Source organism: Streptomyces sp. NPDC002817 (genome assembly GCF_053592055.1).
The window spans coordinates 1-189,887 of sequence record NZ_JBSFUY010000018.1 but is presented as its reverse complement, the minus strand read 5'-3'; the positions used below and the strand labels follow the sequence as shown (position 1 = coordinate 189,887).

At 69.9% G+C, this 189,887-nt stretch carries 189 protein-coding genes and 3 pseudogenes; 84 read left to right on the top strand and 108 right to left on the bottom strand.

From position 1 onward, the window contains the following. Positions 1 to 89: 89 nt before the first annotated feature. A complete protein-coding gene (locus ACWD3I_RS29845; RefSeq protein ID WP_365403774.1) occupies positions 90 to 2,285 on the bottom strand; it encodes an RICIN domain-containing protein in 2,196 nt (731 codons plus the stop codon). 1,466 nt (positions 2,286 to 3,751) lie between these two features. Between ACWD3I_RS29845 and ACWD3I_RS29840 the strand changes: the two genes are divergently transcribed. From ACWD3I_RS29840 to ACWD3I_RS29830, 3 genes and pseudogenes are all read left to right on the top strand, one after another. Further along, the gene (locus ACWD3I_RS29840) at positions 3,752 to 4,963 is read left to right on the top strand and encodes a sensor histidine kinase (protein ID WP_365403777.1); all 1,212 of its coding nucleotides are present in this window, start codon (positions 3,752 to 3,754) and stop codon (positions 4,961 to 4,963) included. 29 nt (positions 4,964 to 4,992) lie between these two features. Beyond that, positions 4,993 to 5,245, top strand: a pseudogene (locus ACWD3I_RS29835) (response regulator); the annotation flags it as partial. Positions 5,246 to 5,333: 88 nt separating this feature from the next. Further along, positions 5,334 to 6,224: a DUF5655 domain-containing protein gene (locus tag ACWD3I_RS29830; RefSeq protein WP_365403780.1), complete on the top strand. Its 891-nt coding sequence runs from the start codon at positions 5,334 to 5,336 to the stop codon at positions 6,222 to 6,224. A gap of 336 nt (positions 6,225 to 6,560) precedes the next feature. Here ACWD3I_RS29830 and ACWD3I_RS29825 read toward each other — a convergent pair whose 3' ends face one another. The 35 genes and pseudogenes from ACWD3I_RS29825 to ACWD3I_RS29655 all read right to left on the bottom strand — a co-directional run bounded on the left by ACWD3I_RS29825 (position 6,561) and on the right by ACWD3I_RS29655 (position 35,059). Next, positions 6,561 to 7,262, bottom strand: a complete 702-nt coding sequence (locus tag ACWD3I_RS29825; RefSeq protein WP_365403783.1) for a DUF317 domain-containing protein — start codon at positions 7,260 to 7,262, stop codon at positions 6,561 to 6,563. Between the two features lie 199 nt (positions 7,263 to 7,461). After that, entirely contained in the window at positions 7,462 to 8,586 is a 1,125-nt protein-coding gene (locus tag ACWD3I_RS29820; RefSeq protein WP_365403786.1) for a DnaB-like helicase N-terminal domain-containing protein, read from the bottom strand. Then, a pseudogene (locus ACWD3I_RS29815) lies at positions 8,586 to 9,856 on the bottom strand (DNA cytosine methyltransferase). Before ACWD3I_RS29815 ends, ACWD3I_RS29820 begins: the two are co-directional and overlap by 1 nt. 5 nt (positions 9,857 to 9,861) lie before the next feature. Further along, positions 9,862 to 10,734: an adenine nucleotide alpha hydrolase family protein gene (locus tag ACWD3I_RS29810; protein ID WP_365403789.1), complete on the bottom strand. Its 873-nt coding sequence runs from the start codon at positions 10,732 to 10,734 to the stop codon at positions 9,862 to 9,864. 237 nt (positions 10,735 to 10,971) lie between these two features. Next, entirely contained in the window at positions 10,972 to 11,277 is a 306-nt protein-coding gene (locus ACWD3I_RS29805) for a hypothetical protein (RefSeq protein ID WP_451084215.1), read from the bottom strand. Between the two features lie 341 nt (positions 11,278 to 11,618). Continuing rightward, entirely contained in the window at positions 11,619 to 12,422 is an 804-nt protein-coding gene (locus ACWD3I_RS29800) for a hypothetical protein (RefSeq protein WP_365403795.1), read from the bottom strand. Next, entirely contained in the window at positions 12,419 to 13,018 is a 600-nt protein-coding gene (locus ACWD3I_RS29795; RefSeq protein ID WP_365403798.1) for a hypothetical protein, read from the bottom strand. The genes ACWD3I_RS29800 and ACWD3I_RS29795 overlap by 4 nt, the downstream gene beginning before the upstream one ends. A 283-nt stretch (positions 13,019 to 13,301) precedes the next feature. Continuing rightward, positions 13,302 to 14,066 (bottom strand): hypothetical protein, encoded by a 765-nt coding sequence (locus tag ACWD3I_RS29790; RefSeq protein ID WP_365403801.1) that lies wholly within the window; start codon positions 14,064 to 14,066, stop codon positions 13,302 to 13,304. Further along, on the bottom strand, positions 14,063 to 14,533 hold the full coding sequence (locus ACWD3I_RS29785; RefSeq protein WP_365403804.1) for a hypothetical protein: 471 nt from the start codon (positions 14,531 to 14,533) through the stop codon (positions 14,063 to 14,065). The genes ACWD3I_RS29790 and ACWD3I_RS29785 overlap by 4 nt, the downstream gene beginning before the upstream one ends. Positions 14,534 to 14,612: 79 nt before the next feature. Further along, complete coding sequence (locus tag ACWD3I_RS29780) at positions 14,613 to 16,409, bottom strand: type IV secretory system conjugative DNA transfer family protein (RefSeq protein ID WP_365403946.1); 1,797 nt, start codon at positions 16,407 to 16,409, stop codon at positions 14,613 to 14,615. A gap of 265 nt (positions 16,410 to 16,674) precedes the next feature. Then, the gene (locus tag ACWD3I_RS29775; protein ID WP_365403806.1) at positions 16,675 to 17,289 is read right to left on the bottom strand and encodes a hypothetical protein; all 615 of its coding nucleotides are present in this window, start codon (positions 17,287 to 17,289) and stop codon (positions 16,675 to 16,677) included. Then, complete coding sequence (locus ACWD3I_RS29770) at positions 17,286 to 18,125, bottom strand: DUF317 domain-containing protein (protein WP_451084214.1); 840 nt, start codon at positions 18,123 to 18,125, stop codon at positions 17,286 to 17,288. Before ACWD3I_RS29770 ends, ACWD3I_RS29775 begins: the two co-directional genes overlap by 4 nt. A 192-nt stretch (positions 18,126 to 18,317) precedes the next feature. Continuing rightward, complete coding sequence (locus ACWD3I_RS29765) at positions 18,318 to 19,187, bottom strand: DUF317 domain-containing protein (protein WP_365403811.1); 870 nt, start codon at positions 19,185 to 19,187, stop codon at positions 18,318 to 18,320. Then, positions 19,184 to 19,990, bottom strand: coding sequence for a DUF317 domain-containing protein (locus ACWD3I_RS29760; protein WP_365403949.1), 807 nt, complete (start codon positions 19,988 to 19,990; stop codon positions 19,184 to 19,186). Before ACWD3I_RS29760 ends, ACWD3I_RS29765 begins: the two co-directional genes overlap by 4 nt. Continuing rightward, complete coding sequence (locus ACWD3I_RS29755; RefSeq protein WP_365403814.1) at positions 19,987 to 20,376, bottom strand: hypothetical protein; 390 nt, start codon at positions 20,374 to 20,376, stop codon at positions 19,987 to 19,989. Before ACWD3I_RS29755 ends, ACWD3I_RS29760 begins: the two co-directional genes overlap by 4 nt. 305 nt (positions 20,377 to 20,681) lie before the next feature. Next, positions 20,682 to 21,443, bottom strand: a complete 762-nt coding sequence (locus ACWD3I_RS29750; RefSeq protein WP_365403817.1) for a DUF317 domain-containing protein — start codon at positions 21,441 to 21,443, stop codon at positions 20,682 to 20,684. A 12-nt stretch (positions 21,444 to 21,455) separates the two neighbouring features. Further along, positions 21,456 to 22,214: a hypothetical protein gene (locus ACWD3I_RS29745; protein WP_365403820.1), complete on the bottom strand. Its 759-nt coding sequence runs from the start codon at positions 22,212 to 22,214 to the stop codon at positions 21,456 to 21,458. Between the two features lie 33 nt (positions 22,215 to 22,247). Next, on the bottom strand, positions 22,248 to 23,174 hold the full coding sequence (locus ACWD3I_RS29740; protein ID WP_365403823.1) for a hypothetical protein: 927 nt from the start codon (positions 23,172 to 23,174) through the stop codon (positions 22,248 to 22,250). Then, the gene (locus ACWD3I_RS29735) at positions 23,171 to 23,953 is read right to left on the bottom strand and encodes a tetratricopeptide repeat protein (RefSeq protein WP_365403826.1); all 783 of its coding nucleotides are present in this window, start codon (positions 23,951 to 23,953) and stop codon (positions 23,171 to 23,173) included. Before ACWD3I_RS29735 ends, ACWD3I_RS29740 begins: the two co-directional genes overlap by 4 nt. Further along, positions 23,950 to 24,372: a hypothetical protein gene (locus tag ACWD3I_RS29730; protein ID WP_365403829.1), complete on the bottom strand. Its 423-nt coding sequence runs from the start codon at positions 24,370 to 24,372 to the stop codon at positions 23,950 to 23,952. Before ACWD3I_RS29730 ends, ACWD3I_RS29735 begins: the two co-directional genes overlap by 4 nt. Positions 24,373 to 24,481: 109 nt before the next feature. Next, positions 24,482 to 24,979: a hypothetical protein gene (locus ACWD3I_RS29725; protein ID WP_365403831.1), complete on the bottom strand. Its 498-nt coding sequence runs from the start codon at positions 24,977 to 24,979 to the stop codon at positions 24,482 to 24,484. A gap of 49 nt (positions 24,980 to 25,028) precedes the next feature. Then, positions 25,029 to 25,379 (bottom strand): hypothetical protein, encoded by a 351-nt coding sequence (locus tag ACWD3I_RS29720; RefSeq protein ID WP_365403834.1) that lies wholly within the window; start codon positions 25,377 to 25,379, stop codon positions 25,029 to 25,031. Between the two features lie 125 nt (positions 25,380 to 25,504). Further along, the gene (locus ACWD3I_RS29715) at positions 25,505 to 25,849 is read right to left on the bottom strand and encodes a hypothetical protein (protein ID WP_365403837.1); all 345 of its coding nucleotides are present in this window, start codon (positions 25,847 to 25,849) and stop codon (positions 25,505 to 25,507) included. A 466-nt stretch (positions 25,850 to 26,315) separates the two neighbouring features. Beyond that, entirely contained in the window at positions 26,316 to 27,503 is a 1,188-nt protein-coding gene (locus ACWD3I_RS29710; protein ID WP_365403840.1) for a hypothetical protein, read from the bottom strand. Positions 27,504 to 27,526: 23 nt separating this feature from the next. Then, the gene (locus tag ACWD3I_RS29705) at positions 27,527 to 28,042 is read right to left on the bottom strand and encodes a hypothetical protein (RefSeq protein ID WP_365403843.1); all 516 of its coding nucleotides are present in this window, start codon (positions 28,040 to 28,042) and stop codon (positions 27,527 to 27,529) included. Further along, positions 28,042 to 28,785: a glycosyltransferase family 2 protein gene (locus tag ACWD3I_RS29700; RefSeq protein ID WP_451084217.1), complete on the bottom strand. Its 744-nt coding sequence runs from the start codon at positions 28,783 to 28,785 to the stop codon at positions 28,042 to 28,044. The genes ACWD3I_RS29705 and ACWD3I_RS29700 overlap by 1 nt, the downstream gene beginning before the upstream one ends. Before the next feature lie 75 nt (positions 28,786 to 28,860). Next, positions 28,861 to 29,382: a hypothetical protein gene (locus ACWD3I_RS29695; RefSeq protein WP_365403846.1), complete on the bottom strand. Its 522-nt coding sequence runs from the start codon at positions 29,380 to 29,382 to the stop codon at positions 28,861 to 28,863. Between the two features lie 75 nt (positions 29,383 to 29,457). Beyond that, a complete protein-coding gene (locus ACWD3I_RS29690) occupies positions 29,458 to 29,967 on the bottom strand; it encodes a hypothetical protein (protein WP_365403848.1) in 510 nt (169 codons plus the stop codon). An 84-nt stretch (positions 29,968 to 30,051) separates the two neighbouring features. After that, on the bottom strand, positions 30,052 to 30,585 hold the full coding sequence (locus ACWD3I_RS29685) for a hypothetical protein (protein WP_365403851.1): 534 nt from the start codon (positions 30,583 to 30,585) through the stop codon (positions 30,052 to 30,054). After that, positions 30,582 to 31,325 (bottom strand): hypothetical protein, encoded by a 744-nt coding sequence (locus ACWD3I_RS29680; protein WP_365403854.1) that lies wholly within the window; start codon positions 31,323 to 31,325, stop codon positions 30,582 to 30,584. The genes ACWD3I_RS29685 and ACWD3I_RS29680 overlap by 4 nt, the downstream gene beginning before the upstream one ends. Further along, positions 31,322 to 32,308: a hypothetical protein gene (locus tag ACWD3I_RS29675; protein ID WP_365403857.1), complete on the bottom strand. Its 987-nt coding sequence runs from the start codon at positions 32,306 to 32,308 to the stop codon at positions 31,322 to 31,324. The genes ACWD3I_RS29680 and ACWD3I_RS29675 overlap by 4 nt, the downstream gene beginning before the upstream one ends. A 70-nt stretch (positions 32,309 to 32,378) precedes the next feature. Further along, entirely contained in the window at positions 32,379 to 32,915 is a 537-nt protein-coding gene (locus ACWD3I_RS29670; RefSeq protein ID WP_365403859.1) for a hypothetical protein, read from the bottom strand. Between the two features lie 31 nt (positions 32,916 to 32,946). After that, positions 32,947 to 33,708 carry a hypothetical protein gene (locus ACWD3I_RS29665; protein WP_365403862.1) on the bottom strand — a complete coding sequence of 254 codons (762 nt, stop codon included), beginning with the start codon at positions 33,706 to 33,708 and terminating at the stop codon, positions 32,947 to 32,949. Positions 33,709 to 33,765: 57 nt separating this feature from the next. After that, positions 33,766 to 34,323, bottom strand: a complete 558-nt coding sequence (locus tag ACWD3I_RS29660; protein ID WP_365403865.1) for a hypothetical protein — start codon at positions 34,321 to 34,323, stop codon at positions 33,766 to 33,768. 4 nt (positions 34,324 to 34,327) lie between these two features. Next, positions 34,328 to 35,059 (bottom strand): HAD family hydrolase, encoded by a 732-nt coding sequence (locus ACWD3I_RS29655; RefSeq protein WP_365403868.1) that lies wholly within the window; start codon positions 35,057 to 35,059, stop codon positions 34,328 to 34,330. A 217-nt stretch (positions 35,060 to 35,276) separates the two neighbouring features. Here ACWD3I_RS29655 and ACWD3I_RS29650 point away from each other — a divergent pair, with 217 nt between their 5' ends. From ACWD3I_RS29650 to ACWD3I_RS29640, 3 genes are all read left to right on the top strand, one after another. Further along, positions 35,277 to 36,356 carry a tyrosine-type recombinase/integrase gene (locus ACWD3I_RS29650; RefSeq protein WP_365403870.1) on the top strand — a complete coding sequence of 360 codons (1,080 nt, stop codon included), beginning with the start codon at positions 35,277 to 35,279 and terminating at the stop codon, positions 36,354 to 36,356. 25 nt (positions 36,357 to 36,381) lie between these two features. Beyond that, positions 36,382 to 36,687, top strand: a complete 306-nt coding sequence (locus ACWD3I_RS29645; RefSeq protein WP_365403873.1) for a helix-turn-helix domain-containing protein — start codon at positions 36,382 to 36,384, stop codon at positions 36,685 to 36,687. Between the two features lie 608 nt (positions 36,688 to 37,295). After that, a complete protein-coding gene (locus tag ACWD3I_RS29640) occupies positions 37,296 to 38,483 on the top strand; it encodes a hypothetical protein (protein WP_451084213.1) in 1,188 nt (395 codons plus the stop codon). Positions 38,484 to 38,551: 68 nt separating this feature from the next. Here the strand turns inward: ACWD3I_RS29640 and ACWD3I_RS29635 are convergent, their stop codons facing one another. From ACWD3I_RS29635 to ACWD3I_RS29595, 9 genes are all read right to left on the bottom strand, one after another. Continuing rightward, entirely contained in the window at positions 38,552 to 40,066 is a 1,515-nt protein-coding gene (locus ACWD3I_RS29635) for an ATP-binding protein (RefSeq protein ID WP_365403879.1), read from the bottom strand. A 48-nt stretch (positions 40,067 to 40,114) separates the two neighbouring features. Then, positions 40,115 to 40,654: a hypothetical protein gene (locus tag ACWD3I_RS29630; RefSeq protein ID WP_365403882.1), complete on the bottom strand. Its 540-nt coding sequence runs from the start codon at positions 40,652 to 40,654 to the stop codon at positions 40,115 to 40,117. A gap of 26 nt (positions 40,655 to 40,680) precedes the next feature. After that, positions 40,681 to 41,151 carry a DUF6238 family protein gene (locus ACWD3I_RS29625; RefSeq protein WP_365403885.1) on the bottom strand — a complete coding sequence of 157 codons (471 nt, stop codon included), beginning with the start codon at positions 41,149 to 41,151 and terminating at the stop codon, positions 40,681 to 40,683. Between the two features lie 59 nt (positions 41,152 to 41,210). Continuing rightward, positions 41,211 to 42,683: an SCO6880 family protein gene (locus ACWD3I_RS29620; RefSeq protein WP_365403888.1), complete on the bottom strand. Its 1,473-nt coding sequence runs from the start codon at positions 42,681 to 42,683 to the stop codon at positions 41,211 to 41,213. Positions 42,684 to 42,773: 90 nt separating this feature from the next. Further along, the gene (locus ACWD3I_RS29615; protein ID WP_365403891.1) at positions 42,774 to 44,123 is read right to left on the bottom strand and encodes an SCO6881 family protein; all 1,350 of its coding nucleotides are present in this window, start codon (positions 44,121 to 44,123) and stop codon (positions 42,774 to 42,776) included. 36 nt (positions 44,124 to 44,159) lie between these two features. Beyond that, complete coding sequence (locus ACWD3I_RS29610) at positions 44,160 to 44,846, bottom strand: hypothetical protein (RefSeq protein WP_365403894.1); 687 nt, start codon at positions 44,844 to 44,846, stop codon at positions 44,160 to 44,162. Next, positions 44,846 to 45,154, bottom strand: a complete 309-nt coding sequence (locus ACWD3I_RS29605; protein WP_360939361.1) for a DUF6112 family protein — start codon at positions 45,152 to 45,154, stop codon at positions 44,846 to 44,848. The genes ACWD3I_RS29610 and ACWD3I_RS29605 overlap by 1 nt, the downstream gene beginning before the upstream one ends. A gap of 241 nt (positions 45,155 to 45,395) precedes the next feature. Continuing rightward, positions 45,396 to 45,761, bottom strand: coding sequence for an SH3 domain-containing protein (locus tag ACWD3I_RS29600; RefSeq protein WP_365403897.1), 366 nt, complete (start codon positions 45,759 to 45,761; stop codon positions 45,396 to 45,398). A gap of 126 nt (positions 45,762 to 45,887) precedes the next feature. Further along, entirely contained in the window at positions 45,888 to 47,000 is a 1,113-nt protein-coding gene (locus ACWD3I_RS29595; protein WP_365403900.1) for a C40 family peptidase, read from the bottom strand. A gap of 524 nt (positions 47,001 to 47,524) precedes the next feature. Between ACWD3I_RS29595 and ACWD3I_RS29590 the strand changes: the two genes are divergently transcribed. The 22 genes from ACWD3I_RS29590 (at position 47,525) to ACWD3I_RS29485 (ending at position 63,815) form a co-directional block, all read left to right on the top strand. Continuing rightward, a complete protein-coding gene (locus tag ACWD3I_RS29590; RefSeq protein ID WP_365403903.1) occupies positions 47,525 to 48,280 on the top strand; it encodes a DNA-methyltransferase in 756 nt (251 codons plus the stop codon). A gap of 169 nt (positions 48,281 to 48,449) precedes the next feature. Next, complete coding sequence (locus ACWD3I_RS29585) at positions 48,450 to 49,136, top strand: DUF4913 domain-containing protein (RefSeq protein ID WP_365403906.1); 687 nt, start codon at positions 48,450 to 48,452, stop codon at positions 49,134 to 49,136. Then, on the top strand, positions 49,133 to 49,618 hold the full coding sequence (locus ACWD3I_RS29580) for a hypothetical protein (protein ID WP_365403910.1): 486 nt from the start codon (positions 49,133 to 49,135) through the stop codon (positions 49,616 to 49,618). Before ACWD3I_RS29585 ends, ACWD3I_RS29580 begins: the two co-directional genes overlap by 4 nt. Then, positions 49,615 to 50,373: a DUF3631 domain-containing protein gene (locus ACWD3I_RS29575; protein ID WP_365403913.1), complete on the top strand. Its 759-nt coding sequence runs from the start codon at positions 49,615 to 49,617 to the stop codon at positions 50,371 to 50,373. Before ACWD3I_RS29580 ends, ACWD3I_RS29575 begins: the two co-directional genes overlap by 4 nt. Next, complete coding sequence (locus ACWD3I_RS29570; protein ID WP_451084216.1) at positions 50,361 to 50,876, top strand: N-acetyltransferase family protein; 516 nt, start codon at positions 50,361 to 50,363, stop codon at positions 50,874 to 50,876. Before ACWD3I_RS29575 ends, ACWD3I_RS29570 begins: the two co-directional genes overlap by 13 nt. Next, positions 50,873 to 51,562: a hypothetical protein gene (locus ACWD3I_RS29565; RefSeq protein ID WP_365403916.1), complete on the top strand. Its 690-nt coding sequence runs from the start codon at positions 50,873 to 50,875 to the stop codon at positions 51,560 to 51,562. Before ACWD3I_RS29570 ends, ACWD3I_RS29565 begins: the two co-directional genes overlap by 4 nt. Before the next feature lie 56 nt (positions 51,563 to 51,618). Beyond that, complete coding sequence (locus ACWD3I_RS29560) at positions 51,619 to 52,341, top strand: hypothetical protein (protein ID WP_365403919.1); 723 nt, start codon at positions 51,619 to 51,621, stop codon at positions 52,339 to 52,341. Positions 52,342 to 52,542: 201 nt separating this feature from the next. After that, positions 52,543 to 52,887: an SH3 domain-containing protein gene (locus ACWD3I_RS29555; protein WP_365403922.1), complete on the top strand. Its 345-nt coding sequence runs from the start codon at positions 52,543 to 52,545 to the stop codon at positions 52,885 to 52,887. Between the two features lie 120 nt (positions 52,888 to 53,007). Beyond that, positions 53,008 to 53,463 carry a hypothetical protein gene (locus ACWD3I_RS29550; RefSeq protein WP_365403925.1) on the top strand — a complete coding sequence of 152 codons (456 nt, stop codon included), beginning with the start codon at positions 53,008 to 53,010 and terminating at the stop codon, positions 53,461 to 53,463. After that, on the top strand, positions 53,460 to 53,894 hold the full coding sequence (locus tag ACWD3I_RS29545) for a hypothetical protein (protein ID WP_365403928.1): 435 nt from the start codon (positions 53,460 to 53,462) through the stop codon (positions 53,892 to 53,894). Before ACWD3I_RS29550 ends, ACWD3I_RS29545 begins: the two co-directional genes overlap by 4 nt. 11 nt (positions 53,895 to 53,905) lie before the next feature. Beyond that, a complete protein-coding gene (locus ACWD3I_RS29540; RefSeq protein WP_365403931.1) occupies positions 53,906 to 54,325 on the top strand; it encodes a hypothetical protein in 420 nt (139 codons plus the stop codon). Between the two features lie 31 nt (positions 54,326 to 54,356). Then, positions 54,357 to 55,244 carry a winged helix-turn-helix transcriptional regulator gene (locus ACWD3I_RS29535; protein WP_365403934.1) on the top strand — a complete coding sequence of 296 codons (888 nt, stop codon included), beginning with the start codon at positions 54,357 to 54,359 and terminating at the stop codon, positions 55,242 to 55,244. Beyond that, positions 55,241 to 55,756 carry a hypothetical protein gene (locus tag ACWD3I_RS29530; RefSeq protein ID WP_365403937.1) on the top strand — a complete coding sequence of 172 codons (516 nt, stop codon included), beginning with the start codon at positions 55,241 to 55,243 and terminating at the stop codon, positions 55,754 to 55,756. Before ACWD3I_RS29535 ends, ACWD3I_RS29530 begins: the two co-directional genes overlap by 4 nt. Then, the gene (locus ACWD3I_RS29525) at positions 55,753 to 56,985 is read left to right on the top strand and encodes an MFS transporter (protein ID WP_365403940.1); all 1,233 of its coding nucleotides are present in this window, start codon (positions 55,753 to 55,755) and stop codon (positions 56,983 to 56,985) included. The genes ACWD3I_RS29530 and ACWD3I_RS29525 overlap by 4 nt, the downstream gene beginning before the upstream one ends. 51 nt (positions 56,986 to 57,036) lie before the next feature. Next, on the top strand, positions 57,037 to 57,375 hold the full coding sequence (locus ACWD3I_RS29520) for a hypothetical protein (protein WP_365403943.1): 339 nt from the start codon (positions 57,037 to 57,039) through the stop codon (positions 57,373 to 57,375). Between the two features lie 103 nt (positions 57,376 to 57,478). Continuing rightward, a complete protein-coding gene (locus ACWD3I_RS29515) occupies positions 57,479 to 58,699 on the top strand; it encodes an ATP-grasp domain-containing protein (RefSeq protein WP_365403958.1) in 1,221 nt (406 codons plus the stop codon). Beyond that, positions 58,696 to 59,859, top strand: a complete 1,164-nt coding sequence (locus tag ACWD3I_RS29510; protein WP_451084212.1) for an MFS transporter — start codon at positions 58,696 to 58,698, stop codon at positions 59,857 to 59,859. Before ACWD3I_RS29515 ends, ACWD3I_RS29510 begins: the two co-directional genes overlap by 4 nt. Then, positions 59,856 to 60,491: an HAD family hydrolase gene (locus ACWD3I_RS29505; RefSeq protein WP_365399867.1), complete on the top strand. Its 636-nt coding sequence runs from the start codon at positions 59,856 to 59,858 to the stop codon at positions 60,489 to 60,491. Before ACWD3I_RS29510 ends, ACWD3I_RS29505 begins: the two co-directional genes overlap by 4 nt. Positions 60,492 to 60,534: 43 nt before the next feature. Continuing rightward, on the top strand, positions 60,535 to 61,389 hold the full coding sequence (locus ACWD3I_RS29500) for a DUF317 domain-containing protein (protein ID WP_365399864.1): 855 nt from the start codon (positions 60,535 to 60,537) through the stop codon (positions 61,387 to 61,389). A gap of 32 nt (positions 61,390 to 61,421) precedes the next feature. Next, positions 61,422 to 61,910: a hypothetical protein gene (locus ACWD3I_RS29495; protein ID WP_365399861.1), complete on the top strand. Its 489-nt coding sequence runs from the start codon at positions 61,422 to 61,424 to the stop codon at positions 61,908 to 61,910. A 67-nt stretch (positions 61,911 to 61,977) separates the two neighbouring features. Beyond that, a complete protein-coding gene (locus tag ACWD3I_RS29490) occupies positions 61,978 to 62,763 on the top strand; it encodes a DUF317 domain-containing protein (RefSeq protein WP_365399858.1) in 786 nt (261 codons plus the stop codon). 35 nt (positions 62,764 to 62,798) lie between these two features. Further along, positions 62,799 to 63,815: a SpaA isopeptide-forming pilin-related protein gene (locus ACWD3I_RS29485; protein ID WP_365399856.1), complete on the top strand. Its 1,017-nt coding sequence runs from the start codon at positions 62,799 to 62,801 to the stop codon at positions 63,813 to 63,815. Between the two features lie 389 nt (positions 63,816 to 64,204). On the opposite strand, the gene ACWD3I_RS29480 is transcribed toward ACWD3I_RS29485, so the two are convergent. Continuing rightward, entirely contained in the window at positions 64,205 to 65,566 is a 1,362-nt protein-coding gene (locus tag ACWD3I_RS29480) for a hypothetical protein (protein WP_365399853.1), read from the bottom strand. 108 nt (positions 65,567 to 65,674) lie between these two features. Next, complete coding sequence (locus tag ACWD3I_RS29475) at positions 65,675 to 65,959, bottom strand: hypothetical protein (RefSeq protein ID WP_365399850.1); 285 nt, start codon at positions 65,957 to 65,959, stop codon at positions 65,675 to 65,677. Between the two features lie 638 nt (positions 65,960 to 66,597). Between ACWD3I_RS29475 and ACWD3I_RS29470 the strand changes: the two genes are divergently transcribed. The 3 genes from ACWD3I_RS29470 to ACWD3I_RS29460 all read left to right on the top strand — a co-directional run bounded on the left by ACWD3I_RS29470 (position 66,598) and on the right by ACWD3I_RS29460 (position 68,118). Beyond that, entirely contained in the window at positions 66,598 to 66,969 is a 372-nt protein-coding gene (locus ACWD3I_RS29470; RefSeq protein ID WP_365399847.1) for a DUF317 domain-containing protein, read from the top strand. A gap of 105 nt (positions 66,970 to 67,074) precedes the next feature. Then, a complete protein-coding gene (locus tag ACWD3I_RS29465; RefSeq protein ID WP_365399887.1) occupies positions 67,075 to 67,356 on the top strand; it encodes a hypothetical protein in 282 nt (93 codons plus the stop codon). A gap of 75 nt (positions 67,357 to 67,431) precedes the next feature. Further along, positions 67,432 to 68,118, top strand: a complete 687-nt coding sequence (locus ACWD3I_RS29460) for a DUF317 domain-containing protein (protein ID WP_365399844.1) — start codon at positions 67,432 to 67,434, stop codon at positions 68,116 to 68,118. Here the strand turns inward: ACWD3I_RS29460 and ACWD3I_RS29455 are convergent. Beyond that, positions 68,096 to 68,263, bottom strand: coding sequence for a hypothetical protein (locus tag ACWD3I_RS29455; protein WP_365399841.1), 168 nt, complete (start codon positions 68,261 to 68,263; stop codon positions 68,096 to 68,098). The two genes, ACWD3I_RS29460 and ACWD3I_RS29455, sit on opposite strands and share 23 nt — an antisense overlap. A gap of 293 nt (positions 68,264 to 68,556) precedes the next feature. Here ACWD3I_RS29455 and ACWD3I_RS29450 point away from each other — a divergent pair, with 293 nt between their 5' ends. Then, positions 68,557 to 69,060: a hypothetical protein gene (locus tag ACWD3I_RS29450; RefSeq protein WP_451084211.1), complete on the top strand. Its 504-nt coding sequence runs from the start codon at positions 68,557 to 68,559 to the stop codon at positions 69,058 to 69,060. Positions 69,061 to 69,225: 165 nt separating this feature from the next. On the opposite strand, the gene ACWD3I_RS29445 is transcribed toward ACWD3I_RS29450, so the two are convergent. The 13 genes from ACWD3I_RS29445 to fabG form a co-directional block, all read right to left on the bottom strand. After that, positions 69,226 to 69,645, bottom strand: a complete 420-nt coding sequence (locus ACWD3I_RS29445; RefSeq protein WP_451084210.1) for an NUDIX domain-containing protein — start codon at positions 69,643 to 69,645, stop codon at positions 69,226 to 69,228. A gap of 174 nt (positions 69,646 to 69,819) precedes the next feature. Further along, positions 69,820 to 70,509, bottom strand: a complete 690-nt coding sequence (locus tag ACWD3I_RS29440; protein ID WP_365399831.1) for a hypothetical protein — start codon at positions 70,507 to 70,509, stop codon at positions 69,820 to 69,822. A gap of 96 nt (positions 70,510 to 70,605) precedes the next feature. Further along, entirely contained in the window at positions 70,606 to 71,019 is a 414-nt protein-coding gene (locus ACWD3I_RS29435; protein ID WP_365399828.1) for a hypothetical protein, read from the bottom strand. 82 nt (positions 71,020 to 71,101) lie between these two features. Next, complete coding sequence (locus ACWD3I_RS29430) at positions 71,102 to 72,841, bottom strand: relaxase/mobilization nuclease domain-containing protein (protein ID WP_365399825.1); 1,740 nt, start codon at positions 72,839 to 72,841, stop codon at positions 71,102 to 71,104. Continuing rightward, complete coding sequence (locus tag ACWD3I_RS29425) at positions 72,838 to 73,194, bottom strand: plasmid mobilization protein (RefSeq protein WP_365399822.1); 357 nt, start codon at positions 73,192 to 73,194, stop codon at positions 72,838 to 72,840. Before ACWD3I_RS29425 ends, ACWD3I_RS29430 begins: the two co-directional genes overlap by 4 nt. Before the next feature lie 302 nt (positions 73,195 to 73,496). Continuing rightward, on the bottom strand, positions 73,497 to 73,664 hold the full coding sequence (locus ACWD3I_RS29420; RefSeq protein ID WP_365399819.1) for a hypothetical protein: 168 nt from the start codon (positions 73,662 to 73,664) through the stop codon (positions 73,497 to 73,499). A 165-nt stretch (positions 73,665 to 73,829) separates the two neighbouring features. Continuing rightward, on the bottom strand, positions 73,830 to 74,021 hold the full coding sequence (locus ACWD3I_RS29415; RefSeq protein WP_365399817.1) for a hypothetical protein: 192 nt from the start codon (positions 74,019 to 74,021) through the stop codon (positions 73,830 to 73,832). Continuing rightward, the gene (locus tag ACWD3I_RS29410; RefSeq protein ID WP_365399814.1) at positions 74,018 to 75,652 is read right to left on the bottom strand and encodes a hypothetical protein; all 1,635 of its coding nucleotides are present in this window, start codon (positions 75,650 to 75,652) and stop codon (positions 74,018 to 74,020) included. The genes ACWD3I_RS29415 and ACWD3I_RS29410 overlap by 4 nt, the downstream gene beginning before the upstream one ends. Beyond that, the gene (locus ACWD3I_RS29405) at positions 75,649 to 76,302 is read right to left on the bottom strand and encodes a WhiB family transcriptional regulator (protein ID WP_365399811.1); all 654 of its coding nucleotides are present in this window, start codon (positions 76,300 to 76,302) and stop codon (positions 75,649 to 75,651) included. The genes ACWD3I_RS29410 and ACWD3I_RS29405 overlap by 4 nt, the downstream gene beginning before the upstream one ends. A gap of 144 nt (positions 76,303 to 76,446) precedes the next feature. Beyond that, complete coding sequence (locus ACWD3I_RS29400) at positions 76,447 to 77,139, bottom strand: zinc finger domain-containing protein (RefSeq protein WP_365399808.1); 693 nt, start codon at positions 77,137 to 77,139, stop codon at positions 76,447 to 76,449. Positions 77,140 to 77,144: 5 nt separating this feature from the next. Beyond that, positions 77,145 to 78,050, bottom strand: a complete 906-nt coding sequence (locus tag ACWD3I_RS29395; RefSeq protein WP_365399805.1) for a helix-turn-helix domain-containing protein — start codon at positions 78,048 to 78,050, stop codon at positions 77,145 to 77,147. Next, the gene (locus tag ACWD3I_RS29390) at positions 78,047 to 78,202 is read right to left on the bottom strand and encodes a hypothetical protein (protein ID WP_365399802.1); all 156 of its coding nucleotides are present in this window, start codon (positions 78,200 to 78,202) and stop codon (positions 78,047 to 78,049) included. The genes ACWD3I_RS29395 and ACWD3I_RS29390 overlap by 4 nt, the downstream gene beginning before the upstream one ends. Before the next feature lie 452 nt (positions 78,203 to 78,654). Beyond that, the gene (gene fabG, locus ACWD3I_RS29385) at positions 78,655 to 79,377 is read right to left on the bottom strand and encodes a 3-oxoacyl-ACP reductase FabG (RefSeq protein WP_365399800.1); all 723 of its coding nucleotides are present in this window, start codon (positions 79,375 to 79,377) and stop codon (positions 78,655 to 78,657) included. A 326-nt stretch (positions 79,378 to 79,703) separates the two neighbouring features. Between fabG and ACWD3I_RS29380 the strand changes: the two genes are divergently transcribed. Next, a complete protein-coding gene (locus ACWD3I_RS29380) occupies positions 79,704 to 80,513 on the top strand; it encodes a helix-turn-helix domain-containing protein (protein ID WP_365399797.1) in 810 nt (269 codons plus the stop codon). 397 nt (positions 80,514 to 80,910) lie between these two features. Here the strand turns inward: ACWD3I_RS29380 and ACWD3I_RS29375 are convergent, their stop codons facing one another. The 5 genes from ACWD3I_RS29375 to ACWD3I_RS29355 all read right to left on the bottom strand — a co-directional run bounded on the left by ACWD3I_RS29375 (position 80,911) and on the right by ACWD3I_RS29355 (position 86,069). Further along, positions 80,911 to 82,206 carry a tetratricopeptide repeat protein gene (locus ACWD3I_RS29375; protein WP_451084209.1) on the bottom strand — a complete coding sequence of 432 codons (1,296 nt, stop codon included), beginning with the start codon at positions 82,204 to 82,206 and terminating at the stop codon, positions 80,911 to 80,913. 386 nt (positions 82,207 to 82,592) lie between these two features. Continuing rightward, on the bottom strand, positions 82,593 to 83,504 hold the full coding sequence (locus ACWD3I_RS29370) for a formylglycine-generating enzyme family protein (protein WP_365399794.1): 912 nt from the start codon (positions 83,502 to 83,504) through the stop codon (positions 82,593 to 82,595). A gap of 9 nt (positions 83,505 to 83,513) precedes the next feature. Beyond that, positions 83,514 to 84,299: an aminotransferase class IV family protein gene (locus tag ACWD3I_RS29365; protein WP_365399792.1), complete on the bottom strand. Its 786-nt coding sequence runs from the start codon at positions 84,297 to 84,299 to the stop codon at positions 83,514 to 83,516. A gap of 180 nt (positions 84,300 to 84,479) precedes the next feature. Further along, positions 84,480 to 85,643: a helix-turn-helix domain-containing protein gene (locus ACWD3I_RS29360; RefSeq protein WP_365399789.1), complete on the bottom strand. Its 1,164-nt coding sequence runs from the start codon at positions 85,641 to 85,643 to the stop codon at positions 84,480 to 84,482. Positions 85,644 to 85,649: 6 nt separating this feature from the next. Further along, positions 85,650 to 86,069 carry an NUDIX hydrolase gene (locus ACWD3I_RS29355; protein ID WP_365399786.1) on the bottom strand — a complete coding sequence of 140 codons (420 nt, stop codon included), beginning with the start codon at positions 86,067 to 86,069 and terminating at the stop codon, positions 85,650 to 85,652. A gap of 168 nt (positions 86,070 to 86,237) precedes the next feature. Between ACWD3I_RS29355 and ACWD3I_RS29350 the strand changes: the two genes are divergently transcribed. The 8 genes from ACWD3I_RS29350 to ACWD3I_RS29315 all read left to right on the top strand — a co-directional run bounded on the left by ACWD3I_RS29350 (position 86,238) and on the right by ACWD3I_RS29315 (position 95,534). Then, entirely contained in the window at positions 86,238 to 87,038 is an 801-nt protein-coding gene (locus tag ACWD3I_RS29350; protein WP_365399783.1) for a TauD/TfdA family dioxygenase, read from the top strand. 140 nt (positions 87,039 to 87,178) lie between these two features. Next, the gene (locus ACWD3I_RS29345) at positions 87,179 to 87,508 is read left to right on the top strand and encodes an ATP-binding protein (RefSeq protein ID WP_451084208.1); all 330 of its coding nucleotides are present in this window, start codon (positions 87,179 to 87,181) and stop codon (positions 87,506 to 87,508) included. Then, on the top strand, positions 87,508 to 87,906 hold the full coding sequence (locus ACWD3I_RS29340) for a hypothetical protein (protein WP_365399778.1): 399 nt from the start codon (positions 87,508 to 87,510) through the stop codon (positions 87,904 to 87,906). Before ACWD3I_RS29345 ends, ACWD3I_RS29340 begins: the two co-directional genes overlap by 1 nt. A 985-nt stretch (positions 87,907 to 88,891) precedes the next feature. Next, on the top strand, positions 88,892 to 89,812 hold the full coding sequence (locus tag ACWD3I_RS29335) for a TauD/TfdA family dioxygenase (protein WP_365399775.1): 921 nt from the start codon (positions 88,892 to 88,894) through the stop codon (positions 89,810 to 89,812). Next, a complete protein-coding gene (locus ACWD3I_RS29330; RefSeq protein ID WP_365399772.1) occupies positions 89,809 to 91,995 on the top strand; it encodes a B12-binding domain-containing radical SAM protein in 2,187 nt (728 codons plus the stop codon). Before ACWD3I_RS29335 ends, ACWD3I_RS29330 begins: the two co-directional genes overlap by 4 nt. 53 nt (positions 91,996 to 92,048) lie before the next feature. After that, the gene (locus tag ACWD3I_RS29325) at positions 92,049 to 93,203 is read left to right on the top strand and encodes a UDP-N-acetylglucosamine--N-acetylmuramyl-(pentapeptide) pyrophosphoryl-undecaprenol N-acetylglucosamine transferase (protein WP_365399882.1); all 1,155 of its coding nucleotides are present in this window, start codon (positions 92,049 to 92,051) and stop codon (positions 93,201 to 93,203) included. Positions 93,204 to 93,989: 786 nt separating this feature from the next. After that, positions 93,990 to 94,214, top strand: coding sequence for a helix-turn-helix domain-containing protein (locus tag ACWD3I_RS29320; protein ID WP_365399879.1), 225 nt, complete (start codon positions 93,990 to 93,992; stop codon positions 94,212 to 94,214). A gap of 261 nt (positions 94,215 to 94,475) precedes the next feature. After that, entirely contained in the window at positions 94,476 to 95,534 is a 1,059-nt protein-coding gene (locus ACWD3I_RS29315) for a tyrosine-type recombinase/integrase (RefSeq protein WP_365399768.1), read from the top strand. A 287-nt stretch (positions 95,535 to 95,821) separates the two neighbouring features. Here ACWD3I_RS29315 and ACWD3I_RS29310 read toward each other — a convergent pair whose 3' ends face one another. From ACWD3I_RS29310 to ACWD3I_RS29295, 4 genes are read right to left on the bottom strand one after another with little or no spacing between them, the layout of a single operon-like run. After that, positions 95,822 to 96,307, bottom strand: coding sequence for a Mov34/MPN/PAD-1 family protein (locus tag ACWD3I_RS29310; protein WP_365399764.1), 486 nt, complete (start codon positions 96,305 to 96,307; stop codon positions 95,822 to 95,824). Beyond that, entirely contained in the window at positions 96,304 to 97,581 is a 1,278-nt protein-coding gene (locus ACWD3I_RS29305; protein WP_365399762.1) for a HesA/MoeB/ThiF family protein, read from the bottom strand. Before ACWD3I_RS29305 ends, ACWD3I_RS29310 begins: the two co-directional genes overlap by 4 nt. After that, positions 97,575 to 98,162, bottom strand: coding sequence for a hypothetical protein (locus ACWD3I_RS29300; protein ID WP_365399759.1), 588 nt, complete (start codon positions 98,160 to 98,162; stop codon positions 97,575 to 97,577). Before ACWD3I_RS29300 ends, ACWD3I_RS29305 begins: the two co-directional genes overlap by 7 nt. Continuing rightward, positions 98,159 to 99,133 carry an SMODS domain-containing nucleotidyltransferase gene (locus ACWD3I_RS29295; RefSeq protein ID WP_365399756.1) on the bottom strand — a complete coding sequence of 325 codons (975 nt, stop codon included), beginning with the start codon at positions 99,131 to 99,133 and terminating at the stop codon, positions 98,159 to 98,161. The genes ACWD3I_RS29300 and ACWD3I_RS29295 overlap by 4 nt, the downstream gene beginning before the upstream one ends. A gap of 399 nt (positions 99,134 to 99,532) precedes the next feature. Between ACWD3I_RS29295 and ACWD3I_RS29290 the strand changes: the two genes are divergently transcribed. After that, positions 99,533 to 100,615 (top strand): hypothetical protein, encoded by a 1,083-nt coding sequence (locus ACWD3I_RS29290; protein ID WP_365399754.1) that lies wholly within the window; start codon positions 99,533 to 99,535, stop codon positions 100,613 to 100,615. Positions 100,616 to 100,629: 14 nt separating this feature from the next. Here the strand turns inward: ACWD3I_RS29290 and ACWD3I_RS29285 are convergent, their stop codons facing one another. From ACWD3I_RS29285 to ACWD3I_RS29260, 6 genes are all read right to left on the bottom strand, one after another. Continuing rightward, complete coding sequence (locus ACWD3I_RS29285; protein WP_365399751.1) at positions 100,630 to 101,889, bottom strand: SAVED domain-containing protein; 1,260 nt, start codon at positions 101,887 to 101,889, stop codon at positions 100,630 to 100,632. 613 nt (positions 101,890 to 102,502) lie between these two features. Beyond that, the gene (locus tag ACWD3I_RS29280) at positions 102,503 to 102,631 is read right to left on the bottom strand and encodes a hypothetical protein (RefSeq protein WP_365399890.1); all 129 of its coding nucleotides are present in this window, start codon (positions 102,629 to 102,631) and stop codon (positions 102,503 to 102,505) included. Between the two features lie 156 nt (positions 102,632 to 102,787). Next, positions 102,788 to 103,198 carry a hypothetical protein gene (locus tag ACWD3I_RS29275; protein WP_365399748.1) on the bottom strand — a complete coding sequence of 137 codons (411 nt, stop codon included), beginning with the start codon at positions 103,196 to 103,198 and terminating at the stop codon, positions 102,788 to 102,790. Between the two features lie 102 nt (positions 103,199 to 103,300). Continuing rightward, complete coding sequence (locus ACWD3I_RS29270; RefSeq protein ID WP_365399745.1) at positions 103,301 to 104,149, bottom strand: SCO2400 family protein; 849 nt, start codon at positions 104,147 to 104,149, stop codon at positions 103,301 to 103,303. A gap of 164 nt (positions 104,150 to 104,313) precedes the next feature. After that, positions 104,314 to 104,805, bottom strand: a complete 492-nt coding sequence (locus ACWD3I_RS29265; protein ID WP_365399742.1) for a hypothetical protein — start codon at positions 104,803 to 104,805, stop codon at positions 104,314 to 104,316. Positions 104,806 to 104,935: 130 nt separating this feature from the next. Beyond that, positions 104,936 to 105,589, bottom strand: coding sequence for a DNA alkylation repair protein (locus ACWD3I_RS29260; protein WP_365399876.1), 654 nt, complete (start codon positions 105,587 to 105,589; stop codon positions 104,936 to 104,938). Between the two features lie 663 nt (positions 105,590 to 106,252). Between ACWD3I_RS29260 and ACWD3I_RS29255 the strand changes: the two genes are divergently transcribed. Then, positions 106,253 to 107,161: a helix-turn-helix domain-containing protein gene (locus ACWD3I_RS29255; RefSeq protein ID WP_365399873.1), complete on the top strand. Its 909-nt coding sequence runs from the start codon at positions 106,253 to 106,255 to the stop codon at positions 107,159 to 107,161. Here the strand turns inward: ACWD3I_RS29255 and ACWD3I_RS29250 are convergent. The 7 genes from ACWD3I_RS29250 to ACWD3I_RS29220 all read right to left on the bottom strand — a co-directional run bounded on the left by ACWD3I_RS29250 (position 107,134) and on the right by ACWD3I_RS29220 (position 115,754). Then, on the bottom strand, positions 107,134 to 108,006 hold the full coding sequence (locus ACWD3I_RS29250; protein ID WP_365399739.1) for a protein-ADP-ribose hydrolase: 873 nt from the start codon (positions 108,004 to 108,006) through the stop codon (positions 107,134 to 107,136). The two genes, ACWD3I_RS29255 and ACWD3I_RS29250, sit on opposite strands and share 28 nt — an antisense overlap. A gap of 12 nt (positions 108,007 to 108,018) precedes the next feature. Beyond that, positions 108,019 to 108,870, bottom strand: a complete 852-nt coding sequence (locus ACWD3I_RS29245) for an SDR family oxidoreductase (RefSeq protein WP_365399736.1) — start codon at positions 108,868 to 108,870, stop codon at positions 108,019 to 108,021. A gap of 16 nt (positions 108,871 to 108,886) precedes the next feature. After that, a complete protein-coding gene (locus ACWD3I_RS29240; protein ID WP_365399733.1) occupies positions 108,887 to 109,240 on the bottom strand; it encodes an SIR2 family NAD-dependent protein deacylase in 354 nt (117 codons plus the stop codon). 10 nt (positions 109,241 to 109,250) lie between these two features. Beyond that, positions 109,251 to 109,721: a hypothetical protein gene (locus ACWD3I_RS29235; RefSeq protein ID WP_365399730.1), complete on the bottom strand. Its 471-nt coding sequence runs from the start codon at positions 109,719 to 109,721 to the stop codon at positions 109,251 to 109,253. 139 nt (positions 109,722 to 109,860) lie between these two features. Continuing rightward, positions 109,861 to 111,345: a family 43 glycosylhydrolase gene (locus ACWD3I_RS29230; protein ID WP_365399727.1), complete on the bottom strand. Its 1,485-nt coding sequence runs from the start codon at positions 111,343 to 111,345 to the stop codon at positions 109,861 to 109,863. Beyond that, on the bottom strand, positions 111,342 to 114,617 hold the full coding sequence (locus ACWD3I_RS29225) for a discoidin domain-containing protein (protein ID WP_365399724.1): 3,276 nt from the start codon (positions 114,615 to 114,617) through the stop codon (positions 111,342 to 111,344). The genes ACWD3I_RS29230 and ACWD3I_RS29225 overlap by 4 nt, the downstream gene beginning before the upstream one ends. 108 nt (positions 114,618 to 114,725) lie before the next feature. After that, the gene (locus ACWD3I_RS29220; protein WP_365399721.1) at positions 114,726 to 115,754 is read right to left on the bottom strand and encodes a LacI family DNA-binding transcriptional regulator; all 1,029 of its coding nucleotides are present in this window, start codon (positions 115,752 to 115,754) and stop codon (positions 114,726 to 114,728) included. A gap of 170 nt (positions 115,755 to 115,924) precedes the next feature. Here ACWD3I_RS29220 and ACWD3I_RS29215 point away from each other — a divergent pair, with 170 nt between their 5' ends. Genes ACWD3I_RS29215 through ACWD3I_RS29200 form a run of 4 tightly spaced genes read left to right on the top strand, consistent with a single transcriptional unit; the run spans position 115,925 to position 121,011 of the window. Continuing rightward, on the top strand, positions 115,925 to 117,247 hold the full coding sequence (locus ACWD3I_RS29215) for an ABC transporter substrate-binding protein (protein WP_365399718.1): 1,323 nt from the start codon (positions 115,925 to 115,927) through the stop codon (positions 117,245 to 117,247). Positions 117,248 to 117,275: 28 nt separating this feature from the next. Continuing rightward, positions 117,276 to 118,238 (top strand): carbohydrate ABC transporter permease, encoded by a 963-nt coding sequence (locus ACWD3I_RS29210; protein ID WP_365399715.1) that lies wholly within the window; start codon positions 117,276 to 117,278, stop codon positions 118,236 to 118,238. Positions 118,239 to 118,254: 16 nt separating this feature from the next. Further along, entirely contained in the window at positions 118,255 to 119,082 is an 828-nt protein-coding gene (locus ACWD3I_RS29205; RefSeq protein ID WP_365399712.1) for a carbohydrate ABC transporter permease, read from the top strand. Between the two features lie 39 nt (positions 119,083 to 119,121). Further along, the gene (locus tag ACWD3I_RS29200) at positions 119,122 to 121,011 is read left to right on the top strand and encodes a glycoside hydrolase family 127 protein (protein ID WP_365399709.1); all 1,890 of its coding nucleotides are present in this window, start codon (positions 119,122 to 119,124) and stop codon (positions 121,009 to 121,011) included. On the opposite strand, the gene ACWD3I_RS29195 is transcribed toward ACWD3I_RS29200, so the two are convergent. Beyond that, positions 121,000 to 124,164, bottom strand: a complete 3,165-nt coding sequence (locus ACWD3I_RS29195; RefSeq protein ID WP_365399706.1) for a glycoside hydrolase — start codon at positions 124,162 to 124,164, stop codon at positions 121,000 to 121,002. The two genes, ACWD3I_RS29200 and ACWD3I_RS29195, sit on opposite strands and share 12 nt — an antisense overlap. Before the next feature lie 247 nt (positions 124,165 to 124,411). On the opposite strand from ACWD3I_RS29195, the gene ACWD3I_RS29190 reads away from it, so the two are divergent. Continuing rightward, the gene (locus ACWD3I_RS29190) at positions 124,412 to 126,466 is read left to right on the top strand and encodes a galactose-binding domain-containing protein (RefSeq protein ID WP_365399703.1); all 2,055 of its coding nucleotides are present in this window, start codon (positions 124,412 to 124,414) and stop codon (positions 126,464 to 126,466) included. 20 nt (positions 126,467 to 126,486) lie between these two features. Next, a complete protein-coding gene (locus tag ACWD3I_RS29185) occupies positions 126,487 to 127,086 on the top strand; it encodes a TetR/AcrR family transcriptional regulator (RefSeq protein WP_365399701.1) in 600 nt (199 codons plus the stop codon). Here the strand turns inward: ACWD3I_RS29185 and ACWD3I_RS29180 are convergent. Together ACWD3I_RS29180 and ACWD3I_RS29175 are read right to left on the bottom strand one after the other, a co-directional pair. Continuing rightward, the gene (locus ACWD3I_RS29180; protein WP_365399698.1) at positions 127,083 to 128,462 is read right to left on the bottom strand and encodes a Tat pathway signal sequence domain protein; all 1,380 of its coding nucleotides are present in this window, start codon (positions 128,460 to 128,462) and stop codon (positions 127,083 to 127,085) included. The two genes, ACWD3I_RS29185 and ACWD3I_RS29180, sit on opposite strands and share 4 nt — an antisense overlap. Before the next feature lie 117 nt (positions 128,463 to 128,579). Continuing rightward, positions 128,580 to 129,701: a hypothetical protein gene (locus tag ACWD3I_RS29175; RefSeq protein ID WP_365399695.1), complete on the bottom strand. Its 1,122-nt coding sequence runs from the start codon at positions 129,699 to 129,701 to the stop codon at positions 128,580 to 128,582. 128 nt (positions 129,702 to 129,829) lie between these two features. Here ACWD3I_RS29175 and ACWD3I_RS29170 point away from each other — a divergent pair, with 128 nt between their 5' ends. The 3 genes and pseudogenes from ACWD3I_RS29170 to ACWD3I_RS29160 form a co-directional block, all read left to right on the top strand. Then, complete coding sequence (locus ACWD3I_RS29170) at positions 129,830 to 132,043, top strand: TIR domain-containing protein (RefSeq protein WP_365399692.1); 2,214 nt, start codon at positions 129,830 to 129,832, stop codon at positions 132,041 to 132,043. After that, a complete protein-coding gene (locus tag ACWD3I_RS29165; protein WP_365399689.1) occupies positions 132,040 to 132,354 on the top strand; it encodes a RyR domain-containing protein in 315 nt (104 codons plus the stop codon). Before ACWD3I_RS29170 ends, ACWD3I_RS29165 begins: the two co-directional genes overlap by 4 nt. A 12-nt stretch (positions 132,355 to 132,366) precedes the next feature. Beyond that, positions 132,367 to 132,849, top strand: a pseudogene (locus tag ACWD3I_RS29160) (hypothetical protein); the annotation flags it as partial. A 46-nt stretch (positions 132,850 to 132,895) separates the two neighbouring features. On the opposite strand, the gene ACWD3I_RS29155 reads toward ACWD3I_RS29160, so the two are convergent. After that, on the bottom strand, positions 132,896 to 134,350 hold the full coding sequence (locus ACWD3I_RS29155) for a glyceraldehyde-3-phosphate dehydrogenase (RefSeq protein WP_365399686.1): 1,455 nt from the start codon (positions 134,348 to 134,350) through the stop codon (positions 132,896 to 132,898). 72 nt (positions 134,351 to 134,422) lie between these two features. Then, positions 134,423 to 135,529 (bottom strand): PP2C family protein-serine/threonine phosphatase, encoded by a 1,107-nt coding sequence (locus ACWD3I_RS29150; protein ID WP_365399683.1) that lies wholly within the window; start codon positions 135,527 to 135,529, stop codon positions 134,423 to 134,425. A gap of 234 nt (positions 135,530 to 135,763) precedes the next feature. Here ACWD3I_RS29150 and gndA point away from each other — a divergent pair, with 234 nt between their 5' ends. From gndA to ACWD3I_RS29095, 11 genes are all read left to right on the top strand, one after another. Next, positions 135,764 to 137,203: an NADP-dependent phosphogluconate dehydrogenase gene (gndA, locus tag ACWD3I_RS29145; protein WP_365399680.1), complete on the top strand. Its 1,440-nt coding sequence runs from the start codon at positions 135,764 to 135,766 to the stop codon at positions 137,201 to 137,203. A 109-nt stretch (positions 137,204 to 137,312) separates the two neighbouring features. Next, a complete protein-coding gene (locus tag ACWD3I_RS29140; RefSeq protein WP_365399677.1) occupies positions 137,313 to 137,819 on the top strand; it encodes a MarR family winged helix-turn-helix transcriptional regulator in 507 nt (168 codons plus the stop codon). A 148-nt stretch (positions 137,820 to 137,967) separates the two neighbouring features. Next, positions 137,968 to 140,025, top strand: a complete 2,058-nt coding sequence (locus ACWD3I_RS29135; RefSeq protein WP_365399870.1) for a xanthine dehydrogenase family protein molybdopterin-binding subunit — start codon at positions 137,968 to 137,970, stop codon at positions 140,023 to 140,025. A 10-nt stretch (positions 140,026 to 140,035) separates the two neighbouring features. Continuing rightward, the gene (locus ACWD3I_RS29130) at positions 140,036 to 140,488 is read left to right on the top strand and encodes a (2Fe-2S)-binding protein (RefSeq protein ID WP_365399674.1); all 453 of its coding nucleotides are present in this window, start codon (positions 140,036 to 140,038) and stop codon (positions 140,486 to 140,488) included. Between the two features lie 47 nt (positions 140,489 to 140,535). Further along, positions 140,536 to 141,009, top strand: a complete 474-nt coding sequence (locus ACWD3I_RS29125) for a hypothetical protein (RefSeq protein ID WP_365399671.1) — start codon at positions 140,536 to 140,538, stop codon at positions 141,007 to 141,009. An 80-nt stretch (positions 141,010 to 141,089) separates the two neighbouring features. Next, positions 141,090 to 142,598 carry a purine-cytosine permease family protein gene (locus ACWD3I_RS29120; RefSeq protein WP_451084207.1) on the top strand — a complete coding sequence of 503 codons (1,509 nt, stop codon included), beginning with the start codon at positions 141,090 to 141,092 and terminating at the stop codon, positions 142,596 to 142,598. Continuing rightward, positions 142,595 to 143,143, top strand: coding sequence for a cysteine hydrolase family protein (locus ACWD3I_RS29115; protein WP_365413709.1), 549 nt, complete (start codon positions 142,595 to 142,597; stop codon positions 143,141 to 143,143). Before ACWD3I_RS29120 ends, ACWD3I_RS29115 begins: the two co-directional genes overlap by 4 nt. A gap of 7 nt (positions 143,144 to 143,150) precedes the next feature. After that, positions 143,151 to 143,807 (top strand): hypothetical protein, encoded by a 657-nt coding sequence (locus ACWD3I_RS29110; RefSeq protein WP_365413711.1) that lies wholly within the window; start codon positions 143,151 to 143,153, stop codon positions 143,805 to 143,807. A gap of 145 nt (positions 143,808 to 143,952) precedes the next feature. Next, positions 143,953 to 146,931 (top strand): carbohydrate binding domain-containing protein, encoded by a 2,979-nt coding sequence (locus ACWD3I_RS29105; protein ID WP_365413713.1) that lies wholly within the window; start codon positions 143,953 to 143,955, stop codon positions 146,929 to 146,931. A 94-nt stretch (positions 146,932 to 147,025) separates the two neighbouring features. Then, entirely contained in the window at positions 147,026 to 148,255 is a 1,230-nt protein-coding gene (locus ACWD3I_RS29100; RefSeq protein WP_365413715.1) for an acyl-CoA dehydrogenase family protein, read from the top strand. A gap of 134 nt (positions 148,256 to 148,389) precedes the next feature. Next, positions 148,390 to 148,797 (top strand): SseB family protein, encoded by a 408-nt coding sequence (locus ACWD3I_RS29095; protein ID WP_451084206.1) that lies wholly within the window; start codon positions 148,390 to 148,392, stop codon positions 148,795 to 148,797. Positions 148,798 to 149,045: 248 nt separating this feature from the next. On the opposite strand, the gene ACWD3I_RS29090 is transcribed toward ACWD3I_RS29095, so the two are convergent. The 10 genes from ACWD3I_RS29090 to ACWD3I_RS29045 form a co-directional block, all read right to left on the bottom strand. After that, entirely contained in the window at positions 149,046 to 150,032 is a 987-nt protein-coding gene (locus tag ACWD3I_RS29090; protein ID WP_365408114.1) for an AraC family transcriptional regulator, read from the bottom strand. A gap of 86 nt (positions 150,033 to 150,118) precedes the next feature. Further along, positions 150,119 to 151,495, bottom strand: coding sequence for an FAD-binding oxidoreductase (locus ACWD3I_RS29085; RefSeq protein WP_365408117.1), 1,377 nt, complete (start codon positions 151,493 to 151,495; stop codon positions 150,119 to 150,121). Then, positions 151,492 to 152,598, bottom strand: a complete 1,107-nt coding sequence (locus tag ACWD3I_RS29080; RefSeq protein ID WP_365408120.1) for an acyl-CoA dehydrogenase family protein — start codon at positions 152,596 to 152,598, stop codon at positions 151,492 to 151,494. The genes ACWD3I_RS29085 and ACWD3I_RS29080 overlap by 4 nt, the downstream gene beginning before the upstream one ends. After that, positions 152,595 to 153,593, bottom strand: a complete 999-nt coding sequence (locus tag ACWD3I_RS29075) for an ABC transporter substrate-binding protein (protein ID WP_365408123.1) — start codon at positions 153,591 to 153,593, stop codon at positions 152,595 to 152,597. Before ACWD3I_RS29075 ends, ACWD3I_RS29080 begins: the two co-directional genes overlap by 4 nt. Positions 153,594 to 153,603: 10 nt before the next feature. Further along, positions 153,604 to 154,704, bottom strand: coding sequence for an LLM class flavin-dependent oxidoreductase (locus tag ACWD3I_RS29070; protein WP_365408126.1), 1,101 nt, complete (start codon positions 154,702 to 154,704; stop codon positions 153,604 to 153,606). Between the two features lie 15 nt (positions 154,705 to 154,719). After that, positions 154,720 to 155,688 (bottom strand): ABC transporter substrate-binding protein, encoded by a 969-nt coding sequence (locus tag ACWD3I_RS29065; protein ID WP_365408129.1) that lies wholly within the window; start codon positions 155,686 to 155,688, stop codon positions 154,720 to 154,722. Continuing rightward, positions 155,685 to 156,401 carry an ABC transporter ATP-binding protein gene (locus ACWD3I_RS29060; protein ID WP_365408132.1) on the bottom strand — a complete coding sequence of 239 codons (717 nt, stop codon included), beginning with the start codon at positions 156,399 to 156,401 and terminating at the stop codon, positions 155,685 to 155,687. The genes ACWD3I_RS29065 and ACWD3I_RS29060 overlap by 4 nt, the downstream gene beginning before the upstream one ends. 2 nt (positions 156,402 to 156,403) lie before the next feature. Further along, positions 156,404 to 157,258, bottom strand: coding sequence for an ABC transporter permease (locus ACWD3I_RS29055; protein WP_365408135.1), 855 nt, complete (start codon positions 157,256 to 157,258; stop codon positions 156,404 to 156,406). Then, positions 157,255 to 158,094 carry a sulfurtransferase gene (locus ACWD3I_RS29050; protein ID WP_365408138.1) on the bottom strand — a complete coding sequence of 280 codons (840 nt, stop codon included), beginning with the start codon at positions 158,092 to 158,094 and terminating at the stop codon, positions 157,255 to 157,257. Before ACWD3I_RS29050 ends, ACWD3I_RS29055 begins: the two co-directional genes overlap by 4 nt. Beyond that, positions 158,091 to 158,786 (bottom strand): alpha/beta hydrolase, encoded by a 696-nt coding sequence (locus tag ACWD3I_RS29045; protein ID WP_365408141.1) that lies wholly within the window; start codon positions 158,784 to 158,786, stop codon positions 158,091 to 158,093. Before ACWD3I_RS29045 ends, ACWD3I_RS29050 begins: the two co-directional genes overlap by 4 nt. Positions 158,787 to 159,115: 329 nt before the next feature. On the opposite strand from ACWD3I_RS29045, the gene ACWD3I_RS29040 reads away from it, so the two are divergent. Continuing rightward, positions 159,116 to 159,967, top strand: coding sequence for a LysR family transcriptional regulator (locus tag ACWD3I_RS29040; protein ID WP_365408144.1), 852 nt, complete (start codon positions 159,116 to 159,118; stop codon positions 159,965 to 159,967). Here ACWD3I_RS29040 and ACWD3I_RS29035 read toward each other — a convergent pair. Beyond that, positions 159,936 to 160,577 carry a TetR family transcriptional regulator gene (locus ACWD3I_RS29035; protein WP_365408147.1) on the bottom strand — a complete coding sequence of 214 codons (642 nt, stop codon included), beginning with the start codon at positions 160,575 to 160,577 and terminating at the stop codon, positions 159,936 to 159,938. The genes ACWD3I_RS29040 and ACWD3I_RS29035 overlap by 32 nt on opposite strands. 164 nt (positions 160,578 to 160,741) lie before the next feature. On the opposite strand from ACWD3I_RS29035, the gene ACWD3I_RS29030 reads away from it, so the two are divergent. Continuing rightward, positions 160,742 to 161,155 (top strand): nitroreductase family deazaflavin-dependent oxidoreductase, encoded by a 414-nt coding sequence (locus ACWD3I_RS29030; protein ID WP_365408150.1) that lies wholly within the window; start codon positions 160,742 to 160,744, stop codon positions 161,153 to 161,155. 6 nt (positions 161,156 to 161,161) lie between these two features. Here ACWD3I_RS29030 and ACWD3I_RS29025 read toward each other — a convergent pair whose 3' ends face one another. The 3 genes from ACWD3I_RS29025 to ACWD3I_RS29015 are packed head-to-tail and all read right to left on the bottom strand — an operon-like array spanning position 161,162 to position 162,417. Next, on the bottom strand, positions 161,162 to 161,551 hold the full coding sequence (locus tag ACWD3I_RS29025; RefSeq protein WP_365408153.1) for a MarR family winged helix-turn-helix transcriptional regulator: 390 nt from the start codon (positions 161,549 to 161,551) through the stop codon (positions 161,162 to 161,164). Between the two features lie 50 nt (positions 161,552 to 161,601). Continuing rightward, the gene (locus tag ACWD3I_RS29020) at positions 161,602 to 161,946 is read right to left on the bottom strand and encodes a VOC family protein (RefSeq protein WP_171140046.1); all 345 of its coding nucleotides are present in this window, start codon (positions 161,944 to 161,946) and stop codon (positions 161,602 to 161,604) included. A 36-nt stretch (positions 161,947 to 161,982) separates the two neighbouring features. Beyond that, on the bottom strand, positions 161,983 to 162,417 hold the full coding sequence (locus tag ACWD3I_RS29015) for a MerR family transcriptional regulator (RefSeq protein WP_365408156.1): 435 nt from the start codon (positions 162,415 to 162,417) through the stop codon (positions 161,983 to 161,985). A gap of 28 nt (positions 162,418 to 162,445) precedes the next feature. Here ACWD3I_RS29015 and ACWD3I_RS29010 point away from each other — a divergent pair, with 28 nt between their 5' ends. After that, on the top strand, positions 162,446 to 163,195 hold the full coding sequence (locus ACWD3I_RS29010; protein ID WP_365408159.1) for a methyltransferase domain-containing protein: 750 nt from the start codon (positions 162,446 to 162,448) through the stop codon (positions 163,193 to 163,195). Here ACWD3I_RS29010 and ACWD3I_RS29005 read toward each other — a convergent pair. Genes ACWD3I_RS29005 through ACWD3I_RS28990 form a run of 4 tightly spaced genes read right to left on the bottom strand, consistent with a single transcriptional unit; the run spans position 163,176 to position 167,354 of the window. Next, positions 163,176 to 164,207: a LacI family DNA-binding transcriptional regulator gene (locus ACWD3I_RS29005; protein WP_365408162.1), complete on the bottom strand. Its 1,032-nt coding sequence runs from the start codon at positions 164,205 to 164,207 to the stop codon at positions 163,176 to 163,178. The two genes, ACWD3I_RS29010 and ACWD3I_RS29005, sit on opposite strands and share 20 nt — an antisense overlap. Beyond that, positions 164,204 to 165,109: a carbohydrate ABC transporter permease gene (locus ACWD3I_RS29000; RefSeq protein ID WP_365408165.1), complete on the bottom strand. Its 906-nt coding sequence runs from the start codon at positions 165,107 to 165,109 to the stop codon at positions 164,204 to 164,206. The genes ACWD3I_RS29005 and ACWD3I_RS29000 overlap by 4 nt, the downstream gene beginning before the upstream one ends. After that, the gene (locus tag ACWD3I_RS28995) at positions 165,106 to 166,029 is read right to left on the bottom strand and encodes a carbohydrate ABC transporter permease (RefSeq protein ID WP_365408168.1); all 924 of its coding nucleotides are present in this window, start codon (positions 166,027 to 166,029) and stop codon (positions 165,106 to 165,108) included. The genes ACWD3I_RS29000 and ACWD3I_RS28995 overlap by 4 nt, the downstream gene beginning before the upstream one ends. Beyond that, positions 166,026 to 167,354, bottom strand: coding sequence for an ABC transporter substrate-binding protein (locus ACWD3I_RS28990; RefSeq protein ID WP_365408171.1), 1,329 nt, complete (start codon positions 167,352 to 167,354; stop codon positions 166,026 to 166,028). Before ACWD3I_RS28990 ends, ACWD3I_RS28995 begins: the two co-directional genes overlap by 4 nt. Positions 167,355 to 167,538: 184 nt before the next feature. Here ACWD3I_RS28990 and ACWD3I_RS28985 point away from each other — a divergent pair, with 184 nt between their 5' ends. After that, on the top strand, positions 167,539 to 169,560 hold the full coding sequence (locus ACWD3I_RS28985) for a beta-galactosidase (protein WP_365408174.1): 2,022 nt from the start codon (positions 167,539 to 167,541) through the stop codon (positions 169,558 to 169,560). 133 nt (positions 169,561 to 169,693) lie between these two features. Continuing rightward, positions 169,694 to 171,253 carry a glycosyl hydrolase 53 family protein gene (locus tag ACWD3I_RS28980; protein WP_365408177.1) on the top strand — a complete coding sequence of 520 codons (1,560 nt, stop codon included), beginning with the start codon at positions 169,694 to 169,696 and terminating at the stop codon, positions 171,251 to 171,253. Between the two features lie 140 nt (positions 171,254 to 171,393). Here the strand turns inward: ACWD3I_RS28980 and ACWD3I_RS28975 are convergent, their stop codons facing one another. Further along, the gene (locus ACWD3I_RS28975) at positions 171,394 to 172,809 is read right to left on the bottom strand and encodes an FAD-binding oxidoreductase (RefSeq protein WP_365408180.1); all 1,416 of its coding nucleotides are present in this window, start codon (positions 172,807 to 172,809) and stop codon (positions 171,394 to 171,396) included. Between the two features lie 102 nt (positions 172,810 to 172,911). Between ACWD3I_RS28975 and ACWD3I_RS28970 the strand changes: the two genes are divergently transcribed. Next, on the top strand, positions 172,912 to 173,571 hold the full coding sequence (locus ACWD3I_RS28970; protein WP_365408183.1) for a TetR/AcrR family transcriptional regulator: 660 nt from the start codon (positions 172,912 to 172,914) through the stop codon (positions 173,569 to 173,571). A 40-nt stretch (positions 173,572 to 173,611) separates the two neighbouring features. Here ACWD3I_RS28970 and ACWD3I_RS28965 read toward each other — a convergent pair whose 3' ends face one another. Further along, complete coding sequence (locus ACWD3I_RS28965; RefSeq protein ID WP_365408185.1) at positions 173,612 to 176,296, bottom strand: cellulosome protein; 2,685 nt, start codon at positions 176,294 to 176,296, stop codon at positions 173,612 to 173,614. A gap of 217 nt (positions 176,297 to 176,513) precedes the next feature. On the opposite strand from ACWD3I_RS28965, the gene ACWD3I_RS28960 reads away from it, so the two are divergent. The 15 genes from ACWD3I_RS28960 to ACWD3I_RS28890 all read left to right on the top strand — a co-directional run. After that, positions 176,514 to 177,536, top strand: a complete 1,023-nt coding sequence (locus ACWD3I_RS28960) for a LacI family DNA-binding transcriptional regulator (protein ID WP_365408188.1) — start codon at positions 176,514 to 176,516, stop codon at positions 177,534 to 177,536. A 130-nt stretch (positions 177,537 to 177,666) separates the two neighbouring features. Next, positions 177,667 to 178,908 carry a sugar ABC transporter substrate-binding protein gene (locus tag ACWD3I_RS28955; RefSeq protein WP_365408192.1) on the top strand — a complete coding sequence of 414 codons (1,242 nt, stop codon included), beginning with the start codon at positions 177,667 to 177,669 and terminating at the stop codon, positions 178,906 to 178,908. A gap of 10 nt (positions 178,909 to 178,918) precedes the next feature. Then, positions 178,919 to 179,905: a carbohydrate ABC transporter permease gene (locus ACWD3I_RS28950; RefSeq protein ID WP_365408195.1), complete on the top strand. Its 987-nt coding sequence runs from the start codon at positions 178,919 to 178,921 to the stop codon at positions 179,903 to 179,905. Continuing rightward, entirely contained in the window at positions 179,902 to 180,726 is an 825-nt protein-coding gene (locus ACWD3I_RS28945) for a carbohydrate ABC transporter permease (RefSeq protein ID WP_365408198.1), read from the top strand. Before ACWD3I_RS28950 ends, ACWD3I_RS28945 begins: the two co-directional genes overlap by 4 nt. 42 nt (positions 180,727 to 180,768) lie before the next feature. Then, positions 180,769 to 182,472: an amylo-alpha-1,6-glucosidase gene (locus ACWD3I_RS28940; protein WP_365408201.1), complete on the top strand. Its 1,704-nt coding sequence runs from the start codon at positions 180,769 to 180,771 to the stop codon at positions 182,470 to 182,472. Between the two features lie 126 nt (positions 182,473 to 182,598). After that, a complete protein-coding gene (locus ACWD3I_RS28935) occupies positions 182,599 to 182,886 on the top strand; it encodes a helix-turn-helix domain-containing protein (RefSeq protein ID WP_365408204.1) in 288 nt (95 codons plus the stop codon). Between the two features lie 51 nt (positions 182,887 to 182,937). Continuing rightward, positions 182,938 to 183,900: an SMP-30/gluconolactonase/LRE family protein gene (locus tag ACWD3I_RS28930; RefSeq protein WP_365408207.1), complete on the top strand. Its 963-nt coding sequence runs from the start codon at positions 182,938 to 182,940 to the stop codon at positions 183,898 to 183,900. A gap of 59 nt (positions 183,901 to 183,959) precedes the next feature. Next, positions 183,960 to 184,415 (top strand): fluoride efflux transporter CrcB, encoded by a 456-nt coding sequence (crcB, locus tag ACWD3I_RS28925; RefSeq protein WP_365408210.1) that lies wholly within the window; start codon positions 183,960 to 183,962, stop codon positions 184,413 to 184,415. Then, a complete protein-coding gene (locus ACWD3I_RS28920) occupies positions 184,412 to 184,792 on the top strand; it encodes a DUF190 domain-containing protein (protein WP_266831649.1) in 381 nt (126 codons plus the stop codon). The genes crcB (ACWD3I_RS28925) and ACWD3I_RS28920 overlap by 4 nt, the downstream gene beginning before the upstream one ends. Beyond that, positions 184,789 to 185,151: a fluoride efflux transporter CrcB gene (crcB, locus tag ACWD3I_RS28915; RefSeq protein ID WP_365408214.1), complete on the top strand. Its 363-nt coding sequence runs from the start codon at positions 184,789 to 184,791 to the stop codon at positions 185,149 to 185,151. The genes ACWD3I_RS28920 and crcB (ACWD3I_RS28915) overlap by 4 nt, the downstream gene beginning before the upstream one ends. A gap of 73 nt (positions 185,152 to 185,224) precedes the next feature. Next, positions 185,225 to 186,061 carry an undecaprenyl-diphosphate phosphatase gene (locus tag ACWD3I_RS28910; RefSeq protein ID WP_365408217.1) on the top strand — a complete coding sequence of 279 codons (837 nt, stop codon included), beginning with the start codon at positions 185,225 to 185,227 and terminating at the stop codon, positions 186,059 to 186,061. 159 nt (positions 186,062 to 186,220) lie between these two features. Further along, positions 186,221 to 186,904, top strand: coding sequence for a FadR/GntR family transcriptional regulator (locus ACWD3I_RS28905; protein ID WP_365408226.1), 684 nt, complete (start codon positions 186,221 to 186,223; stop codon positions 186,902 to 186,904). After that, positions 186,901 to 188,355, top strand: coding sequence for an amino acid permease (locus ACWD3I_RS28900; protein WP_365408220.1), 1,455 nt, complete (start codon positions 186,901 to 186,903; stop codon positions 188,353 to 188,355). The genes ACWD3I_RS28905 and ACWD3I_RS28900 overlap by 4 nt, the downstream gene beginning before the upstream one ends. Positions 188,356 to 188,387: 32 nt before the next feature. Next, positions 188,388 to 189,404: an asparaginase gene (locus ACWD3I_RS28895; RefSeq protein WP_365408223.1), complete on the top strand. Its 1,017-nt coding sequence runs from the start codon at positions 188,388 to 188,390 to the stop codon at positions 189,402 to 189,404. A 115-nt stretch (positions 189,405 to 189,519) separates the two neighbouring features. Continuing rightward, positions 189,520 to 189,887, top strand: a 368-nt coding sequence (locus tag ACWD3I_RS28890; protein ID WP_451084205.1) for a lyase family protein, incomplete at its 3' end; no start/stop codon positions are given.

Sequence of the window (189,887 nt, the reverse complement as noted above, 5' to 3'; positions counted from 1 at the left end):
CGCCCAGCAGCGCCCCCGCTTCGAGTTCGACGCGCAGGACAGCGACTCCGACGCGGAGCAGAGCAGCGACACGCACCCCGCCGGATCGACTATGCGCGGCTCCACTTCTGGGTGGCATTGCCGAGGGCCGTCGCCAGTTGGACCTTCGACCCGTTGGCCGTGCCCCAGTTGGTCACGTCGATGGCGAGACCGTTGGAGCGGTTGATGACGGAGCCGTCGAGGCGGAACGACCACTTCTGGCTGGTCGAACCGTTGCAGGTCCAGAGGATGAGCTTGGTGCCCGAGGTGGTGCCGTTGCCGTCCGCGCCGAGGCACTTGCCGGAGACGCGGAGCTCGCCCGCGGTGGTCTGCGTGATGGTCTGGTTCGCGTTGCCGGAGCAGTCGTAGATCTGAACCTGCACACCTGTCTGGCCGTTCGGCACGTCGAGGCAGCGGTTGGAGTTGGCGCCCTTCAAAGTGAAGGTCGAGTCCGTCGGCAGGGGGTCCTGGACGAGCTGCCACTCCTGCGAGTCGTCCGCCGAGGCATTGCCGGAGGCATCGATCGATGCCTGGAGGTCGACGGCGCCGTTCTGGCTCGCGCCGGTCATGAACAGGCTCGTGTTACGGACGGACCGGATCTTGTAGTAGCCGTCGGCCGAGGGTACGAGGGTCCACTGCTTGTCGGTGGCGCCGTCGTCGACCCACTGCGCGAGCTTCTGCCCGGCTGTGGCGCTGCCGGTCCAGACGGCAACCGAGCGGCCACCGGCCTTGTTGAGCAGGGTGATGTTGTCGCCCTTGGCCGTCAGATGCCAGCGCTGGGTGTCGTCCGTGGCGTTGCGGTCCCGCAGGAAGAGGTCGGGGGTGTCTCCCGTGAGGTTGGCGTCCTGGGTCTTGCCGGCGTCGGGGCTGAGTGCCTGACCTGTCGCGCGGTTGACGAGCGTGCTGTAAGAGCCCTGGGAGCGGCCCAGGTCGACCTCGCCGTAGCGTATGGGGCCGTAGCCCGTGCCGAAGTCGGCCTGGAGGATGACGACGCGTCCCGTGTCCTCGACGTACTGGAGATTGCGGCTGTAACCGTTGGTGACCGGCGTCTGGTACTCCTTCCAGGTGCCGTCGCTCTTGCCGGACTCGTTCATCCAGACGCTGGAACTGCCGTTGGCGTTGTAGACGATCCGTCCGTCCGGCAGTGTGACGAGCACCGGGCTGCCGCCCGTCGACATCGCGCGCCCCCCGGAGGGCACCGGAAGGTCTGTGACCGGCAGGTCCGTCACACTGTTCGGGTAGAACTTCAGCGGGTCGTCCGCGATCCGGTACCTCACGTTCGTCCCACCACCCCAGTACTCGTAGGTGAGCAGCCACTTGCCGTCGGTGGTCTCGGCGATCGTGGTCATGCCCGGGCGGCCTCTGCCGATCAGCGTCTTTCCGTTGAGGGTCTCGGTCGTGCCCGGGACGTCCACGATCGGCTGGCTGCTCCAGGACGTGCTGCTGCTGCCGTTCCAGGTCTTGTGCACGAGGATCTGGTTGTACGAGTCCGTGGCCGTGTCGTCGTCCGGGTCGCGGGTCGGTACTCCGGTGGTGGCATCGAAGCCGAGGTAGTCGTGCTCGTCGGAGTAGTAGGCGACGAGCTGGCCGTTCCGGGCGACCAGGTATGGCTCCCAGACCGGGTCGGACTGCGCGTAGGTGTTGGCGTTCGAGACGCGGCTGCCCGCCCATCCACCGGTCGCGATGATGTTCCGGAAGCTCCAGGTCGCGCCGTCGTCGGTGCTGGAATACAAGGCGATCGCAACGTCCTTGCGGTCGCCGTCACCGTCCGGTGTCCAGTTGGGGTCGGCGGCCTTGTGCTCCTTGTAGTACGGGTCGTCGCCCGAGACGACGCTGGCCAGGAGCAGTGTGCCGGCACTCAGAGACCCGACGTCTTGCGGGAGCACGTAGAGATAGGGGTTCGTCCAGTTGCTCGTGTACTTCGCGTACTGGGAGTCGCTGGACAGGTAGGCGGGGGCTTGGAGATCGGTCAGCTTCTGCCACGTCGTGCCGTCGTCGTCGCTCTTGTAGACGGGCAGGGTCTGTCCCACCGGATCGCCCTTGCTGTTCTCGAACGACGCCACGATGCGGCCGCTCGGAAGCTGGGCCGACTTCGGGTAGAGAACGCAGGGCTTCTTGTTGCACGCGGCACTGTCCTGCGACACGTACAAGTTCGTCTGGCTCGGCTGGTACGCCGACGCACTCCCTGCGGAGGCGACGGCGAATGCCGCGCCGAGACCGAAGGCTGTCGCTGTCACGACCACCTTCCGTACCAATGCCTTGATCATGGTGATTCCTCTGAGCGTATGGTCAGCGGCCATTGGGGCTGGGCAGGGCGGCACTGCGGCCGAATGAAGAACTCTTGCGGCCCGCTCTCCGCCTGCACCGTGTGAAAACGACTGGGTGAAATCCGGCATGTGGTGCCGGCTGTCGGTCGCCCGGACCCGACTGTGATTCAGCTCAAGGCGGTCCTGCGCCGGGCACGGTGCGCCGTGATGGGTTACATCGGATCGCAGTGTGTGGAGAACGGCAGTCGTACGCCTGGTCGGCGGTGGCCGCCAGAACGCCCTCGCCCGGCCAACGCCCTTGGACTGGTGACGTGTTTCGCCAAGGTGTCCATGCTCTTTCCTCGTTTTGGTTCGGCCGCAGGGCCGCGGTCGACGGGTGCCCGTGGATTGGCGTTCGCTGGGCGAGACACGAATCGCGAAACGCCATGAGACGGGGTGTGAGGCCGGCGGTCACTCATGGATGCGAATTGCAGCCAATGAGGCGGGAGCCGGATGGTGAAATTATTAGGACGGAGCGCCGTTATGTCACCGGTGTGTTTCCGAAAGGGTTTCGTATGGCGCTCGCCATCGAGTGTTGACAGAGAGGTGGCCGCGACGGTCAGCTCATCCGATGTTTCGTTGTCCGCTTGTGCATGTGAGCCAGCGGCACCCGGGCCGCCGGAGGCAGTTGACCGGGTTGCCTGGTCATGTCGCTGCTGCCCCGGGGCTGTTCGGAGTCGGGTGGATTGGTTCCTCCGGCAGGGCCTCGGAGATGGGCAGTGGTGGCGGCAACGCAGGGTGTCGCAGTAGCTGCCGGGGCGAGGTGCGGCTTCCATGGAGATGGAGCAGCAGCCCGAGGTCGTGCCGCGGGACGATGCCCGGACAGCCTGAGCGGCGTACGCGGTCACGTGGACGCAGACCGCCGGACTTGATGCCTGTACGAACTGGGACACGTGCTGGGTGAGCTGTTCATCCCGGAGCCTGCGACGGCTCCCAGGGACCCCGCCTTGTGCGGTGCTTTCGGGACGTTCCGGGCGGTGTTGCGCGCGGTGGGTGCGGTCGGCCGACGCAGGTGTGGTCAGACCGACGGAGTAGGCGGCGGCCCGGCACGTACTGCGGATCCAGTAGTCGGTCCTGCGGATGCGGTAGGCGGCATTGCCAGTAGCAGTACGACGACGGGACAGGTCCTCCCCGGCGAGGCTGGAGGGGAATCAAGAACGGACATGGAGCTACCTGGAGTGGCAACTTCTCTGTACTGCCTGGGCCGTACGGCCTTCCGGTGGCGAGGCTGCGTCGCCCTGACGCGGCACCCGAACACTGCGTCTCCGTGCCCGAGCCAGCCCCCGGACGAGCCGTTCGAGGTGCGGGATCACCTCCTGGCCTCGCATGTGACAGGGCTGCCCGAGGCAGAGACCTGGGCGGCTCACACAGCCATCGTTTCGAACGTCAGCGACCAGGGACACCGCAGTCCGAGCCGGAGAGGCATGATGACGAGCAACCTCGAGCGTCTTGTGGAGCGCTGCCCCCGTGTCGTGGAGACGATGACGATCCTGGCGCTGTTCGGCTGTTCGGCTGTTCGGCTGTTCGGCTGTACGGCTCTCGGCACCTCGCTCGGTATTCCCGGGGCCGACCTTCCGCATGACGACCGGATCGCCACGCTCCTGGCCGCTGTCTCCTGCCTTACGCTGCCGAAGGCGCGTGCCCACCCGCGCACCGCCGTCTCCGTGGTCACGGCCTGCACGGTGGCCACCGGGTCCATGGGCTATCTGCCCACCCCGCTGCTGCTGGCGCCCCTCATGATGGCGCTGTACCGGCTGGCGATCGGCACCGACTCCACGGTCACGCGCAGGTACGGTCTGGTGATCATGGCCATGGTGGTCACCACCGGCGTACTGGACCGCCCCGATACGGACATGCTGTTGCTTCGGACGGTCGGTCCGGTGCTGTGGCTGCTCCTGCCACTGGTCGGTGGCGGCAAGGCGCGACTGCGGCATGACTATCTGCGGTCCGTGCAGGCGCGCGCCGCGTATGCCGAGCGCACCCGTGAGGAGGAGGCACGGCTGCGCGTGGCCGAGGAGCGCATGCGGATCGCACGTGAACTGCACGACGTGGTCGCCCATCACATGGCGGTAGCCCACGCGCAGGCCGGCACCGCCGCCCACCTCGCACCTGGCCATCCGGAGCAAGCACAGAAGATCCTTGCCGACCTGGCCGGAACCACGTCGTCCGTCCTGCGGGAGCTGCGGGCCACGGTAAGGGTGCTGCGGCAGGCCGGAGACCCAGAGGCCGAATCGCTGGAACCGGCTCCGGGTCTGGACCGCCTGTCGGAGCTGGCGGCGGTGTGCGAATCGGCCGGCACCACCGTCGCGGTCACCATCGAGGGAGAAGTCCAACCCCTGTCGCCCGGGGTGGATCTGACGGCCTATCGGATCATCCAGGAGGCGCTCACCAACGCCACGAAACACGCGTCCGACCACGTCGTCCGCGTCCGGCTCAGCTATTCGGGCACCTACTTGACCGTTTCCGTCACCAACGACGGCACCGTCGCCACTCCGGCGGTTCCGGGCGTCGGACGCGGCCTGATGGGCATGCGTGAGCGCGCGCACTCCGTTGGCGGGAACCTGCACGCCGGACCCCGCCCTGAGGGCGGCTTCGAAGTCACCACCGTCCTGCCGATCCAGCCCCACGCCTGGTCGTAAGCCCTGGTCGAACGACGAGATACAGCCCTTTGACTCTCTGCGTCCTGCTCGCCGCCGACCAGGCCCTGCTGCGGGGCCCACCCCGGCCTCTGATCGACTCCTGCTCCGACATGGAGGTGGCCCGAGAGGCCGCCAACGCCAGGAAGCCGTGGAACTCGCCCGCACCCATCACCCGGACGTCGTCCTCATGGACATCCGTATCCGGGCACGGATGGTCTCATCGCCACGGCCGCCATCTGTCACGACCCAGGCCTGGCTGAGCCCCGTGCCCTTGTCCTGACCATGCATTTTCCTCACAACTTCCGACCCCCTTACGGAAACAAACCTGTACCTGCCCGGCGTTAACAATCTCCTGGCCGAGGAGGGGAAGGTGTCGGGCCTGAAGCTGTTTCACATGACGAAAAGCGGCATTGCCGAGGTCATGCCACGTCTTGCTGAGGTCGAGGCGGACGTGCAGAGCCTTGTAGAGGCGCACATGGAGACCATGCTGGGTGTGCGGCTCTTGGCGAGCGAGTACAGCACGGGTCCCGTGCACGGGGGACGCATCGACTCGCTTGGCCTTGACGAGAACAGTGCGCCTGTGATCGTCGAGTACAAGCGGGGCGTCGATGCCGGCGTGATCAACCAGGGCTTGTTCTACCTCTCGTGGCTGATGGACCACCAGGCCGAGTTCGAGCACCTGGTCCGCGACCGGCTCGCGGCTACAGCCGCGTCTCAAGTGCTGTGGAGCGGACCGCGCTTGATCTGTATCGCAGGCGACTTCACGCGCTACGACGTACACGCTGTGCGAGAGCACCAGAGGTCGATCGATTTGGTTCGCTACCGACTGTTCGGCAGCGACATGCTCGGGCTTGAGACCGTGGAGTCCGTGAGCGGCGGCGTGCGGGTAGCCCGTCGAGCGCGTCGACAGGCCCTCGCGCGGGCGGCAGCCGATGTCCAGGGCGCGTCGATGGTGGAGTTGGCGAACACGGTCGACGAGGTGCTGCTTGGTCTCGGAGACGGAGTTAACCGCGTCGAGCGCAAGCAATACCTCGCATATCAGCGTCTGCGGAACTTCGCCTGCGTGTGCCCGCCCCAGCGCAGCAAGCTCCTGGTTTACCTGAAGGTCGACCCGAGGCACGTTGACCTCGTTCCCGGGTTCACGCGGGACGTGTCCGGCCTCGGGCACCACGGAACGGGTGACCTGGAGGTGCAGCTCCGCACACCGAGGGACGTGGAGCGAGCGCAGGAACTATTCCGCGCGAGCTACGCGGCGGCTTGATCACTCGACGGCCCCCTGGCCGTGACCGTCAGGGGTCGGGCCGGTGGTCGTCGGATGCCCCTTTCGACGTACGGGCAGGTCGTGGCGGCGGAATACTAATGGTGCGGTGGAGTCCCGGTTTCGGTAACCAGGACTCCACCGCTACAGTGCGCGCCCGACCCGGGTGCGACGGTAGGACGTCTGCGCTTCCGGGCGCGCGAGGTGTACCGCCGGGAGGACCCGACCGCCGTGCTAATGGCCTGCCAGACAGCGCCCGCCTCGGCGAACGTGCCAACGTGTAGCTGCTCACAAGGGCAGCGCTGTGGGGTATCGCGGGCCTGCGCTGGTGTGGGCAGGTCAGCGGTGGTGTGCCGCCGGATCCCGCTGGGGCGGATTCGGCGGGAGTGCGGCGGCGTTGTTCGCCGTGGGTGCTGCCGTGCTGGAAACGGAGCGGCGGGTGCCCATTCCGTGAGCGAGTTCCTCGCTGAGGTCGGCGAGAAGGCCGGCGGGGGTATCGGCAGTGGCGTTGATGGCCCAGACGGGACGGTTGATGGTCGGGCCGGCCCAGAGGGTCCAGGCCGGGAGAAACACGTCGGAGCCTGGCGCAGCGAAGGTGTCGAAGGCGATGCCGGCGTCGCCTGATGGCGTCTGCCAGTGCAGGTACCGTCCGGGCGCGGTCTGCTGCCAGCCCGCGTCGATGAGGGGGCCGGACACCTGGGCGATCATCCTCGGGGTGACGGGGCTTCCAACGGCTGTGTCCCAGGCGCCTCCGGCAGCCAGGACGGTCAGCAGGGTGTTGAGAACGGGCGCGGGGGTGGTGGCGGCGACGGTCATCTGCCACAGGAGGCCGCTGACCGGTGTTTCGTACGCGGCGATGGTCCACTTCGGGTCACGGGATTGGGCGTCGTGGTCGAAGAGGGCGCGCAGGGTGAGCGATTCGTGGTTGGCGATGGTGGTGTTGTCTTCCCAGGTCCTGTACTTCTCCCAGTCGCCGTTCTTGGTGAGGAAGCTGTTGAGCAGGGCCTCGTGGTCGCCGGGGTCGGAGGTGTAGGAGGGCACGCGCTCGACGGGCGGTGCGACCGCGTCCGCAGCCGTGCCGGATGTGTCGTGCGTGGCGCGAGCTTCAAGGGACTGGGGTTCGATGTCGTCTATGGGGTGCTCCGGAGCGTGAGGGACAAGGGTGGTGCAGGGCACGGAGGTGCGCTCGTGCCGAGTCCGGGCCCGGCGGTGGAGAAACGGGCGGGCCGGATGGGTTCGGTCAGCGGTGGGCGCGGGTGGCGGTCACGGCTGGTGGGTGTGACGGTCCGGCTCGGGGCCGAGGGGCCGACCGCGTGGGTGCACTGGCAGGGGGCGCGGGTGTGGGGGCGGTGGCGCGGTTCCAGCGGGTGCGTAGGGCGTTGAGGTCGGTCAGGGCGCGGCGGCTGCCGGTGATGAGCTGGTGGGGGGTGTTGGCCGGGTCGTCGGCGTAGGCGGTGATGCGTGCGGCGACCAGCTGGGCGCGGGCCAGGAGGGCACGTTTGAGGATCTCCTCGGCCCAGTACTCGGGGGAGCCGGCCGGAGTGGAGACCAGGGAGATCAGGTCATTGGGGGTGAAGGATTCGGTGAGGAGTCCGCGGTGCTGGGCTTCGCCGAGGACGGTGATGGGGTCGACCATGTCGCCGCGGTGGACCAGTGCGGTGATGGACTGCCAGAGCGCGGCGTGCAGCGGCAGCAGGAAGTCCGCCTCGGTCAGCCACCGCATCTGCTGGACGTCCGCCGGATAGGCGGTGGCGGTCGCCAGCAGCAGGCGTTCTTCAGCGAGGTCTTCCTCGCTGGCCGGCCGTGGGGCATCTGCGGGGAGCGTGGTGCGGGGGAGGGAGCCGGGGTGCGGGGCGAACTGTTTGGCGAGGGAATCCAGGACGCGGCCGATGTCGTCGGACAGGCCGAGCGTCGTGGCGACCGGGTTGGGCAGGCCGGGGTCGGCCGCGGTGGCTGCGAGTCGCTCAGCGTGCCCGCGCAGGATGCGGCGGGCGTTGTCGGCGCGGATCATCTTGGCGTACGCCGCGGCGTGCTTCGGGTATGGGCAGAACTGGACGAGGCCGTGAACGTAGGAGGCGTTCAGGCCGGGAGCGTGTGGGCGTGCGTGGTCCAGCACGGCATTGAGCCAGGTGGTGTCCGTGGCGTGGTCGGTGGGGTCGGGCGGTGGGAGTGTGCGGATCGCCGTGAACAGGGCGGCGTGGGTGTGGCTGTCGAAGTGGTGGGCGATCAGCGGCTCGGTGTCGGCCAGACGTGCGGGTTCGAGGAGGAGAGCGCCGAGCAGGGCTTGTTCGGCGTAGTGGACGGGCTTCGGTACGGGTGCGAGGTCGAGGGTGTTGTCCTCGTCGGGTGCGGGGGTGTGGGGCATCAGGCGGTGAGAGTGAAGTCGTCGGGGTTGAAGGGGGTGCCCAGGTGTGGGGAGAGCAGGTGGGCGGCCAGGCGCGGGGGGACGGCGTTGCCGATCTGTGAGAAGGTCTGGCCCTTGTTGCCCTGCCATGGGTAGTCGGCGGGGAAGCTCTGCAGCACGCCCGCTTCCCGTGCGGTGATCTTGATCGGGGCCGGTGCTGTTCGCTGTTCGCTGTCCGGATGGCCGGAGGTGGGGTCGGCGACCCAGGTGCACTCGTTGGCCCGGTGGCCGAAGAACAGGGTGCCGGCTGGTTCGGACACGGATCGGACGGTGGCGTTGGTCTGGTTGTTGGTGCGCAGTGACCACGACCAGTGGCGTTCCTCGGGCATGAAGTTGGGGGTCGGGGTCTGTGCGGGGCGGTTCGAGCGGGCACGGTGCCGGGCAGCCGGGCCGGAGCCTTCTGAGGGGGAAGCGAGGACGGTCTCGGAACCGGGTCGGGGTGTCCAGGTGCCGCGGTCGCGGGCGTCGGTCAGGGTCTTGCGGGAGCCGGAGGGGAAGGGTTCGGGGCCGCCTCCTGGCCCGCCGCCGGCGCACACGGTGGGCACTGGCCGGTCGGTGGCGCCCCAGCCCAGGGCCTGGGCCATGGACACCCATCGTTCACGGCCGGGGCCGAACAGGGACTGAGGCTCGGCTGTCTTCGCGTGCGTGGGTGTTGGGGGCTGGGCGGTGCGGGTGCGTGAGGCGACGGGATCGCCCGCCGCCGCGTCTGGGGGACGCCGTAGTCGGCGGCGTTGAGGATGCCGGTCCAGGCGGAGAATCCCCAGGTCCGCAAGATGGCCGCGTACTGGCGCCACAGGGGCAGGACGTCGGGGACTTCCTCCATGAGCACCCACTCGGGCTCGCCTGCGAGGTGCAGGGCGTGGAGGTATCGCATGGGCTCGGCCGCGAGGAGGGATCGTTCGTCCGCGCATTCGCCTAGCAGCTGCTCGCGGGTGTCGCGTCCGGCGGCGAGGTCGGCGACGGCCTTGTGGACGAGCGGCTGGTCGACCAGGCCGAGGCGTTTGCCTGCCATGCTCCATGCCTGGCAGGGAGGGGAGGCGATGAGCCCGAGGATCCGGCCGGAGAAGATCCACGCCGGATAGCGGGCGACATCGGTCCGGATCGTCAACTGCCCTGCCCTGGCACGGGTCTTGCAGGCCCACTCGTCCCACTCCAGGCCGACGTCCCGCGCGCCGAGCACGGTGAGCGCGTGGCTCCAGCCGCCGGGACCGGCGAACAGGTCGAGGATGATCCGTCTCAAGAAGCCAGCCCGAAGTCGTCCTGCACCGGCGCGACTTCACCCCGGCACGCCCACGGGGAGCAGCCGTCGGCCACCCCGTTCTCCAGCTCCTCGACCGCGGCGGCCAGGTCGTCGAGTTCCTGCTGGCGCGCTGCCCACTCGGCGGCCGTGACGTGATCGATGGGGGCCTGGGCGAGCGGGACGCGGGAGCGGTGCAGGAATGCCTGCCCGAGCAGCCGGTTCCCGGAGGCGTTGGCGCGGGCGTTGCCCTGGCGGATGGCCGCATCGAAGGCGACCACGTCCGCCCATTCCTCAGGGTTGTTGTCCCGGATATTCCTCCATTGCTGGTTTCCGTGGAATGGACAGCCCAGGCAACTCGATTTCGGTGTATCTGACATGCCGATTGAGTTCAAGTATGTGACGCAGTCCGTGCGCGACCAATTGAGGTCGATGAGCGGGTGCCGGTTGCGCATGTACTTGACGTCAGCATCCTTGGCCCGGTGGAATTCATCGGTGGAGATGCCGACCCACTGCTCAACGAACACGCCCTTCGGGATGCGCAGCGGGTAGGGGTAGCCGAGGAGTTCCCGGACCTTCTTCTTGATCGGTTTGATCTTGTATTCCCCGGTGCATTGCCGCCTGGTCATCCCGGGTCGGCCGTCCTGGTTGAGGATGTACAGCGGCATGGATGCGAAGCGGTGGTCCGGGTCAAGTGCGTCGTCGCGGATGTTGCCGGATGTGACGTGCAGGACGGGTATTCCTGCCGGTTCGGCTATCTCCCTCTCCAGGCGTTCGAGGTGGGAGTAGACGGCCTTCGGTTCCCATCCCGTGTCGGCGAAGATGGCGTAGTCGACTTTGGGGAGGGTGCCTTCGGCTGGCAGGGCGAGCATCGCACTGGATTGAATTCCGGCGCCTAGCGATATGCAGGTGAGGGCGGGAGTTTCGGAGATGGCGGAACCCTTGTGTGGGGCGGGGCGATGGAAGGGAGGAGCAGGGGATGGCGGTCAGCGCCGTGCGGGCCGCAGCGGTCTGACGGCAGACGGGACCGGCTGCCGCCGGTGCGGTGATGGCCGGTGTGCTCTGCGGCCCGGTGCTGAAGGGGGGCGTGGTGCGAGTGGTCGGGAGGATCAGCGTCCCGGCGTGTGGGTGGTGGGTGCGGTGGGCGGTGATACCGGGGGAGCGGCGGGGGTTCGTGACGGGCCGGGCAGGGCCGTCAGGTGCGCCGGTGGTGAGGGAGGCCACAACTCGGTGGCTGAGGCAGGAAAGGAGTTGGGGTGGAAGTGGTTGAGTACGGCCAGTCCGAGATCGGTCAGCGCGAGGCGCTGCCCGAGCGGAGAGCCAGGAAGTGCCTGATGGTCGCGGTGGACGAGACGCTTGCGTTCCAGGGCGCGCCAGGTGGTGATCGCGATGTGCGCCGAGGTGTGGGTGTCCACGTGGAGGGAGCCGCTGTCGCGCCGCCGGATCCGGCTCGGCGTACGGGCCAGGACGCGGAGCGCGGCACGCTGATACCACGTCAGGGTTCTTGTGATGGCGGCTAGTTCGGCGTCTGAGGAAGCCGGGCTGTCGCGTCCGTCCGTCAGGTGGGTGTGCGGGCCGCCTGGGGGTTGGAGCGGTTCGCCGGCCTGCACCGTGAGGTCGGATGGGGGTATGGAATGCGAAGGGACTCCAGTTACGTCGGTGGAAGGGGAGCGGGTCTGGTGCCTCGGGACTGCTGGCGCCCGTCCGGGGCGGATCGGTGCCGGATCAGAACAGGCGCGTCCGCGGGGCGGGAGGCTCAACGGGAAGCTGTATGACGGGTGTTGGGTGCTGCTCGGGCTGCGGGTCGGGTGGTACGCGGGGTGGTGTGTGGGCGGCCGAGGCTGGCGGCGAGGGTGCGGCGTCCGTCGGGTGTGAGGTGGATGCGGTCCTGGCGGGCCGGGCGGGGACACGTCTCGCGCAGGACCAGGCCGCGGGTTTCCAGGGCGCGGACGGTGCTGATGGGCACCCGCGCTTCCCCGCGGTCTGTCCAGACCTTGCCGTCTTCGTGGTGGACGCTGACGCAGCCGCGGGCGACGGCGCTGAGCGTTGTGTGCTGGGTGGGTGAGAGCGGGAGGAGCTGATGCTCGGGTGCGATCTTCTGCCGGTGCAACTGCCGGGCGAAGAGAGCGGCCGTGTCCAGGCAGTCGTCCGCGCCGAGCGCAGTCAGCTGGAGCGCCAGGCCGATATGCCGGCCGGCCTCCCACAGCGCCCGGCGGTGGGAGACAGTCATGCTCTCCAGGCTGGTCGTGGGCGGGGGAGCGTCGTGGAGGAAGTCGACGGCGTCCAGGAGATGGTCGGCGGCGGTGGCGGCCGGGGTCGCGAGCTGCTTGATCCGGTCGAGTCCGCTGCGTACGTCGGGGGAGAAGTAGAGGCTCATGCCGTGCAGCAGAGGAGGCACGTCCAGAGCCTCACGGGCCAGGGCCTGGGTGCGGGGGACGTGCCGGGCGAAGGCGTGGGGCGAGCGGGTGCCGCTGTGCAGCAGGCCGGAGAGCGCGTCGTGATGGCGGGTGTATGCGGTGCCGAGGGCCAGCAGGCGTTCCGGGGCGGCGTAGGACGTCACCGGCGTGCACCGTGCGTCGCGGCGGCCTTGGGCGCGGTGGCCGGTGTGACCGTCGGCGCGGCCTGAGGCCGTGGCTGTGTCAGGGCCCGGTGTCCGGCCTGCGTGACGGTGATCTTCTGGCCGTGGTAGTAGAGCGGGGTGCTGGTGTCGGCGGTGACGAGTCCGCGTCTGGCCAGGGCCCGGTAGGTGGCGATGGAGACCGGGGTGCCGTCGTCGGTGGCGACGCGGGTGACCCCCGGCCCGCGCTGTGAACTCTCATACAGCCGTCCCCCACCCTGGAGCGACGTCAGCGCGTCGTGCTGGGCGATGGTGAGGGCGCCGCCGGTTGTCTGCTGCGTCGGGGCGGTCTTGCGGTCCTGTACGGAGGCCAGGTTCTCGGTGATGCCGTGGGCGAGGTAGTGACACCCGGTCGCGCACAGGTCGAGCTGGTGGGCGGCATCATCTAGGTGGCCGGTCATACGCGGCTTGGCCTCGCCGTGCCGTACGGTGCGGTCCGCCTCGTCGTCGGCCGGGTAGCCGGCGAACGGCGCGCCCTCGTACGGGTTGGCTGAGAGCGCGTTGGCGAGGTCGTTGCCGGCGAGCGATGCGCCGTACACGACGGAGGCCAGCAGCTCCAGGCCGGAGCGGCTGCCGGCGAGGACGGTGTAGGTGCTGTTGTCGAGGGCGGTCAGGTGCGCCAGGGCGGCGGCGGTGAGGTTCTGGGTCTTCGGCAGGAGGGGGCTGATGCGACGCAGGGCGTCCGTGCCGGGGGTGTAGGAGACGTCGCGGACGCGTGCGCAGAGTTCTTCGAAGTCTCCTGCCAGCTGGCGGAGTTGACGGACCTGTTCGTTCAGGTCGAGCGGTGGGGTGGAGATGGGATGGCTCCTGGAGGCGGGTGGTTCAGTGGCTTCGGGTGGCTGCCCGGCTGGCGTTGGGGATCGTGCGGGGCGTCGTGCCGGGGGCGGTGCGGGGGCCTGTCAGGGGCAGTCCGATGACGGCGGAGAGGGCTGTCACGCCTGCGGAGGTGAGGTGCACGCGGTCCTGGGGCGGCCCGCCGTGGTAGGCACCCGGAGCGGAGCTCGGGCTCCGCTCGGCAAGATCCTTCGACTCCAGGGCCCGCAGCGTGCTCATGAGGACCTTGGATTCGCGGGAGCGCGTGAACTCCCGTCCCAGGGAGCTGCTGGCCACGACATGGCCGCAGGCGATCTGCTCCAGGGCGGTGCGCTGGGTCGCCGTGAGCCGCTCCTCAGATGGGGTCGCGGACGACGAGCGGCGTCGGTGTGTCTCGAAGGAGAGACTCGCGGCGCAGCCGACCGCGGCGGCTGGAGCCAGGGCGGTCAGTTCTCGCGCCTCCTGGAGGCCCAGGTCGGCTGACGCGGCGCTGAGCAGGGCTAGCTGCTTCAACCGCACAACGGTCTCCGTCAACTCCGTACTTGCGTAGAGCCGTTCGTCCTGGATCGCTTTGATGGTGGTGCGGGTGGCGGACGCCAGGTGCTGGGCGGAGGCGACGTGATCCTGCTGCTCGGGTCGGGCCGCGGTGTCCAGGAGGAGATCGAGGGCGTCGTTGTGCCGGGTGTACTGGTCGGCGAGGTGGAGCAGTCGTTCGACGGGCGTCGGCGGGGGCGGTACGTCGAAGAGCAAGGAGTTGGTGGGCGACGTGGTCATGAGCGGCGCCGTCCCGTCGGAACGGGCCCGTGTACGGGGAAGGTGGTGGCCGTGCCCGACATAGCGGGACGGTCAGGATGACTGAGGCTGCCGCGGGCCGCTGCCAGGGCCTGCCCGGCGTCGTCGAGGTGGACGCGCAGGCGGCTGTGCTGGTCGAGCGCGTCGAGCTGCATTTGGAGCGTGGCCTGCGCGCCGGACTGGGCGAGGGCGACGAGCGGAGCGACGGCCCGGGTGTAGTGGGCGATAGCCCGCCCCAGGTGCGCAACCGTCTGCCCCAGGGCCTCGGCCGAAGGGAGGCCAGCGACGTTCGCGGCGAGCCGGTACTCGGCGTCCGCAGCCATACCGGCGGCCAGATGGCAGAGCAGCCCGATGTGCCGGATGAGGGTGAACAGGCCACTTCGGTCACCGCTGATGCGGTGCTCGCGTATGTCGGCGATGACAGCGTCCACGGCTTCGTGCGGCGCCATGTCGTCCAGGTCGGCGGGCTCGTAGGTGTGAATGGGCGCCTCCGTAGGCGAGTTGAGTGGTGTGAAGGGGGCGCGCGGACTAGGCGGCGGTGCCGAAGTCGCTCTGCTTCGTGGCGGCCTTGGCGACGGCGCGTTCGGTGATGCCCTTGGACGCGCGGGCGGAGGCGGCGGAGAGCACACCGGCGCCGGGCTCGAGATACCAGGGGCGCAGGTCGAGCATGGCCGCGCGCATGCCGGTGGCGAAGCAGAGGGCGGTGCCCTTGGGCAGGGCTCGGATGGCGTCGGCGGCCAGGATGCGCTCTTGCCGCATGCTGACGGACGTGGACTTGCCGGACTCGGACATCGAGGTGGAGGTGGTCTCGACGTCGTGGTCGCCGATCAGACGGCTGAGTTTGTCGGCGAAGTCGGGGTCGTCGATTCCGGAGCCGATGACCTTGATCGTGGAGGCGCTCCACATGGCGTCCATGCCCGCGTCGCCCCAGACTTTCTGGCCCTGCCGGTAGCTCTGCAAGATCGTGAGGGGGATGATCCCGCGGCTGCCGAGGTGGGAGTACAGGTCCGGCAGGTCCGAGATCTTGCAGACGTTCGCGGCCTCGTCGAGGATCGCCAGCATCGGTGGATCGAGGCGCCCGCCGGCGCGTTCGGCCCGGGCGGTCGCGGCCCGCATCACGCTGTCCGCGCACGCCGCGATGAGCGCCGAGGCGCCGCCACCGCCATCCTTCGACAACAGATACAGCGTGTCCTTGGAGCCGACGAACTCGCTCGGCTTGAACTCCGCCACGTCCTTCTGCGGCGTCACCCATGCGGCGATCTCACTGTTGAGCAGGGCGGCGGCGTACTGACGCGCGGTCTCGTAGATTCCGTCGCGGGTTTCCGGCGGTCCCTCCACCGTGCCCTTCAACTGTGCGGCAACCGCGGTGAAGCGGTGGTCGCGCAGGATGTCCAGCGGGGTCCGGTCGGCGGGAAACGCTAGCCACTGCATCACGTCGGTGATCGGCCGCTCGTCGAGGGCGGCGGCCAGGAACAACTGGCTCAGGATATTTGATCCCGCTTTGGACCAGAAGTCACCCTGCTGGGAGGCATCGACGCTGGCGGCGAGAAAATGGCCGGCGAGCCTGCCGGCGCCGTCGAGGGTCTTGGCGTCGGACAAGGGGTTCCACCACATGTTCCGTTCGGCGTGGGCGATCTGCTGCGGATCCATCGACCAGGTCCGGCCGACGGCGGCGCGCGCGTCGATCGTTGCGGTGTAGGCGTCACCCGCGGCCTTGTTGGAGGTGAGCAGAACCGGGCCGGGCGCGTTCAGGATGGAGGGGACGGCCAGCGATGTGGTCTTCCCGGAGCGCGGCGCCATGATCGCAACGGCGACGTCCTCATACCCCATCCGGACCTCGTGGCGGGTCCCTTGCAGGTTGCCGAGGAGGATGCCGGTGTCGGCGGGGTCGAGGTGCTTGGCGTCCTTCAAACTCGGCCGCAGGGAACGGGCCTTGGCGGTGATGGCCTTGGACAGCAGCGGCTCGATGTCCTTCGGCTTCGCCATGGAGGCGACCTTCCTCTTCCGGCCGCCGCCAGCGTTCTTGTGCCGGGACCAGACGACAGCGACGATCAGCGCGAGAGCGGCCAATGCGGTGACGGGGACGATGCGGGTGGCCCAGAACAGGGACGTCTCCCCGGCCTGGGGCCAGAGCCGGGCCGGGTGGAGCAGAGCCTCGACCGGCTGGTACGGCGCCCAGGGTGCCGAGGCGGTGATCCGGGCGGTGAGGTTGCCGCACAGCCAGGCGAGGTTGGACAGGGGGACGGCGACGGCGAGGGCACCGAGGAGGACCTTGAAGGCGATGTCGTAGCCGTCGTTGCTGGAGGAAGGCGAGGTGTTGGGCAGGAGGGTTCCAGGAGGCAAGGTCGCGAGAGTGGTTAGCGCGTACAGCGCGGTGGGGTCTCAGACCGGTACGGCGGCACGAATGGGACCGGACAATGGCGGCTGCACCGCGCGTACGAAGGGGGTGTTCACCAGCAGAGGCGTGGAGGATCGTCCACCACGGCTCGTCTGGGTCCGGATACAGACTCAGTTCGGCCTACTGATGGCGGCGGAGCGGGTGGATGTACGGGGAGGGCGGCCGTGTCGCATGGCAGGAACCGCATCCGGCTCACCGCCGGGCCACCGCCGCCGGGCTCGTAGACGTTGTCGGCGTGGGCCGGGGTGCGACGGCGTCCAGGCGGGGTGGAGCGGCTTGGGCGGCGGCGTGGATGGCGAGGATTGCCTGGGTGTGCAGGGTGAGTTCGTTCAGCGCGTGCCATGCCTCGGCGTTGCGGGCGTCGACCAGGTTGTCGTATGCCGCTGTCCCCGGCCCGGCACCCGGCGGCAGGCTGTCGAGGTGGGTGCTCCAGTCGGCTTCGACGGCGTCGAGTTGGTCGAGGGCGTCGTCGGCCGCGGTCAGATGCCACGGCCAGGCCGGCTGGATGGTACGGGCGGGAAGATGCTGGAGCTGGACGGCGGCGGTGGAGAGCAGGTCGCGGGCGAAGGGGCGGATCTGCGCGGCAGCCTCCCAGGTCTCGGCGTCACGCCGGGCCGCACGGTGTCCGTAGGGGTCTTCGTCGTGGGGCCAGCCGTCGGGGTCGGTGTGCTGGTCGGAGTAGGTGTCCCAGGTGTCCAGGATCTGTTCGCTGGTGCGCACGAAAGCGGTGAGCTGGTTGAGGCGCTGGTGATGGAGGACGCTCGGGCAGGAAGGCGGGGCGGTCAGGGAGGGGTATTCCTTGCTCATCGGGGGCGTGCTGCGGTCGGCACCGAGGCCGGGGTGGGGGCGGCTGAGGAGGGGGCGGTATCCGGGCGTCGGCGTCGGGTGGCGCGGGTGAGGGCCTGGATGTTCTTGATGCGCTGCTGGTGGGCGTCGGCGACGACACTGCCGGTGCGGTGGGTCCGCTCGTGCTGGACGCCGTGGCCCCAACCGCGCAGCAGGGGTTCGGCGCTGGTCAGGGCGGTGACGAAACCGGCGACGGCGTGCGCGGGCGTGTGCTGGTCGAGCCAGCCGTCCCATACCGCAGGGCCGTCGAGGGCGCTCTCGCCGACGGCGGCGGGGTACTTCTTCGTGCGGATGCGCCAGGTGAAGGAGGCGAACTCGATGTCGTCGGGTCGGCTGTATTCGCCGACCGCCCGCCGATCCGGCGAAAGGGCTTCGTGCCCAGTGCCGTTCTCGCTCTGGGTGACGCACCAGCCGGCCTCGCGGAAGAGGTCCCACGGGTCGGGTGCGTCGGCGGGGGCGGGAGTGAGGAGTGTGTCGGTGAGTCCGGCCAGGATCTCGGCCGGGATCTGCCGGCTGAACGAGGCGGACCAGGTCGTCGATTCCGGCGGCTTGGCGGTCAGGTGCCACCAGCGGCTCGACGTGAACTGGCTGGCCACCTCCAGCCGGGCTGACAGGTCCGGGCTGGTGAGCTGGGTCTCCGGACAGGCCGGGTCGGAGGTGACGCTCCATCCGGCGGCGAGCAGGGCATGGGTGATGTGGCGGGCATCGCCGGCACCAGCGAGATACCGGGGGCTGGTGACGTGAAGGAAGTGCGACTCGTGATCGCGCCGGAAGGCGGCGAGCTGCCGCTCGGTCACCGGCACGCGCTCACGCCTGCCTGCGGGTTGCGGGCCGTACGACGCGGGCCCTGCCCGAGCGCGGGCTGCGTGTCGTCGAGCGTGCGAGCGGTTGGGCGACGGCTGTGGCGGTACTACGGCGGGAGCGCACGCGTCCGTTCACGGCCGTTTCCCCAGGGGGCGTCGGCGGGCTGGGGGTCGAGGAGGCGAGCATCAACGTCCTTGCATGAAACGGGTGGTGAGACAGTTCGGCGGGGCGCTCCGCCCGGCTAGCGGCGCTTCCTGCGAGGTGACGGCCCTGGTGGCGCGGTTCCGGCCGGGCGGGTGCGGCATTGAGCGCTGGGCCACCTCGAGCCGCTGCCGGTGCATCTGCCGGAGCTGCTCTGGCGAGACGGCGCTCAGAGTTGCGGTGCGGTGGAAAGCGGCGCTGGGCTCTTGGCCCTCGTCGCGCAGCAGCGGTGCGGGGTCCGTCAACGCGGTGACGAAGCCCGCGATGGCCGCCGGGGGTGCTTCCTCGTCGATCGACGCGCCCCACAGCCACCGACGATCAGCAAAGACTTCCGCCTTCCAGCGCCACTCAGGTGTGTCGGAGGCGACGGAGTTCGGCACCACGGCCAGCATGGCTGTCTCGTCGGGCGACAGCGCATACATCTCGGGTCCCTGGCGGAGCAGAGACCAACCCCGGCCAGCCGCCAGGTGCCACAGATCCCCGAGGGGGACGAGTGCGTGGCTGGTGACGGCGTCCGTGAACCCGGCGATGATCTCGACAGGGGTGTGGCCGCCGAACTGGGCGGACCACTCCCGCCGTTCGGCGGGATGGACGCGCCACCAGGCCGCGCGCGGCTCGGGCGCGGTGGGCTCCAGGGTCAGATGGAGCTGCCGGTCGGGGCTCTCCAGCAGGACGTGCGGATAGCCGGGCACCGAGTGGTTGCTCCAGCTGGCGGCGAGCAGATACTCGGTCACATGCCGGGGATCGCCGCCGCCGGCCAGGTGCCGTGGCGTGACCTCGTCCAGCCACCGGATGCGGTTGTACTGGTGAACGGTGGGGCCATTGACGCGGGAGTAGAAACGTTCGTGGCTCACCGGGCCCGGCCCGACTGCCCGGCGTACGGGCGCGCGCCGGGCGGGGTGCGGGACCGGTTGGTGGCGAAGGAGTGGCGGGCCCACGTGGCCGCCCTGGCGGCGGTGATCCTCGCCTGCTGCCACGCGCCGAACTGGGACGGCAGGACGGACACCGAGGTGGTACGGATCCGTTGGGAGGGCGGAACGCGGCCCAGGGGCCGCATCACGGGCTCCGGGTCCGCGAGCGCCGCGCTGAACGCCTGCACCAGATGCATCGGCGTGGTCGGCGTGAACAACGCCTCCCATACCCGGCCGTGTTCGTTACGCGCACCGGCCCACCAGTGCGCCTGCCCGGGGCCGGACTGGTGGAAGCGGACGAAGGCGCCGCCGTCCGGGCTGCGGGCGGTGAAGTGCTGGCCGCGCTCGGTCTCCCAGCCCTGCTCCAGCAGGGGCTGCCACACGTTGGGGGCGTGCGCCGTGCGTTCGGTGGACAGGGCGTCGGTGAGACCGGCGATGATCTCGACGGGCGTGTGCCGGCCGAAGGTGGCGTGCCATGCTTCCTGGCGCGCGGTCTGCTTCCCGCGGATGGTCCAGCCGCCGGGCTGGGTGAACGGGTCGTATCCGATGCGCACGGACTTGTCCGGGCTGTCGAAGACGACCGGTCCGCCGGTCTTGGACGTGTCCTTCCAGCCGGAGGCGCGCAGGTACTCGGTGATGTGGCGCAGGTCGCCGCCGCCGGCGAGATGGCGGGGCTCGACGAGGTAGAACTGCTGGGCCTGCTGGCCTACGGCCCCCCAGCCGGTCCACTGCTGCTTCTTGTTCAGCGGCTCCTCCTGACAACCATGGCGGAGGGGACGGGCTTCGCGGGCGTGGTACCGGCGGTGGCGGAGGGTGCCCCGAATTGCTTGAGGGTGTCGGCGTGCCCGTCGAGTTCCGTGCTGATGTGCCCCAGTTCGTTGGCGGAGCGGCCCATCGCGAGCCATACCTCGGGAGGGAGCGTGCCGCAGTACGCCTGACCTTGGGCGAAGCGGGATCCGGTGGCGATCAGGTCGGTCACCAGGGCCAGGACGCCGTCGTCGTAGGCGAGGACCTTGACTAGGATCTCGGCCGCTTGGCGCGGGGCGGCCTGGGCGAGATGGCCGTCCAGGGTCTTGAGCAGGTCGGCGATGTGCTCGGCGAGGCGTACGGGGTGGGATGAAGGGTCGGTCATGGGCCTCCTGAACGGGCCGGTGCGGACTGCTAGTTGTGGTGGCGGATGCGGATGCGGTAGCTGTCGATGAGAAGGTCCATGTCCCGGCGGCGGGTTTCGTCGAGGGCGGCCTCGGGGTGCCCGCCGGCCAGCAGGCTGTTGCGGGTGCGTGGGCTGGGAGTGACCGCGCGCAGGTAGCGGCGGAAGAGGACTACGGCCAGGCGGGGTGGACGCTCAGAGGTGATGGGCGCGGGAGTGCGACGTGGTGTGAGAGGTACGGAAGGCTCCCGGAGTGAGAGTGACGAGCGGAGCGTGGGGAGGGGCGGTCAGTGCATGCGGGTGGGCCTTATGCGGATGGTCGGGGGCGGCGGCCCGGAGGTCCGTGCGCTGGGAAGACGCTGGCGGCGGGCTTCGGCGATCCGTGCTTCGAGCAGTGCCTGCTCGTCGTCCCAGCCGAAGGTGGTCGGGGTACGGCGCGTGTAGGGCCCGCAGCGGTACATCGGTATCCCGATGGCCATCCGCGGCAGCGGGTCTCGGCAGGCGAGGCTGTCGGTAAAGGCGGCGACGAGCCGGGGCGGGGTGTGGGCGGTGAAGGCGGCGGTCCACCAGGTGTGTCCGTCGACCGTGCAGGCCGAGTGCCAGGCGTGTGGCGACGGGTCGGCCGCGTTCTCCTGGGCGAAGCGGACCAGGCCATCCGGTGACACCGCCGTGGGCGCGGCGGCCTCGGCGTCCGTGGTCCAGCCGGCCGTGTGCAAGGGACCGAGGATGTCGGCGCGTTGGCCGGTGTGGGGCCGCAGCATGGTCTCCACGAGCGCGGTGACGTACTCGACGGGCAGGTGAGCGCCGAGGGTTGCGGTCCAGTGCCGCCCGGCTGGGCTGGTGGCGTGCAGGTTCCAGGTCCAGGCGCCCCGGCGGTCGTGGCCGACGTGCAGGGAGCCGTCGGGGCTGGTCAGGAGGGTGTGGTAGTCGATGGTGGATGCGTCGCGCCAGCCGTGGCCGCGCAGCAGCCATTCGGTCAGGTGGTCCCAGGCGTTGGCGCCGGCAAGGTAGCCGGGCGCCGCCAGGACGTAGGGGGTGGGGAGGGGCACAGGGGGATCGGGTCAGCGGCTGCGCTGCGGGGCTGTCACCGGTGGGTTCGGCGGCACGGTCGCGGCGGTACCGAGGGCGGGCCGGGCGGGCGGATGGCGCAGGACGACGCTGACGCCGAGCTGGGACAGGCGGTGCCCGGCCGTTCGTACGGACGCGGCTTGGTGGGCGGAGTCGTCGCCGGACAGGACGAACACCTCGCGTGCGGTGTCGAGGACGAAGCCGGCCTCGGCCAGGGCCCCGGCGATGTCGTCGCGGCCGGGCCGCTCGACGACGAGCGTGTCGTCCGACCAGGTCATCACCAACGATTCCGGCTCGCCGGACGATGGCACCGTGCGGCGGGCGGCATTGGCGTGGACCTGGGCGAGGGCCTTGTCGTAGCGGGGCAGCAGGTCGTAGCGGATGTCCTCGGCGGCGCTGAACGGATCGGCGGCCACCACGATGCCGTCGGGCTCGCGGACGCCACGGAAGGCTTCGGCCGGCGCCTCGGCGGGGGCCATGGCTGCGATCAGGTAGCCCTCGCCGGGCCCCGTACGTTCCGCGACGAACAGGCGGGTGCCGTCTTCACGGGTCAGCACGGCGCAGTGGTCCACGGCGCGCCTGGCCAGGGTGTCGGCGACCTCGTTCATGTCCCACACCTGGTCGGTGAGGACGTCGTGGTCGCCTGTGCCGCCGTGGTCCGGGTGATACGTGCTGGTCCAGGCGCCGGGCAGTTCGCCTGCGAGGACGGCGGCGAAGGAGCCGAGGCCGGTGTCGGGCGTGGGGTCGTGCATGGTCTCCTCGGAAGAAGCTAAAGAGGGGTGGGGTCAGCGGCGGCCGTTGGCCGAGCCCGACGCGGCGGGCGCGATGACGGGGCTGGTGGCCGTCCGGGCCGGAAACGGTGTCGATCGTTCCGGGGTAGGCAGGGCGGCGGCGGTGGCGTCGAGGTCCTGCTGGATGCCGTGCAGGCGGTGGGCGATCAGCTCCAGTTGGTGTCCGGCGGCCGGGCCATAGGCGTGCGGGAGGCGGCCGAGACGGTGGGCCGTGTGCTCGACGAGACCGCGCACGGTCGCGAGCGGACCGGTGTTCTCGTCGGCGAGCTGCCGCAGCAGTCCGCCGAGTTGCGCGGTGGCGTCCACGGCGCCGGGCGTCGCGCCGCTGACCGGTGCGGCGGCGCGCTGCGCGAACTGGGTGCTCTGCCCGGGATCCGGGCCGCCGCCCTGGGGCGAGCGAAGCCCGAGTTCGGCCTCGATGCGCCGGCACTCGACGGCCAGGAGCGCGGGCAGCCGGTGGTGCTGCAGGGTCCAGGTGCCGTCCGCGCGGATGAGGTTGGCGAGCAGGTCGAGGCGGCCGGGCTGTGCCTGGACGGCGATCCAGCGGCAGCCCTGGTTTTCGTCACCCGGCCGCTGGATACCCGCTGTGCGGGCGAGCCAGTGGGCGATTTCGGACCACTCTGGACCGGTGAGCACGCGGTCGGCGGGATGCAGACGGATGTCCGCGTGCCAGATGGCGCGACGGTCGTCCTGCGGACTGACCGCGAACGCGTGCCACCTGCTGGGGTCGTCCAGGTGGTCGGCCCACTCGGCGGACGTCCACGTCTTCTGCTCGTCGTCGGGCGTGCAATAGTCCAGCCCCGGCCAGTGGGCGACCACCGTGTACTCGGTCAGTCCCTCGTGGCCGCTGACCGGTCGGCCGAGGGCCTCGGCGAGCGGCTCGGAGGGCATGGAGTCGCGCGGACGGATACGGATGATCATCGGGAGTCGGGCTTCCTGCCCTGAGGGGCGAGTTGGATCAGGTCGAACGCGGCGGTGATCAGGGTGTGTTCGCGCACCAGGTCGGCGTGGACGGCCGGCTGGCCCGGCGGCAGGAGTTCCAGGGCACGCTCGATGGCCGCGTGTGCCTGGGGGTAGTGGCCCAGCGCGCGCAGTGCCGACGCCTTGCGGAACTGCGCGATCGGATCACCGTCGCCGCCGTCGGGCAGCCGGTCCACGAGGGCGAGCAGGGTGTCCGCGCGGCCGGGCAGCAGGCCGCCCAGCCACACCCCGTGCAGCAGGACGTGCAGCGTCTTGGGGTGATCCGGCGTAGCGGCGAGGACCTGCTCCATCACGGCCAGACCGTCCGAGCGGGACTGGCCCAGGCGCGCGAAGGCATACAGCGCCCAGCTGTACGGGTCTGCGTCGAGCACGCTCAACGGCACCTGGTTCAGGAGGGATTCGATGGAGCGGCACCGGAAGTCGTAGCGCAGGGCGCTCAGGTAGAGGTGCCGGTACGTCCGCGCCACGACCGGGCCTGGGCCGGGGCCGTGGGCGGTGACGTGCTCGGGGGTGAGCAGGACCAGCGCGCTGGTCCCGGTGGCGCGGGCCTGCCAGGCGACGTCGGCGCACACCTCGGCCGACTCCTGCCAGGTGGCGTCCAGATCACGTAGGGCCTCGGCCAGTCGCACCGGCCACTGGGTTCCGGTGACCGTCTCGACGGCGATCGACGCCGCGCTCGCCAACGCCGCGGTGCGCTCCGGGGCGGAGGCGGGGGTCATAGTCCGCCTCGGGCGTCGGAGGCGTGCACCACCTGGTTGAGGGGGGTGAGCGCGTACCAGCCGCAGTCGACGGGCCCGTCGGCGCCGGCCAGGCGCGGCAGGAGGTAAGTCCGCAGCGCCTGCTGGTAGATGAGGCAGTCCGGGCAACGGCGGGAGAGGTGGACGAGGTAGCGCGGGTGCGCGGTGACGTAGGTGCGCGCCCCGCCGGCCGGGTCGTATAGCCGCCACCCGTCCTCGTCGGTCGGCGTGTGCCACGAGGGCGTGACGACCCTGTAGGAGTCGCCCCACAGGTCGTTGCCGGAGATGCCCTTGAGGATCACGACCTCGTCGCCGGGGCGGAAGTGCTGGTGGGTGATGTCCCGTTCGGGGGTGACGATGTCACCGGGGGCATGGAGGGGACGGGAGACGGCGTCGGGCACAGCAGGATGTTCCTTCCACGAGCAGGCGCAGACAGGCGGTGGGAGGAACAAGACTCCGGAGAATCCCCGGTTTCGGTAACCGGGGATCGTCGGGTACAAGGGCCCGTGTCTACCGGAACGGGTTCTCGGTTCCGATGTCGTCGGATGTGGCGGCGTCCAGGAGTTCGGGCAGGTCGGTGGCCTCGGCATCCCTCTGGTCGATCCACCATCCGGCGCGGGTGACGGCGCGGATCGTGTCCTCCAAGACGGCCCAGTCGGCCTCGTCCCAGCTGCCCTCGCTCACGAGCGCGCTGTAGGCGGCGGTGACGAGCTGGTGGCGGGAGCGTTCACCCCAGGCCAGTGCCCTCTCGGGTCCTTCGAGCGGCGGCATGTCGAACTGCGCGGCCCACTCGGTGGCGGCCCGCTGCTCCTCGGCACGCTTGGCGGCCAGCCACTTCTCCTTGCCGGCGCCGTCCTCGTCGCGGGCGGCCTTCCAGCAGGCGGTGCAGTCACGTTCCTGCAGCCAGCGGGCGAAGGAGGCGCGCCGGTCGGCCGGACGGCCGGAAAGATCATGCGAAACTTCGTGTCCGCATAGGTGAATTACGGTCCAGGTCTTGCTCACGGCCATGTACGGGGGAATCTCCTTGTGAGGATGGTGGCGTGGGGTGCCGGTGGATTCAGGCGGTGCGGGGGCGTGTGCGGAGTTCGGTGAACTGTGCGGCGGCGCGGTCGAGGAGGTCGATCTGGCGCCGCGAGGTGCGGCGGGCGGCGGTGGCAAGGACGCGGTCGATGCGCGGGTCGAGGGTGCTGACGGCGTCCAGTCCGGCGGCGCGGGCGACGGTCAGGCGCAGCTCGGCGTCGAGCCAGGACCAGTGCTCGGCGGCGGGTGCCGGGACGTCATCGCCGGAAAAGCCGGTCAGGTAGCCGCTGCTGGCGGAGGACAGGATCTCACGCAGGGGGATGTTGTCGGAGGCCATCCAGCGGCCGTGTTCCAACAGGGTGAGGATGGCGCAGCGCATCAGGGTCATCTCGTCGCGCTGAGCCGCGGTGCAGACCGGGCAGGCGTCGTTGTGGCAGTTCCAGGCGGGTGTGGTCGGGGGAATGGCGGAAGGTCCGTTCTGGGGATGGGAGTCGGCTGGAGCGGGATGCCGGGTCAGCGGCGTGGCCGCTGCGCGGTGTCGGCGGGCGAAAGCTGCGTGGTCATGGCGGTCTTCGCGCGGTGCGGCGGCGCTGATGCGTCGGCCGGGGTGGGGCGCAGGTCGGGGGCGAGGTCGACGCTGTACCGGGCGGCGGTGAGCATCTCGGCCGCCCAGGTGGCGTGTTCGTTCTCCCATTGGTGGCCCCGGTCGAACGGCAGGCGGATCCAGACGCCGCGCAGCATGGGATGGGTGTCGAATCCGGCGCGGGCCAGGACGCTGGCGGCGAACGTGTCGACGGGACCGTCGACTTCGACTTCACCGCCCGGGCCGCGGGTGATGCGGATCGCCGCGGCGCTCATCGGCTCCGCCCTCCTCCGACTGCCTGGGCCCGGCTGCCCACGGGCAGGGAAACGGTCTGCGGTACGGAGGCGGGGAGGGATGCTGCCGGGGCGGTGCGGGTCTGCGGGGAGCAGGTGGCCGCAGCCTGTGCGATGCGGGTACGTCTCTCCAACAGGCTGTAACTCACGCCGGGTTGGGGTCGGCCGGGAGCGTCGGCTGGGATGAGGGTGCGGGCGGCGTACACCGGGTAGCCGAGGCGGCGCAGATCCTGGATAGCCTGGCGGGCGCGGCGCAGGCCGTCGCGTTCGGGACGGGTGAGCCGGTACCGGCCGACGGTGCCGGGGATGGGCTCGAACTGCTCGCGGGTGAGGAGCCAGTCGGCCAGATGGCCGGGGATCTGGGGACCGGCTTCGGCGACGTAGCCGTGTTCGGGATGGGCGGTGAAGCGGAAGTGGTCGGACAGAGACGAATCCTTGATCTGTACGTTCAGCGGTGCGTTGGGGTGGCTTGGAGCGTGGGCGGCGGCGTGAGGCGGGTGGTGAGCAGCCGCGGGCTGGGCGCGGACAGGGCTGCGGGTCCGCCCGGCACGGCGGCGCGGGCCTGGCGCTCGAACGTTTCGCCGTCGGTGAGCCAGGTCTCGATCGCGGGCAGCACGGCGAGGCCGAGGCGGCTGCGGAGCTGGCTCCATTCGTGGGCGGGCAGCGTCCGGGGGATCGAGTACAGGTCGTTCCGCGTGTCGTTCCACTCATGCCAGGCGTCCTGGCTGTGGGCGAGCGCCTCGCGCAGGCGGGTCAGTGCGGCGGCGTCCTGGGGCCACGGGGTTGGCATGGGGCGACACCGGGCCAGCAGGTCGGGAGCGTGTTCGAGGACCTGGGTGAAGGAGAGCCAGGCCCAGTCGGCGAAGTCCCGTTCCATGCCGGCGGCCAGACGTGTGTCGCTGAGCGGGATGCCGTCGCTGTAGCGGCCGGAGTCCTTGATCGCCTGGAGGGTTTGGTGCTCCTCTCGGATCCGTTCCAGCGACCTCACGACGGTGTTCAGGTCCCGGTGGTGCAGGGCGCTGCGGTAGGCGGGCAGGAACGTGTGCGTGACGGCGTGCGCGGCAAGGCCCGGATCGGCGGGCAGCACGACGCTGTGCGGCGTGGTGGGGTCACTGTGCGGGTCCTCCTTCTCGTGGGCGGTGAGAGCCCCGAGGAGGTAGCCGCTGCGGTGACCGGGGCGCTCGATCAGCAGCAGTTCGGTGCCGGCGGTGTTCTTCAGCACGGACGCGAACGGGATGCGGTGCTCCACGAGGGCGTGGTGGATGTCGCCGGCGTCCCACAGCCCGTACCAGAGGTCCTCCTGCCACAGCGGGTGGCTGTAGATCTCCAGTGTCGCGCTCCACGTGCCGGGCAGCCGGGAGGCGATCTCGGTTCCGATGTCGCCGAGGTAGGGCCGGGGACTGGGGGTGATGGTGGCGCCGTGCTGGTGGGCGTGGTGCACCAGGGCGCTGGCGGTGGACCGGGCGGCAACGGGGTCGGTCAGCGGGGCGGCGAACACCCCGTTGGGCAGGCGGTTGAATCCGGCGTCTTGGAGGGCGTGGTGGGCTTGTTTGTACTCCTCGCCGGACGCGATGGCGACCAGGCCCAGGGCGCAGCTGGCGGTGAGGGTGATCTGAGCGGGAGGGTTCGGCGGCAACTCGGCTTTCCTCGGAGGGGAGTTCAGGGACGGACACGCTGCGGCGGCTGCGCGACGGCGGGCGGTCGGGTGGCGCGTGGCACGGCCGGACCAGCCGGGGGCGGGGCCGTGCGCAGGTCGGCGGCGGTATTGCGCAGCCGGGCACGGGCCGCGACATACTTCTCGGCCGTCAGCATCCGCAGAACCTGCGGGTCGTTGCGCAGATGAGAGTGGGCGAGGTCCGGCACCGCCTCGCGCTGGAAGCCGGTCGTGGCGTAGGTCAACGCCTCGGCCAGGGTGTCCAGAGCGTGCGCCATGCCCGCGGTGGCCCGGGCGAGCCGGACCAGGACGAGGCGTTCCGGCGCGTGGACCGTGGCCGGGGCGGTGAACCGCTCCTGGGCACGTTCAACGGCGTGCTGCAGATGGTGGGACAGCATGGCGATGTCGTCGGCGAGCGTGACTAGGTCGACGGCCTCGGGCCTGGTGGGAAACTCGGCGGCCAGCTCGTCCAGACGCCGGGCCAGGTGATCGAGCGTGCTCTGGGAGACGGAGGAGTCCATCACACCACCCCGGCCGCATCGCTCGTCGCCGGGACCTGGAGAGCGGCTCGCAGGCTGCGCCCGTAGTTCCACGCATGGCGGCGGGCTGCCGACTCCACAACGTCGTAGTTGTCCTGACGGGTCATCTGGCCTGGGTGCTTGCGGTAGCGGTAGACCGGCACGGGCAGCAGGACGCCGGGTGCGAGGCAGGTGACGCCGATCGCGGCCATGTAGTCCTCGCCCTGGACCAGGCCGCCCATCGGGGCGGCGCGCACCAGATCGGTGCGCCCGAGGATCGTGGTCGGCCCGATCGGGATGGTGTCGTCCGGGTCCTTCCAGTACGTCCACACGTCGCCGGCCGCGTGCCAGCCGGGCGGTGTCGGGCAGCGCCACAGGGTCGTGGTCCCGTCCGCATGGAGATCCTGGCTGTGTCCGGCGCACCAGCCCACCCCGGAATCTTCCAGGGCGTGCAGTCGCAGCGCCATGGCGTCGTCGGGGAACTCGTCATCGTCGTCAGCCCAGTTGACGTACTCGGTGCGCGCCTCGTTGAGCGCGAGGTTGCGGGCGCAGGCCGCACCGACCGGGCGCCGTAGGGCGAGGACGTGGACGCGCGGGTCGGCAGCAAGGGCGGCGGGAAGCCGGGCCGGATCGGCGCCGTCGAGGGCGACAACGGCCTCCCAGGGGACACCCTGTCGGCACAGGCTGGCATGCATGGACACGAGGAACGCCAGCCGGTCCGGGCGGAGTTGGGTGGCGATGACCACGGTGATCTTCGGGCGGGGGCGCGGGGACAGGGAGTTCTCCAGGCGGGCAGCGGATCGGTGCACGGCTGCCGTGGGCTATCGGCGGGCGGCCCTGTTCGGGGCCGGCGCGGTGACGGGCACGGTGGTGGACAAGTGGGGCATGAAGCGCGGCGGGACGACCGGGGCCGGGGAGTCCGGATGCCAGGCGCCCGGATCGGCACGGATGACGCTGCGCGGGTCGGTGTCCCATGCGACGACGGGACCGCGGTCGTACGCCCCGAGGACGATCACTTCGATGCCGTGCGGGTGCAGGACGTAGGCCCAGTCCAGGTCGTCGGTGCCGTCCTGCGTGATGAGTTCGCGCTCGGCCGGGGCGCCGGCGGTGCTGTACATGTTGGCGAGTTGGCGGCTGGGGTACTCCTGGCCCCCGGTCAGCGAGAGGCGCACGGGGGCGGGGGTGCCGTCGAGGAGGTCGGTGCCCAGCTCGTCCCAGCCGTGGTGGATCTCGTCGATCAGGTGTCGGGCCATCGCCTCCAGGTCACCGGCGAACCGGTGCTGGTAGGCGGCCAGGAGCAGCGGGAGTTTGCTGTCGGGGTAGCCGTCGAAGTGGACGTACACGCCGGCATATCCCTCGGCGGTGGGGCGGGCGATGACCGCACGGGTGGACAGATCAGTCTCCAGGGGTGGGGTGGGTCAGTGCGAACGGGTGCGCGGTGCCGGTGCCGCGGCGGGGGCCGGTGCGGCGGTCCTCCGCGTGGTGGACGGGGGTGGTGTGGTGGCCGGGATCGGCTGGCCGGGCTTCCACAGGCCCGGGGTGTCGCGGAGCCGGACGCGGGGGTCGGTGCTCCATGCGACGAGCGGACCGCGCTCCAGGCTGGGCGAGCTGATCACTTCGATGCCGTGCGGGTGCAGTACATATCCCCAGTTCAGACGGGACACGGTCCGCTCGGTGTAGAGCAGCGGCGGCTCGGCGGGCCGGGCCGGGTAGCGCGTGCCGGGCGCGTCGCGGTCGGCGGCGAGGCGCTCGCGCAGGGCGTCAGGGGCGCCGTCGAGGAGATCGGTGCCGAGGCGGGACCAGCCTTCCGGCGCGTCGTCGATGAGGTAGGCGGCCATCGCCTCGGTGTCGCCGCCGAACCGGTGCTGGTGCGCGGCGAGCAGCAGCGGCAGGTGATGGCTGGGATAACCGTCCCAGTGGACGTACACCCCGGCGTAGCCGGTGGCGGTGGGACGGGCGATGAAGGAACGGGTGGCCAGAAGTGCTCCAGGCTCGTGGGGGCGATGCGTCGTTCAGCGGCGGCGCGTTGGCCGGGTGTCGTTGGCGGCGGCCCGGCCGTGCTGCTCGGCCACCGTGGACGCCGGTGCGAACGCCGTGGTGGGCGGGGTGTCGGCGACGGGCGCGGTGACGGCGGCGAGCGCACGCTGGAGGCTGCGCAGGGCGGCGGCGTGGCCGAGGGTGACGCTGAGTCGGCTCTCCGCCGGAGCGGGGGTGCCGGGGCGGGGCGCGAGCCGGTGGGCATCGGTGAGGCCGGTCACCGTGGTGCTCAGGTGGCTTGCGGCGCGGTGGGTGTGCGCCAGCGCGGCAGCCAACTGGGTCAGGAAGTCCCTGCCCGCACTGGTCGTCGCGAGAGGGAGGTCGGAGGACTGGCGCAGCTCGTCGACGAGGCCGCCGGCCAGGTTGTACACGGCGACGAGCTGTTCCAGCACGGGAACGAGAGCCTCGTGCATCGGGCCCGTTTGCGGCGGGTCCAGACGTTGGGCCGTCTGCTGGATCCGGCGTCTCCAGCGGTCCAGACCGATGTTGATGACATCGCTGTTGTTCACCGGCGCCTGCCCCGAGAGCGGTCGGCTGCGGGCTGCTCAGGCCCGCCGACTCCGAGGGCCGGGGGGTGCGCTGCGCGGAATACCACGGTGAAACCGAGGTTCTCCAGATGGGCGGTGCTCGCGGCGAGCCGGTCGGCGGCCTGCTGCGGCGGGAGGCCCTCGGGCAGGTGGCACTCGCCGGTGGCCGGGTCGAGGAGGAAGCCGCCGTGCGTGAGGAGTTCGATCAGGGCGCGGGCATAGGGAGCGGAGATACGCGGCCGGGCCTCGGCGTCGAACCTGACGTCCACCCGGAGCCGTCCGGTGCTGGCGCGGCGCCAGGCGGCCAGCGCCGTGACGCGGTAGTCGAGCAGGAGGTGTCGGCGGCGTACGGCGTCCGCCGCGCGGGCGGGATCGGCGCGAACGGCGAGGCCGCGCGGGGCGGGGAAACCCCACACGTGCTCGTGGCCGGTGGCGGCGGGCAGCATCGGCAGCACCAGGAACTGGTCCGGGCGGTAGGGCCGGGGCATGACGTACAGCTGTCTGCCGTCGAGGGAGGTCAGGATAGTGCCGTGGACGTCGGCGGCCTCGAAGGCGGTGTAGGCCATGGGGCCGCTGTCCCAGATCCGGTGGCTGGCGGGGTCCTCGGCGAGGGGCCTGGTCGCCGGGTCGGGCCGCCACCGGCCGGGCAGCCGTTCGGCGAGCGAGGCGGCGAAGGCGGTAATGGGCAAGGGAAGGTTCACGTCCGAGGCGTTGGTGGTCATGCGGTGGCATTGGTGCGTCGGCAGGTGTAGCCGATCAGGGTCGACTTGCCCGGCGTGAGCGGGACGGCGGCGGCGTCGGAGCAGGTGAACGTGTAGGTGAACGTCGGCGAGTTGGTGGTGCCGAGCCAGGCACGGTCGTCCTTGCCCGGGATGATCTCCAGGCCGGCGTCGACCGCGTCGTGCTGGGTGTGCGTGTGGGAGAAGACCACGAGCGCCCGGCCGTCGGTGGTCTTCAGCGCGTAGCTGTCGGAGAACTGGGTGGTGGCCAGGGAGAAGGTGGTGGTGCCGCGGGTGCCGAACTTGGTGCCGGTCTTGTCGTGCACCTTGATCTGGCGGGTGGATGCCTTGGAGGAGGCGAAGACCTTCTTGCCGCTGATGTGGCCGCCGGTGGCGAAGTTGTCGCCGACAGCCGTGCGCAGCACGTCGACAGGGGCGGCCACGTTCTGGGCGGAGGTGGCGTCCACGGCGGTGGCGTAGCCCTGGGCGTCCAGGGCGAACTTCGGCAACTTCTTGGGGTCGTTGAGGTCGACGGTGGCGACCATCCCCCACCGCTTCGTCTCCGTCTGCTCGGCCATCACCAGCACGCGGGTGTACTGCCTCTTCTTGCCGCTGCGCGAGACAGCGGCGAACCACTTCTGCTGACCGGCGGTGAAGCGCGGAATGTAGACGTCGGTGGCATCCAGGTCGTACGACCACGGCTTGTACGTCTCGCGGTCGGCCTGGGGCAGGTCCTCGTTCTCCTTGTAGTCCGCCACCGACTGCGCGTACAGCGGGCCGTCCTCGACGGTGTCGAGAATGCTGCGGCTGGAGTGCGTGTTCGCCTCATTGTTGATCTTGGAGTAGCGGGCGATCTGGGCGAGGGCCTGCTTCGTCGTCAGTGCCGGCTGCGGGGTCGGCGTGGAGGAGGCGGTGCGCTTGGCCTTGGCGGGGGTGCTGGTGTCGGAGGAGGTACTGCACGCGGACGCGGTCAGGGCGACGGACACGGCGGTGAGCAGCAGGGCGGTTCGGCGGATTGTGGTGTGCGAGGGGATGAGGGTGCTCCAGGGGCGGGGGTCAGCGAGAACGGGACGGGGTGGTGGCGGCCGACGGGGAGGGCACGGCGGTCGCGGCTGGTGGTGTGCGGGTGTCGGCGGCGGCGCGTAGCTGCTTGGCGGCCCGGGCGAGGTGGATACGGCTGTCCCCGAGACGGTCCACGAGCCGTTGCTGCTCGGTGGCGAGCGCCCGGGTACGGGTGGGGCTGGGGGTCTGGTGGGCGAGGTCGGCGAGCTGGCCGAGGTGGTGGACGGCGGCGCCGAGGGCGGCGAGCGCGCGAGCGGAGGGTTCGGCGGCGCTCGCGAGCGCGAGGGTCGTGCGCCGGACCGTGGCCGTGGACCGGGCCGGGGTGCAGGAGGCGGCCCGGTGACGAAAGGCGCTCTCGCCGACCAGGAATCCCAGCAGACGGGCCAGGTGGCGGACTTCGTCGTCCAGGATCTCGCTCAGCGCGGGATCCGGGCGGATCTGATCGGGGAGCGGAAGCTGGTCGGAGACGGCGTTGAGCCGGTCCGCCACGTCGTGCAGCAGCATCCGCTGGTCGGGATCGGACAGCGGCAACTCCTTGATAGCCGGGATAGCCGGGCGGCCTCTACCGCCGGGAAGCGGACTTTAGGGCCGAGGCCACCCCTGCCTTGTTTGCGGCTGGCGATGCAGCAGCGGGAGCCGGGAGGGTCGCGGCGCGGCGGAAGTTGACCCCGATGCCCTCGGCCATCAGCCGCCGGACGGCGAGCTGGACCAGCAGGGCGCGCTCCGTGGCGCTGTAGGAGACCGGCAGTACGAAGGCGAACTCGTTGGGGCGGTACTGGAAGCGGCAGCCGAACAGCGTCATGCGCGCTTCCTCGGGCACCGTGTCGTACGGTGCGCCCACCACGCCGTCCGGGTACCAGACGAGTGTGAGGGTCTGCGCGGCCTCGGGCGCGGGCTGGCGATGCGGCGGCTCGGGCTGGGCGAGGGCGTTGTCGCGGACGGTGTCGAGGGCGGCCTGGTAACGGGGCAGCAGGCGGCGGTTGACTGCTGCGGCGGCGCGCACCGGGACGTTGGGAACGGCGATGCCGTTCGGCTCGCGCACCAGGGAGATCTGATGCGTCTTGAAGCCCTCGGGCTCCAGTGGGGCCACCACGAACTGGTGGCGGTACAGGGGCCGGTCGGTGACGTACAGCTGCTCGCCCGCGGGTCCGGTCAGGACGGCGTCATGGCCCAGGGCGTACTGGCTGACGATGTAGTCGACATGGCCGACGTCCCAGAGCCGTTCGACGGTGGGCAACTGGTCCGGATAGGTGCGGTGTCGGTGATACTCGCTCGTCCACGTGCCGGGCAGACGCTCGGCGAGGGCGGCAGCGAAGAGGGACAACGAGGTTGGGCGAGGTGCGGGCATCGGTTCCTGAGGTGCTGCGGGGGCCACGGGAGGTCAGCGTCGTGGTCCTGTGGACCCAGGCTGCGGGCCGGGCAGGGCCGGTGGTGTGTCGGGCATTGTGCAGGTCTTCTTCGGGAGTGCGTCGAGGTCCGGGGGCGGGTCGTAGTGCGCGCGGAGGATCGTGAGATCTGCCTCGGTGGCCATGGCGAGCGCGGACGCGATGCTGCTGGCGGCGCCGCGCAGGAGCCAGGGCGGTGATCCGGGTTCGGCTCCGCGGTTTTGGCCCTTCCACTTGGCGGTGGCGGCCAGGTAGTCGATGACCTCGTTCAGGAACGGCTCGACCGCGTCCAGCAGGGTGTTGAGCACTTCGTGGAACTCGGCCGGCGTCTCGGCGGCCTCCAAGGCCGTGCGGCAGGGGCTCAGGTCCGGGGCGGGGAACGGCTCGGGTGGCAGGGGGTGCCGGGTGCGGAAGGCTTCGGCGTCGCGGTCGGCCCAGCGGTGCAGGTCCGCCCTGGTAGCGGAGCGCGTGTGGTAGGCGCGGATCTGGTCGGCGGTCCGGCCGACGTTGTCGTACAGCTCGAAGTCAGGGTGCTGCAGGGGGACTCCAGTCAACGGGTCAGGGGTGTCGACGGCCCTGGGGCGGCGAATGCGGGCCGAAGGGGGTGATGGATGTACGGGCGGGACGTGCCGGTGCTGTGCGGGCGGCAAGACGGCGCAGCCCGAGGTTCACCGCTGCGTCGAGGGTGTCCGTGACTGGCCAGCCGGCCGAACGGAGGCGCTCGGCTGGTTCGAGGCCGCCGGAGTACAGGACAGGCTGCGCACCGACGGCCTGCGCGGCCCGCGCGTCGTCGAGGGAGTCGCCGATGACGAGGAGGGGGCGGGAGCGGATGCCAGGAGGTAGGGCCGTCAGGTGGTCGGCGAGCACGTCTTCCTTTGTCCCGTCCGGGCCGCGGCGTCCGTCGATCCGGGCGAAGAAGCTGGTGATACCCAGCCGTTGGACTTCACCGCGCAGGAGTTCTTCGGGGTACAGGGAGAGCAGGGATTGGCTGTGTCCGAGGTCGTGCACGCGGGCCAGGAGAGGCTCGGCTTCCGTTCGCAGCCGTGGCGGCCGGTCGTGCAGGAAGCTGGCGAAGTCCCTTTGGGCCTTGGCCCATTCGCCGTCGGTGAGCGCCCGGTTGACCAACCGGGTGTAGAAGCGGCGAACGGGCAGGACATGTCGTGCCTGGTAGGTCGCGAGGTCGATGGGAGCGGCCCGCAGCCCTTTGAGGGTGTGGTTCACGGCGTCGAGCAGGTCTGCCCGGTCGTCCTTGAGGGTGCCGTTCCAGTCCCAGACAATATGGATGGACATGGTGCGGTGGTGGCTCCGGTAGGTCACAGGGGCGTACGGGGTTGTGTCAATCTCTATGCGTTGAAGTTCCGGTTCCGATTCCCAGGGTTGGATCGGCCGTGTTCCCTTGTGGGTGGGGGTTCTTCGCGTGCAGGCAAAGATGTGATGAACCGTCAGCGTAGGTGACGGTTCGTCGGTATGGTCGACGCATGGTCTGTCAGGGTGAACGACCGAGCGCATGAAGCTCGTCGCGCTGCGAGGCGGCGTTACCGACGAGGTGTTGCGGACTGCTCAGGACGTCGAGGACTTCGAGCAGGAGATCGTCGACGAGTACGCGCTGGCGATGGCCGCAGGTGGGCTCAGTGACGGGCATATCCGCACCACCCGGGCGACGGTCATCGAGTTCGCCCGGTCGCTGACCGGGCCGCTGTGGGAGGCGACCTTCGCGGAGGCGGACAGCTTCCTGGCAGAGCAGCGGCGGATGGGGCATGCGGTGAGCACCCGCGCGGGCAAGGCCGGAGCGCTGGCGCAGTTCTATGAGTTCGTGATCGCGCGCTATCAAGGGCCGATCCAACGGGCGACAGGCGTGGTCGTCGAGCAGCCGATCGATGAGTTCAACCGGCAGTCCGGCGCGTCGCTGGGAAAGGTTCGGGTGCCGCCCGCCGACGTAGAGGTCGACGAACTGTTCAACTGCTGGCGGCAGTCGATACCCGAGGCCCGCAAGTACCTTCCCGCTGCCAGGGATTACTTCGCCGCCTCGCTGTGGCGCCGCCTCGGGCTGCGGATGAATGAGACGGTCATGCTCGACATCCGTGACTGGCGCCCTGACCTGGGCGGGCTGGGCAAGTTCCACGTGCGGTTCGGGAAGGGCTCGCGCGGGCGCGGCTTCAAGGCGCGCCTGGTCCCGGCGATCAACGGCGCTGATCAGCTCGTCGACTGGTGGCTGGCCGAGGTCCGTCACCAGTTCGGCGACGACTGGGCCGATCCCGACGCGCCGATGCTCCCCTCGGAACGGTTCGACGCGGAGCTGGGACGGTGCGGGCGGGTGAGCGACTTCTCGCTGCGGCGGGGCTTGGCGATCCACACCGGACGGTTCCTGCCGTCGTGGTCGGGTCGGCTGACGCCTCACGTGCTGCGGCATTACTGTGCCTCCTCGTTGTATGGGGCCGGGATGGACTTGAAAGCGATCCAGGAGTTGCTGGGGCATCAGTGGCTCTCCACGACGTCCGGCTATATCCACGTACGCAGCGAGCACGTGGAGCTGGCCTGGCGCAGCGCCAACCAGCGGACCGAGACCCGCTTTGCGGACGCGAGGTGAGCAGCCCGTGCAGTGGAATCTGAGGATGCGAGCTGCCGAGCGCGGCATCTGGAAATCCGCGCAGATGCGCCGGATGCTCGCCGATGCCGGCTTGGAGATCAGCGCCGGGAAGATGTCGTCCTGGTGGGCCGGGAGCCCGCCGACGATCCGGCTGACCGAGCTCGACGTGCTCTGCGCCGTCCTGCACTGCGCCCCCTCGGACCTGATGACCCCGGAGCCGGACAAGGTGGCCGCGGGGCGCCCGAGCAAGGTCGAAGCCGTCAACGATGACGGGCCACCGCCCCCGGTCGCGCCCCGGTTCGGCAAGCCCCGCTCGACGCCGCCGCTATGAGTCCCGCGCCGGGCGAGAATGCGCCGTTACGGTCGCCGCCGAAGTGCACCGGCTGCCAGGTCAACCCGGCCGCGTGGACCAAGCCCCGCGTGGACTTCTGTTACGACTGCCTGCCGGGTGGCCCCTTCACCCCGCCACCGTGCTCGAAGTGCACGACGAGGAATGACTACTTCAGCCAGGGCATGTGCCGACGGTGCCACCCGCGCAGCCCGCACAAGCCGGGATCTTGCAAGGGCTGTCTGGCGTGGGGCGTGTATCCGCCCCACAACTGGATGTGCTGGTCCTGCCGCTGGTGGCAGTCCCACTACCCGCAGAGCGTGTGCGACTACTGTCGCCGGGAAAGTCCGGTCGGCGACCAGGGCGCGTGCCGGCTCTGCCTGGAACAGGCCCGGATGCTGCAGGAGCCTGGGCGAGCACTCGACCTGGCCGAAGCGAACGCGCACGGCCAGCAGTTGTACTTCGCCAACATGCACTTCCAGCGCCGCCGGACGCGCCGACTCGAACCCGGACCGCGAAAAGGACCTTCCAAGCCCAGGAAAACGCCAGGTGGATGGGGCAGGCCCGGCCCCGCGCCGAGCACGCTCACGGTCAGTCCGTGGTTCCAGCCCGTGCTCATCGACACGCCGCCCGATGCGGAAGTCCTCCGTAGGCGGGCGTTGGCCGAGGACAGCGAGCTGACCCGATACTGCGCCGCGATCGTCCGCGAGCATGCCGAGCGGTTCGGCTGGAGCAAGCGACAACGCAACGACGTGATCCGCTCGCTGCGGCTGCTGCAGACGCTCCGCGATACCCCGGCCGCGAAGATCCGCGCCAGCGACGTACTCCAACTCCCACGCTACGACGGCAACATCATCTCCACCATCGACGTCCTCGATGCCGCAGACCTGCTCATCGATGACCGGCCGCGACCGATCGAGACCTACTTCACCAACAAGACATCCGACCTGCCGCCCGTGATGCGTCAGCAGCTCGAAGTCTGGCTGACGATCATGATCGACGGCGCCACCACGGCACCCCGACAACGAGCCCGCGACCCCCTCACCGTGCGCGTCCACGTCCGAGCCATCGCCCCGGCGATCACCGCCTGGGCCGAGGCCGGACACCAGTCGCTGGCCGAGATCACCGCAGCGCAGATACGCGCCGCCCTGCCGGAGAACGGATCCCAGCGTGCCCTCATGGAACGAGGGCTGAGGTCCCTGTTCAAGAACCTCAAGGCACGCAAACTCATCTTCGCGAACCCCATGCGCGGCATGAAGGGCACCACGCTCAACCCGACCGTGCCGCTGCCGATGGACACCGCCCTCGTCCGGCAGGAGCTGAACTCGTCCAACCCCGCCGTCGCTCTGGCCGTCGCTCTCGTCGCCTTCCACGCCCTGACCGCGAAGGAAGTCTCCGAACGGCTGCTGACCGACACAGTTGACGGCCGACTCCGCCTGGACGGGCGCAGCATCCCGCTTGCCCAGCCCGTACGCGAACGCCTCGCCCGATGGCTCGACCACCGTTCCCGCACCTGGCCGAACTCGCGCAACCCGCATCTGCTCATCCACCAGAAATCCGCACCCCGACTGCTCGCGGCCAGCAGAAGTTTCCCCTGGAAACAATGCGCCATCCGTCCGCAAGCGCTGCGCGAGGATCGCATCCTCGCCGAGGTCCATGCCACCGGCGGCGATGCCCGCCGCATCAGCGACCTGTTCGGGCTCGGCATCGAGAGCACCAACCGCTACCTGGACACCCTCGAGCACGCTGATCTCGCCGCCACGCGTGAGGATGTTCCGGGAACTTCGCCCCCGGGGTAGCCTGCCGACGCCGTGAGTACGGAAGTTCCTGCGAAAAGCGTCAATATTCACTCGAACTTCCAGCTCTTTCACCGCAACCGGGCGTCAGTGTCGAAGAGCGCCAGTTCGTGGGGGTGCAGGAGGTGCTGCACGATGAAGCTGCGCCCCGCGACTTTCCACAAGCCGCGGCCCCGGCTAAGGTGGGAGATTGCGTTGGCCTCCACCGAGGTCAGCCCCAACAGGGCTGCCGCCGCAGGGAGTTGATCGGATTCCTGGCGGTAGATGATGCGGGTGGAGCAGTCGGCGAGGAGCCCTTCGGCCAGGGCGCGTCCGCGTGACCCGGCGTCGCCGGCGGTGAGCAGGTCGGACAGCCGGTGGATGACCATGAGGTTGGCGATCCCCAGGCCGCGGCTGAGTTTCCACTGGGACTGCATGCGCTGCAGCAGGCCGGGGTGGCGCATCAGGCGCCACGCCTCGTCGTAGACGATCCATCTCCGGCCGCCGTCCGGATCGGACAGGGCGGATTCCATCCAGGCGGACGCGCAGGTCATGGCGAGGACGAGTGCGGTGTCGTCGCCGGTTCCGCCCAGCCGGGACAGGTCGATGGTCAGCATCGGCGAGTTGGGATCGAACGCCACCGTGCTGGGAGCGTCGAACATCCCGGCGAGGTCTCCGTGGACGAGGCGGCGCATGGCGTGGGCGAGGTCGCGGGAGGCGTCGCCGAGGCGGCCGGACATGACGCCGCCGGCCACGTCGAGTTCGTCGGGGTTGTTGAGGGTGGCGGCGATGTCGCCGAGCAGCGGGGTACGTCCGGTGGCTGCGGCGCGGGTGACGACGGTATCCAGGGCGACGTCGAGGCCGGTGTGCTCCATCGGCAGCAGCTCCCGCCCGAGCACGGTGCGGGCCAGCGAGCCGAGCAGCAGCAGACGGCGCTTGCGGATCTCGCCCGCCCAGTCGGCCTCCGAGACGCTGTTCGGCCGGGGAGCTGCGTCCAGCGGGTTCAGCTTTCCGGGCAGTCCCGGCCCGAGCGCGATCGAGGTGCCGCCCAGCGCCTGCGCCACCGGCGTCCATTCCCCCTTGGGATCGCACGGGACATAGACTCGGTAGCCGAAGGCGATCGACCGCAGCGCGAAGGACTTCGCGAGCGCCGACTTGCCCTGTCCGATCACCCCGGCCAGCAGCACATTCGGGTTGGTGAAGCCCTCGATCTTGCCGTACAGGGCGAACGGATCGAAGCAGAACGAGGCTTCGGCATGGACGTCGCGGCCGATGTAGATGCCCTCGGCCCCCAGCCCGCCCTCGGCGAGGAACGGATACGCCCCGGACGCGGTGGCGGTGGTCATCCGGTGGGCGGGCAGCTTGAGCCTGCTGTGGCGGGCGGACGCGGGTCCGGGCCGCCCGGCGGACGGGAAGAAGGGAGGGGGCATCTCCTGTTCCTCCGCGGCGGCGCCACCGGTGCGGGCAGCTGCTTCGGCGCGGGCCTTCACGGCGGCCTCGGCGAGCTGGCGGCGGGCGGTCTTGCGGGAGGCGCGGTCGCTGCCGTGCGGGGTGAACAGGGGGCTGGCGCTGGCGCGGCGGGCACGGCGCGCGGGCCGGTGGCTCATGGCGGGGAGGCTTTCACGAAGGCGGCGGGTCTGGACGCGGTCCGGGGGTCAGACGACCGGTGAGGCGGTGAACAGAACCGGGCTGCGATAGCCCTTGCCGTCGCCGGACCAGTCCAGCTGGATGTAGCCGTCGGCGAGGTAACGGCCCGATCCCGTGGGGTACGTGAGGGTGCCGGTGGAGTAGGACCCGTTGCCGTTGTCGCTGCTGTGTTCGAGCGCGTGCTCAAGTCCGGTGTAGGCGCCGGACTTCACGACCGGGTCCGTGCCGCTGACACTGCGCTTGGTCTGGAGGACGAACCGAGCCTTGTTGAAGGTCAGCGTGGAGCGGTTCTTGGCCGTGTACGGGCCGTCCCAGTACACGGTGGCGGTGGTGTAGATGGTGCCGCCGGAGCGCATGGCGCACAGCGTGATGTCCAGGTCCCAGTTGTCGGAGTCGGGTCCGTTGTACGACGGGTCGTCGACGGAGTGGCTGCTGGTCGTGCAGTGGTAGCTGGCGGCGGACGCCGGAGTGGCGGTGGTCAGGGCTGCCGTGCCGGCGAGCGCGGTGAGAACGACGGCGGCGGAGGTGGAGCGCTTCAGGGCGCGCATTTTCGGGGCCTTTCGGTGGTGCGGGGTTACCGGCTGCACGTGGTGGTGTGGCCGTGCAGCGGGGTGTTGAGGTCGCTGGGGGTGGTTTTGCGGCGGACGATGTGACCGGCGGCGAGGTGGCGTCGGCAGATGGTCAGGACGGGTGGTCCTTCGGGCAGCCGCTCGGGGTGGCAGTCCGTGTCCGTCGGGGGCCCGTCCGCGACGGGCAGGAGGTGGTAGGCGTCGTGCACGGCGGCTGCGGCCTGGAACAGCCGGGTATGCGCGGTGGACAGATGGCGACCGGCGGCGGGATGTGGCGGCCGGGAGGTCTCGGCGAGCTGGTCGAGCAGCTGGTGCAGTGCGGTCAGATGCGCGTGCAGGACGTCGAGGTGCACGCGGTCCGCCGGTGAGGAGACCGGCTCCGTGCGGGGGGTGAGGGTGCGGGCGTGGTGGCGGATGCCGGCGCTGGCGGCCCGCAGATACGGGTACGCGTCGCCGACCGGGAGGGCTGAGGTCAAAGGGAGAGTGAGTTTCTTCCTGCCGTGGCGGCTGGACGTCGGCGGGTGCCGGAGCGGGACTACAGGGCGGTGCGGGCGAGGGGGAGGGCGCCGAGCGTGAAGGCGGCGGGCTGCTGGTAGAGGAGTCGGCGCAGGTCGACCTGGGCGGTGACGGCGGCGGTCTCGATCTGCGCGCACGCGGCATCGAGCAGGGTGTCGGTCTCGGCGGAGACGGTGAGCAGACCGGTCAGGGCCACATCGGCGTGCCCGGCGATCAGCTGGCGTTCGCGGACCTTCACGTCGGCGTACTCGACGGAATCGGCTTCGGAGTCGACCTGCCCGCGGCGGGAACGCTCGGTGGCATCCGCGATGATCGCCGCCTTGGTGCGCTGGACGTCACGCAGCGCGGACTCGATCCCCTGCGGCACGTAGATGAGGGAGAGGGTGCGGCGGACCCCGGCGGTGAACATCACGGGGTGGAGGAACCCGGCGCTGGTTTCGGTGCGGGGCCAGTCCTCGACCCAGTAGGTGGCGTGCCGGGCGGTGTCGGTGGCGAGCCGGTCGTACTCCTCGACCTGGACCACGGGCCCGGCGGCGGCCGGATCGGCCTCGGCCCGCCCGGAGGCGGACCACTGCTGCAGCGCGGACAGCGCGCTGGGGTCGTAGGCGGTGCGGATGACGGCGGCGATCTCGCGGGCCGTGAGCCAGCCGGTCACTATCAGTCCGGCACTGCGCGCGGCCTGTGCGACCGATGCCGTGGTCTGCTCCATCACGGTGAACGCGCCGGGCAGCCCGCCGCCGGCCTGGGAGATCAATCGCTTGGCGGCTTTGAGGTCGAGGGAGATCGCCAGGTACGTCTCGTGCGGAGCCGCGGCAGGGCCTGCGGAGGCGACCAGGTCGCCGTAGATCTGTCCGGTGACCGGGGCGTCGGGGCGGCCCTGTCGGGTCCAGTGGCGGGCGAGGGTGTCGCCGGAGTCGGGGACGGTGCGTTCCAGGACCTGCACGGTGGCGACGTGCCCGGTGCGGGCGACACCGGCCAGGGCCCGCCCCCAGCTGCTCACGTTGTGGTTCTGAGCGGCCGGGTCGAGGAGCGCGAAGGCGCGTGAGGAGACGCGCGCTATGGCGGTCAGGGTCTGCTGATGCGGGTCGTGCACGGCGGCGGCGCCGTTGGCGGAGTCGCCGGGGGTGACGACGCGCAGGGAGGCGGCGGTGCCGGGCAGGTGCAGGATGCCGTCCTGGCGGGGCCGGGTGACCGGCCGGGTGAGCCACAGACTCTGGCCGGTGCGCCGCCGCTGGGCGAAGCGCCAGACGATCGGCGCCCAGTCGATCAGGGAGCGGCCGTGCCGGCGGACGGCGACCAGGGCGATGACCGTGGCCCACATTGGGGTGAGGGCGAGGGCGCCGAGCAGCCCGGTGGACACCACCGTGACCAGGAACAGTGCCAACGCGCCCGAGGTGAGGACGAGTTGGGACAGGGACAGGCCGAGCAGGATGCCGCGCCTGGACCGGTGGGGGAATTTGACGGTGAGCGGGGTGGCGGTGAGATCAGACAAGGGCCGCTTTCGGTGGTGCGCGGGGGCGGTGGCCGGGGCGGCACGCTGCGAGGACGTACGCGGCGTGTGCCGCCCCGGAGTCGGACAAGGTCACAGACCGGTGGGCGGCGGCGTTCCGGTTGCGCCGGCGGTGCCGGTCGGGTTCGGCGGAGGCGGGGCACCCTGCGGCGGCGGAGCCGAGGTGCCGGCGCCGGGCTGCGACATGAAGCCGCTGCCTCCGGAGGGCGATCCCGAAGCGCCACCCTGTCCGGGGGCACCGCCGGTCTGACCACTGGTGTCGTCACGGGGGCTGGTCGGCGGGGGCTGAACAGCCTTGTCCAGACCGCTCTTGATCCCCTCGTTGCCGGATGACGCCGCGCTCGGGCTGCCGCCTTCCTTGCCGGTGTCCGGCGTGGGGTGGGCGGCGATGTCGCCGGGGAATCCGCCTGGAACCGATTCCGGTCCCTGAGGAGCGGCACCCGCTCCGGCCGCGGCTCCTCCGGTGGCGACCGCGGCGGCGGCCTTGCGCCCGGCACGCTCGGCATGCTGGCGGGCGATCTGAGCGCCCGCGCCGCCGGAGCGGTGCAGCGTTTCCGCATCGGAGCCCTCGGACGCGGCCCAGTGCACGAACTTGAACGTGGCGTACGGGCACAACAACACCAAGGCCATGATGACGATGCCGGCCATGACGTCGGCGAGGGCGGCAATGCCGTCCTCGGCTTCGGTCTTACCCATCGCCGAGATGCCGAGCACGAAGATCACGGTCATCAACAGCTTGCTGACCACGAGGGTGGCGGTGGCTTCGATCCAGCCCTTGCGCCAGCGCCGGGCGGCCTCCCAGCCGCCGCCGGCCCCGGCGAACACGGCGAGGGTGACCATGACGAGGATGCCGACCTTGCGGGCCACCATCACGCACCAGTAGAGGATGGCGCCGATCGCGGCGCCGACACCGGCGAAGACAGCGACCAGCCAGCCCAGTGCCTCAAGACCTGGAATCTGGGAGACCTTCACGATGCGCCGCACCGCCGTGGCGATGTCGAGGTTGGCGGCTTTGAAGAGTCCGTCGGACAGGGCGTCGACGACTTCGATGGCGACGGTGGTGAAGGCGATCGCCGTGAAGGCGAAGAGCACGCCGGTGGCGGTGCCGGTGAATGCCTGGTTGAGTGCCTGGCCGTCGCGGCGGATCGCGGCGCGTACGAGCTGGGCGCAGAACGTGGCGACGAGGCAGATCAGGCCGATCGGCAGGATCATCTCGTAGTTGTCGCGGAACCACCCGGCATTGAGGTCGACCTTGGTGGTGGTGTTGACCGCCTCAGCAGCCAAGTCGGCTGCGGCAGCGGCGAGTTCGCCTGCACTCTTGGCCATCCAGTTTCCGATGGCCCCGCCGGGGTCGGAGGCGAAGTCCACGGCGTCGCCGACGGCACAGAGCTGGGACGCGACGGGAAGGTCGCAGAAGCCCAAAGGGGAGTCCCTCCTTTCTCAGGTGGTCTTGAGACGTCAGGGCACGACGCTCGGGGCGATGGAGACCAGAGAGCAGTTTGCGTTGGGGCGGCACTGCACGGCGAGGGTGATGGAGCGGTCCTCGGCTCCGGCCCCGCCCTTCTTCCAGGCGATCTGCTGCGTGCCGGTGACGGTGACGGCGTAGATGTACGCCTGGGTGATTGCCGATGGATCGTCCGCCAGCGCTTCCTTGAACGCGGCCGGGTAGTGGGCCTCGGTGACGGTGGCGGTGGCGTACTGCTTCTGGTCGGCCATCCGCGACCACAGCACCGGATCCGGCACCTGCGCGACGATCGAGGACCAGTCGGCGTACTTCGTCTCGGCCGTCAGCCACGCACGCATCCCGGCGAGCTGCTCCTCGCGGCTGGTGGTGCGGGTGTCGTACGACCACAACAGGGCTGCGGCGGCCTTGGCGAAGGCCACGGGGTCGGCGACCGGTGGTGGCGTCGCCACCGAACCGGCTCCGGCCGACGCTGTCGGGCCGGCGGATGAGGAGGTGCTGCTGCTCGGCCCGGACGACGGGACGGTGGCCCGGCTGTCGCCGTTGGTGGTGCGGCCGGTGAACAGGGCGACGGCGGCAGCGAGGGCCAGCAGGACGGCGAGGCCGGCCGCGATGACCGTGACGCGCTGCCGGGTGGACCAGCCGAGGCCGTAGCGGGACAGGGAGGGGAATCGTTTCTTCATCAGTGGACTTGCGACCCCAGGGCGGAGAAGAAGGCCACGATGCCGTTGGCGGCGCCGAGACCGAGGGCGGCGCCCGCCGCGACGACGGCGCCCTTCTTGCCGTTGGCCTCGGCCTGGTGGCCGCCGGTGTGGTGGCCCCAGGCCCACACGCCCAGGGAGACGGCGAGCGCGCCGACCACCGCGACGATCGCGAACAGGTTGATCGAGTTGACCACGTTCTTCAGTACGGCCAGGCCGGGCAGACCGCCGCCGGAGGGCGTGATGCCGGGGTCGTAGGCCAGGTACTGCACGGTTTCGAGCAGGGGCAAAGAGGCTCCTTGCGCGCGCCGAAGCCCGGCGCGCGGGAATCACAGAAGAAGGGGGAGGGAGGCGAGTGCCTGGAAAAGGGGAGGGCCGACGGCGGGCCGGGAGGCGGCCGGCCGGATCGAGGGGGCGGCGTGCACGAGAACACGGCAGGTGCCGCGGTGAGGCTCAGGCGAGGCCGGGATTCGGGCGGTGCAGCTGGCGACATCGCTCCGGCTCGGAATCCGAACTGGCAGCCGGGGTGCGCTACTTCGGGATCGACGGGGTGGGGGCGCCGTTGGTGCCGTACGGGTTGGCGCACTTGTAGATCACGTAGCCGCGCAGTTTCTTGCCGTCGGACTTGCGGGTGACGGTGCCCCGGGTCCACCAGGTCTTGGTGGCCTTCCGGTAGACCCACTGGTCGTAGGTGATCTTGTCGCCTCGGTAGGCGACGCCGACGGTGGTGGCTGTCGTCGAGGGCGACTTGCGGACCTTGACCGCGCTGCACGAGATCTTGGTGGTGTCGGTGTCGTACGCCTGCGCGGTGGAGGCGGTGGCCAGGCCGCCGGCGGCGACGGCCAGGCCCAGAGAGGCTGCCACGAGGGCGCGCTGGGCGCGGTGACGGGATATCAAGGAGGTGCTCCGTGGTGTCAGGGGAAGGAGAGTGGGCAGGGCGGCGTGTCCTGCGGGCCCCGTCCGCAGGCGGGCGGGGCCCTGGTCAGGGGCGGTGAGCCTGGGCTGCCGGGCCCGGAACGGGGATCAGATGACGCGGCGCGCGGCGAGGATGTCCCAGTCCGCGAGAGGTGTGATTCGAACTGGTTTTCCAGTCCTTGGTGCCTCGATCGCGAGTCCCGAGCCGATGTACATGCCGACGTGTTCGGGGCGGGCGGCACTGCCGCGGGAGAAGATCAGGTCACCCGGCTGAAGATGCTCGGGAGACACGGCCTTGCCCTCGTTGATCTGTGTGTAGGTGGTGCGGGTGAGGGTGACGCCGGCGTGCGCGTATGCCTGCTGGGTCAGCGAGCTGCAGTCGCAGCGGCCCATCGGGTCCGGGCCGTGCGGCGCGGTGCAGGTGCCGCCCCACTGGTACATCGTGCCGAGCTGCGCCATCGCCCAGGCGATAGCCTTGCGCGCCTTGGGGGCGGCGTCCTTGGGGATCGAGTAGCCCTTCGGTACGGACCCTTCCGGGATGGTGCCGTACCCGGAGCCGTCCTCGGTCGCCGCGCAGGACGTGGTGCTGGAGGCGGTGTCCGTCTCGCTGGTGTCCTGGTCGGCGGGGAACGTCGCGGCGATCGCCTGCTGCAGGGCTCTCGCCAGGTCCTCCCAGTCGGCGTAGGCGTCGGGGTATGCCGAGAGCTGGACCTTCTGGGCGGCCTGGGTGACGGTCAGCTGCTGCCAGCCGTCCACCGCGAGCAGATGCTTGTAGAACTGGGTGGAGGCGTAGACGGGGTCGTGGATCTGCGTGGCGGTGCCCCAGCCCTGGCTTGGCCGTTGCTGGAAGAGGCCGAGGCTGTCGCGGTCGCCGGAGCTGAGGTTGCGCAGCCGGGATTCCTGCATCGCGGTGGCGAGCGCGATGATCTGCCCCTTCTTCGGCACGTTCAGGCTGATCCCGGTGGCCACGATGGTGCGGGCGTTGGGGATCTGTTCCTCGGGCAGGGACAGGCCCTCGACGTGGACGGTCTTGGCGTCCGCGCCGTTGAGGATCTTGGTGACCTGCTCGACGACCGTGTCGGTGTCGATGTCGCCCACGCACGTGAGGGAGGCGTAGGTGCTCTGGGCGGCCTCGCTGCTGGTGGCCATCAGCATGGCCGTGCCGGCGAGGAGGAAGGGGGAGAGGACGAAGACGCCGATGCCGGCGGCTACGCCCTTCAATCGGGGATGCCTCCGGGCAGGCGGTCACGGGCCGCAGGCCGGTGCGCGGGCAGGTGTGAGCGGAGCGGTGTCATGGGCGAGGTCCTTGGTGGAGTCCCGGCGGCGCGTGCGGTGTTGAGGAAACGGCGCGAGGGCCGGGTGGTGGGTGAATCGGGGCCCGGGTGCGCGGGCGCGAGTTGCCGCTCGCACCGGCATGGGGGTGTCGGGTCAGGTGTGCCAGGACATGGGGGTGCCTCCATGAGGGCAGGGGTGGGGATGTGCCATCGGCTGTGTCGGCCGGGCAGTTCCAAAACAGTAAGGGCGGATCCCCGGTTGCCGAAATCGCTGGTGATCAAGGCTTGATTTCCGGGATTTTGGCGGCGATAGCGCTCAACCGGGGATCGTGGCCTACAGTTTTGGCTCCTCCCCTCGTCCCTCCCGCTGCGCGGACCCGTGGTGCCTTCCTGCCCGCATTCGGTCTCGCGGGTTGTCCGGGCGAGCCGGAGTACCTCCCCCTATCATCCGACCCGAATCGGGGTATCTCTTTGCCTTTTTCCCTGCATCAGGGGGACGCGCTCGGCGTCCTCGCCGAACTGCCGGACGACTGCGTCGACTCCGTCATCACCGACCCGCCGTACAACTCGGGCGGGCGCACGGCCAAGCAGCGCACGTCCCGCAGCGCGAAGCAGAAGTACACCTCCGCCGGCGCCGGTCACGAGCTGCCGGACTTCACCGGCGAGAACATGGACCAGCGCTCCTACGGTTTCTGGCTGACCCAGATCATGACCGAGGCGCACCGGCTCACCAAGGTCGGCGGCACGGCGCTGCTCTTCACCGACTGGCGGCAGCTGCCGATCACCACGGACGCCATCCAGGCCGCCGGCTGGCTCTGGAGGGGCGTGCTCGCCTGGCACAAGCCGCAGGCCCGCCCCCAGAAGGGGCGCTTCACCCAGAACTGCGAGTTCATCGTCTGGGCCTCCAAGGGCGCGATCGACGGTTCCCGCAACCCGGTCTACCTGCCCGGCCTGTACAGCGCCTCGCAGCCGTCGGGCAAGAGCCGGCAGCACATCACGCAGAAGCCGGTCTCGGTCATGCGGGAGCTGGTGCAGATCTCCCCGCCGGGCGGCACGGTGCTCGACTTCACCTGCGGCTCGGGCTCGACAGGGGTCGCGGCCCTGCTGGAGGGCCGCTCGTTCATCGGTGTCGAGAAGACCCAGCACTACGCGAAGATTGCAAATGAGCGGCTATTGGAGACGATGCAACAGACCCTCTCCCAGGACGACTTGACCCTCACGTCCTGATCCCTGTTGTGCAGTGCGGAACGGCCGGTGGGGTGTGGCCCGCCACGCCCTGGCCGTGCTGCGCTTGGCGTTATAGCAGCCAAGTCCCGGTTACCGAAACCGGGGATTCTCCGGATGGTTTGAGTCGCAATTAACGCCCGACGGCTGCGGCTCAAGGAGGCCCCTTTTCGTGCCTGAATCCATAAACCCCCTACAGGACGGGGAGACGGAACCGGTTCGGCTGCCGGACTCCGACCTGGAGAGTGTTTCGGCGAGCGTCCGCAAACTGCTGGAGCAGTCCGCGGAACAGGCCCGCCAGCTCGACAGCCTCGCTTCCGCGCCGCTGCCCCCGGACACGGCGTTCGGCGCCTTCGGCATGCCGGGTTTCGCGGGCCTGGCGCCGCAGCCCGCGCTGCCGGAGCCCCGCCCGATCCTGGAACTGGAGGGCGAGGAGTACGAGGACGAACTCGACGCGCTGTCGGACTGGGTGGACGACTTCCTGGTCCGGGTCTACGGGGCGGAGGTCACCACCGCCGCCCCGTGGTGCCGGCAGTGGCAGGAACACGCTGACGTCGTCGCCTGGCTCCACGCACTGTGGCTGGCCTACCAGCAGCACAAGGACCCCGAGGCGGGCCTGTCCGGCCTGTTCGTGTGGCACCGCGATTTCCTCACCCACGCCATGGCCGCTGTCCGGGCGGCCGGCGGGCCGCTGTCGGCGTGCATGACCGATCCGGACCGGCCCGCCCACCGCCTGCTGCCCGGCCCGCGGCCCTCCAGCCGGACCACCGCCGCCACCGAACAGCCCGAACAGCCCGAGGAGCCGGAGGAGTCGGCGGGGCAGGCGGGGAACGGCGAGTCCGTCCGGGGGGCCGGATGAGCGGTCATGACCGGCCGGCCTTCGGGCTTTCCTTCGACCCGCGCGCTCTGACCGACCTTCTCCAGGCCCCCGGTGACATCCGTGATCTGGCGCTCGCCCAGCTCCAGGACGTCGTCACAGCCCGCTTGTTCGGCGCCAAGCTCACCCGTGATCTCGCCGGATGCCGCAAGGTCTACGTCGATCACCGCAACGCGTGGCGCATCGTCTACGCCCAGCGGCCTGCGCCCGCCACCTCCACGTACACCACCGAGATCCATGTCGTGGCCGTCCGTCCGCGGGAGGCGCATGACGTGTACGACACCGCCCGCGCCCGCCTCGGCATCACGAGGCGGCCCCTGGGCGAGCGTACCCACGCGGCCCGCACCCGTTCCCCGCAGTTGGGCGTCCGCCCGCCCGTTCCCAAGCCCGGACCGCCGCCGTACGCGCTGCCCGGCCTTCCCCGCCCCGCACTGTCCCCGACCCCGAAGGGCCCCGTTCGTTGACGCAGTTCCCCAGCCTGATCGACCAGGTCGCCGCCACCGTACTGGCGCCGGCCCAGGTCACCGAGAACCCGCACCACCGCGCCATCGTCGACGTGTTCGCCGAGATCCAGGACCTCGACCGGCAGCTCGCCGACCTGGCCGGCACCGAACGTCCCGCCGACGTCACCGCGACCGAGCGGCTCGATGCGCTCACCGACCTGCTGGTCGAACGCATGGCGGCCGGAGCCGAGTTGAGCGCGCTGCTGTCCGCCACCTGCTGCTGCGCGGCCACGTACGAGCCCGGACCACAGGGCGAGTACGAGCCGGCGGACGACGAAGAGCTTGACGGTGAACCGGACCTCGATGCCGACGTCGAGGGCTTTGACGACTTCGGCTTCGAGGAGCCGGAGGCTCCCGACGACCTCGACGATCTGGACGGCTACGACGATGTCGATGACCGCCACGAAGACACGTGTGAGGAGTTCCTGACCTGCCCGAGCCGGCCGTGGACGATCGTCCACGCCTGCCTCGACATCTTCGACGCCCTGGGCGCGGCCCAGTACATCAGCACCACAGAGCTCCTCGCGCGCCTGCGCGACCTGCCCGGCGAGGCCGAGGGACGCTGGCGCTACGCCGACCTCACCCCGATCCGTCTCGCCCTGCTCCTGCGCCCCTACGGCGTCCAGGCCCGCAAACCCCGCAACGCCGACGGCAACCGCTACCGGGCCTACCGGCGCGACGACCTGCAGGCCGCCCGCCCGGACTGCTCCTGCTGACCCACCCCGCCCTCGCGCACACCCGCGAGGTCACGGCGACGGACGGGGACCTCGTCGCCGCCTTCCACGCACAGTGCTCCGCGCAGAATCTGCTGCGCCGCTGGGGCCGCATGCACCTCACGCCCCGTGACCTGACACGGCTGCTCGCCCAGGCACGGTGCTGGATCGGACTCGACACGGACGAGCGGCCCCTGGCCCTCGTCTGCGTCGGACCCGTCAGCCGTCAGCCGGGCGTCTTCGACCTCGGACTGCAGGTCGCCGACGATCACCGGCGCCGCGGCATCGGAACGGCCATGGCCCGCCACGCAGCCCGGATGGCCCGCACACGCGGGGCGCACACCCTCACCGCGTTCACGCACGCGTCCAACATGCCGATGCTCCGGCTGCTGGGGCGCCTTGGGCCCACCCGGCACACGCACGACGGCCCTTACGTCGAGGTCCACGTCGCCCTGGACGCCTACGCCCCGCACACCCGCGAGCCCACACGGACCGCTCCGACGTGACCTCACCTGCCGCGTCCTCGCCCGACCGCCGCCCGCGCACCGTATTCGACCGCCGGATCGAGACAGCCGCAGGGTGCAGCGTCGAGGCGCTGTGGAGGAACCGCACCGCCGGTCTCCTCGACACCCCGCACGCGGCCTTGGCGGACGCCCACCGCGAACTCGTCCGGGCCGAGCGGGACGTCACCTTCCACCGCGCCCGTCTCGCCCGCCTGGCCTCCGGCGAATTCCCGGTCGATCAGGCCCTGTTCGCGCGGATCGAGCGCACCGTCGACCAGCTCGCGCACGCCATCGACGCGCGCGACGCCCGGCAGGCCACGGCTGCCGCCGCGCTTGAGCCGATCGAAGCCGCCGCCCCGCCGCGTACGCCACAGCACGTGGCGACAAAGGACGTCGCGGCCCTGCTCGCCATCGCCCAGGGCGCCAAGCTGCACGAGAACCTGATCACCCACCGGCTCGCCGTGGCGACCGGTTCGCGCACCCGCATCTCCTACGCCCAGCTGCAGCACCTGGAGGCGAGCGGCCTCGTGGAGCGTGACACCTCCCACCCGGTGCACGCCGGCCAGCCCGTCACCCTCACCGACGCCGGCCGGGCCGCTCTCACCGTCCCGCGTCCCGCGGGCCCGCCCGGTACCACGCCGCCGCCCCGGCCGACGGCCTCTGCGTCTCCCGTGCACCCGCGGCGCTGAACCGGTCAACCCTCCCTGATTGCGGCGCTGTTGGCGCCGCCGAACCGAAAGCACCGATGCCCACCCACCCACCGGATTTCCGCCTCGGCGGCTACAGCGCCCTCAACGACCATGTCGACGACCAGTTCTGGCAGCACGTCGGCATCGAGGAGGACCAGCTCACCGTCCTGGCCGAGCACCACGCCAGCGACGACCGGAACAGCTTCTACGTGCTGCACAACGGCGCCGTCACCTGGGGCATCCCGGGCGAGCCCCAACTCGTCGCCCTCCACCTGAAGCGCGACACCGACACGCGGACCTTCCAGTTCGACCACGCCGCCTTCGCCCTGCCCGCGATGGCCCAGTCCTGGCTGATCGCCCGCGGCTGCCCCGAGGAGCCGATCCTCCTGCCCGACGGCACAGGCAGCACGCCTGCCGACCAGGCCACTCGCGCCCTGGAGCAGCGACTGCGCCGCGACGGCGACCATTTCGCCCTGCTGACCAGCTACACGCACGACACCGAGCCGATGGAGATCACCGTGCTGCTGCGTGCCCTCGACGAGAAGGCGCCGCTGCCGTTCCGGATCCTGCTCGAAGAGGTCGACACCCAGTCGTGGACGCACACCCTGCGCGAGGGCGGTTTCGCCACCTTCGAGGCTGCCACCCGCTGGTGGGAGGCGCACTGGAGCGGCGAGGCGATCCCGATGCCGCCCGCCTCCCCGGCAGCACGCCACACCACTGCCCCAGGCGTCCCCGCTCCGCCCGTGCGCCCCGCTCCACCGCGCCGTCCGGGCCGCTGAATTCAGGGCTCGTAGGACCAGCTCCCGCCGTACTCGCACGGTGAAAATCCGGCGGCCTTCGGGGAGGCGGCGCGGAATGTAGCACGCAATTCCCGGTTACCGAAACCGGGAATTCTCAGGACTCTTGTTCTCGGCCGCACGGCATCCGCCCACGGTCATTCCTCCCGTACGCCCTCTCATCGATATGGAGCTCAATTCCCCATGCGTTCAACCCGCATAGCCGTCTCCGCGGCCCTGCTCGGTGCCCTTGCACTGCCGCTGGCCTCCGCCGCCACCGCGAGCGCCGCACCCGCCCTGGCTCCCGCCTCCGTGACCGACCCGACCTGCAGCGGGTCGGGGCCGTGGACGCTCACCACCAAGGCCGTCAACATCCGCGCCAAGGCATCCGTCAACTCCAAGGTGCTCGGGATTCTGTACCGGGGCCACAAGTTCACCGTGTACAAGACCAGCGGCAAGTGGCGCTACATCACCGACAAGACGACCGGCGTCACGGGCTGGGTTTCCGCCAAGTACGTCTATCGTCCGGTCGGCATGTGCCTGGACTAACAGGCCGACACCCAATTCCCCCGCGCGGCATGCGAGTTCGAGGATTCACCTTTGTACGGACCGGATTCGCGGCGCAGGATTTCCCGCCCCCGAGAACGCGAATGATAGGAGCTCCTTTTCGTGCCTGAGTTCAGCCAGGACGTGCTGGGCGTCGTCGCCGAGCGGATCGAAGACCGCTTTCAGATGCCGCTCGCCGATCTGCGCCGGGCGGTTGCGGCGGCACCCCAGGCCAACTCCGATGCCACCAGCGTCGTGCACTGGTACGGCCTGCTCGCCGAATCCCAGGACGCACTCGACACCGCGGAGGACGCGCTCGTCGCGGCGCTCGGCACTCAGCCGGGCGAACTCGACGACGCCGCCATGGAGTTGGCCCACCGGGTCAATGCCGCGGTCGCCGCCCGGGACGGGCGCGCCATGGTCGTGGACTACCTCCTCGACCCCCTCGCCCCCGGCAAGCGCGGACCCGGCGCCTGGCGTGGTGCCACCCCTGCCGCGCGCCGCGCTCCAGCTTTGCCTACCTCCGCGCCCACACCGCCCGGCACGCGGGGCCTCCCCGCGCGAGGGGTGACGCGATGAGCGTCATCGACAAGTCCACCAGCCGCGACGCCGCGCTTCAGGAGGCATTCGGCGCCTCCGTCGCCGACCTGTATGCGCAGGCGGCCCGCTGCGAGACGGATGCCGCACTGCAGCGCGCGCTGGAACTGCGCAGCTTCCTCGCTGTCGCCGAGGAGCAGGTCGTCCGCGTACGGGACCGTGTCCGCGCCGCGATGTCCGCCGATCGCGTCCTGGGCGAGCTGTCCGCCGAGGACCTGCGCTGGGACGCCCAGTGGCTGGAGGCGGCGCTGGCCGGCCGCAACGGGTACGTCGCCGCCCTCGACGACCTCCTGCGGACCATGCCTGCTCCCGGCCAGCGCCCGCGCCGGCCCGTGCAGTTCGCCCAGCCGAAGATCACCGTCACTGCCCCGCCCGCCCCCGGTGCCGGGGCGGTGCGGACCAGCCGCCTCTGAAAGTCCGCCGATTGTCCCAGCCTGACACGGCTCACCCGGTCTCCGAGATCATCGCCCAGCGCATCGAGGCGCTGTTCGGGCAGCCGATCACCGAACTCGAAGCCCTCGCCGACCACGCTCCCGACGCCACCCTGCTCGCCGCGCTCACCGGCGGCCACAGCGACCTGGTCCTCGCCGAACGCACCATCGCCTTCCAGCTGGCGAGGCTGCGCGAACTCACCGCCCCCGACCGGGAGATCGGCCGCTTCGCCGCAGGTCACATCCTCGACTGCGCCCGGCGCATCGCCGAGGCCGTCGCCACCCGCGACGCCTGCGCCAAGAACACCGGCGCGGTCCTGGCAGGACTGCGCCGCGCACCGGCCCCGGACCCCGAACCTGCGATGCCACCCGCACCTGCCGCCCCGGCGCCCGCCCCGTCCCGCACCCGCTGATCTGCCCCGCACCGCTTGAGGAGCACCATCCTTGGCCACCACCGCTCAGCCCCCCGTCCCCCCGAACGACCTCGCCAGTGTCACTAAGACGTTGGATCTGCTCGCCCCGCGCTGGAGCGTGTGGGTGCTGATGACCCTCTCCTCCCAGCCGCTGCGCTACGCCGAGATCAAGCCCAAGCTGCCGTGGCTCGCCGACGGCCAGCTCCACCCCCGGCTGCGCCACTTCACCAGCGCCGGCGTCGTCGAACGCACCGAGTACGCCCCGCGCCACGTCACCTACGGCCTGACCCGCCGCGGCACGGAGTTGCTGCCCGTCCTGGCCCAGATCGCCTCCTGGGGCGACACCCATCTGGAGAAGCGGCTCGTCACCAGCAAGGCCACCGGCGCGCTGGAACGCGAGCGGATCCCCCCGGCGCAGAACATCGACGACACCATCGTCCTGGTCTCTCCGCGGCACGCCACCCCGATCCTGATGACGCTCATGTCCCGGGGCCGTGCGAGCGCCAAGACCCTGGCCGCCGAGGCCATGCCCGGCTACGGATTGAACACCGTCTACAAGCCGCTGGACCGACTGGTCGCCGACGGCCTCGTCACGGCCGTCGGCAAGGGCGACTTCCAGCTGTCCGCCAGCGGCCAGGCACTCGCCCCCGTTTTCAAGGCCATCACCGCCTGGGCAGCCCGACCGCCCGCCAAGACCGCCCCGCTTCGCCGGCGAGAGGGTGCCCCCTCCCGGATCCGCTCCGGCCCGTGGGCGACCACCCCGGCCCGCCTTCCGGCACCCGCCGTTCCGGCCGCACCGTCTCCCGCCCCGGCCCTGGCCACCGCGCCCCCGGCTGGCCCGGCGTGGAAACCCGGCGATCTCTTCTCCCACCAGATACCCGCCCGCCCCATCACCCCGGCAGGAGGCCCGCGCCGATGACCGCCTCCCCGCCCGACCGCATCCTGCGCGAACGCCGCGCGATCCAGGCCCTGACTCTGCCGGCCTTGATCCGCCTGGTCACCGAGATCGACGACAACGGCCCCATCAGCCAGAAGCGCGGCAGCCTGCAGGGCGCCCTCGGCGACCTCCCCCTCGGACACCTGCGCCACGCCATCGACACCGCACGCGCCCTCGGCCTCATCCACGCCCGCGGACACGCTACGGCCCGCTACCAGCTCACCGCGAGCGGCCAGGACCTCGCCGAGGTGTACGACACCGCCGCCCGCTGGGCCCGCGCCCACCAACTGCCCGGCCCGGCCAGTGACTTCGTCACCCGTGTCCAGTACGCCCTGCAGATGCAGGACGACAGCCCGGAGCACACCGGCGCGGCATTGGACCCGGAGGCTCCTTGGGTGGCACTGTCCGCCTGGCTCACGGCGCACCCGCGCGTCCTGCGCCAGGACACCGCCCGCTCCCTGAACTCGGCGCAGGAATCGGGGCGCGCTGCGTGAGGTCCTGTGTCGGACCCCGGCATGCCCGTCGGCCGGTTCCCACGCTGCTGCGCGGCATCTACCTGCCGCGCAGCACGGATGCCGCCGCGTTCGCCATGGCCACCTACGGCATCCCGTTGCTGGTGCTGGCCACCACCCGCTCCGCTGCCCTGACCGGTCTCGCGTTCGTGCTGGAATGGGTGCCGCGCCTGGGCGCGTTCGCCTTCGCCGGGGCGCTGGTCGACCGCCACGGCACGACCGCTGTGCTCCGTACCGCCTCCGCCGGCCGGGCCCTGGTCGTCGTGGCCGCCGCGGTCATCCTGCCGACGCATGCCGCGGGTTACGGCGCGACGGTCACTGTCATGCTGCTCGCCGCGCTGACCGGAATCCTCAGCGAATGCTCCTACATCGCGGCCGAGACCGCGGGCGGGGCAGCCGGCCGTGAGGCCGGCGCCCGCGCGCACCGCGTGCAGTCGGCGCTGCTGGGCATCGACCAGGTTGCCACCCTGTTGGGCCCGGCACTGGCCGGGCTGCTGCTGGAATGGGCCGGCGCCGCCGCGATGCTGGGCGTGATCGCCGCTTTCTCGCTGCTCACCAGCGTGCTGGCACCTCGCGAGAGCCACCGGGCCAAGCCCGCCGCGCCGCTGCCGGTCGTCCAGGGGCTGCGCACCGGATGGTCGGTCCTGCGGGCGCTGCCGGCCCTTGGCTGGCTGGTGGCCGGGCTGACCGTGTCCAACCTGGCCGCCGGGCTGCTGCAGGCCGCCACTCCGGTGATCATCGTCCAACAGCTCGGACGCTCCACGGCCGATGTGGGGCTGATCTGGTCGGCCGCCGCCGTCGCCACCCTCATCGCGATCGCCGTCTGCCGCCGCGCCATTGACCGCTTCGGCCTGTGGCCGGTCGGCGCCGTGTCCGCCACGATCGCCGCCGCGGCGTGCCTGGCCGTCTCCTTCGCCGGCACCTACCACACCTATCTCGCCCTGATCGCCGTCCTCATGGCCGGCGAGGGCGGCATGACGGTCGTGCTGCGCACCGTGCGCTCCCGCCTCATCCCCGCCGACGTGTTCGGCGCCACCCTGTCGCTGACCATCCTGCTGCTCCTTGTGCCCTTCCCCCTTGCCGGTGTCCTGGTCTCCACCGTGCCGCCCGCCCAGCTCGGCCACCTGATCACCCTGTGCGCCGCACTGCAGGCCCTGGGTCTTACCGCTGCCTTCGCCCGGCTGCGCACCGTCCCCGCCCTGCGCACCTGATGCGTCTGACCCGCCCGGTCACATCCAGATCACCCCTCGGAGACCGTCGCCATGCCCACGTCCCGCACCCTTGCCACCCCCTACGCCCTGCCGGTGGACCGGCCGTCGTTGCGGGCGGGTGCGCGCCCGACGCTGACCGACCGCTTCCTGGCCTTCGACGCCGAGCACCCCTACGTCTACCGCGTGCTGGAGCGCCTGACGGCCGACCGGATCGCCGCCGGCGCCACCCGGGTCGGGCTGAAGGCGCTGTTCGAGGACCTGCGCTGGCATCTGCCGGCGGGCGTGCGCGGACTTAACAACTCCTTCACCGCCCTGTACGCCCGCAAGTTGATCGAGGACCACCCCCAGTGGGCGTCCGCCTTCGAGCTGCGCCGGCGCCGTACCCCCTGAGCCCGGCGTCCCTGCCCCCGCCTCAACTCGCCTTCCCTACCGCACTGTTTGGAGCCCTTGCTTGTCTTCTCGCCCCGTCGTCCTGGTCGTGGCCGCCGCCGACATGGAAGCCCAGGCGTATCGCGGCACCTGCCTTGAGAGCGTCGCCGCCCACTACGACATCGTCCTTGTCTCCGGCGCCGCACCGACCTGGGAGAAGGAGTTCCTCCTCGACCACGAGGTCGCCGATCTTGCCGACCAGACCGCGCTGAACGAGGCCGGGCGCGCGCTCGCCGAGCGGCACACACTGGCCGGGGTGATGACGTGGACCGAGTGGCACCTCGTCCCCGTCGCCCGGCTCGCCCGCCAGCTGGGCCTGCCCACCACGGCCCCCGAGGCACTTCAGGGCTGCCGCAACAAGCACACCAGCCGCAGCCTGTTCGCCCGCCACGGGGTGCCCTCCGCCGCCTCGGCGGGCGTGCGCACCGAGCACGAGGCACAGGCTGCAGCCCTGCGTATAGGCTTCCCCGTCGTCCTCAAGCCCGCCGCGCACGCCGCAAGCATGGGCGTCGTCCGCGTCGACACCGCCGACCAGCTGCCGGCCGCGTACGCCGTCGCCGCCAGGACCGCCGGCCAGGGCGTGGAGAGCACCCAGGTGCTGGTCGAGGAGTACCTCGACGGCCCGGAGCTGAGCGTCGAGTGCGTCACCCATCAGGGGCAGAACACCGTCGTCGCCGTCACCCGCAAGACCGTCGGCTGCGCGCCGTACTTCGAGGAACTGGCGCACGTGGTCGACGCCGGCGACCCGCTCCGTGCCGTCGTGGCCCCGGTCGTCGTCGCCGCGCTCGACGCCCTCGGCGTCACCGACGGCGTCAGTCACGTCGAACTCCGTCTGGTCGACGGCCGCCCCCGCCTCATCGAGGTCAACGCGAGGATCGCCGGCGACATGATCAGCCACCTCGTCCACCTGGCCACCGGCGTCGACCTCGCCCGCGCCGCCGCCGACATCGCCTGCGGACGCACCCCTGACCTCACCCCCACCCGCCACCAGGCCGCGGCGATCCGCTTCATCTACCCCGCCTACTCCGGCGCCCTCACCACCTGCCGCCTGAGGGAACCCGTCGCGGGCGTGGAGCGCGTGCGCTTCCAACGACGGGCCGGCGACCAGCTCGTGCTCCCGCAGGACGGCGGCGACCTGTTCACCGCCCGCATCGGCTACCTGATCACCACCGGGCCGACCGCCACCATCGCCCAGGCCCGCGCCCAGGAGGCGTATCGCCACCTTGACGTCCGAGTGATGCCGGACGCGCAGACCGCCCCGGCCACCGGGGAGTCCGCGGCGTGAACGAGACCGTGGCGCCCGAACTGGTGCGCAGCCGCCGTCTGCTGACCGGGTACTTCGCCGGCCTGGGCGTGGTGATGGCCGTCTGGGGCGCACGCATGCCCGCCGTCCAGACCAGCGCCGAGATGAGCGCCGCCGCCCTCGCCCTGGTCCTGCTGGCCGCCGCCCTCGGCATGGTCGCCGGACTGAAGGCGGGCGGACGCCTCGCCCACCCGGCCCGCCTCCCCACGCTGCTGACCGGCGGCGCCATCGCGCTCGCCGCCTGCCTCGCCATCCTTGGGGCCTGCCGCAGCCTGGAAAGCCTCCTGACGGCGGCGTTCGTCTTCGGCGCCGCGCACGGCGTCCTCGACGTCGCCGCCAATGCCGGCGCGGTCCGCTGCCAAGACGCTTACGGACGTCCGGTCATGGCCGGGCTGCACGCGGCGTACAGCCTCGGAGCACTCGCCGGCGCCGCGCTGGCCGCGGCCAGCGCCCACACCTCGCACACCGTCCTGTTCGCCGCCGTCGGGGCCGGCGCCGCCGCGGCGGCAGGGGTAACGGCCCGGCTCACCCGCTCGCTCGCCAGATCGGAACTCGAGCCCGTCCACCACCGCGCGGCACCGGTCTCGGACCGGCGTGAGGATCTGTCGCGGTCCCGGTTGTGGCTGCTGGGCGCGCTCGCGGCGGCCACCCTGCTCGGTGAAGGGGCCGCCGCCGACTGGGCCTCCGTCCACCTGCATGACCTCGGCGCGACCGCCGCGACCAGCGCGGCAGCGTACGCCGCCTACAGCGGCGCCATGGCCACAGGCCGTCTCGCCGGAGACCGCCTCACCGCCCGCTTCGGGGCTTCCGCCGTCGTGCGCACCGGGGCGGCCCTGGCCGCGCTCGGCCTCGCCACCGGCCTTGCCGGTTCCACCATCACCTTCGCCCTGCTCGGCTGGGCGGCCTTCGGCCTGGGCCTGTCCGTCACCATCCCCAGCCTGATCACCGCCGCCGGCGCCGGAGGCCCGCGCGCGGTCGCCACCGTCGCGGTCACCGGCTACGTCGGCCTGCTCGCCGGCCCCGCCCTCATCGGCGCCCTCGCCACCCTCACCGTCCTGCCGCACGCGCTGCTGCTGCCCGCCCTCCTCGCCGCCGCCGTCGCTGTCCTCGCCCCCAAAGCCCTGGAGAAACCCGCCCCTTGACCCGCACCTCCACCTCCCCGACCGGCGTGGACGCCGTGATCCTCGACTACAACGGCGTGATCGGCGTCCAGCCCACCCTCGCCCAGTGGCAGCACCTCGCCCGGCTGGCCGGCTGGCCCGACACCGACCTTGCCTCCCTCCAGCACGCCTTCTGGAACGCCCGCGAACCCTACGACGCCGGCCAGCTCAGCGACCTCGCGTACTGGGCCAAGGTGCTCGGCTACCACCCCGGCCCGCGCCTGCTGCGCGAACTGCGCACGGCCGACACGGCCATGTGGACCCGCACCGATCCCCACGTCCTCGACCTCCTGTACCGCGCCCGGACCGCAGGGCTGCCCATGGTGCTGCTCTCCAACGCGCCGGCCCACCTCAGCAACGTCCTGGACGCCACCGACTGGCGGCGCCACCTGATGGACGACGCCCTGTACTCCGCCCGCCTGGGCCTGTGTAAGCCCGATCCGGCCGCGTACGAACACGCCCTGGCCGCCACCGGCATCGCGGACCCGGGACGCGTTCTGTTCGTGGACGACCGGGCCGACAACTGCCGCGCCGCCCGCCGTCTGGGGCTGCGCACGCTGCACTACACCGGCCGCCCTGCCGCCCTGCGAACGGCCTTCGCCCTCGCCGCCTGATCCCACGTCCCCTGACCCGCATCCCTCCCTTTCTCAGGATCCTGTGCCACTCCACGACGACACCATCGACGGAGACGTCTACGTCTCCCCGCGCCATCTCGCCCGTACCACCGCTGTCGGTGATCCTGGCCTCGACCCGCTGCGCAACCTCGGCTGGGAACTGCACCACGACGACCTCGGCAACGCCTACCTGAACGCCCCGGACCGCAGGGTGCGACTGGGCTATCTTCCCGAAGGCGAGGACGACGGCCTGTGGCGCATCAACGCCTACAAGGACCCCTTTGGTCCGCCCGTGTGGGGCGTTTGCTTCAACGACTCCGTGCCCACGGAGTTCGTGACCGCCTTCACCACCGCGCTCGCCGCCGCGTACGAACAGGGCCCTGACCGCTATCTCGCCCGGCCGGTTTCCGGGAGCGAGGACCGTGACCCGTTCCTCGCCATCGATCCGCTCGTCAACCGCGGATGGCTGTTCGACCGCCCCCGGCAGGGTGTCTTCGCCGTCCAGTCACCCGACGGGCTCGCCGCCCTGGAGTACACCACCGGCGATCTCGATGCGGGAACCGAGCTGACCACCCGCGACGCCCGCTGGCAGCTGTGGGCCGGCGCCTCCCTCAACCGCCCCTTCTGGTACGCCACCTTCAGTACCGACACCCCCGTCGCCCTGCTCAAGGCCGTCACCGAGTCCGTCTGCGATCCCGCACCGCTGCCGCGCTGGCGGGAGGCCACCAGCTACTTGAAGGACTTGGCCCAGCTCACCCCCATCCTCCCGCCGCGCCCGCCGGGTCCGACCCCGCTCGACGTGCAGCGCCTCGCCTCCCGCCGCCCGGCCGCGCTGCCTACAACCAGCGTCCCGCGCTGGAGCACCACCAGCCGACCGGCCCTGCCCGGCCCCCGCTGATAACGCCGGCCCCGATCCCGACCGGAGACTCCTTGTCCCTGCAGGCACCCGAGTTCTTCGCCGAACTGTGCCTCCCCTTCCACGACCACACCGTCGTGGGCAACACCTACTACGCTGCCCCGGTTCCGGGCACGCCCCTGCGGCTGCGGATCGACTTCAGCCGCACCATCCACGCCGACACCTACGGCGGGTTGCGCCTGGCGGTCGTCCACTCGGACCGCGGCGAGATCGACGTTGTGGCCCTCGGCTTCGTGGACCACGGCACCTTCCACCGCCGCGACGAAGCCAACAACACCAGCCCCAACGCCAGCGGGTACGGCACGTTCAGCAAGTACCACCGTCCCGGCCGGTCACCGTGGGACGGCGCCGTCACCACCGGGCTGCGCGATGCCATCGAGCAGTACAGCGCCGTCTGGTTCCCCGGTGCCTGGACCGCATCCGCGCCCAGCCGCACCGCGGGCCAGCCCCCGCGCCCCTCTTCCGCCGTGCCCGTCACCCGTGCCGGCGCCCGCGCCCGCTGAGCCGCGCCCCCACCCACCGGCCACGGTGCTCGGCGTTCCGTACTTTCCCGCAGGAGCCCTGTCCGTGATGACCCACCCCTTGGAGAACCTCGACCCGGCCCAGACCGTGCAGGTGCTTCCCCACCACCTCGCCGGACCCGGCGCCCTTGGCCCCCGCACGGCATGGGCCTTCCCCTTCGACGAGGGCTGGCTGTTCGCCCGGACCGACGAAGGCACGGCCGCCGCGTTCAGCCCCTGCCTGCGACTGCAGACCACTTACGACCCCCAGCCCGACAAGCTCGGCAAGGGCACGTGGACCATCACCGCACACCAGGCCCCGTTCACCCCGCCGGCCTGGTGGATCACCTTTGACGCCACCACCCCCGTCGAACTGCTCCACGACGTCCACACCGAACTGCTCGACCTCTACCTCGAAGACCGGCACAGTGACCAAGACCGCTTGTTCCAGGATGAGGCGGCGCCGCACGAGGCATACGCACCGCTGCTCGCCCGCGGCTGGCGCCACGACGTCAAGACCGACGGCACACAGAGTTTCCTCACCCCGGAAGGGCTCGGCGGCGTACGCCACCAGTACGCCAACGGCGCTGGCAGACCGGCCTGGCGGGCCTGGGGCGGATTCCCCAGCGAGCCCCACTGGACGGCACGCTTCTCCTTCGGGACACCCACCACGCTTGTCGCAGCCCTCACCGCCTCGATGATCTCCACCGAGCCGCTGCACCGCACCGTCCAGGACATCCCCGTCCTCACCCGCAGCGCGCTCTACGTCACCACCCCCACGACAGTCAGGCAGGCGCCCGGTAACACGCTTGCGGCCCCGCCGCCTCCCGCCCCTGCCGTCGGCCGGACCCGATGACCCTCCCCGCCCCTGATCAAGGAGCCCCTCTTCTCGTGCATCCTCGTTTCGTCCGCCGCGCCGTCCGAACCGCTGCCGTCGCCGCCGCGGTAACCGGCACCCTCAGCTGGGCGCCGGCCGCGACGGCGCAGCCGTCCGATCCGCCCTCCTCGGCCTCCGCCGCTCCCGCAGAAACACCGGCCCCGGACGCGGGCGGCGTCGAGATCACCGTGAAGGACACGGCCGGAGATGTGCTCCCCGACGCCGCGTTCCTGCTGCTCGACTCCGTCGGCCAGGAAGCCGGACGAGGCAAGACCGACACACAGGGGAAGCTGTCCTTCCCCGACCTCGCGCCGGGCATCTACCGGCTCGAGCAGACGGCTTCCGGCAGCCCGCTGCACGACGTCGTGGACGACCAGGACGTCATCGTCACTCCCGGTGCCGACACCCCGCTGACGATCATCGACCCGTTCAAGTCCGCCTCACTTCTGCTGAAGGCCAAGGATGACAAGACCGGCAAGCTGCTGGCCGGATCCACGGTCAACATCGGCAGTGGTGACAAGATCATCCTGACGCTGACGACCGGCTCGGACGGAACGGCCAGCGGCACACTGCCCATCAACTCCCGCACCGGCAGCACCTTCTGGGCCAAGCAGGTGAAGGCGCCCACCGGCTACGCGGTCTACACGTCCGCGAAGAAGTTCAAGGCCAAGCCGGGCGACCCGGTGACCGTGACCATCACCAACGCCAAGAAGACCAGCGGCACGACCCCCGCCCCCACGTCCCCCGAGAAGCCGCCCAACACGGCGACCGCGCCGGGCGACACGGCGAGTAGCGGCACGGCGGTCAGCGCGGCGTCCTCCCCGACGACGGGCACCGACTCTTCGCCGACGGCCGACGCGTCCGGCGGCGCCACCTCGAAGGCCGCGGTCGGCTCCCTCGCTCACACCGGAGCCGATGCCACCCCGTGGCTGCTCGGCAGCGCCGGTGCCCTCCTCGCCGCCGGCAGTGGAACTGTCTTCGCGGCGCGGCGCCGCCGTACCGAAGATGAGAGTGGTGGCGCCCAGGACTGATCAAGCCCGGCGGATCTTCTCACCAGCCCCCGAATTCCCCATGCGGATTTCGGGGGTTTTCGTCTGCCCGGCCGACGGACGGACAAGGTGCTCAGCTCGCTCGTCCAGGTGCCAGGTGCCAGGTGCCAGGTGCGACGCTCAATCACCGCTGTGATTGAGCACGCGAAAGGGCGGATGGACATCAGAGGCAGCAGACATCGTGTTCAGATAGCGCATTCATCGCTGCGACTGGTTCAGCATCTGCGCCAGCTCCTTCAGTGCGTGCCACTCGTTGTCTTGGTCGGAAGCAGTTCTCTCGGCCCACCAGCATGGTGCCGCGCGGTCTCCCTGGGCCCGGGGAGCTGAACCGGGAATATCTCTACAGCTCCAGCAGGCCACGCGGTGCGTCGTCACAACCAGGTGTGGCCTTCGTCCCGGAAGACCGGCCACGGCCGTTCGGAGGTGTCCGGGGACAGCAACAGGTGCTGGATCCCTGCTGCCCAGCAGTCCTGGTCCATCAGTTCGATCAAGTAGCGGTCCATCTCCGAGCGCTTCAGCTGCAGCGTCCGGGAAATCTGGGCGGTGAGTCCGTTGGGGGCTCGCCATTCGGTCTGGCGGTGGATCTCCATGAGGACATCACCGACCATCAGTTCGCCGGTTCCGGGTGGGCGCACCCATTGCGCCGAGATCCCCCGGGCGGTCAGGTCTGCGGCCAGGGACGGGCCGGAGGTCTCCACCGTGAGGGTCATGACGTCGCCGATCAGACGCGCTGCGGCAACGGGGTGGATGGGGTAGACGCCCCATGGAACACGCAGTGGGTCGCGCGAGACGGTGTCCAGACTCGTGGCGTGCATGTTCAGGTCGGGCTGGTCCCCGATGCGTGCGCGGCGCCGGGCGGCGTTCCATTGGCGGGCCACCCGTTGCCTGAACTCCTCCCGCGTCCACTCCTGGCTGGTCACGCCGTGCAGGTCGACGGCGATCAGGGCACGGCTGCCGGGCGCCTTGGCGGCGAAGATCCCGTCCGTGGCGGCGCGTTGGGTCGCGGTCTGCAGCAGCCCCATGTGCGTCCGCAGCGGGGTGTCGATGTTGTGGAGCCGCTCGTCGGGGTTGTCCCCAGGCAACGCGGATCCGGTGCGGACGGCCTCGTACGCGGTCTCGATCCGCTGCTCCTGGGTGCGACTGCGGTACCTGTCGTTGGTCTTGATCTCGTAGGTGTGCGGTCCGTCGTCCTGCCATACGGTGATGTCGCCGATTCGGAGGCAGTTGGTCAGGTCGTGCATGAGTGCGAACTGGCCGTCGTGCCAGTGCCTCTTCACGGTCTCCAGTTCTGTCTCCAGGCCGGCCTTGCCCGCCATGATTCCGGACGGCGCGTTTCGGCACAGGGCCAGGATGTATCTGCGGTCGTGGTTGAAGGCCCGCCAGGCCAGCGCGTCGCCGATCGAGCGGAACTGCCGCGCCACGCGCTCGCACAGCTCGCGCTCAAGGATCCACGTCTCGATGTCGCACCGGTCCAGCCCCGACTGCGGTTCGGGTGCACCGGTGTGGGGCGCCTTGCCGGCGCTCATGCGCTTGACCGCCTTGCTGAAGGCGTTGCGGTGTTCCTCCACTTCGAGGAGGTGCCGAAGCAGGTCCTGTTGTAGTTCGTAGCCGTCCTGCGGGCTGCGGCAGGACCGTACGCGCTCGATCAACGGCACCAGATCCACCTGTGCGGCCTGGTGCCGGGGATGCGAGATCACCTCTTCGGGCTCAAAGCCTAGATCGAACAGCTTCACCCGCACAGTGTCGTCCGATCAAATCCCATAACGAGACAGCTTTTCCCACGCTCGCTACAGCGAGCTGCCGTGAGAGAGCGTGGCCCCGCTGGTTCCTCTGAGGCGAAGCTAGGCATTGGCGCCGAGGTCTTTACGCATGGCATCCCGAAGGGCCTGGTACGCCCGGTCGTATCGATGCCGCCCATCAACGTACTCGTCGCTGTCCCTGCTTAAACCGTCAGCAACCACGTCGCGCAGGTCACGTAGCCGTCGGAACGAATCGTCAGACTCCACGACCACGTAGAGCGGCGCGCAGATCGACAGCTCGTATCGCAGGCTTGTGCAGGCTTCGAATGGTTCCCACACCGCACGCCTGCGCTCCTCCGGTTCGAGCTCGGGCTCGCGAACGGCCATGCGGCAAGCGTGTCGAGCCGAGGCGAGAGCAGAGAGGTAGGAGACGTAGAGCGAACGTCGGCTTTCGGTGTACTGATCGCCTCGTTCTCGTCTCCACCGGCGATGATCCAGGATTCCGGCCGATGCCGTTGCAATTCCTCCCCCGACGATAGTGCTTGCTAATGAGACCCATTCCATCGACACCCCCGGGAGCTGAGTTGTTGGCGCTCCAGCGTGCCCCTGCTGCATGCGACGTCGAGGTGTCCGCGCTGATGCTGCTCTGACCTGTGCGTCTCTCCGATGCGTAGGCGAGTGAAAGGAACGCTGAGGCTGTGCAGAAGCGAAGAGCGGAGATCCCGCGGAAGGCCCGAATGACGGCAGTTGTCCGTCGTCATTAAACCCAGCCTCACGGCGATCCTTGCCATCCAATCCAGTCGTCCCAGGTCAGCGCGCCGGCCACAGAGCGGACGCCATTCTGCTGTCTCGACGCCCAAGTTAGTCGCCGCAGGCTAAGGACTTCCGGTGGACTGGGTTCGATGTCAGCGGACGGCAGTTCGCCTGTGGCAGACAGGAAAGATCCGGCAAGGACTGGTGAACGTCGCGACACCATGTCAACCTAAACGACCCTCCTTAAAACCCCAGGTCAGAAAGGTGATGTTGTGGCATTGGATGCGGCGCAACCTGGAATTTCCACGACGGTCGCGGCCTTGCGGCTCCATTCCTGGAAGCTCGGCGCCGGCCAGCCGATGCAGGTGATCGACCAGTTCGCGGAGGCCGACTTCACCCACATTGTGGACGACCGGGCCGATGTCCATATCGGCTCGCGCGACGGCCGGTTCTACCTCGGCTACTTTCCCGACGGCCGGCCCGGCGGTGTGGACGGGGATTGGGTAACGGATGAGGGCTGGGTGATCGCCGTTACCGGCACCGCGAGCGTCCCGGGCTACCGGATGTCCTTCGGGACGCAGACCCCGGCGGAGATCATTGCCGCTGTCGTGGCCCAGACCCTGGCCACCTCCCGCCCCCTGTGACTGACGCGTCCCGTCCCCTCTCGTATGCCCCACGTACTTTGCCTCTGCTCTTGCGGCCTCGCCCGCTACTGCTTGGAGTACACCTTGGAATCACACCCGCGCGAGATGACCGTCGGTGACCTGCTCGACCTGCTGTCCGCGTACGACCGTGACGCGATCGTGCGTCTCGCCGTCAATCCCTTCTTCCCTATGGCCCACCTCCTGGGCGGTGTGGAGTCGGCGGTGGACGAGCAGGGCCGACCGGTGGTCTACATCGCCGAGTCCAAGGAGGCCGTGCAGTTCGGCCCCCTGCCGCCCGTGGTGGCGGTCGCTCTGACCTGGCAGCCCCCGGCTGAGGGACCCTCGCGTCGTCGGCGAGGCGCGACCGGGCCGCACACCGGACAGTGATCCATCGAACCCACGGAGGCGCCCCTGCACCCGCACCACCCCCTCGATCCCTCCCACCCCCACCTGCCGGACCCGGTGTACTGGGTCACCCCGCGCCATCTGGCCGGCGATGACGACGCCCTCGCCGAGCGGATCGGCGACACCCTCAGCGGGCTCGGCTGGCGCATGTGGCCGACCTCCCGCAACACCCTGCTCTATATGAGCCCCGACGGTCTGCGCGGCGCCGAATGGATCCTCGCCGCCTACCCGTTCGAGCTGGGCGGGCTCCCCGTGGCCTGGCAGCTGTCGGCCCGCCCGCACAACGCCTCGGCCATGACCGAGTGGAACGCATATTTCACCGCTGGCGTCCCGCACGAGGCGCTCGCACACCTCCTGCTCGCGCTCGACGCCCGCGAAGCGCCCGATGCCGGGTTCGAGGACGCGGAGACGGTGCTCACCGTGCTCAGCGCGTGTGGCTGGCTGCGCGACCTGGACCGCCCGCGTACGACCGCCACCGACCCCGGCTTCTCCGCCAGCATCTCGCTGGAGACGCTGCCGCCGCTCATCCAGGACGCTGACCCCAGGGACGACCTTCTGGGATGGCAGGCATGGGCGGAACCCGTGCTGGGAGCGCCGTACCTGTGGTGCGCCAGCTTCAGCGCCAGCGTCCCACACGACCTGGTCGCGGCCTTCGCCGCCTCGCTTGCCTCCCCGGTCCCCGTTGCCCGGCGCACCCTGCCCGACGGCGCGCAGGAACGGCTCACCGTCGTACGCCGCGACTGACGGCACGGCACACCCTCACCATCTCGACCTTGGCCTTGGAGGTCTGCTTGCCCCTGCCCTTGATCTGGCTGTCCATCTCGCCCACCACCGGGACCGCGCACCACGGCGTGATGCTCGGCACCGAGCCGTTGACGGTGTGCGCCACTCATTCGACGGACCTCGCGCCGATCGGAGAGAACACGGCGCATTCCCTGTGCCAGAGCTGCACGCGCGCCTTCCTGATCCTGACTACGCCGCCGCACCCTGGTGGCGAACCGGAATCTCCGGCCCGCTGTCGGGACGGGTAAAGGGGCCACCGCGCACCGGCCGATCCCGGGCCATCTGATGGGCTATTGCGGCAAGCCGCTCGATCCCCGCCCGGCGTCCGCGCGGCGGAAGTGCGCGAACTGCACCGCGCTGGTTGCCGCGCTGACCCGCTTTGATCGCCTTGCGGGCGAGGTGAGCGTGCCCGCCGACGAGGTGTGCCCGCGAGAGGACGACGTGCTGTGGGCGCCCGGCGGCCGGGGCAACCTCGTCACCGGACACCGCCGCAACGCCGCCACCGGCAGCGCCCTGTGCGGCCTGCTGCTCTCCGCCCCGAACCCCGACGCCACCGTGGAGTGCACTCCCTGCTGTCGCGCCTGGAAGACCGAGCGCGACCGACGGGCGACGGCGCTTGCCCGGATGCGGGCGAGGGCCCGCTGGTGGACCCAGCGCCGGGAACTGAAGACCGTTCAGGGACGTGCCGCGGACCTCAACTCCAGTGACGCGTATACCGTGTCCGGTTGCCTGGACCGGCACCACGTCCTGACCGTGACCCACCCCGCCCGGGGCCGACGGCTCACGATCCTCGCCTACGTGCCCGCTGACGACGAGATCGTGGAGCTGGGCCTCCACCACGACCGGCTGCTCGCCATCGAACGGCCTGGCGTGCCGGAGGCGGGTATGCCCGCGCTGTCATGACCTCGTGCACGGGCCTGCTTCGACCGTGCCACGCCGTCCGCTGAGTTTCCCACTGCTTCGGGCCCGCTCTCTCACCGTTGTCATGGTGAGAGAGCGGGCCCGTTTCCGTTGCGTCGGGGGTGGTGTGCCTTTCCGCACGGCAGGTGCCCGGACAGCGCGGGCGTGTCAGCGGCACGGGGGCGGCAGGCGTGGTGCGAGTTGTTCGATGTAGTGCCGGACGTGGGGCGGCATCGGCTCGGGCAGTGCGTCGAGGGGGAACAGGCGCAGGGCTTGGCCTTCGCCGAGAACGAGTTCGCTCTCGGTGCCGTCCCAGGACACGGCGAACAGGTGGGGCGGCGTCTTGCCCTTCTCGTAGGTGGTGACCCGAACTTCCTCGATTGCCTCCGGGACGATGCCGGTCTCCTCCAGCAGTTCCCGCAGGATCGTCTCGAGCGGCGTTTCGTCCGCCTCGGTCCCGCCGCCGGGAAGCGACCAGTGTCCTGGCCAGGCGATGCCGGCCTTCTCGTCCCGCAGTTGCAGTACGACCTCATGGCGCGGTGTGGTGACGAATGCGAAACACCCACGCGTCGTGGGACGCTTCACCACCCCGGTGACCTCCCCTCGTACGACGATGTGCCGATGACCCACGACAGAAGCCCGGGACGCATCATGGCGCCGACGGGGCGTTCGTCGTCCGCCGACACGGTAGTGCCGGACGACGAACGCCCGGTCCTGCCCCCGAACAGCAGGGGAGGACGGGGCGTGACGGAGCGCCGTGCGTCAGCGGGCCTGCGCCGCCCGGACGGCGTCGGCGAGGTGGGCGTCGACGAGAGCCGGAGACCCGGAGACGATCACCAGGATGTTGCCGGTGCGGATCGCCGTCTGCTTGACGACGCTGCTCTGCCCGCCGGCGGAGTAGGTGAGCAGTTGGCTCCACCGCTCGTCACCCAGCTGAGGGGCGCTCGCCTTCATGGTGCCCATGTCGATGACGGTGCTGCCCGACACCACCTGGTAGGTGGGGCAGGAGAGCATCGCGTCGAAGACCGTCCCGATGCCCTGGGACAGCTTCGCCGCGCTGCCGCTGTAGAGCTCCTCGGACAGCTCGGAGCTGCTGCTGCCGGCGTAGGTGAAGGACGCCTTGGCCTTGCGGGGGAAGCTGAGGCTGGTGCCGGTGGCCGTGTCGCCGCCGAGTTCGGCCAGTGCCGGGCAGCCGATCACGGTGACGTCGTCGTGCCGGACGGCGGGCTGTGGCGTGCGCGTGTAGCCCTCGCCCAGGTCGCTCTCGCTCAGCAGCCGCGTCTTCAGCTCGGCCGAGGACAGCGGCGCGGATGCCTCCGCCGTGCCGTCCTGGTGCGCGGACGTGGAAGACGAGGTGGCGGTGATGGCGGGCTCGGTGCGGGTGGAGCAGCCGGCCAGGGCAAGGACGGTGAGGGCGCTCAGGCCGAGGGCGGTCGTGGTGGACAGGCGCATGCGGAAACCCCTAGGTGATGCGGGACAGACGGTCTGACCGGGTCGGCTCTCCGGGTGCCGATGAACGCAGGGGTGAGGGGAGGGGTTTCGCGGGTTTCAGTGGCCGAGGTGGCGCAGGCCCTCTTCGAGGGTGGGGTGGAAGCGGTCGACAGGACCGGAGTTGCGGTTGTACCAGGCGGTGTCCAGGCGCGGCTCCGCTGTTTCGTGGCCGGATGGGCAGCGCAGCCACACCGAGTCGTCGCGCATGTTGACGACGATCCAGTTCCGGTACGCACCGCAGTGGCACTGGTGGACGTCCCCGTCGATGACGAGCGGCCGGTCCCAGCGCATCATGAAGCCCGAGACGTCCTGGCGGACCGGTGCCCGGAAGTCCGGCGGCAGGAAGTCCGGCACCGTGGTCTCCGGGCCGAGTGCGTCGGGCAGTGGCCACTCGGTGTGCATCGCCAGCAGCGCCTGGCCGGCATGCTGGGCTTCACGGAAGTCTCGGTCCGTACGGGTGCGTCGGAACACGCGGTCTCCATCTCTGTCGTCTCGCCTGCACGAGGAGAGTGCCGCAAGTCCCTGACCTGCTGCAACTCTAGAATTGTTGAATTCAGCGGGTCTTGCCGGAACGGTCCTTGCCCTTCGCCGCGCGCTGCGCGGTTTCGCGGGTGGCGGTGTGTGCGGTAGCGGTGTGCGGTGGCATGGAGGAGGCGTCCGCGGGCAGATCGGCCATGCGCCGCAGCCGCCACACCAGGACGTCGCTGATCGAGTCGGCGGTGTCCAGCTCCCGGCGGGCGGCGGCTTGGGCCAGGAGCGCGGCCGGGTCGTGACCGGCGCTCTCGACGTCGGCGAGGGTTGCGGCCAGCGCGTACCAGCCCGGCTCGGCCAGGACCTGCTCGGCCAGTTCCGGCACCGCCTGGTGCAGGGAGGCGGCCTGCTTGCGCCGCAGGGGCTGGGACAGGCGACGGCCGCGCTGGTGCAGGACGCCCAGGAACACTGGGGCGGTGGCTTGGTAGGCGCCGCGCAGGTGTTCGGCGGCCTCGTGGGCAGCGGCGGCCTGCTGGGTGTGCTCCTTCATCCTGTGCCAGTGGGCGGCGGCGGTGACCAGGAAGAACACCATGTCGATCAGCATGGCGGTGGTGGCGCCGTCCTCCCCGCGGCCGAGCGCCGGCCCGCCGTGGACGAGGTCACGGGCGGCCTGCCGCAGACCGCGGGCATGGCCTCGCTGGGCCCGGATGTGGGAGCGTGTGGCCCGCTCGAAGACGAAGGCGGCGTCGCGTAGTTCGCGCCGGGTGTGCGCGGTTGATGTCTTGGCGAGCGCGTCGAGGATCTCGCCAGCCGCGGCGAGCTGCGCGGCGATCTGTCCGTCGTCGCCCTGGTCGAGGATGAGCATGGCCTGCCAGACCGCTCGTGTCGCCTGGCGGCGCGCGGTCGACGGGCTGATGCGGGCGGAGCCGGAGGAGGGCTCGGTAGCGGCGTCGCGGTCGGGTTCGGAGGTGTTCGCGGCCCACCGTTCGCGGATCTTGGGGAGGGAGAGGTCCGGGGCGAGGGTGGAGCCTGAATAGTAGATCGGCTCCCCATCCTCGTTGCGGTCGTCGGGCAGCGCGACCTTGTAGCCGAGCAGGTCGCCGGAGGGTGCGACGCGCTGGTGGATCAGGAGGCCCGCGGCGGCCAGGCGGTCGAAGAACTCCTGCTCGTCGGCGACGCCGGCGGCGGCGCGGCGTACCGTCTCGCGCAGTTCCTCGCGTGGGGTTCGTTCTCTGCCCCGGCGGTTTGCCTTGTGGCGTTCGGCGCTGGTGGGGCGCTTGGCGGCGGTGCCGTCGCCGGAGTTCAACCGGCGGAGCCCGTAGTCGACTTCGATCTTCCGGGCTTCCGCCTGGGAGCGGGCGCCATCGTGGCGGATGCGGGCTCGGCGGCCGTCCTGGCGGACGACGGTGGCGATGATGTGGATGTGGTCGTCGGCGTGGCGGACGGCCGCCCAGCGGCAGGCGTCGTCGTCGCCTTCGGGGGCGATGCCGGTGGCGGCGACCATGCGGCGGGCGATGTCCGCCCACTGCTCGTCGGTGAGGACCGGGTCTTCGGGGGCGGCGCGTACGGACAGGTGCCATACGTGCTCGGCGGGCCTGGCGCCTTCGGGCAGGGCCATGACGGGCTGGTCCAGCAGGCGCTGCAGGTCGCGCTTGGTCGCCTTGGGGTCGCGGCGGCCGGGGTCGCGGCCGGGGTCGGGAGCCAGGCGGTCCCACGCGGCGACGAGGTGGGGGTCGACGTGCTCCTCGGCCTTGCCGAGGCCGTACAGGTATTCCAGCAGGCCGTAGGTGTCATTGCCCATGTCGTGGACTCTGGGGATCATGCGGCAGGACGCTCGCCGTCCAGGTAGCGCTGGACGAAGGCGTCCACACGCAGGGAGACCCGGTCGACACCAGCGAGGACCGCCTTGGCCTGCGGTGCGGGCTCGTCCGAATTCAGTGCTGCCGCAACCTGGTTGAGGTTGTTTCCGATCCGGTTGAGTGCCGTTCTCAGGGCGAACAACTCGTGCAGCATCTCGCGTTCGCCGGCGATTTCTGCGGCGGTGAGGTCGAGGTTGCGGGCGGCTTTGAGCGCGGCGCGGGCGAGGTAGTTGGCGACGCTCATGTTGCAGGCTGCTGCGCCGCGGACGAGGAGCTGGTACTCGGCGTCGTTCATGCGGCAGCTCGGCTGGTGCATGCGCTTCTTCTTATCGCGCAGGCGCTCACGCTGCTGAACGCGAGGCTTTGGCGGTACGGCGTGGGCGCAGTCGCTGCTGTGGCAGGAGTGGCTGTCCCCCTCTGCAGGATGCGGTCCGCCCTCGGCCGCATCCTGACGGATCGGCGCCCCCCGGTGCCGATCCCCTCCCGCCACCCCCGGGGCGGGAGACGCAAGAGCATTGCTCCCAACGGGAGCAATGCTCTTGCACCAACTTGCTTCCGCTGAGGCCGAGTTGGCTTTGAGCTCACCCGTTGCGGGGGTGGGGGGTGTCGTCGGGATTGTCATCGGGTGAGGTTCCTCGTGGCACGGACGCGGTGCTGGATGTCGGCGGCGAGATCGACCATGGAGGTCGGGCCGTCGAGGAGCTGGACGGGGGAGTCGGCGCGGTGCTGGACGAGCCACTGGCCGCTGGGGGTCAGCACGGCGGCGTGCAGGAGCTGGTGGCGCACGAGCACCTCCGCCCAGGCGGCGGCCTCGGTGGTGGTCGGCGCGTGTGTACGCGGATGATGGGCAGGAATGACGGGTTCCTCCAGGGCGGGGGCGGTGGCCCGGCCGAGGCCGGGCCATGAGAAGGGTTGATGGAAGCAGGCGCATGACCTGCTGTTTTGTGATGGTCAGCCGCACTCGGGGCAGCGATCGAGGTGCTGGTTCAAGGACCGAGCCATGTTCCGCCGGACCACGACGGCGGTCCTTGCGCTGGTCCTCGCCGACGCGGAACTCTGGTAACGCTCGGCATGCCCGCGCAGGCGACGGATGTCCTGCTCGAAGCCGGACTTGATGCGCGCGAAGCGCTGGCAGGTCTTCATCGGGCCGTGCTCCTTGCTGTGGCGGTGCCCGCTTCGTCGCGGAGCTGCTGCAGGACCGGCGTCAGCCGCTCGTTCCGCCCTCCCCGGATCTGCTGGGCGCGCAGGATTTCCCGGAGCTGAACCCGGGTCAGGGACTCATTGCCGTCGCGCTCCAGCAGCGCGGGGACGTGGGGACGGACCCGCTCGACCATCTCCTCGACGCTCAGTTGAGGCTGCTTGCGGGACCGAGTGGACTGACCGCCGCGCGGTCGGTTCCGGGACGTCCTCGCCTTCGGCGTCCGGCGTACGGGGACGGTGTGGGGACGGTCCTGGTTGGGCTCGGTCCCCGTTTGGGTGTCGAGGTGTTCGCAGTCCTCGTCGTCGTTGGGGATCGTGTGGGCACGGTCCCCAACGGGCTCCGTCCCTGCTCCGGTATCCGGGTGCTCCTGGTTCGCGTCTCCGGTGGGGACGGGGACCAGGGGCCCGTCTGTGGTCCCCTGAGCAGCGGCTTCGTGCACATGGTCGGCACTGCCGCTGGCGCAGTCGTCGGGCTCTTCGGTCCCGGCGGCTACGGTCTCCTGGTCCCCGACCGCCGCCTCTTGGCCCTCGTGCAGCGGGCCCGAACCGGACTCGGCGGCTCGGTCCCCGTCTGCTCGGTCCCCGATCGGTGTGGTGCTTCGGGGACCGTCGCCGGGGACCGCGCTCACCCCCGTACTTGTCTGCGTCCGGTTCACCGACGGAGTTGCGATGGACACGGGGAGAGGGGACCGGTCCCCGTGATCTGCGTACCGGTCGCGCACGGGCTGAATCCAGGGTGACGGCAGGACCACGGTGGCGAGTTCCGTGGCGTGCCGGCGGGCGGCCAGCTGTTCCAGCAGCAAACGGCGTTGGCCCAGGTCGGTGCCGACACCGGATCGCGCCAGAGCCGACTGGAGTCGACGCGTAATCCGACGGCCACGACCGTTCTCACGCTGCTCCTCGGGTATCGAGGCCAGCAGGGAGGCGAGCGCCACTGCCCGCCAGGTCGCGCGTTCCTTGGTGATCTGCGCGGCATCGCGGTTGCGGGTCGCGACGCCCAGGCGCGAGAGGAGACGCTCCCGCATTTCCCGGCCGAAGGTGGCCAGGAGCCCTTGCGAGGCGGCGTCCGGCTTGTGCAGTCGTAGCTCGATGCCCATGGCCAGGTGCCACAACGCGGCCGCCAGGACCGGGCCGGCGAAGGCCCGCACAGTGCCGGCCACCATCCCCGACTCGGCGTACGCCGGGATGACCTGCACCCCGGTGATCACCCAGACCAGACCGCCCGGCAGGCCCGGAGCTCCCTTGGTCTTCAGACTCTGCCGGGCCATCAGCGCGGTCGCGAACAGCGCCAGCTCGGCCGCGCTGAACATCATGGCCCGCTCCACCGTGCCGGCGACGTCGAGGTAGTCGGCGGCGAACCGCCAGCTGGTCTCGGCGCTGTAGACGGTGCAGTTCAGGGCGGCGAGGGCCGACACCCAGACTGCGGGGGTGCTGGTGCGCGGGCCGCCCGACCGGGCCCGACGCCGCCGGAGCGACCATCCGGCCAGAAACCCGGCGAGCACGCCGACGGCTGCGACGACGTGCACGGACTCGATGCCGAGCAGGAGGGAGGGCAGGGCGATGGGGTGAGTCATGCGGCCTTTCGGAGAGCGGCGATCAGGGCGTGGGTCTGCACATGGCGGACGATGTGCACTGGGGAGACGGCGTCCTCGACGTCCTCACCCGAGGCGTCTTTGTCCTTGGCGGGCTCGTCGTCGGTGGCCGTTTCTGGTTCGGCTTGGCCCCAGTAGCGGTCGCGGTCGGCGACGGCGTGGGCGGCGTTGCGCATCAGGTCGCGCGCCCAGTCGAGGTTTTCGAGCCGCAGCGAGTAGGCGAGGCGCTCAGGGCTCCAGCCACGGACGTAGGCGTGGCGGGTGACGGCTTCGCGCTCGGCGTCGCTGAGGTGGACGTCGCGGCCTTCGAAGGCGGCCTTGACGCGGCTGTAGTCCAGGCGCTTGTTGACCCGGGCGTGCCAGGGACGGCGCTCAGCCTCGGTGAGCCCGCCCCACATGCCCTGGCGGAGCTCGTTGTCTAGGGCGTAGTCGAAGCACGCCTTCTTCACCGGGCACCCGCTGCAGATCGCCTTGGCCGCGGCGATGGCTGCGCGGTCGCGGGCCGCGTGGAAGAACAGTTTGTCGATCTCCTTGGCCGGCAGGCCGTGGCACCGGCCGCGTTCCTGCCAGCTGTGATCGGCGATGCCCCGGATTGTCGGGGTGGGAGTGTCGTTCGTGGTGATGTGGCGCAAGACAGTCTCCGGAAGTCGCCTCTGCGGGTATGGGGCTCGCGGCACCGGTGGCGGGCGGGGTGCGGCGTGCTGGCGTCGAGGCGGGCTCGGGGTACGGGGTGGTGTCGTACCGCAGGCGGAACGTTTCGGTGGAGAAGCGGGCGGTCAGGCGGCGGATGTCTGCAGGGCCTGGACCCCTTGGGCACGGTCGACGCGGCCGGGGTGGGCCGTGGCGCGCGGTGCGCTGCCCCGGGCCGTGCCGTCGAGGCTGATGCGACGGCGGCGGCAGGGCTCGCCCTCGGGGGCGTGACACCAGTCGCACGGCACACCGAGGACGTCGGGGCCTCCGGCGGCGATGGCGGCTTCCCGGGCGGCGCGGGCCGGGCGATAGGGCGCCAGCTCGGCGCGCACGGCGGGCGGGATGTAGGAGCCGACGGCGGTCAGCTGCTCCTTGAGGGCCGGTCGGTGCCGTCCGGCGGTGATCCCACGGTGCGGCGAGGGGGTGGCCTGCCCGGCAGCCACGGCGTCGCGCCCCGCGAGCAGCTCGGCCCGCCAGGCTTCCGGATCGTCCGGGTCGGCTGCCGGGGTCGGGTCGGTGTGCCGGGCCAGACGGTCGCGGCGGTGCACCTGCCATTCGCGGGCCACATCGGCCGGCAGGATCGGGTACGGCGAACTCACGATGCGCTTGCGGACGGTCTCGCGGACGTCCCAGCCCTGGGCAGTGGCCATGGGGACGTCGCCGAGCAGTTCGTGCCACATGGCGAGCTGGTCGCGGGCCTCGCCCGCGTCGGTGCGGATGGTGCGCGGGTCCAGGCGGCCGACGTAGGTGAGCACGGCAGCAACTTCGCGTCGGTCCAAGGTAGTTACTCCGTTCCAGTCGGTTCGTCGATGGCGGCTAGCAGAGCGGCCATGTGTGCATCAGCGCGGGTCATGCCGGCCTGCGGCACGGGGGTGCCGCCGGGCAGGGCGTAGAGGCGTGGGCGCTGGGGTGTGGGGCTGTGCTCGCGGGCGATCCAGGCCCGCCAGTCGGCAGCCCAGGTGGCGGTGGGGCGAGGGCTCCAAGCCGCGCGGTGGTGGCGCCACTTCGCGTCGGCCATCTGGAGGCCGTGCTCGCCGAGGCGGTCGAGATGTCCCTGCTGTTGGGCCCAGGACAGGCTCGCGTCGTCGACCTGCCAGTTGGCGGCGGAGGTGAGGTCGGCAGCGCCACTGCTGCTGTAACTACGGTTCACCTTCGGTTCACTACGGTTCTGGGGGTCAGATTCGGACCCGGGCAGGGGTCGGGATCTGACCCGGGCAGGGGTCAGGTTGTGACGAGAGGGTGCCGACTCTGACCCGGTCAGATTCGGACGGCGGGGGGCGGATTCCGACCCGGTCTTGGGCCAGATGCCGTGCCTGCGCAGCCGCTCGATGTCCAGCGTGGGCACCGGATCGGACTCGGCTGGGAGCTCGACGTACGCTTCGGGGTCGTCCCTGCGGGCCGCCGCAACCTTGGCCAGCCACGCGGCGGCACGCGGCAGCCGGTAGACCATGCTGTGTTGCGGGCCGTCGAGGTCGTCGAGTACTTCCAGCTCGCCGGCGTCGGCCAGCGCCGTGATGGCGCCGCGCACGGCGTTGCGGCTGGCGTTCGTACGCCGCATCAGCGAGGTGAGGGACGCCCAGGCGACACACTGCTCGTCGGGGATCCGATCGGCGATCGACAGCAGGACCAGGCGCGCGTTTCCGCGGCTGGCGCTGTGCTCCCACGCCCAATCGCGGGTGTCCCGGCTCATCGGGGCACCGCCCAGACGAGGCGGATGCCGAGCGTCGGCTCCGGCGCCAGGGTACCGAGCAGCCGGTGCGCGATCAGGGAATCGGGCGGTGAAGCGAGGACGGCTGCCGCGCGAGCCGGGGGCACCGGAACTTTGCGCAGGGCAGGCGGCATGTAAGACTCTCCTTCGTAGTGAAATCCGCACCGGTGTGCCTCGTAGGAAAGGACCGGTGCGTGAAGGTGGGTAAATCTCCGCCCTTGCCGGGGCAGGAGTGCCATTTGGCGTTCGGCGTCCGGGAGTTACCGCTCCATGGGCGCCGTCGCTGTTTTCGGGGCTATCGCACTTTGCTGGATCGTGCGTTTTGCATAAGGCTCCTAGCGTCGTCTGCCGCCGGGCGGGGTTCCCGGCGAGGGACGATGAACATATGCAGGCCCTGCGGCAAGATCCAGACCTTGCTAAAGGAATCTCTACAAGTCGCATCGGAGGGCGGCGGCACCCGCGCCTACGGGTGGGGCTGCGGGCTGTGACGCAGGCAACACGCTCCGATGTACTCGGATGACGGTCTGATCGGCAAAGGGCCGGCTGTTCACCGCAAGGCGGCGCAGGCGGCCGCGGTGGAGGAGTATCAGTGCCCCATGGAGATGCCGCCGTCGACCGGCACCACCGCACCGGTGATGTAGGCGGCTTCTTCACTGGCCAAGAAGGAAATGGCCGAAGCGATCTCCTCCGGCATGCCGATCCGGCCGATCGGTACGTCACCGATGATCTTCTCGATACGCTCCTTGGGCAGGGCCGCGGCCATCGCGGTGTCGGTCAGGCCCGGGGTCACGATGTTGACAGTGATCCCACGTGAGCCGATCTCCCTCGCCAGCGAGCGGCCGAAGCCGATCAGACCCGCTTTGGAGGCCGCGTAGTTGGTCTGCCCGGCTTCCCCTTTGAGCGCGACGGCGGAGGATACGAGGATGATCCGGCCTCCGCGCTTGGCCTTCAGCATGCTTCGCGTGGCTCGCTTGGCCAGCCGATAGGCGGCGGTGAGGTTTGTGTCCAGGACGGCGGCGAAGTCTTCCTCCGGCATGCGCAGCAGCAGGTTGTCCCGGGTGATGCCGGCATTGACGACCAGGACCTCGACCGGGCCCTGGTCGGCCTCGACCTCCTTGAAGGCGCGCTCGACCTGCTCGGGGTCAGTGATGTCGCAGTGCACGGCCATGGCGCCGTCCATGACGAGATCGGGTGCGGGGCCATCGGTGCGGTAGGTGAAGGCGACGGTGTCGCCGCGCTGGGCGAATGCGCGGGCTGTGGCGTGGCCGATTCCACGGTTCCCGCCGATGATCAGAACGGAGCGCGACATGAAGATCCTTTACGCAGCCAACTGGACTGAATTCGCCATCGCGGCGATTGGATCGCCGCGGTGGTGCCAGTGAGATTAAGGCGACACTCCGCGTGTAACGGGAACGCATAGGCCGTGCTTATCCTGGTGATGAGAACTGACAGTTCCCATTGCCTGGCATAGGTGCTTCCGGGTCCGAATGATGGACAAGGCGTGTGACGTCAACTCCCTTGAATGCAGGCCGTGATGTGCTGGAGGGTCGCCAGGGGATGGGGAGCGTGAAACGCAGGGAATGTGACCCGGGTCTCACCTATTGTCGTTATGTGAACGTTATGAATGAGAGTGGGATGCAGAGCCTGATCGTCACCCGCATTCTGCAGCAAGCGCGGGCGCGTCGTAACACGTCGGACATACCTGGCTTTGATGCCGCTTTCGGGGCTCGCCTAGCCCCGGGAATCACGCAGGACCAGACGGCCACGCTGGCCGGCGTCAGTCGCCGTTGGTACAACAGCCTGGAAGCCGGGCGACCCGCCAACTACAGCGACGCCTTCCTGCAAGCAGTTCGGCGCATCCTCGATCTGAACGACGAGGAATGGGACATCGTCTACCGCGTCACTCGTGGCCATGCCCCTGCGGCGGCGCCCGTCAGCCACCTCGGCGCCCTGCTCCCTGACCCGATCCGTGCCTTCATCCAGGAGAGTCGGACGTGGGCTCTTTACCTCAATGACCACCGCTGGGATGTCTTGGCGTACAACGCCAAGACCCTGGAGTACTTCCCGTGGATGCGGTATGGCCTCAACGTGATGGAGTGGGCCCTCACGTGGCCGGAAGCCCGTACGCAGCTCGTCAACTGGAAAGACGAGTGGGCGCTGCCCATGATCGCCCAACTGCGCGTTCACGCCGAACAGTGGCGCAACGACGAGCGCCTGCGGGTTGTGATCGAAACCGTCCGGGCGGACCCGACCGCCCGTAAGCTCTGGGATGCGCCTGACCTGCCTACCCTCACACACCCCGCGTCGAACCAACCGCGGCGCCTTTACCTGGCCCGACAGGGAGGTCAGGAATTCTCCATTCGGTTCATCGCCGGGACTCCCTCAGAGCTCCCGTCCTGCCGCATGATGGCGGTCACGCCAGCGACGGCCGTGTCGAGCGTCTAAGCAGTGGATTGTCAGGTCTCACGGCAGAAGGTTTGGCTCAGCTGAGCCGGAATTTTGATTGTGGTGTGGCGGGCACAGGGTGCGTCAGGAAGTGCAATTCATTGGGCGATGGCGTACGGCTGTTGCTCAGGTGGCGGCGGTTTTGAAGGAATCCCATTCCTGAAGTGAGTTGACGGGGGATCAGGCTGCGAGAGGCTTGTTTCCGTCATGCTGAGGGAGTGGGTTCACCTTCGCGCCGAACGGCGGGCTGCTAGGTTTCCGGGACGGCCTCGGCGGCATTGAGCGGCATATCGAGCAGATCTGCCAGGCCCCCCACGCTGGACGGCTCAGCCGATGAGGCCGAGCCGAAGGCGGTGACGTCGCTGACGCCCGCTTCGTCGCTACCGGTAGTCGCCGCTCAGGCCGCAGACCGCGTGCGTGCCGCGATTCGTTCCCCCAGTTGCTGCGCGCTTGCCGTGTCCTTGACCAGGGGTAGCCGGGCCTGGATGTTGCTGATGCCGTCGTCGATCCGGACGGACTGGACACCCTCGGCGCAGTCGAGGAAGGCGTTCCAAGTGGCCAGCGCCTGAGTGTCGTTGCCCCGCTTCAGTTGGACGTGCCCGAGGTCAGCGAGCACGATGGCGCGGGTACGTTTGCGGTCGAGTCCGTGGATGTCGAGAGCGAGATGGAGGTGTTCCTCGGCCGCCGGGAGGTCGTTGAGCTTCGCGTGAATCATGCCTGATTCGTGGGCCCACCGGCCGTGGCTGTAGTGGGAGGCCCAGGACTCACCAGGCAGGGCTGGGGCGTTCTCGATCGCGCTCTGCGCGGATCTGAGGAGCTTGGAGGCGGTGATGCTGTCCCCGTCGGTGGCGGCCGCACGGGCATGGGTGTTGCGGTAGTAGGCGAGGGCCTTGGGGTTGTTGAGCTTACGTCCTCGTTCGGCGCAGGCTTCAGCGATCCGTACGGCGGTCGGGATGTGTCCGAGATCGATGGCCTGGTCTGCGAGACCGCGGAGCGCGGTTGCGGCGAGCTCGTTCTCGCCGGCTTCGTCCGCAAGCTTGTAGCTGTGGACGTGGTAACGCTGAGCGAGGCCCTGGTTGCCTTCGTCCCGGGCCATCCAGCCGATGAGGTGTACGAGCTGACTGGTGGCGGCGAACAGCTCTCGGCCGACTGCCTCGGTGAAACGGCCGTCGAGCCACCGCTCCACGTCGACCGTCAGGTAGCGGACGGCGAGGTGACGTGCGTGACCTCCGCCCAATTCGGACGCGGCGTCGCCGAGGGTCCTCGTCATCGTGCGGATCGCAGTGACCTCTCCCTGGCCCACCCGTACCGGGCCGCCCTTGCTCACCCTGCGGGTCACCGCTTCCGCATCGGTCAGATCAAGGGCAGCCAGACCAACGGCAGCGGACGCTGCGAGAAACTGCCGTCGTTCCACGTCGCTCCCTCCCAGCCGCATGACTGAGGCCACGGTATCTCTGGGAGCTTGCCCATTCCCATCGGAAAGATCGAGGTTCAACACCTTCTCGATGTACGGAAGCCAGTCGGTCGGAACGCGTCGACCGGTCTCCCAGCGGTAGACCTGCTGGCGGTCGCAGTACCCGGGCTTCCCCCAACGCGCTACTGACAGTTCGTCGGCGAGCCTTGCCTGGCTGCATTTCGGTCGCTTGGCCTCACGAGCCGCGCGGATGCGCTCGCCGATGGTCATGTCTCGCACCGCCGCTGGTCCTGGTTCACAACTGGCCTACAGCTGGCAGACATTGGGGCAGCTGCCCAGCCCGGGCGATGCGCCGTTGACTGAGCATCACCAGGACGACGAGCACGTCGGGGGAGGTAGCGATGACCGTTGGGCCCAGCCTTGCTTGCGAGCGGAGACGAGCAGCCTTCAGGCTTAAGTGCTCGACTCTTCCACTTGTGTTCGTGGATCGAGTAGCTGATGGAGCCACGCCACTTTCCGTCCTTGTTGATGTGATCTCGGAGGCGCCCCTTCGCGACCTTGGCGCCCTGGCGCAGGGTCATCGCCGAAGCGTCGCCGTGCAGCAGGCAGTCGGCCCGTGCCCGATGATGAGCCGGTTCCGTGGGGCCGCCGCCGAGTGGCAACTGTCACAAGGCGCTGACACAGCGGAATCCGGTGTCGTTGTCCCGCATGGCGACGTTCGCTGCGTTTCTCCTCGAGGGTGCGGCGCGCTCGAACGGGCTGGTGAACGCGCTGCCCTTCAACTCGTACCTGCCCGGCCTCTCTGGGGTGGCGCACCACTCCCAGGTGTTCCCGCACAGGTCGAAAATGCCGTACGGGCTGACGCCGGACTGGTAGCGGGTGACCGGAGTCGTCGTCCCTATCTCGGCCTCAGCGACATTGCACTTCGCGGCGGTGGGTTCATCGCCCCACGGGTAGACGCGCCCTTTGGCGCCCCGGGCTGCCTTCTCCCACTGCTGGCTCGTAGGGAGCTGCTTGCCGCACCAGCGTGCGTACGTGGTGGCGTCGTGCCAGCTCACCCAGACCACCGGATGGTCGAAGAGGCTGTCGGGGCAGCGGCCACCGGTCCAGTGCTGCGGTGCGTGGTGGCCGGTGGCGCGTACGAAACGCTCGTAGTCGGCGTTGGTGGTCGGGTTGACGTCCATCTGGAAGGCGTCCACCCAGGTCGGGGTGTCCTCGGCTCCGGACAAGTAGATGCCCTCTTCGACGAGGACCATGATCTTGCCGTCGACGGGGTGCTTGACGCTGCGGGGAACGCGGCGCAGCAGCTCTTCGGCGCGTTCGTCGTGCTCGACGGCGGCTCTCTCGGTGAGGAGTGTCGCGAACCGCTGCTGTGCGGCGGTGCCGGCGCGTGCGAGCAAGGTGTCCAGGGCCTCCTGATTGCCGGGGCGCAGTTTGATGGTCTCGCCCCGACCCTCCCACGTCACGAGCTGGCGGTGGCTCACGCCGACCGAAGCGGCGAAGGCGCGGCCGTTCTGACGCAGGGCCTTCCTCAGCAGGCGGACCTCCTGCCCGGTCCACTTGATCACCTCCGCCATGCCCTCCTCCTACAGCGCTTCGGCCGGGACCGACAGGTATGCCTCGCGCAGCCTGTTCATCAGCGGGTGCTCGGTCGCCATGGACGTGTCGTCGATGCACGACAGGGCGCGAACGCCGATGGACGTGTTGGTGGCGAACGCGGCCTCCATGTTCTTCGCCTGGGCCAGGGTGACGGGGACTACCTGGTGCTCGACGTGCTGCTGCAGCAGAGCCATGGTCACTCCGGGCAGCACCGGCGCTTGCGGCCACACCACACCTTCGTCACTGATGAATCCGATGTTCCAGGTGCCGCCTTCGCTGACGCAACCGTCGGCGCCGACGAACAGGGCGTCGTCGTAGCCATTGAGCTGGGCGGTGCGGCGGGCGTGCAAGGCGCCGAAGAGACCGACGTGCTTGACCTCGGGCAGGTCGCGTTCGTATCGAACGCTCTGTGCGCGCAGCGGTGGCGGGGGCATGGAGCCGGCGGCGCGCACGGTGACCAGCACGCGGGGGTGGTCGGCGTGTGCGGGGTGACCCATGTCGACCGTGGGGTCGTAGATGGTCACGCGGACGACGCTTGGTCCGTCGTGCCCGTGCCCCTGCAAGGCCTGCCGGACGTGGTCGCGGACGCGATCGGCGTCCAACGGGGCACCCCAGACGATCTTGCAGTCCCGTACGAGACGTTCCAAGTGCAGAGACAGGCCCCGAATCCGGCGATCGGCGTCGACGCGCATGGACGTGAAATGGCCCAGGTTCGTGAGGGCCAGGGTGAGCAGATCGTCGGGGGACACGGGCTGTCCGTCGAGTGTTGCCATGGCGAACAGCATGTCAGCGCGCCTCCCCGCTTCGGCAAGCCGAGAGCCATTTCTGACGGTCCAACTTCATCAAAACTTCCTCGCCCTCACCGGGCCCAGCGAACACACCTCCGGAGAATGCCGATGACCCCCACCACGGCAGTCCCACCAGTCTGCTCAGCGATAGAGCAGGTCGACGTCTTACGCCGCCATCTCCCGACGCATCTGGTCCAGTGCCTGACCAGCGGTCTCCGCGATATCCGGCAAACGGCCGTCCGCCGCGCGCATGATGCGCTGCAGCTGGTGCGGGAGACGCTGGCGGATCGCCTCGCCGACTGCGGTGCCGAGGGATTGAGCGGCGCCAGTGGGGTCCTTGGCGATAAGCCGCACCTGGGCCACCGTTACGAGTTCGATCACGCGCCATTGCGGTGCGACCGTGGTCGTTGGCACCGGACTGCCTCGCTCGACCAGGCCCACGGCAGCGTCCGTCCGACCGGTGGAGATCAGTCCGCGCAGCCGGATCTCGTGCAGGGCATAGGGGTTGAACAGCGATGTGTGCTCGGTCTCTTCGAGGAGATGGTCCGTCTCCCGCATTGCGCGGTCGAACAGCGGCCGGTTGTGCAGGGCGCCGGCGGCGCGGGCGAGCAGGGGGAGAGCGGCGGCGCGGGCCTCCAGGTCGGGTGCGAGGGCGACGGCGCGCTGCAACCGGTCGACGGCTGCGCCGTGGATGCGGGCTTTGCGCAGCTCGTTGCCGTGCATGCGCAGGACGTAGGAGGTGAAGGCGGGGTCGTCGAAGTAGCGGGCGACGTCGATGCTCTTCGCGGTCCAGCGGGCCGCGGTGCTCAGCCGCTCTTCCGGCAGGACGTTGCCCAGGGCGACGCCGAGGCCGACGCGGGCGCGGGCGAGGAGACGCAAAACGTCCCGTTCCGTATGTCCGTCCTCCACGCGGGCCTCCAACCGGGCCACCAGCGGCCACAGTTCGGCGACGGCTTCAGATGCGTGGCCGGACTGCCGCGCGATCTCGGCCAGGCGGACGGTGGACTCGCCGAACTGCAGCATGGCGCGGTGGTCGGTGTCGGTTGGGTCGGTGACGCCAAGGACGTGTGGGGGAAGCCGCAGACACTCGGCGACGTGTCGGCGGGAGCCGACGTCCTCCAGGTTGCGCTTGCCGAGTTCGAGAAGAGAGACGTACGTCTTGTCGTAGCCGAGCAGTTGGCCGAGTTCGGTCTGGTTCATGCCGTGCACGGTGCGGTGGAAGCGCAGGATGGCGCCGAGGTCGCGCGTGGCGAGGACTGTCTCCGCCTGGGGCGTGGCCCAGTGCCACAGGACGTGCTGCGCCCGGCGTGTCACCTGTCTGCTGGCCACAGCCGGTTACATCCGCTCGTACCAGGTGGCGATGGACTGCTTGTACCCGTCCGGCATGTTCAGGCCGGGCACCTCCGCCGCGGTGAACAGACCGATCTCCTTGTGCTCGTTGCTCACTACGGGCTCCCTGTCCGGGGTGAGCACGGTGCAGCCGTAGGTGACGATCACCACCCGCCGGTCCGGCAGCGTCTCGGGCAGGGGCTGGTAGATCCACACGTCCAGAAGCGGGCCTGCCTTCACCTCCCAGCCGGCCTCCTCCTCGATCTCCCTCTCCACCGTCAACTCCGGTGTGGGGTCGGTCGGTTCGAGGCGGCCGCCGGGCAGTTCCCACTCCTCGCGTTCGTTCTTCAGCAGCAGTACGCGTCGACGGCTGTCCACCGCCACGGCCTTGACGGAGACGGGCCAGGTGGGGGGCTTGTACGCCATCGCTCTCCTCGGATTGCGGGCATGGCCGGGGGTGCTCGGAACGTACCACGCCCCCCACAACAACCGTCCCTAATGAGCGAATTGACCGAGTCGACAGTCTGTCGCTTTACCGCAGGCCCAGTGGCTCCGAACAGTGGGAGCACCCCACCGCAGCGAAGGAGATCCGTGATGCGCGGAGCCGATCAGCCGTACGCCGACGCTTTCGCGTACCACCGCATCGACCTTGCAGCGCCAGGGGCAGAGGCGATGCTCGCGGCACAGTTGCGGGAGGTTGGACTGGTCACGCTCGATGGCCTCACCTCGCGCAACGCCGTGCTCGCCGTCGCCAACCGGATCATGAACCTCGTACCGCATCGTGACAGCGAATCGGACGGCTTGACGACCATCCGCGACACCCGTCGCCACACGCACCGCGCGGGCTTCGCAGGATTCGGCAACGGTGATCTCGACCCGCACACCGAACGGTCCGGCACGCCCGATCCGCCCCGGCTGATGCTTCTCGTGTGCGGGCAGGCCGCGGTGGCAGGCGGGGAGTCCCTGCTCACCGACGGGCAGGCCGTCCACACCGGCCTCTTCACCGGTGGGCGGGAGGCCGGGCCGGCACTGGCACAGCCCCGGACAGCGTTCTTCGGAGCCGGAGACGGCCACGCCACACAGGTGTTCACCGTCCATGCTGATCAGCGCGTATCTGTTCGCCTGCGGCTGGACCGGCTCGCACGCTGGAGCCCGATCGTTCAGCCCTATGTCCCTCAGCTGAGGGCTGCAGCCGTACGCCATCAGATCCCTCTGCCCTTGGCGCTCGGTCAGGGCTATCTGATCGACAACGAACGCTGGCTGCACGGGCGCCGCGCCTTTACCGGCTCTCGTCTGTGCTGGCGTGCCCTTGGGTATCCCCGCTTTCCCATGCCACGAGGGTTCGAGGCTGCCTCGGAGTCGGTCTTTCCGCCCATGCTCTCGGAGGCGGGATGACGACGGAACGAACCATGACGGTTCCCACCGGGGCGTGGGAGGCAGCCGCGGCCGACGGCTCGGCCGGACCACCTTCAGATCGGCCCGCCCGGAATGGGTTCGAGGTGGCCTTCCTCCCGACTGGTGTTCGCGTCGGACAGATGCGACGGATCACATCGGCCCACCTCCGTCTTTGGGGCCTCACGGCGCTGTGCGACACGGCCACGCTCGTCGTCTCGGAACTGGTGACCAATGCCGTGCGGCACGGCCGAGGGAATCCGGTCGGATTCAGGGTGATCAGCTCCGAGGGTGAACTGCGCATCGAGGTCACCGACGGAAACCCGGCTCCGGCCAGGCTGCGCGATGCGGGAGAAGCCGCCGAGAACGGCCGCGGGCTGGTACTCATCGCCGCGCTCGCGAAGGAATGGGGAGTCAGTCCCGACGGCAGGATGACGTGGTGCTCCCTCGCGATCCCCGAAGGGGGATCGTGATGGTCGCAGTGACGGACGACGTCGCCCAGCAGCTGCTGAGTCGGCAAACCTCTGACGACCAGGGGACGTTGGTCACGCTCTTGTACTCCCTGCGCCGCTCGCTGGCCGGCGAGGCGGTCTACGAGCACCTGTACGACGACCTGGAGGCCGTACTCGGGGAGTACGCGGACCTGGACCCGGATGAGGTCACGGTCATCGCGGAGTGGTTCCGAACGGCGGCCACCAACTTCGTGGAGGTCGTTCCGCGCCTCGTGCGGCCGTACCCGGAAGACGAGATGCGGTGCCTGATCTACCTGAGCGCCGAGCACCCCCGCCCCGACGACGCGCTGGGCCACCTCCGACGGTTTGCCCTGGCCATCCTCGCGATTCTCGACCTGATGGGAGATGCCGCCTCATGACGCGCGCTACGTCGAGGGAGGCAGTCGGATGACCATCACGCCTGTCACAGCCAGTCCTCTCGTGCCCTACATCACTGCCCGCCACGGGGAACAAGGCGACTCGCTGTCGAACCTGAGCCTGCGGCCCGGCGGCAAGGGTCTGTTCTACCTGGACGAAGGGCCCGGGGATCGAGATGAGCGAGGTGTGCTCTGGGCACGTTGCTCCCAGTCCCGGTATGGCAACGAGGTCGTCGGACGGCCACGGTGGAGGGATGTGCACCCGTCGCGGCAGCGGGAGTGCATGGAGGCGCTGCGGTGCCAGGTGTGCGTGCAGCAATCCAGCCGCACAGCGCTTGGATACCTGTTCCTGGCCACATATCGCACCGAGATGCCGGCGGACGGCTGGGAGGGGCACCTAACGGCTCAGCCGCCCCTGTGCCTGGAGCATGCGAGGGCCGCGGTCGAGCAGTGCGGACACCTCGTACGGGACGGAGCCGTCGCCCTTAGGGCCAAGGTCCCACGGTTGCACGGAGTGATCGGGACGCTCTACCGCACCGGTCCCGACGGTCGACCTGAGCCCGTCGAACTCGACGGCGAGTCCGCGCGCACTCCGCTGCCGTACAAAGAGCGACGGTTTACGCCGTGGTTCCTGGCTTCGCAGCTTGTGCGCGAGTTGCGCCAGGTCACCGTCGTCGACCTGGATGAAGAGGCTTACCGCGGGCCGGGAGCCAGAGGCCGTCTGGGACCGCTGCGGGCGTAAGGCAGCGATCAGCCACGCAGATCCACACCGCGGCTTTCGCCGTATCCGGCGAAGGCCAGGCCCACCCAGCACGCGAAGACTCCGCCCCTGCGCCCGTAGCTGTGACGAGCGTGCGCCTGGGGCGGCCCAACATCCCAGCGTCGGCAGGGAAGCGGCACCGTCCGCCTCCCACGCATGGTGCACGGCACCTACCGCGCAGGGCCCCATCCGCTCGGCAGAGCCTCGAAGACATTGGAGACAGCCCGTATGACCACGGCACTGACGGGATTCCGCGTCCCTCTTCCTGAAACGCTCGTCGAGCTCCTCGGTAAGCGGGTCATCGACCTGCCCGCCCCCGCGCTCGAAGGAGGCCATCTGCGCGTGGACGCGGCCGAGGCGTACGACGGCGTTCGCGCCGAGTCGCCCGAGGCGCAGGTGGTGGTCCGGCGCTGCCGCGACCTGCTCGACGACCCGGACGGCGACGGGTTCGCCGTTCTGCAGGTGGGCGCCCTCCTCGATCACTATGGACTCGATGACGGGCAGAAGGCCGCGACCGTCATCCTGTCCTGGTTGGGCACGCCGCTGCGGGCCTTCGACCAATGGCCGTTGTGGAAGCCCCTCGGCACGAACCTGGCCATCGATCCGATGCGCGCCACGGGCTCGGGGTACAACCCGCTGCACATCGACGTGGTGAACGCGACCCTGCCGCCGGACTACAGCGCGCTCCTGTGCGTCCGACCCGACCCGCGCGGCGAGGGCTTCAGCATCGTCTCCCAGCTCCGGCGGGCTGTGGCCCGGCTCAGCGACGACGAGCGTGCCCTGTTGGCGGAGCCGGTCTACCGTGACGGCGCGTTCTACGACCTGACCGCCGTCGGCGACGAATACTCGCCCTTCCCCGTCCTCGACAACCTCCCGCCGGCCGAGGGCTTCGTCCGCTTCACCGCGAAAATGCTGCCGGAGATGGACCTCAGAGACCCGCACACCAGCGCCGTGCGTGCCCTGGAGCGGGAGTTGATCGCCGAGCAGCAGCGGTTCCCGCTCGGCTTCGGCGACCTGATCGTCGTCAACCAGCACTACTGCGTGCACGGCCGCGAGAAGCTGGGCGACAACCAGGAGACGGTGCCCGAACAGCGGCGCCGCCTGCTGTGGCAGATGTTCCTCCGGGCCGGGAAGACCACCGTCCGATGACGGCCGTCGACCTGGGGATGCCCCGGCCCGCGCCGGCTGCGGCGGACCGCCGGCTTGAGATGCGGCCGGTGCTGCGCCTGAAGGTGTGGCTGTGCGATCTCACGTACACACAGCAGGCCGTGTCCGCCGAGACGATGCCGCAGGCCGTGGCCGGCCTGGCCACGCACGCCGCCACCGTCATGGAATTCGAGCACGCACCGAGAATCTTCAAGTTCCCCGAGGACCTGGCGACCGCACTCGAAACCGACGGACCACCCGACGTCATCGGGTTCTCGCACTACATCTGGAACGCGCACCTGTCGACCGCGTTCGCCCGCCTGATCAAGAAGCGGTTCCCGCGCACCGTCGTCGTCAGGGGCGGCCCGCACTACCCGCTGCTGCGCGCCGACCAGGTGGCCTTCTGGCACCAGCGGCTCGCGGGAGCCACGGACTTCTACGTCGATGGCGAGGGCGAGATCGCGTTCGCCGACCTCCTGCTGCATCTCAACGGGAAGCCGCCCCAGACGGTGCGGGACACGATCCCCGGCGTGCACTCCATGACGGCAGACCGGCGTGATGTCTTCACTCCGAGCCCGCGCAAGCGCATCAGCGACCTGCACGATGTGCCTTCGCCGTACTGCGCCGGGTTGCTGGACGAGTTCTTCGAGCGCGGAGGCGTGCCGACGATCACGACCACCCGAGGCTGCCCGTTCTCGTGCACGTTCTGCACCGAGGGGCAGTCGTACTTCTCCCGCGTCGCCAAGCGGCCGCCCGAGGAGGTCGCGGCGGAGCTCCACTACATCGGCGTCAAGATGGAACCGCTCGTCGCCGCCGGCCTGGCACGCAATGAACTGCTGATCACCGACAGCAATTTCGGGATGTTCCCCGAGGACAAGCACACCTGCCAGGTCCTGGCCGAGTGCCAGCAGCTCTACGGCTGGCCGCGCGTCGTCAACGTCACCACCGGCAAGAACCAGCGCGAGCGTGTGCTGGAAGCCGTGGCACAGGTGCCGGGCACCATCAGCCTGTCCGGTTCCGTTCAGAGCCTCGACGCGAACGTTCTCGCAGCCGTGGCCCGCAAGAACATCAGCGCCGACAAGATGATGGAGATCGCTCTGAAGTCGGCGGAGGCCGGGGCGCAGTCGTACAGCGAAGTGATCCTGGCACTGCCCGACGACTCCAAGGCCAAGCACTTCGACAGCCTGCACGGGCTGATGGAAGCCCGGTTCGACCGGCTCAACCTGTTCCAGCTCACGCTGCTGCCCAGCTCCGAGATGTACGCCCGCGCGTACCGGGAGCGGTGGGGGCTGAAGACCAAGTGGCGGGTCATCCCGCGCTGCTTCGGCCGCTACGACGTGCTCGGCGAAGAGATCCGCGCCGCCGAGCTGGACGAGGTATGCGTCTCCCTGCCGGACCTGTCGTACGAGGAGTACCGCGAGTGCCGCGTCATGGACCTGCTGGTGTCCGCGCTGTACAACGGCGGCGTCTTCGGCACGATCGTGGCGATGCTCCGGGCACACCATGTGTCCCCGATGACCTGGCTCCAACGCTGCCTGCAGCTGGAGCACAGTCCGGACCTGGTGCGTGTGCTCGCTGGGTTCCTGGAGGAGACCGACAGCCAGCTCTTCGACTCGCGCGAGGAGCTGATGGCGTACGCCACGGCGAACGTGGACCGGTACATCGGCGGGGAGCTGGGCAACAACCTGCTGTACACGTACCGCATGCGGATGATCTCCGAGGCGCTGGACGACCTGGCCGACCTCGCCGTGCGGGCCGCGCTCGACGTGCTGCGCGCGGCCGGAGCAGCGATCGGCGCGAGCAGCCTCGTGGCGCGGGTGGTGTGCGAGGGCGCCACCTACCACCAGCTGAAGCTGTCGGATGTCTTCGTCCCCGACCCGCCCGAAAAGCTGATGCAGCTGGCCGAGTTCGACATCGAGCGGCTGCTGCACGATGACCGCACGGGTGTGAGCGTCGCCGATGTCCGTCGGTACAAGCACGACGAGCCGAGGGAGCGGGAGTTCGCGTTGACCGGCCGCCAGCGCACGACGCTGAAGACGTACGTCAACCAGATGGGAGACACGGTGGCCGGGCTCGGATGGCTCCTCACGAAGGTCCGCCTCGCTGATATCGTCCGGGAGGTTCGCACGCCTGCCGGCTCCGGCGTGGGCCCGGAGCCCTCACGATCGGAAGCCGTCACGCCGTGACCGTCGACGACCTCGCCTCCCGCTTCGCGTCCTTCCGCCGGCCGTTCAGGCTGATGGTGACCGGAGGCGGAACAGGGGGGCACACATACCCCGCCCTCACCGCGATCCGCACCATGGAAACCGTGCTGGCCCAGTACGGCGCCACGCTCGACGTGCTGTGGGTCGGCACCGCCGAGGGGCTTGAGGCCCGCGTCGCGTCCGCCGAGGGAATCGCCTTCAAGACGGTGCCCACGGGCAAGCTACGGCGCTCCAGCAACCCGCTGAAGATGCTGAACGCCGAGAACATGCGGGATTTGGGGCGGGTGCCGAAGGGTGTTGTCGAGGCCCGCGCGATCGCCGCCGAGTACAAGGCCGACGTGATCCTGTCGACCGGCGGCTACGTCGCCGTGCCGGTGGGCCTCGCGGCCCGCGCGACGAAGACCAAGCTCGTCGTGCACGAGCAGACCGTGCGCCTGGGACTCGCGAACCGCATCCTGGCCCGGTCCGCAACGGCCGTCGCCGTCTCCTCCGAATCCACGCTGAAGCTGCTGCCGGACCAGGTGGCCGCCTCGGCGGTCGTCACCGGCAACCCAGTGCGCCCGGCCGTGTTCACGGGGGATGCGAGCAAGGCCGTCGCGGCCCTCGGCATGGCGGGGTACGCCGAGGGCCTGCCCACGGTGTACGTGACAGGCGGTGCGCAGGGCAGCGAGCAGATCAACGGCATGGTGCGCGAGAACCTGCCTTGGCTGCTGTCGGTGGCGAATGTGGTGCACCAGTGCGGTCCGAACTGGGTTGAGAAGTCACGGCAGTTCGCGGATAGCCTTCCCGCCGAGCTGCGCGGTCGGTACTGGGTCGACGGGTTCGTGGGCCCCGAGTTGCCCGACGTCCTCGCCCTCGCGTCCGTTGTCGTCGCACGCAGCGGCGCGGGCACGATCTCGGAGCTGACGGCCCTGGGCAAGCCGTCCGTCCTGGTGCCGCTGGTGCCGTCGGCGGGTGACGAGCAGGAGCACAACGCGCTGCACCTCCAAGATGCCGGAGCCGCTGTGGCACTGGTGCGAGAACGGGCGAATGCCGAGCAACTGCGCCTAGCGCTGGAGCCGGTGCTTCCCTCTGGGGAACGGCGCGACGAGATGACGCAAGCGGCCCGCACCCTGGGCAAGCCCGACGCGGCAATGCGTCTCGTCGAGGTATTGCTGAGTGTCGCGCTCGGTGAGAGCCGGAGGGCGTGACAGGAGGAGCGCAACAGCACACGAAATTAGTCCATGCACTTGAGTCGCCCTGGCGGGTTCTGCCAGGGCGACTGTGTTACGCCATGGTTCTATCGCCCCAACGGCGTCGGCGGTGAGTGCCTCCTCATAGACCACGCATTGGTCTTGATGCGCCTGGCGCAGAGGGGCATGTTGCAGGTAAGTGGGCACGATGCTGCCCACTCGGGAGGCGTGAGCCACGATGCCTTCCCGATGCCATACAAGATCGCTGCGGTCCCGGGGTTCCGCATCGGCTCCCATGACTGGCCCTACGGCTGGGCGAGCGTCTGCCATCTTCTTGCCGCGACTCACGCGGGTTCGCCTGCTGCTGCGGACTTGTTAGCTGTCTGGCCACGTCGCAGCTGAGGCCGTCCATATCACTGAACGAGAAACCTGTCGGCTGGCGCGCCCCTGCAAGGCCGCAGCCATCACAGACTCCGCGATGAAAGGCCCGGGAAAAAATGCCCTGGCTGTGGGCGGGCAGCGCGCAATCGCCCACAGCAGAAGAGAAGTTGGCCAATCAGACTGGATCCTCGTTCGGAGTCATGTCAACCTACAACACCTCGATACGACCATGCGGGAGGGGTGCAATATAGCTGGCGATCCCCGGTTTGCGAAACCGGGGATCGCCAGCACTCTTAGGGAGTTATCGAGGGGCGTTTGATGGTGAGCGCTCCGGCAGCTCCCTGAAATGGAACGTGGCAATGGAGACAGCAATGGAGACATCGAGGCAAAGAGCCCGTCTTGCGGAAGTGCGGCTGGTGGGTCATGTGCGGCTGCCGTGTCGCCGCATGGGTAAGGGGCTCTGAGTTGACCCAGGGAGGGAGCTATCGATTGTTGACTCCTGCGGAGGTTGCCGAGTGGCTCCAGGTGAGCGAGCTGACGATCAAGAACAAGTACAAGGCTTGGGGACTGAAGCCGCAGAAGGTAGGGCGTCTGCTCCGATTCAGAGAGCGTGACGTCATTGCTTACCTGAATTCAAATTACGGGTAACCCCAGCTGAGTAGTCCCAACTGAGAAAGGAGATTTTTGGCTAGGGTCTTCCAGAAGTGCAAGGAGGACAAGGAGAATCGCTACTTTCCGTGTGTTGCTGCTCGGTGCGGCCATCCCTGGACTGTTCGGTATCGCGAGCCTGGTGGTCGGTCAGGACGTCAGCGAGAGAAGACCTTTGCGAAGAAGGGTCTGGCTGACCAGTTCGTTGCCAAGGTCGAACGTGAGAAGGACCTCGGAACTTACATAGCACCATCGGGATTCTTGACCCCTCTGGTGAACGTGTACCGCGAGTTCATCAAGTCGGGCGGCAGGGTCGGTGGAACCCGATACCAATATGAAACTAGCCTCCGGCTACACATCGAACCGTACTTCCAGCGCCAGCCCATCGGGGCAATCAAGCCCAAGGACCTGAACGACTGGCTCCGGTGGATGGTCGAGGAACGGGGCTACGAAGAGTCCACAGCCATCAACCGCTACGAGACGCTCAGTGGGGTCTTCAGTTTCGCCGTCGCCAACGACTACATCACCAAGAACCCGTGCCATCACGTACGGGCCAGCCGCCAGCGGGCCAAGCGTCGGGCGAAGAAGACCATCAAGCTTCCGACGCTCGCCGAGATCGAGGCGATTGCGGCTCATCTGCCGGGCCCGTATCAGCTGCTCGTCTGGCTCATGGCGGGATGCGGCCTGCGGGTCGGCGAGGCGACGGCGGTCACCCTGCAGCAGTTCGACTTCGAGGCCGGCATGCTCTACGTCGATCGTCAGATCACGCAGGACGGCGAGAATGAGGCCCCGAAGACCAAACGGCAGAAGGCCATTACCAAGGGCCGAGGGCGCGCTCACACGATCCGCCACCTCAAGTGGCGTGACTACGACGAAGGCCGTGGAGTGCCGCTTCCGCGAACGATCGAAGCGAAGGTGCGGGAGCACATTCGACGATACGGCACCTTTCGTGTGGAGACGGGCCTGAACCGCATGGAAGGTGACTACCTGTTCGCCAACGTCGGTCGTACCAACATCCTTATGTACTCGCTTGTGGACCGGCTGTGGCGAAACGCCCGGGCGGCCGCCGGGATTACGAGAAAGATCACGACACATTGGCTGCGTCACTTCTTCGCGTCGGCGGGACTTGCTCGAGGCGTGCCCGTGACGGACATGGCTGAATGGCTCGGGCATCGGGATCCGAAGGTCACGCTTCAGACGTATGCGCACGTCATGCCCGATGCGCCGGATCGACTGCGATCTGTCATGGACGCAGTCTTCAACTTGGAGACCGAGCTGAGCCTGCCGCTTGAGTTCGAAGCGATCGTCGAAGCTGCATAGCCACTCCGAGCGACAGCAGCGCAGTGCCCCGTTGGACACTTCCAACGGGGCAGATGTGGCGGGAAGGCCCCTTGGGGTCGTGCTTCCGCGTCGTCCCTTTCGGATCACCCGCCACGTCGGCGGGAAGGATGTCTTCGCCGTCTGGGGCCCAATGCTCGGAACCGGATCCCCTCGCGGATGCGTGTGGGGATCCGAGCAGTGAGACCGTACGTCAGCCGCAGGTGCTGCTCTTCCCACCGACGCGGGGGTGATCTGCGGGAGCCGGGCGTTCCTCAGCGATGCTCCTGCTAGACAGGGTTCGGTGGAGGACTGGGGAACGTTAGTCCCACTGGCGTGATCCGGTCGTGTCGGCAGGCCCAGGCTGCACCGGTCCAGCGACGTTGGGAGAGTGAGAAGATCACGGAGATGAAGCTGTGGAAACCCAGTTCTGGATCGTCAACGAGCTGTTGGTAGGTGCCAACGTCGCGGGTGCTGGGGATCGGTCTGCTGGTGGGGTGCGTGTGCCACTCTCCGACCCAGAGGCTGCCGTCGGTCGCGAACGCCTCCTCAGCGAGCGTCTGGGCGTGGGCGAGATCGCGCAAGAAGAAGCTGGGGGTGCGCACAGCCGAGGGGCCGGGGGTTCCGGCATGGTGGATGGTGACGGTGCTTTCGATGTGATGCCCCAACAGGATGCCACCAGTCTCGAAGGCGTGATCGGCCGTGCGCAGTTCACCGGTGATGATGTGCACGGCTGGTGTGGTGAAGCAAACCGTGGTGACCGGCTGTTGGGTCATGGAGCTTCGCAGGTGGGGCAGCCGCTGCGGGGTGGGGTGCTGGGGAGCCAGCGTAGTTCGGCAGTGCGGTTGAGGTCGAAGGGCGGGGCCCAATCGGGTTGACGGCGCAGGCTGAGCAGGGCGTGCTCGCCGGGCAGGCGTTGGTCGGGGTGTCCGGCGCGTTCGAGGAGGGTCGCGACAGCGGTCTTGGCCGTGAGCTGAGCCACTAGATGGAGGTCTGAGCCGACGGCGGTCATCGGCCGGTGGGGCGTGCCGGTACCGTACCCGGCGTCCAGGGCGGGCTCGGGGTCAAGGCCGCCAGCTTGGGCGAGGTTGTGGCGTCTGCAGGTTAGGCAGCCGTGTTGGGGCCAGGGGCGAAGTCTGAGGATCTCGCCGAGGGCGCCGTTTTCCAGGACGCAGGCGAGAACGGCGGTGCGGCCGGCGCGGCGGGCCAGGTGGCCGGTGACGCGGCGCGGAGCCACGCCGTCTGCTGTGCAGACGACGAGGTCGGTGTCCGTGAGGAGGGCTCGGATCTGGTCGGCGTGCTCGATGACGTCCAAGGCCTGGGCATTGACTCTTGTGTCGGGGCGAAGAGCGATGAGTTCCTCGGCGAGGGCGGTGACTTTGTGACGGCCGACGTGTTTGCGGGCGCTGGTGTGCCGGACAAGGTTGTGCCAGTCGAGGCGGTCCGGGTCGATGAGGGTGAGAAGACCGATGCCGTAGCTGGCAAGGGCGTGTGCAGTGGCCGAGCCGATACTTCCCGCTCCGATCAGCATGATCCGCTTGCTCTGCAGCTCATGTACGGGCCAGTGATCGTTGAGTTGGCGGATACCGGTGATGTCGGGCTCGACGGACACAGCGACGGGCTGCGCACCGGTAGGCATGACATGCCAGGCTAGGAGGTCCGGCAGGTCGTGCTCGGGGTAGGTATTTTTCAGTCCTGGGGCGTAGGTGATTGCCCAGTAGCCCGGTGCTCCCGGTGTTTTGAAGCCGTTGGGCACGGCGGCCCTGAATGCGTCGAGTTTGAGCGAGGTACCGCGTCGGGCACTGAGGGCTAGCCACATGAGGTGCAGATCGGTGTTGGCGTGCAGCCACCAGCCGGTCGAGACGGCCGGGTGGCTGCCCAGCAGACGGTGTTTGGGGGACGGTTCCACCGGAAGGATTGCTTGGTCCTGCTCGGAAAGGCCCCGGACAACAGCGAACTGTTCCGGTTGGTTGATACGTAGCGACAGCCGCCCCGAGGTTCCCAAGGAACGTATTGCGGCTGCGGCCTGCTGCGGGATGAGGATCAGCACGCTGGGCCGTCCTGTCCGGCCGTGGGCTGGCCGCTGTGCGAGGGGTTGTCGGATGGGTCCGGGGGCTGGGTGAGGAGGTGGTCGAAGCGGTCGTCGTCGACGATGCCGTTGTCGCTCATCCGCTCGATCACGTTGTGTTTCATGAGGGCGTACTCGACTCGCCAGCCTGCTGCTTTGAGTAAGAGGTCAATGATTGAGTCGCGGCCTGTCCAGAGGGCGGCCTCCCGAAGGAGGCACAGGGTGGCGTCGCCGTTGACGTGCCAGCGGGTCTGGGTCCATTCGATTGGTTCGGGCAGTGGGTCCAGGGGGACGAGCCGGGGCGCCACCATGGGGTAGGCGTGGCTGTACTGCACACGCAGCAGGAGGCCTTCGTCGCCGATCCAACTGGTGAGGTGTGCGGGCTCAGGCCGGTCGAAGGGCCAGCGAGGCAGCTTCCCGTCCCACCTGCCAGCTCCTTCATCATTCCATTCGAGGTCCGGGAACCGGGCGGTGATTTCCTCGCGGTCGCGGTGCAGCCGGCGTGGTTCGCACGCCCACCAAGAGACGGGCGTGGGGTCGGTGGTGGTGTGTGCGGTCGTCATCCCTGCGGTGCATCCTTGATGGGGCGCGGAGTGATGAGCGCAGGTGCGGTGATCAGGGTGGTGGCCTTGGCCGGGGCGGCCGGAGCCGGGAAGCCCTCACCGAAGATCTCCTGCCACAGCCGTAGTGCACGGTCGGTGTCGCCCTCGGCCGCCGCCGCGCACGCCCGCTCGGCAATGTCCGCAGCCTCTGCGAACGCCGCGGACAGGCCCGCGCGGTCCAGATCCGGTTGAACCTCACCGCACAGGTTTGCCGGGTCCCACACGCCTTCGTTGACACGGTCCGCGGCGGCCGTGAAGAACGTCTTCAGCCCCTCGGACCGGTTGCCGGACCTGGGCATGCAGTTCAGGGCAAGGACCTCCATGACGAGGGACTTGATGCGGCCCTCGACCTGCACGGTGTGACGCCACTGCTTAAGCACCCTCACCAGTGGCCGGAAGTGTGACCAGGCACGTTGGTGGTCTGCCACCTTCTCGATGAGGTACTCAGGGTCAGCTGGCATCCACCGGGTGCTTAGCTTCTCGGGGATGAGGAGCGAGCCGTCCGCTTGCCGCAGCGCGGCCATGACGTCCACGGTGAAGGCTTCCGGGTCGTCCGGGTCGTCGAGGAAGCACTTGACGGCATGGTTGCGCAGCAGGGTGTGCCGGACCACGGTGTCGTAAGTGCCGTTGGTCTGACTCAGGAGCCGGTTGACCTGGCCGCGAATGTGCTCGAGGGCAGCCTCCGCACTCGGCCCTTCGTCTCCCCACTCGGGGTGCTCGTCCGGGTCGTAGATGGCAATGATGTCTACGTCATGGATCGGCTTTAGCTGCGTGCTACGGCTCAGCGAGCCCGAGCCGAACACCTTCAGGACATCAGGCTCGCTACCCAGAGCACCTTTGAACAGATCCCGGCGCTCTCGGGCGAGTCTGGTCTTCTCGATGTCCTCGTTCACGGAATTCTGGAGCGCGTCGAATGCGTCGTCGATCCCCATACGGTGTGCCTCCTCGGGCGCGTCGTTCAGCCCGGGTGCACGTCGCGGGCGCAGCCTCCCAGGTAGGGTGTGGCGACCGCGAACAGGCATCGATGGCTGCTCACGCACCACGGTACGACCCACCACTGACAACGCCCCGCCCGCCGAGCAATAGTTGATCACCGAGGCGGCCCCGAGGACGTCGGTTCCACGATCGCGGGAGGTGGAAGCGGCACCAGCCGGGGTTACTCGGCAGGGACAGGGCACAGTCCCTGCGTCGGTCTGGAACGCTCACGCCTCTTGGCGGAGGATCGCAGGAGGACCCTTCAGCCAAGGCGTCCAGGCCGAGGAGCGGGAGTTTGCGTGAGGTGGCTCGGGCAGTTGCGGAGGCTAGTGCTCTCCCGCGCAGGTGGTGGCACTGTGCTGATGGCGGCCTGCACGGCCATCGCGCTCGGCGTCGTGCCGAACATCCTGGAGCAGTGGACCAGTCGGCAGTGGGTGTTTGGCGTGGTCTTCGCCAGCGCACTCCTCCTGGTGCTGGTGGGGTGGGTGTTGCAGCGCCCGCGAGGGCTCGGAGTGGTGGTCAGTCTGTACCCGGCAGCCCGCACGCAGGCCTCACGGGTTGCATCCCTCAAGAATGCTGCACGCAGGGCGCACAGCTCCACGCTGGTCGTCGATCGCGCGGTCCTGTGGCCTGGTGATCGCTTCGCACAGGGCGGTTCAGACATTGTCGACTTCGTCGCCCGACTCATCGATGCGCAGGTTGAGGAGCTGCGAGCAGGGGGCGGGACGGAGCCCGAGGTCGCCCTGTACATACTGGCTCACCTGCAGGATGGGTTCCTTCTAGGCCGTCGCCTGGCTGACGATGCCCAGTTGTCGCTGGCCGTGGTGCACCTGTCGCAGCAGGCCGGACGTTCGGTAGTCCCGGGAGTCGATGTCGGCAGCTCGTTGCGTTCCGCGCTGAGCCCTCAGCAGCGCAGCCAGGTGAGCCGACACATGGCGGCTCCCGCCGCCGACTATCCACAGCTCGTGGAGATACCCGCCACAACAGGACAGCAGAGTCACCGGATCGCGTTAATCGTGCGTCTGGCTTCCGCCAGCTCCATGGTCGATGACGCCCGCTACGTGGCAACAACCGGGCAGGTCTCATACGGGCCAGGACACCACACCGGCTACCACCTTCCGCCCCCGAGCCCGGCTCAAATGGACGGACCGTGCGGCGCCTACCTTGTCATCGACACCGGCAACGCCTACCTGCCCGACGATTCCACCCTCTACGCAGCGGTGAGCACCTACGTCTGGGAATGCTGGCAGACAGTGCGGCAGCAGTGGGCACAGCACCTCGCGGGCACCACCCCGGTGGAGGGGTTGCTGTTCTTCCATGGCCCGTTATCGATCGCCGTCGCACTGGGCTGGCTGACAGCCCGCGACCGACTCACTCTGGTGCACCACGACCTGGGCCTGGCGCAGGGCGCGACACCGCCTCCGGCAGCGGCACCGTAGGGGCTTGCCAAGACTCATGCGTCGATGACGAACGCCTTCTCGTACAGCTGCTGTGTGTTGACGTCCTCGTACACGGTGGTGGGGCGCAGCCGGTTCCATCGGTGGCCCAACAGCAGGGACAGGCCCATGGGGCCGGCCTGGAAGAGATGGATAGCTGGATGTGGGCGGCAGGCACGGCGCAGCAGGTCCCGGATCCCCACTGTCAGCGCGTTGGCGGTCGAGGCATCTGGGATGGAGTTGTCTTGGGCCCCGCCGGGCGGACGCAATACCAGCAGCCGGGAGACTGGTACCTGGTGTTCGTTCAGGAAGTCCAGCACGTCTTGCGTCGGGTCGGTGGCGACTGCGATGGCTACGGCGAGATCCGGCCCCAGTTCGAGGGTGTGCTCGTCGACGGCCGGTGCCGTCGGCGTTCTGTAGACCTCGGCGGACGACCATAGCTGTCCGCGCTGGACCACAGCCAGGTCGGAGCCGGTCACCATGCGAAAGGCCGCGCCGACCGTGAACGCGGGAGCCAGTCGCAGACTGCCGGTGACGGCAACCGCGGTGGTGCCTGGCGGCATGCGAAACGGTGCGGCTTCGATGTCTGTCTGCAGTTGTGCCCAGGTTGCCGGGGCGAGCGGGCGCCGCTTCGCATAAGGTGAGGCGCCCTCGAAGCGGTCCACCCAATTCACCGCGTAGTCGGCGTCTTCTGCCATTGGATCTGGCTTGAGGGTGGCGATAGACAGCACTGCACGGGATGAGCCGGTCGCAAGGTGCAGAGTCCGGATTGCCTCTTTGATGTCAGCGAGAGACAACTGCCGTTTCCCGGCGGCGACTTGGCGGGCCACCCAGTCCGTGCCGGCGTGCATGGCTTCATCGTCGAATCGAAGTCCTGCGGCGAACATCAGCATCTGCAGGTGCTCATGGAGATGCGTTACGTCCCGTGCCAGGTCGAAGCGCAGCACCTTCAAGAGGTCCAGCAGCTTCCCCTCACTCAACCCGGCGGCTTCGGCCCAACGCCTGCGTGCCTGCCCCTTCTTCGATCTGACGCCTTGCCGAGCCACCTTTGGCACGAGCAGCTGGGTACGGGAATCCCGCAGCGAGAGCAACGGATCCTCAGCGTCCGGGGACCGGTTGCTCAGCAGCACAAGGTCGACCGGAGTGCCGTCCTCGGTGAGCTGCTGCCAAGCCTGCGCGAGCTTCCGCAGGATCGACGGGCCGCCCTGGTCACTGAGCTTGAGTAGGTAGTCCTCGTTGACCGGAGTGGAACTGTCCGCGGCGTACTTGACCTGCATGTACGTGCAAGGTGTGTCTTGTCTGCACAAAACGACGTCATCCACGTTCCCCACGCCGTCGGCCTCTACGCCGACCGCAACCACAGGGTTCGGGACACGCAGCTCGGCATCCCGTACTGCCGTGACGCAGCCTTGCCATGCAACCAGCCACTGATACCGATCACCAGCGATACGAACACCCGTCGAGCTCGGGGCAGGTAGGTCAGGCACCGAACACGATCTCCCACTCGAGATAGCCACCACACCGCAACCAACAGCACGATTAGTAGACCATCACCCGGGGCCGTCTGCCCGTACGCGCCGTGCCGGGAGATCATCGCGCGCGCCGAGACACAGCTGTGCAGTCGCTCTTGGTCAGGCCCGATACCGCGACCACCCGGGGAGAGAAGACCGAGAATCCGCTGAATGAGCCACCAAGGTAACTACACCGGCCTCTGTGGATGCCGGGCGCGGCGGCTGTACAGGCGACCACCGCCTTGCGAACACTGTGCGTAATCAATGGCAAAGGCTGATGGGCGCCTTATGCGGTGCGTTCCGCAACGCCTGGTGGTGGCCTACCGGCACGGGGAGATCCCGGTGCTGATTCGGTGCTGACTCGAATGCCCGTTCTTAGCTAAAACCGCAGGTCGTAGCTCTGTTCGAGTGGGTGGTCGTACCACTCGATGGTCGTGCCGATGAGGCTGGCGGCGACGATGCGCTTCAGGTTGTTCGGCGACGGTGGAGCGGGTGCTGCGGAGGCCATGTGCGCCACTTCCTCGTGTGCGGTGGGGACGGGTACGTGCGGAACACCGTAGGAATCCGCACGTCAGGCGCACATGTGGTGGGACAACATACTTCGGGGCCGGAGTGTAAGCGTGGCCTCCACGTCCAGGTGTGTGGATGCCGGCACCCGAGGCGGCTACAGGAGCGGGAACGTCAGTACCAGGAGGATGAGGAGAGTCAGTGTCCCCGCCCAGATCGCGGTGAACCGGTCCGGCCTGATCCCGTCGGCCATCTCCCGCTCCTTCGCGTCGTAGGAGGCCGCCACCCGGCCCGCGATCGGGTACAGGGCCACGGGAAGCACGAGCAGGACCGCACTCGTGCGAAGGAGTGCGGCCGGCACGTCGTCTGTCTGGAGCGCGAGGTCGGCGACCTGTAGCAGGGGTATCACGGTCGCCACGTGATACGCCGGTCCCAGCCGCTGCGGCACCTGGCCGTAGCGCCGCGCCTTCTGCACCTTGCGTACGAACGCGCGTACGCCGACCAGGCACAGCCCCGCGGACGCCGCGTAGATGTACCAGCAGCCCGATGCGGAGATCGAGAACAGCATCCCGCCCCACCCTGTCGATCGCTCTGCCTCATTCTGCGCGGGACAGAGTGAACCGACCGGAACCGTGGGGCAGTTGGCAGGTTGACGCGAGGTGAACGGGGGTCAGCTGATGCAGACCAGCCCGAGCAGGCAGAGCCCCGAGGGCGAGGACGACGACGAGGACTCGGACGGTGCGGGAGTCGCCGCCGTTGTGTCCGTGCTCGACGTGTCGGTGTTGTCGGTCGCGGAGGGAGTGGGCGAGGCCGACGTCTGCGCGGCCGAGTCCGTGGTGTCGGACACCGTGGAGGCGGCCTGTGACCCGGCGGCGGACACCGCTGTGTTCAGCGAATCCGTGACGCTGTCCCGCTGGACCGCCTCGGTCGTGGGCGTGGCCTGGGGCGTGGTGGCCGTCTGCTCGTGGGGTGCGTTCGCCGTGGACGAGCGGTTCGTGGACGTGGCGCCCTTGGACCGGTTCGGGTCGGCCGGCGTCGCCGCGGCCGGAACCGGCACCGCGGCCTGCTCCTCGGCGATGCCCATGGCTTCCCTGTCCGGTGCGGAGGCCGCCTGCGTGCGGTCGGTGGACTGGCGGTTCATCGAGGTGATGGTCAGACCGCCGCCGACCAGGGCGACCGCGGTGGCCACCAGGGCCCTGCGCTGGGTCTTCTTCCAGCGTTCCCGCTGGCGCCGCCGTGCCGCCCGGCCCGTCGGCGCGGGGGACGGGGCGTCCGGGCTGTCGTACGGCTGCTCCCGCGGTGCCTCGCCGCCTTCCTCGGCAACGGAACCCTGCTCGTGCCACAGGTGGCTCGGGGATTGCCACGTTGCCGCGACCGGGTCGGGGGCCGGTGCGGTCGTCCCGACGGCGAGGGGTGCGATGTCCGGGGCGTAGGCGCCGCACCCGGGGCACACGAGGGCGCCGTTGAGATGCCGACGGCATGTGGAGCAGTAGTCCATCTGCGGTCTTCCTGTGTTCACTTTTCGCACGGGGGAGCGAGTCGCGAGCAAAGGTAGCGATGCTTTCGAAGGGGTGTGTGCAGCCTGTGTGACATCCCTGCGCAGATGTGCCCAGGGCGTGACCGCACAACGACACATCCGGGCCTTGTTTCCGTTGGTTGCGGGGTGTTTGGCCTGCTTCCGGGTCAAGCGGCGTTCTTGTACATCACGCTGAGGTAGTGACGGTCCTGGTGCGGCACGTGGTTGTCCCGGCCCGGGACGGTGAAGACCGCGAAGACGTCGGCGGGCCGGGTGAGGATGCTCGACTGCCGGTCGAAGGTGAGGCGTTCGTTGACGTGGTGCTCACAGCCTGCGGTGTCCAGGGCCGTGACCAGTTCCTCGCGGAGCACACCGGCCTCGAACGACTGCGATTCGGGCAGAACGAGAGAGGGAAGGTCGGCGGCCGAGCCGGGTGAGAGTCTGATCGTGATACCGCTGACCGCGTGCCGGGTGACTTCGAGCTGCAGCCCGTTCCAGGAGTACGGGTAGCCGTCGGTGTCGGGCCCCAGCAGGCGGATGGCGGGGTGCGGCTGCCCAGGACCGAGGAGGTCCTCGGCCTCGCTCAAAGCCATCCCGCAGCGCAGCGGTCCGATCCGGCCGGTGCGGGCGAAGTCGACGAGGACGTCCATCAAGGTCACGGCAGCGACTGTGGCACGGCCCCGGGCGGGTTGGCACACCGATTTCAGGGCAGCGGGGCGGACGTTCGTCGAAGCTGGACGGGATGCGGCGTCTTGCTGCCCGAAGGCGACCGCGTTCGCTCGGGCCGCTTCAAGCCCCCGGCTCGGCCTGCCGGCGGCGCACCATCTCGGCGATCCAGACGGGGGCGAACGGGGATGTGCAGCCGGGGGAGGTCGGGTAGTCCTTGAGGACCTGTAGGTGTTCGCCGATGGCGATGGCACGGGTGCGGTGGGCGGGGTGGTCGATGCCGATCCGGGCGAGGCAGTGGTTCATTGCCCATTGCAGGCGGTCCGGGGCGTCCTTCATGTCTGCTTCGATGACGTCGAGCAAGCCCGTGAGATCGAGGCCTTCGGGCTTCTTCGTGACGCGTTCGGTGGTCAGTGCCCAGCCGGCGCTCGCGACGACGGGATCCGGATCGGTGAACCAGGCCAGGCGCAGCTCTTCGGAGTGCGGGCTCTTCTTCACCACGTAGTTCACGAGCCAGTCGTGCACCTTGGGTGTGCGTGCCGTGCGCAGCATGGCGTCCAGCTCGTCACGTTCGAACGCCTTGGGGCGGCAGATCAGGGTCGCCAGCAGCTTCGCCGCGGTGTCGTCGGTCTCCCAGAGCCGGCGCGCGAGTTCCTGCTGTGTCCTGAGCCGCTTCGCGAGCGCGCGCAGCTTGCCGAGGTTCACGCCGTGATCGTCACCGTGTCTCTCGTTGATCTCGCGTGCCTTCGGGTCCTCGAGCCCGGCCAGCTCGGCCATCACCTCGGCCACCGTCGTCCCGGTCACCTCAGCCTCCTGCTTCCTGGCCGCCTGGGCCTCCCGTCCGTCACGAGCGGGATTCAGCCTACGAGGGAAGTCATCGGTCGGCGGCCGCCGTCGCGTCGGATGTCGGAGCCCGCAGATCGGCGAGTACCTGTGCGTCCGTTCCCTCCAGGGCGGACCGTGCGCTGTGCCATCGGCGCAGGGCCGTGCGTTCGTCGCCGAGTGCGCTGAGGACGTGACCGAGCTCGTGCTCGGCGAGGCCCCGCCCAGACGGCTTTCGCGCTCCGCGTTCCAGTGCGCTCCGCCGGCCGCCATGACCTGGAGTGCCTCTTCGAAGCTCCGCAGGGCCCGGCCGGGCTCAGACTGCTGAGGCCGGCCCAGCTTGCGCAGATGACGACCACGGTCTCGACCGAGGGGAACCTGGCACGCCAGCGCTACGGCCTGGGGTTCATCGAGTACGAGACGACCTGCGGGATCAAGGTCTGGGGCCACTCCGGCGGTATCCACGGCTCCTCGACCCAGGCCTTCGGTACCAAGGACGGCCGGCACATGATCACGCTGAACTCCAACGGCGACTGGGTGGGTGGTGGCAAGAACGTGGTCTCGGCCGAGTTCTGCCGACCGGGCCCGGGGGCGCCCGCACTCGTACACTCGGAGCCGATGATGGTCAAAAGCCGACACGGGATTCCCGAGGTCCCCTTCGCCGCCCCGGCCGGCACTCCTGCCGGGGTCGAGGTCATGTCGTTGGCCGAACTGCGAAGGCGGGCACCCGGGGACGTCCTGGCCCGGCCGCAGCGCCCCGACTTCCACCACCTGGTGACCCTCACCTCGGGCGAGCTCCACCACACCGTGGACTTCACCGGGCATACCCTCCGGCCGGGCTCCTGGCTGTGGGTGCGCCCGGGGCAGGTGCAGCAGTGGGGTGACCTCACCACGGCCGAGGGCACGATGGTCCTGTTCCGGCAGGACGTCCTGGACGCCGCCACGGCGACGGCCGCCCGCCTCGACGACCCGCACGCGCCGGTCCTCAGCACCCCCGTCGCCGAGGACGCCGAGGCCCTCGACCTGGCAGCGGAGCACCTGCGCCGCGAGTTCGACGCGCTCGGCCACCTGCCCCTCGAGGTGCACATGGCGGCCCTGCGACACCTCCTGGCCGTCCTCGTGCTGCGGCTGGCCCATCTCACCGTCCCGGAAGGCACCCCCGCGCCTGCTCCCGACGAGACGTACATCCGCTTCCGCGACGCGGTCGAGCGGAACTTCACCCGCACCCGGCGGGTGGAGGACTACGCCGACCTGCTCGGGTACTCCGCCCGCACCCTCGCCCGGGCCACCCTCAACACCGCCGGAGTCAGCGCCAAGGAGTTCGTCGACCGCCGGGTCGTGCTCGAGGCCAAGCGGCAGTTGGCACACAGCGACCGCACCGCTGCCCAGATCTCGGACCGGCTCGGCTTCGCCAACGCCTCGCAGTTCAACAAGTACTTCACGCACCGGGTCGGAGAGTCACCGATCGACTTCCGCGACACGGTGCGGGGGCGCGCCCGTCAGCAGGCGCCCAGCGCGCGCCGGTAGGCCGTCTCGTCGTCCGCGCCGAAGACGGTGAGCACGATCCGGTCGAACCGTCCGGGGTGGGCGCCCAGCCAGTCGGTGACGGTGCGCAGGGCGACGGGGGCGGCCTCGTCCCTGGGGTAGCCGAAGACGCCGGTGCTCACCGCGCAGAGGGCGACGGTCCGGACGGTCTCCACCTCGGCGGCGAGGTCCAGACAGGAACGGTACGAGGAGGCCAGTGCCTCCGCGTCACCCGGGCTCGGCCGACCGTCGATCACCGGACCGACGGTGTGCAGGACGTACCGGGCCGGCAGGTGATAGCCCCGGGTGATCTTCGCGGTCCCGGTCGGCTCGGGGGAGCCCTGCAACGTCATGACGGTGGCGCAGTCGTCCCGGAGGCGGGGCCCGGCGGCGTTGTGGATGGCGTTGTCGATGCACGCGTGGAGGGGTTGGAAGCAGCCGAGCAGGGCGCTATTGGCGGCGTTGACGATCGCGTCCACCGCGAGGGTGGTGATGTCGCCCCGCCACAGTGCGACCGGGGACTCCGGTGCGATGGTGGGCAGTTGAGGTGCCGGCACGGTCGGTCGCAGGGCGCGCTCCGCGCCGAGCACCGCGTCCACCGCCTCCGCCGCACCGCCGGGCAGCGGGCCGGGAGCGCGGACGGTCAGCAGCGCGCGCAGCACCCTGCGAGCCGTCGTCGTGTCCACGTCCCCGAGATCCCGCAGCCCGAGCCGTACCGCGGCCGGATCGGTGGCGAGCAGCCCGAGCGCCGAGCGCACCTGCTCGGCCGGCCGGTCGGCGGGCGCCGCCGCTGGCCGGAAGGGTTGGTCCAGCGCGATCGCGGCACGGTAGGCGGCCAGAGGCAGCATCGGGATTCCTTGTCAGCGGGTCGGCATACCGCGCACGACGTCGGCGACGCTCGTGGCGGGACGTCCGGTGAGACGGGGAACGGCATCGCTGACACCGTCGAGCTGTCCGGCAGCGATGGCCGTGTACGTGGACACCCAGGCGTCGAGCTCCCACTGCGGGGCGCCGTAGGAGGCCCGGGAGGCGTACGCCTCCTCGACCGTCTCCGGGTGATAGGTGACCGTACGGCCCTGCACCTCGGACAGCACGGCCGCGGCCTCGGCCAGCGACAGGGACTCCGGTCCGGTCAGGTCGTAGACCGCACCGCCGTGCTCGGCCGGCCGGTTCAGGATCGCGGTGGCCGCGTCGGCGATGTCGTCCTGGGAGACGAACGCGGCCCGCCCCTGCCCGGCCGGGCCTCGGATGACACCGTCCGCACCGGTCAGATCGGGCACGAAGTCGGCGTAGATGTTGTCGCGCAGGAACGTGTACGCCAGCCCGGTGGCGCGGATGTGCTCCTCGGTGTGGAAGTGGTCGCGGGCCAGGGTGAACACGGCGTCGGGTGCCGCGCCGAAGAAGGAGACGTACACCAGGTGCCGTACGCCGGCCTCGACGGCGGCGTCCACGAAGGCCCGGTGCTGGGCGAGCCGGTCGGCGCTCTCGGAGGCGGACACCATGAGCACCGTCTCCGCGCCGGTCAGGCCGCGTACGACGGCCTCGTGGTCGTCGTAGCTCGCGCGGACGGGTGTCGCGCCGGGCAGCCGCGGCGCCCGCTCGGGGCTGCGCACCAGCAGCCGCTGCGGCACGTCCCGCTCGGCCAGGCGGCGGGCGACGCGCCCGCCGAGGCGGCCCGTGGCTCCGGTGACCACCACTGTCGACTCGGGCATGATCCAGATCACTTCCTTACACGGTCAGTGCGTTCAGGAGCCGGTCCGCCCCGAACGGCACGGACAGCGCACGGGCTCCTAGGTCGGCGGGGACGTCCGGGTGGACGGGGTTGACCCGTACCAGACGCGCCCCGGGGGTGTGGCGTACGAGATTCTCCATCGGCCACCGGATCACGCCCGGGGTATTGAATCCGGCGCCGAATTCCAGGACGAGCAGGCGGACATCGCCGGGCGCGTCGCCGAGCCACCCCGACAGCCGCTCTCCGGCCGCCATGTAGGCGCCGTCGGCGAACTCGGGGCCCGTGCGCACATTGGGGAAGACCTCGGCGCCGCAGTTCGGGCAGACGGGCAGGGCGGCCGGGTCGGTCACCCGTCCCGTGTCACGGTCGTACGCGGCGAGGATCCGGTCGAGAAACGGGCGGGAGTCCCACGTCTCCTGTGTGCACGGCACGGTGCACTGGAGCCGGCCGTAGTCGGCCCTGGGGCGTGAAGATCCGGTCCGCCTCGAAGCCGTTGCGGGCGAAGAGGGCGTCGACGTTGGACGTCATCACCCAGTGGTCGCGGTCCCCGACCAGCGAACGCAGCTCCCGGTAGAGGGGGTTGGGCTCGGTCCCGAAGCGGATGTCGTCGATGTGGACGGCCCAGTAGCCCCACATCATGTCGGCCGGCAGCGGCACGCCCAGCAGATAGCGGGAGCGCAGCCCGAGCCGGTACAGCGCCGGGAGGAGCTGCCGGAACCGCTCGGCGTCGCCGTAGTCGTATCCGGCCGCAGCGCTCAGCCCGGCGCCGGCCGTGACCAGTACGCGGTCGGCTTCGTCGAGCCAGGTACGGAGCGTGTCCGTCTCCCGCATGGCCTCCTCCTCCGGCTGGGTGTCCCGGCCCCATGGCAACGGCCGTCGGCCGAAGCGGAACGGCCGAATCCCAACGTAGGAGGAGGAAACGCACGCGACGGAGCCGGATCACGACTCTCGATGGTCAGAATCCGACAATCTACTCCCCGGAGGGTGCGGTCAGCGGTACACCCAGGGCCACCGGGGTGCCGAAATTGGGTGTGCCGTCCGCGTTCCAGGTGAACTTCTGCGCCCGGGTGGTCCGGTTCATGTCGCACCCACCGCTCGTGGAGTTGTTGGCGTGGTAGACGATCCAGTCCTCGGTGCCGTCGGGCGACTTGAAGAAGCCGTTGTGACCGGGGCCGTACACGCCGTTGGCGTTGGACCGCTGGAAGACCGGGTTCGGGGACTTGACCCAGGACGCGGAGTTCAGCGGGTCACCGCCGTTGTAGGTGAGCATGCCCAGCTTGTAGTCGGGTGTGGAGCAGTGACTGGCGGAGTAGACGATGAACGTCTTCCCGTTCCGCTGGAGGACCTCCGCGCCCTCGTTGACGGCGCCGCCCACCGTCTCCCAGCTGTAGGTCGGGGTGGACAGGATCCTGCGGGTGCCGCTCGCGGTCCACGGGTTCGACAGCGGCCGGATGAACATCGGCTGCGATCCGTTGTAGAAGGTGCCCAACAGATAGAGCTGGCCGTTGAGTTGAAGGATTCCCGGGTCCAGCTCCCAGGTGTTGTCCTGGGTCGGGTCGAGCAGATCGGCCTTGAAGCTGTACGGCCCCATCGGGTCGAGGCCGGCGCTCTCCAGGACGTGGATGCGCTGGGTGCCCAGGTCGTACGGCTCCCGTCCGGCCGTGTAGTAGAAGTACCAGCGCTTGCCGTTCGGGCCGTCGAGCAGATGGAACTCCGGCGCCCACATCGTGCCCGCCCCGTTGGGCCGGGTCAGATTGAAGATCACCTGGTCGGTGGCGGTGGCGAGACCGGCGAGCGTGTCGGCCTTGCGCATGGTGACCGTCGAGTTCCAGGTGGTCGTGGCGAGGTAGTAGTACCCGTCGTGGTACGTCAGCCAGGGGTCGGGCCCGTGCTGGGAGAGCGGGTTGGTGAACGTGCCGGGGGTCGTGCCGCCGCCGGTGAAGCCGGGCAGCTGCCACACCCTGCCGTTCGCGGTGGAGCACGGAAGCTGCACCAGGTTGGTGTTCGAGGCCGATGAACCACCGCTGGGAGCAACGCACTTGCCGGAGCCGACGGAGACCAGGTTGAACGTCTTGTCGGTACCGGCGACCGTCACCGGGACGAGCCGCCACTGCTGGTTCGTGCCGCTGTGGCAGGGCCACTGGATGATCGCCGCGTTGTCCGCCGTGGACGCGCCGTACACGTCGACGCACTGACCGGACTGGGTGGTGATGGCGTACGTGTCGCTGGTCCCGGAGACGGGCGTGTAGACGAGGTTCTGGTTGGCGCCGGACGAGCAGGTGGAGGCGCGCAGTTGGGTACCTGCCGAAGTCGAACTGCCAGGCAGGTCGATGCAGTTGGCGCCGTTCTGGTTCACGGCCGTCGAGGTGAACGTGACGGCGGCGGACGCGGGTGGTGCGACGAGGAGGGCTGCCGCCAGGGCGAGCAGGGCCAGGAGGAGTCCGGATCTGGTCACGGGCCGTACACCTTTGCTTCGAGGAGGCCGACGGAATTGGTGCCGTTGCTCGTGAGCAGCACCCGTAGTCGCGTGGTGCTCGTGGCGGTGAACGTGACGGTGTTGTACTGGTTCTTGGTCAGCGTGTACGCGCTCGCGCCGGGGACGTCGACGTAGGCGCTGCCGTTCCAGTACTGGAGCTTCCATGCGGACGGCATGTCGATGCCCTGGTCGTCGTCGAAGAAGTAGACGTCCGCCTTGTTGAGGCTTTTCGCGGCCGGCCAGGTCAGCTCGGCCCACTGCTGGCCGGTCTCCGGCCAGGTTCCCCAGCGCGGGTTCACCGTGTCGTTGGAGGACGGCGGGTCGATCCCGTCGTTGACCGCGGTGACGGACTCCCAGGGGGAGGTGTACGACGCGGTCGCGGTGGCGGATCCGGCCTGGTTGGACGGTGGCTGGACGCCGCCCCGGTTGAACACCTTCACCTCGGTCAGGCCCGTCTTGGCGCCGGAGGCATTGGTGGCCAGGACCCGGACGCGCTGGGCGCTGACCGCAGGGAACGTCACCAGGTTGTAGTTGGCGCGCGGGGCGGCCGGACTCTTGGTCTGGCTCGGCACGTTCACCCATGAACTGCCGTTGTAGTACTGGATGCTGTACGCCGACGGAGCCCGGTAGGTGGTGCTCGCCGGTCTGCTGTCCTTGAAGTACAGGCGTACCTCGTTGAGTGTGCGGGCGGTGCCGAGGTTCAGCTCGTACCAGTCCTGGCTGTTGGGCGAGGAGCCGGCGCCCCAGAAGGGCTCGTTGGTGGGGTAGCCGTCGACCGCGCCGGAGGCGGTGCTGCCGGACCCGGTGTGGGAGGCGGACACGGTCGCGCCGGAGGCCAGGTTGGTCAGGTCGGCGGTGAGGTCGACACCGGCCTTGGCGAGCATGTCGACCATCCGGGGACCGCTCTGCACGACCTGGTTGGGTGCCTTGAGACCCGAGACGGCCGTGTGGTGGGTGACCGTGCCGTTCGTGGTCACCTCGCCCGTGGCCGGGTCCCAGGTGAAGGGCACCAGGGTGCTGACGGTGGCGGCCCGGCTGCCGTTGACGTAGATCGAGTAGCCCTCAGGGATGCCGGGATAGCGGACCACGCCGTCGGCCGGGTCGTCCCAGACGATCGACAGGTCGGCGCCCCGGTAGCGGAGGTTGTTGACGGTGAAGTGGCTCCATCCGATGTCGATGGGGGAGAGCTCGACCTTGGCGTCGTTGCGCGGCCGCAGCCCGGCGACGTCCTCGATCACGGTCCAGTTGCCGCTGCCCAGGATGTTGTGGTGGATCCAGGAGCGGTAGTCGATCGAGCTGCCGTTCCAGTCCGCCCAGAACTCGTTGGCGTCGGGCCACTGGGTGTTGCCGCCGATGTACTGGGCCCAGGTGTTCCAGTACAGGAGCTTCTTGTAGTCGGTCGCGTTCATCCAGGAGTTGGGGTAGTTGCGCAGGACCGAGGAGTAGAGCCGGAACTGGACGGTGGAGTTGATGGTGGAGAAGTTGTTGGAGCCCGGGTTGCCGGCGTCGGCCGCGGCCTTCTTGTCGACCTGGTTGGCCGTGTAGAAGGGGAAGATCGGGTACTGGGCCGGGTCGTCGTACAGGCGCAACGCCTGCCTGTACGTGGCGGTGTTGGGCACCGCGCCGACCGAGAACGGGTAGTAGTTGTTGATCTCCTTCCAGGGCACCCACTCGTTCGTCGACTTCAACCGGTGCTCGAACAACTGCCGGTTCGGGTTCCACAGCACGTTGACGATCGCGTCCTTGATCTGGGTCGCGAGCGTACGCATCTCGGTGGCCTTCGCCGTGTTGCCGATCGCCTCGTAGGCCTGGGCCGCGGCGAGCGCGCCGCTGTACTGGTAGGCGGACTCGGCGCGGTCCATGTTGCCGGGCTTCCAGTGGAAGGAGACGGCGTCGGCGTCGTTGCCGGTCAGGGCGCCCCAGTCGTACTCGATCAGCTTGTTGTTGTCGTGGTCGTAGTAGGCGAGTTGGCCTTTGACGTCGCCCTCGGCGTAGCGGGCCAGGTTGGCGGCGATGCCGGGCTGGCCGCCGTGGATCTGGTAGCTCTTCCAGGCCGCCTCGGCGATGTACTGGGTGTAGCTGTTGGACCAGTTCTCCGGGTCGCCCGGGTTGTCGAGGAACCGGCCGCCCTTGGAGACCTGGCCGACGCTCAGCCAGTCCCCGTACGCGTAGGACGGGTCGCGCAGGTACTTGAGGTCGTCGATGTGCATCGGCTGGGTCAGCGCGATCGCGTTGTTGTAGCCGAGGACGCCCTCGGTCGAGGTCGGGAACTGGAAGGTCTGCCCCGGGATGTCGGCGTCGAGGTTGTTGAAGCGCATCAGCCACCAGCGGTAGTAGATGTTCTTCTTGATCGCCGGTTCGGGTACGTCGATGTAGGGCACGTTCTGCGCCCACCACTGGTTGTAGGCCCGGACATGGGTGGCGAAGGCGGTGGCATTGGAGTAGCCCGCGTAGGCGTTGTACTCCGTGAGCGAGGCCGGGATCTCGTCGGTGACGAAGCCCATCACGACCTTCGCGGTAACCGTGGCTCCGGCCGCGATGGTCACCGAGCGGTTGAGGCCACCACTGGAGACGCTGAAGCCGTCGCCGGTGAGCCGGGGGCGCAGCGTGGTCAGGTTGTTGTACGCGTTGACCTGGCCGGTCAGCTCACTGCCGCTGCCCGTGGTGGCGTACGGCGACGTCGCCCGCAGCTGGAGGGTGGTGGAGCCGCTGCCGTTGTTCTTGATCGACAGGTTCGTCACCGCGACGTTGTTGTCGGTGATGAACTTGGTCTGGGTGACCGCGACCGACCCGCTGGAGTGCACGCTCCTCCAGTGGCTCGGCGCCTGCCACCGCTGGGAGACCTGTTCGGTGAAGGTGCCCGGGCTGATCGCGACGCTGTAGGCGCTCTGGTCGTTGACGCTCTCCCAGTAGGCGACGTTGCCGCCGAAACCGAGCACCGCGGGGTTGTGGGTCTTCATGAACAGGGCACGCCCCCGGCTCATCAGCCAGGGGCCGGCCGGGTCGTCGCCGGAGCGGGCCAGCAGCCGGTCCATCCAGAAGTCGGTGCCCGAACTCTCGGCGTCGTAGATCGCCTTCATCATGTCGCCGGGCGTGTGGGCGACGGGCGGGGCCGGGATCGCGGGGCCGCTGAAGGCGGGGAAGCCGATGGTCTGGGCGGCGCGAGCGGGGGTGGCGGTGAGGACGGAACAGACGAGGAGCGCCAGGACGATCAGGAGGCGCTGTAAGACGGGCTCGGTTCGTCTTCGCATCGGATGCTCCCCTTGGCTGAAAAGACCTAAAAGGTTTTCGCAACGTAGGAGCGAGCTGATGGAGTGTCAAGGGAGCTCGGAGAGGCTTGAGTTGGCGGACCGTACGGTTCAGGACAGTGGGGCTGTGGAGCCTCGGATCACCACCCGGCAGGGGAGCGCCTCGATGCCGGAGTGCGTCGCACCGCCGATCGCGCCGAACAGCGCCTGCGCCGCCGCCCGGCCGACCTGCTCCAGGTTCATGTCGACGCTGGTGAGCAGCGGGCGGGAACCGGACGTCAGGACCTGCCAGTTGTCGAAGCCCATGACCGCCACGTCCTCCGGCACCCGCTGGCCACGCTCGCGCAGCACGTCCATGACCCCCCGGGCGATCTGATCGCTGCCGCACAGCACGGCGTCCACATCAGGATGCCGGTCCAGCAGCAGTGCCGTGGCCGCCCGGCCCCACCCCTCCGACCAGGCGCCGAACCGCGGCTCGCCGACCGGGACGACACCGGCGTCGGCGAGCGCGGCCCGCGCGCCCTCGGCCCGGTCGTGCGCGGCGGCGTAGCCGGGATCCCCGGTGATGTGGGCGATCCTGGTGCGGCCGCAGGCCAGCAGGTGCTGCACCGCGATCCGGCCCGCGTCGACGTTGTCGGGGACGATGGACAGGTCCGCCGGATCGTTCGACGGCGCATACGCGTAGACCACGGGAACGGCCAGGTCACGGCCGAGTGAGGGCCGGGGATCGGTCCGGCTGCCCACCACGATGAGACCGTCCACCCGACGCCCGAGCAGCGCGCGGACATGGTGCTGCTCGCGGATCGCGTCCCCCCGGGCGTCGCACAGGAACACCGCCACCTCGCCCGCCCCGAAGGCGTCCTCGGCGCCCATCAGTATCGGGATGCTGAACCGGCCCTCCAGATCACTGGTGAGCAGACCCACCGTCCCCGTCCGCCCGGCGAGCAGACCGCGGGCCAGCTGGTTGGGGCGGAACGACAGTCGCTCGGCGGCCTCGATCACCCGCTGCCGGGTCTCGGCGCGTACCTGGCTGCGCCCGTTGAGGGCCTTCGAGGCGGTGGCGACCGACACCCCCGCCAGCCGGGCGACGTCGCTGAGGGTGGCGGTGTGTGAACGAGCGGGGCCGGTGGCTGGTGTCATGCGTGTCTCCTGTCTCGCATCACGTCCGTAAACCGTACGCGAGAACTTTCGGCATGCACCTGAAAGTCCGTTCGTACGCGAGGGATTGACGGGCTTTCAGCTCGGCTCTAGCTTGGCGAAAGCCTTTTCGGCCTGTTTCTTCCCGGTGTTCGTCGCGGAGGGAGATCGTCATGGGGAGCCCCACCGGATCGCACGGACGTGTCCGCCGCCTCGTCACGGCCGCGGTCCTTCTCACCAGCCTGGGACTGGCCACGGCATGCGGGTCGGGCGACGGAGACTCGGACGACGGGGGAGGCGGGGGAGGAGGCGCGGCGGCGAAGGCCACCGGCGTCGACGACGGCGCCGAGCTGACGATGTGGACGCGCGCGGCGACCAGGCCGCAGAGCGAGGCCCTCGTCAAGGCGTACAACGCGAGCCACAAGAACCAGATCAAGCTCACCGTCATCCCCACCGACGACTACCAGGCCAAGGTCGGTGCCGCCGCAGGTTCCAAAGACCTGCCCGACCTGTTCGCCTCGGACGTCGTGTTCGTGCCCAACTACACCAGCAGCCGCCTCTTCGCCGACATCACCGACCGCATCGACGCCCTGCCCTTCGCCGACGACCTGGCCCAGTCGCACATCAAGGCCGGCACGTACGAGGACAAGAAGTACGTCGTGCCGCACACCCTCGACCTCTCGGTGCTCTTCTACAACAAGGACCTCTACCGCAAGGCGAAGCTCGACCCCGCGAAGCCGCCCACCACCCTGGCGGAGTGGGACGAGCAGGCCCGCGCCGTGGACAAGCTCGGCGGTGGCGTCAACGGCACGTTCTTCGGCGGCAATTGCGGCGGCTGCGGTGTCTTCACCTGGTGGCCGTCCATCTGGGCCGCCGGGGACGAGGCGCTGAACGCGGACGGCACCGCGGCGACGCTCGACTCCGCCACCGCGAAGAAGGTCTACGACACCTACCGCGGCTGGGTCGACGACGACATCGTGGCTCCCGGCGCCCGCGAGGAGACGGGCGCCACCTGGACCGGACTGTTCCCGAAGGGACAGATCGGCGTGATGCCGATGCCGTCGACCACCCTCGGTCTGATGCCGAAGAACCTCGACCTCGGGGTCGTGCCCATCCCCGGTCCCGACGGCGGCAAGGCCACCTTCGTCGGCGGTGACGCCATCGGCATCTCCGCCACCAGCAAGTCGGCCGACCAGGCCTGGAACTTCCTCGCCTGGTCCGTGGGCGACAAGGCACAGGTCGACGTGGTCGCCGCGCACAAGGACGTGGTGGCGCGCACCGACCTCGCGTCCAACAAGTACTCGGACGCGGACCCGCGCCTGGTCACCATCAACGAGCTCGTGGCGGACGGCCACACCCCGTACGCGCTGAAGTTCGGCCAGACCTTCAACGACCCCAACGGGCCCTGGCTGACCATGATGCGCAACGCCGTCTTCGGCGACGGGGGTTCCGTAGACAAGGACAACGACGAGGTGAGCGCCTCGCTGGCGGACTGAGCCCACCGAGCCGACCGACAGGAGAGCCATGCAGGTGAAGGCGCCCGACCGAGCGGCGGCCGAGCACCGGGTACGGCCGCAACGTCCGGCACGCCGACCCCGTACAGCCAAGTCCCTGTGGCGCTCCCGCACGGTCCAGGGACTCGGATACGCGGCACCCACGGCCGTGTTCGTCGCCGTCTTCTTCGTGTGGCCCCTGCTCCTGGTCGGCCGGATGTCCCTGAACGACTGGCCGCTCCTCGCGGGCGACCAGGGCCGTAACGCCCCCGAGAACTACACCGACATCACCGACAGCCCCCTGTTCTGGCCCGCCGTCCGCTTCACCCTCCTCTACACCGTGATCGTCACGGCCGTCCTCCTCGGACTCGCGCTCCTGCTGGCCCTGCTGGTCCAGGAGTCCCGCCCTGGCGCCGGCTTCTTCCGCACCGTCTACTTCCTGCCCGGCGCCCTCGGACTGGCCTCCGCCTCCCTGCTGTTCTGGGGCCTGTACAGCCCGACCACCGGACCGATCAGCAGCACCCTCGAACACCTGGGCCTGGTCGACGAACCGGTGTCCTTCCTCGGCACCTCGACCAACGCGCTGCTGTCGACGGTGTTCCTGGTGGTCTGGAAGTTCGCCGGGTTCTACATGCTGATCCTGCTCGTGGGTCTGCAACGCATCCCCCACGAGCTGTACGAGGCGGCCCGCATGGACGGCGCGAGCCGCGGCCAGATCTTCCGCCGCATCACCCTGCCGCTGCTGCGCCCGTCGCTCGCCCTGTCCCTCCTCCTCTGTGTCACCGGATCGCTGCTCGCCTTCGACCAGTTCTTCGTCCTCACCAAGGGCGGCCCGGACAACAGCACCGTCACCATCGTGCAGTTGATCTACCGCGAGGCGTTCCAGCGGCTCGACCTCGGCACCGCGGCGGCCCTGTCGATCATCGTGCTGGGAGCACTGGTGCTCCTCAACGTCCTGCAGTTCCGCGGCCTGCACCGCGCCGACGAGTCGTAGGAAGGTGGGACCCGCCATGCTCGACCGAACCCAGGTCCTCGGCCGGACGCCGTACTACGTCGTCGCCGGAGGACTGGCCGTCATCTTCCTGTTCCCCCTGGTGTGGAACGGCTGGGCCTCGGTCAGTGAACAGCCCGGCACCGCACAGGACTCCGGCTACGGTTTCGGCAACTACCGCACCCTGCTCGACTACGACGCCGGCCTGTGGCAGTACCTCCTCAACAGCACCGTCGTCTCGGCGCTCACCGTGGCCCTGACCCTCGGGGTGTCCCTGCTCGGCGGCTACGCCTTCGCCCGTTTCCGGTTCCCGGGCAAGAACCTGCTGTTCCTGCTGACCCTGGCCATCCTCATGGTTCCGTACGCCACGCTCCTCATCCCGCTCTACGTGCTGCTCGGCAGGCTCCATCTGCAGAACTCGCTGATCGGGCTGAGCCTGGTGCTGGCCATGTTCCAGCTGCCGTTCGCCACCTTCATGATGCGGATCTCCTTCGAGGCGGTACCGCGCGAACTGGAGGAGTCGGCCCTCGTCGACGGCTGCGGCACGGCGGGCGCACTGCGCCGGGTCCTGCTCCCGGCGGTGCGGCCGGGGCTGATCACCGTGGGACTGTTCGCCTTCCTCGCCGCCTGGAACGACTTCATCGCACCCCTGATCCTCATCTCCGACAGCGAGAAGGCACCCCTGCCGCTGGCCGTGGCCAATCTGCGGCAACAGAGCATGGGCGCGGTCGACTACGGCGCCACCGAGGCGGGGGTCGTGGTCCTCGCCGTGCCGTGTCTCCTCGTATTCCTGCTGCTGCAACGCCATTACGTGCGGGGCTTCATGTCGGGCGCCCTCAAGGGCTGAGTCCGACGTCCTCAAGGGCTGAAAGGACGAAACGAAGGCATGAACAAGGAGCTGTCCACTGTCCTGCCCGTGGCACCGACCCGGGGACGGTTACGCCCGCTCGGCCTCGACGAGGTCAGGATCACCGGTGGTTTCTGGGCCGGACGCCGGCATGTCAACGCGACGGTCAGCCTCGACCACTGCCACGACTGGATGGAACGCGTCGGCTGGACCGGCAACTTCCGTGCCGCGGTCGAGGGACGCATCCAACACGACCGGCGCGGACGGGAGTTCGCCGACTCCGACGTCTACAAGCTCCTGGAGGCCATGTCCTGGGAGACCGGATACGACATCGACCCCGCCCTCACCGAGGCCATCGCAGCCGCCCAGGAACCGGACGGCTATCTCAACACCGCCTACGGTCGGCCCGGCCAGCAGCCCCGCTACAGCGACCTCGCATGGGGTCACGAGCTGTACTGCTACGGGCACTTGATCCAGGCGGGTGTGGCCCAGGCCAGGGCGCGCGGCGAGGGCGAGCTGACGAAGATCGCCCGCCGCGCCGCCGACCATGTGTGCGCCCTCTTCGACGCCAAAGGCACCCAGGGTGTCTGCGGGCACCCGGAGATCGAGACGGCCCTGGTCGAACTGGCCCGGCTCACCGGCGAGCAGCGCTACCTCGACCAGGCCGCGCTGTTCATCGACCGCAGGGGCCAAGGCACCCTCGGTGACGGCGAGTTCGGCCGCGCCTACCACCAGGACGACATGCCCGTGCGGAAGGCGACCGTCCTGCGCGGCCACGCCGTCCGCGCCCTCTACCTCGCCGCCGGTGCCGTCGACGTGGCCGTGGAGACCGGGGACGAGGACCTGCTCGGCGCCGTCGTACGACAGTGGGAGACCGCGGTCGCCCGGCGCACCTATCTCACCGGCGGCATGGGCTCGCACCACCGCGACGAGTCCTTCGGCGACGACTTCGTCCTCCCGCCCGACCGCGCCTACTCCGAGACCTGCGCAGGCGTCGCCTCCGTCATGCTCAGCTGGCGCCTCCTCCTCGCCACCGGCGAGCCCCGCTTCGCCGACCTGGCCGAGCGGACCCTGTTCAACGTGGTCGCGACCTCCCCGGCCGAGGACGGCCGGTCCTTCTTCTACTCCAACACCCTGCACCGGCGCCGCCGCGGCACCGTGCCCGCGGCCGACGTCCAGATACCGCGCGCCGAGTCGAGCCTGCGCGCACCCTGGTTCGCGGTGTCCTGCTGCCCGCCGAACGTGGCACGGACGCTGGCCCTGCTGCCCGGATACCTGGCGACGACCGACGACCACGGCCTCCAGCTCCACCAGTACGCCGACGCCGAGATCACCACAGGCGGCATCGCGCTGCGGATCCGTACCGACTACCCCTCGGACGGACGCGTGACCGTACGCGTCGCCCGCTCGCCCGACCACCCGTGGACCCTGTCGCTGCGCGTCCCCGCGTGGGCGGAGGGCGCCACCGCATGGCTCGTCGACCCGGACGGGGGCCGTCGTGCGGTCGCCCCGGGCACGGCCGAGGTCACCCGCGTCTTCCGGCCCGGCGACGAGACAGTCCTCGAACTGCCCGTACGACCTCGCTGGCTCGGTGCCGACCCGCGCGTCGACGCGATACGCGGCACCGCGGCCGTCCAGCGCGGACCGCTGGTGTACTGCGCCGAGTCCGTGGACCTGCCGCACGGCCACGAGGTCGACGCGCTGCGCGTGGATCCGTCCGCCCCGCCGGAGGGGAGGGCGGACGGATCCGTCGTGGTCGCGGGCGAGATCGGCGCTCCGGAGGACAGGCCATGGCCGTACCCGCCGTACGACGCCCCGCCGACGGCCGGCGACCGCACGGGCATCGTCCTGGCCCCCTATCACTCCTGGGCGAACCGGGGACCTTCGACGATGCGCGTGTGGCTGCCGACCGTGGACTCAGCGTCGTAGGAGCGTGAGGCGGTACGTCGTCGTCCGTGACCCGTCCTCGCTGGTCACGGTGACCACGGCGCGCCCTCGGCTCCGCTCGACGTCGACCGTCGCGTAGGGGTCGCGGGCCGTCGCCGTGACCACCGCGTGGTGCGGATCGGCGGTCCGGACCCGGTAGTCGGTCGTACCGGGGGCGAAGTCCGCGACCGGCACGCCGGCCACCTCGATCGACGCGGCGGCCGCGTCCGGGGAGACGCCGGGAGACTTGGCGTACACCTCGACCTCGCTCATCGTGATGTAGCCGCCGGACCGGGCGGTCATGACCAGCCGCACCCCGGTCGCCGGGCCCGCCTCGATCGGCACGTCGACCACCGGCGTGCCCTCGGTCCCGACCGTGATCTCCTCGCTCGCGTCGGCCCAGGTGCCGTCCGCCGCGCCGCGCACCTGCGCCTTGAGGCTCGCCGGGAAGGAGACGTTGCTCCCGTCCCGGTAGAAGTGCGCCACGACCCGGTCGAGGTCGCGTGCCGTCGGGAGGGTGAAGGTGATCGTGTCGGACGGGTTCTTGGTGCCGGATCGCCAGTTGGACCAGCCCTTGTCGGTGGTGTCGCCGTTGCGCAGGCGCTCGGCGGAGTAGCCGCTCTCGGTGTACGTGGCCGCGACCGAGACGCCGGCGTCCGACGCGATGTCGGTCTGCGTCGGCTCGGTGACCTGCACGCGCACCGACGCGTCGACCGTGCTGCCGTCCACCACCCGGGCGGAACCGCGCAGGGTCACCACGCCGGCCTCGGCGAACGCGCCCTCGGGGGCCGCGTCCCAGGTCACCGGAAGGTCGGTGCGGCCGCCGTTGGCTCCGACGCCGACGACCGTGTCCGGCAGGCCGGGACTGCCGCCGACATAGGTCTTGGCGCGGCCGGGCACCGTCGAGGCGATGGTGTCGACGGTGACGACCGCCTTGGCGCGGATCTTCCGACCGAGCGGATCGGTCGCCGTGCCCTTGACCCGTACCGTGCCCGGATCGGCCCACGCGTCGTCCGACGGCGGGTCCCAGACGACCGGCAGCGCGCCACGGGCACCGTCCCGGTAGACCGGCGTCACCGTCTCCGGGAGCACAGGTGTCCGACCGGGCACGGTGAACGCCTCGGCCTTCTCGGTGCGCAGCACGGTCTCGTCGCCCACCGTCCAGCGCTGGTTCGCCGCCGAGGTCGGGGTGTACGTCGACACCTTGGCGCCGTCCGCCGACGACTGTCCGCCGACGTCGAGCAGCCGGCCGGTGGCGGCGTTGACGAACGTCCACGTGTCGTCGCCGGTCGTCGACAGGATCCACTGGGCGGCGTCGCTGTCCGACGGATCCTCCAGAACGGCCTGGTTCTCACGTACGGCGAGCTGCTTGCCGCTGGTGGCACTGGTGAGGGCGTAGCGCTCGCGATGGTCGGTGCCGGGCGTCAACTGACGTACGGACCAGAGCTGTCGGGCGCTGCTCGCGTCGTTCGTGCGGATGACGACGCCGGTGCCGTCGTCCGAGGGGACGAGCGACTTGCCGCTCTGTGTGCCCTCGAGCCGGTAGACATGGCCGGGCTGGACGAGCGCGGCGTCCTTCGCGACGCCGCTGACGCCCTTGACGAGGAAGCTGGTGACCGACTTCGCGGGGACGGTGAGGGTGGCCGACCGGTCGGTGACACGGACCGGGGTGCCCTGGACGAGGGCGCCGTCCGTGCTGGTCACCACGGGGGTGACGGTGGCGCCTCGGGTGACCTTGCCGAAGCGGGACAGGTCGAGGGTCACGGAACGGGCGGTCGTACCGCCGTTGACGTGCACCACCGTCGCGGAGCGGCCGGACTCGCCGACGGCGGCGACGCTGGAGGTGTCGTCGACCTTCACGAAGCGGTCGCCGGGGCGGATGTAGTGGGTGAAGTTCCGGATGGTGTGGAACTTCGAGTTGGCCTGGATCGGGCAGCTCTCCAGGGTGTCCTCGTCCGTGCAGTTGAACGGGACATGGATGCTGCCCCAGTTCTTGCCGGCGGCGGCCTGCGGGATGGAGTCCTCGATGGGCTGCCAGAACACCCAGGCGGAGGGCTCCAGTTCACGCATGTCGTCGACCATGCGGGTGGCGATGCCGAGGCCCGGTTCCATGCTGGTGAAGTCGGTGCCGGTGCCCCAGGTGCCCTCGACCTCGCTCATCCACAGCTTCTTGTCCGCGCCCTTGGCGATGTCGCGGGCGCTGGTGCGCTGGCCGGTGCCGTAGGTGTGCACGTTGAGCTGGTCGACGGCGGCCCGGGCCTCGGGGGTGTAGGCGTTCCAGTTGGTCGTGAAGATGCCGGGGTTGGTCTCGTCCATCGCGGAGACCTCGGCCTTGGTCGTCGCGCCCTCGAGGGCCTTGTCCAGGGCGAGGATCACCTTCTGCTGGAGGGCGGGCCCGGCGTGCGCGCCTTCCTGCCGGCCGCCCGTGGGCCGGCCGTTGGCGCCCAACTGGGTTCCCCAGTAGGAGGTGTTGGGCTCGTTGAGCGGGTCGATGGTGTCGAAGGTGATGCCGTGTTCCTTCTCCATCTCCTCGCTCACACGGACGAGGTAGGCGGCGAAGTCGTCGACGCGGTCGGCACGGATCTGGTCGGCGCCGGAGTCGAAGCCGCCGGACACGTACCCGCTGACCGTCTGGAACCAGGGCGGCGAGTTGCTGAACGCCTCCCATGTGGTGACCTTGTCCTTGACCTGGTCCACCCACCACCGCTGGTTCGCGTCGGCGTTCCAGTCCCAGTGGTCCGCGTTGTTCGGGTCCCACCAGTCCATGTCCTTCTGGGTGGTGCCCTCGGGCGCCTTCCAGAAGCCCTCCATGGTCGCGCCGGCCTTCATGTAGTCCTTGCGGACGTCGGGGGCGTTGCCGCCACCGATGTTGTAGCGCGCGATGTTGAGGGCCAGCCCGTCCTCGCCGAACAGCATGTCGACGAGCTGTCTTCGGATCGGCTCCGGATAGCCGCCCGTGGCGTTGGCGAACCACACGAGACTCGTCCCCCAACCCTCGAACTCCTGCTGCTGGTACGACGGATCGACCCGTACCGTCACCGAGCTGAGGGGTGCCGTGTCCGCGGCGGTGGCGGGGGTGGCGGTGACGAGTCCTGCGGCGAGTGTGAGGGGGATGGCCGGCGTCAAGACCCGGACGATGCGGCGTCGGCTGGACACGGAGCTCCCTTCCGGAGCACGGAGAGATACAAGCACGGAGAAGCACAGAATCAACCAGAAGCGATCAGGCTCAAGGCATGCTCATAGACGAAAATGAACACGTCAAGACATCGCGCACGCCGGACAGCCATCAGGTCAAGCGTCCCGGACTATTGACTCGTAACTCGCCAGTAGCGATCCTCGTCGAACAGATTGCGCCGGTCATGACAAACTCATGGGGCGCCGACCGAGGGGCGTGGTATCGACCATGACTCGATGTTCGTATCGCAGGCGCAAAGACGTGACCGTCGTGTCGCTGCTCCTCTTCGTCCTGGCCATCGCCCTCGGCCCCACGCCGAGTTCGGCGGCCGCGAGCGACTGGTGGAACCCGAGCGCGCGTCCCACGCCGGACTCCCGGATCAACGTCACCGGCGAGCCGTTCACTGGCACCAACTCCGCAGGTGAGGTACGCGGGTTCGTCGACGCGCACAACCACCTGTTCTCCAACGAGGCCTTCGGCGGCCGGCTGATCTGCGGCAAGGTGTTCTCCACCGCGGGCGTCGCCGATGCGCTCAAGGACTGCCCCGAGCACTACCCGGACGGCACGCTCGCGATCTTCGACTACATCACCCACGGCGGCGACGGCAAGCACGACCCGGTCGGCTGGCCGACGTTCAAGGACTGGCCGGCGTACGACTCGATGACCCATCAGGCCAACTACTACGCCTGGATCGAGCGCGCCTGGCGCGGCGGGCAGCGGGTGCTCGTCAACGACCTCGTCACCAACGGCGTGATCTGCTCCGTCTACCCGTTCAAGGACCGCAGTTGTGACGAGATGACCTCGATCCGACTGCAGGCCAAGCTGACCTACCAGCTCCAGGACTACGTCGACGCGATGTACGGCGGCGCGGGCAAGGGCTGGTTCCGGATCGTCACCGACACCGCGCAGGCCCGCCAGGTCATCCAGCAGGGCAAACTCGCCGTGATCCTGGGCGTCGAGACCTCCGAGCCGTTCGGTTGCAAGCAGATCCTCGACATCGCCCAGTGCAGCAAGGCGGACATCGACAAGGGGCTCGACGAGCTCTACGACCTCGGTGTGCGCAGCATGTTCCTGTGCCACAAGTTCGACAACGCCCTGTGCGGCGTCCGCTTCGACGAGGGCGGCCTCGGAACGGCCATCAACGTGGGCCAGTTCCTGTCGACCGGCACCTTCTGGAAGACCGAGAAGTGCACGGGCCCCCAGCACGACAACCCCATCGGTACGGCCGCGTCCGAGGCGGAGGCGGATCTGCCGGCGGGCACCGATGTCCCGGAGTACGACGAGAACGCCCAGTGCAACGTCCGCGGGCTCACCGACCTCGGTGAGTACGCCGTCCAGGGCATGATGAAACGCAAGATGATGCTCGAGATCGACCACATGAGCGTCAAGGCGACCGGCCAGGTCCTCGACATGTTCGAGGCCGCCTCCTACCCCGGCGTGCTCTCCTCGCACAGCTGGATGGACCTCAACTGGACCGAGCGGGTCTACTCCCTCGGCGGTTTCGTCGCCCAGTACATGCACAGCTCCCAGGAGTTCAGCGAGGAGGCCGAGCGGACCGATGCCCTGCGGGCCAAGTACGACGTCGGCTACGGCTACGGCACCGACTTCAACGGCATCGGCGACCACCCCGCCCCGCGCGGCTCGGACGCGGCCCAGGGAGTGACGTACCCCTTCAAGAGCGTGGACGGCGGCTCGGTCATCGACCGGCAGACGACCGGGCAGCGCACCTTCGACTTCAACACCGACGGTGCGGCCCACGTCGGCATGATCCCCGACTGGATCGAGGACATCCGGCTCGTCGGCGGCCAGGGTGTGGTGGACGATCTCTTCCGGGGCGCAGAGTCCTACCTCGACACCTGGGGCGCCTCCGAGCAGCACCAGGCCGGCGTCAACCTGGCCAAGGGGCGTACCGCGACCGCGAGTTCGTCCGAGTCCAACCCGTTCACCAGCTACCAGCCGGTGCGGGCCGTGGACGGCGACGGCGACAGCCGCTGGGCCAGCGACTGGAGCGACGACCAGTGGTGGCAGGTCGACCTCGGCTCCACCAACCTGGTCTCGCGCGTGACGCTCGACTGGGAGCGCGCGTACGGGAAGTCGTATCGCATCGAACTCTCCACGGACGGCACCAACTGGCAGACCGCCTGGTCCACCACCTCCGGCGACGGCGGCCTGGACACGGCCAAGTTCACCGGCACACCGGCCCGTTACGTCCGTGTCCACGGCCTCGACCGCGGCACCGACTGGGGATACTCGCTCCACGAGGTCGGCGTGAACAGCGCCTGACGAGCACGGGGGAGCCGCACATGGCACGGATGCCGTCGACCGAACGGCGTCGGCAACTGACGGAAGCGGCGATCAGGGCGATGGCCCGGGACGGCGTGGCCAAGACCACGACCCGGTCCATCGCCGCCGAGGCGGGCGTCTCCCTGAGCGTCTTCCACTACTGCTTCGATTCCAAGCAGGAACTGATCGAGTCCGTCATCACCACCATCACCGACCACTATGTGACCATCGTGAAGGAGGCACTCAAGCCCCGGGACACGCTCGAGGAGACCGTCCGGGCCGGCTTCCAGGCGTACTGGGACCATGTGCGCGCACACCCCGACGAGCACATGCTGACCTACGAACTCACCCAGTACGCCCTGCGTGAGCCGGGGTTCGAGCAGCTGGCGCGGCGGCAGTACGAACTGTACGGCGAGCTCTACACCGAGCTCATCGAGCAGCTGTGCCAGGACATCGACTTCCGACTCCGGGTGCCCGTCTCCGCGTTGGCCCGCTATCTGGCCGCCATGACCGACGGGCTCACCCTCAACTACCTGGTACTCGGCGACGAGGGAGCCTGGACCGACATCCTCGACACCGTCACCGCCCACATCGCGGGGCTGGTGACGGCGGAGGGCTAGGCCTTGAGCGGGTTGGACCTCTCGGCGGCCAGCAGGTACCAGGCGGTGGCGCCGGTGTGCCGGTACGGGTAGTAGCCGAACCCGAAACCGGTGTCGAGCGGGCTGCTCGCCGACACGACCCCGGACCTGGCGGCCACCGCCCCGCCGCCGAAGGTCTGGTCGGCGCCCAGCAGATCCTGGGCCCGCTCGATGGAGGCGATCAGACGCCGGGCGCGCTTCTCGTCCCCGGAGTCCTGGCGGTGGCGCAGGGCGAGCGCCAGATGGGCCGTGCCCTCGAACCACACTCCGTTGCGGTCCGGCCGGGGCTGGCCGTCGGCGATCGGGGCACCCTCGTTCGCCAGCAGGCTCGCGGAGCTGAAGGTGACGCCCTCGTACGACTGGCCCGCGGGGACCGTGCTGTTGGGGCGCTCGGGCGTGTCCAGAACGGCCAGTTCGGTGGCGGCCCAGTCCAACGAGCGGCCGTACACGGGAGAGTTGAGGGCGAGGTGCGTCCAGGTCTGGGTGTCCTCGGGGATCGGCGACTTGTTGATCGTCACGCCGTCGTTGGTGCCGGTGTAGAAGAAGCCCCCGTCCGGCTCCCACATCTTCTTGACGAACGCCCCGGCGACCGAACGCCGTTCCCGCCACACCCGGTCCCCGGTGAGCCGGGCGAGCTGACCGAACAGGCCGATCAGATCGGTGTTGTGCTCGGTCGAGGTGAACGGGAGCTTCTTGTTCGCCCCGTCGACCCCGAACTTGAAACCGCCGAGCGGTTCGTCGGTGCGCCCGATGTGGTCGATCCACTCGCCGATCCGCACGGCACCGGCGAGGAAGCGGCGCTCCCCGGTCCGCCGGGCCAGCGCGGCGAGGGCGATGCCGGCCCAGGCCATGTCGCCCACGGCGGTACCGGTGAAGCCGAACTGCCAACCCATGTTGGCCTTTCCGTCCGCCCGCACGAACCCGTCGGGCTGGAGGGTGCCGTCGTAGAAGGTGTACGGCCCCACGTTGTAGGCCTGCCGGAGTCGGCCGTCGTCGTGGTCGGGATCGTTGGCCTGTGCGTACAGGAAGGCGTCGCCGAGTGCCGTCGCGCGGGATCTGCCGGCCTTGGTGTCGCCGGCCAGGTTCGCCAGGATCGCGAGGGCGTTGTCGTAGGTGAACGCCGTGCTGAACAGGCCGGCCTGGTCGGTGTAGCTCTGGGCGAGGCGGATCGTGCCGTGGTCCGGGTAGGCGTCCATGGCGGCGGCGAGGAAGGCCTGGGCCCGGCTCCGGGCGGAGGCCGTGGCCCGGTCCGCCGCGCGGGCGGTGCCCGAACCGGCGGCGAGGAGGACCGCGGCACCGAGTCCGGTTCCGATGAGTGCGCGGCGATTGAACGCGGGGCGGCCTTGGCTGCCGGTCATGGATCTCCTCGAGTCGAAGGGGCGGGCGCGTTTGAGAGCGCTCTCAGGAGTGCGCGCTCATTCTGCTGTCGCCTCAGGTCCGGGTCAACGGCTGGGAGAGGTGGAGCAGTTGGGGTGTCAGCTCCGCGGACCGTCGCTGTTCGGGGGACGGGATGCTCCGGGCGCCAGGGGATCGGGGGGTTGGACGGCCGGCGGGCCCGCCGCACCGGAGCGGAGCCGCTCGAAGACGAGGTCGAACGTGAAGCCCGCGGTGAAGCCGAGCGGGATGGTGAAGAACAGGAGACGGCGTACGTCCAGGTCGTCGAGGAGAGCGGGGACGGTCAGCAGCTGGGAAGCGAAGTAGAGCAGGACGGAGACCAGCCCGGCACCCAGGCCCCGTACCGCGGCCCGCCCCCAACGCACGTCGCTCTCGAAGGAGTTGCGGAGGATGGCCCCCGCGGCGGAGGCCACCAGCGGTGCGCCCACCAGGACCAGCAGATCCAGGGCGCCCGCCTGCCGCGACTGCTCGGCTGTCACCAGCGCCGCGAGAGAGGCCAGCATGCACACGGCGGCCACGGTGAGCCCCCGGGCCGAACGCCGTGCCGCCGTACGCTCTCCCTGTGCGCGCTCCGCGATGTTCTGCAGCCTGCGCTCGCGCTGCCGCAGGAGACAGGCGATCAGACGTGCGGCGGACACCGAGGACCAGTTGTCGCCCATCAGGCGGATGTCCGAGTCGTCCGCGTCGTTGCGGACCTTGTCGAAGTTGATCCACACCTGGCCGGCGCCGCCGCCGAACGCCGCCACCGACACCAACGGCAGACGCTGTGCCAGGGCGATGATCCCGGCCACCCGGGTGGACTGGCCCCCACCCATGAGCAGCACACCGTCGCAGGTCAGGAGGGTGTGGTAGAAGGCGACTTCCCATTCGCCGCTGCTGTCGCGGAGGATCTCCATACGGACATGGGCATCCGGCGGCAGAGCGAAGTCGACATCGCTGTGGCGTGGCGGGAAGGCCGCCACCCGGCCCGGCTCCGCCTCGGTGCAGGCGTCCGCGTATCCGGCCACGACGTCCGTCTCGATGTACTCGGGGCTGCTGGAGAAGACGGCCAGATCGCAGCCGGCCCGTGCGAGTTCCCTGCCCAGCTGCCGGCAGGCCTCGGGAGCGAGATCGGCGGACCTGAGGGGATGGGTGAAGGAGCGGTGGGGGTCGGTGCTGCCGATGACGGCTATGAGCGGACGCGCGGAGTGCGGCGAAGTCATGCACCAGTCTAGGCAGTTGGCCGCTATTCTCCTCGACCGGTTCTGCTCGGTTTCACCGGATTTCTTGGCGTTCGGGGTGTAGCCGGGGGCGTGCGGGGGGATAGGTGAGCCGACGGTGGGGAGAAGTGATGGCGGGCGTCAGCCGAATACCGGCCTACTTCAGTCACAGCTACTGGGCCGAGGACCGCGAGCTGAACGAGCACTTCTGGAAACTCTTCTGGGACGCGGGCTTCACCTTCGCGGTCGACCCCAAGACGAATCCCCTGTCTCCCACCCATCTCGAACTGATGATGGATCAGAGTGCCTGCTTCGTCGGTGTGGTGACGCATCGCCAGGAAGAGCGTTGGTACCGTGCCTCACCCTTCATGGTGTACGAACACGACTTGGCCCTACAAGCGAGGAAGCCAAGGCTCGTGTTCATGGAGTCAGGGGTGTCGGCGGGCTTCTTCCCGGCCGCTGACGAGGAGCGCGTGGCGTTCAATCGCCGTCAACTGCCGGACGCGGACAGGGTGAAGTCCGCCATCGGACGCCTGGCCGGGCGGAGCGGGCCGGCCGATGACGCCACCCGAGGCCTCCTCGGCACGGTCGGACTGATCCTGCCCGACGACTCCGCCTACCGCGCCGCCGAACCGCACATACGGCGGGCGGTCGAGGACGTCGGATACCGGGCTCGCACGATCAGCCTGGAGTTCCGGGACTCGTTCGAGTTCCTGCTCGCCGTCGACGAATGCGACTTCATCGTGGTCGACGTCGCCTCCCCGTTCGCGGAGCCCTGGGTCTTCCCCCAGCTCAGTGGACGCTTCAGGCCTACGCTCAAGCTCATCCACGAACCCCCGGACGGGCGCTACCAACCCCAGCCGTCGAAACTGCTGAGCGGAGAGGCTCTGCGGGCGGCCGAACCGGCGGACCGCATCGCCGTCCACTGGAGCGACCCGGAGGACCTCGCCGACCGGTTACGGGACTTGGTGGCCCGGTTCTACCAACCTCGGCTGGAGTTCGAGACCTACGACGAGGGCGTCGGATACTTCCACAGCCTCGGGCGGGCGCAGGGCAGCGTCTTCTTGAGCAACGCACGCGGCGACGACTCGCTCGCCCAACGAGTCGGCCGCAGCCTCGAACTGCACAACCTCTCGTACTTCCACTACCTGCGCCGCAACACCATCGAACTCGGCGCGGACTGGCGCAGCCAGCTGTACGCGAACGTCGCCGCGTGCCGGCTGTTCCTGCCGCTCATCAGCCAGCACTACTGGGCGAGCGAGTACTGCCGGGAGGAGTACAACATCGCCGAACGGCTGCGCGCCGACGGCCGGTTGGTCATCCTGCCCTACTTCCTGGGGCCGGGCGTGGCACGGCAGGTCACCTTTCAGGGGCGCGCCATCGGTCACCTCTCCCAGGACGAACAGGTCGCGGTCATCAGCAACGACGTGGACAACGAGTTCGTCGAGCGCCGCAGACTGGAGGAACGCGGCGGCACACCGGGGGAGTCGGCCGCCGCGCCCGGACGCCGGTGCGACATCGCGATCGTCACGCTGCTGCCCGAGGCCCACGACGCACTGCGCCGGCATCTGGAGACCTCCGGCTCGCTCACGGAGACCGAGCGGCACGGCACCGGATGCGAGTGGATCCGTACCAGCATCGAAGCGGTGGGCCGCAGCAGCGCCTACGAGGTGGTCGTGGCACAGCCCTGCGGAGGCCCGGACGGCGTCGCCAACGCCGTCGCCGCCACGATCGAGGAGCACCAGCCCGAGACGGTGGTCTTCGTCGGAGCCTGCTGGGGCATCGCGCCCGACCTCGTGCCGGGCGACGTGGTGATCTCCAACCGGCTGCACGGCTACGCGTACGACGAGCTGGAACAGACCTGTCTGCCGCGAACCGACCGCAGTCACCTGGCGCACGAGGGGGTGGCCGCGCTCGGTGAGAGCATGCGTCTCAACTACACGTACTGGACCGAGAGGATCTTCGAGCGGCCGCACGGCGGCCCCCGGAGCGACAGCCCGCGTGTCGTGGTCGGCGCCGTCGCCTCGGGCGACGCCTCCGTCGACGGCAGCGGGGATCCGGCCCTGCGCCCGGTGCTCGTGGCGTGGCCCGGGCTCGCGGCCGTCGAGCTCGGCGGTGCGAACGCGGCACGTGCCGTCACCCAGGCCCGCAGGGCGGGCCGGACCCAGGTGTCGTTCTCGATGGTGTGCGCGGTGGCCGGAACCGCCGCCGACGGCATCTCCGTCAACTCGGCCCGTCCGGAACAGGAGAAGCCCTGGAAGCAGTACGCGGCCGACGTCGCCGCCACCCTGATCGTGGAAGCGATCCGGTTGGCCTGGCCCAGCCCGCCCAGGAGAGCGGGATGAGGCGACGGGCCGGGCGGCAGCAGTGGACGCCCCCACCCCCCAGCACCGTGGACGTGAAGCTTCCCGACAGCCTGCACGCCCTGATCGAGATCCTTGCCGAGGAGGCCCACGACAACTGGGCCCGCCAACGTCTGTCCGAGGGCTGGCGGTACGGCCGCCGTCTGAGCCGTCGTAGGAAGACCCACCCGTTGCTGGTCCCGTACTGCGAACTGACCCATGAGCAGCAGGAGGCGGACCGTGTGGTCGCCATGGGCTCGGTGAAGGTGATCCTCCGCCACGGCTACACGCTCCAGGAGCCCGCCGACCGCTGAAAGGGGTGCTCCATGACGACGATCGCGGTGACCGGGCACATCGACCTCACGGCGGAGACCTCCGTCCTGGTGCGCGCGGCCCTGGACGAACTCCTGCGGCGTCACGCCGACGACGGAGAGCTGGTCGGGGTCTCCTGTCTCGCCAGGGGTGCCGACTGTCTGTTCGCGGAGGCCGTGCTCGCCGCCGGCGGACGGCTGGCCGTCGTCATCCCCTCCCGGGACTACCGCCGCACCAGGGTCCGGCCCGACCACGCGCCCGTCTTCGACGGCCTGGTCGAGGCCGCCGCCGACGTCGTGGTCCTGCCGATCGAGATCTCCGGCCGGCAGGCCTACGAAGCGGCGAACAGCGTTCTCGTCGAGCGCGCCGACCGGCTCGTGGCCGTGTGGGACGGCACTCCGCCCACCGGCAGAGGGGGCGGCACCGCCGACACGGTGCTCGAGGCCCGGGCGGCGGGCGTCCCGGTCGACGTGGTGTGGCCCGACGGTGCCGCCCGCACCCGCCGGGAGCGCCGAGAGGGCGCCCCCGACGGGTGTGCCGGGATCAGACCGCCGTCGCCGGGAAGGTCGGGTACTCCACCCCGGAGACGTGCTGGACGACCCGGATGACCTGGCAGGAGTAGCCGAACTCGTTGTCGTACCAGAGGTAGAGGATCGCGTTGTCGCCGTCGACCTTGGTGGCGCCGGCGTCGACGATCGAGGCGTGGCGGGAGCCGACGAAGTCCATGGAGACGGCGTCGGGGGCCGTGGTGAAGTCGATCTGGCGCTTCAGCGGCGAGTTCAGGGAGACGTCCCGGAGGTAGTCGAGGACTTCCTCGCGGTTGGTCTCACGGCCCAGGCGCAGGCTGAGGATCGCGATCGACACGTCCGGCACGGGCACCCGGATCGAGCTGCCGGTGATCGGTGCCTTGAGGTCGGGCAGCGCCTTGGCGACGGCCGAGGCGGCACCCGTCTCGGTGATCACCATGTTGAGCGGCGCCGAGCGGCCGCGACGGTCGGCCTTGTGGTAATTGTCCAGGAGGTTCTGGTCGTTGGTGAACGAGTGCACCGTCTCCACGTGGCCGCGCAGCACCCCGTACTCGTCGGCCATCGCCTTGAGCGGCGGCACGATCGCGTTGGTGGTGCAGGACGCGCAGGACAGGATCTGCTCGTCCGGCTTGACGGTGTCGTGGTTGACGCCGTGCACGATGTTCGGGACGTCGCCCTTGCCCGGCGCGGTCAGGACGACCTTGTCGATGCCGGGGCGCAGGTGCTTGGACAGACCCTCGCGGTCACGCCACTTGCCGGTGTTGTCGATGAGGATGGCGTTCTTGATCCCGTGCGCCGTGTAGTCGACCTCGGACGGGTCGTTCGCGTAGATGACCTTGATGACGTTGCCGTTGGCGGTGATCGTGTCGGTGGCCTCGTCGACGGTGATCGTGCCCTGGAACTGGCCGTGGATCGAGTCGCGGCGCAGCAGCGAGGCGCGCTTGACGAGATCCTCGGAGGCCCGCCCGCCGCCCCCGCGGACGACGATGGCGCGCAGTCGCAGTCCGTTGCCGGAGCCGGACTTCTCGATCAGCAGCCGGGCGACGAGCCGGCCGATGCGGCCGAAGCCGTACAGGACGACGTCACGGCCCTCGCCGCGCTCGATCTTGTTGGCGCCGGTGGCACCGGCGACGGCCTCCGCGGTGAACGCCTCGACCGACAGTCCGCGGTCGTCGGCGCGGTAGGTCGCGGCGAGCATGCCGATGTCGATCTGGGACGGGCCCAGGTCGAGGGTGGTGAGCGCCTGAAGGAAGGGCAGCGTCTCGACGACCGACAGCTCCTCGCCGGCGATCTGCCGGGCGAAGCGGTGGGTCTTGAGGATGCTGACCACCGACTTGTTCACCAGGGAGCGGCTGTGCAGCAGAACGGTGACGTCCCGCTCGCGGTGCAGCTTCCCGATGATCGGGATCATCGACTCCGCGATCTCCTCGCGAGTCTTCCAATTGGTGAACGAGTCCTCGTTGACAGTCACAGATCTATCTCTCGATCGAGCTAGGCGGCGCTCATATGCTAACCCCATGGTCGTTTGACCCCTCGAACGGGGTCACCGCTGGGAGCCGCGCAGCATGCCGTCGGTGACCGGCGGGGGTGCCCCGGCGAGTTCGGGCAGGCACAGGACCAGGGTCAGGTCGTCGGTGGGAAGCCGTCCGATGTGGGCGGTCAGCCGGGCGTGAAGGGCGTCGAGAGCCTTCTCGGGGAGCGGGTCGCGCAGGGTGCGGGCCGCCTCGTCGAGAAGGCGGAAGGGGGTGCCGTCGCGGTCGCGGGCCTCGGTGAGGCCGTCGGTGTAGAAGAGGACCCGGTCGCCGTCGTCCAGGCGGTGAGAGTACTGGGACGGCCGTGGCCCCAGACCGAGCGGCGGCGCCGGCTCGCCGGGTTCCAGCAGGTCGAGACCGGCCCCGACCCGCAGCGGGGTCGGGTGGCCGCAGTTGACGAGGCGGAGCTCGCCGGGCGCGAACTCGGCGAGCACGACGGTGACGAAGTCCTCGGGTCCGAACTCGGGGCCGAGGCGCGCGTCCAGGTCGGCGGCGAGCCGGGGGAGATGCGGAGCGAGGGGGGCGAGGTCACGGAAGGCGGCGAGGGTGGCCGCGGCGAGCCGCAGGGAGTCCAGGTCGTGGCCGCGGACGTCGCCGACCAGGAGGCGCAGTCCGTACGGCGTCACGGCGACGTCGTACACATCGCCGCTGAGGTCGGACTCGCGGGTGGCGGAGTGGTAGCGGGTGCACACCCGGGTGCCGTCGAGCGTTGCGGAGACGGGGCGCAGAAGGGCTTCCTGGGTGGCACGGGCCACCTTCCGGGAGCGGTCCAGGGTCGTCCGCAGAGCATGTCGCCGGGCGGCCTGTACGGCCAGTACGCACCCCAGGAACAGTCCGGACCACCGTACGGCGAAGGCGGGACCGACGAGATTGCCCGCCGAAGCCCCCAGTACCAGCCCGAGAACCAGGGCGGTGCCGCAGACAGCGGCGGTGGGCCGGACGCCAAGGCGCGTACTGGCCAGGAACGGGCCGATGAGCAGCAGCGCGACCAGCTGGTCGACCGCGTCGAACAGCAGGTCCAGCGCCGTGACCAGCAGACACGCACCCAGCGACGGCAGCAGGGACAGCGACGGACGGCGGGACGGCAGCCGGCGTTCCACGGCACGGGTGACGGTCATGTGCGGCTCCCCATCCAGACCTCAGGCCACGGACGTCGCCACTATCCCGCTCCCGCTGTGGGGCTCATGCGAAGTGATCGCAACACGTTCCAAAGTGAGCAGGAACTTACGTTTCCGTCCACGGTGGCGTAAGCCTCCCGAGCCGGCATCGAGAAGACCGGGCCTCCCACGCGTATCTGCGGGCAAGGGGCCGCGCGCTCCGGGACCACGCCATCGATCCAAGGGACGGACCTCATGAACGCAAGCGCAGCCATCGGTGTCACCGGACTGGGCGTGATGGGCCGCAACCTGGCGCGGAACTTCGCCCGCCACGGGGTCGCCGTCGCCGTCCACAACCGGTCCGCAGGCCGCACCCGCGCGCTCGTCGAGGAGTTCGGCCACGAGGGCGGCTTCGTCCCCGCCGAGTCGCCCGAGGAGTTCGTCGCCGCCCTCGAACGCCCGCGCCGGCTGATCATCATGGTGCAGGCGGGCGCCGCCACCGACGCGGTCGTCGAGGAGTTCGCCCCGCTCCTGGAGCCAGGCGACATGATCGTCGACGGCGGCAACGCTCACTTCGCCGACACCCGGCGCCGCGAGGCCGCCCTGCGCGCACGCGGCATCCACTTCGTCGGCACCGGCATCTCCGGCGGCGAGGAGGGCGCGCTCCACGGTCCGTCGATCATGGTGGGCGGGTCGGAGGAGTCGTACAGCCTGCTCGGCCCGCTGTTCGAGACCATCAGCGCCAAGGTCGACGGCGAGCCCTGCGCCGCCCACATCGGCACCGACGGCGCCGGGCACTTCGTGAAGATGGTCCACAACGGCATCGAGTACGCCGACATGCAGCTCATCGCCGAGGCGTACGACCTGCTGCGCCAGGTCGCCGGATACACCCCGGCCGAGATCGCGGGCGTCTTCCGCCGGTGGAACGAGGGCCGGCTCGGTTCCTACCTCATCGAGATCACCGCCGAGGTCCTCGCCCACACCGACCCGGCCACCGGCGCGCCCTTCGTCGACATCGTCGCCGACGCCGCCGGACAGAAGGGCACCGGCCGCTGGACCGTACAGACCGCCCTCGACCTGGCCTCCCCGGTCACCGCCGTCGCGCAGGCCACCTTCGCGCGCGCCGCCTCCGGCCAGAGCGAACTGCGCGCCGCCTACCGGGGCCTGCCCGGCGGCACCACACCCCCGCTCAGCCGCACCGAGGCCGAGCGCTTCACCTCACAGGTGGAGCAGGCGCTGTACGCCTCGAAGGTCGTCGCCTACGACCAGGGCTGGACGATGATCCAGGACGCGGCCGCCGAGTACGGCTGGAAGATCGACCTCGGCTCGGTCGCCCGGATCTGGCGCGGCGGCTGCATCATCCGCGCCTCCTTCCTCGACCGCATCCGCGCCGCCTACGCCGCCGACCAGGATCTGGTGAGCCTGCTCGGCGAGATGGAGTTCGCCATGGAGATCACCGACGCCCAGGTGCCGTGGCGCGAGACGGTGGCTTCCGCCGCCCGCCGCGGCATTCCCGTACCCGCGATCTCCGCCGCCCTCGCCCACTACGACACCCTGCGCGCCGACCGCCTCCCCGCCGCGCTGCTCCAGGGCCAGCGCGACTACTTCGGCGCCCACACCTACCGGCGCACGGACCGGCCCGGCACCTTCCACACCCACTGGGCGGCGGCGGGGAGGCCTGAGACGTCGGAGTGAGGGGAGAGCCCCCGGCCGCATGTCGCATTCCGGCCGGGGGACTCACGTCGCCGCGTCGGCACCCGTGTTTCGTTTGAATGTTCAAACGAAAACTCGGTAAGGTGTGACCATGTCCACGACGCCACGCTGGCTCAACGCCGAGGAGCGACGGGCCTGGCTTGCCTACATCGACTTCTCCACGCTGCTCAACGACCATCTGAACCGCCAGCTGCGGCGTGACGCCGGTATGACGCACGCCGACTACAGCCTGCTGGCCCACCTCTCCTCGGCTCCCGACCACGCCCTCGGCATGTCCGAGCTCGCCCAGCGCCTCAAGATCACCCGCAGCCGGCTCACCCATGCCGTGAACCGGCTGCGCGAGGCGGGTCTCGTCGACCGGCGCGAGGATCCGGCCGACGGGCGCGGGCAGCTCGCGGTGCTGACGGACAAGGGGCAGGCACTGCTGGAGGAGATCGCCCCCGGCCATGTGGAGGCCGTGCGCCGGGCCGTCTTCGACGCGCTCGCCCCCGAGCAGGTGCGTCAGCTCGCGGAGATCGGGGAAGCGGTGAGTGACGCGTTGCACCGGGCGGAGGCCGCGGAGACGGACCCGACGGTGCTGCCCTGGCGTCGCCGGTAGGCGCTCAAGCCGCGGGCCGCCCCGCCCACTTGCCCAGGACCGACCGCCGGGCGCACGCAACCTCACACCCCTCCACGCCCTCCTATCAGGCACACACAGGCCGTCCACAGAGGAGTGCGCGTTGGCAGAGCTGTCCCGCCGCAGATTCATGGTCTACACACTCGCCGCGTCCACCCTCACCGTCGCCGCACCTCTCGGCTGCGACGCCTCGGAGGCGGAAGGAGCCACGCGCCCGCGCTCCGACACCGTCGTGACCGGCACCGACGACGAGATGCTCGTCCTGGAGGTCACCCGGGAGAACAAGGTCGTCGTACGGCTGCCGCGCGTCGAGGTCGGCCAGGGTGTCACCACCGCGGTCGCCATGATGATCGCCGAGGAGCTCGACGCCCGACTCGTCGACGTCGACATCCCGCTCGCCGACGCCCGCAGCCGGGGCAACCAGTTCACCGGTGGCTCCAGCTCGGTGAGTTCGCTCTACGACCCCGCCCGCAACCTCGCCGCCACGGCACGCGCCCGCCTGATCACCGCGGCCGCCCAGCGCTGGCACCTGCCCCCGCGGGTGCTCCGTACCCGGGACACCATGGTCGTCGCCCCGGACGGGCGCAAGGCCACCTTCGGATCGCTGACCGAGACCGCCGCACGGATACGCCGGCCGCGCGTGTCCAGCAAGCCCAAACCGGCGTCCCGGCACCGGGTGATCGGGAAGCCGACGACGCGGATCGACGCACGGGACATCGTCACCGGCCGGGCCCGGTACACCGGGGACCTGACGGCCGCCGGGGCGAAGCCGACCGTGGTGGCCAGGCCGCCCACGCTCGGCGGGAAGGTCGTCTCGGTCGACGACCGCGCGGCCCGTGTTTTGCCCGGGGTCCTCGAAGTCGTCAGAGTTCCCGGGGGAGTCGCCGTCGTCGCGGACTCCTTCCACCACGCCTTCAAGGCCCGGGACGCCCTGAAGATCACCTGGAAGGCGGGGCCGCTCGCGGCGGTGTCCGATGCCCAGATCCGCTCCCGGCTCAAGGCCGCCGTCCCCGCGCTCGGCAGTCCGCCGCGCGGATCGACACAGATAGAGGCCCGGTTCGAGTTCGCGTTCGTCAGCCACGCCCCGATGGAGGTGCTGACCGCCGTCGCCGACGTACGGGCCCACCACGCCGAGATCTGGTTCTCCTCCCAGACACCCATGGAGGCACGCGAGAGCATCGCCGAGGCGGTCGGGCTGCCCGGGTCCGCGGTCAAGGTCCATGTGATGCGGGGCGGGGGCTCGTTCGGGCGCCGGCTGAACTACGACGCGGCGATCGAAGCGGCCCTCGTCTCCAAGGCGGCGGGCCGCCCGGTGAAGCTGATGTGGAGCCGCGCCGACGACATCCGGCACGGCCGGATGCGCCCGGCCTCCCAGCACCGGATCCGGGCCAGCCACGCTCAGGGCAGAGTCGTGGCCTTCGCCCACGCGACGGCCTCGGTCAGCGAGTCGTACAGCGGGATCACCACCGCCTCCTTCCGCGCGGCCGCACCGCTGCCCAGCGACAGCGGCCTCTACAACTTCGGGAAGCTGTCCGGGGATTCGGGCTCGGTCGAGCTGGCCGCGATACCCCTCGGCGCCTGGCGTTCCGTGGACTCCGGGACGGTGCGGACGGCCGAGGAGATCGTCGTCGACGAAATCGCCCGGGGCCTGGCCAAGGACCCGGTCGCCTTCCGTCGTACGACACTCAGGAGCAAGGCCGTCAAAGCGGTGCTCGACAAGGTCGCGACCGCCGGGCACTGGGGCCGGACCATGCCCGCGGGCCAGGCCCAGGGGGTGGCCGTCCATGAGGAGTACGGCTCCTGCGTGGCCTGTCTGGTCGAGATCGACGCCGCCGATCCGAAGAACCCCCGGGTGACCAAGGTGGTGATGGCCGCCGACGTCGGTACGGCCGTCAACCCGCGCGGCCTGGAGGCCCAGCTCATGGGCACGGCGATCGACGGCATCTCCACGGTCCTGCGGGCCGGCCTCCACATCGACAAGGGCGCCGTCCGCGAGGACAGCTACGCCGACTTCCGCTACGCCCGGCAGCGGCACGCCCCGCTCCACTTCGAGGCCCACATCCTGCCCACCGGCGGAGAGCCGGGCGGCGCGGGCGAACTCGGTGTCCCGGCGGCGGCCGGCGCCGTCGCGAACGCGTACGCCCGCGCGACCGGTACCAAGCCCCGCCGCTTCCCGATCGACTTCTGAGAAGGTGCAGATGCCGTCCTACTCCTTCGTCCTCAACGGCAAGCCCGTCACCGTCGAGGCCCCCGCCGACATGCCCCTGCTGTGGGTACTGCGCGATCTGCTGCACGTCACCGGCCCCAAGTACGGCTGTGGCGTCGGTGTCTGCCGCGCCTGCACCAGCCACCTGGACGGTGCGGAGATACAGCCCTGTGTCGTGCCCGTCGCGGACTGCGCGGAGCGGAACGTCACCACCATCGAAGGCCTCGCCGACGGTGACACCCTGCACCCCGTCCAGCAGGCCTGGCTGGAGTGCGACGTCTCCCAGTGCGGCTTCTGCCAGCCCGGCCAGATCATGGCCGCCGCCGCTCTGCTGAAGAAGACGTCCCAGCCCACCGACGCCGACATCGACCGCATCGAGAACGTCTGCCGCTGCGGCACGTACTCCCGCATCCGCGAGGCGATCAAGAAGGCGGCCGACGCCTGACCTCGTGACCAACCCCAGGATGCGGTCGTTCCGGTTGCATGATCCACATGAAGCGCGGACTCACCACGGCCGCCCTGGTGTTCGCCGGACTCGCGGGCCTCGTCGCCCCCGCCGCCCACGCCACCGACAACGTCCCCTGTCACAGCCCCACCACCAGGGACCTGACCGACCCCCTGAGCGGCCGCCTCTGGCCGCGCACGCAGGTCAGGTTCTGCAACCTCACCCGCGGCCATGTGCCGGTGTACGCGAGCCGCTCGCCCGGCGCCGCCGTCGTCGGCCACCTCGAACAGGGCGGCGCCGCCAACTGGTTCGTCACCGAGATGCGGGGCGAGACCTTCCGTGACGGATCCGCCGAGAACCACTGGTGGGGCAGCACCCTGGCGGACAACGGCCGCTGGGGCTGGGTGCCCGAGGTCTACTTCGCGGGCGGCGAGAACAACGAGGACGACGCGGGTCTGCTGATGCCCGGCGGCTACACCTGCGCCAACACCTGCCCGCCGCTGCCCTTCTGGGCGAGGTGACGCGGGGCACCGGGGTGCTTGACGCCCCGGTGCCACCCACTTAGCGTCACCTCGACACGTATGGACCAGGGAGGACGACGATGACGGACGCCCAGGACTCCCTCGACCCTCTCGGTCCCCTCGACAACAGAGCCAGACAGCTCCAGGTGGAGACGCACGGCCTCGACGTGATCGGCGACGCCGAGCGCAAAGGCACGCCGCGGACGCTGTTCTGGCCCTGGTTCGGCGCCAACGTCTCCGTACTGGGGCTGAGTTACGGGGCCTTCGTGCTCGGCTTCGGCATCTCCTTCTGGCAGGCGCTGGTCGCCGGGGTCATCGGCATCGTCTTCTCGTTCCTCCTGTGCGGCTTCGTCGCCGTCGCCGGCAAACGCGGCTCGGCCCCGACGATGGTCCTCAGCCGGGCCGCCTACGGGGTGCGCGGCAACCGTCTCCCCTCGGTGATCTCCTGGGTGCTCACCGTCGGCTGGGAGACCGTGCTGTGCGCCCTCGCCACCATGGCCACCGCGACCGTCTTCGGCCGGCTCGGCTGGGGCGGCGGCACCGGGACACAGGTGGTCGCCCTGATCGTGGTCGCCGGGCTCACCGTCGTCGGCGGCGTGATGGGCTTCGACCTGATCATGCGGCTCCAGACGGTGATCACCGTGGTCACGGGCGTGCTCACGATCGTCTACATCGCCCTGGTCGCGGACCACATCCACTGGAGCACCGTCAGCGACGTCCCGGCGGGCTCCGCACAGGAGTTCATCGGCGCGCTCGTCTTCATGATGACCGGCTTCGGCCTCGGCTGGGTCAACGCCGCCGCGGACTACTCCCGCTATCTGCCCCGCACCTCGTCCAGCCGAGGTGTGATCGGCTGGACCACCTTCGGCGCCTCCGTGGCCCCGCTCCTGCTGCTGGTCTTCGGGCTGCTGCTCGCCGGGTCCTCCAGCACCCTCAACGAGGCCGTCGCAGCCGACCCCATCGGCGCGCTGACCACGATCCTGCCCACCTGGTTCCTCGTCCCGTTCGCCGTCGTCGCCGTACTCGGCCTGGTCGGCGGCGCGGTCCTCGACATCTACTCGTCCGGACTCGCCCTGCTGTCGGCGGGCATCAGGATCCCCCGCTACCTGGCCGCACTCGTCGACGGCGTCCTGATGATCGCCGGCGCCATCTACATCGTCTTCTTCGCCGACGACTTCCTCGGCCAGTTCATGGGCTTCCTCACCACCCTCGGCGTCCCCATCGCCGCCTGGTGCGGCATCATGCTCGCCGACCTGCTGCTGCGCCGCCGCGACTACGACGAGGGCGACCTCTACCGCCCGCAGGGCCGCTACGGCGACCTCGCCCTCACCCCGCTGCTCCTCACCCTCGCCGCCACCGCGCTCGGCTGGGGACTGGTCACCAACTCGGCCGCGAGCTGGCTGGAGTTTCAGGGCTACCTCCTGGACCCGCTGGGCCTCGGCGGCAAGTCCGGCTCCTGGGCCTACGCCAACCTCGGCGTCCTCGTGGCTCTCGCACTCGGCTTCCTCGGCACCCTCGCCCTGCGCCGCGGCCACGTCCGGGAGCAGGAGGCGCGGGACCCGAGCCCGGCGGAGGTACCCGCCGTATGACGACCGGCCGTCTGACCGCCATCGACATGCAGCACGTCTTCGCCGACCCGGACAGCCCCTGGGCCGCGCCGCGATTCGCGCAGGCCGCGGAAGGTGTACGACGTCTGCTGCCGGCCTTCGAGGACCGGGTCACCTTCACCCGCTTCCTGGCCCCGGCCGAACCCACCGGCGCCTGGCGCGCCTACTACGAACAGTGGCCCTTCGCCCTGCAACCCCCGGACGCGCCCCTGTGGCGGCTGACGGACGAGTTCGCCGCCGAGGCGCACCACGTGCTGGACGCCCCGACTTTCGGCAAGTGGACGCCCGAACTCGCCTCCCTGGTCGGCCCGGAGGGCCGTCTGGTCCTCGCCGGGGTCAGCACCGACTGCTGTGTGCTGTCCACGGCCCTCGCTGCCGCCGATGCCGGAGTCGAGGTCGTGGTCGTCGCCGACGCCTGCGCCGGCGCGGACGACGATTCGCACGCCAAGGCGCTGTACGTCATGGACCTTTACCGGCCGCTGATCAGGGTGACCACGGTCGCGGAGCTTCTCGAAAGGGCAGAGTGAGACAAGAGTGACCGCTCCCGGAACCGTGGTGACCGCCGAAGAGATCCACGCGTATCTGGTCCAGCAGTTGAACCGTGCCCTGCGGCACCCCGAGGGGTTCGGGGGTGAGTTGGCGCTCTTGCTGCTGTGCGACCACCTGCTGTTCACGGAAGGACAGCCCGACGCCTGGGCCGAGGCTTCGGAACGGCTGCGGGAGAGCGGTGCGTGGACCGCCATCGGGGCCAGGGGCGCGTACCGCGAACTGATCCGGGGCGACGACTCGTCAGGCATGGCCTCGGTGCACGCGGAGTTCGCCCATCGGCGGGGCTGGCTCGCGACGGACCGGGCCCTCGACGCACGCACGTACCAGGCCCTTCTGGACAGGGCCCGCCGGTGGGCCGGGGACGACCGGGTGTGGGCGGATGTCCTCGCCGAGTTCGGTGCGCCCTCGGTGCTGCTCGGCGACGACGACCCGCGCTACGGCAAGACGCTCGGGTACGTCAGCGAGGACCCCGACCGGCCGATCGTCTTCTTCCACCTCTGGAACGGAAGCCTGGACGAGGGCGCCTCCGTGGGGAACCGGGCGTATCCGGAACCGGTTCTGTGGGCTGTGCGCTTCGGCGACGGACCGTTCCGCGAGAGCTTCACCTTCACCCCCGAGGGGCGGCGACTCCAGCCCTCCTGATCCTCGCCCTCCACCATGACCTCTCTGTACAGAACCCTTTACGTGGCTGTCATGTACCTGTAGCTTCCGCGAAGCCGCAAGAACTTTCAGGAATTTGCCGGTTCTTCTTGCAAGAGCCCGCCTTCCGGCCCGTATTGGAGTCGCCATGAGATCCGCACCCCCACGCCTGCCAAGACGCCCCCTCGTGGCGTTCGTGGCGGCGACCGGGCTGCTCGGACTGCTGTCCGCAGTGCCGGCCACCGCGCCGCAGACCCCCATGGAGCCGGTGGCCGACACGGCCGGTACGGCGACCGTCTTCTACTACACGAAGACCAAGAACTGGTCGTCCACCTACCTGCACTACGCGCCGGACGGCGGTTCCTGGACGACCGTCCCCGGCACGCAGATGGAGAGCGCCTGCACGGACTGGGTGAAGAAGACCGTCGATCTCGGCTCGGCCGCCGGACTGCAGGCCACCTTCAACGACGGCAGCGGCACCTGGGACAACAACGGCGGCAACAACTACGCGCTGGGCACCGGCACCATCACGGTCAAGGACGGAGTCATCGCCCACAGCGACCCGTGCGCCGACAGCGGCACGGGCACCGGAAACCAGGCCACCGTCTACTACTCGACCGCCACCTCCGGCTGGACCACCGCCAACATCCACTACGCGCCCACCGGTGGCTCCTGGACCACTGTCCCCGGCGTCGGCATGGAGTCCGCCTGCACCGGCTGGTGGAAGAAGACCCTCGACATCGGCACCGCCACCTCGCTGAAGGCGGTCTTCAACAACGGCAACGGCGTCTGGGACAACAACAACAGCGCCGATTACACCCTGCCGACCGGCACCACGACCGTGAAGGACAAGGCGGTCACGACGGGCGCCGCCGACCCGTGTGCCGCCGAGGAGCCGGACACCGAGGCCCCGACCGCACCGAGCAAGGTCACCGCGACGGCCACCGACACCTCGGTCGTGGTGAGCTGGGACGCCGCCACCGACAACAAGGGCGTGGTGAAGTACCAGGTCACGCGCACCGGCGGCACCAAGGGCACGGTCGTCATCGACGTGGGCTCAACGGTCTGGTCCGACACGGGACTTGAGGAGAAGACCGCCTACACCTACGCCGTGAAGGCGGTCGACGCGGCAGGCAACACCTCGTCGGCCTCCGCGGAGGCGACCGCGACCACCGGCGAGGAGGCTCCCGCACCCGCCGCGGGCACCCCGCTCGGCACGGACCCCCGCAAGGACCCGATCTACTTCGTCCTCACCGCCCGCTTCTACGACGGCGACAGCTCCAACAACCGCGGCGGCAGCCAGCATTCCAAGTCCGGCAACGCGGCCAACAACGACCCCATGTTCCGAGGGGACTTCAAGGGCCTGGTCGAGAAGCTCGACTACATCAAGGCGCTCGGCTTCTCCGCGGTCTGGGTCACCCCGGTCGTCCTCAACCGCTCCGACTACGACTACCACGGCTATCACGGCTACGACTTCTACGAGGTCGACCCGCGCCTGGAGTCGGCCGGCGCGAGCTACCAGGACCTCATCAACGCGGCCCACGCCAAGGGCATGAAGATCTACCAGGACGTCGTCTACAACCACAGCTCCCGCTGGGGCGCCAAGGGTCTGTACACGCCCACCGTGTACGGCGTCCGGGACTCCCAGTGGAGCTGGTACTACGACGAGAGGAACGAGGGCTTCGAGTACGACGGACTGACCGTCGAGACCAAGTCCGGGAAGTCCTACTACAACGGCGACCTGTGGTCCACCGCCGAACCCACCGGCAACACCTGCGTCAACTGGGGCAAGCCCACCGGCGGGAAGAGCGCCGAGGGCTATGCAGTCTACAACTGCCAGTGGCCGAGCTCCACTTCGGGGATGTTCCCGAAGGCCTACTACCACCAGTGCTGGATCGGGAACTGGGAGGGCGAGGACTCCCGTTCCTGCTGGCTGCACGAGGACCTGGCCGACTTCGACACCGAGTCGACACCCGTGCAGAACTATCTGATCGGCGCCTACGACAAGTACATCGACATGGGCGTGGACGGCTTCCGCGTCGACACGGCCGTACACATTCCGCGCGTGACGTGGAACCGGCGTTTCCTGCCGGCGATCCAGGAACGGGTGACCCAGAAGTTCGGCGCGACGGCGGCACAGAACTTCTTCGTCTTCGGTGAGGTCGGCGCCTTCGTCAACGACAAGTGGAACCGCGGCTCCGTGAACCACTCCGCGCAGTTCTTCACCTGGAAGGAACGCAAGGAGTACAGCGCCGACGACGAGACGGCGGCCCTCGAGCAGTTCACCTACGAGAACAACCTCGGCACCGGCAACCAGCCCACATCGACCAACGCCTTCCTGAACGGCAACAGCTACCACACCCCGGACCGCAGCCGGTTCAGCGGCATGAACATCATCGACATGCGCATGCACATGAACTTCGGCGACGCGCAGAACGCCTACAGCAACGGCAAGGACTCCGACGACAGCGTCAACGACGCCACGTACAACGTCGTCTACGTCGACAGCCACGACTACGGCCCCAACAAGTCGAGCACCCGCTACACCGGCGGCACCGACGCCTGGGCCGAGAACATGGCGCTGATGTGGACCTTCCGCGGTATCCCGACCCTGCACTACGGCTCGGAGACCGAGTTCCAGAAGGGCAAGCAGATCGACTGCGGACCCACCTGTCCGCTGGCCGGCACGGGACGGGCGTACTACGGAGACAACCTCCAAGGCACTGTCACCGCCTCCGAGTTCGGCACCGCGGACTCGGCGACGGGGCAGGTCGCCACCACCCTGGCCCAGCCGCTCGTGAAGCACCTCCAGCGGCTGAACCAGATCCGCCGGGCGGTCCCGGCCCTCCAGACGGGCCAGTACTCGACCGACGGGATCAGCGGCTCGATGGCCTTCAAACGCCGCTACACCAGCGGCGGTACGGACAGCTTCGCGCTCGTCACGGTCACCGGCGAGGCCACGTACACCGGCATCCCGAACGGCACCTACAAGGACGCCGTCACCGGTGACGTGAAGACCGTGTCGAACGGCACGCTCTCCGTGCCGGCACCGGGCAAGGGCAACCTCCGGGTGTACGTGCTCAACGGTCCCGGCAAGATCGGAACGGACGGTCCGTATCTGAAGTAGTTGGCGTTATCCGGTGGGTACAGGGGCGGCGGTCGCCGTGTTCAATCACTCCTATCGCGACACGTACGGACGTCCCCACACGTCAGGAGGCACCGTGATCGCCGCTCCCGAACCCGCACTCACCGCGGCAGAGCTCATCGAACGGGCCGTGCAGCTACGGCCCGTGCTGCTCGAACGACAGCCGGAGACCGAACGGCTGACGCACTACCCGAAGTCCACCCACGACGACTTCCTGCGGGCCGGCTTCTACCGGATGCTCCAGCCGCGCCGGTACGGCGGCTACGAGGTCGGCCTGCCCGTCTTCTACCGCGTGGTCACCGAGGTCGCCCGCGGCTGTCCCTCCACCGGCTGGGCCCTGTCCCTCACCTCGGCCCACGTCCTTCAGGTCGCCGGGTTCTTCGAGGAGCGGGCACAGGACGAGATCTTCGGCGCCGACGGCGACTTCCGGGCGGCCTCCACGGTCGCGCCCGTCGGTGTCGCGCGGTCCGACGGCGACGGGCATGTCGTCCTCGACGGCACCTGGCCCTACTCCTCGGGCGCCCCCTACTCCACGCACTACGTCGGACAGACCCTGAGCGCGGGGAACCCGCCCGGACCCCCGGTGTTGTTCGTCGCCCCGCGCTCGGTGTGGACGGTCCTCGACGACTGGCACGGCGTGCTCGGCCTGCGCGGCAGCGGCTCCAACAGCGTCCACATGGAGCAGGCCCGCATACCGGCGTACCTCACCTGCGCGGCCAGCCTGCTCGACCTGCCCTGCGAGGGCGGCAGCGTCGGCTCCACGCTGCACGGCAACCCGATGTACGCCCATCGGGCGCCGAGCTTCTACCACGGTGAACTGGCCGCCGTCATGATCGGCACCGGATACGCCGCCGCCGACGAGTACGCCCGCATCCTGCGTGCCCGCCCCGTCACCCTGGAACCCGACCGCACCCGCGCCGAACTGCACGACTACCAACGCCACCTGGGCGAGGCCCTCGGACTGATCCGCACCGCCGAGGCGGCCCTGCAGCACACCGCAGCCGACTGGACGGAGACCTGCCGTCGCAACGTCGCAGGCGAGGCCCCGTTCACCGTCGCGGAGGACAACCGGCTCGCGCTGATGTTCCTGAACGCCGGACGCATGGCCTGGGACGCGTTCCAGAACATCCTCTTCCGCACAGCCGGCTCCCGGCACGCGCGCGACGGCGAGCGGATGCAGCGCTACTTCCGGGACGCGGCCACCTACTGGACCCATGTCGGCCCGAGCATGGCCGAGCCGCTGTTCCGCCGGGTCGGCTGCGACCGGCTGGGGCTGCCCTCGGAGCACATCGCGCTCATCCCCTGAGTCCGCTGAGCCCCCTGCATCCTCTGGATCCCCGAGGGAATGCTCGCGTCCGGATCGGGTACGCGAGCAGGGCCGCTCCGGGGCCGAGTACGCCCCGGGCCGACCGCAAGACCGCCGCTACCAGGGGATTCGCCATGCAGACACCCGCGAACGACAACTCCACCACACCGGCCCGGCGGGCGCTGGACGCGCTCGCCGAGAACACCGACGACACGGTGGCGCTGGACAGGCTCGCGAGCAGCGATGTCCTCGTCCCCGTGCCCGACGACGCCAGCGACGAGGACGCCGCCGACCCCACGGCGGTGGCGCTTCCCGTGATCGAGCAGCCCGGCGGAGCGCCGGTGGTGCCCGTGTTCACGTCGGAGTCCGAGCTGGCCGGGCTGCTGCCCTATGTCTCGCGCTATCGGCTGGTGCCGCTGGGCGCGCTCGCCTCGGAGTGGCCGACGGACGATCTGGCGCTCACCATCGACGCCGCCTCCGAGCACCCGCTCACCCTCACCTCGGAGGGGGTGCGGACGCTGCTGGGCCGGTCGTACGGCTGACTCGGGAGGGGCCCGGCCACCGGTGACGCAGGGGGAGCGGCCGGGCCCGGTGGAGGAGTGCGGACCGTCTCCCGCTCCCGCACCCCGGCCGGGTTCGCACGGGCGATGGGGGGAGGAGCGGCGCCGACTCCGTTCCTCCCCGGACGCCCACGATCGACGTGCCCCGACGATAGGACCGCACAGCCGTCCCGTCGCTCCGCGATACGCGGCGACTGTCCGCAAAACGCGGCGGATCTGAGCGGATGGCGTCACACGCCGCGCAGCGTGTGCGAGGGAGCCTCGCCGAACCGCTCACGGTAGCGCCGCGCGAACCGGCCCAGATGGACGAACCCCCACCGGTGCGCCACCGCGGACACGGTCGTCGACCCCGGCGCCGAGACCCGCAGCTGGTCGTGCGCCCGCTGCAGGCGGACGTCGTACACGTACGCCATCGGCGACATGCCGACGTGACTGCGGAACGCCTCCTGCAGGGTCCGCAGGCTCACCTGTGCGATCCGGGCCAGCCGAGCGGCGTCGTACGTGTCGGCGGGCCGCTCCTGGATGACGTCCATGACCCGCTTGACCGCGGCGGGCCGCATGGGTGGCGCCGGGACCTCCAGTTCCTGGCGGAAGGTGTGGTCGGTCGCCAGCAGCAGCCCTTCGAGCAGGATCTGCTCGATGCGGCCGCGGATGAGCGGACGGCGCAGCAGCCCGAGCGAGGTGTCGTTCTCCAGCAGACTCCACATGGCGAGCTGCGCCCAGCTGCGGCCGGGTCCGCTCAGGACGTCGATGGACGGCCCGAAGACCGGCGGGCGGGACAGCTGCCGGTCGAGCAGGGCCTCCAGAGCCTGGTGCACGGCCCCCTTGTCCATCTTCACGGTGAGGGCCCGGCACTGGGGCGACCAGGCGTCGATACGGACGTACTGGGCGGGATCGAAGAAGACGGCGTTGCCCGTCGTCGCGAACACGACGTCCCCGCGCCCCTGCCGCACGCTGAAACAGCCGCTCACCGGCACGGCCACGTGGTAGGCGCCCGGCGCGGCGAAGCCGGTGCGGATCTCGGTGCCGAAACTGACCTCGCCCACGGTCAGTGATCCGAGGTCGAGCACGCTCAGACGGGTCGACAAGTCCTCGGCGGGTCCCACGAGGCTCAGGCGCATGTCGTAGTAGTGCGCCGCGAGCGCGTCGTGCGTCGCCTCCAGGGAACGCGTCGCGTAGCTGCTGAATTCTGCGGTCCGGTCCCGCTGAACGGCCACGGCGAGGTCTCTCCCTCCTGCACGGGGTGTCCGCCTTCAACATGGCCATGTGCGGGAGGGGTCATGCCTCGGTCTCTTCCGGTTCCTCACAGGCTCTTCCCAGGATTGAGAATTCCGCGAGGATCGAACACCTCCTTCAGCCGCCGCTGCAGTCCGTGTACGGCGGGTCCCAACTCGTCGGCCACCCACTGACGCTTCAGCGTCCCCACCCCGTGCTCGCCGGTCAGCGTCCCGCCGAGCCGCAGCGCCAGCGCGAAGATCTCACCCGCCGCCTCCCAGGCCGCCTCCGGAAGCCGGTCCAGGGACGGGTCCACCACGATGATCGGGTGCAGATTGCCGTCCGCCGCGTGCGCGATGGTGAACACCGGCACGTCATGGCGCGCGGAGATCGCACGGATTTCCCGCACGGCCTCGGCCAGCCGGGAGCGCGGGACCGCGATGTCCTCGATCAGTGGCCTGCCCAGCCGCTCCAGCGCGGGGAGAGCCCCGCGCCGGGCCGCCAGCAGCACCTCGGCCTCGGCGGGGTCCTCGGTCGTCTCGACGGTGACAGCCAGCGGTGCGAGCAGCCGCGCCACCGTCGCCGCCTCGACCGCGGCGCCCGCGCCGTCGCACTGCACCACCAGCAGCGCCGCCCCGCGCTCCCGCAGCACCGGATCGACGGCCTCCAGCACGGGCCCGTCGACCAACTCGGCGAGCGCGGGCTCGACGCCGGCCCGGCCGATGGCGTACGACGCCTCGGCGGCCGCCTCGAAGGTGGCGAAGTAGGCGGCGAGCGTGGCGGTGGCCACCGGAACGGGCCGCAGCCGCAGGGTGGCCGAGGTGATGACCGCGAGGGTGCCCTCCGAGCCGGTGAGCAGCGCGGTGAGGTCGTAGCCGGTGACGCCCTTGACCGTACGGCGGCCCGTGCGCACCACCGTCCCGTCGGCCAGCACCGCCTCGAGGCCGAGCACGCTGTCCCGGGTCACCCCGTACTTGGCGCACCGCAGTCCGCCCGCGTTGGTCGCGATGTTGCCGCCGATGGTGGAGAGGGCCGCGCTCGCCGGATCGGGCGCGTACCGCAGTCCGTGCGCACCGGCCGCCCGGTCCAGCTCGGCGGTGATCACGCCGGGTTCGACGACGGCGAGCTGGTCGTCCGCCGAGAGCTCCAGGATGCGGTTCATCCCGGACAGGTCCAGGACCAGGGAGCCCTCGCCCGCCGTCGCCCCGCCGGACAGGCCGGTGCCCGCACCGCGTGGCACCACCGGCACCCGCAGGGCATGAGCGTGCCGGAGGGTGACGGTCACGTCCTCCGTCCGCCGGGCGTGCACGACGGCGAGCGGCTCGCCGTCGGGCCTCGCACCGGAGCGGTCGGTGGCGTGGGCGGCGAGTACGGCCGGGTCGGTGGTGAGCCGGTCGGGCGGCAGGTCGCGGGCGAGCAGGCCGAGGAGCTGGGCGGAGACGGTGGTCTCCGGGGCTGCGGTCACAGGTCGAGTGCCTTCGTTCCGACGGCGAGCAGGGAGATGTCCGCCTGGGGTGCGTGCACCGGGGCGCACTGGATGTCGCGGAAGTGCCGCTCCAGGGGGTTGCCCCGGGCCAGCCCAGGGTTCCCCAGCAGCCGCACCGCCAGCTCGACGGCCCGCACCCCGTGCCGGTCGGCCAGCACGCGCGTGCCGAGGGCCTGTTCCGGGGTGTACGACGTGTCGTCGGCGTCGAGCTTGGCGGCACCGTCGAACACCAGCTGCTCGGCGGCGGCCAACAGCACCTCGATCTCCCCGGCGGTCCGACGGAAGCGTTCCGTACGGGCCACCGGACGACCGAGGTTGGCGGGCACGCGCGTGTGGGCGAACGTGTGGAAGAACGCCTGCGCTGCCCGGGCGACACCCAAGTAGAGCGCGGCCAGCGGGAGATGGAGGGCCGCGCCCGCCCGGTTGTCCTGCTCGGCGGCCCGGCCGTGCGGACCGAGCCCGATGACGTGCTCGTACGGGATCTCCACCGCGTCGAACGTCACGTCGTGACTGCCGCTGGCCCGCAGCCCCAGCTGGTCCCAGTTCCCCGCGATCTCGATGCCGGGCGATCCGCCGGGCACCAGGAACGTGCCCACGCGCGGCTCGGGTTCGTCGGTCGTCGCCCACACCAGGAACCAGTCCAGCCCCTCCGCGCCGGTCACGAACCGCTTGGTGCCGCTGACGGCCCAGCCGTCGGCGGTGCGCCGGGCCCGGCTGACGGGCAGTCCGCCCCGCGCGGGGGAGCCCAGGTCGGGCTCCACGCGCGCGTGGTTGACGAGAACGGGACGTGCGAACGACTCCTTGACCACGCGCGCGTACAGTTCCTCCGGCCAGTGCGGTTGCGCGGCCTGCCGTGCGTGGTTGGTGAGCGTCATCGCCGCGATCAGGGCGACGGAGGGGTCACCCTGCCCGAGCCGGTGCAGGATCCGCGCGGTCTCCTGCACGCCCGCCCCCCGGCCGCCGTAGCGCTCTCCGATGGTGGCGGTGAGCAGCCCGGCCTCGTGCGCGAGGCGCAGGGACTCGGCGGGGAAGGCGCCCGTCCGGTCGTATTCGGCGGCGAGTTCGGCGATGCGGTCGGTCACAGGGCCTTCCTCAGCTCGGTGTTCAGAGCGGTGCTCCAGAACGACTTCACGTCCAACGTCGACTTCAGCGCTCCGAGTTCGGTGAACACGTCGGCCACCTTCTGCTGCGAGGCGATGGTGTCGTCGCCGACGGTTCGGGCCTCGGTCGGGCGCTGGGCCTGTGCGGCGACGAGGTCCTTCCTCGCCTGGGCGAGCGGCTGGTGGGTGGCGTCGGCGGTGACCTCGGCGAAACCGTCCAGGTGCCCGTCACGGACGTAGGCGTAGGCCTTGGTGATCCGGGCGATCAGATCGGCGGCCGCCGCCTTCTCCTCCGGGTTCTTCAGGACGCTGTCGCGGGCCGACCAGAGGAAGTTGCCCGACAGGATGTCCTTGCCGGAGCCGACGGTCGTGGCGCCCTGCTGGTGGGCGGTGATGACCGAGGTGCCGTAGGAGGCGAAGGCGTCGATGCTGCCGCCGTTGAGGGCGGCCAGTCCGTCGTTGGGCAGCAGGGGCTTGGCATCGATGTCGGACCACTTCAGGCCCGCCTGCTTGAGCAGTTCGTACAGGAAGTAGTGGGCGGTGGTGTTCTGGACGTAGCCGACCTTCTTGCCCTTGAGGCCGGCGATGCCGGTCACCTTCGAACCCTTGGGGACGACGACCTCCTGGTTGAGGGTGGCGCCGCGCTGGACGGCGACGACCTTGAAGTTCGGGGTGCCGTCGGCGGCGGCGAAGACCGGGGGGATCTCGCTGGAGGAGGCGAGGTCGAGGGCTCCGGCGCGGATGGCCTGGAGCTGCTGGTCACCGCCCTGGAAGAGGCTCCACTTCACGTTGTAGGGGGTGTCGTCGAGGCCGGCGTACTTGAGCACGGCCTCCTCGGTCTTCCAGCCGGTGGCGCCGACTCTGAGGGTGACGTCGGCGGGTGAGTCGGCCTGGGCGTCGCCTCCGCAGGCCGCGGCGAACGGGAGCAGCAGGGCGAGCAGGGCGGCGGACGAGCGCAGGGTACGGCGGAACAACACGGGCTCTCCATCAGGCGGCGTGGGTGGTGGTGGCGCGGTGGGCGAGCTCCTGGCGGACCAGTGGCAGGACATGGCGGGCGTAGTCGACGGCGTCGTTCAGCGGGTCGTAGCCGCGGATCGACAGCAGGTCGCAGCCGATGTCCACGTAGTCGAGCAGCGCCTTCGCGACCGTCTCGGGCGTGCCCACCAGCGCGGTCGAGGCGCCGGCTGCGTTGGTGGCGACGGCGGGCGCGGTCCACAGGCAGCGGTCGTGGACCTCGCCGCGCTCGGCGATGTCGAGCAGGCGCTGGGAGCCGACATTGGCCGGGCGGCCGGTGGTGCGGTAATGGCGGAGCAACTCGGTGTTCCGCGCCTGGTCCTTGAGGACCCCCAGGGTGCGGTGCGCCTTCTCCCAGGCCAGTTCCTCGGTCGGCGCGATGATCGGGCGGAACGACACCCAGATACGGGGGCGGGGGCGCCCGGCGGCATCGGCGACCGCGTTCACGGCGGCGATCTGCTCGGCGGTCTCCTTCAACGGCTCGCCCCACAGACCGAAGATGTCGCCCTGCTGACCGCCGACGCGGTACGCGTCCTGCGAGGAGCCGCCGACGGAGATCGGCACGAGCCCGTTCACCGGCTTCACGTCCGAGTGGTAGCCCTCGAACCGGAAGTACTTGCCCTCGTGCGAGACCGGCCCCTCGGCCTGCCACACCTTGCGCAGGATCTGGATGTACTCGTCCGAACGCTCGTACCGCTCGGCCTTGTCGAGGTAGTCGCCCTCCCGCCGCTGCTCCTCGTCGCTGCCGCCGGAGATGATGTGCAGCGTGAGCCGGCCGTTGCTGATCCGGTCGAGGGTCGCCAGCGCACGGGACGCATGGGTGGGGAAGACGACACCCGGCCGGTGCGCCAGGATCGGGCGGATGCGCTCGGTGTGCGTGGCGACGAACTGGGCGATCTGGAAGGCGTCCGGCGAGGCCGAGTGGTAGGCGACCAGGGTGTGGTCGAAGCCGCCGTCGTCCAACGCGCGGGCGTACCTGCGCAGATGGTCGGTGTCGAGGCCGGTCCGGCTGGAGGCGGCGGGACCGGACGCCCCGGCGTCGGTGTGGACGGCGCTGATGAACTCGACAGGCATGAATGACTCCCGTGACTACTTGAGAAGGGACGTGTCGGCCGACTTCGCGACGTCGACGTTCGGGTCCAGCACACCGATGCCGTTCATGAGGTCGGCCACGCCCTGGACGGTCGTGTTGACGTCCGGGGTGATCGGCAGCACCTGGCTGTACGCGGCCGACGCGAGCGTCCTCGCCACCGACGCGTCGGCGCCGTTGCGCTCCTCGATGGCCTTGGCGTAGGCGTCCTGGTGGGTGCTGGTCCACTTCAGGCCCTTGCCGAGACGCTTGAGGAAGTCGGCGAGGGCGGCCTTCTTCTTCGTGTCGGCGAGGGTCTCCTCGGAGGCGTTGACGAAGCCGATACCGCTCACCCGGCCGTCCCCGCCGTCCACGAGGAGCTTGCCGCCCTGCTCCAGGGCGACGGCCTGGTAGACCCCGAAGATCGCCCAGGCCTTGATCCTGCCGGAGGCGAACGCGGCCTGCGCGTCCGTCGGCAGCAGGTACTGGACCTCGACGTCCTGGTAGCTGAGCCCGTTCTGCTTCAGCACGTTGGCCAGCAGATACTCCGAGACGCTGCCCTTGGCCGAGGACACCACGACCTTCTGGCCCTTGAGGTCCTTCACACTGTCGATGCCGGAGTCCTTGCGGACGACGATGCCGACGTGGGTGCCGTCGTTCTTGAGCGCGGCGACGTTCTTGACCTTCACCCCGCCGCTGAGTGCCTGGAGCGCGGGCAGGTCGGCGGAGTAGCCGGTGTCGGCGGCGCCCGCCTGGACGGCCTGGTAGAGGGGTGCGGCGCCCTCGAACTCGGCCCACTTGACCTTGTACTCGGCGCCCTTCAGCGCGTCCGACGCGGCGACGATCGTCTGGAGGGTCTTGGCCTGGTCGCCGATGGTGAGCGTGACCTGCCCCGAGGACGAGGCCTCCGCCGAGGAGTCCGCGCCGCAGGCGGTCAGCGCCAGCAGGGAGGTCATGCTGAGTGCGGCGGCTGCGATTCTGCGGATCACGAGGGGATTCCTTCCAGGGTGTGGGTCACGCCGAGCCAGTTCAGGAGGCGGGCGCGCAGGTTCACGAACTCGGGGGCGGTCAGATCACGGGGGCGGGGCAGGTCGACGGTCACCTCGTGGGCGATACGGCCCTCGTCCATCACCAGGATTCGGTCGGCGAGCAGCAGCGCCTCCTCCACGTCATGGGTGACCAGGAGGATCGCGCAGCCGTGCCGACGCCAGAGTTCGGCGACGAGTTGCTGCACCCTGCCCCGCGTCAGGGCATCGAGGGCGCCGAACGGCTCGTCCAGGAGCAGGAGTTCGGGCTCGCGCACCAGGGCGCGGGCGAGCGAGACGCGCTGGGCCTGACCGCCGGAGAGCGTCTTGGGCCAGACGTCGGCCCGGTCCGCGATACCGACCTCGTCGAGCGCCTTGAGCGCCGTCGCCCTGTCGGGACGGCCGGGCAGTCCGAGGACCACGTTGCGCCACACCTTCAGCCACGGCAGCAGCCGGGGCGACTGGAACGCGGCACTGCGCCGGGCGGGCACGGTGACCTCGCCGCCGATCTCGTCGTCGAGCCCGGCGAGGATCCGCAGCAGCGTCGACTTGCCGCAGCCGCTGTGCCCGAGGAGGGCCACGAACTCGCCCTCGCGGATGTCGAGATCGAGTTCATGCAGGACGGTGTTGCCGTCGAAGGCCCGCGAAAGGCCCCGAATCTCCACGCTGTTGGGCATCTCTAGGCCTCGCCCTCGAAGTTGGCCCGCCAGGTCAGCAGCCGGCGCGACAGGATCCGTACGGCGAAGTCGCAGGCCAGGCCGAGCAGCGCGTACACGACGAGGCAGAGCACGATGACGTCCGTACGGAAGTACTGCTGGGCGTTGCTCATCAGATAGCCGAGCCCCGCGTCCGCGTTGATCTGCTCGGCGAAGACGAGCGCGAGCCATGCGGTGGACAGCGCGTACCGGAGCCCCACGAGCGCCCCGGGCAGCGCGCTCGGCAGGATCACGTACTTGATCAGCCCGAGGCGACCGAGCCCCATCATCCGCGCGGCCTCGACGAGTTGGGCGTCCGTGGAGCGGATGCCGCCGTAGATGTTGAAGTACAGCGGGTACGTCACACCGAGGGCGACCAGCGCGATCTTCGGGGTCTCCTCGATGCCGAACCAGACGATGAACAGGGGGATCAGGCCCACCCAGGGGACCGCCCGGAACATGCCCATCGAGGAGTCGATGACGTCCTCGCCGAGCCGGAACAGGCCGGCCAGCAGGGACAGGGTGAGCGCCACGCTCGCACCGATCAGGAAGCCGATGGCCGCACGGCGGCCCGACGCGGCGATGGCGCTGGGGAGTTCACCGTTCCGGGTGAGCTCGACCGCCTGCTTGATCACGTCGACGGGGGAGGCGAGCACGGACTCCGGGAGCAGACCGGTGGCCGAGGTCAGGAACCACAGGAGCACGAGTCCCACGGGGCCGGCGGCCCGGCGCAGGGAACGCGGGACGGAGAAGCTGCGGCGCGTCTTGGCGGTGCCGCGGATCGTGACACGGGTGGGGGCCTGTCCGGCCGGGGCCACCGCGTCCGGTGAAGCCGTCACGGCTGGTCCCCCTTCACGGCCGGGCGGGACGGATCCGTGGACCACGCGGACCACGAGCCGGGGAAGAGGGCGGCATCGAAACCGGCGATCTCCAGCGCGGCGATCTGATGGGCGGCCGTGACACCGGAGCCGCAGTACACGCCGATCCGCGCGGCCGGAACCGCGCCCTTCTCCTCGAACCGCTTGCGCAGCTCGTCGGCGGGAAGGAACGTGCCGTCCGCCGCGAGGTTCTCTCCGGTCGGCGCGGACACCGCACCCGGGATGTGGCCGGCCCGGGGATCGACGGGCTCCACCTCGCCTCGATAGCGCTCGGCGGCACGGGCGTCCAACAGCAGCCCGGTGGCGGCCAGTTCGGCGGCTCCGTCCGCGTCGGTGACCGGCAGGCCGCCCGGCTCCAGGAGGACGTCCCCGGGCTCCGGATCGGCGGGGATCCCGGACTCCAGCGGCAGCCCGGCCGCCCGCCACGCGCCGAGCGCCCCGTCGAGCAGCGTCACCCGGGAGACTCCCGCGTGCCGCAGCAGCCACCAGGCCCGCGCCGCGGCGGTGTTGCCCAAGTCGTCGTGGACGACGACCGGTCGGCCCGATCGGATGCCCCACCTGCGTGCGGCGGCCTGCAGAACGTCGATCGGCGGCAGCGGATGCCGTCCGCCCTCCGGGCTCGGCGGCGCGGCCAACTCGCTGTCCAGGTCGACGTAGACCGCACCCGGGATGTGCCCTTCGGCGTAGTGGTCGCGGCCGTGCGGATCTCCCAGGGCCCAGCGGACGTCGAGGACGACCGGAGGGTGATCGGAGTCCAGCAGGTCACGCAGCTCGCTGACCGTGGTCGTGACGCTCATGCCGGTCCCTCCGCGATCGCGGGCAGCTCGGGGGACAGCCGCAGCCGCTCCAGGAAGAGCACGACGGTGGCGGCGGCCGTGCGGTGCGGCGCGTCGTTCAGGACGTCGTGGCGGCCGCCGTGGAAGGTCACCAGCCGCACGTCCGAGCCGGCGTAGGCCTCTCGTGCCGTCTCCAGAGGGCTCACCGTGTCGTCGGTGCCGTGCAGGGCCAGTACCGGGACGGTCACCCGGTCGAGGCGCAGGGCGGGCAGCCGCGGGTTCTCGGCGAGTGCCCCGCGCCGGAAGTCCGGGTCGGCGGTGAGGCGGCCCTGGTGGGTGGGGCAGGCGGTGCGGGCCTCGACCTCCTCCTCCCAACTCCCGGACGTCCAGGGGGAGGTGGGCAGGCCCACGAGGATCAGCGCGTCGGCGTCGGCCTCCGCGGCCAGCCGGGCGGCGTAGTGGGCGCCGGTGTCCGAACCGACCACCACCTTCGGACCCGGCAGCGACTCGTCGGCGAGCAGTTCGGCCGCCTCGTCGAGCACGGACGGATCGGCGGTCGGGTCGCCGAGTGCGCGTACCCGGTAGGCGTCGAAGGCGAGCCGGCGGCCGAACCGCTCGTACACACCACCGTGCTCGCCCCGCCCGGACAGCACGATCAGCGTGCCGCGCGCGGCGAGACCTTCGGGTTCGTCCCAGGAGAAGAAAGAGGGCATGAGGGGATAACTCCCGTTTGGGGGCAGCGGAAAGCCAGGGGAAAGGGCAGGCCGGAACGGCTGTCACGTGTCAGCCGGAGGGGAAGCGCGCAGCGTCAGAGGGCAGGCGCGGGCGCCCCGGAGCGATGAGCGGCAGAGGTCAGCGACAACGCGCGCTGCACGCCACGCCGAAGTCGATGACTCGGCGCTGCGTCAGAAGGGCAGCAGTAGCGGTCGCGTGCAACATGCGCCCATCATGACCGCCGGCGACCGAACACGTCCAACGATGATTCCGCATCGAAACCGATCAGGGATCGCGATCGATCGCGGTGAGCGGATACTGTCACGGCATGTCCCGACCCGTCCTCGACATCGTGGCCCTGCGCAGTCTGACCGCGGTCGCCGACTGCGGCGGGTTCCACCGTGCCGCGCAGGCGCTCTCGCTCAGCCAGTCCGCGGTCAGCCAGCATGTCCGCAAGCTGGAGAAGACACTGGGCCGCCCGGTCGTCGAGCGGGAAGGACGCGGCACCCGGTTCACGACCGAGGGCCGGCTGTTGCTGGAACAGGCGCGCCGCGTCCTCGCCGTCCACGACGAGGCCGTACGCACCCTGCTCGGCTCGGACGGCGACACCGTCACCGTGGGCTCCACCGAGCACGCCGCCGACCAGTTCCTGCCCCGGCTCACCGCCGCCGTCCAGGCGGTGCGCCCCGGCTGCCGGGTCCGCTTCCGCATCGACCGCTCCGCCCGGCTCGTCGAGGCCGTGGAGCGGGGGAGCGTCGACGTGGCGGTGTATGTCACCGAGGCGGCCGCCACCGAGGGCGTCTCCGTCGGCGGACTCCCGCTCACCTGGCACGCGGTTCCCGGCTGGGAGCGGCCGACCGCGCCCTCGCCGGTGCCGCTGGTCGCGATCGAGGACCCGTGCGCGATCCGCCGCCGGGCCATCGCGACCCTCGCCGCGCACGGGGTGCCCGCCTCGGTCGTCGGCGACGCCGGCTATCTCGCGGGCGTGCTCGACATCGCCCGCACCGGCCAGGGTGTCGCCCTCCTCGCCGCGGTCGGCCCCGCCCCCGACGGCCTGACCCCGTACAGCGGCCTGCCGCCCGTCCCCCCGATCCCCATGAGCGCCCTGGCCCGCCCGGGCGCGGATCCGGCGACGGCGGAGGCCGCCTTCAGCGCCGTACGGGATCTGTTGCGCCCGTGATGCCGTAGTCCCGCATCCCGCCCTCCAGCAGCGAGAACGCCTGGGCGGCGAGCCGGCGTACGTCGGTGGCGAGCGAGGCGGGGTCGTCGTCCGCCAGGACCCGCTCCCGCACATGCTCGATCAGGGCGCGGTGGACGCCGAACAGCGCATCCGCCACCACCCGGGCCGAGAGGTCGCCGCCCAGCGTCTCGGCCAGTGCGTCGGCGCAGGTGGCGAGGGCGCGCTGCTCGCGGGAGCGAAGCGCCGGACTGTCCGCGATCAGTGCGTTGACCGTGCGGAGTTGGTCGAGCGCGTCGGCGTCCCCCGCCGCGACCCGTGCCAGCAGTCCCCCGGAGTCCAGCAGCCGCTTCCGGAAGGCGGCGAGGGCGGAGTCACCGGACGGGCGGGTGCGGACGGCGTCGACGAGCCGCTCCCCGAAGGCCTCGAAACGGGAGGAGAAGAGGTCCTCCTTGGTCGGGAAGTAGTTGAAGACCGTGGCCTCGGAGACCTGCGCGGCGCGGGCGATCTCGACGACGGTGACCCGGTCGAAGCCCCGCTCCGTGAACAGCCGCCACGCGGTCTCGGCGATCCGGTCCCGCATCTGCCGCTTCTTCTGCGCCCGCAGACTCACTGGCCCCTCCGGTTTGGGGTGACCCTAATATTAGAGCTACCCTAGCATTCTGTGATCGTCCGACAGGTCATGACCAGGGGGTCATCCATGGCGGCACAGACACCAGCGACCGGTAACGGCTCCGCCCGCCTCCACATCGGCGTTCCTGAGGAGGTGAGGAGCCGATGACGTCCCGCACCTACCTCAAACCACCCTGGACGCAACGGAACATCGGCAACCGGCTGGCGCCGATCTTCGGCAGGTCCGTCGTGTCCCGGCTGTCCGTGCGCGGGCGCCGGAGCGGGCAGTGGCGCACGGTGCCCGTGGCGGTACTGGAGCACGAGGGGGAGCGGTACCTCGTCTCCTGTCGCGGCCTCAGCGACTGGGCCCTCAATCTGCGGGCGGCGCCCGACTGCCGGCTGACCGTGCGCGGCCGTGCCGAGGAGATCACGACGGAGGAGGTGTCCGAGTCCGAGCGTCCGGCGCTGATGGCGGCCTATCGGAAGAAGTACGGCGGGATGCCGACGGTCTCCGACGTGCTCACCGCGCTCCCCGACCCCGCCGACCACCCCGTCTTCCGTATCCGCGCCCGCGACTGAGGGCCGTCAGCCGCCCAGCATCCGCTCCAGCGCGTCCCGCTGGAACGGCAGCACCTCGGCGTGCAGATCGCGGCCCTTGCGGGTCAGCGTCACCCACACACCGCGCCGGTCCTCCATGCACACGGAGCGCTCCACCAAACCGTCCTTCTCCAGCCGGCCGATGAGCCGGGACAGCGCGCTCTGGCTGAGATGGACCCGCCCGACCAGGTTCTGCACCCGGCACAGATCGCCCTCCGCGGGCGCCTCGGCCGCGAGGATGTCGAGCACCTCGAAGTCGCTCGCGCCCAGTCCGTGCGGGTGCAGCACCCGGTCGATCTCGCACATCGTGCGCGCGTGCGTCCCCAGGATGTCCCGCCACTGTTCCTCGAGCCGGGTGCCGGCCGCGTTCACTGCCATACACCCAATGTTAATGCGCGTGCATCGACACCCGGCCGGGGTGTGCGCCCTCAGCTGTCCTGGGTGATACCGACCAGGTTGCCGTCCGCGTCCTTCACGGAGGCGATCAGCTTGCCGCCGCCGACGTCCGTGACGTCCTGGAGCAGTTCGGCGCCCGCGTCGAGCAGCGCGGCGAGACGGGCGCGGATGTCGGTGACGTGCCAGTAGGGGACCGGGCCGGTCATGCCCCGCGAGTGACCGTTCGGGTCGAGGCCCACGTCCTGACCGGCGTCCTTGAAACCGACGTAGTAGGGCTCGTCGGCATACGGCTCGGTCTCCAGCAGCGCGCTGAACAGGGCCTTCGCCCGGGCGATGTCCTTGACGGGGTAGATGATGGTGTTCAGTCCTGCGGTCATCGGGATGCTCCTCCGTGGGTTCCTTCGTCGGTGGTTTCACCGTAGGACGGGGGAGTGCGACGCGGCTTCTCCGATCCTGACCGCTTGCCGCGCGAGGCCGCGCCGGAAGGTCGGGCACTCCAGCAGATCCTCGTGCGGACAGTTCGCCCCGCCCTCGAGCATCTCCAGGGAGGCCTGCGCCGCGGCGATCCGGGCCCGCAGATCCTCCGCCTCGCGTCGCAGCATCGCACGCCGTCGCTCGGCGTCACCCGTGACCATCAGCCGGATCGCCTCCAACGACAGCCCCGCTTCCTTGCCGCACAGCACGAAGGCGACCCGCACCAGATCATCGGCACCGTAGCGGCGCCGGCCCGCCGTGTCCCGGTCCGGGGCCAGCAGGCCCACCGACTCCCAGTGCCGCAGCACATGCGGCTCCAGGCCGAAGCGCCGGGCGAGTGCGCCGATGCTCAGAGTCCCCTCGCTTGACCTCATGCCGACATTAAGTCGCAGCCTGGTGCCCATGACCAGGACACCGGAGGGAACCGACCGGCTGATCGCCCTGCTCGACAGTGTGGAGCGGATGCCGGGCGCACACGAACTGCGCCTGCTCTCCTACGACTTGCTGGGGGCCGCGGATGCGGTCGTGGACGTCGGCTGCGGCGGGGGCAGGGCCGTCGCCGAGCTGACCGACCGTGGCGTCGAGGCCGTCGGCGTCGACCCGGACGAGCGGATGCTCGCCGTCGCGCGCAGCCGCCGGCCGGAGGCCGACTTTCGCGTCGGGGACGCGTACCGGCTGCCGCTGCCCGACCACGCTGTGCACGGTTACAGGGCCGACAAGGTGTTCCACGTACTCGCCGAACCGCAGCGGGCGTTGGCCGAGGCCCGCAGGGTCCTCGCGCCCGGCGGACGGATCGTCCTCCTCGGCCAGGACTGGGACACGATGGTCATCGACTCCGACGACCCCGCGCTGACCCGCGCGCTCGTGCACACCCGCGCCGACCGGGTCACCGCGCCGCGCGCCGCGCGAGCCCATCGCAACCTGCTGCTCGACGCGGGGTTCGAGGACGTGCACGTCGAGATCCGCGCTTTCGTCCTCACCGGGCCGCAGGCACTCCCGGTGCTCACGGACCTCGCAGGTGTCACGGACGAAGGGCGCGCCGCCGGCTGGATGGCCGAGCAGCGCGCCCGCGCGGAGAAGGACCGCTTGTTCGTCGCCGTACCGATGTTCGTGGCGGCGGCGACGGCACCGGTCAGGTCGAGTCGCGCTTGACCAACTCGGTGGGCAGTATGACCGCGGCCGAGTCCTCGCCGCCGATCTGGGCCAGCAGCACCCGGACCATCTCGGCGCTGATGCGGTCATAGGGCTGGCGGATGGTGGTGAGCTGGGGACGGGCCGAGAGGGCGGCCGCCGAGTCGTCGAAGCCGCCGACCGAGACGTCCTCCGGCACCCGCCGTCCCGCCCGCTCCAGCGCTGCCAGCACTCCCTGTGCCATGAGGTCGGACGCGACGAACACCGCGTCCATGTCCGGGGCTTGGGCCAGCAGCTGTTCGGCGCCCTCCTCACCGCTGGCCCGGCTGTAGTCCCCGGAGGTCACGAGCCGCTCGTCGATCTCGATGCCCGCTTCGGCGAGCACCTCCTTGTACCCGGCGAGGCGGTCGACGCCGCCGGGGGAATCCAGCGGACCGGTCACGACGCCGATGCGGCGACGGCCCAGCGACAGCAGATGGCGCACCATGTCGCGGGCGCCGTCCCGGTCGTCCGCGGCCACGTAACTCACCTTGGAGCCGGGACCCATGGGCTTGCCGCACTGGACCAGGGGGACCCCCGCCTCGTGCAGTTCCTTGGCGACCGGGTCGGCGGAGTGGCTGGACACCAGCAGCACACCGTCGACATGCCCCGCCGTGATGTACCGGGTTATACGCCGCCGTTCGTCCTCGGTGCCGGCCAGCATCAGCAGCAGCGGGATGTCGTGCGCGGCCAGCGCCTGGGTGCAGGCCCGCAGCAGCACGTTGAAGTTGGGGTCCTCGAAGAACCGCTCCTGCGGCTCCGTCAGCAGGAAGCCGACCGAGTCCGAGCGTCCGGTGATCAGTGAACGGGCGTGCCGGTTGACGACGTAACCCGTCTTGCGGATCGCGGCGTTGACCGCCTCCTGGGCGGCCGGGCTGACGTAGTGCCCGCCGTTGAGGACGCGTGAGACGGTGCCCCGTGAGACCCCGGCCTCGCGGGCCACGTCGTGGATCGTCGGCGGTCGGCGCCGGCCCCCCGTGTTACTCATGGTCATGACTTTACGGCTCCGGAGAGCAGATCGAGGCTCCAGAACCGCTGGATGACCAGGAAGAGTGCGACGAGCGGGATGATCGCCAGGAACGCGCCGGTGATCACCAGTGTGTACAGGGCCGGGGTGTTGGCGCCCTGCTCCAGCAGCGTGTACAGACCGAGCGTGATCGGGAACTTCTCGTCGTCGCTCAGCATGATGTACGGCAGCAGGAAGTTGTTCCAGATCGCCACGAACTGGAAGAGGAACACCGTCACCATGCCGGGCACCATCATCGGCAGCGCGACGCGGGTGAAGATCCGCCACTCGCTCGCGCCGTCCATCCGCCCGGCCTCGACCACGTCGGCGGGGACCGCGGCGGCGGCGTAGATGCGCGCGAGGTAGACGCCGTACGGCGACAGGATCTGCGGGAGCAGCACCGACAGGTAGGAGTCGGTGAGGTCCGCCTGGGCCATCAGCAGGTACTGGGGGACCGCGAGGATGATCGGCGGCATCAGCACGCCCGCGAGCAGGACGTTGAACATCGTCTCGCGGCCGCGGAAGCGGTAGGTCGCGAGCGCGTAGCCGCTGAACGCGGACACGACCGTCGACAGGAGGGCGCCCAGACCGGCGTAGAAGGCGGAGTTGGCCATCCACCCCCAGTAGACGCCGTCGCGGTAGGCGTTGAGGTCCTTGATGTTGTCGAGGAATCCCGATCCCGGCAGGAACGTGAACGTGGAGAACAGCTCCGTGCCGGACTTGGTGGACGCGATCACCACCCACGCCACCGGCAGCAGGGTGTAGAGGGCGCCGATCAGCAGCGTCACCGTCGGGACGAGCGAGATCCGGCGGCGCAGCGGCGGGCCCTGGGCCGCGCCCGGCGTGGTGCCCGCGGCCGGCTCGGTCTTGCGGACGGCAAGAGAACTCATCGTGCTGCCTCCTGCTTCTGACGACGGTTCGCGGCCCGCAGGAACCCGAAGGACAGCAGCAGCGTGGCGAGCGCGATGATCACGGCCTGGGCGGCCGCCGCGTAGATGTCACCGGTGCCGAACGCGTCCCGGTACACCTTCATCAGCGGGCTCCAGGTCGTGGACACGGAGTTGGTGAGCGGCTTCAGCGTGGTCGGCTCGTTGAACACCTGGAGCGTCGCGATGATCGAGAAGAAGAAGGTCAGCACCAGCGAGGGCACCACCATCGGGATCTTGATCCTCAGGGCGATCTGCGTCGGGGTGGCGCCGTCCAGCTTCGCCGCTTCGTACACCTCGGCCGGGATGGACCGGAGCGAGGTGTAGATGACGATCATGTTGAAGCCGGTGCCGCCCCAGACCGCGATGTTCGACAGGGCGAGATACAGCGGACCGCCGTCCAGCAGGTCCGGCTGCGGCAGGCCCAGCTTCTCCAGCACGTAATAGAAGGGGCTGACGTCCGGCAGGTACAGGAAGCCCCACAGCAGAGCCGCCACGACGCCGGGGATGGCGTACGGCAGGAAGATCGCGAGCCGGGTGAAGGGGGTGAACCGCACCTTGTCGGAGTCGAGCATCAGCGCGAACAGCAGGGCGAGGCCGAGCATCACCGGGACGACGATGCAGCCGTAGCCGAGGACGCGCAGCGCGCCGTTCAGCAGCTCACTGTCGGTGAGGGCGTCCGTGTAGTTCTCCAGGCCGGCCCAGACCTCCGAGCGGGCACCCTTGCCCAGGCCGAGCCCGGAGACGTGCACCTTGCGGAAGCTGAGCCACACCGCGTACCCGATGGGCAGCGCGAAGAACAGCGCGAAGAGGATGGTTGCGGGGATGAGAAAGGCGTACGGGGCCCCCTTGACCCCGTACGACTTCCGGCGTGCGCTCGTCACTCGGAGACCCCGAAGCCCTGCTTCTTGAGGTCGGCGACGGTGTCGTCCTGCATCTTGTCCAGGGCGGCGGTGAAGTCCGACTTGTTCTTGGCGGCGGCGCCGAACGCGTCCTTGAAGGTCGTGTAGGCGACGTTCACGTTCGGGCCCCAGGCCGAGGGCGCCGTGGTCTTCGCGATCTCGGAGGCCTTGGCGTAGAAGTCCGACTGGTTCGAGAAGTAGGCCGGCGGGGTGGTGAAGGCGCCGCTGGTCTGGGCGTTCGTGGCGGCCGGGTAGATGCCGCTCTCCTTGGCCAGGGCCTGCAGCGCGGCGTCGTCGGTGTTCAGCCAGGCGGCGAACTTGGCGGCGGCCTCCTGGTGCTTGGAGTCCGTGGTGACGGCGGTGGAGGAGCCGCCCCAGCTGCCGGTCTTGTTGTCGCCCGCGGTCCACTGGGGGAGCGGGGCCATGGCCCACTTGCCCTTGGTGTCGGGCGCCGCGGTGGTCAAGGTGCCCGGCGCCCACACGGCGGAGACCCAGGCGATCTGCTTGCCGGTGTTGAGTGCCTTGTTCCAGGCCGGGGTGTACATCGGCTGGTTGTCGATGGCGCCCTCCTTGACGAGGCCGCCCCAGAAGTCGGCGACCTTCTTGGTGGCCGTGTCGTTGATGCCGACCTTCCACTTGTCGCCCTCGGTGGTCCACCACTGGGCGCCGGCCTGCTGGGCCAGGCCCGCGAAGAGGCCGGAGTCGTTGGCGGAGAAGGTGGTGAGGTCCGTGTCGGAGGACTTCTTCTTCAGCGCTCGGGCGGTCTCGGCGAACTCGTCCCAGGTGGTCGGGACGGTCAGGCCGTACTTCTTGAAGAGGTCCTGGCGGTAGTAGAACATCATCGGGCCGATGTCCTGCGGGACCGCGTAGACGGCGTCAGTGCCCAGCGTGGTCTGCTGCCACACGCCGTCGGCGAACTTGCTCTTCGCGTCGCCGACGTTCTTCGAGATGTCCGCGAGCGCGTCATTGCTGACCAGGGTCGGCAGCGCCTGGTACTCGGCCTGGACCAGATCGGGAGCCTTGCCGGCCTTGTGCGCGGTGAGGATCTTGGTGATCAGCGTGTCGCCGGACGCCTGCTTCTTCACCGTGACGGTGATCTGGTCCTTCTTGCCCTGGCCCTCGTTCCAGAGGTCGACGACCTTGTCCATGCCCGGCGTCCAGGTCCAGTACGTGAGCGAGACCGGACCGGAGTCGGCCTCGCTGTCCCCGTCGGACGAGCCGCAGGCGGCGAGTGCGCCGGCGCCGAGGGCGACGGCGATGGTGGAGGCTGCCACTCGACTGAGCCGGCTGCGCTTCGTGATGGGCATGGATCTCTCCCCTGACCAGGGCCCCCGCCTGCTGCGGAAGGCCTGCCATGCGTCTGTGAGCGTTCACAGTAGAGAAACATCCTGGACACTTGTCAATGGTTGTTGCCATGCGGTTATCTTGGCCTCGCACCGCTGATCGGCTGTGTGCACGTTCCCAAAAGATCGACCACAACGGGAGAAATCCATGCCGGAAGCCACCCCCAGGGGCCTCACCAGGCTCGCCTTCGGTGGGGACTACAACCCCGAGCAGTGGCCGGAAAGCGTCTGGCAGGAAGACGTCCGGCTGATGCGCGAGGCCGGCGTCACCATGGTGAGTGTCGGAATTTTCTCCTGGGCGCTCCTGGAGCCCTCACCTGGGGCATACGACTTCGGCTGGCTCGACCGTCTGATCGATCTGCTGCACGAGCACGGAATCCGCGTAGACCTCGGCACGCCCACCGTGGTGCCGCCGGTCTGGTTCTACCGGGCCCACCCCGACGCCCTGCCCGTGTCACAGGAGGGCGTGCGCTACGAGTTCGGCTCGCGCGGCGCCATCTGTCACAGCAACGCCGAGTACCGCGCGGCCGCCGCGAACATCACCACCCGGCTCGCCGACCGCTACGGCGACCACCCGGCGCTGGCGATGTGGCACGTGCACAACGAGTACGGCGTTCCCGTCTCCGCCTGCTACTGCGACTCCTGCGCGGCCCACTTCCGCCGCTGGCTGGAGACGACCTACGAGAAGGTCGAGGCCGTCAACGAGGCCTGGGGCACCGCGTTCTGGGGTCAGCGGTACGCGGACTTCGGGGACATCAACCCGCCGCGCCTCGCCCCGACCGTCGGCAACCCGGCCCAGGCGCTGGACTACAAGCGGTTCGCCGACGCCACCATGCGCGAGAACTTCGTCATGGAGCGGGACATCCTGCACCGCCTCGCGCCCGGCGTCCCGGTGACGACCAACTTCATGACCGCTCTCAGCCAGTGCGACTCCGTCGACTACTGGGCCTGGGGCCGTGAGGTCGACATCGTCACCAACGACCACTACCTGATGACCGACGGCCGCCGCACCCACGTCAACCTCGCGATGGCCGCCGACCTCACCCGCTCGGTGGCCGGGGGCGCGCCCTGGATCCTCCTGGAGCACTCCACCTCGGGCGTCAACTGGCAGGCCCGCAACCCCGCCAAGGCGCCCGGCCAGATGGCCCGCAACTCCCTCGCCCACGTGGCGCGCGGCTCCGAGGGCGCCATGTTCTTCCAGTGGCGGCAGTCCCGGCGCGGCGCCGAGAAGTTCCACTCGGCGATGCTCCCGCACGGCGGCACCGACACGCGCGTGTGGCGTGAGGTCGTCGAGCTCGGCGCGTCCCTCGACTCGCTGAGCACCCTGCGAGGCACCCGCACCCAGGCCGACGTGGCCGTCCTGTGGGACTGGCACTCCTGGTGGGCGCAGAACCTCGCCTGGCGCCCCAGCGAGGACCACGACCCGCGCGAGCGTGCGGACGCCTTCTACGAGGCGCTCTACGACCGGCACCTCACCGTCGACTTCGCCCACCCGGAAGCCGACTTGTCGAGGTATCCCCTTGTCGTGGTGCCCGCCCTCTACCTGATGACGGAGGCGGCCGGGAACAACCTCAAGGAGTACGTGGAGAACGGCGGCACCGTCGTCGTCTCCTTCTTCTCGGGCATCGTCGACGAGCACGACGCCGTGCACGAGGGCGCCTACCCCGGCGCGCTGCGCGACGTCCTCGGTCTGACGGTCGAGGAGTTCTCGCCGCTCTTGCAGGGCGAGAACGTGCGCATCACCGGACCCGACGGCTCCGAGCTCAGCGGCGACGTGTGGACCGAGTTCGTGGTGCCGCGCGGCGCGGAGACGGTCTGGACGTACGCCGAAGGCCTCACCGAGGGCCGGCCGGCGGTCACCCGCCACCGCCACGGCCAGGGCACCGCCTGGTACGTCTCCACCCGCCTCGGTGCGGAGGGCCTCGACGCGCTGCTCGGCTGGGCGGTCGAGGACGCGCAGGTCGCGGCGCGTGTCGACCTGCCCCGCGACGTCGAACTCGTTCGCCGCACCGGCGAGTCGGGGACGTATCTCTTCGCGATCAACCACACCGCGTCGGACGCCAAGGTGCCGCTGGAGGTCTCCGGCACCGAGCTGCTGACCGGTGAACGTGCCGCGGGCCGCATCGAGGTCCCCGCGGGTGCCGTCCGGGTCGTACGACTCGACGGCTGAGCCGAGGCCCCACCGGCCGAACCGACTCCCCTCCGCCCGTGCGAGCCGCTCGTGCCGCGGGCGGAGGGGCCCCTTCGCCGGCTCCGGCGAGGGACATCCCCAACCCCATTTGTCGAAGGGACGACGGACGAAGATGTTCCATCCCAGACGCACCCTCCGGGCCCTGCTCCTCCCGCTCACCGCCGGGCTCGCCCTCACCGCCCTGCCCGCGCAGACCGCCCAGGCGGCCAGCACGCTCACCAACGGCGGTTTCGAATCGGACGGCGCGGGCTCGGCAGCCCCGACCGGCTGGTCCGAGTACGGTTCGACCGGCGCCTCGTACAGCGAGTCCGGTGGCCACGGCGGCAGTTACCGCCTCAGCCACTACGCGTCCTCCGCCTACAAGGTGGAGACGTACCAGTACCTGTCCGGGCTGACCAACGGGAACTACACCCTCACCGCCTGGGTCCGCTCCGGCGGCGGGCAGAACTCCGCGTACATCTCGCTGAAGAACTGCGGCAGTTCCGAGCAGCGCACCAACCTGCCGGTCTCCGCCAGCGGCTGGATACGTGTCGTCACCTCCGTCGCGGTGACGAACAACCAGTGCACGATCAGCATCAACTCCGATGCCAACGCGGGCAACTGGATCAACGTCGACGACCTGACCTTCACGTCGGGCTCGACCGGCACGTCCATCAAGGGCTCGGACGTCTCCTCACTCGCCAAGAGCGAGGCCCTCGGCGGTACGTACAGGACCAGCTCCGGCACCACCGGTGACGCGCTCGCGATCCTGAAGTCCGCCGGACAGAACTACGCCCGCGTCAAGGTCTGGGTGAGCCCGAAGGACGGCTACAACACCAAGACGCAGGTGCTGGCGCTGGCCAAGCGCATCAAGGCGCAGGGCATGAAGCTGCTGGTCGACTTCCACTACTCGGACACCTGGGCCGACCCCGGCGCGCAGACCGTGCCGTCCGCGTGGTCGGGACACAGCTACAGCCAGCTGAAGACGGACGTCTACAACCACACGTACGACGTCCTCAACGCGCTGAAGGCGCAGGGCACCACGGCCGACATGGTCCAGGTGGGCAACGAGATCAACGGCGGCATGCTGTGGAGCGTGGGCTCCACCTCCAACTGGTCGCAGCTCGCCGGTCTGCTCAACTCCGGCTACGACGCGGTCAAGGCGGTCAGCTCCTCCACCCAGGTGGCGCTGCACCTCGCCAAGGGCGGTGACCTGACCGGCACCCGCTGGTGGTTCGACAACGCGGTCTCCAACGGCGTGAAGTTCGACGTCATCGGCCTGTCCTACTACGGCTACTGGCACGGCTCGCTCGCCGACTTCCAGACGACCCTGGACGACGCGGCCGCCCGCTACGGCAAGCCGGTCTTCGTCGCCGAGACGGCCTACCCCTTCCGTCTGGACAGCGACGACTCCTACGAGAACATCATCGACCTCTCCAGCGAACTGGTCTCCGGATACCCGGCCACGACGGCCGGCCAGACCCGGTGGATGAACGACGTCGCCAGCATCGTGGAGGCCGTTCCGAACGGCCGTGGCCTCGGCGTCTTCTACTGGGAGTCGACCTGGACCGCGGTGACCGGCAACGGCTGGGACCCGACCGACGCCACATCCGGCAACGGCTGGGAGAACCAGGCGCTGTTCGACTACGACAACAAGGCGCAGCCGGCGATGGCGTGGTTCAGCCACCGGTAGTCCCGTGAGGCGCGCAGTTCCATGACACGGGGGCCCGGCCGTAGCCGGGCCCCCGTGTGCCGTACGGCCGTACTGGTTCACCGCGCGCCCGAGAAGCACTGCCCGTCGGCGCGCGCCGTCGCCGGGGCCCGGCGACGGCGTCAGTGCGCGGGCGCGATGTTCTTGTTGTGGCGGAGCAGGTTCCGGGGATCCCACGCCGCCTTGGTCTCCGTGAGCCGCCGGTACTTGGCCTCGCTGCCGTACACGCCGCGCCGCCACGCCTCGCCCTGGTCCTCCGTGAGGTTGATGTAGGCGTTGGGCAGGGTGTGCGGTCGCAGGGCGGCCACGGTCGTCCCGGCCCAGGCGTCGAACGCCGCGTCCTGTTCCGGGTCCGTCCACACGGTGGCGGTCTCCCACAGCCAGGACGCCCCGGCGCGGGAGAAGGCCGTGGCGTCCTCGTCGACGTCCTCGGAGATCGCGCCGCCCAGCGACCAGACGTTGACCGCGGTGATGGTGCCCGGGAAGTTCGGCGCGGCGGTCACGCGCTCGACCAGCGCGTCGATCGCGGACTCCGTGAGGGAGGCGAGATAACCGCCGCGCGCTCCGGCACGCAGGCCGTAGGGGGCGGTCACGTCGAGCATGCTGTTCGTCTCGAGCCAGGTGGTGCGCCGCACCGTATTGACCAGGGGGGTCCCCAGGGCCGCCAGTGCCGCGATCGTCTTCTCCGCGTCCTCGAAGTCGCCCGTGTGGACCGGGATGAGGTTCAGGATCAGCTTTCCGTGCGCCTCCTGGGGCAGGTCCGGCAGCGGCGGCGCGTAGGTGAGCGCGGTCGCCAGCCCGAGTTCGCGCGGAGCCCGCGCCATGAAGGCGGGCAGTTCGGCCAGGACGGCCGCGGCCTGGTCGCCGGGGAAGACGATCATGCCGGAGACGACGTCCGGGCCCAGCGGATGGGCGCGGTACTCGAAGGCGGTGACGACACCGAAGTTGCCGCCGCCTCCGCGCAGCGCCCAGAACAGGTCGGGGTTCTCCTTCTCGTCCGCGCGGACCTTCCGGCCGTCGACGGTGACCATCTCGCAGGCGAGCAGATTGTCGACCGTGGCGCCGAAGCGCCGCATGAGATGGCCGATGCCACCGCCGAGGGTGAGTCCGGCGACGCCGGTGGAGGTGACGGTGCCGGAGGGCACCACCAGGCCGTGCTCCTGCGCGGCGGCGTCCAGTTCGCCGAGCAGGACACCGGCCTGTGCCCGCACGGTACGGGTGTCCGGATCGACGGTGATGCCGCGCATGCCGGACAGATCCAGCACCAGCGCGTCGCCCGGCATGGCGTGACCGTCGGAGCCGTGGCCCCCGCCGCGCACCGCGACGGGCAGATCGCGTGCGGACGCGTAGCGCAGCGCGGTGGCGACGTCGTCCTCGTCGGCGCACCGGGCGATCAGCGCGGGGCCGTGGTCGGCGGCTCGGCCGTTGAAGACGACCCGCGCCCCGTCGTAGCCCTCGTCGCCAGGGCGCAGGACGGTACCGCGGAAGTCGAACGGGAAGTCGCGGTGGGCGAGGGATGTGGGGGTTGAGCTGCTCATACGTATCTCCCTGAGAGCGGGCAGGCCGCAGTCGCGGACTGCCCCGCCGCTAACCGGAAATTCATTTTCCGGTACTGCTTCGGGAGCGTAACATTCGGCAACGTGAACGAAGTCGCCCCCTCCGGTGCCCGCCCCCAGCGGGCCGACGCCCGTGAGAACGTCCGGCAGATCCTGCGTGCGGCCCGTGCCGTTTTCGCCGACCGCGGCTACGAGGTGTCCATCGAGGAGGTCGCCCGCCGCTCCGGGCTCGGGATGGGGACCATCTACCGGCACTTCCCCAACAAGCGCGCCCTCGTCGAGGAGGTCGCGATCGGCCATATGCGGGAGACCTCCGAGGTCCTGGCCCGCGCCCTGACCGAGGAGCCGGACGCCTGGTCCGCGTTCACCCGCGTGATGCGCCATATGGCCGAGGTCCGCAGCAGTCAGATGTTCCCCGTCTCCCGCAGGCGGACGACGGAGTCCGGCCCGGCTCTCGTCGCCGCCCGCGACGCCCTGCTGGCCGACCTGGACGGGCTCGTCGCGCGGGCGCAGGGGGAGGGTGCGCTGCGGGGGGACGTGAACACGTACGACCTGGTCCTGATGATGGTCTCGCTGCCGCCGCGGATCCCCGAGAGCGAGGGCGTCGCCGCGGACCTGACCGGTCGTCAACTGTCGGTCCTGCTCGATGGATTGCGCGCCGCCCCCGGCGGGGAACACCTGCCGGAGCCGGCCGCCGGCCGCCTGGATCTGGACGAGTTCTTCCGGACGCGCTTCGGGATCTGAGCCAGGGGGGTGGTACCGCGGTGCCACCCCCCCCCTGCGGTCACCTCTCCGTGAGCGGGGTCACCGCGACGCGGTCGATGACCGGGGCGTACGGGGACCGCTGGTCGTACTGGTTGTAGGTGTCGCCGTTGAAGTCGGGCAGTTCCCGGGCGGTGAAGGTGAGCCGGTTGGAGCCCTTCTTCAGGGTCACCGGGACGGTCAGTTCCCAGAAGTTGTTGAAGTGGAAGGTCGTCGGGAAGAGGATCCTGCGGGCCGGGCCGCCGTTGACCGAGAGGTCGGCGTGGCGGGCGATGGGGTCGGGGTTGTAGTGGGTCGCGGGCGCCTGTTCGGCGTTGGAGTAGCGGATCGTCACCGCGTGCCGCCCGGCCCGCCGGGCGACGACGTCGACGGCGAGGGCGTTGGCCGTGCCGTCACCGATGTCGGTGACCGCCTTGCCGCCGGAGGCGAAGGTGTAGGTGTCGGTCACCTTGGCGGCACCGGTGAGGGTGCCGTCCTCGGCCTGGTACACCCTGGTTGGCAGGGTTCCGCCGGAGGGGGCGACCCGCAGCCGGTCGAGGAGCAGCGCGCGTGAACTCCCGCTCACCACGATCTTGTTGATACCGCCCGACAGGAACACCCGGACCTGCTCGGTGCCCTTCTTGCCGCCCTTGATGTCGAAGACCTTCTCGCCGTTGAGGGCCAGGCTCGCCCGTCCGCCGCCCAAGTGGTCGACGGACACGGTCGATTCACCCTCGGCGGGGGAGTGGACCCAGAAGGTCGCCGAGCCGCCCTTGGACAGCGGTACGGCGCCGGGACCTGAGGCACCGCGGTGGGTGTAGGTGGGCTGGGTCCCGTTCAGCGTGGCGTACTCGGCCTCGTACACCGCCGGCGCGGCCACCTTCGCGTCCCGCAGCGACAGGTCGACCTTGTCGATGATGGCGTCGCCCTTGGTCACACCGAGGTCGGCGTCCTTCGCGGCGAGGGTGATGCGGTGCCTGCCCGCGGTCAGCTTGACCGTGGTGTCGGTGTGCCCCCAGACGACCCACTTGTAGCCGAGCGGCAGCCGCAGCTCCTGCGGGGCCGTGCCGTCGACGCGCAGGAAGACGTCGGTGGGGCCCTGCTCCTTCACCAGGTCGTACAGGTTGTAGGAGTTGGCGAACACACTCAGGTCGTACGTCCCGTCCTGCGGGACCTCGACGTCGAAGGCGAGGACGCCGTCCGAGCCGGTGCGCAGACCGCCCACGTTGTACGTCCCGGAGGTGGCGAACCCGCCGACGTTGGACGGTGTGCCTTCCGGACCGTTCTTGGAGTAACCGCCGCCGGTGTAGGTGGCGTTCTCCGCCTCGTACGTCTTGCGCCAGCTCACCGAGGGCTCGGCCGATACGCCGCCATGGCCGCCGGGGGAGAGGACGACCTGGTACGCCGACATCTCGTTCATGCCGGTCATGGGCAACTTCACGGTGCCGTCCGCGCCGACCGCGAGCTCCTGGTCCGCGAGGCGCAGCGGCGGGGCGGAGTCGCCGACCTGGCCGGTCCAGGGGATCTCCTGGACGGTGGCGTGGACCGTCGTTCCGAACAGCTCGGGGTCGATGTTCTCGAAGACGACGTCCGCGTCACCGCTCCTGCCGCCGAAGAGGGCCCTCGACTGCCGCTTGCTCTCGTCGAGGGTGGCGACGCCCTGGAGGGTGTACTGCTGGTTGGGGCGCGGGGCGGTCACCTGGACCGTGTGACCGGACATCTGGCCGTAGGCGTTGAACAGCCACCACTGGCCGTTGCCCTTGTTGGCCTCGACGGCCGAGTCGTTGAGATTGCCGTCGATGTTCCAGTACGCCAGATCGGCGTCGATCTTGGACTCCTCGATGGCGGAGACCCACTGCACGACCTGGCCGGGTACGGACAGATGGAAGTTGTGGCCGTACTCGTTGACGTTGACGGGCAGCGGGCCGACGCCGACGTCCTTCTCCATCTGCCGGTACTTCGCCACGTTCGTGCGGACGGCGGCGGGGCTGGACAGCTCGTGCCAGCTCATCACGTCGGGGACGACGTCGTTGGCCTTGGCGTACTGCAGGAAGCCCTTGACCTGGTTGTAGAGAACGCTGGTGTTGGGGCCGGCGATCCGGGCGTCCGGATCGAGGCCCTTGATGAGGTGGTAGACCTCCTTCCAGGCCGCGAAGTAGTGCTGCGGGTCGCTGAGCCAGGAGACCTTGTCGTAGCTCCACTCCCCGGTGCCGAACATGTTCCCTTCGGGCTCGTTGAAGGGGACGTAGACGACGTGGTCCTGGTACGCGTCGTCCATGGTCAGGACTTGCTGGACCTGCTTGGTGATCTTCTCCTTGAAGTCGGCGAGCCGTGCCGGACCGTCGTTGCCGGGCCACTGGTAGGGGAAGCCGCGGTAGATGTCGGTCATGTAGATGTAGACGTCCTTGCCGCCCGAGTCCACGAACGGCGGCAGCATCTCCAGGGCGTCCGCGCCCGGGTGCTGGGGTCCGTCCTGGGCCTTCGTCGACACCGTGCGGACGTGCATGCCTTCCAGGACGTTGCGGCTGGGCACGCCGTCGCCGTAGACGCCGTAGAGCGATCCGGAGGCGCCGCCGTGGAAGGCGCCCGTGTCGGTGGCCAGGTCGATGGTGAGCTTCTCCGGGTCCGCCGCGCCGGCGGTGCCGGTGGCGGCGGGGACGGTGAGCAGGGCGGCGAGGACCGCGGTGGCGGCCAGGCCTGCTCTGGTTCTGCTGCGGGTGCGTGGCACTGGGGTCTCCGTGGGGATCCTGAGGGGATGGGACACGTGACTCGAACCGGTTCGATGACAGCGACGGCGGACGCTAGCAGTGCCGGAAAACGGTCAGCAATACCCTCGACGCGGATTTCCCAAGGCTTCCTGGATATGGACGCAAGGCATTGACAGCGGCTCCGGCGGCTCCTAACTTCCCTTCACGCGAACCGGTTCGACAAAGGAGAGTGCTCTCGTGAACATCGGTGAGATCGCCAAGCGGGCCGGGGTCTCGCGGAGCACCGTCTCCTACGCCCTCAGCGGCAAGCGCCCGGTGTCGGACGACACCCGGCAGAAGATCCAGCGGGTCATCGACGAACTGGGCTACCGCCCGAACGCGAGCGCCCGCGCCCTGGCCAACGGCCGCACCAGCACCCTCGGCCTGGTCTTCCCGCCCGCCGGCAACCATTACACCGGCATGCAGCTGGACTTCATCGGCAGCGTGGTGGAGGCCGCGGCGACCTACGACTACGACGTGCTGCTCTCCCCGAGCGGCGTCGACAGCGACCGCTCCTTCCAGCGACTGCTGGCCGAGCGGCGGGTCGACGGGGCGATCCTCATGGAGATCAGGCTCCAGGACGACCGGCTCGACCACCTGGCCGCCGAGAACTTCCCCTCCGTCTGCATCGGCCGCACCGGGCAGCCGGACGGCGACTGGTGGGTGGGCCTGGACCACACCGCGCTGGCGGCCGCCTGCGTCCACCACCTCGCCGACCTCGGCCACCGCAGGATCGCCCTGGTCAACCGGCCCGAGCGGATGCTGCGCGCCGGGTACGAGTCGGCGCACCGCGGGCTCGAGGGCTTCACCAAGGCCGCGGCCGAGCGCGGGCTCATCGTACGGACGTACTGCTGCGGCGACGACGCCCCCTCCGGCGAGGCGTGCATGGAGCGGATCCTCGCCGACGATCCCGCCACCACGGCGCTGGTCACCCTCAACGAGGCCGCGCTGGGCGGTATCTACCGCGGCCTGTCCGTGGCGGGCCGCCATGTGCCGCGTGACTTCTCCGTCACCGGAGTCGTGGCCGGCAGGTGGGCGGAGACGGTGACCCCGCAGCTCACCGCGGCGGACGTGCCGGCCGAACAGATGGGCCGGCTCGCCGTCGAACTGCTCGTCGAGCGGCTGGACCACCCCGACGCGGCGCCGCGCCACCACCTGCTCGCCCCGCCCGTCTCCCTGCGCTCGAGCACCGGCCCCGCGCACCCGCACCGCGACGCCTGACGCCCGCCCGAGCACCTTTTCCCGCTTCTTCCCCTCCTCACCGGCCGTGTCCGGCCGGCTGCCTCCCGACCCCCATCTTCGGCATGCCTCGATTCGGCATGCCCTCGCCGAGAACACGAAGGAACGCGCCATGAACGGATCCACCGGACGACGGCTCACCGCCGCGGCCCTGACCGTCGCTGCTCTCACCACCGGCACCACCGCCTGCTCGTCCGACGGAAGTTCGTCCGCGACGGGGGAGGACGGCGGCACCTACACCGTCTGGGACCCCTACCCGCAGTTCGCCAAGGACTCGGCCTGGGTGAAGCTGCTCGACGGCTGCGGCGCCAAGGCCGGTGTGAAGGTCAAGCGGACCGCGTTCGACACCAGCGACCTGGCCAACAAGACGCTGCTGGCGGCCCAGCAGGACAACTCACCGGACGTGCTCATCGTCGACAACCCCGTGGTGTCGACCCTGGCGGAGGCCGGAGTCCTGACCACCACCGACGACACCGAGCTGGACACCTCGAAGGTCGATCCCAACCTGCTGGCGGCCGGACAGTCGGACGGGAAGACCTACGGAACTCCCATCGGCGCCAACACCCTCGCCCTCTACTACAACAAGGAGGTCCTCAAGGCCGCGGGCGTCGACGTCGCCTCCGTCAAGGACTGGCCGTCGCTGACGGCGGCCCTGGAGAAGGTCGACAAGGCGGGCAAGAAGGGCATCACCTTCTCCGCGATCGGCACCGAGGAGGGCAGCTTCCAGTTCCTGCCCTGGTTCTGGGGCTCGGGTGCGCAACTCACCGAACTCGACTCCGCCCAGGGGGTGTCGGCGCTGTCGCTCTGGAACGACTGGCTGAAGAAGGGATACGCCCCCAACTCGGTCCTCAACAACACCCAGACCACCAGCTGGCAGGAGTTCGCCACCGGCGACTACGCCTTCGCGGAGAACGGCACCTGGCAGCTCGCGAACGCCCAGAAGGCCGGCTTCGACTACGGAGTGCTCCCGATACCCGGCGCCTCCGGAGGCAACGCCGCCGCCCCGACCGGCGGGGAGTTCGTCACCGTCCCGGTCCAGGGCGACACCGGCCGCTACACCACCGCACGCAAGCTGGTCTCCTGTCTGACCAGCGACGCCAGTCTCCGGGAAACCGACACCACGCTGTCCTACGTGGCACCCGTCAGCGCCGTACAGGACGAACAGGTGGCGGCCAACGCCGAGTTGAAGCCCTGGGTGGCGGCCGTCAAGGCGGCCAAGGGACGCACCAGCGACGACCTCGGCACCAAGTACCCCAAGATCTCGGAGCAGTTGTGGAAGGCGGTCCAGTCGGCGCTCAGCGGTGCCAAGTCGCCGAAGGACGCGCTGACCTCGGCGCAGAGCGCGGCCGAGTGACGACGGTCCGATGAAGCAGACGACACACCTGTCCGAGCGCCGGCTCGCGCCGGACCGGAAGGGGGCGGCCGCCGCCGCCCCGCTCCCGGCCCGCTCCCTGCCGAGGCGCCGCCGCCCGACCTCCCAGCAGTGGGCCGCCTGGGCCTTCCTCACTCCGGTCACCCTCTACCTCGGCCTCTTCTACGCCTATCCGCTGTACCGCAACCTCGACCTGAGCCTGCGCCACTACACCGTCCGCTCCTTCGTCCAGGGCGACGCCCCCTTCACCGGCCTCGCCAACTACCGCACCGTCTTCGACGACCCCACCTTCGCCCCGGCCCTCACCCATACCGTCGTCCTCACCGTCGTGTGCCTGGTCTTCCAGTACGCCATCGGCCTGGCCCTCGCGGTCTTCTTCAACCAGCACTTCCGGCTCTCCACGACCCTGCGCGCCCTGTTCCTCGTGCCGTGGCTGCTACCGCTGATCGTGTCCGCCTCCACCTGGTCGTGGATGCTGAACAGCGACTCGGGCATCGTGAACGCCGCCCTGCACGCCGTCGGCGTCGACCCGGTGAACTGGCTGACCTCACCCACGTGGTCACTGACCTCGGTGATCATCGCCAACATCTGGATCGGCATCCCGTTCAACCTGGTCGTCCTCCACAGCGGCCTCCAGTCGATCCCCCACAGCCTCTACGAGGCGGCCGCGCTCGACGGCGCGAACGCCTGGCGGCGCTTCTGGCACATCACCTTCCCGCTGCTGCGCCCGGTGTCCGCCATCACCCTGCTGCTGGGCCTGGTCTACACACTCAAGGTCTTCGACATCATCTGGATCATGACCAAGGGCGGCCCCGCCGACTCCTCCACCACCTTCGCCACCTGGTCCTACCGGCTCGGCTTCGGCAACCTCCTGCCCGCCTTCGGCCCCGGAGCGGCCGTCGGCAACCTGCTCGTGGTCGCCGCCCTGGTCTTCGGCCTGGTGTATCTCAGGGTCCAGCGAAAGCAGGCACTGTCGTGAACCGAAGTGACAGGCGCACCTGGTGGAAGACGGCCATCGGTCTCGCGCTCACCGCCGTCATGCTCTTCCCGGTCTACTGGATGCTCAACGCGTCCTTCACCCGCGACCAGGACCTGCGCAAGAGCCCACCCGGCCTGTTCCCCGCACACGGCACGCTGGAGGGTTACCGGGCCGTCCTGGACGACCAGTTGCCCTACCTCGCCACCAGCCTCGTCATCGGTCTGGGCACGGTCGCACTGACCGTGGCCCTCGCCGCGCCCGCCGGCTACGCCCTGGCGAAACTGCGACCGCGAGGCGGCGGTGTGCTGGGCTTCCTCTTCCTGGCCGCCCAGATGATCCCCGGCATCATCATGGCGATGGGCTTCTACGCCATCTACCTCAGCCTCGGCCTGCTCCAGTCGGTGCCCGGCCTGATCGTCGCGGACTCCACACTGGCCGTCCCCTTCGCCGTACTGATCTTCACCGCGTTCATGTCCGGCATCCCGGAGGAACTGCTCCAGGCCGCGAAGACGGACGGCGCCGGGCCGCTGCGCACCTTCCGGTCGATCGTGCTGCCCATGAGCCGCAACGCCGTCGTCACGGTGTCACTGTTCGCGTTCCTGTGGTCCTGGTCCGACTTCGTCTTCGCCGGCACCCTCGTCAACGGCGGCACCCACGAGCCGATCACCCTCGGCATCTACCACTACATCGGCAACAACAACCAGCAGTGGAACGCCATCATGGCCACCGCCGTCGTGGCCTCGCTGCCGGCCGCCGTCATCCTCGTCCTCGCCCAGCGCTACGTCGCCGCCGGTGTGACCGCCGGTGCCGTGAAGGACTGACCGGCCCGTGCCGTTCCCGCCCAAGAAACGAGTAGCCCCTTCATGACCGCAGCCCGCTCCGGCCCGGCCTTCTCCCTCCACGACATCCCGTTCAGCACCCGCGGCTCCTGGTTCGGCATCTCCCCGGTCCTCGCGGAGAAGACGTACGCCGAGGACCTCCACCTGGTCTCCCACCAGAACGGCATGCACCCCGTCCTGCGTCTCGCCCCCGAGGCGCCGGCCCGCTTCACCGCGACGCCGAGCCTGCTCACGTGGAGCGGCCCGAACGGCCGGATCGACCTCGCCTACGAGTCACCGGACACCGTCCGGCTGCGCGGCACCGGGCTCGGGCTGCGTGTCACGGCGGCGGCGCGGGCCCTGACGCCCTTCACCGGTACGTACTTCTTCCGCGACCCGGTCGACGGATCCCACGTCTTCACCTCGTACGAGACCGGCCGCCGCTACCGCGTCACCGTACTGTCCGGCAGCGTGGCCGAGCCCACCGGCGGGCAGGCGCTGGGAGAGGCCGACCGCGGTCTCACGCTCACCGGCGCGAGCTGGGAGGCGGCGGTCGAGGAACTCGACACCGCCCGCCGCCCCTACACCTCCACGGCGACCTTCGACGAGGTCGAGGCGGGGGCGGAACGGGCCTTCGCCGCCTTCGCGGACGCTGTCGCCCCCTGGCGCTCCCCGCGCACCCCTGCCGCCGAACTCGCCGTCTACGTCCTGTGGTCGGCGACCGTCGACCCGGCGGGCCTCGTCACCCGGCCCGCGGTGCTGATGTCCAAGCACTGGATGGACAAGGTATGGAGCTGGGACCACTGCTTCAACGCCCTCGCCCTCGCCCCCGGAGCACCCGCGCTGGCCCGGGACCAGTTCTGTCTGCCGTTCGACCACCAGGACGAGAGCGGGGCGCTGCCCGACTCGGTCACCCACTCGGAGGTCCTCCGCAACTTCGTCAAACCCCCCGTCCACGGCTGGGCCCTGGCCCGACTGCGCCGACGACTGGCGGCACCCCTCGACCGTGCCGAACTCACGGAGATCTACAACAGGTTGAGCCGCTGGACGGACTTCTGGCTCACGGCGCGACGGGCGCCGGACACCGCCCTGCCCCACTACCAGCACGGCAACGACAGCGGCTGGGACAACGCCACGTCCTTCGACCCCGCACGCGTGGTCGTCACCGCCGACCTGGCCGCCTTCCTCACCCTCCAGCTGCGTGAACTCGCCGTCCTGGCAACGGAACTGGACCTGCCCGGCGAGGCCGACCACTGGTCCCGCACCGCCGAGGCGACCCAGGCCGCCCTGCTCGACGAACTGTGGACGGGGGAGCGGTTCGTGACGCGGGGCGCCGACAGCGGTGACACCTGGACCAGTTCCAGCCTCCTCGACCTGATGCCGATCGTCCTGGGCGAGCACCTTCCCGAACACATCGGCAAGACCCTGGCCACCCGGATCGAGGCCCACCTCACCCCGTACGGCCTCGCCACCGAACTGCCCACCTCACCGCACTACCGCGCCGACGGCTACTGGCGCGGCCCCATCTGGGCACCCGCGACCGTCCTCATCGAGGACGGTCTGCGCCGAGCCGGTCACCACCGGCTCGCCGACGAGATCGGAGCCCGCTTCCGGACCCTGTGCGAGACCCACGGCTTCGCCGAGAACTTCGACGCCCTCACCGGCACGGGCCTGCGCGACCGGGCGTACACCTGGACCGCCGCCGCATACCTCCTCCTCGCCGGGAACCACCGACCGGATCGCCCATAGGTACACAGACGTTCCTCGCAAGTCCGTTCGGTATCGGACAAGCCGTGTGAAGTCCGTACACGGCGGCCTGGACTGCGGGACAGTGGGAACACACGGTACGAGGAGGCCGGTCCGGAGGGGGAAGGCATGCTGAGGACTCCCGTCAGTGAGCGACGGCTGGACATTCTGGAATGGCTGAAGGACCCGGCCGCGCACTTCCCGTCGCGGCGTCGCCGCGATCCGACCGAGGACGGCGTCACCGCGGACGCCGTGGCCGCCAAACTCGGGGTGCGCCGCCAGGTCGCCGACACCCACCTCGAACTGCTCACGGACATCGGCCTGTTGCGCGCCAAGCGGATCCGGCGGCGCACCTACTACCGACGGGACGAGGTGCGGATAGCGGAGGTGGCGCGCATGTTCGAGAAGGGCTGGTAAGAAGGGCTCTCGGGCCGCCAAGGGCTCCGAGGTGACGAAGGGCGGACGTCCGTGGAGCGTGCACAGGTGCTGGTCCCGCGCAGGTACGTCGCGATCGGCGGCCGCGGCCCCGAGGACGTCGTCGCCGACAGCCGGGACCGTGTGCTGACCGGCGTGGAGGACGGCCGTATCCTCCGCCTCGACGGTCTCGCCGACCCGGCCACGACCCGTGTCGAGGTGCTCGCCGAGACGGGCGGCAGACCCCTCGGCCTCGAACTCCTCGCGGACGACACCCTGTTGGTGTGCGACGCCGAACTCGGGCTGCTGCGCGTCGACCTGAACACGGGCGTCGTGCGCATCCTCGCCGACTCGGTGGCGGGGGAGCGGCTGCGGTTCTGCAGCAACACCGTCGCCCTCTCCGACGGCACCGTGTACTTCACGGTCTCCAGCCGCCGCTACCCCCTCGACCAGTGGATCGGCGACCTCGTCGAACACACCGGCACGGGCCGGCTCCTGCGCCTCGCACCCGGCAGCGAGACACCCGAAGTCGTCCTGGACGGGCTCCAGTTCGCCAACGGCCTCGCCCTGAGCGGCGACGAGTCCTTCCTGGTGGTCGCCGAGACCGGCGCGTACCGCCTGACCCGCCACTGGCTCACCGGCCCGAACGCGGGCCGCTCCGAACCCTTCGTCGAGAACCTGCCCGGCCTGCCCGACAACATCTGGCGCGCCCGACCCGACGGACCGATCTGGGTGTCCCTGGCCGGACCCCGCGTCCCCCCGCTGGACCTGCTGCACCGCGCCGGCCCGGCCGCCCGCCGTGCCGCCGCCCGGCTGGCCGTGCACGCCCCCTTCCGTCCCACGGGCACGATCGGCGTCCTCGCGGTCGACGACCACGGCGAGATCGTCCACCACCTCACCCGCCGTCACTCCGGTTTCCGCATGGTCACCAGCGTCTGCGAGGCGGCCGGCCACCTGGTCCTGGGCAGCCTCCGGGAGCGGGGCGTGGCCCTGTGCGAGCCGCCCGCGCCCAAGTGAGCCCGGCGTTACCCTGTTGACGGCCGTGATCAGGCCGTCCAGGCAGGAGACGTACGACCATGACAGCCCCGGAGACCGAGACTCTCCGCGTCCCCACCCCCCGGCAGCCGGTCCTGCGCGGCCAGGGACCCGTGGTCGCCGTGGTCGCGCTAGGCGGTGCGCTCGGGGCCACGGCCCGGTACGCACTCTCCCTCTGGTGGCCCTCGCAGCCCGGCGGATTCCCCTGGGCGACCTTCTGGACCAACGTCGTCGGATGCGCCGTGATCGGTGTGTTCATGGTGGTGATCACCGAGATGTGGGCCGCGCACCGCCTGGTCCGCCCCTTCTTCGGTACCGGCGTCCTCGGCGGCTTCACCACCTTCTCCACGTACGCCGTCGACGTGCAGAAACTCCTCGACGCGGGCCACCCCGGCACCGGCCTGGCCTACCTCGCCGCGACCCTGTTCGCGGCCCTCACGGCGGTGTGGCTCGCCGCGACGGCGACCCGCCGCGTCCTGAAGCGGAGGCAGCCATGACGAGGCTGACCGGTGACGCCCTGCGGGTGACCGTGTTCATCGGCGAGCACGACACCTGGCACCACAAGCCCCTCTACAGCGAGATCGTGCACCGCGCCCACGCGGCTGGTCTCGCGGGCGCCAGCGTCTTCCGGGGCATCGAGGGCTTCGGCGCCTCCTCCCGGATCCACACCTCACGGCTGCTGTCCCTCAGCGAGGACCTGCCGGTCGCGATCGTCATCGTCGACACCGAGGAGCGCGTAAGGGCCTTCCTGCCGCAGCTCGACGAACTCGTCACCGAAGGCCTGGTCGTCCTCGACGACTGCGAGGTCATCAGGTACGCCGGGCGGGGCGAGGAATCCGGCGAATCGGACGCGAACGGTAAGAGGTCGTTGTGAACTGGCTGCTGGTCGTCGCGGGCGCCACGGTCGGTGCCCCGCTCCGCTATCTCACCGACCGCGCGATCCAGTCCCGCCACGACTCGGTCTTCCCGTGGGGCACCTTCGTCGTCAACGTCACGGGCTGCCTGATCCTCGGCCTGCTGACCGGCGCCGCCGGGTCCCACCACCTCCAGCTCCTGCTCGGCACCGGCCTGTGCGGCGCCCTGACCACGTACTCGACCTTCTCGTACGAGACCCTGCGGCTGACCGAGACGGGCGCGGGACTGTACGCCCTCGCCAACGTGGTCGGGAGCCTGGTCGCCGGTCTGGGAGCCGCGTTCGCGGGTGTGGAACTGGCGGGCGCCGTCTGGGCGTAAGGCTTCGGGACATGTCCGCGTGTAGTAAGACTGTCCCCGCCGAACCCCCTCCCCGCTGGAAGAACTGGAACCCATGAGCGCCATCAGCGTCGGTCAGGCCGTCGTCCTCGGAGCCGTCGAGGGGGTGACCGAGTTCCTGCCCGTCTCCTCCACCGGCCATCTGAAGATCGCCGAGGGACTCATGAACATCCCCGTCGACGACGACGCCGTCGTCGGGTTCTCGGCCGTCATCCAGGTCGGCGCCATCGCCGCCGTGCTCGTGTACTTCTTCAGGGACATCGTGCGGATCGTCTCCGCGTGGGGCCGTGGGCTGCGGAACAAGGAGGAGCGCTACCACCACGACTACAAGTTCGCCTGGTGGGTCATCTACGCCACCGTCCCGATCGTCGTCGTGGGCCTGGCCGCCAAGCCGCTCATCCAGGGCCCGCTCGCCTCGCTGTGGGTCGTCGCGGGCTCCCTGATCGTCGGCAGTGGCGTGATGTGGGCGGCGGACCAGATGGGCCGGCACAAGCGCGGGGAGGACGACACCTCGCTCAAGGACGCGATGCTCGTGGGCAGCTCCCAGATCCTCGCGCTGCTCTTCCCCGGCTTCTCCCGCTCGGGCGCCACCATGTCGACCGCGCTCATGCTGGACCTGGACCGCGTCGCCGCCACCCGCCTGTCGTTCTTCCTGGGCATCCCCGCCCTGACCGGCGCCGGAATCTACGAGCTCAAGGACGCGCTCGGCACCGGCGCGGGGGCGGCCCCGCTGGCCGTCGGCACGGCCGTCTCCTTCGTCGTCGCCTACGCCTCCATCGCCTGGCTGCTGAAGTTCGTGGCCAAGCACTCCTTCAACGCCTTCGTCATCTACCGGATCGTGGTGGGTGCGCTGCTGTTCGGCCTGCTGGCGACGGGTGCACTGAGCAGCTGACCGGACGCCCGGGAGGTGTGAGACGGCTTTCATGTCTCACACCCCGTGAAAATCTCCATTCGCACGCCTTGACAGCACCCTCCCGCCGCCCGGAGTATCACTCCCGTGAACCTGTCAGACAGCCGGACAGCCGGACAGCCCCCGCGACGCGTCAGTGCCATGGAAGCGGTGCTGGCGTATCTGCGTGGCGCCATCGAGCACGGGGAGTACGCCATCGGCGACAAGCTCCCCTCCGAGGCCGAGCTCTGCCGCACCCTGGAGGTCAGCCGGCCCGTCCTGCGCGAGGCCCTCAGGGCCCTGCAGACCATGGGCCTGACCGTCTCCAAGACCGGCAAGGGCACCTTCGTCGTCGCGAACGCGGTGGAAGACCCCACCTTCGGCGACTACGCGGCCAGCGACCTGCTGGAAGTGCGCCGCCATGTCGAGATCCCCGTCGCCGGGTACGCGGCCGTGCGCCGCACCCCGGAGAACCTCGACCACCTGGCCCATCTCCTGGACCGCATGGAGCGGGAGACGGACACCACGGCGTGGGTCGCGATGGACACCCTCTTCCATCTCGCCGTGGCCGAGGCCGCCCAGAACCCGGTCTTCCGCCGGGTCATCGAGGAGATCCGTGACGCACTGGCGCGTCAGTCGGCCTTCCTCAACGAACTGGGCGGCCGCCGGGAGCAGTCCAACCGGGAGCACCGGGCGATCGTCGAGGCGCTGATCGACGGTTCCGAGCTCGACGCGGTGGAGGCCATGTCCCACCACCTCGACCGCGTCGAGACCACCCTCACCGACATCGTGCGTTCCCCCGGCAAGGGCACGGACACCCCCACGGAAGGCAACCCCCAGGCGTGAGCGAGCAAAGCCTGCACGACGGCGTGCAGAAACGTTCCGGCCATGTCGACGCCGGAGACGAGGGCTACAGCAAGTCGCTGAAGTCCCGGCACGTCAACATGATCGCCATCGGCGGCGCCATCGGCACCGGCCTCTTCCTCGGAGCCGGCGGCCGCCTCGCCGACGCCGGGCCTTCGTTGTTCATCGCCTACGCGGTCTGCGGAATCTTCGCGTTCCTCGTGGTCCGCGCCCTCGGTGAACTCGTCCTGTACCGCCCGTCCTCCGGCGCCTTCGTGTCCTACGCCCGGGAATTCCTGGGCGAGAAGGGCGCCTACATCGCGGGCTGGATGTACTTCCTGAACTGGGCCACCACCGGCATCGCCGACATCACCGCCGTGGCCGTCTACACCCACTACTGGGGCATGTTCTCCGACATACCGCAGTGGGTGATCGCGCTCATCGCGCTCGCCGTCGTCCTCACCGTGAACCTCATCTCGGTGAAGATGTTCGGCGAGCTGGAGTTCTGGTTCGCCATCATCAAGGTGGGCGCGCTCGTGGCGTTCATGTTGATCGGCATCTTCCTGCTGGTCACCCAGCACGAGGTCGGCGACACCACCCCCGGCCCGGCCCTGATCACCGACAACGGCGGCGTCTTCCCCAACGGCCTGCTGCCCATGCTGCTGATCCTCCAGGGCGTCGTCTTCGCCTACGCCTCCGTCGAGCTGGTGGGCGTCGCGGCCGGTGAGACCGAGAACCCCGAGAAGATCATGCCGAAGGCGATCAACTCGATCATGTGGCGCGTCGGCCTCTTCTACGTCGGCTCGGTCGTCCTGCTCTCGATGCTGCTGCCGTGGAACAAGTACACCGGCGGCCAGAGCCCCTTCGTCACCGTGCTCTCCAACATCGGCATCCCGGCCGCCGGCGGAGTGATGAACCTCGTCGTCCTCACCGCGGCCATGTCCTCGCTCAACTCCGGCCTCTACTCCACCGGCCGCATCCTGCGCTCCATGGCGAAGTCCGGCTCCGCGCCCAAGTTCACCGGCGTCATGAGCCGCAGTCAGGTCCCCTACGGCGGCATCCTGCTCACCAGCGGCATCTGCGTCCTCGGCGTCGGCCTCAACTTCGTGGTCCCCGCCGACGCGTTCGAGATCGTGCTCAACTTCGCCGCGATCGGGATCCTGTCCACCTGGGGCATGATCATGCTCTGTCACCTGCTCTTCTGGCAGAAGACCGAGAAGGGCGAACTGACCCGACCGGACTACCGGCTGCCGGGATCCCCCTGGACCGAACTCGTGACGATGGTGTTCCTCGCCTCCGTCCTGGTCCTCATGTACGCCGACGGCGGCGTCGGACGCACCACCGTGCTGTGCCTGCCGCTGATCGCGGGCGCACTGGTCGCCGGGTGGTACGCCATCCGCGGCCGGGTCGCCCGCACCTCCACCGAGACCGAATCCACCGCCGCCGACGCGTGACCCGCGTGGCGCACCCTTAGAAGCAGGAAGTGATGTACAGCAGTCTCGTCGCGGACCCACCCCTGATCCGCGAGCCCCTCCACGCCCCCGTCGCCCACCTCATACGCGGCGGGGTCGTGGAGGGCATCCACTACGGTTCCGTCGTCGTCCTCGGCGCGGACGGGCAGGTCCGGTTCCAGCTCGGCGACATCGAGGCGGCGTTCTATCCGCGCTCGGCGCTGAAGCCGGTGCAGGCCGTCGCCATGGTCCGGGCCGGGCTTCCGCTCGACGGTGAGCTGCTGTCGCTGACCGCGGCGAGCCACTCCGGCGAGGAACGTCATCTCGCAGGTACCCGGCGGATCCTGGAGCTGGCGGGCGTGGGCGAGGACGCTCTGCGCAACGTCCCGGACATGCCGTACGACCCGGTCGTACGGGATGTGTGGGTGCGGGAGTCCCGACCGCCGTCGCGGATCGCCCAGAACTGCTCCGGGAAGCATGCGGCGATGCTCTACACGTGCGTGCTGAACGACTGGCCGCTCGAGGGCTATCTGGACCCGGGCCATCCGCTTCAGCAGGCGATCGCCGAGATCGTGGAGGACCTCACCGGGCAGCGGATCGCTCAGGTGACCGTGGACGGTTGCGGGGCGCCCTTGTTCTCCGTGTCCCTGCACGGGCTTGCCCGGGCCGGGGCGCGGATCACCTCCGCGGCGCCGGGTACGCCTGAGGCCCGGGTCGCCGACGCGATGCGGACGCATGCGGAGATGGCGTCCGGGGCGGGGCGGGACGTGGCCGCGTTGATGCGGGCCGTGCCGGGGCTGTTGGCCAAGGACGGGTTCGAGGGCGTTCAGGTTGCCGCCCTGCCGGACGGGCGTTCTGTGGCCGTGAAGATCGCTGACGGGGCGAATCGGGCGCGGGTTCCTGTCGCGGCGGCGGCGCTCGCTCGCGCGGGCGTGGACGAGGCGTTGCTCACGGAGTTTGCCGGGGAGCCGTTGCTCGGGGGTGGCAGACCGGTCGGTGAAGTTCGGCCGGTTCGGTCGCTGGAGCCCGTTGTTGTTTCGGCCTGCGCCTAAGGAGTTGCCCCGATTTCTTGATTTGCGGCTGCGGGCCCGTTGTGGCTGGTCGCGCAGTTTCCCGCGCCCCTAGGTGGCTCACCCTCACCCCCTCAGAAAGGGACCCCGAACTCTCATGACCGTCGTCGTCACCCGCCGCGAGCACGATCTGCTCGGTGACCGTGATGTTCCCGCCGACGCCTACTGGGGTGTGCACACCCTGCGTGCCACCGAGAACTTTCCGATCACCGGCATGCCGATCTCCGCCTACCCCCACCTGATCGACGCCCTCGCGGCCGTCAAGGAGGCCGCCGCGCTCGCCAATGAGGAGCTCGGGCTGCTGGAGCCGCGGAAGGCCGCCGCGATCGTCGAGGCCTGTCGCGAGATCCGGGACGGCAGGCTGCACGATCAGTTCGTCGTCGACGTGATCCAGGGCGGTGCCGGTACCTCGACCAACATGAACGCCAACGAGGTCGTCGCGAACCGGGCGTTGGAGCTGCTGGG

Bases quoted from the DNA above. Each gene is read 5' to 3' on its own strand.
- ACWD3I_RS28980 (WP_365408177.1), top strand. From the start codon at position 169,694: ATGTTCCATCCCAGACGCACCCTCCGGGCCCTGCTCCTCCCGCTCACC.
- ACWD3I_RS29715 (WP_365403837.1), bottom strand. From the start codon at position 25,849: ATGAGCGCCGCGGCGATCCGCATCACCCGCGGCCCGGGCGGTGAAGTC.
- ACWD3I_RS29520 (WP_365403943.1), top strand. From the start codon at position 57,037: ATGCCCACGTCCCGCACCCTTGCCACCCCCTACGCCCTGCCGGTGGAC.
- gndA (WP_365399680.1), top strand. From the start codon at position 135,764: ATGAACGCAAGCGCAGCCATCGGTGTCACCGGACTGGGCGTGATGGGC.
- ACWD3I_RS29215 (WP_365399718.1), top strand. From the start codon at position 115,925: ATGGGGAGCCCCACCGGATCGCACGGACGTGTCCGCCGCCTCGTCACG.
- ACWD3I_RS29060 (WP_365408132.1), bottom strand. From the start codon at position 156,401: ATGCCCAACAGCGTGGAGATTCGGGGCCTTTCGCGGGCCTTCGACGGC.
- fabG (WP_365399800.1), bottom strand. From the start codon at position 79,377: ATGTCGCGCTCCGTTCTGATCATCGGCGGGAACCGTGGAATCGGCCAC.
- ACWD3I_RS29785 (WP_365403804.1), bottom strand. From the start codon at position 14,533: ATGGCGCCGCACGAAGCCGTGGACGCTGTCATCGCCGACATACGCGAG.
- ACWD3I_RS29810 (WP_365403789.1), bottom strand. From the start codon at position 10,734: ATGCTCGCCCTGCCAGCCGAAGGCACCCTCCCCAAAGTCGACTACGCC.
- ACWD3I_RS29345 (WP_451084208.1), top strand. From the start codon at position 87,179: ATGCGACGGATCACATCGGCCCACCTCCGTCTTTGGGGCCTCACGGCG.
- ACWD3I_RS29355 (WP_365399786.1), bottom strand. From the start codon at position 86,069: ATGGCGTACAAGCCCCCCACCTGGCCCGTCTCCGTCAAGGCCGTGGCG.
- ACWD3I_RS28955 (WP_365408192.1), top strand. From the start codon at position 177,667: ATGAACGGATCCACCGGACGACGGCTCACCGCCGCGGCCCTGACCGTC.
- ACWD3I_RS29555 (WP_365403922.1), top strand. From the start codon at position 52,543: ATGCGTTCAACCCGCATAGCCGTCTCCGCGGCCCTGCTCGGTGCCCTT.
- ACWD3I_RS29440 (WP_365399831.1), bottom strand. From the start codon at position 70,509: ATGCGCCTGTCCACCACGACCGCCCTCGGCCTGAGCGCCCTCACCGTC.
- ACWD3I_RS29180 (WP_365399698.1), bottom strand. From the start codon at position 128,462: ATGACCGGCAGCCAAGGCCGCCCCGCGTTCAATCGCCGCGCACTCATC.
- ACWD3I_RS29095 (WP_451084206.1), top strand. From the start codon at position 148,390: ATGCAGACACCCGCGAACGACAACTCCACCACACCGGCCCGGCGGGCG.
- ACWD3I_RS29225 (WP_365399724.1), bottom strand. From the start codon at position 114,617: ATGCGAAGACGAACCGAGCCCGTCTTACAGCGCCTCCTGATCGTCCTG.
- ACWD3I_RS29285 (WP_365399751.1), bottom strand. From the start codon at position 101,889: ATGCAGGTCAAGTACGCCGCGGACAGTTCCACTCCGGTCAACGAGGAC.
- ACWD3I_RS29210 (WP_365399715.1), top strand. From the start codon at position 117,276: ATGCAGGTGAAGGCGCCCGACCGAGCGGCGGCCGAGCACCGGGTACGG.
- ACWD3I_RS29275 (WP_365399748.1), bottom strand. From the start codon at position 103,198: ATGCTGTTCTCGATCTCCGCATCGGGCTGCTGGTACATCTACGCGGCG.
- ACWD3I_RS29050 (WP_365408138.1), bottom strand. From the start codon at position 158,094: ATGAGCGTCACGACCACGGTCAGCGAGCTGCGTGACCTGCTGGACTCC.
- ACWD3I_RS29115 (WP_365413709.1), top strand. From the start codon at position 142,595: ATGACGACCGGCCGTCTGACCGCCATCGACATGCAGCACGTCTTCGCC.
- ACWD3I_RS29200 (WP_365399709.1), top strand. From the start codon at position 119,122: ATGAACAAGGAGCTGTCCACTGTCCTGCCCGTGGCACCGACCCGGGGA.
- ACWD3I_RS29220 (WP_365399721.1), bottom strand. From the start codon at position 115,754: ATGACACCAGCCACCGGCCCCGCTCGTTCACACACCGCCACCCTCAGC.
- ACWD3I_RS29630 (WP_365403882.1), bottom strand. From the start codon at position 40,654: ATGCGCGCCCTGAAGCGCTCCACCTCCGCCGCCGTCGTTCTCACCGCG.
- ACWD3I_RS29020 (WP_171140046.1), bottom strand. From the start codon at position 161,946: ATGACCGCAGGACTGAACACCATCATCTACCCCGTCAAGGACATCGCC.
- ACWD3I_RS28985 (WP_365408174.1), top strand. From the start codon at position 167,539: ATGCCGGAAGCCACCCCCAGGGGCCTCACCAGGCTCGCCTTCGGTGGG.
- ACWD3I_RS29645 (WP_365403873.1), top strand. From the start codon at position 36,382: ATGCGAGCTGCCGAGCGCGGCATCTGGAAATCCGCGCAGATGCGCCGG.
- ACWD3I_RS29680 (WP_365403854.1), bottom strand. From the start codon at position 31,325: ATGACCACCAACGCCTCGGACGTGAACCTTCCCTTGCCCATTACCGCC.
- ACWD3I_RS29030 (WP_365408150.1), top strand. From the start codon at position 160,742: ATGACGTCCCGCACCTACCTCAAACCACCCTGGACGCAACGGAACATC.
- ACWD3I_RS29310 (WP_365399764.1), bottom strand. From the start codon at position 96,307: ATGACCCAACAGCCGGTCACCACGGTTTGCTTCACCACACCAGCCGTG.
- ACWD3I_RS29745 (WP_365403820.1), bottom strand. From the start codon at position 22,214: ATGCACGACCCCACGCCCGACACCGGCCTCGGCTCCTTCGCCGCCGTC.
- ACWD3I_RS29735 (WP_365403826.1), bottom strand. From the start codon at position 23,953: ATGACCCCCGCCTCCGCCCCGGAGCGCACCGCGGCGTTGGCGAGCGCG.
- ACWD3I_RS29370 (WP_365399794.1), bottom strand. From the start codon at position 83,504: ATGGCGGAGGTGATCAAGTGGACCGGGCAGGAGGTCCGCCTGCTGAGG.
- ACWD3I_RS29000 (WP_365408165.1), bottom strand. From the start codon at position 165,109: ATGAGTTCTCTTGCCGTCCGCAAGACCGAGCCGGCCGCGGGCACCACG.
- ACWD3I_RS29325 (WP_365399882.1), top strand. From the start codon at position 92,049: ATGGTGACCGGAGGCGGAACAGGGGGGCACACATACCCCGCCCTCACC.
- ACWD3I_RS29165 (WP_365399689.1), top strand. From the start codon at position 132,040: ATGAGGCGACGGGCCGGGCGGCAGCAGTGGACGCCCCCACCCCCCAGC.
- ACWD3I_RS29010 (WP_365408159.1), top strand. From the start codon at position 162,446: ATGACCAGGACACCGGAGGGAACCGACCGGCTGATCGCCCTGCTCGAC.
- ACWD3I_RS29390 (WP_365399802.1), bottom strand. From the start codon at position 78,202: ATGCCGCCTGCCCTGCGCAAAGTTCCGGTGCCCCCGGCTCGCGCGGCA.
- ACWD3I_RS29635 (WP_365403879.1), bottom strand. From the start codon at position 40,066: ATGAGCCACCGGCCCGCGCGCCGTGCCCGCCGCGCCAGCGCCAGCCCC.
- ACWD3I_RS29475 (WP_365399850.1), bottom strand. From the start codon at position 65,959: ATGGCCGTTCGCGAGCCCGAGCTCGAACCGGAGGAGCGCAGGCGTGCG.
- ACWD3I_RS29250 (WP_365399739.1), bottom strand. From the start codon at position 108,006: ATGCTGCCTCTGGCCGCCTACCGTGCCGCGATCGCGCTGGACCAACCC.
- ACWD3I_RS29120 (WP_451084207.1), top strand. From the start codon at position 141,090: ATGACGGACGCCCAGGACTCCCTCGACCCTCTCGGTCCCCTCGACAAC.
- crcB (WP_365408210.1), top strand. From the start codon at position 183,960: ATGACAGCCCCGGAGACCGAGACTCTCCGCGTCCCCACCCCCCGGCAG.
- ACWD3I_RS29125 (WP_365399671.1), top strand. From the start codon at position 140,536: ATGAAGCGCGGACTCACCACGGCCGCCCTGGTGTTCGCCGGACTCGCG.
- ACWD3I_RS29490 (WP_365399858.1), top strand. From the start codon at position 61,978: ATGACCCACCCCTTGGAGAACCTCGACCCGGCCCAGACCGTGCAGGTG.
- ACWD3I_RS29335 (WP_365399775.1), top strand. From the start codon at position 88,892: ATGACCACGGCACTGACGGGATTCCGCGTCCCTCTTCCTGAAACGCTC.
- ACWD3I_RS29175 (WP_365399695.1), bottom strand. From the start codon at position 129,701: ATGACTTCGCCGCACTCCGCGCGTCCGCTCATAGCCGTCATCGGCAGC.
- ACWD3I_RS28905 (WP_365408226.1), top strand. From the start codon at position 186,221: ATGGAAGCGGTGCTGGCGTATCTGCGTGGCGCCATCGAGCACGGGGAG.
- ACWD3I_RS28990 (WP_365408171.1), bottom strand. From the start codon at position 167,354: ATGCCCATCACGAAGCGCAGCCGGCTCAGTCGAGTGGCAGCCTCCACC.
- ACWD3I_RS29610 (WP_365403894.1), bottom strand. From the start codon at position 44,846: ATGAAGAAACGATTCCCCTCCCTGTCCCGCTACGGCCTCGGCTGGTCC.
- ACWD3I_RS29300 (WP_365399759.1), bottom strand. From the start codon at position 98,162: ATGACGACCGCACACACCACCACCGACCCCACGCCCGTCTCTTGGTGG.
- ACWD3I_RS29775 (WP_365403806.1), bottom strand. From the start codon at position 17,289: ATGAGCAAGGAATACCCCTCCCTGACCGCCCCGCCTTCCTGCCCGAGC.
- ACWD3I_RS29245 (WP_365399736.1), bottom strand. From the start codon at position 108,870: ATGCCCGAGTCGACAGTGGTGGTCACCGGAGCCACGGGCCGCCTCGGC.
- ACWD3I_RS29135 (WP_365399870.1), top strand. From the start codon at position 137,968: ATGGTCTACACACTCGCCGCGTCCACCCTCACCGTCGCCGCACCTCTC.
- ACWD3I_RS29725 (WP_365403831.1), bottom strand. From the start codon at position 24,979: ATGGCCGTGAGCAAGACCTGGACCGTAATTCACCTATGCGGACACGAA.
- ACWD3I_RS29845 (WP_365403774.1), bottom strand. From the start codon at position 2,285: ATGATCAAGGCATTGGTACGGAAGGTGGTCGTGACAGCGACAGCCTTC.
- ACWD3I_RS29415 (WP_365399817.1), bottom strand. From the start codon at position 74,021: ATGAAGACCTGCCAGCGCTTCGCGCGCATCAAGTCCGGCTTCGAGCAG.
- ACWD3I_RS29320 (WP_365399879.1), top strand. From the start codon at position 93,990: ATGTGCGGCTGCCGTGTCGCCGCATGGGTAAGGGGCTCTGAGTTGACC.
- ACWD3I_RS29280 (WP_365399890.1), bottom strand. From the start codon at position 102,631: ATGGCCTCCGCAGCACCCGCTCCACCGTCGCCGAACAACCTGAAGCGC.
- ACWD3I_RS29425 (WP_365399822.1), bottom strand. From the start codon at position 73,194: ATGCACCAGCCGAGCTGCCGCATGAACGACGCCGAGTACCAGCTCCTC.
- ACWD3I_RS29380 (WP_365399797.1), top strand. From the start codon at position 79,704: ATGCAGAGCCTGATCGTCACCCGCATTCTGCAGCAAGCGCGGGCGCGT.
- ACWD3I_RS29295 (WP_365399756.1), bottom strand. From the start codon at position 99,133: ATGGGGATCGACGACGCATTCGACGCGCTCCAGAATTCCGTGAACGAG.
- ACWD3I_RS29530 (WP_365403937.1), top strand. From the start codon at position 55,241: ATGACCGCCTCCCCGCCCGACCGCATCCTGCGCGAACGCCGCGCGATC.
- ACWD3I_RS29235 (WP_365399730.1), bottom strand. From the start codon at position 109,721: ATGCGGGAGACGGACACGCTCCGTACCTGGCTCGACGAAGCCGACCGC.
- ACWD3I_RS29650 (WP_365403870.1), top strand. From the start codon at position 35,277: ATGAAGCTCGTCGCGCTGCGAGGCGGCGTTACCGACGAGGTGTTGCGG.
- ACWD3I_RS29015 (WP_365408156.1), bottom strand. From the start codon at position 162,417: ATGAGGTCAAGCGAGGGGACTCTGAGCATCGGCGCACTCGCCCGGCGC.
- ACWD3I_RS28950 (WP_365408195.1), top strand. From the start codon at position 178,919: ATGAAGCAGACGACACACCTGTCCGAGCGCCGGCTCGCGCCGGACCGG.
- ACWD3I_RS29365 (WP_365399792.1), bottom strand. From the start codon at position 84,299: ATGGCAACACTCGACGGACAGCCCGTGTCCCCCGACGATCTGCTCACC.
- ACWD3I_RS29190 (WP_365399703.1), top strand. From the start codon at position 124,412: ATGACTCGATGTTCGTATCGCAGGCGCAAAGACGTGACCGTCGTGTCG.
- ACWD3I_RS28920 (WP_266831649.1), top strand. From the start codon at position 184,412: ATGACGAGGCTGACCGGTGACGCCCTGCGGGTGACCGTGTTCATCGGC.
- ACWD3I_RS29545 (WP_365403928.1), top strand. From the start codon at position 53,460: ATGAGCGTCATCGACAAGTCCACCAGCCGCGACGCCGCGCTTCAGGAG.
- ACWD3I_RS29070 (WP_365408126.1), bottom strand. From the start codon at position 154,704: ATGCCTGTCGAGTTCATCAGCGCCGTCCACACCGACGCCGGGGCGTCC.
- ACWD3I_RS29255 (WP_365399873.1), top strand. From the start codon at position 106,253: ATGATGGTCAAAAGCCGACACGGGATTCCCGAGGTCCCCTTCGCCGCC.
- ACWD3I_RS29130 (WP_365399674.1), top strand. From the start codon at position 140,036: ATGCCGTCCTACTCCTTCGTCCTCAACGGCAAGCCCGTCACCGTCGAG.
- ACWD3I_RS29040 (WP_365408144.1), top strand. From the start codon at position 159,116: ATGTCCCGACCCGTCCTCGACATCGTGGCCCTGCGCAGTCTGACCGCG.
- ACWD3I_RS29580 (WP_365403910.1), top strand. From the start codon at position 49,133: ATGAGCGGTCATGACCGGCCGGCCTTCGGGCTTTCCTTCGACCCGCGC.
- ACWD3I_RS29260 (WP_365399876.1), bottom strand. From the start codon at position 105,589: ATGGCCGAGCTGGCCGGGCTCGAGGACCCGAAGGCACGCGAGATCAAC.
- ACWD3I_RS29140 (WP_365399677.1), top strand. From the start codon at position 137,313: ATGTCCACGACGCCACGCTGGCTCAACGCCGAGGAGCGACGGGCCTGG.
- ACWD3I_RS29560 (WP_365403919.1), top strand. From the start codon at position 51,619: ATGCCCACCCACCCACCGGATTTCCGCCTCGGCGGCTACAGCGCCCTC.
- ACWD3I_RS29105 (WP_365413713.1), top strand. From the start codon at position 143,953: ATGAGATCCGCACCCCCACGCCTGCCAAGACGCCCCCTCGTGGCGTTC.
- ACWD3I_RS29655 (WP_365403868.1), bottom strand. From the start codon at position 35,059: ATGTCCATCCATATTGTCTGGGACTGGAACGGCACCCTCAAGGACGAC.
- ACWD3I_RS28935 (WP_365408204.1), top strand. From the start codon at position 182,599: ATGCTGAGGACTCCCGTCAGTGAGCGACGGCTGGACATTCTGGAATGG.
- ACWD3I_RS29840 (WP_365403777.1), top strand. From the start codon at position 3,752: ATGACGAGCAACCTCGAGCGTCTTGTGGAGCGCTGCCCCCGTGTCGTG.
- ACWD3I_RS28940 (WP_365408201.1), top strand. From the start codon at position 180,769: ATGACCGCAGCCCGCTCCGGCCCGGCCTTCTCCCTCCACGACATCCCG.
- ACWD3I_RS28895 (WP_365408223.1), top strand. From the start codon at position 188,388: ATGTACAGCAGTCTCGTCGCGGACCCACCCCTGATCCGCGAGCCCCTC.
- ACWD3I_RS29740 (WP_365403823.1), bottom strand. From the start codon at position 23,174: ATGATCATCCGTATCCGTCCGCGCGACTCCATGCCCTCCGAGCCGCTC.
- ACWD3I_RS29720 (WP_365403834.1), bottom strand. From the start codon at position 25,379: ATGACCCTGATGCGCTGCGCCATCCTCACCCTGTTGGAACACGGCCGC.
- ACWD3I_RS29025 (WP_365408153.1), bottom strand. From the start codon at position 161,551: ATGGCAGTGAACGCGGCCGGCACCCGGCTCGAGGAACAGTGGCGGGAC.
- ACWD3I_RS29005 (WP_365408162.1), bottom strand. From the start codon at position 164,207: ATGACCATGAGTAACACGGGGGGCCGGCGCCGACCGCCGACGATCCAC.
- ACWD3I_RS29185 (WP_365399701.1), top strand. From the start codon at position 126,487: ATGGCACGGATGCCGTCGACCGAACGGCGTCGGCAACTGACGGAAGCG.
- ACWD3I_RS29465 (WP_365399887.1), top strand. From the start codon at position 67,075: ATGACCGTCGGTGACCTGCTCGACCTGCTGTCCGCGTACGACCGTGAC.
- ACWD3I_RS29705 (WP_365403843.1), bottom strand. From the start codon at position 28,042: ATGGACTCCTCCGTCTCCCAGAGCACGCTCGATCACCTGGCCCGGCGT.
- ACWD3I_RS29820 (WP_365403786.1), bottom strand. From the start codon at position 8,586: ATGCCCCACACCCCCGCACCCGACGAGGACAACACCCTCGACCTCGCA.
- ACWD3I_RS28910 (WP_365408217.1), top strand. From the start codon at position 185,225: ATGAGCGCCATCAGCGTCGGTCAGGCCGTCGTCCTCGGAGCCGTCGAG.
- ACWD3I_RS29790 (WP_365403801.1), bottom strand. From the start codon at position 14,066: ATGACCACGTCGCCCACCAACTCCTTGCTCTTCGACGTACCGCCCCCG.
- ACWD3I_RS29430 (WP_365399825.1), bottom strand. From the start codon at position 72,841: ATGATCCCCAGAGTCCACGACATGGGCAATGACACCTACGGCCTGCTG.
- ACWD3I_RS28975 (WP_365408180.1), bottom strand. From the start codon at position 172,809: ATGAGCAGCTCAACCCCCACATCCCTCGCCCACCGCGACTTCCCGTTC.
- ACWD3I_RS29755 (WP_365403814.1), bottom strand. From the start codon at position 20,376: ATGACCGACCCTTCATCCCACCCCGTACGCCTCGCCGAGCACATCGCC.
- ACWD3I_RS29350 (WP_365399783.1), top strand. From the start codon at position 86,238: ATGCGCGGAGCCGATCAGCCGTACGCCGACGCTTTCGCGTACCACCGC.
- ACWD3I_RS29170 (WP_365399692.1), top strand. From the start codon at position 129,830: ATGGCGGGCGTCAGCCGAATACCGGCCTACTTCAGTCACAGCTACTGG.
- ACWD3I_RS29205 (WP_365399712.1), top strand. From the start codon at position 118,255: ATGCTCGACCGAACCCAGGTCCTCGGCCGGACGCCGTACTACGTCGTC.
- ACWD3I_RS29410 (WP_365399814.1), bottom strand. From the start codon at position 75,652: ATGACTCACCCCATCGCCCTGCCCTCCCTCCTGCTCGGCATCGAGTCC.
- ACWD3I_RS29515 (WP_365403958.1), top strand. From the start codon at position 57,479: ATGGAAGCCCAGGCGTATCGCGGCACCTGCCTTGAGAGCGTCGCCGCC.
- ACWD3I_RS29330 (WP_365399772.1), top strand. From the start codon at position 89,809: ATGACGGCCGTCGACCTGGGGATGCCCCGGCCCGCGCCGGCTGCGGCG.
- ACWD3I_RS29045 (WP_365408141.1), bottom strand. From the start codon at position 158,786: ATGCCCTCTTTCTTCTCCTGGGACGAACCCGAAGGTCTCGCCGCGCGC.
- ACWD3I_RS29150 (WP_365399683.1), bottom strand. From the start codon at position 135,529: ATGACCGTCACCCGTGCCGTGGAACGCCGGCTGCCGTCCCGCCGTCCG.
- ACWD3I_RS29340 (WP_365399778.1), top strand. From the start codon at position 87,508: ATGGTCGCAGTGACGGACGACGTCGCCCAGCAGCTGCTGAGTCGGCAA.
- ACWD3I_RS29395 (WP_365399805.1), bottom strand. From the start codon at position 78,050: ATGAGCCGGGACACCCGCGATTGGGCGTGGGAGCACAGCGCCAGCCGC.